This is a genomic window from Salinimicrobium sp. TH3, from assembly GCF_026676115.1.
GTDB lineage: Bacteria > Bacteroidota > Bacteroidia > Flavobacteriales > Flavobacteriaceae > Salinimicrobium.
This window is the reverse complement of sequence record NZ_JAPONB010000004.1, coordinates 172,733-336,855: the sequence shown is the minus strand read 5'-3', so window position 1 is coordinate 336,855 and position 164,123 is coordinate 172,733. Positions and strand designations below refer to the sequence as shown.

The following is a 164,123-nucleotide window of genomic DNA, read 5'->3' as shown; positions in this document are numbered from 1 at the left end:
TTTAAACCCTTCATCATGTATTTGATGAAGGGTTTTTTTATGCCCTAAAACCACCCCGGCCTGCGGCCACCCCTCCTCAGAGAGGAGGGGAACACTACAAAAGTTAAATCTGGAAACGAATCTCAACTCCCCTCCCTTCCAGGGAGGGGCAGGCGTCGCAAAGCGGAGGCGGGGAGGGTTTTCTTTCCCCAGAGATTATGGATAACCAAGAACTATTAGGTTCCATGCAACACCCCGACCTTCGGCCACCCCTCCTCAGAGAGGAGGGGAACACTTAAGCAACAAGTTGAATTGGAAACGAATTTCAGCTCCCCTCCATTCCAGGGAGGGGAAGTCCGCCAATTGGCGGACGGGGAGGGTCTGCTTTCCGGAAAAAATTAAAAGGAAGCATTTTTCAGCTCCTCCTCCCAGGTAGGCGTGTTCGAAGGACGTCCCAAGTTCACAATCTAGACCTCACAGGTTTCAAAAACCTTTGAGGTCTATTCTATGGGTGGAAACAATAATTTGCAGTATGTTCCAACTTTACAGGATTCAAAATGTTGAATCTGGAATAAAAGAAAACCGGCACTGTCCCCCAAACAGTACCGGCTTTCAACTATCTCTTAAAAAGAGATTTCTGTTATTTTTTTCCTCCTACCTCAAACTCATGGTAGTAACCACTCGCGATTGAATCAGGCCATTCAGCTATAAAGGCATATTTTCCGGGTTTTAACAATGCCTGAAAATACGTGGTTCCTCCAGCAGACAGTTCTTGAGCACCGCCTAAGAAAGTAAATCCTGCCGGTGCCGGAGTCATCATTCCTTCGTTTAGGGCTCCAAGATTATTCATCCAGAACATCCAGGAATTTAATTGTGCTAAATTCTCTTCAGTTCCTTCATCAAATCTTACCAGATGTACATCTGCAGTAAGTCCAACCTCATTGTTTACAGCAAAGGTATGTAACCCGGGACGGTTAATTTCGTTATCTATTACATAGCCATTGTTAGTTGTTATATCAATTGTAATATCTGGCTTTGGTTCTTTTTCCTTAGCTTTTTCTGTGGTAACCGTCAATTGCTTTACCATTCCGGTAGTTTCATTTACAGGAAAAGAATGAAATACTCCTCCCGGTTTCTCAAATCCACCACCAGGCATCTTTATGTAGCATTCCATAATGTAATTTCCTGGTGGTAAATTTATTGAGGTTACCGCAGTCTGGCCAGGATCAATTATACCTGATCCTCCATAATTTAATGTCTGACTAAACCAGTCCGGAAAATCTGGAATAGCCTCTGGGTTATTGGTTAATTCCCATAACCACTCGTTAAACGGGATGGTTAACTCTGTACTATAGCGTTCAAGAGTTATATTTTCTGGGACTTTTACAAGGAGAAAAAAGTGAGGTGCAGCGGAATTATTAGTGTATTCAAAAGTATTCCATCCCGAAGGGATCTCATCGGGTGCAATAAAGTTCATTCCTGTAGAGGTTATCTTCACTGTGTTCATAGATTTTACACTGGCGTTTGCAATTTCAAGATTGGCTGTATCTAGTTCCTCCTTTTCACATCCCATTGTAAAAGCTGCTAATAAAAAGAAGAGGAACATTTTGCCAAATAAATGTTTGGTAAATAATTGTAGTTCTTTCATGATCTTATATTTTTAATGGTTAATGACTTAAAGGTAAGTTGAGAACCGGGGTTTTTGAGCCGGCAGTGTATACTCCGGGTGATCTGTTTTATAACCGGTCATCCTTCTATCCGCAGTCCGGATGGTACAATTTATACCTTTACAACTACCAGTAGTAAATTCACCTTACTCATATTACATTCTTTTTTGTAATTTAAATTGCAATCTATTCCTATGATACGAGCGGTAATTGTTGATGATGAAGTAAGTGCAGTTAAAAGTCTGCAATGGGAGATCAATGCCTTTTGTCCCTGGATAGAAGTTTGTGCTACTTATTTGGCCCCGTTGGAGGCTGTTAAAGGAATTGATCTCATTAAGCCCGATTGTGTTTTTCTGGATATTGAAATGCCACAAATGGATGGATTTCAGTTATTGCACAGTCTGAAGTTTCGGAATTTTGAATTGATCTTCACCACCGCATATGACAATTATGCTTTGCAGGCTTTCAAAGAAAATGCAGTGGATTATCTTCTAAAACCCATAGATTCCGACGATCTAAAAATTGCTGCGGAAAGAGTTCTGGATAGAAAGAAGAACAACAGGCTTGGAGAACAACTCCGGAATATCATGCAGGATATGAGGAAACAACCTGCTTCTAAAAAGATCCCACTTTCTTTTGTGGATAAAACAATATATGTTTCCAGTGAGGATATCATGTACTGCAAATCGGACGGAAACTATACGGAAGTCTATATGGAAGGCGGAAAGAAGGAAGTGCTTTCGAAAAAGATCAAAGAGGTAGAGGCATTAATAGATAACCCTTCCTTTTACAGGTCCCATCACTCTTTTCTGGTGAATCTCAATTGCGTATCAGAATTTATAAAAAGTGACGGACAATATTTGATCCTTAGGGACGGGTCCAACATCCCTGTTTCCCGTTCAAAAAAAGCTCATTTACTCGAACTTCTTGGAACCTGAAGCTTTGGAAGAACTTATAGATATTATACGTCAACCTTTTCAAAGCGGCCTGCTCACTTTCTTCGCAGGAGTTCTTTCTATTTTGGCGGTATACCATTTCCTATTGTATTTTCAGCAAAAGATAAGGTCCTATTTTTTTTACAGCCTTTATCTCTTCCTGGTCTTGTTTTCAATCTTTAGGTTTAGTAGTGGAAGATATCATGAAATATACATCACCTATTTCAGTGAATTTATGTACCTGCTTACAGAGATCACTTTTGTAGTTTATTTTTTCTTCGCCTACAGCTTTCTGGAAATGAAAAGGAATGAACCGCGCTGGAATAAATATGTTATGGGTGCTAACTGGATTTTTTTAGGAATTGCCATTCTAATACACCTTATCTCATATATTGTTGGTGGCTCCCATTTAAGATATTTAGGTTATAATTTCTTTCTTATTTATATGCCTATCCTGGCTGTTCTCTCCTATTATCCCATTCTAAAAAAGCCAATCCCACTTAGGTCCTATCTCATTATTGGTTCTTTGATCCTTTTTCTCGGCTGGTTGGGACCTGTACTGGTTTATCAACTCAACATGGGAAGGGATAATTTTAGGATAGCTTCGGGATTTTTTCTTCTTGCAGGTATTTTTGAGAATCTGTTTTTTTCTTTGGGACTGGGGCATAAGCAGAAGTTGCTTTTACAGGAAAACAGGCAGGCAAAGCTTGAGCTAATAAGACAAAATGAAGAAAATGAAAAGCTCAGATCAAAGGTGCAGCAAAAGCTGGAAGCCAATGTGGAAATCCTAAGCAAACAGGTAGAAAGGGATAAGATTGAGAAATTGACGGCTCAATATGAGCGCGAACTGGCAGAGCTAAAAGTCAACTTCCTGCGTAGTCAAATGAATCCGCACTTTATCTTTAATTCCCTTAACAGCATTAAACTATATATTATTAATAATGAGAAGGAGAATGCAGTTTACTATCTGAATAAATTTTCCAAATTCATCAGGAAAGTTCTGGATGCTACCAGGGAGAAAATAAGTTCTTTGGCAGAAGAAATGGAAACCATCCAGTTATATGTAAACATCGAGAACATCAGGTTCAATAATGAGATCGATTTTAAGGTTAATGTTGAAGAGGGATTAGACCTGCAGGGAATAAAGGTGCCTTCCCTTATCCTACAGCCCTTTGTTGAAAATGCCATTTGGCATGGACTTTCTCTTGTAGACCAAAAACAGCTGGCAATTCTTGTAAAAAGGGAAAGTGAGACCGAAATAAAAATAGCAATTGAAGACAATGGCATTGGAATGAAGAGATCAAAGGAAATAAACCGGCAAAAATTCCATCAAAGAAGATCTGTAGGCCTGCAGATCACTAAAGAAAGGCTGCAAACATTTTTTAAGGGTTATCAAGGGAGCTACTCTCTAACCTATGCCGAACTACATCCGGGAAAAGAAAACCCGGGAACACGTGTGGAATTAAGGATTCCTCTTAGTTAGGAGAGAAGTTAATTTTACTGCTCAATAATATCCCGGAACTCTAAAAAGAATCTTTCCAGGGCATCCATTTTTTCGGCTAGCCATGCTTGCACGGTGGGCCAATCTTTCTTATTATGGATATTTACACCATTTTTAGTGACGTAAACACGGGAGATAATTTTTCTATTGTCAAGTTCATATGCTTCAGCTAAAACAGCGCCTGGCAAATATTCGTTTTTCAAAATTGCCTCGAGGCTTTGCAATTTTTCAAAGTAATACAACCTCATTATCTCATCTGTAGCATCAAGGTCTATGGAAACTTCAGCAAGTTTGCGGGTAAAAGTGAACTTTAGGGAGAAATCTTTGATTTTGGTGTTGTACAAAAGCCACTTTCGGGGATAATTTTTTCCGAAGCTAATCCAGAATTCCTGACGTACCTTTTTACTTTCTTCCCTGCTGTACATATTTAAAGAAAGTAAGCAAGTAATATTCCTGCAATGACCACCCCGAGTTTGGTTGCATTAAAACTATGGTTTTTTGAAGCTTCAAAAAGGATGGTAGTCGAAACATGAAGAAAAATACCAATTACCATGGCATTGATATAGGAAGAATAAGCCTCAGAAATGGCAAAATTCTCATTGATCCAGCTTCCCAGAGGTGTCATCAAGCCAAATATACCCAGAAAAAGAAAGGCTTTAAATTTCCCTATTTTTGAGTGGAATAGAAAAGCAGCAAGTATAGCTGCTACAGGAATTTTATGGATTACAACGCCGTGAAGTAAATCACTACTGTTATTTAGCGGGAAACCCTCCAGTAAGGCGTGCATTGACAAACTGAAAAGCAAAAGAAAGGGAAATTTTGCCGATTTCCTGTCGTGGTGCATATGACCGTGCTCCACACCCTTGGAAAGAAATTCAAGGAAAATTTGCAATAGCAGGCCTACCATTATAAAGACTCCTACTTTGTCATAACCGGAACTGTAAACCTCAGGTAACATTTCAAAAACCGTTACCGCGAGTAAAAAGGCACCACTAAAAGAAAGCAATAACTGGAATCCAGTTGAAGAAGAAGGCTTAAGAAATAGAGATATCACATATCCTATTACTACCGCTAGCAATGGCAGTATATATAACATTATCTAAAGACAAGTATTAGACGATCGGATTGTATTTCATCATAAGGGTTTAGATGATAATCCCCAAAGGTGTGTACAAGTTCAATCCCCGCAATATCAAAATAATAAAGAAACTTCTCAAGGGTAAGTGCCTTTACCTTCTCGGTATAGGCATGTTCCTCTCCCTCATCTTCAAATTCTATATCTTTCAGGATATAACCGTCCTCTACTTTTCGGGAAATATGGAAATCAATTCCTTTTACGGTCTTCACTTCTGAAGAGACCAGGTTATTGATCACTTTTTTTACATTCATAAAATCAATGACTCCCCAACCACCTTCTTTAATTTCTTCTTTTATGGCAAGGATACTTTCCAAGTTCTCTCTTTCGTCCTCAAAATATCCCAGACTCGTAAAAAGGTTGAATACAGCATCGTATTTTTCTCCCATAGGCTTGCACATACAGTGAACGTGAAATTTGAGATTTTCATTTTCAAACTGTCTGGCATATGAAATGCTATTTTCAGAAAGATCTACTCCTGTAACACTGTAACCAAGTTTATTTAAATAAACTGCATGTCTTCCTTTACCGCAGGCAAGATCCAGAATACTGGCGTCTTTAGGAAGTTTTAAGAAACGTACAAGGTTCTGCATGAATTCCTGAGCTTCTTCGTCACCGCGGTTCCTGTATAAAATATGATAATAAGGAGTGTCAAACCATGAAGAAAACCACTTATTTGCTGCTAATTCCATATCCTGCAAAATTAATGTATTTTTGCGTCTCACAGAAAATTACAAATGGGAAATAATTTTAAAATGGTTGCCAAAACTCTTTTTGGCTTTGAACCATTACTTGCCAAAGAATTAAGGAATTTAGGAGCGATAGACGTGAAGGAAGGGGTGCGGTCTGTTTCTTTTTACGGGGACAAAGGTTTTATGTACAAAGCAAATCTTTCTTTACGTACTGCTATAAAGGTTTTAAAGCCTATTACCACGTTTAAAGTTTTTTCTGAAGAGGATCTTTATCGCGAGATCAATAATATTTCCTGGGAAAATTTTTTGGATGCCAATCAAACCCTGGCAATTGACGCTACAGTACATTCTGAAAAATTTACCCATTCAAAGTATGTGGCATTAAAATCTAAAGATGCCATAGTAGACAGATTTAGAGATCGAACAGGGGAGAGGCCTGGAATTGATCTGGACTACCCGTCGCTGCGAATCAACATCCATATTGAAAAAGAATTTTGTACGGTTTCTCTTGATAGTTCCGGGCAGTCTTTACATAAACGCGGTTATAAATCGGCTACCAATATAGCACCTATAAATGAAGTCCTGGCGGCAGGAATGTTGTTGCATTCTGGTTGGGATGGACAGTGTGATTTTATGGATCCTATGTGCGGTAGTGGTACCATTTTAATTGAAGCTGCTATGATCGCCTGTAATATCCCTCCAAATCTTAACAGGAAAGAATTTGGTTTTGAAAAGTGGAAGGACTGGGATGAAGATCTTTTTGAAAAGATACAGGAATCTGTCCTAAAGAAGGCGCGGGATTTTCATTTCACTATAAAGGGTTATGATAAAGCACCTTCGGCTGTTCAAAAAGCCAAGGATAATATTCAAAATGCAAATCTTTCGGAATTTATAACTGTAGAACACGAGGATTTCTTTAAGACTGAAAAACAAACCCAAAGACATTTACACATGGTTTTCAATCCGCCATACGGGGAACGCCTCGAAATAAATATGCCTGAATTTTACAAAGCCATTGGAGATACTCTTAAACAAAGCTATCCCGGCACGCATGCCTGGTTCATAACTTCAAATCTTGAAGCAATCAAACATGTAGGACTTAGACCGTCAAGAAAGATCAAATTATTCAATGGTTCTCTGGAATCAAAACTGCTTAAATACGAGATCTACGAAGGTTCTAAAAAAGCGAAAAAACAGGAGGATTGATCTACCTTTTATAAAGAGGGATCAAATAGGAAATGGAGTAGCCATAACCCACTCCAAGGCTACTGCCGTCATAAGTACGATTAAATCCGGGGATATAGAGGTTGTCGAAATTTCCCGGTTTAGTCTCATTGATCTTTTTCTTAAGCTCTACATGGGTGCTAAGATAGAGGTTGTTTAAAACCTCCACTTTCACTCCTAATTGTAGTTCTGCCCATCCCGCAGTTAGATTATTGTACTCACGGGATTCTGCTCTTACATCGGGACCAAAATAGGGATTCCTGTTATAAATTGAGAATTCCCGAAGTTCACTGGAGAAAGTAGCGAACCCATAGCGCACTCCAAAATAAATGAGGTTTTGCATCCCGGTCCAGTTTTCGTAAAAATTGTAGTCTGCACCCAGCTTCATATAAGTTCCTTTGGCAGAAGCAGTAACATTGGGTTCGGAAATTACATTTTGTTCATTTCCAAATTCCCCTGTCAGGTAAATTTGGTCATACAACCGGTAATCCCCTTTGATCTCAAGGCCCTGATAGTCTTCCTCTAAAAAGGTTCTCAATGGTTTGGAGAGGTCGAACCCCACTCGTAGCCCGTATTTTTCTCTTGCATCAACAGTGTCTCTAACCACTTCCTGTTGGGCAAAAATTGCAGAAGAATGAAACCCAAAACTAATGAGTAAAATATATATGAGCTTCTGTTTCATTTTCAACGCTTTCTTGTATAATAGTTTCTGAAATTATCCAGTTATCCTCATCTGCATTAACTGCCACATCAAGGCTGTTATAATTTATTTTGTATCCGCAGGCACGATTGAGGTATTCAGGATCCGGAGAGTATGTGAAAGATACTATATCTTCATTTTCTTCATCACTATTGGAATTGGTGGTGAAGATATATTCGGTAAAGTTTTCGTTGGTCCTTAACGGTATACTAACGGTGTTTACTGTTTCTGGTCCCAGTAATACTTCTTCCTTACCGCTGGCTCGAACCGTTAAGTTTGGAACTGCTTTTAATCGGGTAGGATCCAGAGGGTCGTAAAATTCAATTACCAAAAGAGGAGTGGTCTCGGTACCTTCGGGACAAATATCATCTCGTTGACATCCCAAGGTCAAGACAAAAATACTTCCTAAAAAAAGCCATTTTTGGAACCTGTTCATAATCTTCTTTCTAAGCAAACCACATTCTCAACATGAAAAGTTTGTGGAAACATATCTACTGCCTGAGTTCTTGTTACTTTATAATGTTCGTCCAGCAGGGCAAGGTCCCTTGCCTGGGTGGCCGAATTACAGCTTACGTAAACAATTCGCTGAGGCAAGATACCAATTATTTGTGCAACCACATCCTTGTGCATTCCGTCACGTGGTGGATCGGTGATCAAAACATCGGGATGACCATGCTCCTTCACAAATTGCGCGGTAAACACTTTCTTCATGTCCCCAACATAAAATTCGGTGTTGGAAATATTGTTGTTTCGGGCGTTTTCTTTAGCATCTTCAATAGCTTCTGGCACTGCTTCAACACCTACAACTTTTCCCGCTTTTGCAGCTACGAACTGTGCAATTGTACCTGTGCCTGTATAAAGGTCGTAAACCAGTTCATTTCCGGTTAAACCGGCAAAATCCCGGGTGATCTTGTAAAGTTCGTATGCCTGGGAAGAATTTGTTTGATAAAAAGATTTTGCGTTGATCTTGAACTTAAGACCTTCCATCTCCTCAAAAATATGATCCTCACCTTTATAGCAAATAACTTCCTGATCGTAAATAGTATCATTTCCTTTGGGATTAATGACGTACTGAAGGCTGGTGATTTCCGGAAATTCTTCAGCAACAAAATCAAGAAGCAATTCTCTCTTCTCTTTGTTTTCTTCAAAAAACTGAAGTAACACCATGATCTCTCCGGTGGAAGAGGTCCTTATCATCAAGGTACGAAGCATTCCTCTTTGATCCCGGGTATTGAAAAACGGAATATCATTTTCAACTGCAAATTTTTTAATGCTGTTGCGAATCCCGTTGCTTGGAGCCTGTTGCAGATGACATTCTTTAATATCAAGGATTTTATCCCACATTCCGGGAATGTGGAATCCAAGCGCATTCCTGTCCTGGATATCTTTGCCACTTTGTATCTCTTCCTGCGTTAGCCAGCGGCTGTCGCTAAAGGAAAATTCCATTTTATTACGGTAAAAGTAAATTTCTTTACTGCCAAGAATTGGAGTGACTTCAGGTAATTCAATTTTTCCCAGGCGGGTAAGATTATTTAAAACCTCCTTTTGCTTATAAAACAACTGGTGTTCATACCCCATGAACTGCCATTTGCAGCCTCCACAAACACTAAAGTGAATGCAGGGCGGTTCTACTCTTTTATCTGAAAATTCATGGATTTTAGTGGCTGTACCCTCGTAATAAGCACGTTTCTTTCTGGTGGTCTGCACATCAACCACATCTCCCGGTACCGCATTTCCAATGAATATCACCTTGCCATCTGGAGCCTTCGCTATGCTTTTTCCTTTTGCACCTGCATCTATGACTTCCAGGTTTTTAAATTCTTTGTTTTTGTTCTTTCTCGCCATGGCGCAAAAATAGGATAAAAGCTAAGAATTATTGGGCGTAAGCCTTAAAAAATCAGGAAACATTTAGTAATTTGCGACTTCTGAATTCAGGATGATTTCTCTCCTCAAAATACCCGGTTTTACTGGTGTTTTTGAAAAGCAGGAATTTATTTTTTAGTAATTGTAAAAAAAATTAGAATGAAGGTTTCAGAAAAAATTTCTTCCCGGGAGGCGATAGAATTAGAAGACAAATATGGTGCTCATAATTATCACCCGCTTCCGGTAGTACTGGAAAAAGGAGAAGGTGTGTACGTATGGGATGTGGAAGGAAAAAAATACTACGATTTTCTTTCAGCTTATTCGGCTGTTAACCAGGGCCATTGTCATCCAAGGATCGTAGGGGCAATGACAGAGCAGGCTCAAAAACTTACCCTTACTTCAAGAGCTTTCCATAATGACATTTTAGGGAAGTATGAAAAGTATGCCTCAGAATATTTTGATTTTGATAAGCTACTTCCAATGAACACAGGGGCCGAGGCTGTGGAAACTGCCATTAAGATCGCACGTAAGTGGGCCTATGAGAAAAAAGGGGTAGAGGAAACTGAAGCGCAGATCGTGGTATGTGAAAATAACTTCCACGGAAGGACCACTACTATTATCTCTTTCTCAAATGACGAAGGAGCACGTAAGAACTTTGGACCTTACACTCCCGGATTCCTCAAGATACCTTATAACGATGTGGAGGCGCTGGAAGAAGTGCTTAAAAGCAATAGCAATATCGCCGGATTCCTTGTAGAACCAATACAGGGTGAAGCCGGAGTATATGTTCCTTCGGAAGGATTTCTTACCCGCGCAAAAGAGCTTTGTGAGAAGCACAATGTACTTTTCATAGCCGATGAAGTGCAGACGGGAATTGCCCGTACCGGAAAACTTCTCGCAGTTGAGCACGAAAATGTTAAACCAGATATCCTTATCCTTGGAAAAGCGATTTCTGGCGGAGTTTATCCTGTTTCGGCAGTACTTGCGAATGATGATGTGATGAACGTGATACAGCCGGGACAGCACGGTTCCACCTTTGGAGGAAATCCTGTGGCCTGTGCAGTAGCAATGGCTGCCCTGGATGTTATAAAAGACGAGAAACTTGCTGAAAATGCCGAAAAACTCGGAAATCTTTTCAGAAGAAAACTTGACGATTATATCCGCAGTTCAAATATTGTAAACCTGGTGAGAGGTAAAGGTTTGTTGAACGCTATCGTGATCAATGATTCCGAAGACAGTTCTACAGCCTGGGATATTTGTATGAAGCTTAAGGAAAATGGTTTGTTGGCAAAACCTACGCACGGTAACATCATTAGATTCGCTCCGCCGTTGGTAATGAACGAAGAGCAATTGTTAGATTGTGTTGATATCATCACAAAGACACTTAATGAATTCGAGAAATAATTCCTGAAGAGCATTAATAAAAAAGAGGGGCGAAAAATTCTATTTTTCGCCCCTCTTTTTTATTTAAAGTTTAAAGCTCCAGGTTCCAGGTTCCAGGTTCTGAACACTGAGCACCGAATACTGACCACTTAAAACTACTGATTTTGGTAAACTTCCATAGATTCCATCATCATTTCCTGCATTCCATCCCAACCATAGATTGCGACAAGCACAATGTTTAGAATCAGGTAAATTGCCGAAAGTACAATACCAATAATGGCAAGGATCCTCCCGGTCTTTACGTTGTTGTAACCTGAATATGTATCTGGTGCGGCCATATAGGTTTCTTTTGCCGATTTTGCGAGCACAAGGGCAACGATTCCAAAGATAAGACCAATGATTCCCCAGCAACAGCAGGTGAGGATAGAAAGAATTCCGAAAATTAAGATTAGAGTTGAATTGGGTAAAGTTGGTTTTTCCATAATGTATGTTGGTTAGTTAATCAAAAAACTCATTTTATAAAAATAGGCACCAATAATGATCAAGGCGTTCAGCAAAATAAGGGCGACTTTAACATACCAGTCACCCTTAAATTTCAGAAATAAATTTGTTAAGAGAAAAAGGAGCAGGATAAGAATGGTATAAATGGCAGGAAACATTTTAAAGGCTGCGGCAAACTCTCCCTGGAAAACCAGAACAAGTGCTCTCTGGGCTCCACAACCAAGACAATCAACGCCAAAAAGCTGCTTATTTAAACAGGGAAGCATAAATTCTTCCATAGAAGCTAAAAGTTATTATTATAGACAGAAATCTTTTTAATTACTCTTTTATCGTCCATACTCATTACCTTCACTAAATACACGCCATTTGACCAGAGCCGGGTGGCAATTTCTACAGATCTTTTATTGTCAAAACTGGTGCGGTACAACAGTCTTTTTCCCTGCAGGTCAAAAATACCAACCGCTTTTACCGGGAATTGGTCGTTGCTAATAATTTGTAGTTCTCCCAAATGGTTATTTTGAACTATACTAAATTTTTCGGGCACTGCTTCATCTTCAATAAATATCGTGGGCAATTCTTCCTGCGGAATTTTCTCTGCAAAAGCAATCTTGAAGCGCCCGTGATAAGTTCCCGGTTGCAGCTCTAAAGTTAAAGGTTCTTTTTTAATAGAAAAATAATCATTTGTTTGAGTGTCTACAATGAAAAGTTCGTTAACTGAAGTATTTTCGAAATTTTCCTGTGAAAATGTCACTTTTGATAGCTGGGCTTTAACCTGCAGGAAGAGCGGGATCTCTTCGGTAATGTCAAATGGTCGAACGTCAATGACAAAACTGTTCTCACCGTGGAGCCAACCTGCATCGGTAGGAGCAAGTTGAAAAGCTTCGGCATCCATTCCTGCATCAATTCCTTTGGTGGCTTCATTCCAAAAGGCCACACTTAGATTTCTTTCATATTGATCATTGACAGAAACTTTAAGTTGTATTCGTGGAAGGACAGTGATTTTTTCCAGGTGCGTATGTTTTTTCTCGGTTATACTTGCTGTCCCGGTGCCCGGTTGGTTTTTTTCTAATCGTGCTTTTCTATGAGAGTTTCTAAAGATAATATTCCCTGTTTCAGCTCCCTGAACCATAAATCCCTGACCTGTGGGAAGGAACCTGCGATCAAAATCTTTTCCCTTGCCTTCTTCTGTTCCATTTATTTTCTTAAGAACGGGAGGTTCATAAATACCATTTGTGCAAGGATCTACCGGACTAAAAGCGCCATAACCTCCTACATAATCCTCTAAATAATGAGAAGTACCATTCTCTTTAGAATCCCAGAAATAAGCAATACCTGTGGTGACATTACGCCGGGACAGGTTTCCATAGCATGTGGTGTTTAGAGTGCCATTTCCAGAATTTTCAAGCAGGAAAAGGCTTAGATCAAAAATTGAGGGATAAGGATTTCCTACCAGGATATAAACATCCCCTGCAGTTGGGATTTCTATTCGACCCGAATTTGGCTTTCCTCGAAAATCATAGCGCTGTGCACTGCCGGGATTATTTTCTCTGCCATTAATGGAAGTGGGATCATTACCTTCTGTGCCTTTCATGGTAAAACCATATCCCGGAGGAATAATTGTATTGCCACCCACAAAATTCCATTGAGAGTAACTGTTGCCGTTAAAGGTATAGATCCAGCTGGTGGAGATAGTAAGAGGATTTGCCGCTCCATTAAAGGCGGTGGTAAGCTGAGTCGGCCGGCTATTAATTTCTGAAACAGGGGAATGCAACAGCGAGATCCCAAAAAGGCCATTTGCGGGATCAATTACAGGGGAACTCCAGTAATTATAGTCATAAGCATTGGTGCTACCTTCAGAAAATACTGATATGCTCCCGTCACCGGAATTAGCTTTATTTTGCCCTTCTCCCTGAATTAATTGAGCTCCCGAACGTAAATAAATGGATGATTCCTTCCCCTGTGCAGGATTTTTACCCAACCTAAGATCATTCTGTACAAAGAGAAGATCGCCATTGATATATAAATACGTGACCTCTTGCCCGTTATTGGAAGGAGCCACACTAAGTTGCCCTAAAACAGATTGAAAAATAAATAATGATACCGTAACTAACAAAAATCCTCTCATTTTACCGAAATTTGCAGCATAAGTAATCAAGTTACTATTCTTTTTTTGATTTTAACCATCTGTAAAACAATTTATTATGAAAAAGCCTTCTTCTCAATTCATTAATTCAATGCTAATACTAATAGGTGGTGCTATACTTATTTTTCAAATTGCAGGAGAGGAAAGAAATGTTTACATGATGATCCTGGGAATAGTATTCCTAATGTATGGCCTCTATAACGCCACAAATTTTTGGGTTGAAACAAAGGATGATCATAAAAAGGAGAAGGAAGAAGAAAATAACAACAACTCGTTATAATCATGTTCAAAACCGGGGATAAAGTCGCAGTGCTTGATGAAGATCTTGAGGGGAAGGTAATTTCTGTTAATGGTGCCGAAGTAGCAATTGAAACTTCTGAAGGTTTTTTAATGTCTTTTGACGAGAAGGATTTGGTGAGGATTGGAGCATCTTTGCCCGATATTCTCCCGCCCGAGGTAGAAAATTTTTCGGAAGTAATTAAGGAAAAAGAGTCTTTTAAGAAAAGCAAATCAACTCGCGTAAAGCCTAAGGAACGCAATCAACCTCCTATGGAAGTGGATTTGCACATAGGTAAACTGGTGCCAAAATCTGGCGGACTTTCAAATTTTGAGATTCTTAATATTCAAATGAACACCGCAAAGAGACAACTGGAATTTGCAATGAGCAAACGTATCCAGAAAGTGGTTTTTATTCATGGAGTTGGGGAAGGGGTTTTAAAAGCCGAACTGGAAACCCTTTTCAACAGGTATGAAAATTTAAAATTTTACGATGCCGATTACCAAAAGTACGGGCTGGGAGCTACCGAGGTTTATTTTTATCAGAATTATTGATTGTCTTCCTCTTTGTTTTCCTCACCATCTGTGGGTTCAATGAGTATATTCTCAGTTGGGGAAGTGATCACGCCAAGCTCATAATCCTGCAGGCGAATCTGCTCTCCGTCTCCTCCCTGGTTCACAAGTGTAAGATTGTTGATGGTTACCAGGTACCTAAAGCTTCTTGAAATGCGATTCTCTCTAACTCCTTCTACCGTAAAAGAATCTGTTATATCTGGATTAAGATAGTGAGCTAAGCCTTCTTCATTTTGATCATCGGCAGGATTTAAGTTAAGGTTCCAGTCCTCATTCCTTGTGGGTACTCCGTCGTTATCATCATCTGCATCAAGATAGTCGGGGATACCGTCGTTATCGGAGTCTCCATAGGTATTTACAGTATTTTCGGCTTCTATCTCTCTTTCTACACGGGTAAGAACATTATCCCCGTCATCATCTACGTCCTGGTAATTTGGTATTCCATCCCCGTCGGTATCCAATCCAGATTCCATCCCTTCCTCTGCAGAGGGAACTCCGTCTCCATCATGGTCGGTGGCATTAGCAAGAGTAGAGGTTATCACAACTTCACCTCCTGTGGTGCTCCTGTATTCCTCGGTTACCTGGGGTGAGACCGGCGGAATCTCGTTGCAGAAATAACTTTTCTGTACTTCCCCGTCAAAAACCCTGTAGATAACCTGGTTTGTAGTTTCGTTTAAAGGGATCTTGAGCTGGCCTTCTTCTGTTAAAAAAAACTGCAGGGTAGGAGTGCTAAGATCAAACCTAAAAGCAATGGCTTCATTAACACCTGTGTTATTGAGTTTATAAAGCACCTGTGATTGTGTATCTCCACACCAGTTGAGCTGTGGATCCTCAAAATTAAAGTCGGTCACAATGATTTCCCCGTCATTACACGAACTTAGCAGTAGGGCTGCAAAAACAAGGCTAACATATTTTTTCATAGGACGGGTTTTCAGCAAAATTAAAAGTAATATATAATTTAAAAGAGATAAGCCTAAATTATTTTAATTCTGTTATTTTTGTGGACCATGAGAAAAGTCTACTTTGATAACGCCGCAACCACGCAAATTCGCGAGGAAGTGGTAGACCGCATGGCCCAGGTGATGCGGGAGGTCTATGGAAATCCTTCCTCAACCCATGCATTTGGTCGCAGTGCGAAAACCCTTATAGAACAAGCCCGAAAAACGGTGGCGAAGACGCTTAATGTGGCAGCTTCGGAAATTATCTTCACCTCGGGTGGCACAGAAGCCGATAATCTTATTTTGAATTCGGCCGTTAGAGATCTGGAAGTGAAGCGTATCATTACTTCTAAGATTGAACATCATGCGGTGCTGTACACCCTGAATAAGCTGCATGAAGTTTTTGGCACAGAAATTCTTTATGTTAACCTTGATGACTGCGGAAGAGTAGACCTGCAGCATCTTGAGGAGTTACTTCAGGCTTCTGAAGAGAAAACTTTAGTAAGCCTGATGCATGTAAATAATGAAGTGGGAAATCTTCTGGACATCAAGAAAACAGGCGATTTATGTAAGAAATACAATGCGCTGTTCCATTCGGACACCGTACAGTCCATTGGCCATTATGAACTCGATCTTTCCAGTATACAAGTTGATTTTACTGCGGTTAGTGCCCATAAATTCCATGGCCCAAAAGGTGTGGGGTTTGCTTATATAAGAAAGAACAGCGGCCTGCAGCCACTAATTTTTGGAGGTGAGCAGGAGCGAGGGTTCCGTGCCGGAACCGAGGCTGTGCATAACATTGTTGGTCTTGAAGAAGCCTTAAAGCTGGCTTATGAAAACCTGGAAGAAGAAAAAGAATATGTTACCTCTCTAAAAAAGTATTTTATTGACCTTCTAAAAAAGGAGATTCCCGAGGCAAAATTTAACGGCGAATGTGATGATTTTGATAATAGTACTTATACCCTTATCAACGTTTGTTTGCCAATGACTCAGGAGAAAGCCTTAATGTTGTTGTTTCAGTTAGATCTACACGGTATCGCATGCTCCAAAGGAAGTGCCTGTCAAAGCGGAAGCAATCAGGGCTCACACGTCCTTAGCGCCTTTCTTTCTGAAGATGATTTGAAAAAGCCTTCCCTTAGGTTTTCTTTTTCGAGGTATAATACCAAAGAAGAAGCGGAATACGTAGTGACGGTTCTAAAGGAGTTTATTGAGAAATAAAAGCGGGTATTACCCGCAAATTTCAAATTTCAAGCACCAGGTTTTCACTTGGAACTTCTTCCTGAGTGACATTTTCTTAGGTTACCCACACCCACCTACGGCTACCCATCCGGTGGAGGAGAAAAAATAAGAAACTTTAAAGTTTGAACCCTATTCTCAAATTATAGATCCGTGGGGTAAGATAATTAGGAACTGCATACTGCGTTTTTGTATAAGCATCCCTCACAAAAGTATTGGTGATTGAATTCTGGGTATCGAAAATATTAAAGATCTCGAGACCTATGAAAACTTCTCTAAAGCTTTTTAAAAAATCTTCCCTGGATCTGTCACTTTTGACCAGGTAGAAAAGTCCCAGGTCTGCCCGTTTGTAATCGGGGAGGCGCGATTGGTAAAGATAAGGATCGGCGTAGGCAGGAGAGCCACCAGGCAAACCGGTGTTGTAAACCAGGTTTAGATACATCCTGAGATTTTGCATGGTAGGTACATAATCCTGAAATAACAAGCCAAACTTTAATCGTTGATCTGTTGGCCGGGCAATGAAACCTTTATTATCAATATTCTCCTTTGTCTTGAGATAACCGAAGCTAAGCCAGCTTTCTGTTCCGGGAACAAACTCTCCGTTGAGCCTGAGATCAAGACCATAAGCGTAGGCTTCAGCATTATTCTCGGCAGCATATCGTATCCTAACATTTTCAAGAGTATAGGGATTGACATGGTCCATATCCTTATAGTAGATTTCAGAAGTTAGCTTAAATGGCCTTTCGAAGGTTTTAAAGCTGAATTCATTTCCCAAGACAAGGTGCAATGCCTGCTGCGCTTCCACTTCAGGATTAAGGCTTCCGGAGTGACTGCGCAGTTCCCTGTAAAAAGGTGGTTGGTGGTATATTCCCCCGGCCAGGCGAAAGAGCAAATCAGCCTTCCAATCAGGCTTAAAGGCAAACTGTAGTCTGGGGCTTATTACGGTCTTAGGATCAACAGAATACCCTTCAGAAGAAACTATCCACGTATGACTTCTTATTCCGGCATTAAACCATAATTCATGTTCATTCACATCCCTGCGGTGGCTCCATTGCAGGTGAGTCTGAAATCGATCTATTTGGGTTTCGTTAAATCCTCTTATTGATGTGAAAGGTTCAAGAGGAGCATCAAAAGGTTCGTATGGCTGATTGTTTTTGAAATTTGGCAGGGGAGGCCGCAGTGCAAATCCTGCAGAATCTATGATCTCGTATTCCCTTATCCTGTCACGAATGTCTTCATGAGTGTACTTGATTCCATAGTTTAAGTTATGGTCTTTAATATTAACATTACCAGTATGTTTAATATTTAAAATAAGAGCATCCAGTTTGTTTCTCGCATGGGTGAGCTGTTCTCCCACACCTTCAGAAAATTCGACTTTACCAAAGTCTTTTTCCCCTATATTCATATTGACTTCCCCGAGCCGGTACTGCGCGATAATATCATAATATTCCTTTTCCCGGGTATGATAAGCGGAAGTCATTAGTTGGGCAGTGAAATTTTTATTGATGTTGTACGAGGCTTTGACTGCTCCAAAAAGGGTTTCAAAGACATCTTCTTCTCTACCGGTGTAATGTATGATTAGGGCGCGGGGGTCCTGGAGGGTTCCAAAGTTGGTTTGCCGGGTTAAAGGTTGAGAACTGTAATCATTTAATGAAGCGTTTCCTAAAAAGCTTATTTCAAACCTGGAGCTAAAACGGTTGATTAAATTTAATTGAGCATCGGCAAAAAGAGGTTCAAAATTGGTTTCAGTTTCCCTTGCTTTTACCAGAAGGCTGTTATCGCGAAACCTTATCCCTGCAAGAGCACTGAATTTTTCATTATTAGAAACTCCTTCCGCAGTAAGGTTTACCCCAAGGAGGCTGACATCCAGTGAGGCTTTGAAATCCACAGGGCGACGATAGGTAATATCAAGAACCGAAGAAAGCTTATCACCATATTTGGCCTGGAAACCTCCTGACGAAAAATGTACCTTGCGAATAAGATCGGGATTGACAAAGCTTAAGCCTTCCTGTTGCCCAGAACGAATAAGGAAGGGTCTGTAGACCTCAATTCCATTCACATACACCAGATTTTCGTCGTAATTTCCTCCACGTACGGAATACTGGGTGCTGAGTTCATTGTTGGAGCTCACCCCGGGAAGGGTTTTGAGTAAGTTCTCCACCCCGGCATTGGCTCCGGGAAGGTTGCGTATGGTTTCGGGAGCGATATTGGTGATCCCGCGAAACTCTTCATTTCTTTCCCGGAGAACTACTTCTCCAATTTGTTCAACCTTGCTGCTTAAAACCGGATTAAATTCCAGGATTTCTCCTGCTCTTAAAAAGGTCTTGAAAATGACATTTTTGAAACCAATATGTGCAACCGTTAGCTCGATTTCCCGGTTTGCGGGAAGCTCTAATTGGTAGAAGCCGTTATTGTTACTCGCTACACCGTTGGTATTCCAGGAGATTGTTGCACCGGAGACAGGCTGTAGGTTTTCATCGAGAATAATTCCCTGTATAACTGCGGTTTGTGACCATAAGCTGAATGAGAAAAGCAGGCAGCACAGTACAAAAGGAATAAGTTTTCTCAACCGAAGATCTATTTTCTAAAGAAGGTACTTTCAAATATAGTGGTATTTCCTACATTATCAATTACTTCGATCTTCAATTGGTTTTTGGTTTCGGTTATGACATTGTCCGAGAAATCGTGTGTGAGCAGGTTTTGCTTGTATTCATATTCCATAAGAATGAATTTCCCATTCACAGTAGCCCTATAGCTGCTAATGCCCGATAGATCATCGGATATTTTCACCTTGATATCTTTGTTTCCAGAGATCCACTGCCCATCCTTAAAATTGACCGGTACAACCCTGGGAGCCTGGGTATCCCGGGCCAGGGTATAGGTGCCAAAACTTCGGGTCCTGGTTGTAAATCTCTCCCCGTCTTTTGTGGTGGTAGAATAACTGGGATTTCCCCATTTGTTAAGTTGTGCAATAAACATTTGTTCCCGGTCTTCGGGTTTATATTTACTCACATCAAAACCAATACTTATGTTAGTATGAAGGGGGATCACATCCTCATGCAGGTTAATTTTTTCGTCTTCAAAAGAAATATCAAGATAAGCATCCTGGTAAAGGCTGTTTTTAGGAATGTATACGTCAATGCCATTACTTTCGAACTGTGCCCCGGTATTTGCCGGTACAAAGAATTCGGTAGTGTTTGATGGATCTTCTATTATATCGTTCCTGTGTTTTCCTTCAATGGGAATATTTACAATTCGCTCATTTCCTGCAAAGTCACTTACCTTTATGGTATAATTATAAGAAAGGCTGTCCTTGACGTTCAAAAACCCCTGATTATTTACTTCCCTGTAGATGCTTAGGGGGTTCGAAGGTTCAACAAACAGCTTCTGGATTCGGCTGTTGTTCTGGGTGTAGTAACCATAATCAATCAACTGGTTGAGGTGACGGGTTTCGCTAAAAGAAAACCTTTCAAAATTTGCCTGAAAAAGAGTTTCTCCGTTTGCCCCGGTTTCTATCCGATAAACCCCGTTGCGGTTTGGAGCTGCATTAAGTTGATCTACGGTATTGATCCCGAAGCCAATTTCACCACAAGCCTCGATTGCCTCTGCCTTAAATGACCCATCCTGCTGCGGAATCAATCTTAGTTTCTGTCTTTGGGCAGAACCATTTACATGAGCATTTTCTCCTTTGGGATAAGCATAAACCCCCGAAACGATTGGCGCTCGTGTGTCTTCTATCTCGATTCCAAACATAAAGGGATTCATTGGTCGTTGCTCCCCATCTCTTATCTCGAAATGCAGGTGAGGGCCGCCGCTTCCGCCTGTATTTCCACTACTTGCAACCAATTCCCCTCTTTCTACAGGTAATTCTGAAGCATTTGGATAAACTTCAACTTCATAACTCTCATTTTGATACTGCAGCTTTTTGATATAAGCTTCTATTTCTGGAGAAAAGTTCTTCAGGTGGGCATATACTGTGGTATAGCCGTTGGGGTGCTGGATGTAAAGCGCTTTCCCATATCCATAGTGCGCAACGTTAATTCGACTCACATAGCCTTCCGCAGAAGCATAAACGGGGAGCCCTTCCCGTTGCTGGGTTTTGATATCCAACCCGCTGTGAAAATGGTTGGAGCGCAATTCCCCAAAGGTTCCCGCCAACGCCAACGGCACCTGCAAGGGGTCGTCGAAATAATCTGTTGGTACCATGGGAGCCTGGGCAGTTACCGTTAAGCTCAATAAGAATAGGAGAGGGGCAATGAACCTTGTCATGTAGATTTAAATTTTTACTTTTTAATAGCGGGTTAAAGATACCAAACCAACGTCAAAAATTAAACCCTTATTTTTGAGGAGGTTAAAATTATTTTAAAAGCTGTATCTAAAATAGAGTTCAAAATATTGGGATATATCGGCAGGTATATTAACTTTGTGAGGGTAAGCAGCAGGTTTAGCTTTGATGAGTGATTTAACAGAAATAGTTGACAATCTTGAAGGTAAGATTGAGAAGTTGCTTCAGAATTATAAAAAACTGGAGCAGAGACAACAAAACCTTCAGGAGGAATTAACTACTCTTAGGTCCGAAAAACAGGAATTACAGGAAAGCCTGGAAGCCTCTAATAATCGGGTTCAAACGCTCAAAGCCGCCAATGCGTTGCTTGGCAGTAATGATTATAAAAAAGAAACCAAGCTTAAAATAAATAGCTTGATCAGGGAAATTGATCAATGTATTGTTCACCTCTCTGAATAGAAGAATAAAAAAAATGTCAAACCAGCTTAAAATAAAGATATCAATTGCAGACAGGGTTTATCCCATGACCATTCTTCCTGAACAGGAAGAGGGTTTACGTAAGGCTGCCAAAAAGATTGAATTTATGATTAAGCAATTTGAGCAAAGTTATGCAGTTAGGGATAAGCAGGATGTACTGGCAATGTGTGCTTTACAATTTGCTGCCCAAACTGAGCAAAAATCAATTGACACCAGCAGCGATGTAGTCTTAGCTGAAGATAAATTGAAAGCGCTTAATGATTTGCTCGACAAGCATTTGGTTTAACTGTTCTTTGAATTATAATATAAAGGTTACTGCCTGTATTAGTTAATTTATTTTGATAAACTCAACACCAATTCTTTAAAAAGGGTGAGTTTAAGTTGTAAAAGCAAGCCGCCTTTGAGCGGATCCTTGATCAGCTTGTTAGCCCTAAACGTGATTTAAAGAGTTTATACAAATCGACAACTAGTACAGGCTTTTTTTTTACATAAAAACTAACTAATGGATACACTAGCTATAGCGATTATTATTATTTCACTTGTCCTTGGACTTGCAATTGGTTTTGGGATAGCAAAATATCTCGAAAAGAAAAATGCATCCAGGATCATTCAAAGAGCAAAGAAGTCGGCCTCGGGAATTTTAAAAGAGGCTAAACAGGAAGCCGAAGGAATTAAAAAAGACAAGATCCTGCAGGCTAAGGAAAAATTTATTGAACTTAAGTCTGAACATGAAAAGGTAATCCTTTCCCGCGATAAGAAGATCGCAGATGCCGAGAAGAGGGTAAGGGATAAGGAATCTCAGGTCTCCAGCGAACTCGCAAAAAATAAAAACCTGAATAAGGATCTGGAAGAAAAGATCGCGGATTACAATCACCGCAGTGAAGTTCTTGAAAAGAAACAGGAAGATGTTGACAAACTCCACAACAGCAAAGTTCAGCAGCTTGAAGTGATCTCCGGTCTCTCTGCCGAAGATGCGAAAGCACAACTTATTGAATCATTAAAAGATACTGCCAAGGCCGATGCCATGGCACTGGTGCAGGATACCATTGAAGAGGCGAAACTAACAGCTCAGCAGGAAGCTAAAAAGATCATCGTAAATACCATACAGCGCATAGGAACCGAAGAAGCTATAGATAACTGCGTTTCAGTTTTCAACCTGGAGAGTGACGATGTAAAAGGACGAATTATTGGTAGGGAAGGAAGAAACATTCGCGCCATTGAAGCTGCCACCGGAGTAGAGATCATTGTGGATGATACTCCTGAAGCAATTATTCTTTCATGTTTTGATTCAGTTAGAAGGGAAGTAGCACGTTTATCTCTTCATAAACTGGTAACTGACGGGAGGATCCACCCTGCACGTATTGAGGAGGTAGTAAAGAAAACTACCAAACAAATCGAAGAAGAGATCATAGAAGTTGGAAAGCGTACGGTAATTGATCTTGGGATCCATGGATTACATCCCGAATTGATCAGGATCGTAGGTCGTATGAAATATCGTTCCTCTTATGGACAAAACCTTCTGCAACACTCAAGAGAAGTAGCCAAGCTTTGTGGCGTTATGGCTGCAGAATTAGGATTAAATGCAAAACTTGCTAAAAGAGCAGGATTATTACATGATATTGGAAAAGTGCCGGATTCTGAAACTGAAGTACCTCACGCAATCCTGGGAATGCAATGGGCTGAGAAATTCGGTGAAAAACCTGAAGTATGTAATGCCATTGGAGCTCACCATGACGAGATCGAAATGACTTCTTTGCTTTCTCCTATCGTACAGGTTTGTGATGCCATAAGTGGTGCAAGACCGGGTGCAAGAAGACAGGTTCTTGATTCTTACATTCAAAGATTAAAAGATCTTGAAGACATCGCCTTTGGATTTGGAGGTGTGAAGAAAGCCTATGCCATCCAGGCAGGTAGGGAATTAAGGGTGATTGTGGAAAGTGAAAAAGTGAGCGATGAAAAAGCAGCAAACCTTTCCTTTGAAATCTCTCAAAAGATCCAGACAGATATGACCTATCCCGGGCAGGTGAAGATCACCGTGATAAGGGAAACACGAGCGGTAAACATCGCCAAGTAATTCAGAACATAAAAAGATTAGCTCCCGTTTCTCAAAAGAAACGGGAGTTTTTTATTTGGACCAATTAGTTTTCGTAAATTAATACTACGAACCGTCTACCATGCGAAAAAAAAATGTTCTGAGATTCCTTTTTCTGGCAGTACTGCTTTACCCCATTTTTAGCCTGTTTAAAGTCGTTGGAGATCTCAATGGAGCTGAGCTGCAGGAAGCGCTTGATTCGCTATTACACTACCAAATAAGTATCTGGGTGAGCTGGCTTGTACTGGTTTCGGCTTCTGTTTATTTCAAGTGGACTAGGCAGAAGAACTTCTTTTTCTTTTTCACCTATGCCTTTCTGGTCGTAGCTTTTGCCTTTCTTGGATATATGAGCCAGGAGTTGGTGATAGAATATGATTTACCCAATAAATTTAGGGATAATTACTCTTTTGGGGTGTTACAGGCATTGCAGCATATAATTTCTTCAGTAGTGCTAACCGCTTTTCTTCAGGCAGCAGTATGGTGGTTTACCCGAAGGTGGCACCGAAGTTAGTTATTACTTAAGAGAATGAGTTCGGAGTCCAGAGCTGAAGTGGCTCCATGGGGTGTCGAAAATGCCTTTTTTTAGAGGTCCTTGGAATTAATAATTTTTCCGCCTTTCTTAATGATATCCTTCCGAATGCTCTCGAATTCCTTTGGGAGAAGGGGAACGGCTGCATTTTCAATCAAAGTGGCATTAAAACCTTGTTTAAGGGCATCTAGCAGGGAGAAATAGACGCATATATCTGCAGCAAGACCGCAAAAGTAGAGATCGCCAGCACCTTTTTGTTTAAGGTAACCACTAAGGCCTGTGCTTTTCTTACGACCATTGTCATAAAATCCACTATAGCTGTCTATTTCGGGATCCATACCCTTTCTAAAAATGGCTTCTACAGGATTTGTTTCCAGAGCGGGATGAAGTTCTGCTCCTTTTGTTCCCTGCACACAATGCGGGGGCCAGAGTTTTTGTTCCAGTCCGTTAAGTTCTATGACTTCAAATTCTTTTTTCCCGGGATGGTTTACCGCAAAACTTTTGTGATTCGCCGGGTGCCAGTCCTGGGTTGCTACGACCAGCTCAAAATGGGGTAGAATATCGTTGATTACAGGAATGATCCTGTCTCCGTTTTTCACTTCGAGCGCACCTCCTGACATAAAATCAATTTGTGCATCCACAATGATTAACGTTTTCATGATCTTTTATTTTTATGTTCCTCAATTAAATCATTTCGTTCATCTCTGAGTTTTTCACTAATTCCCACTTTATAGATATGTGGGTTATTGAATCTGTGATATTCGGGCGGAAGTTTTGCCAGTCTTTCTTTGCTGAAATCTTTAATTTCCTTAATGCTGATATGCTTATTGGATCTTTTTTGATCTTCCATTACGAGGCTTAGAAGTTCCTCCTTTTCTACATCTCCAATAAACCTGAATTTTAAAGGATCAAAAGGATGGTACATCATCTCAGGATTTTTCTCGCCTGCTATGCACACCACGTCACCTCCCAGGAAGTTTCCGGAGTCATCGAGAAGGCGAAGCACTTGCTTGCGGTGTGGTAAGGTCACTTTTGAAATGGTTTCCGAAAGTTTTATTCTGGGTTTATCTTTGAAAAATGACAATTTATAGACCCCGTCGAGCGCGGCATCGGGTTTTCCTGTCACCAGGCTGGTTCCCACACCAAAAATGTCAATAGGAGCTTCCTGGTCCAGTAAGCTTTTGATCACATGTTCGTCCAGTTGATTGGAAGCAGAAATTTTCACGTAATCGAGTCCTGCTTTGTCCAGCATTTCTCTTGATTTCCGGGCCAGGTAAGCGAGGTCACCGCTGTCAAGACGGATTCCCTTTAGTTTATGGCCTTGGCTTTCCATTTCCTTGCCCACTTGGATGGCGTTGGGAAGTCCACTTTTCAAGGTATCATAGGTGTCGACAAGTAAAATGGTGTTTTTGGGATGGGTTTCTGCAAAATCCCTGAAGGCATCCAGTTCATGTTCATAGCTTTGAATAAAGGAATGGGCCATGGTCCCGGAGACCGGGAAATTAAAATCCCTACCTGCCCGGGTATTACTAGTAGCTTCAAATCCTCCAATTACAGCTGCCCTACTGGCATGATAGCCACCAAACCCCTGTGCCCTTCTAAGGCCAAAATCAATTAAGGTTCTGCCTTTTGCCTGGATGGCCATTCTCGATGCTTTTGTGGCAATGAGAGTTTGAAAGTTTAGAATATTCAGCAGTAGAGTTTCTATGATCTGTGCTTCAATGATATTTGCTTCCACCTTAAGCACCGGTGCTCCCGGAAAAACCACGTCTCCTTCTCTCATGCTGTAGATCTTTCCGCGAAAGCGGAAATCCTTCAGGTAATTCAGGTAGTCTTTAGAAAAATCCTGGGTATTTAAATATTCGAGATCCTTATCTGAAAATTTAAAATTTTCCAGTAGATCCAGTAGGGTTTCAAGACCTGCAAATACTGCAAAACCGCCATTAAACGGTAGTTTCCTGAAGAAGTAGTCGAAAACTGCAGTCTTTTCAGCTTCTCCTTTACTAAAATACACCTGTCCCATGGTGAGCTGATACTGGTCTGTGTAAGTACCGCTAATATCTATCATTCTACCGTTCTTTGTTTTTATGTGTTTGCTTTCTATAATTCTTCCTGGGCTTCCAGGTACTGGTCTTGTTTATGCCAGTCAAACCTGTAGGAAAGTCCGCCGGCTACCTGCCAACGGGAGGGAGTATCTTTGAAATTGATAAGTCCTGAAATATCTGCCTGGAAATTTTTATGAAAAAGATAAGCGAGACCTCCGCGGGCAATTTCATCACTGTAAATGTCACTTATGATGGTTTGGAACTCTCCAAACATGGCGAATTTTTTGGAAAAGGAATGTGTAAGGGTGGCAATACCCGAATAGGTTGGAAATTCTTCTCCAATTTGGTCACCAATAACGTTTAGAACTAAAACCCAGGGTCCCCAGTTGTTTTGGGTGATCACCGCTGCACGAGGTGAGAATTTTCCCTGCCCCTCGTACAGGTAGGGATTGTCCCCAAAAGAGAAATTTGCTCCTCCATAAACAGCTACTGCAGGAATAAAAATACTCCAGTCAAAACGTTGATTTGCTTTCCAGCTGTAAAGGTTTGGTTTTTTTGCTTTTGCATTTTTGTTGGGATCGTAAATAAGGTATTTTACCCCAATGGTATTGGAATCAAAATTGCTTATTCCATAATTTTGAGTTTCTGCTCCTACCATGTAGCTGGTGGTTTGGTCCAGAAAAGATCCCATAAGGTTGATTTCCAGTTCTTCAAAGAACAATCCGAATCTTAGAGCATAATCTACTCCCCAAAGTTCAGTTTCAGTTTGCAGCAATTCGTGATCATCGTTTCCAAACTTCCCCCCGGCTTCCAGTTGTAAGACATTAGGTCCTACAGCAAAGGCCCCCTGGGAATTTCCGGGACGGTTGGAGTTGATAGTTTCTGTATATTGTGCTGTGGCTAAAAAACTTCCGCAGAGAAAAAAAATTAAAAAAGTCGCGTAGATTCTCATATTCGGGCTGATTGGTTACGATCAAATATAGAGATTTTATCATTTTTTTCGGCTGCAGCAATGGTTTTCTTTGAGCAGAATGGTAATTTTACCAAAATTTTTGGAATGCACGAAGCTTCATTTTCCCAGGTATTAAGAGTAGTTCTTATTGTCCTGCTTATATACTTTGGATTAAAAATTATAATGCGCTGGCTGGGTCCTCTCCTTTTACGATGGATGTTGAAGAAGATAGGAAGGAAATTTGAGCAGCGGTTTAACCAATCCGATCCCAGGACCCAACAGCCCCGGGAAGGAGAAGTGAATATTGAAGGCAAGCCCAAGAAAACTCCAAAATCAAACAATGACGTGGGAGAGTATATCGATTATGAAGAAATTGACTAATTTCCGCTCCAAAATCCTCTTCCTATGAATTTTTCCCTTAAGAAAGTTCTTCCTCATATTTTAGTTGTTCTGGGGTTTATCGCTATTTCCTTAGCATACTTTTACCCTGTACTTCAGGGAAAGGAGATATTTCAAAGTGATATTGCGCAGTATATTGGAATGGCGCGGCAACAAAATGAATTTAGGGTAGAAACAGGGGAGGAGCCTTACTGGACAGATGCTGCCTTTGGAGGAATGCCTACCTACCAGTTAGGAGCTAATTACCCGCACAATTATGTAAAGGAACTGGACAGGGCCTTACGATTTCTACCACGCCCGGCCGACTATCTTTTCCTGTATTTTATTGGAATTTATATCCTCTTCCTGGTCCTGAAGACAGATTACAGGTTAGCATTCCTGGGAGCCCTGGCGTTTGGTTTTTCAACATATCTCATCATTATTCTGGGAGTGGGGCATAATGCCAAAGCCCATGCAATAGCTTATATGCCATGGGTAATTGGGGGAATCCTTCTGTGCTTCAGGCGCAAATATATTCCCGGATTCTTATTGCTCGCTTTTGGAATGGCGCTGGAGATAAGTGCAAATCACTTTCAAATGACCTTTTACCTGCTCCTGCTGGTGATCGTCATTGGAATTGTCTACCTCATAAATGCCTTTAAGAAAAAGGAATTACCACAGTTTTTTAAAGCCCTTGGACTTATGGTTGTCGCCGTACTCCTGGCTATTGGCGCCAATGCAACTAATTTAATGGCTACCCAGGAATATGCCGACTTTAGTACCCGGGGCGACACAGGACTCACAATCACTCCTGATGGTGCTGCGGAAAAAACTGAAGGCCTTGATTATAATTATATAACCGAATACAGCTACGGAATCCTGGAAAGTTTCAATCTTTTCATCCCAAGATTTATGGGCGGTTCCAGTGCCGAGAATGTAGGGACAGATTCAGCCATTTATAATCAACTGTTGCAGTTGGGCGCTAATCCGGTGCAGGCCGCGCAATTTGCCGAAGCAGCACCTACTTACTGGGGAGATCAACCCTTTGTTGGAGCGCCGGCCTATATAGGAGCAACTGTTCTTTTCCTTTTTGTTTTTGCACTTTTCCTTGTTGGAGGAAAACTAAAGTGGTGGGTCGTTGGCGGTTCTCTGCTTGCCCTTCTGCTTTCATGGGGAAAGAACTTTGGGATTCTTACAGATTTCTTTATAAACTATGTGCCTCTTTACAACAAGTTTAGAGCAGTGTCTTCCGTTCAGGTACTACTGGAATTGTGTATTCCGGTACTTGCAATTGCGGGTCTGTCGCGATTGTTCTTTAGGGAAGAAAGTGATGACAGAAAAATTTATGCCCTTACGTGGGCGACAATAATTACCGGCGGTATTGCTTTACTATTCCTATTATTTAAAGGAATGTTATTTAGCTTTACAGGTGCCAGTGACGGAGTTTTGATTCAGCAGTTGGGACCAGAGTTTGTTCGGGCATTAAAGGAAGACCGAAGAGCTGTTTTTACAGCTGATACTATTAGGTCTTTAGTTCTCGTGCTGCTTACTGCAGCAGTACTGTGGTTCTATATAAAACAAAAATTCACCCGGAATATTGCCTTTTTGGCACTTGGTGCTCTCATTCTTTTTGACCTTGTTGGCGTTGGTAAAAGGTATGTTGACAGTGAAGATTTTGTGCGCTCGAGCGTGGTGAATCAGCCATTTCAGCCTACAGGAGCAGACCGGGAGATCATGAAAGATGATGCTCATTACCGAGTATTCGATCTAAGCGGAAGTCCTTTCAATACCGCCCGAACCTCATTTTTCCATAATTCGGTAGGAGGTTATCACGCTGCCAAACCGGGCAGGATGCAGGAGCTTTATGATTTTTACTTATCGCAGAACAACCTGCAGGTGCTCAATATGCTGAACACAAAATATTTCATTATTCCAACTGAAGATGGAACGGTGGCGCAGGTAAATCCCGAAACAAACGGAAATGCCTGGTTTATACAGGAGGTGAAACTGGTGGATAATGCGAACGAGGCAATAAAGGCACTGGATGGGATCAACACCAAAAAAGTCGCGGTAGTAGACAATAAATTTGCAGATCAACTTCCAAAAAATCAGTTTGCAGTAGATACTACTGCTCAAATTGATTTGATATCATATCAACCGAATGAACTGGTATATAAATCTTCTTCTGAAAATGGAGGAATGGCAGTTTTTTCTGAAATATATTACCCTCACGGATGGCAGGCTTATATTGATGGGAAGGAAGTCCCGCATTTTAGGGCGAATTATGTTTTACGGGCAATGATGGTACCGGCTGGTCAGCACGAGATCACCTTTAGGTTTGAACCACAGGTAGTGAAAACCGGAAGCTCCATTGCACTGGCAAGTTCTATACTGCTGGGTCTTTTACTGGTTGGCGGTATTGTTTGGGGCATAAGACGAAGATAATTTGTCATTTTAAGCAGGGCTATGAAAAAAGTACTTATAGTTACTTATTACTGGCCCCCGGCCGGTGGCCCGGGGGTACAGCGATGGCTTAAATTCGTGAAATATCTTCCGGAAAATGGGATTGACCCCATAGTTTATGCTCCAAAAAATCCTCATTACCCTCTTAAAGATGCTTCTCTTGAAGCTGAAATACCTTCAGGAATAAAGGTGCTTAAAAAGGGCATTTTTGAGCCCTATGCTTTTGCTGGTTTATTATCCAAAAAAGATACTGAAACTATCAGCTCCGGAATTATTCCGAAGGAACAAAAGCAGGGATTCCTGCAAAAGTTGATGCTGTTCATCCGCGGAAACTTTTTTATTCCCGATGCCCGAAAGTTCTGGATCAAACCTTCAGTAAAAAATCTTTCAGAATACCTGAAGGAGCATGAGATCGATACCATTATTACCACCGGACCTCCTCACAGTATGCACCTCATAGGTTTACAGCTGAAAAAAGAAATGGGAGTGAAGTGGATAGCCGATTTTCGGGATCCATGGACGCAAATTGGCTACCACAGCAAATTAAAGCTCCTTTCCAGATCCCAAAAAAAACATGAAGGGCTGGAAAAAGAGGTGCTGCAAACTGCAGATAAAATTATCACCACCAGTTTTACCACCCGGGAGGAATTCGCGTCAAAAACCAATCGGCCAATTGAAGTGATCACTAATGGTTACGATACAGAGCAGGTGGATAAAGTTCGAATGGATGAAAAATTTAGCATTGCTCATATTGGATCTTTGCTTTCGGGAAGAAACCCTGAAAACCTTTGGCAGGCACTTTCAGAATTAATTCGCGAAAATGAAGATTTTGCCAGGGTTTTTCAGCTTAAATTGGTTGGAGCAGTGGGAGAGCCGGTACTGGAGAGTATTAAGAAAGCCGGTTTAAAGGATTGGCTCGTTTTAAAGAATTATGTTTCTCATTTGGAAGCCTTGCAATTACAAAGGAGTGCGCAGCTGCTCCTGTTGATCGAGATCGACAGTGAAGAAACCAGGGGAATTATTCCGGGGAAATTATTTGAATACATGGTAAGTGAAAGACCAATACTTGCTGTAGGTCCGGAGAAGGCCGATATTCAAAAGATCATTCAGGAAACCAATACAGGATCGTATTTTCTGTACTCTCAAAAAGGGCAAATTAAAGCCTTTCTTCAGGAAAAGTATGAGCTGTTTAAAAAGGGGGAATTGAGATCTTTTCCAATTGGGCTTCAACAATACAGCAGGCGGGCCCTGGCAAAGAAGCTGGCAAATCAAATAAAGCAGCTTTAATGGGGATCATCATTAGCCAGTCGGCCAAAAACCTCACTACCACTTATGTGGGATTTGGAATAGGAGCTATCAACACGCTGTTCCTTTACACAAATTTCCTTACACCTGAATATTACGGATTAGTAGGTTTCCTGCTATCGGCCGCAAATCTTATCTGGCCACTTATGGCTTTTGGGGTGCACAACACCCTTGTGAAGTTTTACAGCTCTTATGATTCGGATGAAGAGAAGGATAAGCTGCTAAGCGTTATTCTTCTTTTACCGCTGGGGATCTCGCTCATTCTCGGTCTTATTGGTTATTTTTCTTATGATCTGTTGCTCAATTATTTTTCTGAAGGGGACGGGCTGGTAAAGCCTTACATCTGGCTCATTTTTGTCATAGCGTTGGCGACTTCATATTTCGAGATCTTTTTTGCCTGGGCCAAGGTATATTATAAAAGTGTGTTCGGGAATTTCATGAAAGAGGTGTTCCACCGGGTTTGTATTTCCCTGCTGTTGCTGGCAGTTTACTTCAGTTACATTTCCATTGAAAATTTCATTTATGCTGTTGGCGTTGTTTTCATTTTGCGCCTAATATTCATGATGTTTTATGCCTTCAGCTTATATTTCCCGAAGCTTAGTTTTTCTTTTCCGCATAACAGATCTTTTATTCTGAAATATTCGGCTTTGATCCTCATCGCGGGATCGGTGGCCATGGTGTTGCTTGATCTGGATAAGGTGATGATAGAAAGATTCCTTCCCATAGAAATGGTGGCGGTGTACGGGATTGCGGTTTATATTTCTTCTGTAATCGCTGTGCCTTCAAGAGCAATGCACCAAATCACTTATCCCATGACGGCTTCTTTGCTCAACAAAAGAGATAAAAAAGGACTTCTGGACCTTTATGAAAAGAGTTCCCTGAACCTTTTAATTATTAGCGGACTCATTTTTTTGTTGATCATCACCAACATTTCCCAGCTTTATGCTCTAATTCCCGCGGAATACCAGATTAGTTACTCGATTGTAATCTTAATTAGTTGCGTGAAACTCTATGATAATTTACTGGGAAATAATAACAGTATACTTTTTAATTCAGATTACTACCGGCTGGTACTGGCAATAGGCGTTTTTCTAGCCGTCCTTGCCTTTGTACTGAATATTGTTCTAATTCCTGTTTTTGAGCTCTTAGGAGCTGCGCTGGCCACCTTTCTTGCTTTTGCCTGCTACAATACTGTTAAGCTGGTGATGGTGCTGAAGAAATTCCGTATTCATCCTTTTACAAAGGAAACCGCATATAGCCTTTTTCTGATTTTATTATTTTCCCTGGGATTTTATTTCTGGAATTTCCAGTGGCATCCGGTGGTGAATATAGTTTTGAAGTCGGGAATCATAGCTCTTCTTTACGTCCTGGTCATTTATATGCTGAAGCTTTCTCCGGAAATAAATAAGATTATCAACCAAAGTTTCAGGTTCCTGAAGCGGTAAAGTTTACCCCAGAGCGGTCTTACAGAAATATTATTTTTTTTAAAAAAAGATCCCCGGCGCACTTGCAACCGGGGATCAATCAACTAACCAACCAAAACTAAATATTAATTTCCTCCTCTGGAACTTCTTGTTCCTCTTGTCGAGGAAGGGGATTCCTCTACGGTTGCAGAGTTCACGGTCGCAGATCGCTGTGTTCTGCTTTGTGCCTGCACCTGTCTTGCGGGAGTAGCGTTTACAGAAGAGCTTCTGCTTTTTTGCTGTGCGCTGCTTTGAGCAGGAACATTTGCCGCTCTACTTTGCCGAACAACCCGTTGCTGTACTGCAGGAGTTTCCACTCTTGAATTTCTACTTCCAAATTCTGCTCTTTGAGGAGTAGTTGTGCTGCGTCGTACCTCCCTTTCTTCCCTGGAATGAGAAGTCGAAGCTGCTGCCCGTGGAGCCGCGTTATGGGTTCTAATATCCCTTTGATCTTCTACTCTTCTTCCTCTTTGGTAAGAAGTAACTTTCTCTCCGGGTCTATAATAGCTCTTTTGAAAAGAGTTGTTGTTATAATAGTTATTGTGGTAATACTTCTTGTATGAATTGTACCTCATCCTGTTTGGTTCATAATACAGGCGGTATGGTTCATTGTAAACCACAGCAAAGTGGGAATTGGGTCTCATGTAGTAATCGTGCCATGGGCGATAAACGTAATGAACATTCCTGCTATTGATATAACCCGAAGTATGCGTGAACTGGCGATAAGGATTATAATTGACAAACATATTCCCAATCCTGTTCACCATTCCAAAGGCATTATATCTAATTTGAACACGTCCAGCCTTAATGATCCTTCCATAGTAGTCATAATAAACCGGGACATTCTCAATTTGTATCACGGCTCCAAAATCATCATATTGTACGAAGGGACCGTAGTTGTAACCGGAATTAAAGCTATAGTTAACATGAGGCGGGATACGGTTGAAGTTTTTTCGGGAATTAAAAAAGAAATCAAACTGGCCGTCAGGGAAAACGGCAAATTCAACCCCTCTTTCCACAAAAATAAAAGCATCTTCATAACCTCGACGCTCAAAGTTCTCCCCGGCTGAAGGAGCAGCTTTGGTAGAAAATCCAACCACCAGTAAAGTCAATAAGAGGTAAAAATTTTTCATAATAGGGGGATTTAGAGATTAAACTATTGTACCGTTTTGCCAGTACATTTAATTACATTCAAACTACGTGCCAAAAATTAGAAAACCCCGTGAGCATTAAGCTATACGGGGTTTCCAAACTAACCAACCAAAAATTATTAATTACAATAAATTATAAAAACATTACTCTTGCAATTACTAAATTTAATTCAAAGGCTATGCCAAGAATCGTTATTTAAAGTTTTCCATTGTTAAATAATGGGTGTCTAAAATGATATTTTCACAACTTCTCTTCCAGGAAGGGTGCGGTGTAGGATTTCTTGTTTTTTGCTACTTCTTCGGGAGTGCCGGCTGCTATAAGCTGGCCACCGGCTTCACCACCTTCTAGGCCTAAGTCGATGACATGATCTGCACATTTAACCAGGTCCATATTATGTTCTATTACGATGACCGAATGGCCTTTTGCCAGTAGCGCATTAAAGGATTTCAATAACTTCTGAATATCATGAAAGTGTAAACCGGTGGTGGGTTCATCAAAAATAAAAAGTGCTTTTTCTTTTGAATTTCCTTTCACGAGAAAGGAAGCCAGCTTTATCCTTTGGGCTTCCCCGCCAGAAAGAGTGGAGGAGCTTTGCCCCAATTGTACATAACCTAATCCTACGTCCTGCAGGGGTTTTAACTTTGAAGTGATCTTATCCTCCCCATTGTCGGCAAAGAAAGCTACAGCATCATCAATGGTCAGGTTAAGGATATCATCAATATTTTTATCTGCAAATTTCACCTCCAGGATCTCTTTTTTGAAGCGCTTTCCATTGCAGGTTTCACAAAGGAGATGTACATCGGCCATGAATTGCATTTCAATAGTCACTTCTCCTTCCCCTTTGCAGGTTTCGCATCTACCGCCATCCACATTGAAGGAAAAATGTTTTGGTTTATAACCTCTAATATCACTCAGCTTTTGATTAGAAAATAAATTCCTGATGTCGTCATAGGCCTTAATGTAGGTCACAGGATTTGACCGTGAGGAACGCCCAATAGGATTTTGATCAACAAATTCTACTGAAGTAATATTACTGAATTTCCCTTCTATCCTGGTGAACTGGCCGGCCTTTTCCCCGTAACCGCTAATTTCTTTAGTCATAGCAGGATAAAGGATTCGCTTGATCAGCGTACTTTTCCCGCTTCCTGAAACTCCCGTTACGGCGGTAAAAACACCCAGGGGGAATCTCACATCAATATTTTTTAAGTTGTTCTCCCTGGCCCCAATGACATCAATAAAATATTTGTAATCCCGTCTTTTGGACGGCACCTCAATTTGGAGGGTGTTGTTTAGATATTGAGAGGTTAGAGAATTAGATAACAGGATATCACTATAAGTTCCGGAGGCGACAACCTCTCCGCCGTTGGTCCCGGCTTCGGGTCCAATATCGATGATCTCATCGGCAGCTTTCATAATATCTTCATCGTGCTCTACGACAATCACGGTATTACCCAGATCCCGAAGAGATTTTAAAACTTCAATAAGTTTTAATGTATCCCGGGGATGCAAACCAATGGAAGGTTCATCGAGGATGTACATGGAACCCACCAGGCTGCTTCCTAATGAAGTGGCAAGGTTGATCCTTTGGGATTCCCCTCCCGACAGGGTATTGGACTTACGGTTGAGGGTAAGGTAAGTCAATCCCACTTTGGAAAGGAATCCAAGCCTGTTCCTTATTTCGGTTAAAAGTCTTTTGGCAATGGCAGCATCAGATTCACTAAGCTGCAGCTGGTCAAAAAATTCTGAAACTTTATCAATAGGCATTTCTACCAGCTGGGTAATGTTAGTTCCTCCTACCTTTACGTAATTGGCTTCTGGCCTTAGTCTTTTACCTTTACAAACAGAACATCTTGTTTTTCCGCGATAGCGGGAAAGCATTACTCGGTTCTGAATCTTGTAAGCTTTGGATTCCAGGAAAGCAAAGAATTGATTTAAACCTTCAAAATATTGATTTCCATTCCAAATTAGATCCTTTTGCTCCTGGGTCAATTCAAAATAAGGTTTATGAATAGGAAAATTGAATTTATGGCTATTGTTCACCAGTTGATCACGATACCAGCTCATACTTTCCCCGCGCCAGGGGAAAATAGCATTTTCATAAACAGATAAACCGGTATTAGGAATTACAAGATCTTCATCAATTCCAATGACATCGCCGTAACCTTCACATTTTGGGCATGCACCATAAGGATTATTAAAGCTGAATAAATGCACGTTAGGCTCCAGAAAGGTCATGCCGTCCAATTCAAATTTATTGCTGAACTGTCGCATCTTTTTATCTGAAAGATTTTCAATGAACAGTTCACCTTTCCCTTCAAAAAAAGCAGTTTGGATGGCATCTGCCAGGCGGTTCAGGAAATCCTCTTCATCTTTGGTGACGATCCTGTCCACTACCAGGAAAAGGTCTTTTTCTTCTATCTTAGAGAGGTCCGTTTCATCGATCCTAAGTACTTCATCTTTAAATTTAATCCGGCTGTAGCCTTGTTGAAGGAGGACCTTCAGTTTTTCCTCGGGGGTGCGGCTTTGCTCAACATGAACAGGTGCTAAAAGCAGCATTTTTGAACCTTCAGGAAAAGTCTTTACATAATTGATAACATCGGTCACCGTATCCTTCTTTACCTCGTCACCAGAAACAGGGGAGTAGGTTTTTCCAATACGGGCAAAAAGCAGTTTAAGGTAGTCGTAAATTTCAGTTGAAGTCCCTACGGTAGAACGGGGGTTTGTGGAATTTACCTTTTGTTCAATAGCAATGGCCGGGGCAATACCCTTAATTGAGTCTACTAATGGCTTATTTAGCCTGCCAAGAAATTGCCGGGCGTAGGAGGAAAGGCTTTCCACATAGCGACGCTGGCCTTCAGCATATAAGGTGTCAAAGGCCAGTGAAGATTTCCCCGATCCCGAAAGGCCGGTAAGGACCACCAGCTTATTCCGCGGGATTACGACATTTATGTTCTTTAAGTTATGGAGGCGGGCTCCTTTTATAATTATATTCTCTTTTGGATCTACTCCTGAGATATCTACTTGCATACCTAAATTTCTGTTGAATTTGCAAAGGTACTTAATCTTCAAATTTTTCAGCTTGCGGGTGGGGGAATATAACTTAGTGATAATTAAATTGTTAAAAACATTAACCTTTTATTTGTTTAAGTGAAAATTTTCCTGTTATATTTGCTGTTAATAATCTTAAATCAAAATTTGCCTATTGCATAAAGTTACTTTGAACTTGTAATAACTAACCGTCAGGCTACCCCAACAGCCTGGAAAAGTAACTCTTATGAATAACGCCGAGGCAAACGACGCTTTTCTTGTGAAAAGCTATATGGAAGGAGACGAGCAGTCACTTTCTATTCTAATCAACCGACATCAACAAAGAATTTATAGTTTTATCTTTTCCAAGGTCTTTGACAAAGACATTGCTGAAGATATTTTCCAGGATACCTTCATTAAGGTAATCAGAACCTTAAAAAGAGGGAAGTACAATGAAGAAGGTAAATTTCTACCCTGGGTGATGCGAATTTCTCATAACCTTGTAATTGACCATTTCAGGAAAAACAAGAGAATGCCCAAGTTCGAGAATAGCGGGGATTTCAATATTTTTTCTGTTTTATGTGACTCCGGTTTAAATGCCGAAAAGCAGATCATCAAGGACCAGATCGAGGCAGATGTACAGGAGTTGATCAAGGAACTACCCGAAGATCAACTTGAAGTTCTTGTAATGAGGATCTATAAAGACATGAGTTTTAAAGAAATTTCAGAAAGAACAGGAGTGAGTATTAATACCGCTTTGGGACGAATGAGATACGCTTTGATAAACCTGCGAAAAGTTATAGAAAAACACAATTTAGTTTTAACTAATTAGTACAATAAGATTAAAGTCTGGCCGTTATTAAGTTACAATCTTAAATAACCAATAATGGCAAAACTTTACTCTCGAAAAAAATTGAAAACAATGTCCCCAAAAAAGGAAACAATTAATTTCCTTTTGAACTACTCTAAGGCTTTAAAAATAAGCACTTATAAAAAGCTGGAATTTGAATCAATTTTGAATTAACCTAAAAAAGACCTGCTAACCGCGGGTCTTTTTTTTATGATATTCTTCCAGAACTTTTTTGCGCCCGATGGTTTTTGTAATAATATCTTTTTCAAGGTCCCAGCCCCTGGCCGGAGAGTATTCCCGCCCGTACCAGATTATTTGCAGGTGAAGTTCATTCCATAACTCCCTTGGAAAAAGCCTTTTTGCATCCTTCTCTGTTTGCACTACATTTTTGCCATTTGAAAGATTCCACCTGTACATGAGTCGGTGGATATGAGTGTCTACCGGGAAGGAAGGGATATTAAAAGCCTGGGACATTACAACGCTGGCGGTTTTATGCCCTACAGCAGGAAGCTCTTCCAGGGCATCGATATCTGCCGGAACTTCCCCGTCATACTTATCAATAAGGATTCGGGAAAGCCCGTAGATCCCTTTAGCTTTCATAGGGGACAATCCCACAGGTTTAATGATCTCTCTAATCTCATCTTCAGAAAGTTTGGCCATAGCAAAAGGATTATCTGCTTTGGCGAATAGGAGGGGCGTGATCTGGTTCACACGAACATCTGTGCTTTGTGCCGAAAGTAAAACAGCGATCAAGAGCGTGTAAGGATCTTTATGGTCTAAAGGGATTGGAACATTGGGGTAAATTTCGGCTAAGGTGTCTATGACGAATTGAACTTTTTCCTTCTTGGTCATTAATATGTAACTTTGAAACAAAAGTACTAATTATGACAACACTTCAACCCGGCGATAAGGCGCCAAAATTCTCTGCTAAAGATCAGGATGGAAATGAACACAAACTGGAAGATTATAAAGGCAAAAAACTTGTAGTGTTCTTTTATCCTAAAGCCAGTACTCCAGGTTGTACTGCCGAAGCCTGTAACCTAAGGGATAATTATGAAACTTTTCAGAATAAAGGCTATGAAATTTTGGGTGTGAGCGCCGATTCTCCCAAACGACAGCAAAATTTTAAAGAAAAAAATAACCTTCCTTTTCCTTTATTGGCTGATGAAGCCAAGGAAGTTATAAATGCCTTTAAAGTTTGGGGACCCAAAAAGTTTATGGGAAAAGAATATGATGGCATTCACCGTACCACCTTCGTAATTGATGAGAACGGAGTAATCTCTGATGTAATTTCGAAAGTAAAAACCAAAGAACATGCAGGACAGATCCTGTGAAGGTTTAAGGTTCCAGGTTTAAGGTTTGAATTTTAAGGGGATATTTTTCAATGAATCAACGGCAAAGGATCTTTAATAAAGATCTGGAAAAACAAATGGAATCTAATCACTATCCTGGTTCTTGCCTCTTGCCTCTTGGCTCTTGCAGCGGAGCGGTCTTTTATTTTTTCCAGATCTTCTGAAGGGTAGCAGTTGAATCACAATTTTCGAAGAGCATTTCCAGTTCTCCTGAAACAGAGTTTCCTGTAACCATATAGGTTTTGCAGGAATCCAGATCTGTATTGCTTCGGCCGAAGTCGATATCTCCCTTTTTAAGAACCCCGGTAATGGAGGCTGTATCTATTTGCAGCCTCTCCATTTCAGCTTTTGCTTCTTCAGAATAAGCCCTTTCTTTTAACCTGATATTTTTGAGTACCCGGGCATCCGGTCCATAGGCGCAGGAAGTTTTTTTTCCACTTAAAAAAAATGCCAGTATGACTAAACCAATGGCAAAACCTCCAAGGTAATAACCGAGTCTGTGAATAAATTTCATTGAGAATTAAAAAATAAGGAGGTTGATATCCCTGTAAGAGAGATCAAACCAGTCTGCAATAGATTTGTTGGTTAAAATTCCGTGGTAAAAGTACAAACCATTTCGGAGACCTCTGTCAAATCTTAAAGTATTTTCAAGTCCGCCCTGTTCGGCAATATGCAAAAGATAAGGTGTGAAAATGTTACTGATGGAAAGGGAAGCTGTGCGGGCATAGCGGGAAGGAATATTAGGAACGCAATAATGTACCACCCCGCTTTTTACAAAGGTGGGTTTATCGTGAGTGGTGACCTCACTGGTTTCAAAGCAACCTCCCATATCAATGCTTACATCAATCACCACGGCACCTTTTTTCATGTGCTCTATCATGGTTTCGGTCACTAAGATTGGTGAACGGTTTATTCCCCGCACTGCACCAATGACCACATCACTTCTTTTTAAAGCTTTGATAAGATTTTTTGGCTGGATGGTGGAGGTGTGCAACGGCCTGCCCAAATTAGCCTGGACAGCCCTTAACCTTGTGAGGGAGTTGTCGAATATCTTAATATTTGCACCAAGTCCCAAAGCTGAACGGGCAGCGAATTCCCCAACTGTCCCAGCACCCAAAATTGTAACTTCAATGGGGGGTACTCCGCTTATATTACCAAACATGAGACCATTCCCAGCAGGATTGTTGCTCATAATTTCGGAAGCAATAAGAATAGAGGCTGTCCCGGCAATTTCACTAAGTGCCCTTACCGCGGGATAAGTGCCATCGTCATCTTTAATAAATTCAAAAGCAAGGGCGGTGATCCTTTTGTAAGCAAGTTTTTGAAAATAACTTTTCTTCTGGGTTTTTAACTGCAGTGCAGATATAATGGTGGTCTGCGGGTTTACAAGATCCAGCTCCTCCAGTGTAGGCGGCTCTACTTTAAGGATCATGGGACAGGTAAAGACCTTTTTAGTGTCTTTGGTGATTTCGGCTCCTGCCTCTGAATAATCCTTATCACTGAATTTCGCTCCTTCTCCTGCACCCGATTCTATTAGCACCCGGTGACCGTGAGCTGTCATTGCAGCAACAGCATCGGGACTAAGGCAAACCCTCTTTTCCTGGTAGGCGTTTTCTTTGGGGATGCCAATAAACAACTGGCCTTTGTGTTTGTAGACTTCAAGGGTTTCTTCCTGCGGAATCAATTGTTCCCGGGTAAAAGGAGATACATGTTCTGTCATAATTAACTGATCACAAAGATAAAACTACGACATTTTTAGAGAGTGGGAGAATTAGAGTTTGACGTAATAATCTTCCTGGACTTCATTGGCCGAATCTGAACCTTCCCTGAAATCTTTTATTTCTTGATACTCTTTATCTGAAAAAGGAGAAAAAGGCGAAATGTTTTCGCGTTCGATCTCAGTTAGGTCTATACCATAAACCCGGTCGAAAATTTTTATTCTTATCAAATAAACTATAGAGAGTATTATTATGAAAAAAGGAGCAAGGAAAATTAATTGATTTACATCAATAACGCCCTCGCCATAAAAATCTTCATAAATAGCAGAAACTAATTGGTAAGCATACATGACTATGGGAACTAAGATGACATGATACCACCAATGTTTGCAGGTGAAGAACCATATGAGAAGTAAAAAAAGCGGGGTAATTTTTCCTATAAAGGTCCAAGCAGCAGTTAAAACATCCAAATAATATTTACTCTCATAGGTAAAAAAAGAATTTTCCCAAACAGGGCCGCTTGGGAAAATTTCATATGAATAGAATAAATATGGTGAAAATGCTATGCAAATGGCAATTATACTACCCGTTAGTAGGAACGCGGATGAGCCTCGTATCAACAGCGGTTTTTTTAACTTCATTTTTATTGTCGTTATCTGTGTTGGAAGTTACAAAGAAAGTTGCTCCAAAGATAGAAACGGCTAGTAAAAGGGCTTTAATTTTCATGATATAGTTTTTTAAAGGTTGTGTATGTTTCGATTTGTTGATACAAACCTAGGTAAAACTAAACCGCTAATAGTTAGAGCATTATTCGTACTTTTGCCGCTTTTTTGAAGGAAAAATCTTCAAACTCTTAAAATATTGTATTAAAAAAAATACAGTTAAAATAATTCTTCTTTCGTTCAATGACTTCCGTATAATACAAATACGGCAAGAAAAACCCGAAAACGAAGGAAAATTCGTACAGGGATTTTCTAACAGCCTTTAGAATAAATTCTTTAAAATTAACAAAACTTTAACTTCCTAACATCTTTTTCCACTACTAAAATTTCCACTTTTTGATGCTCCTCCTCAATAAAATTTTCAATTTTTTGAGGCCATTCTATAAAATTCCAGTTCCCGGAATCCAAATATTCTTCAAATCCCATGTCCCAGGCTTCAGATTCATCTTTTATTCGGTAAAAATCAAAATGATTTACGGTACCGTTTTCGGTTTCATAAACATTAACGAGGGAGAAAGTTGGGCTGGCACCAGTATCCACGGCACCTAAGGCCTTCAGGAGTGCTTTTATTAATGTCGTTTTTCCCGCTCCCATTTCACCATAAAATAAAAGGGTTTTGCTTTTGGAATTTTCCAGAAGCTCACGGGCAACAGTTTCAATTTCAGATAGGAGGTATTTTACTTCCATTCAAAAACATTAAGATTTGGGGTGATAAAGATAGTTAAATTCTTGTTACCTAGGAGATAACACACTAAAGGGTATGATCATTTCCTCCATCGAGACACCGCCATGTTGAAAAGTATTGCGGTAATAACTTACATAATGATTGTAATTATTAGGGTAGGCAAAGAAGAGGTCTCCTTTGGCAAAAATGAAAGAACTACTCATATTAATAGTCGGTAAATGAATTGTTTTAGGATTGGGTGCCGCCAAAACATCTTTTTCCTCGTAAGTGAGGCTCTTTCCTGTTTTATATCTCAAGTTGAGACTTGTCTGTTTATCTCCAATAACTTTAGATGGATTTTTCACATTAATAGTTCCATGGTCTGTGGTAAGTATTAATTTAAATCCGAGGTTCTGGGCCTGCTGGATGATCTCCAGGAGTGGGGAGTTCTTAAACCAACTTTGGGTAAGAGACCGATAGGCCTTATTAGTGGAAGCCAGTTCTTTTATAACTTCCATTTCGGTTTTAGAATGGGAAAGCATATCTACAAAGTTGTAAACCACTACTGTGAGGTCATTATCTTTCTGGCTCCTAAAATTATCTACCAGCTTTTTACCTGCTTTGAGACTACTAATTTTATGGTATTCATGCTTGATATTATTTCCCAGCCGCTTGAGCTGTGCCTGTAGAAATTCGGCTTCATGAAGATTTTTACCACCTTCCTCTGTGTCATTCTTCCACAGGTTTGGATAAAGTTTTTCCATCTCACTGGGCATGAGTCCGGAGAAAATCGCATTACGGGCATATTGTGTTGCCGTTGGCAAAATGCTGTAAAATGGCATTTCCTTCTCCTTTTTATAGTAATTGTTTACTACAGGTTCAAACGCCCTCCACTGGTCATACCTAAGATTATCTATCACCACCAGGAGCGTAGGTTGTTCTTTGCTTAGCTCGGGTAGTATTTTTTCTTTGAACAGGGTGTGGGACATGACGGGAGCATCTGCATTTTTTTCAAACCACTTAGGGTAATTCTTATCTATAAATTTGCAAAACTGAAGATTGGCTTCGGTTTTTTGGGATTCCAGAATTTCAAACATTCCGCTGTCTTCAATATTCTCAAGTTCCAGTTCCCAATAGATCAGTTTTTGATAAAGTTCTGCCCATCCTTCATAGGAGTTGATCATTGCCATGTCCATTGCGATCTTTCTGAATTCCTGCTGATAGCTGGAAGTAGTTTTTTCTGAAATCAGACGGGAATGATCGAGATTCTTTTTTAAGCTTAGAAGGATCTGGTTGGGGTTAACAGGTTTTATTAGGTAATCGGCTATTTTGGAGCCTATGGCTTCTTCCATAATATATTCCTCCTCACTCTTGGTGATCATAACCACGGGTACGTTAGCCTGTTTTTCTTTAATTTCTGAAAGCGTTTCCAGGCCCGAAAGTCCCGGCATATTTTCGTCCAGGAAAATTATATCAAAATTCTCCTTTTCAATTTCTTCCAAGGCTTCGGTCCCGCTTTGGCAGGTGTATACTTTATAATTCTTGCTTTCCAGAAAAAGAATGTGGGGTTTAAGAAGGTCGATCTCGTCATCTACCCATAATATTTTGATATCGTTCATATATGTATCTTTGTTGACATTAATAATTAAAAGACCAGGCTTGCTTCCAGGAAACAAACTCAAGATTTTAAACGACCCAATTTACGGATTTATTACCATACCCAATGAGCTGCTCTTTGATATTATGGAGCATAAGTATTTTCAAAGACTGCGGCGAATTTCCCAAATGGGACTGTCTTACCTGGTATATCCCGGTGCACATCATACGCGTTTTCACCATGCTCTTGGCTGTCTTCATTTAATGCAAAAAGCCGTGAGGGTATTGAGGCTTAAGGGGGTAGAAATCTCGGCGGAAGAGGAGGAGGCACTGCAAATTGCTATCCTGCTCCACGATATAGGGCACGGCCCATTCTCTCATGCGATGGAACACAGCATTGTTGAGGGGGTGAGCCATGAGACCATTTCATTCCTTTTTATGGAAGAAATGAACCGTCAGTTTAACCAAAGATTAACTATGGCCATTGAGATTTTCCGCGGAAAATATCCACGGAAATTTCTTTGTCAGCTTATCTCCAGTCAGCTCGACATGGACCGAATGGACTACCTGAAGCGCGATAGTTTTTACACTGGGGTGGCCGAAGGGAATATTAACAGTGAGCGACTTATTAGCATGCTTACAGTGGTGAACAATGAGTTGATGGTGGAGGAAAAAGGGATTTATTCGGTAGAAAAATTCCTTTTGGCCCGCCGGCTTATGTACTGGCAGGTCTATCTGCATAAAACCGGTGTTGTGGCCGAACAGCTTTTGATAAGGATGCTTCAGCGGGCGAAGGAACTTGTGAATTCAGGCCGTACTTTATTTACAAGCACTGCTCTCAATCACTTTTTACAGCAACAGGTAACTGCCGAAAATTTTTCAGAAGACACCTTACACATATTTGCGAGGCTTGACGATTACGATATACTTTCAGCAATGAAAGAATGGGCACATGATGAAGATTTTGTGCTAAGTAAATTGTGTCAAATGATCATCAACCGGGACCTGCTAAAGATCAAACTAAAGAAAAAACCTATCTCTGGAGAAAAACTGGAAAGCCATCTTCAAAAAGCTATGTCGCGTTATAATATTAGCAGGGAAGAGGCCGGGTATTTCGTTTTTAGTGGAGATATAAGCAATCTGGCATACAAACGGGAGGATGAAAAGATCCATATCCTGTTTAAAAGTGGAAAAATTACCGACGTTATTAAAGCTTCAGATCACTTTAACCTTAAAGCTCTTTCGAAGCCGGTGACGAAATTTTATATCTGCTACCCGAAACCTAAAGATTAACTCATTTTTTTTACTTTTGCCAGAATGAAGTTTACAGCAACCCAAATAGCAGGTATCCTCGACGGGGAGATAGAAGGAAATCCCGGGGCAGAGGTCGACCGGCTTGCAAAGATTGAAGAAGGAACTGCCGGGTCTATTACCTTTTTGGCCAATCCTAAATATACCTCCTTTATTTATTCTACCAAAGCTACTATTACAATAGTGAGCAATAATTTTAAGGCAGAAGATGAATTGTCTACTACCCTTATTAAAGTAAAGGATCCTTATACGGCATTTTCAAAGCTGCTGGAATATTATAATCAGGTGAAATTGAACAAATCGGGAATTGAGCAGCCTAGCTTTATTTCAGATTCGGTTACTTACGGTGATAATCTTTACCTGGGCGCATTTTCATACCTGGGAGAGCAGGTGAAAATTGGTGATAATGTCAAGATTTTTCCTAATACATACATAGGAGATAATGTCAAGATAGGGGATAACGTTACTATTTTTCCCGGAGCAAAGATTTATTCTGAAACTATTATAGGTAATAACTGTATTCTTCATGGAGGTGTAATTATTGGGGCCGACGGTTTTGGTTTTTCGCCCAACCAGGAAGGGGTTTACTCAAAAGTGCCGCAAATAGGCAATGTTATTATTGAAGATAATGTGGATATTGGTGCCGGTACTACTATTGACCGGGCTACACTTGGATCTACTATAATCAGGAACGGGGTGAAACTGGACAACCAGATCCAGATCGCTCATAATGTAGAAGTGGGAGAGAATACTGCAATTGCAGCCCAAACCGGAATTGCCGGCTCAACTAAAATTGGAAAAAATTGTCTCATTGGGGGACAGGTGGGTATAGCCGGGCATATTCAAATTGGGAATGGAGTGAAAATTCAGGCGCAATCGGGGATAGGTCGTAATATCAAGGATAACGAAATGATCCAGGGTTCTCCTGCCTTTGGCTATAATGACTACAACAAGGCTTACGTACATTTCAGAAATTTACCCAAAATAGAAGACCGCTTAACCAAACTAGAAAAAAAACAATCAAATAATGGCTAAACAGCGCACCATAAGTAAAGAAGTTTCTTTACAGGGAGTGGGGCTTCATACAGGAAATGAAGTCACTCTTACATTTAAACCGGCTCAAAATAATACCGGTTACTGTTTTGTAAGAACAGATATTGAAGGGAATCCGATGGTGGAAGCCGATGTCAATTACGTTGTCAACACACAAAGAGGAACAAACCTTGAAAAAGAGGGAGTCACAATTCAAACTTCAGAACATGTACTTGCAGCCTGTGTGGGTCTTGAGATTGACAATATCATCATTGAACTTGATGCTGCCGAACCTCCTATTATGGATGGTTCTTCCAAATATTTTGTAAAAGCGCTTGAAGAAGCAGGTATAGAAGAGCAGGAATGCGACAGGGAAGAATTTGTGGTTACAGAGGTTATTCGTTACCACGATGAAAAATCCGGAAGTGAAATTCTTGTAATGCCTTCAGATGAATACCAGGTCACCGCAATGGTCGATTTTGGAACAAAGGTCCTGGGAACTCAAAATGCTTCCCTTCAAAAATTATCCGATTTTAAATCGGAAATCTCAAATGCCCGCACTTTCAGTTTTCTTCATGAACTTGAAACTCTTTTGGAGCATGGTCTTATAAAAGGAGGGGATTTGAATAATGCTATTGTTTATGTAGACAAGGAATTGAGTCCTGAGACTATGGACAAACTGCGGGTGGCATTCAAAAAAGACAATATCGCTGTAAAACCGAATGGCATTTTAGATAATCTTACTTTGCATTATCCCAATGAAGCGGCACGGCACAAACTTCTTGACGTCATAGGAGATTTGGCGTTAATAGGCACGCGTATACGTGGAAAAGTAATTGCCAATAAACCGGGTCATTATGTGAATACGCAATTCGCCAAAAAGCTTTCTAAGATCATTAAGGCCGAGAAGAGGAATAATGTGCCTAAATATGATCTTGATAAAGAGCCTTTAATGGATATTAATGAGATCATGAATATCCTGCCTCACAGGCCGCCATTTATTTTGGTAGACAAGATCATTGAGTTGACAAGCGATACAGTTGTAGGGGTCAAAAATGTCACTATGAACGAGCCTTTTTTCGTAGGGCACTTCCCGGGAAAACCTGTAATGCCTGGAGTACTTCAAGTGGAGGCAATGGCGCAGACTGGTGGTATTCTCGCTCTTAAATCTGTTCCCGATCCTGAGAATTATCTCACCTTTTTTATGAAAATAGACAATGTCAAGTTCAAGAGGCAGGTGGTTCCCGGCGATACACTTGTTTTTAAACTGGAACTATTGTCTCCTATTAGAAGAGGGATATGCCAAATGCAGGGTTACGCATATGTGAATGGAAAGCTGGTGACCGAAGCCATTTTAATGGCACAAATTGTAAAACAAAAATAAAGATTATGAATCAACCCTTAGCATACGTTCATCCCGGAGCCAAGATTGCAAAAAATGTAGTGATTGAGCCTTTTACCACTATCCACAATAATGTGGTGATTGGGGAAGGTACCTGGATTGGTTCCAATGTTACTATAATGGAAGGGGCCAGGATTGGCAAGAATTGCAATATTTTTCCAGGTGCAGTAATTTCTGCCGTTCCACAGGACAAAAAATTCAATGACGAAGACACTCTTACAGAAATAGGCGATAATACCACTATTCGGGAATGTGTGACCATCAATCGAGGGACTACAGACAGGATGAAAACCAAGATTGGTAGCAACTGCTGGATCATGGCCTATTGTCATATCGCCCATGATTGTGTGGTGGGTGACAACTGTATCTTTTCGAACAACAGTACCCTGGCCGGTCATATTAATGTTGGAGATTATGTTATTCTAGCAGGAATGGCTGCCATACAACAGTTTTGTAGTATAGGAAGTCATGCTTTTGTCACAGGCGGATCCCTTGTGCGAAAAGATGTTCCTCCATTCGTAAAAGCGGGAAGAGAACCTCTATCTTACGTGGGAGTAAATTCAATTGGTTTAAGACGTCGCGGGTTTACTACCGAAAAAATCCGGGAGATCCAGAATATTTACAGGATATTGTACCAAAAGAATTACAATAACAGTCAGGCAGTAGCTATCATCGAAGCCGAAATGGAAGCAACTTCCGAAAGAGATGATATTTTAGAGTTTATCAAAAATTCCCAGAGAGGGATAATGAAAGGTTATATAAGTTCAAATTAATAAGTAGGAAAAATGGCAAGTACAAGTGATATTAGAAATGGATTGTGTATAAGATACAACCATGACATTTTCAAGGTTATAGAGTTTCTTCACGTGAAGCCGGGAAAAGGTCCTGCTTTTGTAAGAACAAAATTGAAAAGTGTAACTACAGGAAAAGTGATTGATAACACCTTTTCTGCCGGTCATAAGATCGAGGATGTAAGGGTTGAAACTCATAAATTCCAGTTCCTGTATAATGATGGGGAATTTTACCATTTCATGAATACAGAAGATTATACGCAGATAAGACTTACCGAAAATGCACTTGATGCACCGGGACTTCTTAAAGAAGGAGAAGTGGTAACTATTCTTATCAACACAGAGGATCAAATGCCACTATCGGTAGAGATGCCTGCCAGTGTGATCCTGGAAGTTACCCACACCGAACCTGGAGTTAAAGGAAATACTGCAACAAACGCCACCAAGCCTGCAACAGTAGAAACAGGAGCCGAGGTGAATGTTCCGCTTTTCATCAACGAAGGAGATAAGATCAAGATCGAAACAGAAAAAGGAACTTACAAAGAAAGAATAAAAGAGTGATCAGTGATCGTCAGTGATCAAATAAATTTCACATCTCAAATCTCAAATCTAATATCTCATATCTAACATGAAGTTTCCGCAGCAACATACCCTTGAGCAGATCGCCACTATTATTTCTTCGGAATTTGTGGGACCCGCAGATTTTCCTGTTTCAGGAATGAATGAAATCCATGTGGTGACGCCGGGAGATATTGTTTTTGTGGATCATCCAAAGTATTACGACAAGGCGCTTAATTCGGCAGCCACGATCATACTTATTAATAAGGAAGTGGATTGTCCCGAAGGAAAAGCGCTGTTGATATCAGACGATCCTTTCAGAGATTTCAATAAACTCACAAAATATTTCAAACCCTTCGAAAAAGCTACCTCAAATGTGGCAGCTTCCGCAGAAATTGGAGAAGGAACTGTAGTGCAGCCAACGGCTTTTGTGGGGAACAATGTGAAAATTGGTAAGAATTGTCTTATTCATGCTAACGTAAGTATTTACGATAATACTGTCATTGGTGATAATGTTACCATTCACGCGGGAACTGTTTTGGGCGGTGATGCTTTTTACTATAAGAAACGTCCAGAGGGTTATGATAAACTTATTTCGGGAGGAAGAGTGGTGATCAAAGACAATGTTGATATTGGTGCTAATTGTACAATAGATAAGGGAGTAACAGGTGACACCACTATTGGAAAAGGCACTAAACTGGATAATCTAATTCAGGTGGGGCACGATACAGTGATTGGAGAAAATTGTCTTATCGCCTCACAAGTAGGAATTGCCGGTGCTGTAATCATTGAAGACGAAGTGACAATTTGGGGACAGGTAGGATTCCGTAGTGGAATTGTAGTTAAAAAAGGAGGTGTGATGATGGGGCAGGCCGGGATCACCAAATCAACAAAAGAAAATACCGTATATTCGGGAAATCCTGCGATGGAATCCCGGGAGTGGCTTAAAGAGTTGGCGCTTTTGCGCCGATTGCCTAAATTAATGGAAAAATTAAAAAGTTGATATGGAACCAAAAGATTGCGTTGCAAAATTTTATTCTTCAGATTTTTACAAGAATCCTAATTCCGTAAAGGAATATCTTCACCCCCAAGCACAATTGTTCTGGAACAGTAGCGCAGGTTTTCACAAGCTGGGCTTTTCAGAAATTGCCGAGATGTCAAAAGAGCTCGCAAAGTCTTTTGATCACCTTAAGGCCGATATTAGTCATTTGCTTAGCGAGGAAGATACAGTTAGTATTAGATTTACTTATTATGTGAGTACTGTTGAGAATCCCGACGAGGAACTTCCTATGGCACATTTTATTGCCATTTGGGAAATGAAGGACGGCAAAATGTTCAAGGGCCATCAAATAAGTCAGCAGGCCGATGACAGCCCTGAAAATCTGGATTCTTTCCTTCCAATTAATTAATAAAAACCCTTTAGGTTTCTTTTATAAAAACCTAATTTTGCAACAGAAAAATCAAATAATCAACTATGAGCGTTTTAGTCAATAAAGATTCAAAAATAATTGTTCAAGGATTTACCGGGAGTGAAGGTACTTTTCACGCCGGCCAAATGATAGAATATGGAACGAATGTGGTAGGTGGTGTGACTCCTGGAAAAGGAGGACAAAAACACCTGGAAAAGCCTGTTTTCAATACAGTATCCGATGCGGTTAAAGAAACAGGAGCCGATGTTTCAATTATTTTTGTACCACCGGCATTTGCAGCCGATGCTATAATGGAAGCTGCAGATGCAGGGATCAAAGTAATCATTACAATTACTGAAGGTATCCCGGTTGCCGATATGATTAAAACTGCCGACTATATTAAAGATAAAGATTGTCGTCTTGTAGGACCCAACTGCCCTGGAGTGATAACTCCGGAAGAAGCAAAAGTAGGGATCATGCCCGGTTTTGTATTCAAAAAAGGAAAAGTAGGAATTGTTTCAAAATCCGGGACTCTTACTTACGAAGCAGCCGATCAGGTTGTGAAACAGGGGCTTGGAATCACTACTGCAATTGGTATTGGTGGAGACCCAATTATTGGAACTACTACAAAAGAAGCAGTAGAGTTGTTAATGAACGATGATGAAACTGAATGTATCGTAATGATCGGTGAAATTGGTGGACAACTTGAAGCCGATGCTGCAAGATGGGTGAAGGAAAACGGTAACAGGAAGCCCGTAATTGGATTTATCGCCGGGGAAACTGCACCAAAAGGACGTACCATGGGACACGCAGGTGCTATAGTTGGTGGAAGTGAAGATACAGCCCAGGCTAAAAAAGCCATTTTAAAGGAGAATGGGATCCACGTTGTGGACTCTCCTGCAGAGATTGGTAAAAAAGTAAAAGAAGTAATGGGATAAGAACTTCCTTTTTTTAGATAATTTAAACCTCCGTAACCTGTCAAAAAAGGCAGATTTCGGAGGTTTTTCAGTCTTAACCGCTTCTTTTGTTATATTTGAATCATTAATAACCCACACCAGGAAAACATAAATTTTAATATGAAATTACTAGAAGGAAAAAATGCTATCATCACCGGTGCCAGTAGAGGTATAGGGAAAGGAATAGCCGAAGTTTTTGCAAAACATGGGGCTAATGTTGCTTTTACATATAGCTCTTCTGCAGAAGCTGCAAATCAACTCGAGAAAGAACTTCAGGAACTTGGAGTCAAAGCAAAAGGATATAAATCTGATGCTGCCGATTTTATGCAAGCTGAAGAACTTATAAAAAATGTACAGCAGGATTTCGGAAGTATTGATATCCTTGTCAATAATGCCGGGATTACAAAAGATAACCTGCTAATGCGAATGAGTGAAGAGGATTTTGATAAGGTGATCGAAGTAAACCTGAAATCTGTTTTCAATATGACCAAAGCCGTGCAAAGGACTATGTTAAAACAGCGTCATGGAAGCATTATAAACATGAGTAGCGTGGTAGGCGTAAAAGGAAATGCAGGGCAGGCAAATTATGCGGCTTCAAAAGCAGGGATGATTGGCTTCTCCAAATCCATGGCTTTAGAACTTGGATCCCGTAACATACGTACCAACGTAATTGCCCCCGGATTTATTGAAACCGAAATGACCGGAAAACTTGATGAAAAAGTTGTGGAAGGCTGGAGAGAGGCGATTCCGTTAAAACGAGGTGGTACGCCAGAGGATATTGCGAACACATGTGTTTTCCTCGCCAGTGATCTTAGCGCCTATATTACAGGGCAGGTTATCAATGTAGATGGAGGTATGCTTACCTAAAAATATTGAGAGGCTGTCTTCGTCACTTATGTCATTCTCAATTCATTTCAGAATCTTTATAATTTGGAATCGGAATAAAGAGAATCTGAAACGAGTTCAGGTTGACGTAATAGTTTTTTAGACAGCCTCTTTCTTTTCTTAAACAAAAACCGAATGCCGGCAACTACGATCTTTCTTCTCATTGGGGCTTTTCTCCTGTCGCTGGCACTGGCATTGTTTCTGTATTTTTATAAGGCCAAGGGACGACGCTCCAAAAATGCCATTTTTGCCTCCTTACGTTTTATTGCAATATTCTCCCTTCTTTTACTGCTTATCAATCCAGAGATCAACAGGATCGAGTACTACAATGAAAAACCCAATTTGATACTTGTAGTAGATAATTCCAGTTCAATTAGTGAATTTGGAGCAGGGGAGGAAGTGAAAACTTTGTTCAACCGCCTGACGACTGATCCCAAACTTAAAGAAAATTTTGAAATAGAAACTTTTTCCTTCGGAAGATATCTAAGACCTGCCGATTCTGTCGATTTTAATGATTCCCAAACCAACCTTACAGCCGTTTTCAATGATCTTTCCACCCTTTACGAAGGGCGGGTAGCTCCAGTTGTGCTTATTTCAGATGGAAATCAAACCTTGGGTGAGGAGTTTACTTTTGCAGCGCAGCGATTAAGTCAGCCGGTTCTTCCGGTTGTTGTTGGGGACACAATGCGATATCAGGATCTAAGTATTTCCAGGATCAATGTCAATAAATATGCTTTTCTGAATAATCGTTTTCCGGTTGAAATCATGCTGAATTATTCAGGAGATACTTCTGTAGCGACAAGGCTGGAGATTCGAAAAGGAAATACAGTAGTTCATTCGCAACAACTATCTTTTTCTTCCGAAGATAATTCCCAAGTTGTTAGGGTAGAGCTTCCTGCCAATGCTGTAGGTATTCAAAATTTTGAGGTGCGGGTAAGAGAGCTACCGGCCGAAAAGAACATTGTCAATAATACCAGAGAATTTGCGATGGAAGTGATCGATGAGCGAACAAAAGTTCTTATCGCATATTCCTTTTTACACCCCGACCTTGGAGCCTTTAAAAAAGCCATCGAAAGCAACCAGCAAAGGGAAGTTGAATTAAAACCAATTCCTGAAGTTTCAGATCTTGCCAAATACCAGCTCGTGATGCTGTACCAGCCCGATGCAAGGTTTAGAAGTGTGATGGAAGAGCTCAACTCTCAAAACCGGAACTATTTTCTTATCACCGGCCCAAAAACAGACTGGAAATTCCTGAACCAACAACAGGAACTTTTTCAACAGGAAATTACCAATCAACCGGAAGAATATTTCCCGGTTTGGAACGAGAATTTCAAAGCTTTTCAAACAGAGGATATTGGCTTTTCAGATTTTCCACCTTTGGAGGGGAATTTTGGAAATCTCAATGCGACCGAAGCTCTTGATGTGCTGCTATACAGGGAGGTGCAGGGGGTAGAGACCACAATGCCTCTCCTGGGAGTGACAACTGCCGGAGAATCAAAAACAGGGTTTTTATTTGGGGCAGACATCTGGCGATGGAGAGGATCTAGCTTCAGGGAGAACGGTTCATTTCAAAAATTTGATGATCTTATTGGGAAGTTCGTACATTTTTTGGCTTCAGGAAACAGGCAGGATAGATTGGTGGTAAAACATGAACCTCTTTACAATGAAAGTGAAGAAATTATTATTACGGCAGATTATTTTGATCAAAGCTATGAATTTGACCGCAGGGCTGCACTTGAATTACAAATTAAAAATAAAGAAACGGGGGAGCAGAGGCAAATTCCCTTTTTGCTGAATGACAGCTCCTTTGAAGTAGATCTAAGCAGTCTCTCGGGTGGAGATTATGATTTTACTGTAAATGTTGAAGGGGAGACTCTGTCCCGCTCCGGAAGCTTCAGGATTCTGGATTTTGATGTGGAAAAACAGTTTGCCCGGGCCAACCTGGAAGGCCTGCAGCATATTGCAAAACAAAAGGGACAGGATATTTATTTTCTTCAGGATTTTGAGAGGCTTAAGAATGACCTTTTATCGGCCGATTCTTATGCTACGATCCAAAAAAGCCGCAAAAAGGACGTATCTTTGATCGACTGGAAATATTTGCTGGGAATCATTGTTTTAGCACTAAGTGCAGAATGGTTTTTAAGGAAATATTACGGCCTTATTTAACTTTTATATTTTTAATTACTATGGACAAATTGCCCAAAATTGGCCTGCCAATTCTTTTTGCAGGAATTATTCTTATTATTCTTATCGCCAAATCTACAGTCACTATTAATTCCGGGGAAGCGGGAGTGCTTTACCAGACCTTTGGAGGTGGTGTTGTAATAGATGAACCACCATTAGGTGAAGGTTTTCACTTTGTAGCTCCATGGAATAAGGTCTTTGTTTACGAGGTACGTCAACAATCCCTTGATGAAAAAATGCAGGTACTTTCTTCCAACGGTCTTGAAATTAAACTTGATGCTTCAATTTGGTATGAGCCAGATTATGAAGATCTTGGTTTGCTTCACAAAGAGAGGGGTGAGCAATATGTGCAAAGGGTCTTACAACCTGCTGTACGCTCTGCTGCCAGGGCAGTTGTGGGAAGATATAATCCCGAGCAGCTTTATGCCAGCAAAAGAGAAGCTATACAACAGGAGATTTTTGAAGAAACTCAAAAGCTACTTAAGAATCAATATGTACAAATTAATGAGGTGCTGGTGCGTGACGTTTCTCTACCCTCTACAATTAAAGAGGCTATTGAACGCAAGCTACGCCAGGAACAGGAATCTCTTGAATATGAGTTTCGTTTAACAAAGGCCACTCAGGAAGCTGAGAGACAGCGTATTGATGCTGAAGGTAAGGCGCGTGCAAACGAAATTTTGGATGCTTCTTTGACTCCGTTGGTACTTCGGGAAAAAGGTATCCAGGCAACGATAGAACTTGCAAAATCACCAAATGCTAAGGTTGTTGTAATTGGTTCCGGAGATGACGGAATGCCATTGATCCTTGGGAATAATTAATTTTTTTAAAAATTCCTGCTGGAAATTGAAATAAAAATTTATTTTTGTGTCACACAATGAAAGCACAACAACTACATCATCATCATTCTCATTCATTCGCTCTTGCGAGGTGAGATTGATATGTGTATAAACCATATTTCTAAAACCCGTTTGAGCAGCTCAAGCGGGTTTTTTTATTCCCTTTGGTCTGCCCGAACATAAACTTAACCAAATGAACAATATTAGAATTGCAGTACAAAAGTCGGGTCGACTACACGATGATTCTCTAAAACTTTTAAAAGATGCAGGTATTTCCATTGATAACGGGAGAGAACAGCTTAAAGCGGCTTCAGGAAATTTTCCTCTTGAAGTGTTTTATCTCCGCAATGGCGATATTCCGCAGTATTTAAGAGATGGCGTGGTGGATGCGGCCATCATAGGTGAAAATGTCTTAGTGGAAAAAGGAGGAGATATTATAATGGCAGAAAAGCTTGGCTTTTCAAAATGCCGTGTCTCTCTTGCTGTACCCAAATCGGCAAAATATTCAGGAGTTCAGGATCTTCAGGGAGCAAGGATCGCCACATCCTATCCCAATACGGTAAAAGATTACCTCTCTAAAAAGGGAATTACAGCCGATCTTCATATTATTAATGGTTCTGTGGAAATTGCACCAAACATTGGCCTGGCCGATGCTATTTGTGATATTGTATCCAGCGGGAGCACTCTTTTCAAGAACAACCTAAAAGAGGTGGAGGTAATGCTCAAAAGTGAAGCAGTACTGGCAGTGTCGCCACAGATCTCTTCAGAAAGAAATGAGATCCTTAAAAAGCTTCAGTTTCGCATCAAGTCAGTGCTTCGTGCACGCAACTCAAAGTATATTTTAATGAATGTCCCTAATTTGAAGCTCGATGCAGTAGTGAAGCTACTTCCGGGGATGAGAAGTCCTACGGTTCTGCCTTTGGCCGAAGAAGGCTGGAGCTCACTTCACACAGTAATTTCAGAAGAGAGATTCTGGGAGGTGATCGATGAGTTAAAGCAGAATGGAGCCGAAGGTATTCTCGTTGCACCTATTGAAAAAATGGTACTATAAAAGTCGAACAAATGAAGAAATTTTTTGATCCTGAAAGCACTGAATGGAACTCCATTCTGGAACGACCCACACAAACGGTTGAAGATATTGAAAAAGTAGTGGAACAAATCTTCGGAGAAGTGAAAGAGCAGGGTGATGAAGCTGTGAAGAAATACTCCAAACTGTTTGATGGAAACATTTCGCCAAACCTTAAAGTAAGCGAAACCGAAATAAGTAACGCGTTATTGCAAGTCCCGGCAGAATTGAAGGCTGCCATTGATCTGGCTAAAGAAAATATAAGGAAGTTCCATGCCGCCCAAATAACAGAAAGAGTAGCTGTTGAAACCGTTGACGGGGTGAATTGCTGGCAGGAAAAACGACCAATACAAAAAGTTGGCCTGTACATACCGGGAGGTACAGCTCCTTTATTCTCTACCATATTAATGCTTGCAGTCCCGGCACAAATTGCAGGATGTAAAGAAGTGAGCCTTTGCACACCTCCTGCAAAAGATGGTTCTATCAATCCCGTGATCCTTTATACAGCCAAACTTTGCGGCATAGAAAAGATCTACAAAGTTGGAGGTATACAGGCAGTGGCAGCAATGACTTTTGGTACTGAAAGTATAGGCAAAGTCTACAAAATTTTTGGACCCGGAAATCAGTATGTAACCGTAGCAAAGCAAATGGCTACCAAATATAATGTGGCTATTGACATGCCTGCAGGACCATCAGAACTGCTCATAGTGGCCGATGATACTGCCGATGCAGCATTTGTAGCTTCCGATCTGCTTTCGCAGGCCGAGCATGGAGCCGATAGTCAGGTGGTGCTGGTATCACTCTCCAGGCAGCTTTTGGAAGAGGTTGAAAAGGAAATTGCCTCACAAATTGAAGAACTTCCGCGGAAGGAGATCGCAAAGGCAGCAATAGAGCACTCCAGGTTTATCTACATGAGTTCTGCTGAAAAAGCATTGGAACTTATAGACGAATATGCACCGGAACATTTTATCATCTGTACCGAAAATTCTGATTTTTTCGTGGAAGGAATAAACAATGCGGGATCTGTTTTTATTGGTAATTACACGCCTGAAAGTGCCGGTGATTATGCTTCGGGTACAAACCATACTCTACCAACGAACGGTTATGCAAAGCAATACAGCGGAGTCAACCTTGACAGCTTTACCAAGGCAATTACTTTCCAGAAGATCTCTGCGGAAGGAATTAAAAAGATTGGAAACTCCATCGAGTTAATGGCAGAAGCCGAAGGTTTACAGGCCCACAAAAATGCGGTTACTCTAAGGTTGAACAAGCTTAAAACTTCTGGTAATGAATAGGGATTTTAACCTGGAACGCCTGGTGCGGGCGAATGTCCTGAAAATGAAGCCGTATTCTTCGGCAAGGGACGAGTATAAAACAGACGGCCGAAAAATGACCTTTTTGGATGCTAATGAGAATCCCTTTGAAAATGGAGTGAATCGTTATCCCGATCCGCAGCAAGGGAAGGTAAAGGAGGTGCTTGCCTCTCAAAAAGGAGTTCCGGTTAGTAAAATTTTGCTTGGGAACGGAAGTGATGAAGTCCTGGATCTAATCTTCAGAGCATTTTGTCAGCCGCAGGTGGATAATGTGATCTCATTACCGCCAACCTACGGGATGTACAAGGTTCTGGCAGGGCTTAACGAAATCGAAGACAGGGAAGTGGTTTTGACTTTAGGTTTTCAGCCTGATGTAGAAGCAATTCTTCAAAAAACTGATGAGCAAACGAAATTGATCTTCCTTTGCTCCCCAAACAACCCCACAGGAAATTCATTTTCTGAATCTTCAGTAGAAAAAATTCTCAAAAGCTTTAATGGTCTGGTCATTATTGATGAGGCGTACATTGATTTTTCTACCGAAAGAAGCTGGCTGGAACGGCTTCAGGAGTTTCCTAATCTGGTGATTACACAAACCCTCTCAAAGGCTTATGGTCTTGCGGGAATCAGATTAGGAATTTGCTATGCTTCCGAAGAGATCATTAGCGTACTCAACAAGATAAAACCGCCTTACAATGTAAATGAGCTTACGCAGCAAAGGGCCCTAAAACGACTATCAGGACCCGAGGAGGTAAACAGGGAAGTGCAAACCATTCTGCAGGAAAGAGAATTACTGCGCACTAACCTCTCAAAAATGCCATTTGTGAAGGAAATTTTTCCTTCAGATGCTAATTTCCTGCTGGTGCGGGTGGAAGATGCCGGTGAAAAATATGAGGAGCTGCTGGAAGCAGGAGTGGTAGTGCGCAACCGAAGCAATCAGCAATTATGTGAAAACACGCTGAGATTTACAGTAGGAACGCCAGAAGAGAATAAAGAATTACTTAAGAAATTAACTCAGCTTACAGCATGAAAAAGGTACTTTTTATAGATCGTGACGGAACAATAGTTCTGGAACCCAATGATTACCAGCTCGATCATTTTGAAAAACTGGAATTTTACCCCGGAGCTTTTTACTACCTGGCTAAAATTGTCAAGGAACTGGATTATGAACTGGTCATGGTAACCAATCAGGACGGTTTGGGAACTGGCTCCTTTCCGGAAGATACTTTTTGGCCGGTGCAGAATTTTATCCTCAGGGCTTTCGAGAATGAAGGAGTGAAATTCTCTGAAATTGTGATTGACCGCACTTTTCCTGAAGATAATGCACCAACAAGGAAGCCCGGCACCGGACTTCTGAAAGCATATTTTGACTCTGAAAAGTATGATCTGGCCAATTCATTTGTGCTTGGCGACCGGCTTACAGATATGGAGCTGGCAAAGAACCTGGGCGCAAAAGGAATATTTATTACAGGACATGAAGAGCTGGGAAGTGAGGAGCTCTCGGTAAAGAAGGAGGAACTTCAAAAAAATATCAGGCTGGAGACAAACAGCTGGAAAGATATCTATGAGTTTTTAAAACTCGAGGAGCGCACAGCCTGCATCGTGAGAAAGACTAATGAAACTGATATTTCCATTTCTCTGAACCTTGACGGCACCGGAAAAAGTAAAATAAACACCGGGATCAAATTTTTTGATCATATGCTCGACCAGATCGCCCGTCACGGACAAATGGATCTTGAGATCACTGTGAAAGGAGATCTGGAGGTAGATGAACATCACACCATTGAAGATACAGCAATTGCGTTAGGGGAAGTCTTTTCTCAAGCCTTAGGCAATAAGCTTGGCATTGAACGCTATGGCTTTGCACTGCCAATGGATGATTGCCTGGCGCAGGTGGCTATAGATTTTGGCGGAAGGAACTGGTTGGTCTGGGAAGCCGATTTCAAAAGGGAGATGATAGGGGCTATGCCTACAGAAATGTTTTACCATTTCTTCAAATCCTTTACCGATGGAGCAAAGGCAAACCTGAATATCAAAGCCGAAGGCACAAACGAGCACCACAAAATAGAAGCAATTTTTAAAGCTTTTGCCAAAGCAATTAAAGTAGCGGTAAAAAGAGATCCGGATAAAATGATCCTGCCGTCAACTAAGGGAATGCTTTAGTAGACGTGAGATGTTAGATATGAGATATGAGACTTTAGAATTGAGATATGAGTATTGAGAATAAAATAGAATCTGAGAAAATAGTGATTATTGACTACGGAGCCGGAAATATACAAAGTATAAAATTTGCTTTGGAGAGACTCGGTTATGAAGGACTTTTAAGTGATAATGTTGAAGAGATAAAATCTGCAGATAAAGTAATTTTTCCGGGAGTGGGAGAGGCCAGTTCTGCAATGAAAAAACTGAAAAGCACAGGACTGGATAAATTGATTCCGCAGTTGAAACAGCCTGTATTGGGAATTTGCCTGGGAATGCAGTTAATGTGCAATCGATCTGAAGAAGGAGAAACTGAAGGTCTCGGAGTTTTCGATGTGGATGTGATCCATTTTGAAAAAACCTTAAAAGTTCCTCATATAGGCTGGAACAGGATTAAAGACCTGAAAACTGGCCTTTTTGAAGGGATAGCAGAACAGGAATTTGTTTACCTCGTTCATAGTTTTTACGCTCCTGTTTGTTCCGAAACCATAGCTAAATGTGACTACGGAGTCAATTATTCCTCTGCTTTAAAAAAAGACAATTTCTACGGTGTACAATTCCATCCTGAAAAGAGTAGCAGTGCAGGAGAGAAAATTCTGGAAAATTTTCTAAAGTTAGATTTACGAGGTTAGAAGTACGAAATGAAGTAAGATTTACGAAGCTAGAAGTACGATGGATAATAAGAAGAAAATGAAGGATATAAAATCAAGAACAAAGGAATTTGCTGTTAATTGTTGGAAGTTTTGCAGCAAGATTCCCCATTCACGGGAATATAACGCATATGTCAATCAGCTACTTAGGAGTTCAAGTTCTGTAGGAGCAAATTACCGAGCAGCCCAAAGGGCTAAATCAACAGCTGATTTCATTAATAAACTAAAAATAGTAGAGGAAGAGGCAGATGAAAGTATGTATTTTCTGGAGCTTTTCATTGAAATTCTTGATAAAGATATTCAGGAGGTAAAGCTTCTACATTCGGAAGCGAATGAAATAGTTTCTATTGTAGTAGCTTCAATAAACACAGCTAAAAGAAATCAACAGGAGAGATAAAACTTCTAAAATCTAACTTCTAAAATCTAACTTCAAATGAGAATAATTCCAGCTATAGATATCATTGACGGAAAGTGCGTAAGGCTTTCTCAGGGTGATTATAATTCAAAGAAAATATATAATGAGAATCCGCTGGAGGTGGCGAAAATGTTTCAGGATCACGGAATAAAATATCTGCACCTGGTGGATCTCGATGGCGCCAAATCAAAGCATATTGTCAATCATAAGGTTCTTGAAAATATCGCTACAGGAACTGATTTAAAGATAGACTTTGGCGGCGGATTAAAATCTGATAAGGATCTCGAGATAGCTTTTAACAGCGGAGCTTTCCAGATCACCGGCGGAAGTATTGCTGTGAAGGATCGGGAAATTTTTCTGTCCTGGCTTGAAAGATATGGCAGTGAAAAGATCATTTTAGGGGCAGATGCAAAAGATGAAAAGGTAGCAGTAAGCGGCTGGCTGGAAGAATCCAAAGAAGATTTGGTTCCATTTATAAAAAGTTATTCTAAGAATGGAGTAAAATATGTGATCTGTACCGACATTGCTAAAGATGGAATGTTGGAAGGTCCTTCTTTTGAGCTGTACCAAAAGATCCTGGAGAAAATTCCCGGCATTAAACTGATTGCCTCAGGAGGAATTGCAGAATTTGATGACCTTCCGAGACTTCAGGAGATAGGTTGTGAAGGGGCGATTCTTGGAAAGGCGATCTACGAGAATAAGATAAGTTTGAAACAACTGGAGAAATTCATAGGATGAAATTCCAAATTCCAATCTCCAGGTAATATTACGAGATAGGAATAGTGAATATAATCTCACATCTCATATCTCAAATCTAATATCTAAGAAATGTTAACAAAAAGAATAATTCCCTGCCTCGATATAAAAGACGGAAGAACGGTAAAAGGAGTAAATTTCGTGAGTTTACGGGATGCTGGAGATCCGGTTGAACTGGCTGAAGCCTATTCGAAGTCGGGTGCAGATGAGTTGGTTTTTCTCGATATCACCGCTACAGAAGAAAAACGAAAAACCCTGGCAGAACTTGTACGGAAGGTAGCCGCCAGGGTAAACATTCCTTTCACCGTTGGCGGCGGAATTTCTTCAGTGGAAGATGTCGACCTGCTTTTACAAAACGGAGCCGACAAAGTTGCAATTAATTCGGCTGCAGTAAAGAATCCGGAGTTGATCAATCAACTGGCAGCCAAATTTGGCAGGCAGTGTATTGTTGTGGCAATAGATGCAAAGCAGATAAGGGGAAAATGGCTGGTGCACCTTGTGGCTGGAAAAGTCCCGACAGAAATTGACCTTTTTGACTGGGTAAAGGAAGTTGAGGAGCGTGGTGCAGGGGAGATCCTGTTTACCTCGATGGATCATGACGGCACTAAGGCAGGTTTTGCCAATGAAGCCCTGGAGAAAATTTCAAAAATGGTAAGTATCCCTGTTATTGCTTCGGGTGGAGCTGGTACTAGGGAACACTTCTGTGATGCTTTTACAAAAGGAAAAGCTGATGCTGCATTGGCTGCAAGTGTTTTCCACTTTAAGGAAATAGAAATAAAAGATCTGAAGCAGGAGATGAAGGAAAAGGGGATTGAAGTTAGGATCTAGTTACTGGTGATTAGTGATTAGTTAATTGGGGTTTGTTTAAAAAATTGGGTTTTAATTGAAGTTGCGGGTAGCCGGTGAAGGGTTGGTACTTGGAAAACTGGGGAGTAATCTGCGGAGATCTGTGAGATTTGCGGGAAAAGAAACTGTTGCACGTTGCAAGTCGCAAGTTATTATGGGAATTTGGAATTTGGTGCCTGGTGCTTGGTTCAAAAGGAGGTCCCAACTTCGCTCGGCCTGACAACAGGATAGTTATGATAAATAAATAATGAAATGGAAATAGATTTTAGTAAAGATAAAGACGGTTTAGTACCTGCGATCATTCAGGATGCAGAGACGAAGAATGTGTTGATGCTGGGCTATATGAATGAAGCAGCATTAAAAAAGACCAAAGAGTTAGGAAAAGTGACATTTTTCAGCAGGAGCAAGCAAAGACTATGGACAAAAGGGGAAGAAAGCGGAAACTTTCTGACTCTTGTGGACATGAAACTAGATTGTGATAATGATACACTGCTTGTCCTGGTAAATCCTCAGGGACCAACCTGCCATAAAGGAACCGATACTTGCTGGGGAGAAAAAAATACTTCAGAAATACTATTTTTGACTCAGCTGGAAGAGGTGATCGCTGACAGAAGATCAAATCCCGAAAATGAGAAGAGCTATGTGGCTTCTCTTTTTAAAAGTGGTATCAATAAGATCGCCCAAAAAGTAGGAGAGGAGGCTGTGGAAGTGGTGATTGAATCCAAGGATAATAACGATGATCTGTTTCTAAACGAAAGTGCCGACTTGCTGTTTCACTATCTTATCCTCCTGCAGGCTAAAGGATACAATTTGAAAGACGTTACAGGAATATTGAGGGATAGACACAGTAAAAAATAAAAAGAGCCTGTGACGGTTTGTCACAGGCTCTATCTGTTTTATTTAAAAGTTTTTACTTCGAGTCTTCGGAATTTGTCTCTTTTTTGGCTTTTTCAACCTTTATAGTCAATTCCTTTTTCTCTTCATCAAGATCCATATAGACTTTATCACCTTCAGCAATGTGAGAGGTAATAATCTCTTCTGCCAGCGCATCCTCGATATACTTCTGGATTGCACGGTTTAGTGGTCTCGCACCGTATTGCTTATCAAAACCTTTTTCGGCAATATATTTTTTAGCTTCAGGACTTAACTCAAGGTCATATCCCAGAGCTCCAATTCTACCAAAAAGTTTTTCAAGTTCGATATCGATGATCTTAAAAATATCTTCCTGTTCAAGAGGATTGAATATCACAACGTCATCAACACGGTTAAGGAATTCGGGTGCAAATGCTTTTTTAAGGGCGCTTTCGATCACACTACGGGCATTATCGTCTGCCTGAGAAGTTCTTGCAGCTGTACCAAATCCTACTCCCTGTCCAAAATCCTTCAGCTTTCTTGCTCCAATGTTAGAGGTCATAATAATGATCGTATTTCTAAAGTCGATCTTACGACCAAGACTGTCAGTCAAATATCCATCATCAAGCACCTGTAATAACATGTTAAATACGTCTGGGTGAGCTTTCTCAACCTCGTCTAACAGGATTACAGCATAAGGTTTACGTCTCACCTTCTCGGTAAGCTGTCCCCCTTCTTCGTAACCTACATATCCAGGAGGTGCACCAATCAATCTACTCACTGCAAATTTCTCCATGTATTCACTCATGTCGATACGTATTAGCGCATCTTCATTGTCGAACAGTTCACGGGAAAGGATCTTTGCCAGCTGGGTTTTACCAACCCCTGTTTGACCAAGAAAAATAAAGGAACCAATTGGCTTGTTTGGGTCTTTAAGCCCCGCACGGTTACGTTGGATGGCTTTTACAACTTTTCCTACAGCTTCATCCTGGCCAATTACTTTGCCTTTGATCAACTCCGGTAATTTGTAAAGTTTATTGATCTCTGTCTGTGCAATTCTGTTTACAGGAACACCGGTCATCATAGATACTACATCGGCGACATTGTCTTCGGTCACCGTCTCGCGGTGCATTTTCGACTCTTCTTCCCATTTTGTCTGGGCTTTTGCCAGTTCCTTTTCTATGTTCTTTTCATCGTCACGCAGTTTGGCAGCCTCTTCATATTTCTGTTTTTTAACAACAGTATTTTTTAGCTCCCTTACTTCTTCAAGCTTGCGTTCCAGTTCAAGAATCTGTTTTGGAACATCGATATTGGTTATATGCACTCTCGACCCTGCTTCATCCAGGGCATCAATGGCCTTGTCTGGGAGGAACCTATCTGTCATATACCGGCTGGTAAGCTTCACACATGCCTGTATGGCTTCGTCTGTATAAGTTACGTTATGGTGTTCTTCGTATTTATCCTTAATGTTGTTAAGGATCTCGATAGTTTCTTCAATGGTTGTAGGCTCTACAATTACCTTTTGAAAACGTCTTTCAAGAGCCCCATCTTTTTCAATATACTGCCTGTACTCATCTAGTGTAGTGGCACCAATACATTGTATTTCACCTCGGGCGAGGGCAGGTTTGAACATATTGCTGGCATCCAGGCTTCCGGTTGCGCCACCTGCACCAACAATGGTATGGATCTCATCAATGAAAAGGATGATGTCATCATTCTTTTCAAGCTCGTTCATAACGGCTTTCATTCTTTCCTCGAACTGCCCGCGGTACTTTGTGCCTGCCACTAAACTGGCAAGATCAAGTGTTACCACACGTTTGTCAAAAAGGATCCTTGAAACCTTTCTTTTTACAATTCGAAGGGCAAGACCTTCAGCAATTGCCGATTTACCAACACCCGGTTCTCCAATAAGAAGTGGATTGTTCTTCTTTCTTCGGCTTAATATCTGCGAAACTCGTTCAATCTCTTTCTCACGACCTACAACAGGATCCAGTTTATCCAGCTCTGCAAGGGCAGTTAAATCCCTTCCGAAGTTATCTAAAACAGGAGTTTTTGACTTCTTGGTAGATTTTCCAGGCGTTCCTGCGAAAGGATTGCTCTTTCCGGAATCATCTGAAGTTGCATCTTCATCTGAAAAAGATTCAGAAGTAGGAGAATCTATATAATCGTCATCGTTGGTGATCATATATTTGAACTGGTCTTTAACCCCGTCGTAGTCCACCTTAAGCTTATTTAAAAGCTTTGTTGTAGGATCATTTTCATTCCTTAAAATACATAACAACAAGTGCGCAGTATTTATAGAAGTGCTTTGGAAAAGCTTGGCTTCCAAAAATGTGGTTTTTAAAGCTCTTTCTGCCTGGCGGGTTAAGTGAAGATTTCTCTTCTCATTAGATTCTACGGCCACATCTGGGTTGGCAGGGCTAAGGATCTCTACTTTTCTTCTTAAGTGAGTGAGATCGACATCCAGGGCATGAAGTATATTAATGGCTTTGCCATCTCCATCCCTTAGAAGACCCAGCATTAAATGCTCTGTGCCTATAAAGTCATGTCCAAGCCTCAAGGCTTCTTCTTTGCTATAGGCAATCACATCTTTTACTCTTGGTGAAAAATTATCATCCATTTTAATTCCTTTCTCTCTGATTATTTATATCAAGGTTTCAAAAACCATACCCGATTGTATCTATTGTCTTCTTCTGAAGTAAAGCTAATTGACGAATTTGGTTTAATAAAACAAAGCAGAATGTAATGAACTTATTAACCAAGCACAACTAAAAATTTGTTAATAAAATACAAGAAAACCTCAATGAATAGTGTACCCGGCTAGCCTAAAATGCGTAAATTGGCACGTTAGATTTTTGAACCAAAATAATAGAATATTTATGGCTGAAGGAGAAAAGTTAATTCCTATCAATATTGAAGATGAAATGAAGTCGGCTTACATTGATTATTCAATGTCGGTCATTGTGTCACGTGCCCTGCCAGACGTGCGTGACGGGTTGAAACCGGTTCACCGCCGGGTATTATATGGAATGTATGAATTGGGAGTGCTTTCCAACAGAGCTCACAAAAAATCTGCTAGAATTGTAGGGGAAGTATTAGGTAAGTTTCACCCACACGGGGATTCTTCTGTTTACGACACTATGGTACGTATGGCCCAGGAATGGAGTTTACGTTATATGCTGGTAGACGGGCAGGGTAACTTTGGTTCGGTTGATGGCGATAGCCCTGCTGCTATGCGATATACCGAGGCAAGGATGCGCAAAATAAGTGAAGATATGTTGGCCGATATTGATAAGGAAACGGTCGATATGCAGCTTAACTTTGATGACACTATTCATGAACCTTCAGTGTTACCCACACGTATCCCTAACCTTTTAGTGAATGGAGCCAGTGGTATTGCAGTTGGTATGGCTACCAATATGCCGCCTCACAACCTTTCGGAAGTTGTGGACGGTGTGATAGCATACATTCACAATCATGATATTGAGGTAGATGAACTTATAGAGCATGTAAAGGCTCCCGATTTTCCAACCGGGGGAACAATTTACGGGTATGATGGAGTTCGGGAAGCTTTTAAAACCGGGCGTGGAAGAGTAGTTATAAGAGCTAAGGCTCATACCGAAGAGGTTGCAGGTAAGGAGGCAATTATCGTTACAGAGATCCCTTACCAGGTCAACAAGGCTGAAATGATCAAAAAAACAGCTGAACTTGTAAATGACAAGAAGATCGAGGGTATTTCTCTTATAAGAGATGAGTCTGACCGTAATGGAATGCGAATAGTGTATATCCTTAAAAGAGATGCTATTCCAAACATCGTTCTTAACCTCCTTTACAAACATACTTCGCTTCAAAACTCATTTAGTGTCAACAACATTGCGCTGGTAAAAGGACGTCCCCAAATGCTCAATTTGAAGGATATGATCTACCATTTTGTTGAGCACAGGCATGAAGTTGTGGTTCGACGAACAGAGTATGAACTTCGCAAAGCCGAGGAGCGTGCACATATATTGGAAGGATTAATCATTGCATCAGATAATATTGATGAGGTAATTGCATTAATAAGGGCTTCCAGTAATGCCGATGAAGCACGGACAAAATTAATTGAACGTTTCGAACTTTCTGAGGTCCAGGCAAAGGCTATCGTAGAAATGCGTTTGAGACAACTTACAGGTCTTGAGCAGGATAAACTACGTGCAGAGTATGAAGAGATCATGAAGACCATTGAGGATCTTAAGGACATTCTTGCCCGAAAGGAAAGAAGAATGGATGTGATCAAGGAGGAATTGCTGGAGGTCAAAGAAAAATATGGAGATGAAAGACGTTCCAACATTGAATATGCCGGTGGAGATTTAAGTATGGAAGACATGATCCCGGATGAACAGGTGGTAATTACTATTTCACATGCGGGGTATATTAAACGTACATCATTAACAGAATATAAAACGCAAAATCGGGGAGGAGTTGGACAAAAAGGTTCTACAACCCGAAATGAAGATTTCCTGGAGAACCTCTTTATAGGTACCAATCACCAGTACATGTTATTTTTTACTGAAAAAGGTAAGTGTTTCTGGATGAGGGTGTTTGAGATCCCAGAAGGAAGTAAAACTTCAAAAGGTAGAGCAATCCAGAACCTGATCAATCTTGAGCCGGATGATAAGCTAAAAGCTTTTATTTGTACAAAAGACCTTAAGGACGAGAAGTATATAAATAGTCATTATGTAATGATGGCTACCAAGAAAGGGCAGGTGAAAAAGACTTCTCTTGAACAATACTCAAGGCCGAGGACTAACGGGATCAATGCAATTACAATTCGTGAGGGGGATGAGCTTCTTGAAGCAAGATTGACCACCGGTGCAAGTCAGGTGATGTTGGCTCTTAAGAGCGGTAAAGCCATTCGTTTTGATGAGAGCAAAACCAGGCCCATGGGAAGGAACGCATCTGGAGTTCGGGGAATTACTCTCGCAGATGATAATGATGAGGTTGTAGGAATGATTACCGTAGAGAACCCAATGGAAGAGACTATACTTGTGGTTTCAGAAAATGGATATGGTAAACGTACCTATATAGATGACCCCGAAGATGGGGAACCAACCTACAGAATTACCAACCGTGGAGGTAAGGGTGTGAAAACCATTTCAATTACAGCCAAGACCGGGAACCTTGTTGCCATTAAGAATGTGACCGATCTTGATGATCTTATGATCATCAATAAGTCTGGATTGGCCATTAGAACATCTGTGTCAAACTTAAGAGTAATGGGCCGCGCCACACAAGGGGTAAGGTTAATTAACTTAAAGAATAATGACTCTATTGCTGCAGTGGCAAAAGTGATAAACGAGGAGGAAGATGTTGAGGATGTAGCTGGAGATGCAACCCCCGAGATCACTGATCAAAATGATGATGGCACAACTATTGCAAACGATAGTGAGGAATAAATTTTAATCAAAACCAAAAAAGATGAAAACCAGAGTATTTACGGCGGCACTTGCTATGTTTACTGTCGTATCATTTGCCCAAAAAAAAGAAATCAAAAGAGCCGGTAAGGCAGTTGAAAAAGGAGAATTCCAGGAAGCTAAAAATTATCTTCAGGAGGCAGAAGCAAAATTGGCTGATGCCGATAATGATGAGAAAGCCGATTTCTACCTTTACAAAGGATATGCATTAGTAGGAAATGGTGAAAATGTTCCTACTGCCGATCTTATGGCTGCGGCCGAAGCGATGAAAAAAGCTAAGGAGCTTGGCCAGGAACAGGCGGAGCAGGGAATGTCTACTGTAAGTAATGCATTAGTGAATGCTGCCATTACAGATCAAAATGCTCAAAACTTTGCTGAAGCTTCTAAGAAACTTGAAGCAAGCTACAGGATGAGTAACCGCGATACAGTATATCTGTATTATGCAGCTTCTAATGCTGTGAACTCAAAAGATTATGATGAAGCCTTAAGATATTATAAGGAGCTTCAGGATCTAGGATTTACAGGAGAAGAAATTGTTTATACTGCAGTAAATAAAGAAACAGGTGAAGAGGAGAGAATGGCTTCAAAAGAGCAAAGAGATCTTTTCGTAAAATCTGGAACATATATTAATCCACAGGAAAAGAAGGAAGAATCCAAAGAAGGAGAAATTGCTAAGAACATTGCTTTGATCTACATCGAAAAAGGTGAAAAAGAGAAAGCTGTTGCTGCAATGGAAAAAGCAAAAGAGGCTAATCCTAATGACGCCACTCTTATGCAGGCAGAAGCCGATATGTACTACCAAATGGGAGACATGGAGAAATACCGTGAGATCCTTGAGGAAGTTGTAAGACAAAATCCCGATAATGCTACACTTTACTATAACATGGGAGTAAGTTCTGCAGAACTTGGAGAAAATGATCGTGCGATTGAGTACTACAAGAAAGCTATAGAACTTGACCCCGAAATGTCAAATGCCAGAATTAATATCGCTTATATTATTCTTTCCAAAGAAGCTCCTTTAGTAGAGCAAATGAATAGCCTTGGTATGAGCAAAGCTGATCAAAAGAAATATGAGGAACTTGCTGAAGAGCGTCAGGGAATCTATAAAGAAGCTCTTCCACACCTTGAAAAGGTAATGGTTAAAGATCCAACAAACATTGAAGCTGCAAGAACGATGATGAATATCTATTATCAGATCAATGAACCTGAAAAGGCAGAAGAAATGAAAGTAAAGATTGCTGAGCTTGAAACTTCAAATGCAGAGGCTACTCCAAAGCAGTAGTTTGGAATAGCAATAAAGAAAAAGCCCGTTCAATTTTTGAACGGGCTTTTTTTATATGATCTTTTTGATCACTCTTAATTTGTGAGTGTGCTTTCGCAGTTCCGAATTATAAATTCCTGAATGATCTATGCGATCCAGCCGCACTTTACCATCGGCATGGATTATATAGTTGTCCCTCATCATGATCCCAACATGATTAATTACCCCGTCGGGTCCATCGAAAAACGCCAGGTCTCCTGGTTCACTTTCCTCAATAAAGCTAAGAGATTCTCCCTGTCTGGCTTGATCTGCAGCATTTCTGGATAATTTACAACCATTGAGTTTATAAACCATTTGAGTGAAGCCACTCGCATCAATTCCCATGGGTGTTTTTCCGCCCCAAAGAAATGGAGCATTGAGATATAAAAATGCGGTCTCGATCAGCTTTTCTTTTGCCTGGTTTCCCATAGACACCAAACCTGAATGCTGATGCCCTAAAAGCTCAACCCCATTTAATACAGAGCCCAGGGGTATAGGTATTAAACGGTCAGACTCCATAACAAACTCCATAAGATCGGCCGAAAGCTCGAGCGCATTATTCGTCAGGTTTTCAAAATCTACTTCAGTTATTTTCTGAAGTTGATTATTTTCAATCCAGGCTTCAAGAGCTTCAAAAGAAGTTCTTATCCTTGACCATTTTGCTCTTTCTTCCAGGACTTTAAAAGTCTCCCCATAAAGCAGCTGGCTAACCATTTCGGCAGTATGTGCAGGTTCTGCTCTAAGGCCAACCGTGCCTAAATTACAAATGGCATATTGCATTCAAAAGTGTGCTTTGAAAAAAAGATTTATGGACGCTCAATGATCATAGCCGAAGCTCCACCACCACCATTACAAACAGCAGCAGCGCCTATTTTTCCATTATTTTGCTTAAGAACATTAAGCAACGTAACGATTATACGGGCACCGGAACATCCCAGCGGATGTCCTAAAGAAACAGCTCCTCCGTTTACGTTCACATTCTTATCTTCCAGTTCCAGGATCTTCATATTCACCAGGCCTACAACAGAGAAGGCCTCGTTAAACTCAAAGAAGTCCACCTTGTCAATAGAAACGCCTGCTTTATCAAGAGCTTTTGGAAGTGCTTTGGCCGGGGCTGTGGTAAACCAAATAGGGTCTGTAGCGGCATCTGCGAAGCCTTTGATGCTTGCTAATATTTCCATTCCCAGTTCTTCGGCTTTTTCCCTACTCATAAGCACAAGGGCAGCTGCACCATCATTAATAGTTGAAGCATTAGCGGCAGTAACAGTACCTTCCTTGCTAAAAGCAGGTCGTAAGGAAGCTATTTTGTCCATTTTCACATTCTTGTACTCCTCATCTTCCTTAACGATAACAGGATCCCCTTTTCTCTGTGGTACCTCAACCGGCACAATTTCTTCATCAAATTTACCTTCTTCCCAAGCTTTTCGGGATCTTTCATAGGACTGAATGGCAAATTTATCCTGCTCTTCCCGGGAGTAATTATTTTCTTTAGCGCAATGATCTGCAGCTACTCCCATGGCATTATGGTCGTAGGCATCCACAAGTCCATCTTTTTGCATTCCGTCAACCATTTGAGCGGGGCCAAATTTTTGTCCGTTTCTTAGGTGTAAGTAATGTGGAATAAGACTCATGTTCTCCATTCCTCCTGCAACCACGATATTGGCGTCTCCATTGGCTATAGCCTGTGCTGCCTGCATGACTGCTTTCATTCCACTGGCGCAAACTTTATTCACAGTTGTACATGGAACACTGGTAGGTATACCGGCACCAAGAGCTGCCTGTCTTGCTGGAGCCTGTCCTACACCGGCCTGCACTACGTTACCCATAAGCACTTCATCAACCATTTCGGGTTTAAGATTGATCTTATCGAGAGCTCCTTTTATTGCTGTTGATCCCAGTTTGGTAGCGGGAACGGTGGATAAGCTGCCAAGGAAACTTCCTATTGGAGTTCTTACTGCGCTTACTATAACTACTTCCTTATTCATGGTTTAGAGGATTAAGATTTTACATTTGCGAATTTAATCATTTTAAAAGGAACAAACCAATGCCTACAGTTCAGCCGGGATTTTTTAGTACTTTTGATAAGATATTCTCCCTGTATGAAATCGTTTATAAACAGTCTTTATAAAAATCAGGACCTTTTTTATAAGGTTTTTTTATTCCTCCTTACTACTGTGATCATAGTTTACATGTTTCCGAAGGGAGGCAAGTTTAAATATGAGATCCCAAAAGGTAAACCATGGCAGTATGAAAACCTTTATGCGCCTTTTGATTTTGCCATCTTAAAGACTCCCGAAGAACTCTCTGCAGAAAAGGAGGAGATCAACAAAAGCCATGTTCCCTACTACGATTATAATGCAGAAGCTGTTGAAGAAGTAGAGGCTGCACTGGAAGGACAATTTGTACGTATTTTTCCCGATACACTTACGCGCAGGGAAAATATGCGGCTTAAAGAGTTCATTCAAAATACTTTTGAGGAGATATATGATGCAGGAGTCCTGCAGGAGATAGTGCCCCTTAGTCCAGATCAACTGGTGTACCTGCGGGAAGGAAATGAGGTGACAGAGGTGACCTACAAAAGCATATTAAAGCAAAGCCAGTTAAGGGATTTTCTTAATCGAAAAATAGATCAGGCACAGTTACAAAATTATCGGGAAGAGTTGATTGGGTTGTTCTTTGATACCGTAAAGCCCAATGTATCTTATAATGAAGCGCTTACTCAAAATGATCTGGAAAGTCGTTATAACCAGATTTCCTATACCCGCGGGAATGTAGAGCGGGGGACCATTATTGTCGCCAAAGGAGAAGTAGTGGAAGGAGACAAGTTACAGGTCCTCAATTCTCTCAAAGCCGAGTATGAATCACAGGTGTGGAGCGAAGCCAACTACAACTGGGTAATTGTTGGATACACCCTGCTTGTTTTCCTCGCCCTGCTCATGTTGATGCTCTTTATTAGAAAATATCGCTATGATATCTTTCAGAATAATATAAAAGTAACCTTCATCTATTTTAACGTTACCCTCATGGTACTGCTTACTGTATTGATCATACGTTTTAATGTGGCGTATGTATATGTGGTTCCTTTGTGTGTTTTACCGTTAACCATTAAAGGGTTCTTTGATTCCCGCCTTGGGCTTTTTACGCACGTTATCACCGTCTTATTGCTCGGATTTATTGTGCCCGACAGCTACGAGTATATGTTCCTCCAAATCATTGCAGGGATCGTGACCATTCTCACAGTTTCCGAATTATATAAAAGAGCCAATCTTTTTATTACGGTTGGACAGATCACATTGGTGTATATAGTTTCCTATTTTGCTTTTACGGTAATCCAGGAAGGTTCGATCTACGAAGTGGAATCTGAAACTTTTCTCATGTTCCTGTTGGGGGGGCTGGCAACTCTTTTTGTGCAGCCGCTAATCTATGCTTACGAAAAGATCTTTGGTTTGATCTCCGATATGTCGCTGCTGGAGCTTTCAGACACAAATACAAAACTGCTCAAGGAACTTTCAGATAAAGCTCCGGGAACTTTTCACCATTCGCTTAACGTGGCCAACCTGGCAGAGGCAGCAGCCAATGAGATAAATGCGAATGCGATGCTTGTAAGGGTAGGAGCACTTTACCATGATATCGGGAAAATGCGCAATCCTACTTATTTTACCGAAAACCAGACAACATCTGTCAATTCTCATGATGAACTTTCCCCTAAAGAAAGTGCCGACATTATCATTGAACACGTAATAAATGGAATTGAAATTGCTAAAAAGAGAAATCTGCCAGATAGGGTGATTGATTTCATCAGGACACATCATGGTACTACTACAGTGTATTATTTTCTGAAAAAGGCAATGGATAATGACCAGCACGTAAATGAGGATGATTTTAGGTATCCCGGTCCCATGCCCTTTAGTAAGGAAACGGCCATCTTGATGATGTGTGATAGTGTAGAGGCAGCCAGCAGGAGTATTAAAGAACCTACGGCTAAAACCATAGATGAGTTTGTTGAAAAGATCATCAACAAACAAATGGAAGATGGACAGTTCCTTAATTCAAATGTGACATTTATGGAAATTCAGCAGGTGAAAAAGATCCTTAAGCGGAAGCTAAAAAACATTTACCACCTAAGGATCGAATATCCGGAATAGGATTTACCAAACTTTTACAATGTCCACCTCGCCGTCTCTAAAATTGAAGGAGTCACCGGCTTTCTTACCTTCCATTTCTTTATAAATTGGAGCATCTGTAGAGATCGCGTAGACTTTACTTCCACTTTCCATGTCTATTTCACCTAAGGGCACAGAGACAAAATAATATCCGCTTTTGGTTTCTACCACACTTCCTGGCCGTACGACCTCACTGCGGTGTTCTCTATCCAGGTTGGCCAGAGTTTCTTTCATGCTGCGCACCCTGTCAAGGTAAGCGGCATTTTTTTCATATTCGGTGAGCATTTCGCCTTTGTTTCCATACTCATCAAAATCGGGATGGAATTTATGCTGCTCATTCTGGCCGGTAATAGTATTCATTTTCTCATTATACTGGTCAATTCTTTCATTGACCATATCAAGACATTTGTTGAATAATTCTTCTTTGTTTATGCTCATTTTGTTGCGTTTTCTTTAAAATTAGCCAACGCAATATTCAAAAAAGAACAATTAGCAAAAGTTTAATAAATACGGGATTTTCCAGTACAGCAGGTTATACGACCGAAAGTCTGTCGAGGAGTTGGATATTGCTCTGCAGCCTTTCCTTAACCAGGTTCATCATTCTTTTATTAAGAGCAGAAGAGTTGGTTATGTAGAAGCGGTATTCCTCAATGGTGAATTGACCAATGATCATCCCTTTTAAGCTGTTTCGGAATTTTATGTCCTTCTGAATAGCGTTTTCAATGTACGCCATTCGTTTTTCTACATTCATTTCGTAAAAACCATTTTTATATTTCTGCACATAGTTCCTGAAGGCTTCCAGTAAAAGGTCATTTTGAAGCAGGATCACCGGGCGCAGGGTTCTATTCTGGAATTGTTCTTCGGGAAGGGTGGAAGCGTTCACTATTGCAGACTCGATGTAGGGTCTTAACTCCAGTAGACTTTTTTCACGATCTTTCATAACGGGGCTTTTTCTTAAAGATAATAAAACAAGGAAATCTCTGTAATTCCTTTATTTAAGAATTATAAACTTGTTGTGAACAATTTAAGCTTCAGTTAAAATCCCATTAATAATTTCTCCCCGTACCATGTTCTTTTTACCTTTAGAAAAAGACCTTTTTATGATCCTTTCAAAAAATCCGTATACAGGGGAAACTATTGAAGAACATAGGGAATCCTCTTCAGAAGATATTGACAACGCACTGGAAAAGGCCACAGCGGTATTCCATGAATGGAAAACCACCTCATTTTCATTTCGCTCAAAGCTTATGCTGAATGCTGCGGAAGAACTCAGGAAAAACAAGCAGGAATATGCAGAAGTGATCACAAAAGAAATGGGTAAGCCAATAAAGCAATCTATTGCTGAAATTGAAAAATGTGCCTGGGTATGTGAGTATTATGCAGAAAATGCTGAAAAACAGCTTGCTCCTGAAGTTATTGAGACCGATGCAGCTAATAGCTATGTGAATTATGCCCCTTTAGGTGTGGTGCTGGCAATTATGCCATGGAATTACCCTTTTTGGCAGGTATTCCGTTTTGCGGCACCGGCTTTAATGGCAGGTAACGTGGGAGTGCTAAAACACGCCAGCAATGTTATGATGTGCGGGAAGAATCTTGAAAAAGTGTTTATTAGAGCAGGATTTCCCGAAGGTTGTTTCCAAAACCTTACAATTGGCAGTAAGAAAGTGGAAGAAGTACTGCAGGACAAAAGGGTCAAAGCTGTAACCCTCACGGGTAGTGAAGGGGCAGGGAGTGCTGTTGCCGCGACGGCTGGCAGGCAAATCAAAAAATCTGTACTGGAACTGGGGGGAAGTAATCCACTGGTGGTGTTCGACGATGCAGACCTGGAGGAGGCGGTCGGGACCTGTGTCCAGGCACGTTTCCAAAATACAGGACAAAGTTGTATTGCAGGAAAACGTCTTTTGTTACAGGAAAGTATTGCCGAAAAATTCACAGATCTATTTCTGAAAAAAGTGAAGGATTTAAAGATCGGTGACCCTATAGATGAAGATACCTTTATAGGAGTGCAGGCCAGAGAAGATCTTGCCGAAGATTTGGAAAAACAGGTGAAGGATTCGGTGAAGATGGGTGCTAAGATCTTAACAGGAGGGGAGCGGAAAATGGCATTTTACGCACCTACTGTTTTAAAAGATGTAACACCTCAAATGCCGGTATTTAAAGAGGAAACATTTGGTCCTGCAATAGGAATTACTACATTTAAAACAGAAGAGGAAGCAGTAGACCTTATTAATGCCACTCAATTTGGCCTTGGTGTTTCGCTGTTTACCACCAGTAAGGAAAGGGCTCAAAAACTTATTCCTCAAATTGAGGATGGGGCCGTTTTTGTCAATGAACTGGTAAAAAGCGATCCCCGCCTGCCTTTTGGAGGTACTAAGAAATCTGGATATGGCAGGGAGCTTTCCAACTTCGGGATTAGAGAGTTTGTGAATATTCAGACGGTTTATTTTAAATAGAAATTATGTCAAGGCAAAATATAGCGGTAACTACAGATTGTGTGATATTTTACAGGAGTAAGCAGGATCCTAAAGTGTTATTGGTCAAGCGAAAAAAAGATCCTTTTAAAGACAAATGGGCTCTCCCGGGAGGGTTTCTCGAAGATGAGGAACCATTGGAAGATGGAGCAAAGAGAGAGCTTGAAGAAGAAACAGGTCTAAAAATCAAAAAATTAAAACAGCTGCACACTTTTGGTGCTCCGGGAAGAGATCCCAGGGGCAGGACCATTAGTATCACATTCTGGGGAGAGGTGACTTCTAAAGAGAAAGTGGAAGGAAATGATGATGCCGCCGAAGCCCACTGGTTTTCTATTACAGATCTTCCCGAACTTGCTTTTGACCATTCAGAAATTCTAAAGGTGGCCAGGGAGGAATATTTTCGGAAGAATGCTTAACTTTATTTTTCCTTTTAAATAACCCCTATGAGATTTCATACCCGTAAATGGATAAAACCCCAGGATCTTAATCCCAACGGCACCTTGTTTGGCGGCCGGCTTTTAGAATGGATTGACGAGGAAGCCGCCCTTTATGCTATAATTCAACTGGAAAATCCGCGTACCGTAACAAAATTCGTGAGTGAAATTGACTTCAAAAGTTCCGCCAGGGAAGGTGATATTATTGAGATAGGTATGGATGTGGTAAAATTTGGGACTGCTTCCATTACCCTGCGATGCGAAGTTCGCAATAAGATGACCCGGGAAGTAATAATTTCTATTGAAAGGATCGTAATGGTTTCTCTTGATGAAAAGGGACGGGCAAAACCTCACGGGAAAACAGAGATCGAATTTGTGAAAGACCGTCTTAAAGATTAACTATTCTTTGCCTTCTGCTTTTTCTTTTCTGTCTTTTTCCTCTTCTTTTTCAATTTGTTTTTCTGCCTCCTGCATTTCATTTTGACTGGCAGGTGTTGCAGTTTGTACAGCCCTTACTCCCGGCTCCAAACTCAATTTGGCATAAAGTGGAAAGTGGTCGGATTTCACATCATTACCCACTTCCATTTTCACCAGTCTAAATTCATCTGAAACAAATAAATGATCCAGGGGCCACCTCATAAGCCAGCTATTTGCGTTATAAGTGTTATAGAAGCCCCTTCCTTTGCGGGGGTCCAGTAATCCACTCACCTCTTGGAAAAGCTGTGTACTTTCAGACCAGGCCACATCATTAAAATCCCCTGTAACAATTACAGGAAGCTTCGATTCTTTTGCCATTTTTGCCACTAACATCATTTGTGCATCTCTGTCTGTTGAAGAAGCATCATGTGGAGGCATGGGTGGTGTGGGATGAATAACATGCAGCTGAATTAATTCTTTGGAAGGTAAAATCACCTTTGTATGCATAGAGGGAATGCTGTCTTCCAACAGAAATTTTATTTGAGGGTCTACCAGTTCCAACCTGGAGTACACCAGCATTCCGTAGGTATTATCAAGCGGCATCTCCATACGGTACTCGTAATCAAAATCTTTAAGTAATTTACGTAATTCATTTCGCCACAAGGAATTGGTTTCAGTAAAAACTAGAAGATCGGGATCCTGCCTAAAGATTTCTTCTACAACTTTGTCGTAATGCTCATTTTTCTGCAGCACATTAGTAGCCAGAATACTAATACTGCTTGCCGGCACAGCAGCTGTGTTTTTTCTAACCTGCTGGTCTGCAAACGGAGTGTAGGGATATATTTTAACCAGTTGCAGTAAGAAACATCCTGCCAGTACAAATATAAAAGTATAGTCTCTCCAGTTACGCAGATCAAACCTGAAGAAGTAGACTACAAGAGCCACCAGCGTGAGAATGGTAAGCTGTACATGGGGAAAATCAAACATCCTCATCCACCAGTAATCGGTAGCGACAAAAGGAAAAAGAGATAGAACAACAGCAATAATACCAAACGCCTGAAGAAAACCTTTTATTGACATGGAATAAAAATGAGTTTGATAAGATTTTTAAATATTGATCTAAAGTATGTTTTTAGTACCTAAAACGAGGACAAAACTCCAAATCTTTAAATTTTTTTAAGAGTAATTGAGTATTTATCTGCTTAACTTATTGAGCCATTGATAATGAAGGGAACAGTGTTCTTCTTTAACTAACCAAAATAAATAATTATGAATAAACTTAAGGAACTAAATTCTCACAATTCAGTACCACGAAAAGGTGTTTCCTGGAGGGCGATATTTGCAGGCGTTATTTGTACTTTTTCCATAGTTTTTCTTTTTAACCTGCTCGGACTTTCTTTGGGATTTGGTAGCATAGAACCTATGGAAAAGAGTAGTCCTTTTAGCGGCGTGGGAACTTTAAGTCTTGTTTGGTGGGCTGTTTCAAATCTTCTGGCACTTTTTGTAGGAGCATTTGTTGCTGCGAGAGTAGGAGTGTCTTTCTATCAGAAAAGTGGAATTATCCAGGGAATAATGACCTGGGCCTTATATTTAATTCTGTCTCTCTGGCTGGTAACTTCAGCTGTGGGTGGAGTCATTTCGGGAGTGGGAAATACCATTGGAAACGTTGTGTCCTGGGCAAATGAGCAACAGGAGCTAAGCCAAAGTCAACAACTGAGTGAGCAACACGAAAAAGAGTTGGAGGTTAGCCTTAACAAGGCTAAAGAAAAATTTTATATGTTACTTGAGGAAGCTCAAAAACCGTATTCAGACCCTCAAGAAGCAGAAAACGAAGTGGAAGAGAAAATGGATAATTCAGGGCAGCAAGCTATGAGAGATTTTGGAAGCTCTGCGCAATTAGATGCCAAAATAGAGCAGATATTTAATGAGGCAAAAAACATCTTTGATAACAAGTGGGAAGCCCTGGATAAAGAAGCACTTGTAAATATATTAACTTCAAGGACCAATTTCAGTGAAAAAGAAGCCAAACAAACTGTTAGTAGCTACGCGGCAGAATATGAAAATCTGCGGAAGCAATCGATGGAATTTCTTGAAAACATGAAGCAGGAAGCAGAGAAAACGGCCGGTACTATTTCTGATGCTATGGCCGATGCTGCTCTCTATCTGTTTATTGCCCTCTTACTGGGAGCTATCGTTGGTGCGCTGGGAGGAGCCGCCGGGGTCAAAAGTTTGCGAAGCGATTACATGGAGGGCCACTATCTAAACTCCTCTGAAGATTCTCAAGACACCGATTATGAAGGCAGAACTTAGAGCACCAAATCAACAATTAATATTAAAGGAGATAATAGCTCAGACTTAAGATGATCTGTAGAAAGCAACTACTTTTAAGATTCCTGCTTTCTAAGATTAATATCCTTTTTAATTTAGCTGCAGAGGTTTAAGAGCTTTTAAAATGTCGTCGCCCGAAGGAGATTCAAAAAGTTGAAGATCAAAATAAGGAATGGCTGCTATGAGGTGGTCAAATATATCTGCTGTTACCGCTTCATAAAATTCCCAGCGTTTGTCTGCACTAAAACAGTAGATTTCAATGGGGATTCCCTGTGTGGTAGGAGGAAGATGGCGCACCATCATGGTCATTTCCTGGTGTATTTTAGGATGCGCTTTTAAATATGACAACGCATATTGCCTAAAGATTCCAAGGTTTGTTTGATGCCTTCCATTAATAAGATGTTTTTTATTGATGCCCATTTCTTTATTATAGGCATTGATCTCTTCCTGTCGTTCTTTAATGTAAGGACCAATTAAGCCGAATTCTTCAAATTTTGCAATATCCTCATCATTTACAAATCTTATTGAATTTTGTTTGATGTTTATTGAGCGTTTGATACGCCGCCCGGGAGATTCCTGCATCCCGCGCCAGTTATGAAAAGAGTCTGAAATAAGATAATAAGTGGGAATTGTAGTATAAGTATTATCCCAGTTCTGAACCCTTACTGTCGCAAGATTGATCTCTGTAACAAACCCATCTGCCCCATATTTGCTGAAAGTGATCCAGTCTCCAATTCTTACAATGTCATTCACAGAAACCTGTATAGATGCTACGAACCCAAGAATGGTATCTTTAAAGATGAATAAGATAATTGCTGAAGCGGCTCCCAAAGAAATAAGAAATCCAAGCACAGATTTCTCGGTAATTTCAGAAAAGATAAAAATAAGGCCGATAGACCAAAAAATGATCATTAGAACCTGCGCATAGCTTTCCAGGGGTTTGTCGTGGTAACGCTCATGCCGCTTCATGAAATTTGTAGTGGTGCGCACCAAACTTCGCCCTATTAGCACAGTGAGGAGAATAATATAAATATCGACCAGCTTTTCAAATATCCCTAATAACTTTGGGTAATCTTCAAACACTATAGGAACCGTCAAAATGAGCAATAAGAGGGGGAAAATATTGCTTATATACCTCGGGAAATTACTTTTTACAAGATAGTCGTCAAAGGTGGTTTTAGTCTGGTTTGTGAACTTTTGAAAAGAGGTTAGAACCAGTCTTTTGGTAATAAAGTGAATTACAAACCAAAGAACTCCAACGACTACAATATTAATAAGCATGTTTAGAAAATGGGCAACATCTGCATCCATTCCCTGCGCCATGAAGTAATCGGCTAAAAAGTTCCCAACCTCCCTTACTTGTTCTCTCATTTTCTAGAGATATTTTTTCTCTACATAAAAAGGTCCCAATGGTAGTACTGAGCTTATACAGACAATCATTAGAGTCTTAAGCTTCCACTGTAATGGCCTGTACAAAAGTAAAGCTCCAAAGATGTATGCTACAAATAAAAGACCATGAGCCATCCCAACTATACGTACCATTTCGGGAGAATCCCAGATGTACTTGAGAGGCATTGCAATTAACAATAGCACCAAAAAAGATATTCCTTCAAAAATGCTGATCCATTTAAAAATTTTCACTTGTGAATCTAACGACATAACTGTTCTTTTAAGGCTGCAAATATACTTTAAATGACCTGAATTAAGGACTGGAATTTCGCGAAATTTATTACAATTAAATTGGGTTTTTTAAGGGCTTGTTCTGTGATTATTAATTACATAAGGGAATAAGAAATAAAGATCTGGGAATTCCCAATTGTGCTTTCTTCTAATAGAGTGTAATTTCTTAATTTGCGGAAGATTCAGAAACAAGAATATGAGCAAAAAAATACTTGTCACCGGTGGGTTGGGATTTATAGGATCGCATACCGTGGTGGCACTTCAGGAAAAAGGTTATGAGGTGGTAATTATTGATAACCTTTCAAATTCTTCCCTGGAAGTTTTAGGAGGAATTACCAAAATCACCCGAATTTCTCCTGAGTTCGAAAATTTAGACCTTAGGGACAAACAAGCTGTAAATCATTTTTTTGATAAGTATCCCAACATTGAAGGTGTAATACATTTTGCGGCTTCTAAAGCAGTAGGGGAAAGTGTTCAAAATCCTTTGCTCTATTATGAGAATAATTTAAATACGTTAGTCTATTTATTGCAGCAATTGAAGGAAAGAGAGGCGCCAAAGTTCATTTTTAGTTCCTCCTGTACAGTCTACGGCCAGGCAGATGAATTACCAATTACAGAGAGTGCTCCTGTAAAAAAAGCAGAATCTCCTTATGGGAATACAAAGCAAATAGGGGAAGAGATCATTTCTGACACCTGTAAAGTTGTACCGCATTTAAAAGCAATTTCCCTAAGGTATTTTAATCCTATCGGGGCACATCCTTCTGCTAATATTGGAGAATTACCAATTGGTACTCCTCAAAATCTGGTGCCGTTTATCACTCAGACAGCAGCCGGGAAAAGGGATGAACTTTCGGTTTTTGGGAATGATTATCCAACCCCGGATGGTACCTGTATTAGAGATTATATACATGTTATGGATCTTGCACGTGCTCACGTAGTAGCGTTGGAACGTTTGCTCGATGATGAACACAACGGTAATTACGAAGTGTTCAATCTTGGAACCGGAAAAGGAAATTCTGTACTGGAGGCAATCAAAGCATTTGAAAAAGTTTCGGGACAAAAACTGCAATACAGGTTCGTTGACAGGAGGGAAGGAGATATAATTGTAGCCTATGCAGATACTACGAAGGCTAATGATGTACTTAAATGGAAAGCCGAATATACTATAGAAGATGCTATGGAAAGTGCCTGGAAATGGCAACAAAAACTTGAAGAAAAAAGTAAGAGTGAAGAGTAGAGAAACTGTCTAAAACATAAGCTTAAAGGCTAATTCAAACTTTGTGAAACCTCTCTTTGAGAGGTTTTTTCGATTCCAATCTCTCACATTGGAACCATTGAGGGGATTTATATTTTAGACAGTTTTTATTATTGTTAGTTCACAATGAAAGCATGGATTACACCAGGTAACCAACCTATCAAGGTAAGTACAATGCTTATCAACAGCGTTGTTCCCACTCCATGGTTTAGGTATACGGCTAAAGGCGGTAAAAGGATATTCAAAATTATTGTTAGCATGTTTTTATTTTTTGGTTATATCACCAAATTAATAATTAAAAATCATTTTGTATCAGGATAATTTTGGTTTAGCTTCAATTTAACAGCCAAATTATCAATATCTTAAGATGTTTATAATACGGCAAAGGACATTGGGTTTCTTTAATCTCTTTTAATATACAAGGAAATTTTTTCCTTAGGAATAAACTATCTTCGCAGAAAATTAGAGCAATGACTTTTAAAGAACTGGGAGTATCAGACGACATTATCAAAGGGCTTAATGAGTTGGGAATTATCCACCCTACAAAAATACAGGAGGCTGCCATTCCTATACTTACAGAAGGAGGGGTTGATTTTGTAGGACAGGCACAAACCGGTACAGGGAAAACAGCAGCCTTTGGTCTACCCATTCTTGCACAAATTGATCCTGAAAAAGATCACATCCAGGCTTTGATCCTTTCTCCCACAAGGGAACTTGGGCAGCAAATTGCACGACAACTTTTCAAATTCACGAAATATTCAGAAAAGGTTTTTACTGAAGCTGTCTATGGAGGAGAAAAGATAGATATACAGATCGCCCGTCTTAACCGGCCCACCCAGATTGTGGTAGCTACCCCGGGAAGGTTAATTGACCTAATGAAACGCAAGGCAATTGATATTCGAAAGATAAAAACTTTGGTGCTGGATGAAGCCGATGAAATGCTTAGCATGGGTTTTAAAAATGATCTCACCCAGATCCTGGAAGGAACAGATTCTAAAGACAGGAATGTGTGGTTGTTTTCAGCAACAATTCCACAGGAGCTAAACGAGATCATAAATAAATATGTAAATAAAGGTGCACGACGGGTGGCTATTGATAAACAGGATGCAGTCAATACTGCGATTGAACATCAATTTGTGGCAGGAGATGATAACAGCAAACTTGATACCCTTGCATATTTTCTAAAAAGCCAGGGCAAGAAACGTGGTATTATCTTTACCAAAACTAAATCGGCAGCAAGGATCCTGTCCAAGCAACTGGCAGCAAAGAATTATGAGGTTGGATTGCTGGAAGGTGATATGCTTCAAAAGGACCGGGATAAGGTAATGAGAGCCTTTAAAGGTGACAACTTGCGACTTTTGGTGTCTACAGATGTGGCTGCGAGAGGAATTGATGTGGCAAATCTTGCATTTGTTGTTCACTACCAGCTACCAGATCAAACCGAATACTACACCCACCGAAGCGGCCGTACAGCCAGAGCAGGGAAAACCGGATTGTCTTTAGCGCTTGTAAACCAGTACGAAATCAAAAAATTACGTCAATTTGAGCGGGAGTTGAATATCAAGTTCACCCAAATTAGATAGGGTAGGTAACAGATTTCAGTAACTTTTTGGTAATCCCTAAGATAGTTTAGTTGATTTTGCAGCATTAACAACAGCAATAAAGACAACGAAAGCCTCAGGTAAACTGCAAAATCTTAACCATAAAAAAATCCCGCATTTCTGATCTTTCAAAAATGCGGGATTTTTTGCTTTAATTATTAAGGACTTCTCCCTGTATTATTTTAAACTATTTTGAAGATTACCAGGGCATATCCATAGAACCTTATATATCTAAGAAGCCCAAAAAGTAAATAGTATCTAAATTTATAATTAATTATACCTGCTGCTACACTGGTAATAGAAAAGGGAATTGGCAATAAAGCCCCAACTACAATAAGGAAGCCACCCCACTTTTCTGTATTTTTGATATGTTTTGCCATTTTTGTTTCCATGGCATCATGTACCGCCGGGATTTTTGTGATCGCCTTACCCATCCAGTAAGAAATGATCCCGCCAAGATAGGAAGCAGTAGCCAGCAGACTCAGGTAAAAGATTGGCATGGCCGATTTTCCGGACCAGGCAATAAATAATTCCGGAGGAACCAGACCCAGAAAAATAGATTCCGAAGCAAGAAAAACCGCTAAAATTCCAAGTGGAGAATATGTCTCGGTCACTGTGACCAGGATGCTGTTGATATTCACCACGTATTCATTAATGGCAAACAGGGCTGCAAGAAAAAGAATAACAGGTAAAATGGCCTTTTTAAGACTCTTACCTACAAACTTGTAAAATCCTGTATAGTTATAATATTGGTGAAGTAATTTCCAGCGGGGTTTTTTATTCAAGACGGCGACATTTTTCTTTTTCATACTTGTTTCCTCTATTAAATAGCTTTTCTAATAATATATTCAATTATTGAGCCATTCTAACAAAACAAATTATTAATTCTCTTCGGCATAAGCCATTAGCTGGTTGCTGTATTCCCTAAGTTCAATTGCATTGATCTTATTTTTGGCTTCAGCCATAAGCGACAGTAGGTAATCCAGACTTTCGGCCGGGTCAAAGTCACCGTTGCTCTCCGGTTCTTCTTCAAATCCTTCAACAGGCTCATCCTCAGGAATTGGAATGTTGAAAGATTCATAAGTTTCAATGTGCTCATAAGTAAGTCTTATTACCTTTGCCAAAAGAGGACTGTTTTCTTCTACGGCGTATGGCCTCAACTCCTTTAAGTCTTCAACAATAGTATTGGTGATAATACCATTGCGCATTAGATCGCGTTGTATTTTATTCAGAAGTTTTTGTGCCTTAGGATTTTCCAACGTGTACTGTATTTTAATATGGTTAAACTAAATTTTCCTGAAAAGCCTTATTTTAAGCTATCTTAGGAAGGTGTGCAAAGATAATTGATTCTCTTTGTAATTAATGGTAGCAGGATTAAAGATTTTTACTTCAGAAGTTAAAATTTTTCAGCCACTGTTAACACTGATTAATTAACAAAGTCTTAATGCTCCTGAATCTGTATTTGCACTACATATTTGCTAGTTTTAGGCTAGAAAAATAATATAAAAATGAAGAATTTAGAAAATAAAGTCGCATTTGTGACAGGAGGAAGCAAAGGAATTGGCTATGGTATCGCAGCCGCTCTGTCTCAAATGGGAGTGAGGGTAGGTATCACCAGCAGGCATCGTGATGAGGCCGAGAAGGCGGCCAAAGAGATTACGCAAAACGGAAAAGGGGAAGTTATTGGAATTGAAGCCGATGTTCGCAAATTTGAAAGCCAGCAGGCTGCAATTAAACAGCTGGTAGATAAGTGGGGACAGCTTGATATTGTGGTTGCCAACGCAGGGGTAGGTCATTTCGGCTCTATTGAAGAGCTTACACCCGAACAATGGCAGCAAACCATTGACACTAACCTCACAGGAGTTTTTTACAGCCTCAAAGCTTCGATTCCTAATCTTAAGAAAAGTAAAGGTTACATCTTTACGATTTCCAGTCTTGCAGGGACTAACTTCTTTGCGGGTGGTTCTGCCTATAACGCCAGCAAATTTGGAGTGACAGGATTTACACAGGCCGCTATGCTTGACTTGCGGGATCATGATATCAAGGTCACTACTATAATGCCGGGTTCTGTAGCTACGCATTTTAATGACCACACGCCAGGTGATCAAGATGCCTGGAAAATTCAGAGCGAAGATATTGGAGAGCTGGTTGTAGACCTGTTGAAAATGAACCAGAGAGCTTTACCGAGTAAAATTGAGATAAGACCAACAAAGCCTCCAAAAAAATAACTAAAGTATTTAAAGTTCTAAAAAGGAGGTTCTTAAGCCTCCTTTTTTGGATTTTTAAGATGAACAGATTTTGCCAGGTCAACAATTTTATCTGCAATCCCGAGCCACGCTTCCTCTTGAAGAAAGTGGCGGGACCTTAATGTGTGGACCTCTTTTAGTCCTGCTACTTCTTTTATTTCTTTTCCATAGGTTTCGAGTTGCAATGAAGGATCACTGGCTCCCCAGATCGCCTGTACCGGATATTCTTTACTTTGAACGGCTTTGTAGCACAAGTCCCTAAACGCCTCTGAACTATCATAGTTTCTCATAAGCTTCAAAAAGGCCTTTCCATGATCTTCTCTTTTTAAAAGATCAACATAAGCATTAATTTCTGAAAGACTTATATTGGAGGAATTAATGACTCCCATTTGTTTAAACATTACCGGCCAGGTGAGATGACTCATCATCTTTAACTCAGCCTCGCCTAAAACCCTTTTTTCAAAGGGTCGCATAACCACCGGTTTCTTGAAATTTACCACATCCACCCAGGTATTGAGGATGGTTAGGGACATTATCCTGTTTGCGTGTCTTGCAGCAAGAGCAAAACCAATTGGTCCCCCTACGTCATGTACCACCAGGTGAAATTTTTTCAGTTTTAAAACTTTTGCAGCTTTATATATGAAATCTGCAAGATTAGAAAAGGAATAATCAAATCTTTCGGGGCGATCGCTTAAGCCAAAACCCGGCATGTCTATGCTTACTCCTTTGTAACCTTTCTTTTCGAGGGACCTCAAGACCTTTCGATAAAGAAAAGAAGAAGTGGGAACCCCGTGCAGACAAAGTGCCGGTTCCCCACGACCGTATTTCAAGGCAAAGGTTTTAATTCCATCTACCTCAAAATAGGTGCCCGAAGCTTCATGCTCCTCTATAACTTTAGATACAGATTTTTCTTTATTGGCCATAGGCAAAGGATCATTTTTGAAGTAAATGGAGGAGTTCTCTCGCCGCTTTTTCTGAGGACGCAGGATTCTGTCCCGTCACCAGTTTTCCATCTACTTTCACATAAGAGCTCCAGTCCTCTCCTTTACTGTAATTTGCACCCAGTTGGTTCATCTTGTCCTCAACAAGAAAAGGTACTACATTAGTTAATCCCACTGCATCTTCTTCGGAATTTGCAAATCCTGTAACATTTTTTCTGCGAACCAAAGGCTCTTTATGATCTTCAACATTAGCAAGTACACCCGGGGCATGACATACAAAAGCCATAGGTTTCATTTGTTCATTAAAAGCTTCTATGAGAGAGATAGACTTTAAATCGTTTGCAAGATCCCATAGTGGTCCGTGCCCGCCGGGATAAAAGACTCCGTCAAATTCTGAAGCATTCATATCCTCCAGTTTTTTGGTTGAGGCAAGCTTATTTTGAAGCTCCTTATCCTTATCAAATCTTTTTGTGGCTTCAGTTTGGGCATCCTCTGTGGTGCTGGATGGGTCTATGGGAGGTTGTCCTCCTTTGGGAGAAGCCAGGGTGATCTCTGCACCGGCATCTGAAAGAACGTAGTAAGGAGCAGCGAACTCTTCTACCCAAAATCCGGTTTTTTTACCTGTGTCTCCTAATTTATCGTGAGAAGTTAAGACCATTAAAATTTTCATAGTATTATTTTTTTAAATATTTATTATGATTGAAAAGTCCTGTTTCTACAGGCTTTTTTCGTGGATCTTAAAATTACAACGCGCTCCCAGTACAGCCAAAGCTGAGATACTAATTAAAGGTTAAATTCTCTTTCCTGTCTAATTTTTACGATCAATTCCACTCTTACTATACCAAAGCCACGTAGTTTTGCAGGAAACTTTTTTCTTTGAATCTTTACCGGCAACTGCAATCTTTTTTTAAACTTTTAAAGACAGCCGAATTCTCCAGAGGAATTCGTTTTGCCGTTGCAGCTATTATTCCCTTGCTGGTCACAGCTCAAATGGGGGAAATTAGGTTGGGAATTGCCATGGCAGTAGGAGTTTTACTTACCTCACCCAGTGATGTGCCTGGCAGCTTACGGCGAAGAGTAATAGGTATATCCTTTTCTATTGCAATTGCTGTCCTTGCAACTGTAATTACAGGGTTTTCTCTAGCATATTCGATCTTTTTTATTCCCCTGTTGATTCTTCAGATCTTTCATTACTCCATGATTTCGGTTTTTGGATTTAGAGCCTCTCTCATCTCCTTTTCGGGATTACTTGCTGTAGTGCTTAGTATGGCACAGGTTGCTGCGGAAGGCGGTGTACTGCTCCACGCACTTTGGATAGGAGTGGGGGGACTGTGGTACCTTCTGTTCACTCTTTTGTTCCATTACCTGTTGCGCCGAAGAGAAACCGACCAGCTCCTGGGAGAAATCTTTGAACTTACAGCTCAATATCTGGAGATTCGCTCCCGGCTTATGGGCCTAAAATGTGATAATAGAGAGGAACTTGAGAAGGAAGTGTTTACTCTACAGACAACTATTAATGAGAAACACGAGATCCTTAGGGAAATGGTTATAACCCGCAGGAAGAATTTTGGTCGCTCTGGAATGGTGAGGAAGAGACTGCTCATTTTTATGGAACTGGTTGATATCCTGGAATTGGGAATGGCCAACCCTGTCAATTCTTCGAAAATGAGTAAACTTTTTGTCTCTCAGGAAGATAAAATCAAACTTATACAGGATTGGAATGAGATAATGGCTGCTCATTTAAGGATTTTAGCGCAAGGCTCCCGTCGTAAATTCAATAAAACTGAAGAAGAACGATTAAAGGCTAAGAGACAGGAGACATGGAAAACCTACCGGGAGCTGGAAGTTTCGGGAGACGCTTCAGGCAGTAATGAAATGCTTCTGGTTTTTAAGAATTTCCTGGTTTTTAAGGAAAAGCAATATCAAAAGTTGCTTTCAATTAAGAGGCTCATGGAGGAATGGAAAGGCAACGAAAAATTAAAACTTAAAAGAAAAGACGCTGCAAAATTCCTTACTACACCAGATTATAATTTTAAGACCCTTCAGGATAACCTGGATCTCAAGTCTCCGATCTTCAGGCATTCCGTACGATTAACCGTGGTAATGGTGTTAGGATATTTTTTGGGGGAATTATTTGCAGTACAAAATGCTTACTGGATCCTCTTAACCATTGTAGTGATCATGCGCCCCGGATATGCCCTTACCCGGGATAGATTTAAACAAAGACTTTACGGAACTCTCATTGGGGGTGCTGTCGCAGTCTCTCTGGTTTTTCTCATAAGAAGCCAGGTGGTTTACGGGATCCTGGCAGTTATAAGCCTGGTCCTGGCACATTCCATGATACAGCGCAATTATAAAACAGCTGCAGCTTTTATTACGCTCAATGTAGTATTTGTCTACAGCCTGCTGCGACCTAATGTATTACAGGTTATTGAATACCGGGTACTGGATACCATTGTGGGTGCAGGACTGGCTTTTATTGGGGCAAAGTTTCTTTGGCCAACCTGGGAGCATTCTATCATCCAGAATTTTATAAAAGGGAGTATAAAATCAAACCTGGAATTTATTAAGGAGGTTGAAGCTTTTTACAACAACAAATCCACCTTACCTGCTTCTTACAAAATTGCCCGAAAAAATGCATTTCTAGCCATGGGAGACTTTAATGCGGCTTTTCAACGTATGGCACAGGAATCAAAGACAGATAAAATTACCCTGGAAGAAACCTTCAGGATCGTTTCTCTCAATCAGGAGTTTCTGTCGGCTGTAGTTTCCCTGGGAACATTTATAAGGTCTCAGGCCACTACTAAAGCTTCAGCTCATTTTGCCAATTACATATCTGCAATTAAGACAAATCTCCAGGCTTCACTAGAGAACCATAAAATTCCAACAACAGAAGGTAATTCAGAAGAAATTAACAAAGCAGCACTTTTTTATGATAACCTGTACCAGGAATTGCTGAATGTTGAAAAAGATGAAGTCCATGAAAAGGAAGAGATATGGGAAAAATTGCAAGAGGTGCAAATTCTTATGGACCGGCTTAAATGGTTACTTGAGATAAGTGAAAGTCTCAGGAAAATATTGGCGAAGAAAGCATAAAGCCACCCTTTGGAGGTGGCCTGAAAAAATTACTCGAGATGTAATATAAATAACAACTACTTTTTAGAGTGCTGCTGTTTTCCTGATTTTTGATCGGATTTTTGATCACTCTTTTTTGCAGAATCCTGCTTTTGATTTGGTTTTTTTTGTTCTTGAGCCATAGCTATAAGTTTTTGATTAATAACATTATTAAAGTTACAATACATTGAGTTACAATTATTTGTGCGCATGTTTTTTTAACCTTTCTTTTATAGTTAAAATTTTCAGTACTAAATCCTCTTAAAAGGTTTGTTGGCTTTGAATAGCTATTTAGTAATTTTACCAAAGAAGCAACTTTATGGATCATCAGGAAATTATTAAACAGATCGAGGCTCAAAAGCAACTTCCCAACCTTAGGTTCAAGATCAAGGAAAAGGCTGAAGCATTTACTCACAACCTGTTCTACACTTTGTTTGATCGGGACACTCCAGTGGGGTACAATCTTGATAAACTGGCAGTAGACTTTAAAGAACTTGGGGACCTGGTATGCTGGGAACCCGGCAAGCCCTGTTCTGAGATATGGGAGGACTATTGTAGTAAACTACCTCACCTGCTCGAAAAAATAAATCTGGATGCTGTTGCGATAGCAAATAATGATCCTGCAGCAAATTCTGTAGAGGAGGTTTATCTTTCTTATCCCGGGTTTTTTGCTATTGCAATTTATCGTCTGAGTCACGAGCTTTACAAGATGAACCTGCCCCTGGTTCCCCGCCTTATGACAGAATGTGCTCATCAATTGTCTGGGACAGATATAAATCCCGGGGCACAGATTGGTGATTCCTTTTTTATTGATCACGCCACCGGGGTAGTGATTGGGGAAACCACTATCATAAAGAACAATGTGAAACTCTATCAGGGAGTTACTTTAGGTGCTTTATATGTAGCCCGTGGACTACGCAACAAAAAGAGACATCCAACTATAGAAGATAATGTTACTATTTATGCCAACGCTACCATCCTGGGCGGGAATACTGTGATTGGAGCGAACAGTATTATAGGTGGGAATGCCTGGCTTACGAGCTCTGTTCCTGCTAATTCCTTTGTCACCCATGACCCGGTGATCAAAATAAAAAATCTTCAAAAATGAATCGAACGGTATTAGATCTTATTGGAAATACGCCGCTGGTGCGGGCACAAAAACTTATAGATAACCCAAATGTGGAATTGTATTTTAAGCTTGAGGGGCAAAATCCAGGAGGTAGTGTAAAGGACAGGCCTGCTTATAATATGATCAAGAATGCCCTGGAGAGAGGAGACATTACTTCTGAAACCAAATTAATCGAAGCTACCAGCGGAAATACGGGGATAGCCCTCGCCATGGTAGCACGGTTACTTAAGCTGGATATTGAATTGGTAATGCCCGAGAATTCTACTGCAGAAAGAGTGCAGACCATGCGTGCTTATGGGGCTAAGGTGATCCTTACAAGTGCCGATGGTGGTATTGAAGGATCAAGGGATTATGCTGAAGCCAGGATGAAAGAAGGAAATTACTTTATGCTTAACCAGTTTGGAAATGATGATAACTGGAAAGCCCATTACGCTACTACAGGTCCCGAAATATGGAGGGATACCAATAAAAATATCACCCACTTTGTCTCTTCAATGGGGACTACCGGAACCATTATGGGTACTTCTACCTTTCTAAAGGAGCAGAACAGGGATATCCAAATCGTAGGAGTACAACCCGATAATGAAGCCCGAATTCCCGGCATTAGGAAATGGCCAAAAGAGTATTTGCCCAGTATCTTTGATGAACAAAAAGTAGACAGGATCCTCGAAGTGACTGAAGCCGAAGCCAGGACGATGACGTCAAGACTGGCCGAAGAAGAAGGAATATTTGCCGGGATGAGTAGTGGTGGTGCTGCAGCGGCAGCTATTAGGCTTTGTAACGAATTGAAAAGTGGGGTAGTTGTAAGTATAGTTTGTGACAGAGGGGATCGTTATCTTTCTTCAGATCTTTTTGATAAAAAGTAAGAGACTGCCTAAAATCCAGTCTATTAGCTCCCGGAATTATTCCTTTCAAGGTCGAGGTTTGAAAAGAGGAGTCTCAGAAATGGCTTTTTAGGCGTCTCTTTTTTTTGATCTTTTATTGATTTTGGGCTATAGAATGCCGGTTGTTTTGTCTGTTAATACGCAGTCTTTGGGTTTTTTGACCATCACTTATTTTTACCCTATAAAATTCTTTATCAATGTCCCAGCCTTTGGAATAGGCAATATACTTTGTGCCTTTAATAACTGCATCTTTATTTGTCCTAAGAATTTCAAGACGGGCATCTTCAGGAAGTCTTACATCTTTGAATTTTTGGTTAGTGGAGATAAGTTCTCCCTGGTCGTCAAAAAGCGCAACTAAAAAACCTTTTCTGCTTTTAAAATAGACTTCAAATTTCACGATATCAGCATCTTTATTGTCAAGCGCCAATTTTTTGGCATCAAAATTTGCTTTCATAAAGGCTAAAGGATCTTGCTGAAATTCTCCCACTTTTTTCTCGGGGATTATAATTTCCAAATAATTAGTATCTGGATCAAGTTGCATCGATACAGGGCGATACTCAATCTTTGCTTCCTCCAAGAGGATCTGTGAATGACCTGTGGCAATAAAACCAAACAGGAACAATCCTAAAATTAAATTTTTCATAGCACACAGTTTATTGATTAATATCTTATAAAGTTACTATGAAGAAATGTGATCAAATACTATCCAGGTAGCACATCGTGTTAAATTTTAAGGAGCTTAAGCCCCGTTATTACTAGCCTTCTGTAGCAGTAGGTCTAAATTAATGAGTCGAACTTTGCTCCTGCCAAGAGTAATAATACCTTCATTTTTAAACTGCTGTAAATGACGGTTTACCACAGCTCGGGTTGATCCTATAAGGTTTGCGAGTTCTTCGTTAGAAAGGTCGTTGATTAATTCCAGTTCAAGGGATTCTAAATTGACGTTGCTCAAGATAAGCCTGGCAAGCCTGGTTGGAATATCTACCAGAGTGACATTAGTGGCATATTCCTCAAGAACTCTCATTTGATGACTCAGGTAGGGCAGGAGGTTCCTGTTGATCCCGGGGTGTTTTTGAATCCATTCCTTCATGCGCTGCATGGGAAGAGATAAAAGGACAACCCTGTCCAGGGTTTCGTAATAAACATCGTGTTCACACCCGTCCAGTAAACAAAGGATATCAAAAGCATCTGCTTTTTCCAAAAGAAAAAAGGTGAATTCCCTGCCCGAATGTTTTTCGACCTGATAGACCTTTAACCTGCCTGAAACTATAAAATGAAAATAGTGAGAGGTGCGCTGCAAATGTATGCTACACGTATTGTCTGGCCACACTACTTCATCCATTTCCAAAAGGAGTTTATGAAGTTCGTCCTCAGGTAGATCCTTTAACAGCTTATTACTCTTTAGAGCTTCAAAAAATACTGCATGCTTTTTTTTACTCCACATAATCAACAGCATTAATTTTCACGAAAAGGAATAAAATTCAAAGTTAAATATTTAAAAATGAGGCTACTGTTAAACAGGATAATTTTTTTGTAAGGATTTTATTGCCAATTTTTTTGGCTGAACTTTAATTTCAGCTATTTTTGCAAAATTGCAATTGATAGAAAATTTATAAATGGCGCAGGATACATTCGGGATCGTAGAAAAAAAAGTAGATAAGGAACTGTACGGATATCAGCAGGAAGATATCGATAAAATATTCAAGGTGCTTGAAGCACATCCCGAGCGTTATAACCTCCTGTATCAATTACCCACAGGCGGTGGTAAAACAGTGATCTTTTCACAGATTGTGCGGGAATATATCCAGAGGACCAATAAGAAGGTACTCATCTTAACCCACCGTATCGAACTCTGTAAACAAACCTCAAAAATGCTTACGGGGTTTGGAGTACATAATAAAATTATCAATTCTACCATAAAGGAATTACCAGACCAGGATGAATACATGTGCTTTGTTGCCATGGTTGAGACCCTTAATAACCGGCTTAATGACGAAAAGGTGGAACTGTATAACCTGGGGATGGTAATCATTGATGAGGCCCATTACAATTCCTTTAGAAAACTTTTTAAGTTTTTCAATAAGTGTTTTATTCTTGGTGTGACTGCCACTCCGCTTAGTTCCAATATTAAGCTACCCATGAAAGACAATTACCGGGAGCTTATTGTGGGGGATTCTATTAGCAGTCTAATTTCAAAAGGATTTCTGGCCAAGGCTAACACTTATAGCTTTGATGTTGGGCTTTCTACACTTAAGGTGGGGATCAATGGAGATTATACTGTAAAATCTTCCGAAGAACTGTATTCGAATTTTAGTATGCAGGAAAAACTTCTGGATGCTTATATGGAGAAATCCCAGGGTAAGAAAACCCTTATCTTCAACAACGGGATTAATACCTCCAAAGAGGTTTATGAAACCTTCCGAAATGCCGGATACGATGTTAGACATCTCGACAATACCACCAGCAAGCAGGACAGAAAAGAGATCTTACGTTGGTTCAGGAAAAAACCAGATGCCATTCTTACATCTGTGAGTATTCTTACGACCGGTTTTGATGAACCTACCGTGGAATCGATCATATTGAACAGGGCGACAAAATCTCTTACGCTTTATTACCAAATGATTGGGCGGGGATCGAGAATACTTCCGGGGAAAAGTGAATTTACGGTTATTGACCTTGGAAACAACGCGGCGCGTTTTGGACTTTGGAGCGCCCCTATAGATTGGAAGCAGATCTTTAGGTCGCCAGATTACTTCCTGGAAAATCTAATAAGTGATGAAGAAATTGAGCAGAATTTCCGTTACGAAATGCCAAAAGAGCTTCGAAATAAATTCGCGAACAGCAAGGATGTTTCTTTTGATGTGGATGAGGAGTATGACGACATTATCAAAAAAGGACTTAAATCAAAAGCAGTTCTGGAACGTTCTCTTGAGCAGCATGCCAATATGTGCGTGGAGAATAGTGAAGATGTTTTTGATGCGCGGCTCCTGGCAAAGGAACTGGAGGAAGATATCGCCTATAGAATTAGAAAGTATTCTTATTGTATTAGCAACAGCACGAAAAACTACCGTGATTGGCTAAAAGAGGATTATATGCGTAAGCTAAGGCTGAAGATTAATCAGGCGGAATTTTAATCTCCTAAAATATTACCGTCTTAAAAATGACATTTTATATGGGATGTCAAAAATGCCATTTTTGACATCTTGAGAAGACAGCAGCTCCCAGAGTTGAAGTAATATTACGGTTAAGGTTGTGATCTCCTCAATTTTTGCATCATGAGTCAGGACAATGGGGAAGTCAAAATATAAATTCTGTATCGGGTTGGATAAAAAAGGTCAATTATCGATCCTCAATTTCTATACATACCTTGATAAGGATTTTCTTTTGTCATTGTCTTGATTCGGCTTAATTATTTTTCTTGAACAAGCCTTTGATCTTTTTAAACAGACCCTTTTTTTCCTCTTTTTGGGCCTTACGGGGGCTGTCGGCTTTTGTAAAGAGTCGTTCCAGGAAGTTGTCCCTTTTTTCGGGTTCACAGTTGAGCATCATTTGAACAGTAGAAGATGGCGTACCAAATTTTGCCTGAGTAATATGATTAAACTGGGGATCTGCATTCATTTTCTGCATTAGAAGGGCGAAGGCCGGTAGAGCAGAGTTTGCGCCCTGTCCCACATAGGTAGAAGGAAAGCCAATACGGGCGTCATCTGTGCCGGCCCAGGTCACCGACACCAGTTCGGGAGTGATTCCAACGAACCACCCATCCCGGTTGTTTTGGGTGGTTCCTGTCTTTCCTGCGATATCATTAGGTAAATTGTATTTGTGTCTCAATCTTGAAGCTGTTCCCTCGTTTACAGTCCCTTTCATCATCTCTATCATAATTTCCCGTGTAGTGTTGGAAAAAGCAGCTTGGGGAGCAACTTGTGGCTCAAAGCTGGCAATTACATTTCCATATTTATCCTCAATTCTTGTGAGGTAGTAAGGTTTCACCGGTTTTCCCCGGTTCACGTAACTGGAAAAAGAGCTGGCAAGTTCGGCTACATTCATTTCGGCCGTTCCAAGTGCAATAGAAGGGTAGGCGGGAAGATCTTTTGGAAACATCATCTTTTTAGCCTGGGAAAGTACATTTTCCAGCCCTACATCAAAAAGGACTTTTACTGCTATGGTATTAACAGATTGTGCCAAAGCTGTGGCCATGGGATAATTCATGTAAGGATCTTCTTCCTTACTTCCCGAATTGGAAGGGGTCCACCCACCCTCATAAGTTACCTCCCGAATAGAATAATATGTACAGGGGTCAATTCCCGCTTCAACTGCTGCTGTGTAGACCACAGGTTTAAATGTAGAACCAATTTGCCTGCGGCTTTGGGTAACATGATCATATTTGAAATATTCATGATTTATTCCTCCCACCCAACTTTTCACAGCTCCGGTTGTAGGTTCCATATTGACCATACCCATATTAAGGAACTTCATATAATGCTGCAGGCTGTCGGCAATACTGGCAGAAATCAACTTTTTTTGTCCCCAGTCAAAGAGCTCCATATCGGTTTTACGGTGAAGGGAGTCCAGAATTTTCTCTTTGCTCCAACCGGCATCGGCCAGGCTTTTGTATTGTTTGCTCTTCTGCAGTGCTTCCTCAAGGAGATCCTTCCGTTTCCAGGGTGCATTTTTTCCGTAGGCTTTTTCAAATTGATTTTGAAGGGCAGCCATATGTTCCTGCATGGCTTCTTCAGCAAGAACCTGCATCTCATAATCTATTGTGGTATGAAGCTGCAGTCCATCCCTATAAAGATTGTATGGCTCTCCATTTTCTTTTTTAAGGGTATCTAAAATATTCGACACATCCTTCTTAAGCTGGGAGCGGAAGTAAGGTGCGACTCCGCCATTATTACTAAAGAACTGGTAGTTGAGGTCCAGGGGCTTGACTCTGGCCTTTACATATTCTTCTGAAGGCAAATAGCCATACTTGTTCATTTGTGAAAGGACAACATTCCTTCTTTCCAGGCTGCGTTTGGGGAAAAGTCGGGGGTTGTAGTAATGAGAAGCTTTTAAAGAACCTACCAAAGTAGCAGCTTCTTCCAGCTCAAGCTCCTTTGTGCCGGTATTAAAAAATTTCATGGCAGCACTCTCGATACCGTAAGTATTATCACTAAAAGGCACGGTGTTAAAGTAAAGGCCAATGATCTCTTCCTTGGTATAAATATCCTCAAGGCGTTCGGCAATTATTGCTTCTCTAACCTTGTTCACAACTATGCTTAAGTGTCCATAATCATTTCTCCCAAAAAGATTTTTTGCAAGCTGCAAGGTAATGGTGCTTCCACCTCCAGACGATTTATCTCCCATAAGAATGGTCTTGAAAAATACGCGGAGAAGACTGCGGTTATCAATACCTGTGTGCTCGTAAAACCTGACATCTTCGGTAGCAACAAGGGCATCAATGAGATGTTGAGGCAATTCCTCGTAGAGGACAGGTTGCCTGTCAAAAATGTAATATTTTCCTATTAATTTCCCTTCAGAAGAAAAAACCTCGGTAGCTTCATTTTGTTTAAGGTCCTTTAGTTCCCGGGGACTGGGTACTTTTCCCCACCAACCCCAATAGATGATCAGGAAAAAGAATCCGAAGACGAGAAAAAGTCCTAGTAACGAACTTAACACCCATTTTTTGACAGGTGTTAATTTCACATTTTTATATTTCATAGAATAAGTGTCAGTCAAATAAACGAAGACTTACAAAAACAGTTCCGAATGTTTAAAAAACTTTAGGATTTGAAATTTCCCAAAACCCTGCTAATGTTTTAAAAGGAAAGTTTAAAACATTTTTGCTGCGGGAGAAATTTTATAATTTTAAAGAAATGAAAAGAATGGGCCATAATAAAACAGTCATCCTCATTACATCGGGGCTTTTACTCTTTGCAGCAGGGTTCCTTTTTACATTTAAAGGGGAAGCTGAAAGGTATCGTTCGGGAATCGCAACTGCAGTCAAAGTTGAACAAACCTGGAAATTACCCTCCCTCTTGAAGGAAGTCTCTGGAATTGCTTTTTTGGAACCGGGAAAAATTGCCTGTGTACAGGATGAAAGAGGCAGTATTTTCATTTATAACCTGAAGGAATCAAATATTGAGAAGGAGATTAAATTTGCAGGCAAAGGAGATTATGAGGGAATAGCTATCAAAGAGGATGTGGCTTATGTTCTGGAAAGCAATGGCATGATATATAAAATTTCAGATTTTTTGAAAACTGCAAAAGTGGAAACCTTTCAAACTTTCTTCAACTCAAAGAATGACATGGAGGGGCTGTTCTATGACAAGTCTAAGGACCGGCTTTTAATTGCTGTTAAGAGCAAGGATCCAAACTCTGAGGACCAAAAAGGTATATATGCTGCTCAATTACCTTCTTTGCAGGTGGACGAAAAACCTGTTTTCAAACTAACTTTTAAGGAGGAAATTTTTGATGATATTCGTGAAAAGGATATTGGAGAAACCTTCTTTCCTTCGGAAGTAGCAATAAATCCTTCAAGTGGAGAAGTTTTAATACTTGAGGCACGGGAACCGCGGTTACTTATTTTAGACCCAGCAGGGGTTCCAAAAAAACTTTACCGGCTTAACCGGAAGTTATTTCCACAGCCGGAGGGTCTTACCTATGACACTTCTGGTAATCTGTATATTTCCAATGAGGGAAAACCAGCGACTATACACCGCGTAACTTTAACCCCCAATTAATTTTATGGCTGATAGTATCGAAACCCCTTCAGTTAGACAAAGTAAAGCACCATTATACATTTCTCTATTTATTATAGTCGCTCTGGTGTTGAGCTATTTCTTTATTCCCCAGGTTCAGGAATTTCTTAGTACCGGCTGGAATGTTCTCACCAGTGGCGATGAACAGCGTACCCGTGAATGGGTATCGCAATTCGGTTGGTTTGGACCGGTTGTGATAGTGATCACCATGATCCTGCAAATGTTTCTGATTGTTATTCCCACTCCTCTCCTTATGGTGGTGACCATCCTTGCTTATGGTCCCTGGATTGGAGCCGCAATTCTTTTTGTTGCCGTTTTTTTTGCTTCCAGTATAGGATATTTTATTGGCCGCTATTTTGGACCGGTGATCGTTGAAAAGCTTATAGGCCATAAATCTGAAAAAAAGATATCAGATTTCATTGAGGACTATGGCTTCTGGACCGTTATTGTAGTGCGGCTTAGCCCTTTTCTCTCTAATGATGCAATTAGTTTTGTTGGAGGAGTTTTAAAGATGGGCTATTGGAAATTTATTGGTGCGACAATGATTGGTATTTCTCCCCTTATTATCTTTATAGCTTATCTTGGAGGGGATTATGAACGGCTTAAGACAGGACTTATCTGGACTTCTATAATAAGTTTAATATTATTCATTGCTTTTGTGTGGTGGGATAAAAAGGTGAGAAAGGATAGAGCTTAGGAAGTATTACCCGTTTGTTTAAAGCAACTGAAACCACTTTTTACAACTTGGTTTTCCAAATTTTTGGACATGCTATTTTAGTTAATTCATTGAAATTAATTTAAAGATAATCGTGAGTTTATTCTTATTAAACGATTATTTACCTTATTAATTATCATAAATTTACTACAGAGTTTATTGATAATTTTCCTTTCCCCGCATTTGATCTATTTATGATTTGCCCTTATCACCTCTTTTCCTCTATTTGAATTCTTAGTTTACTGTATAATAATCTCAAAAAAATAAGCTATGAAAAATTTTCATTTCAATTTCGGAAGACTCATTTTACTGCTTTTGAGTATTACCTTGGGAAGCTGTAATGTCTATCACTCAGCTCCGGGTACTGTTAATGAAGCTGTAGAATCAGAGAATCGAGTGAGATTAGTTACAAAAGACAATAAATCTTTTGAGTTAAAAAGCTTGCGACAGGAGGGAGAAAAACTGGTGGGGACCACCGGGAAAAATTCTGAAACTGCTAAAATGTTGAATGGCCGGAAACAGAAACTGGCAGGTAAAAATGTTGAAATAGTTTTTCAGCGAGATGAAGTTATGGCTGTTTACCTAAAGAATAAAAAAATGTCCAGATTGGTGAATTATGGTGTACCTGTTATTGGTACCGCGGGACTTATTGGAGTGACATCCTCGAATTTTAAACCGGATGTTGGTTTTTAATTAAAAGAAAAACTGTTTGAAGATCCTGCTGATATGATGGGTAAGTTAGCAGAGATCTTCAAACAGTTTAATTGATAAAATTATATGGGTTTTCTAAAGTCTCTGCGCCACAGCCTGAACTTCATCTAATACTCTTAGGAGATTTTCACCCCAAAGTTTTGCGATCTCTTCCCGGGTGTATCCTCTTTTTAGTAACTCCAGAGTAACGTTCAATGACTGGGAAGCGTCGCTCCATCCTTCAATGCCGCCGCCGCCGTCAAAATCTGAACTTATTCCCACATGGTCAATGCCTATTTTTTCTACCAGGTAATCTACATGATCTACAAAATCTGTAACATCTACCGGCGGAACTTTCTCTTTTACCTTTTGAATTTTAGGCTGCGCCAGTTTTCTCACCCTGCGGAAGTCATCATAATAAGCTTCGCGTTTTTTCTCATCCAATTGCCTTACTTCGGCCCAGGGTAGGAGCTTAAAGCCTACTTTTTCTCCTACTTCTGTATAGACCTTATTTACAGCAGCATCGTATGCATTATGCTTTTGGGTATTGAGATAAGAATCGAAAGCCACCGTTTGAATTACTCCGCCGTTCTCCTTTAGCCATTGCAGTTGCTCATCATCCAGGTTACGGCTGTGATCACATAAACCTCTGGCCGATGAATGGGAGGCGATCAAAGGAGCTTGTGATAGCTCGATCATTTGTCGCATAGATTCCTTGGAAGGGTGGGAGATATCTATCATCATTCCAAGGCGGTTCATTTCTTTTACTACTTCTTTTCCTAATTCGCTTAATCCTCCATGCAACCAATCATCCCCGGCTTCCCCGGTGTTTGAATCACAAAGTTGACTATGGCCGTTATGAGATAAAGACATGTAACGGGCTCCAAGATCATAGAACTTTTCAACGTTATTAATATCTGTGCCAATAGGATAACCATTTTCCACCCCAATCATAGCTACCTTTTTGCCCTGGGAAACCAAATCCCGTACTTCCTCACTCGTAGTAGCCAAACCTATTTGATTTGGTGCAATTTCCTTCACCAGGCGGTGAATAGCTTCAAATTTGGACATAGCATTATCATGGGCATTTTTATAACCTGCTGCATTCAACTCTTCCTGTCCTGTATAAACAATGAGCCAGGTGACATCTATGCCTCCTTTTTCCATTTTTGGCAGGTTTACCTGGGTTTCGAGGTTCTGTGTATAGTTTTTCTGAGCTGTAAAATTGTTGACATTAATGTCATTATGGGTATCGATAGTGATCACTTCGTTGTGGATCTCCTGTGCTTTTTTCAGCAGAGCTTCATCGATAGTTTGTGCATTTGCAGCAAAAGCCATGAAAAATATAAGCAAGTATTTTTTAGAAAACATATAGTTTGATTTGATTTAAGATGCTCAAAATAGCAATTTATTTTCTTATTAGAATTTTTAAAACAGACTTGACAAAAAGAAGAAATTAATCTTCATGTCCAATCTCCCTGTTATAGGGGACCAGAAGGAGTAAGAGCAGGTTTTTTTAATAAAGATTCGGTTATTTATTTTCTTCTTTATACCTTGTTAAAAATTTAACAGGAATTGCTTAGTCAGAAGTAACACTTAAACAGGCAGATCATGAAAATTAGATATTGCAAAAGCGTAATAAGAAACAATTACGGGTACGGCCTTACCATGATAGGTTTGGGGATTTTTGCTGTTTATATTAATAGTAGTTCAGTTTTCAGTTATCTCTGGATCTTTTTAGGGATTCTTCAGGCAGGAACATCCTACTATCGGCAACGATATCAATACCTTACTATTAAAGAAGACAAACTTATAAGACATACAATAATTCCTAAGAGTATTGCACTTTCAGATATTCGTCGTGTGAAAAAATTCATGGATAGCTATAAGATTGAAACTCACAATCAATCTCTGCGTATTGAGAAGAATTTCATTGAGAAAGAGTCTTTACATAAGCTAAACCTTTTCCTGGAGAATTTTAAACCTAAAGTCTCCGCTACGCTAAGGTAATTGTTGGAAGATGCCTCCCGTAGGCACTCTTATTCACGATCTTTTTTCTGAATTCTGGTATTTCTGAATTTAATCTTCAATGCTGAAATCTTGCAGCTTGAGGTTGAGATAACGATCAAATGCAGCAACTCCATAATTCTTTCCCACTGAATAATTATAAAATTACCAATGAACCCTTCCAGGATTTATGAGACCGAACGGCTTATTCTGCGCCCCACGACCACAGAAGATGCTGCCTTTATTTATGAACTTCTCAATACTCCAAAATGGCTGCAATTTATTGGAGATCGAAATATCACTTCTGTTGAAGAAGCAGAACAATACATAATTGATAAAATGCTGCCTCAACTGGAGCGTCTTGGTTTCTCCAATAATTGCGTAGTTCGTAAAGAGGATGGCGCCAAAATTGGCACCTGCGGACTTTATGACAGGGAGGGAGTTGAAGGACTGGATATAGGATTTGCCTTTTTACCGCAATATGAAAATAAGGGTTACGGTTTTGAAGCCGCGAGTAGAATTTTAAAATTTGCCCTTGAAGAGCTTGGGGTAAGAACAATTGCGGGAATTACTTCAAGAGAAAACCACGCTTCCCAGAAGCTCCTTAAGAAACTAGGATTGGAATTTAGAGGAGAAATTAATTATCCAGATGATCTGGAAAAGAGTTTTTTATTCCGTTTAAACGTACCGGGAGATCATTAATATTTTTTCATTTTTGATCTTTTGGTTTTCTTTATTTTTACAAGACCATTCAAAAATGCCATTTTTGGATGGAATTTATTTATTAAAAAGCTTTAACCATTTCCCCATGAAAAAGATTTTCTTTCTTTCATTTTTATTCTCATGTTATTTTTCGGCTACTGCACAGGTGATGACCCCAGAAAAACTGTGGGCTTTGGAGCGGGTTTCTGCCGTTGGGCTAACTAATGATGCTGAAAAGGTAATTTTCAGGACGCGCTCGTATAGTATTGACGAGAATTCCGGCAGTTCAAAGACTTTTGTTATTCCGGTAAAAGGAGGAGAACCAGAGATGGTCAGGAATATTGACAGCATATATTCAGACGGAAAAGTTTCCCCTTCGGGGACATGGCGGATCCTTCCGAAGGAAGTGGAAGTGGAACCGGTCAAGGGCGTTGATTTTTATCCAGAGCTAAAAAAATCTGAAGTTTACATTTATGACGACCTTAATTACAGGCACTGGGACAAATGGGAAGATGGTCATTACAGCCACCTGTTCCTAAAAGATCTTTCTACCGGCGAAGAGATCGACATCATGGAAGGTGAGCCGCATGATACACCACTTCAACCTTTTGGAGGCCCCGAAGATTATATCTGGAATAATGATGGCACAAAGGTGTATTATGTCTCAAAAAAGGTAAAAGGAAAGGAATATGCTGTGAGTACAAATACAGATATTTATGCCTACGATCTTGCAACAGGAACTACTTCAAATCTTACTGAAGATAACCAGGGTTATGATACCCAGCCTGCTTTTTCTAAAGATGGTGTGCTGGCATGGTTACAAATGGATGAGCCCGGTTATGAAGCAGACAAGAATGATATCATTATTTTACGAGATGGAAAGCAAATTAATCTAACCGAAAACTGGGATGGTACTGTTAGCAGTTTCAAATGGGGGAACGATGGCAAAACAATATATTTTTTAGCACCCGTTTTGGGCACAAAGCAGCTTTATGTGCTGAATACTTCTAAAAAAGGAGTTTCTTCAATCAAACAACTTACAGAAGGACAATTTGATATTACAGGTCTGGTAGGACAGACAGGGAATATAATGGTCGTTTCCAGAACCGATATGAACCAAGCTGCCGAATTATATACTGTGAATTTACAAAACGGGAACCTTACGCAGTTAACCCAGATCAATGATGATTTTTACAACAATATTGAGTTAAGCAGGGTGGAAAAAAGAATGATCCCGACAACAGATGGGAAAGAGATGCTCACCTGGATAATCTACCCTCCCGACTTTGATCCCAATAAAAAATATCCTACTCTTCTATATTTGCAGGGAGGCCCACAATCTCCTCTGTCTCAATTCTATTCTTTTAGATGGAATTTTCAATTAATGGCTGCAAATGGTTATATAGTTGTAGCGCCAAACAGGAGAGGAATGCCCGGTTATGGCGTAGAATGGAATGAGCAGATAAGCGGCGATTGGGGTGGACAGAATATTCAGGATTATTTGTCGGCTATTGATGCAGTTAGTGAGGAGCCTTTTGTAGATAAAGAACGAATTGGTGCTGTGGGGGCCAGCTATGGAGGCTACTCTGTATTCTACCTGGCAGGTATGCACAATAATAGATTTAAATCGTTCATTGCACATGATGGGATCTTCAACACCCGTAGCATGTACGGTACCACCGAAGAACTCTTTTTTGTCAATAAAGACCTTGGTGGACCTTACTGGGAAAAACCTACACCAAGAGCATACACCGATTTCAATCCTATCAATTTTGTAGATAAATGGAATACTCCAATTATGATTGTACAGGGAGGAATAGATTTTCGGGTGCCGGTAGGGCAGGGGCTTGAAGCATTTCAGGCGGCGCAATTGCGGGGCATCAAAAGTAAGCTGCTTTACTTTCCCATGGAAAACCACTGGATCTTGAGCCCACAAAACGCAATTGTTTGGCAGAAGGAATTCTTCAAATGGCTGGAAGAAACACTTAAATAGTTATTTTTAATAGACTAACAGAAATGATTTAGTCTTGAATAAAATATTTTTTTAAATTTATTCTTAAACCCTTACCAGTGGATATAAATATAATTTTTTTGACCTTTGATAATTAATTTATTAAAAATGAAAGTAAGGACCTGCCCAAACTGTGGTTATAAGTATTCTTTTTGGCTGCACCTACGAAAACATTTTTTCCAGAACGTTTTTTCCGCCTGGGACTGCAAGAACTGTGGAGCAAAATTGACTGTTGATGCAAAAAGGAGGATACTTCTTTTAATAATAGGTATTCTGCCGGTTGCCGCACTTCCTATTCTTGCAGATTTTTTTATGGGTTATTATCTTGGAAGCCCTACCAGCTGGACCGTTGCTGTTGTTCTTGTCATTATTTGGGGAACTTTTATTTTTAGTTTGGATCATTTTTATCTTGCTGAAGGTAAAAAGATCAAAGATGTTTAGTTTCTTAAGGGGATAAAGAGCAGATGATTTTAAATTTCGTTTGGCACCGGGAACAATATAACACCATAAATGGATTATCTCGCTTTAGCTCGTGTTCTTCATGTTTTGGCGGTAGTACTATGGATAGGTGGAGTAGCTATGGTCACAACTGTGATCATTCCGGCAGTTAAAAGGATGAAGTCAAAAGAGGAGCAAATGGAGACCTTTGAAAAGATCGAAGGACGCTTTTCTCTGCAGGCCAAAATCACAACTTTGATCACCGCGATCACAGGTTTTTATATGCTGCATCTCTACGGCTGGGACAGGTTGCTCTATCTTAGGTTCTGGTGGATTCATGCCATGATCCTGGTCTGGCTAATTTTCACTATTGTGCTCTTTATTCTCGAACCTTTCATTTTACACAAATTATTCAGGGAATACGCTACTAAAGATCCGGGAAAGGCTTTTAAAATCCTTCATAGTGCGCATTGGGTATTACTCATTTTAAGTCTTGTTACGATACTGGGTGCAGTTGCAGGAAGTCATGGCTGGTATTTCATCAATTAATTAACTAATTTAGTAGAGAACTTTCTTCCTTAGCTAATGACACAATATTATTACTCCGACGGGCTTGAGAAGCATGGGCCCTATTCTCTGGAAGAGTTAAAAGCTAAAAGGATCAACCGAAGGACTCTCGTATGGCACCACCCGCGGGAGAAATGGATTCCGGCGGGAGAATATCCCGAACTGCAGGATTCACTTTCTGAAGATCCACCTCCAATTGAAACCAGGCCTCAATCCCGGGATTACAGGGATGATCTGGGAGATAGAAAACTTCCCCGCACCTGGCTCGTCGAATCTATCCTGGTGACGCTACTTTGTTGTATGCCTTTCGGGATCGCAGGTATTGTTAATGCTGCTAGAGTGGAAACCCGTTATAGCTGCGGTGACTATGAAGGAGCAGTAAGAAGCTCAAAAGAAGCAGGAAAGTGGACCCAAATTGGCTTTTGGATAGGGATTGCTATTGTTGTGTTCTATTTTGCATTCATGGTTTTTGCTATTGCCCTTGATCATTAGTAAATACATAAAATTTGGCGGCCCTGTGCTATTTTTACTTGTGCTGGGAATCGTTTATGCTGCTTTTGATCCTGCATCGAGCACCTTTTTCCCGGCCTGTCCCTTTCATTCCTTTACAGGATTGATGTGTCCCGGCTGCGGCTCTCAGCGGGCGCTGCACCATTTGCTTAACCTTCAGGTTCAAACTGCCTACTCCTATAATCCATTACTGGTCATTTCCCTTCCCTATATTATGGCCGGGACCGTGATCGATCATTATCCTAATCCCCCTCAAAAGCTGCTAAAATGGCGACAATTCTTTTTTGGAAGAACAGCAATCCTGTTGATCCTTTTTGTCATAATTGCTTTTTGGATCCTAAGAAATCTATAACCATGCCTTTCAAAAATATCATTTTTCTGCTGTTTTTTCTTAATGCAATTCCGGGGTTGGCTCAAAATAGTGCCTCTTCCAATGTTTCAACTTTTAAGATAGAAGCGCCTCAGCTCGATACCATAAGAACCATAAGAATTTATCTTCCGGCAGGCTATGAGACGTCACAGGAAAATTACCCGGTGTTGTACATGCATGATGCACAGAATCTCTTCGATACCACCACTGCATTTTCGGGAGAATGGAAAGTAGATGAATTCCTTGATAGTCAAAAAGGGCAAAAAGTGATTGTGGTTGGGATTGACCATGGTGATGAACAGAGAATTGCAGAACTCACTCCCTTTCCAAATGAAAAGTACGGTGGAGGGGAAGGTGCTGCCTATATTGATTTTCTTGTAAAGACTTTAAAACCTTACATAGATAGTAACTTCCGGAGCCTTCCTGAAGCAGAAAACACTGCTGTCATGGGTTCTTCTCTTGGCGGCCTGATCTCTTTTTATGCAGCGCTTGAATATCCCAAAGTTTTTGGGAAAACAGGGGTTTTATCACCTTCCTTTTGGTTTAGTGAAGAGATTTTTAGTTTTGCTGAAGCTTCAGAAATCCCAACAAATTCCCGCTTTTATTTTGTTGCCGGTACTGCCGAGAGTGAGAGCATGATAGCTGATCTTTTAGAAATGAAACAGATCTTGCTGAAGAAAGATCTTTCCGAAGAAAGGCTTCAACTAAAGATTGTGAAAGATGGGGAGCATAATGAGGCATTTTGGAGCCGGGAGTTTCCTGAAGCATTTGAATGGCTTTTCCCAAACCCCGGGCGCGATCAATAATGTGGTTCAAAAATAGTATTTTTGAAGGTGCCCGAGTAGCAGCCTAATCAAAATCTCAACAATTTGCCACGACCCCAACGATCTTTGGAACCCAATAAATACAAATTTCGGGAGAGTTTTGTTTCCCTCAAATTTGTGCCGAGGTTCTTCAGGGAGATAAGAAAAGTCAATCCGAAACTATTTTATCTCAATATATTATGTCGGCTCATAAATGCTGTTCTCCCGGTGCTTATGCTATGGGTGGGGAAATTGATCATCGACGAAGTTGTGCTGCAAATTGGTGCCGATGTAAAGGATCTTGACCGACTTTGGGTTTTGGTCGCCGCTGAATTTTTGCTGGCGGTATTATCAGATCTCCTCAATCGGGGAATAAACCTGATCGATGCGTTGCTTGGAGATCAATATTCGATCGATACTTCTGTGCGGATCATCAAGAAAACATCAGAAGTTAATCTCGATGAGCTGGAAGATTCAGAATTCTATGATAAGCTGGAAAGGGCCAGGCAGCAAACTACGGGTAGAGTAGGTCTCATGTCAAATATCCTTACCCAGGCCGAAGATATTATTGTTATTGTTTCGTTGTTAATAGGAGTTGTGGCTTTTGAACCCTGGCTAATCATCCTGCTGGTGGTTTCGATCATTCCCACAATGATCAATGAAGTGAAATTTAGTGGTACCAGTTACTCTCTTGCCCGAAGCTGGACACAAGAGCGGCGTGAACTTGATTACCTTCGATACGCCGGCGCCAGTGATGTAACTGCCAAGGAGGTGAAACTTTTTGGTCTTTCTGAATATATTGCGGACAGATTCAAAGGATTATCTCAGCGTTATTATGCACAGAGCAAGCAGCTGGCAAAACAAAGGGCCGGCTGGGGCTCATTTTTTAATGTCATTGGAACTTCAGCTTACTACGCGGCTTATGTTCTTATTATTTTTAGAACGGTAGTCGGAATTTTTTCCCTGGGGGATCTTACCTTTCTCGCAGGATCTTTTAACCGGCTAAGGCAAAAGCTGCAGGGATTTTTTACCCGCTTTACTATAATTACCGAAACAGCGCTGTACCTTCAGGATTACTTCGATTTTCTGGATCTTAGTTACCATAAACCAACTGCTGGCGGGCAACCCCTTCCAAAGGTGATCAAGGACGGATTCGAGTTTATTAATGTCGGGTTTAAATATCCAAAATCGGAAAGATGGGTAGTGAGAAATATTAATTTCAAGCTGAAGGCAGGGGAGAAACTGGCTTTTGTTGGAGAGAATGGTGCGGGTAAAACAACTTTGATCAAACTCCTGCTCCAGTTTTATGAGCCCACAGAAGGAGAGATACGGCTGGATGGAGTTCCCATTCAACAATACGATAGAACGGCATATCAAAAGTATTTTGGAGTGATCTTTCAGGATTTTGTGAAGTTTGAGCTTACCTTGAGGGAGAACATAGCCATGGGAGAGATCACAGAGATCGAAGACCAGGAGAGGATAGAAGGGGCTGCCTCAAAAAGTCTTGCAGACCAGGTAGTGAGCGAACTTCCTTTTGGATACGATCAACAGTTGGGGAAGCGGTTTAAGCAGGGAAAAGATCTTTCGGGAGGACAGTGGCAAAAAATAGCGATTGCGAGGGCTTATATGAAAGATGCCGAAGTTCTTATCCTGGATGAACCAACCTCGGCCCTTGATGCACGTGCCGAGACTGAGGCCTTTGACAGGTTTATTAAACTTACCGCAGGCAAAACTGCGGTGATCATCTCTCACAGATTCAGTACCGTAAGAATAGCCGACAGGATCATGGTTTTAAAGGATGGGGCTGTACTGGAGATTGGAACCCATGAGGAGCTCATGGAAAATAATCAGTTATATTCAGAACTTTTCAATTTACAGGCCGCAGGTTATAAATAGAAGTGTAGAAAACGAAGAGAATAGATCCCTAAAAAATTTTCAATAAAATTTCTTCTTAAAAAATGCATTTTGGAGTAACTTTTCTGTGAATTTACGTCAAACCTGTAAGTAGATTCTTAAAAGATGAAGTTAGAGGAAGCCATTCAAAGGTTAGACCGTTCTACGGGAGTGCCCGGCTCAGGAAAGTCAATAAAAATTAAGCAGCGTTTCAGCAATATTTTACAGGAGGTGAAGTATAAGGATCTACCTTCAGAACAACTTACACTTCTTGAACAGGAACTGGATTTAATTTTTTCGGGAGTTGATTTGGAGGCTGAAAAAATAGAAAAGCATCTGCAATTAAGCCTTAAAGGTTTGCTCAAGTTCCTCCGCAAAAAATTAGCTCTGGTGCCCGAAGGTTATTGTGCTATGTATGGGATGCGATTTGGACTTGCAGCAGGTTTTCTCCTATTGCCAATCCTTCTTGTTTTTATCGACTCAGTCTTAAAATACTATAGTCCCCTTAGCGGATTACTTTTAGGAGTGATGATTGGTTCGATATGCGACCGAAGGCGCAAAGCCAGGGGAAAGGCGCTTCTTACCAGAATGGTATAATTTCCCAAAAATGTCATTTTCTAAAGCTCTTTATTTTGCAGCCATTCTTCCACCACCTGGAATAAGGGAGCAGGTTCTTGAATTAAAACTGGAGATGAAAGAGAAATTTGAGACTTTGCACGCATTGAAACTACCAGCTCATATCACCCTTGTACCTCCCGTATGGCTGGAAAATAACCAGGAACAATTATTTATTGATGCTGTTAGAATTGTTACTAAAAAAACAGCCTTGTTTCCTGTGGAACTAAAGGATTTTGGCCATTTTGGACAGCGTGTAATATTTATCAATGCTGTTAATCCCAGGCATCTGAAGGAATTTCATAAAAATCTCCTTGATTCCCTTACGCAATTTCTCCCCAATAAAAGTGAAAATTTGCATCCACACATGACAATTGCAACAAGGGACCTTTCCAGGCAGAATTTTAAAAAGGCATGGAAGGAATATAAAGACAGATCCTTTTCAGCTGAATTTAATGCTGAATCCCTAACGATCCTAAAACACAATGGGAAAACATGGGATATTTTTGAAACCTTTTTACTTAAAAAGTAAATTGGCAACAACCTTAATTTTAGTCGGGAACCTGGTCTTAACAATATTTTATAAGCGGTAGACTCTCTTTTCCATAGGATTCGGGCTAATTTAGAGGATCATCCAAAGTATATCCATGAGTTATCCTCTTCAAAATTTCTGGTTTTTACTTTTCCTGGTGGGTACTTTTACTGTCCTTCCTTTACAGGCACAGGATTCCCCTGAAGTAGACATAGGCGGAGCCTTGCGTTTCAATTACAACCTTTCCTCCTGGAAACCCGAACAAAAGGACAGGGGTGGGGATTTTGGTTATGACATGTTCAGGATCAATGCGGTTGCTGCTTACCAGGGAATCTATGTCAATGCCGAATTCCGTCATTATTCCGAAGCTTTTGGAGGAGGGATGCTTAAACAGGGCTGGTTCGGTTATAAATTCAATGAGAGCGAGGAGCTGCAGGTCGGCCTTACACAGGTGCCTTTTGGAATACAGCAATACAATTCTCACAACTGGTTCTTTAACCTGGGCTACTATATGGGGCTGGAGGATGATCACGATATGGGCATAAAATATATGAACCTCGGTGAGAAATGGGAATACCAGGTGGCCTACTTTAAAAATGCCGAAGAACTGAGGTTCGGCGATGCTTCCGCGATTTCCGCCAGCAGGTATTCTTATGACGTGGCCGGGAATAATAAAGAGGTGCACCAGGGAAATTTAAAACTACTCTACAAGTGGGGGGACAGCCTGCAGTCCCGTATTGGAGCTTCTGCCCAATACGGCGGACTCTACAACATCAATACCAAAGAGACCGGAGATCACTACGCTCTTGCCGTACACTACGAAGCCGATTACAAGCTTTGGAACCTGAAGACCGAAGCTATGATCGTTGCCCATAATCCCGAAAATGAGGAAGGAGTTTCAGAAGACATCATCACCATGGCTGCTTATGGCGCACCATATGAAGTTGCAGCCAATTTTAACCTGTACACCCTAGCTATCGCCCGCAATGTGCCGGTGAATTGGGGACCGGTTTCCAATTTGCAGTTCTACAATGACTTCGGCTACATGCAGAAAGAGGAAAATTCATTTGAAGATTCTTTTATGAATGTGACGGGGATTTTGGTGACAGCGGGCAACCTTTATACATATATAGACTATGCCGCAGGATACAACCATTCCTGGTTGGGCGGAAATTTTGTGGATGATTTTGCCGCAGGAAATCCCGATGCGAAGTGGGAGGCGAGGTTCAATATTAATTTTGGGTACTATTTTTAAGCCCCGAACAACTTTAAAATTCAACGACTATGGCTAAAAAGATCGTAAGAAGTGATGAACGAAAATCCATTATGGGCCTTGACGTTAATGGTCCGGTATTTTTTACTTCTTCTATTATCATCATCATAAGTATCGCTTTAACCCTCATTTTTGAGGAGCAGGCCGAAGGAGTTTTTAAATCGATCCAGAATTTTGTAGCCAACACCGGGGGCTGGTTCTTCGTGCTATGCGTTAACATTTATCTGGTTTTTGTGCTGTACCTGGCCTTCAGCAAATTCGGAAATATTAGAATAGGAGGGAAGGATGCCAAACCCGAGTTCAAAACCATCTCCTGGTTTGCCATGCTTTTTAGTGCGGGAATGGGAATTGGGCTGCTCTTTTGGAGTATTGCCGAACCTATCACACATTTTATGAATCCGCCGCTTACAGAGGGTGGAACCCCGGCGGCGGCCCAGGAGGCTATGAATTTTACCTTTTTACACTGGGGATTCCATGCCTGGGGGATCTATGCTCTGGTAGGACTTTCCCTGGCTTACTTCACTTATTCCCATGGTTTACCGCTCACGATACGGTCGGTTTTTTACCCGGTGCTGGGAGACAAGATCTACGGAAAAAGAGGTGATCTCATTGATATCTTTGCAGTACTGGCTACCCTATTTGGCCTGGCAACCTCACTTGGTTTGGGAGTACAACAGATAGCCGCAGGGCTTGCCCACGTTTTTGGGGTTGACAGCGGAATCGTAACCCAGGTGAGCCTTATTGCCGGGATCACCGCTATTGCTACCATCTCTGTGGTGCTGGGCGTGGATAAAGGAGTGAAATTCCTGAGTGAATGGAACATGAGGATAGCAATTCTACTCTTACTGCTTGTAGTGGTACTGGGGCCAACGATCTTCATTTTCCAGTCCTTCGTGCAGAACACAGGGAATTATTTTTTCAGCTTTTTAGAGATCTCCTCCTGGACCGAGAGCTATACCGGGAATGACTGGCAGAATGCCTGGACAGTCTTTTACTGGGGGTGGTGGATCGCCTGGTCACCTTTTGTTGGGATGTTCATCGCGCGGATATCAAAAGGAAGAAGCATCAGGGAATTTATATTAGGTGTGCTTATTGTGCCATCGCTCATAACATTTTTCTGGATCTCTGCTTTTGGAAGCACCTCCATACAGCAGGCGCTTTTAGGAGACGATACCATCATTAATGCAGTTGATGATAATGTCGCTACCGCACTCTTCGTTTTCCTGGAGGACTTTCCTTTCTCGGCAGTTCTTAATATTATTGGAGTGATCCTGATCGCCGGTTTTTTTGTCACCTCTTCCGACTCTGGATCATTAGTGGTTGACAGCCTTACTTCGGGCGGAAAGATCGATGCTCCTGTAGGACAGCGTATCTTCTGGGCAGTGGCCGAAGGTGCTGTTGCAGCCGTCCTTCTTATAGGCGGGGGATTGCAGGCGCTGCAGACGGCTTCTATAGTCACGGGGCTGCCTTTTGCTTTTATCCTGCTTTTCATGTGCTATTCGCTTTACACCGGTGTGCGGGATGAATATCTAAAAGCCGAAGAGAAAAAAGCCCAGAAGGAACTGGAGAGCTATGAAGAAGTTATTTCAAACCTTATTAAAAAAAGAGGAGGAAACCATAAAGAAAATCAGTCATGAAAAAGATCAAAAATATTCTCGTCGCTCTGGATCTTTCAGCTATAGATGAAAAACTCATCACCTACGCATCCTTTATTGCTGAAAGGCTGAAGGCGGAGAATGTGTATTTTGTACACAACATCAAGAAATATGAAATCTCCAAACTTTTTGAAGAACATCTTAAAGATGTGAACCTGGATGAGGTGATCGGAGATGAATTGAATGAGAAGGTAAAGACGTATTTTTCTGCATCAGCCAATTGGGAAGTACTCATTTCAGAAGATCCTTACAGCGAAACTTTACTCAAATATATTGTCGATAAGTACAGGATAGATCTCGCCATTGTGGGTAATAAAAAGCATGAAAAAGGGACCGGAGTAGTAAGTGGAAAACTTTTACGCTTGTTAAAGTGCGATCTCCTGGCGATACCGGCAACCGCAAAGGAGAAGCTGAATGTTATCTGGGCAGGAACCGATTTTTCCCATGATTCCCGGAAGGTTTTCAGGGTCACTAAAGACCTGCAGGAAGGACATAATGGGGATCTAAAAGTGGTACATGTCTACAGCGTGCCTGTACAGTTCTCTCCCTATGTTTCCCCAGAATCAATGGGGCCAAAAGTGGAAAAACACGTAAAGGAGAAATTTGAGAAGTTCCTGAAGAAGCTCGACTATTCTCAACCTATTGAACCGCTTATCTTCATGGGAAGGGAATCGGGAGCCGCGCAAAAGATCATGACCAACCTTCGAAATTCAGAAGTAGATATGCTGGTGGTGTCAGACAAAGGCGGAAACACCTTTTCTCCCTTTGCTGTAGGTACGGTGACCGAGGAGCTGTTCAATGCCAACCTTGATGTTCCCTTATGGGTGGTTAAATAGCTATAAAGGGATCCGGGGATAATTCTGTATCTCTTTTTCTTCGTCTCCATTGATTCGCACAATACGGCTGGGGTGGTGCTCCTGTGCAATTTCCCGGGCTTTTTGCACAGCATCTTCCTCTTTTTGGAAAGTTTGAACAAGCTTATTCTTATGGTCCAGAACCTGCCAGCTGCCTCCGTTGGATTCCTTTTGGACCCGGTAGGTACGCTCCCTAATAACCTCTTCTTTATTCTTCACAAGCTCAAGGATCATCTTTCCATCGCTGTAATTACCTCCGGGATAGATCATGGGCAGCAGGGCAAAGAACACATAGTACATGGAAAAATACGTGAACTGGTAGGTGATCATGCCCGTCTCCAGGAATTTATTCTCTACAAGTAAGATCACTGCAATAGTGCTTAACAAATTAAAAAGCGCACCTCCCGAAAAGATCAGGATATTCGCCAGTTTCTCTTTGCGTTCAATATTCTCAAAAGTACAGAAGCCGTACCAAAAATAATATTGACGAATTTCAATGATGCCTTTGGTAAAAACAGGTTTTCCACTTCCAACAACGACCCGAATGTTCTTGGCGCCCATGAGCCATGCAAATAATACATGCCCTGCTTCATGTACTATTGAAATAACAGGCAGGACCAGGAAAAAGGCGAGCAGGAATTTAGGGATATCATTTATTCCAAACATAGAAAATAATCATTAGGGTTATAATTTATGAAATTCAAGGTTTAGGATTCTTAAAATCCATTGAAATTTATTGTGGAAATTAAATGAGGGAACAATTGTATAAGCCTTTTACATTAAAAAGAAATTTTTGTTCACGTTATTAATGATTTTGTAATGAAAATTTATACGAATCCTACCGGCTTAAAGCAGAATTTATAGGAGGGAATTCGATAAATTTGAAGTAAGTAAAGTTTAAAGAATGCATTTTCCGTTACTTCAGGACATTGTGGTATTATTGGGTTTTTCAGTAGTGGTAGTACTTCTGTTGCAACGCCTCCGAATTCCTTCTATTCTCGGTTTTTTAATTACGGGGATCATAATAGGACCATTTAGTTTCGGATTAATTGAAAATCCCGAACAGGTTGAGATCTTATCTGAGATTGGGGTCATTCTTTTAATGTTTGTCATTGGGATGGAGCTTTCCATAAAACAGCTGGCTTCCATGAAGCGCACTGTATTCTATGGAGGATTCATGCAGGTTGGTATTAGTATCATAGTTACCGGACTAATTTTCTACCTTCTGGGTTTTGCCTGGAACGAATCTGTATTTATCGGCTTTCTATTTTCTCTGTCGAGCACGGCAATAGTGCTAAAGATTTTGCAGGACCGTAATGAGATCACTGCACCACATGGCCGTACGGCCCTTGGAATCCTTATTTTTCAGGATCTTATCGTGGTTCCAATGATGCTGGTAACTCCCATCATGGCAGGAGGTTCTGGCAATCTCCTGAATGAAATCTTTTTTTTGTTATTGAAAAGTGCCCTGGTAATTGCCTTTACCTATTTAAGTGCCAAATACATCGTGCCACGGGTTATGTACCTTATAGCAAAAACCCGGAGTAAAGAGTTGTTCCTGCTTTCAACAATAGCACTCTGTTTTACTGTAGCTTTTATAACGGCTTCTGCCGGTTTATCACTCGCCTTCGGAGCTTTTCTCGCCGGATTGATTATTTCTGAATCTGATTATAGCCATCAGGCCACAAGTACCATCTTACCTTTTAGAGAGCTTTTCATCAGTTTTTTCTTCATCTCAATAGGGATGCTGCTTGACCTGCAATTCTTTTTAAAGAATGCCGGAATTGTGCTTTTAATGGTACTTATAGTACTCATAGTAAAAGGTGGTGTGGTTGCCTTTGCCGTGGCTGCATTAAAATATCCTTTAAGAACGATTCTCCTAACATCAATGGCTTTGTTCCAGGTAGGGGAGTTTGCTTTTATTTTATCGAGGATTGGGATTGAGAGCGGGTTACTATCTCCAGAAATGAATCAATACTTCCTTTCAGTTTCAGTATTTACCATGTTTCTTACTCCCTTCATTATTATGTTTTCAGGGAAAATATCGAATTATTTACTGAGGCCTCTTTATATGAGAACAGGTAGCAGTACATCAATTTCTGAGAATGAAACTCAAAATGAACTGGAAAATCACCTGTTAATAATTGGATACGGAATCAATGGAACAAATTTGGCCAGAGCAGCTAAATATGCAGAAATACCCTATTTGATTCTGGAGCTAAATGCGCAGATAGTAAGACATGAGAAGGCAAAAGGGGAGCCTATAATTTATGGAGACGCAGTTCAGGAGCACATGCTTGATTCGGTAAATGTCAAAAAGGCGAGGGTAGTGGTTGTGGCAATATCAGATCCACAAGCTACCAAGGCTATAGTTTCAAATATTCGGCATCTATCTCCATCGGTTTATATTGTTGTAAGAACAAGATACGTGAAGGAAATTCAGCCGCTGCTTGCGCTGGGAGCAGATGAAGTCATTCCTGAAGAATTCGAAACTTCAATTGAAATCTTTTCAAGGGTTCTTACCAATTATCTTGTGCCAATAGATGAATTAGAAAACCTGGTAGATTCTGTTAGAGCAGACAATTACCAGGTATTTCAATCCAGAAAAACCGTGCATACCTTTAACTCTTCTGCTATACCCGATTTCAAAATAAGTTGTGTGCGGGTTTTAGCCGATAGTGGACCAGTAGTAGGTAAAACTATTGAAGAAGTGGATGTTCGCCGAAATTACGGAGTAAATATTCTCGCCGTTTCAAGGAAAGGAGAAATGATCAAAAATGTGTTTCCCAATGTCAAACTTTTGCAAAATGACAGGGTATTTATTAGTGGAGATCAGGAGCATATAGATGCTTTTTTTAAAGCGGTAAATTAGAGATGGCTGCCAAGTAGGTGACAGCCATCTCAGTTCTACAACAGCTTTATTTTGCCATAATTATCTTTTCAAACGAGCGTCCATCTGCAGTACTTAGCTTGCAGATATAAGCACCGGAGGGAAGCCCACTTCTGTCGAACTCCACTTCATGATCCACATTAGCTCCCGCAAGGCCATTGTGTAGAGTAGAAACTACTTTTCCCGAAAAATCATAGACTTCTACCAGCACCTGTGCATCTGCATTTACTCTGAACTGAATTTTTGATAGCTGGCGGACGGGATTTGGTGTTATTTTAAGAAATTCCAATATTTCTGGGGACAGGCTTATAGTTTGTATTGAGGCCATAGCCGGAGCTGTGTAATCTCCTACATAAAAAGGTCTCATCATGTCATGGTCTTCATGAGAAAGGATATGGCAGTGCCATACGTATTCTCCCGGTTTGTCAAAAAATGCTTTAACTCTTGCTACTTCGCCGGGAAGAATTATAAAAGTATCCTTGCGGCCGGCATTCTCAGGGGCAGGAGGGGAAGGACTTCCCAAAAGAGTCACAGAAGAGCTGCTACCGGCCCCAAATACAGAATTATCAACGTCAAATTCTTGAGTTTCGATAACCTGGAAGTGTACAAGATGTAGATGAATGGGATGGGCATCGGGTGTGGTATTATATATTTCCCATATTTCTGTAGCACCTAATTCAGGATTTTCAGTTAATTCATCCATGTAGGTGAGAGCACCTTGGTCAACAGTTCCCAGGGATGGCATTAAACGTCCATACTCATCGGTATTCTCAAATAGAACCAGTTCCCGGGTGTTTGAAGAATTCTTATCAACTGTCGAAGAAGTCTTTCGAAGATTTTCCGGGATTTCACTCATATCATTATCAGTGAGTGGGGTAACTACTTTGAAAGCCATAATTTGTCCGCTCGTTTGGGGATTAACTGTGACCCCATAAGGATATGGAGAACGGGCAGTGTTTTTCATGATCAATGTCTCTCCCCAGAGTTCGGGTGCTGAAAAGTCGACAATAACATCTACTCTTTCACCCGGACCAATTAGAATCTTGTCTCTTACTACCGGTGCATCCAAAAGACCACCGTCTGAGCCAATTTGGGTAAAAACCACTGGTAAGGAGAGATCATAAAATCTGGAATCGGAACCATTGAGAAGACGTAGCCTGTATTTCCTTGGCTGCACATTGAGGAAGGGCCAAACTTTCCCGTTAACAAGGATGAAATCCCCAAACATTTCTGGTAAAATGGAGTTTTCAAACGTAATAGGTTCATTAGTATCCGGGTCAAAACCTGTAAAGGTTTGTGAGGGGTAAAACAATTGTCCATCTGCCGTAAACGACCTATCCTGAATTGCCAGCGGAACTTCAAATTCACCTTTGGGAAGGTTTAAGGCATCTTCATGATCATCTCTTAAAAGGTAGAAGCCGGCGAGTCCGGCATAAACATTTAAGCGGGTAATTCCAATAGTGTGGTCATGATACCACAAGGTTGCGGCTTCCTGACTGTTGTCATAAGTAAAAACTCCTTTATTATTGAAAAAGTTAGAGCCTGTATATCTAAAGTGAGGGGTATACCATGCTTCAGGATGACCATCGCTATCGGCATCAGTATGTCCCCCGTGAAGGTGGGTAACGGTAGGGATGCCATTAAAATCCTTTCCCTTTCCCCAATCAGGTAAAACTCCGCCCATATCAGTTCCTGCCCAATGAATGTTTCTATCAATGGTGAGTAAATGTTTTTCTGGCAGATCATTAGTCCATTTTATTTTTATGGGAATTCCTGAACGAGCCTCAATTGTAGGTCCGGGATAAGTTGCCTCATCCTTAAGACCATAACCCCAAACTTTTGTTTTCTTTCCAAATGGCTTTCCCTGTGAATTTACAATTCCCAGATCCTGGACGGTTTGTTCAATGAATACTTCATAATCAATTTTACCCTTGTTGGTTGGCTGCAAAACCGAAGGAAAGGGAAGAGGATTTTCAAATTTTGGATGAAGTAAAGGATCTAGCAAAGGCACCTGTGCCATCAACTGTCCTGAAAATAACAAGCTTAATAAAATGAAAAGCTTTGTTCCATAGGAGAAATTTTTTTCCATAATAAAAGATTTAAAGATTAAACACTCGGGGGGAAAAAATAAAAAGCCTATTGGGGAAATTAACGCCACAGTGGAGGATGCGAAATATATCATACTGTGATGATTTAAATTTACAGTAAAAAAGGATCTAATATTAAAAAAGATTTATTTTTTGATAAAATTTTTAAAATGCATTAATAATGTAAGGCTCTAAAATTTAGATTGTTAGTTCTTGATAAATGATTAAAGGACGAGTAAATTTTTGTCGCCAGACGATAATTTTTTCTTCATCAATTTGTTTAAGTTTCTGCCTCCTTCAATTTATCACGAAAACGTTTGAGAAATTTTCAAAAACCTGATCCTTATCATTATTCCCGCGTTGTTTATAATGTAATTTTGGAGTCCAATATAAAGCAGGAAATAAATGATGACCACTACGCCGCTCACAGACCTCGAGATTGCCCAAGACATCAAATTAAAACCTATTACAGAAATCGCCCAAAAGCTCGGCCTTGATCCCGACGACATTGAGATGTACGGGAAATATAAGGCGAAGATACCTCTTAATAAGATTGACAGGACCAAGGTAGATAACAGTACCCTTATCCTGGTTTCGGCTGTTTCTCCGACTCCTGCAGGAGAAGGGAAAACGACAGTTTCCATAGGCCTTTCAGAAGCTTTAAACAGGCTGGGGAAACAAACTACGGTGGTCTTAAGGGAGCCTTCCCTGGGGCCGGTATTTGGTATTAAAGGAGGAGCAACCGGAGGAGGGTATTCGCAGGTATTACCTATGGAAGACATTAATCTTCATTTTACCGGAGATTTTTCGGCCATTGAAAAAGCCCACAATCTCCTGGCAGCTCTGGTGGACAATAATATTCAGTCAAAAACCAACAACCTGGGTATTGATCCACGTACCGTTTCTTTAAAACGGGTAATGGACGTGAATGACCGCTCGTTGCGAAATATTGTCATTGGCCTTGGCGGAACGGGTTCCGGTATTCCGAGGGAAAGCGGTTTTGATATTACTGCAGCTTCAGAAATTATGGCCATCATGTGCCTGGCCGAAAATCTTGAGGATCTAAAAGGTCGTTTAGGAAACATTTTTATCGGTTTTACTTTTGATAAAAAACCAATTTACGCCAGGGATCTTAATGCTGAAGGCGCCATGGCAACTCTTCTTAAGGATGCGCTTAAACCTAACCTGGTACAAACCATTGAAGGGAATCCTGCCATTATTCACCTGGGACCATTTGCTAATATTGCACAAGGGACCAACTCCGTTATCGCTACCCGCATGGGAATGAGTCTTTCGGACTATACAGTTACCGAAGCCGGATTTGGTTTTGATCTTGGTGCAGAAAAGTTTCTTGATATTAAATGTCAGAGTGCAGGTCTTGCACCAAAGGTTGTGGTGATGACCACAACAATAAGAGCATTAAAATATCATGGTGGGGCACCTCTTTCTTCCCTTACTATTCCTAATGTGGAAGCTTTGAAAAAGGGATTGCCAAACCTGGAGAAACATCTGGAAAATGCCCGTCAATTTAATATTACTCCGGTAATAGCAATTAATAAATTCTTTAGCGACAGTGACGAGGAAATACAAGTGATCCAGGAACTGGCCGAAAAACTGAATATTAAAGTTGCTCTTTCAGATGGTTGGGCAAAAGGAGGGGAAGGAGCGCTTGACTTGGCTCGTAAAGTAATTGAAGCTATTGAAGAAGGGAAATCAGAGTTTAAACCACTGTACAGCTGGGAAGATTCGGTGATCCATAAAATAGAAACTATAGCCAAAAAAATCTACGGTGCCGAAAAGGTCGAATTTGCACCAAAAGCTATGCGTGACTTAAAGACCATTACTAACCTTGGCCTGGAAGGTCTTCCGGTTTGTATAGCCAAAACGCAGAAATCCCTTTCAGATGATCCTATACTTCTTGGAAGACCAACAGGATTTACATTGAATGTACGTGAAATAGAGATTGCTTCCGGAGCGGGATTTTTGATCCCAATTACCGGAGATATGATGCGCATGCCGGGGTTGCCTGCACACCCTGCATCAGAAAATATAAGTATTGATTTGGAAGGAAATATTTCGGGGCTAATTTAGGGGCAAGATTTATTAACTTCTAGAAAAGAACCTTCCGGCATTTCCCACTGGAAGGTTTTTTATTTTTCTAATTTTCACACCTTCCTAAGCAAGTGATCTTTTGAATATGTAATTTGGCCGCCACGCATCAATTCTTGCATCGCTGACTTTCAAATGATCCAAACCCTGTCCATCTTTTCAAAATAATCCCGGAGACGTTTAGTTCATGGTATCAAAGATTCTTTTGGGGACTTTTCAGAATTAAAACTGGCCGTCATTACTTGTATTTTGATGGATTATACTTAAGTTTAAAGATATATTTAAGCAAGAATACTCACTTTGGTCTCAAAGGTCAAAACGGGATCAACTGAATATCATTTCAGGTATTTAAATTCTTTTGTGGAAAGATGAAAACTTCAGAATTTGCTCCCGGAAGTAAAATTTTTTATCTGAATTTTCAGAAGAATTTTGATATACCTTTGATTAAAATATTTTAAAATTAATGAAGAAATTTTTAGTTGTAAATAAACCCGAAAACTGGAATTTATCCCTTGAGAACATGGAGGTAATATCGGCCCGGGATTATCTTACAAACCCCAATTTTTTTCAGCTTAAAAAAGCCCGGATCTTCAATCTTTGTAAAGACTATTCGTACCAAAGTCAGGGTTATTACGTTTCTCTCTTGGCTGAAGCTCGTGGCCATCTTGCCATCCCAACAGTGATGAACCTGGTAGACCTTAGGGAACCAAAGCTGGTGAAGATCGTATCAGATGAGTTTGATGACCTTATTCAAAAAAGCTTAAAAGGAATAAAATCTGCTGAATTTACTCTTAGTATTTATTTTGGTCAAAATGTGGCCCAAAAATACCGGGAGTTAAGCGCGATGTTTCACAGGCATTTTCAAATTCCGTTTTTAAGGGTGAAATTCTCTTATAGCAATAAATGGAACATAAAATCTATCAAGGCTTTATCTGAAGTTGAAATCCCCGATGATCATAAGAGCTCCATGCGGGAATTCGCAATTCAGTATTTTGCGAAAAAGAGGTACGATACCCCCAAAAATGAAACTTCTGAATATGATCTTGCCATCCTTGTTCAGGATCACGATCCCGCTCCACCAAGTAATCCTAAAGCTTTAAAGAAGTTCGCCGAGCTGGCTGAAAAAATGAACTTTTATGTGGAATTTGTGTCTCCAAAAGACCTCTCCAGGCTCTCGGCATTTGATGCGCTTTTTATAAGACAGAGTACAGAGGTAAATAATGACGCTTATGCTTTTGCCCGAAAAGCACAACAGGAAGATATAGCCATTGTGGATTATCCCGATGCTATCCTCAAGTGCTGTAATAAAGTTTTTATGGCCGAAGCCCTTGAAAACGCGGGAATTCCTACACCAAAGACTATCATTGTTCATAAGGATAACCGAAATAAAATTATTGAAAAGACAGGTTTGCCCCTGGTCTTAAAATCTCCCGATTCCACTTTTTCATTCGGAGTCAAAAAAGCCTCTACAGCCGAAGAGTACGAAAAACTGGTAGGGGAGATGTTGAAAAAATCTGAGCTTGTAATAGCCCAGGAATATACCCCTTCAGATTTCGACTGGCGCATTGGGATACTTGATGATAAACCAATATTTGCCTGCCGTTATTATATGGCGAAAGGCCACTGGCAAATATATAACTGGAATGCAAAGAAGAAAGATGATAACGAAGGCGATGCAGATGTGATCTCCATTGAGGATGTGCCAAAAAAGATACTGGATGTGGCCTTAAAATCGGCCAAACTAATGGGGAAAGGATTATATGGGATCGATGTTAAAGAGGTCAATGGAAAACCTCTGGTGATCGAGATTAATGATAATCCCAACATTGATTTTGGCATTGAAGATCGCTATTATGGTGATAAAATTTATATTGAGATTCTTACTGCCCTTAAAAACCGGCTGGATAAAAAAACCGAATGAGTTATAACCTTTTTGAAGTCTATGGAATAGAACTGGAGTACATGATAGTGAACTCCGCTACCTACAAAGTAAATCATATCGTAGACAAGCTATTTATAAAAAAAAGCGGCTCCATCACCTCAGATGTGGAGAACGGAAAAATTGAGTGGAGCAATGAACTGGTTGCCCATGTGGTGGAACTTAAAACCAACGGCCCAACTGCAGATCTCGAAACCTTGGATGTCCTTTTTGCAGAAAACGTAAGGGAGATGAACCGGCTTTTGAAAGATTTTGACAGCGAGCTTCTACCCACAGCTGCACATCCACTAATGAATCCCGAAAGGGAAATGCAGCTATGGCAGCACAGTTACAGTAAAATCTACGCCCTGTATAACCGTATTTTTGACTGTCGTGGACATGGCTGGAGTAATGTACAGAGTATGCACATCAACCTGCCTTTTTCGGGAGATGCACAATTTGAAAAACTCCATGCTGCCGTGCGTATCCTGCTGCCTATTATCCCGGGGTTGAGTGCCAGTTCTCCTATTTTTGAAGGGAAAATTACCGGTTTTAAAGATACCAGGATGCATGTCTATAAAACAAATCAAAAAGAGATCCCAGAGATGACAGGGAAGGTGATCCCTGAACAGCTTTTCTCCAAACAGGAATATCACACCGGGATATTTGAGCCCATCAATAAAGCAATTAGGCCTCATGATACCGAAAATATCCTGGACCATCACTTTCTCAATTCCCGTGGGGCCATAGCACGCTTTGATCGTGGCGCAATAGAAATAAGAGTTATTGACATACAGGAATGCCCTAAAGCCGATGTTGCTATCGCTGTGCTCATTATTGAAGCATTAAAGCTTCTGGTTAGCGAGGAATTGGTTACTCTTGAAGATCAAAAGCAATGGCACGAAAATGACATTTTTGAGATCTTTAATGCAGTGATCAAAGATGCTGAACAAACGCTTGTTGAAAGTGAGAAGTTTGCTGCTATTTTTGACTTGAAGGCCCCTGTAAGTGTAAAGCAAATTTGGGAAAAGATCTATTCTCTTGTAAAAGAAAATATATCTGAAAAACATCAAGAAAGTATAGAATTCCTGCTTCAAAATGGCAGCCTTTCAACAAGGATCTTAAATGCTTTGGGCGAAGATCCTTCAGAAGAAAACCTCTTGAAGATCTATAAAGAGCTGGGGCAGTGTTTGCAGGAGAACAGGATGTTCTTGAGTAATAAGACGGTAAAGACCAATTAACCAGGTATCAAAATTTAAATCTTGAATTTATTTCTAACATGTGAACACGCCGGTAATGAGATCCCGGAGAAGTACGAAGAGTATTTTTCTAAAGCAGGGGAAGTGCTGGAAACCCACCGCGGCTATGACCCGGGAGCATTAGATCTCCTGAAGCATTTGTCTCCCCTGGCAATTTTTAGTCAGGAGTATATGATAAGCAGACTCTTGATTGAGCCAAACCGTTCTCTGGGGCACCCACAGTTATTTTCAGAATTTACTGTACAACTTCCGGAGGCTCAAAAAGAGGAATTACTGCGAGAATATTATTTGCCTTACAGGAATTTTGTTGAGGGAAGGATTGCAGATTCAATTTCAGAAGGGAAAGAGATAGTGCATATTTCTGTCCATACTTTCACTCCCGAATTAAATGGGGAGTTAAGAGATGCCGATATTGGTTTGTTGTATGATCCCGTGAGAAAAGCTGAAGAAGAGTTCTGTCATGAATTCAAGAACCAGATCTTTCGACAGAATAGTGATTTAAAAACCTGCTTCAACTATCCTTACCTGGGGGTTGATGATGGCTTCACTACTTATCTTAGACAAAGGTTTCCAGATCATTATGTAGGAATAGAGTTGGAAGTCAATCAAAAATACGTGCAGGAAAACAAAATGGAAAAGCGCCTCAAAAATGACATTTTTGAAGCGCTTTCTAAAGTTTTAAAAGAATCAATTCTTAGCCGTTAAGAGTTGATTCAAGAGTGATCTCGGTATTTAGTAACCTGGAAATGGGACAATTTTCTTTGGCGTCTTTTACGAGTTCATTGAATTTTTCCTGGGAAATTCCCGGTACTTTGGCGGTTAGTATAAGATGAGATCTTTTCACAGTGCCGTCCTCAAAGGTTATTTCACTTTTGACTTCCAGCTCTACGGGATTAAAATCTTCCTTACTTAAATTTGCAGATAACTGCATGGCAAAACAGCCCGCATGGGCTGCCCCTATGAGTTCCTCGGGATTAGTTCCTTTTTCATCTTCAAACCGGGTATGAAATGAGTAAGGCGTTTTTTGCAGTACCTGACTTTGGGTTGATAAATTTCCTTTTCCTTCTTTGATCGTGCCGTGCCATACGGCTGTTGCTTTTCTTTTCATTGTTGTAGTTAGTTTTGATTTTTAAGAGATTTCATATCTATTACAAAGCGGTAGCGCACATCTGCACTTAAGGTTCTTTCATAAGCTTCGTTGATTTGATCGATGTTGATCATTTCTACTTCTGAAACTATTCCATGCTCTGCACAATAGTCCAGCATCTCCTGAGTTTCCTTAATTCCTCCAACAAGAGAACCAACAAGGCTTCGTCTCTTCATGATCAACTGCGCTGCCTGTACTTCTGAAGGTTTGGGAGGTATTCCCAGCAGTACCATAACACCGTCTGTTTTAAGAAGGTTGAGGTACTGGTTGTAATCGTGTTGTGCCGAAACAGTATTGATGATCAAATTAAACCGTCCCGCCATGTTTTTCATATTTTCTTCACTGGTAGTGAGTTGAAAATGTGCAGCACCTAATTCATTGGCATCCTGCTCTTTTCGTGGAGAGCGGCTTAGCATAGTAACTTCGGCACCCATTGAGGATGCTAATTTTACCGCCATGTGCCCTAATCCACCAAGGCCAACCACACCAACTTTGTCCCCTTTTTTAACATTCCAGCGACGAAGAGGAGAGTAGGTGGTAATTCCCGCGCATAAAAGTGGAGCTACGGCATTAAGCGGCAGTTTATCAGAAATTTTTAATACAAATTCTTCTTTTACTACTATGTGAGAAGAGTAGCCCCCATAGGTGTGAACCTCCCGATCCAGGGGTGAAGGGGAATTGTAAGTAGCTGTAGGACCTTTAAGACAATACTGTTCTAAATCTTCTTCACAATTTTCACAGTGACCGCAGGAGTCGACAAAACAACCTACGCCCACAGTATCTCCTTCTTGATATTTAGTTACTTCCTTCCCAACGCGGGTAACTTTTCCCACTATTTCATGTCCGGGTACGCAGGGATATTTCGTGCCGCCCCATTCGTTGCGGGCGGTATGAATATCGGAGTGGCAAACGCCACAAAAGAGGATTTCGATTTCGACATCCCCGGGCCCCGGCTCCCTTCTATCAATTTTGAAAGGTGCAAGATCTTCATTTGCCGTCTGGGCTGCATAGGCATTAATATTTTTCACAATTTCTTTTTTAGTAATGAGTTCTGAAGATACGATATAACCATTAAAAGTTCTTTGAAACAGGTTAAAATATACGCTCCATAAATCTATCGATTAAATAATTTTAATAAAAAAGATGCCCCGAAACAATTCGGGGCAGTTCTTTTTTTATTAGAATGTTATGATCTCTTAAGGTAAATCACAGCCATGGGAGGTATAGTAAGAGAAAGAGAATGTTTCTGCCTGTGTGCCGGCAATTCCTGACTTTCAATTTTTCCGTGATTCTTAACATTACTGCCTCCAAGTTTTTCGTCATCGCTGTTAAAGATCTCCTTCCAGTCTCCTGCTTCCTGCACTCCAATCCTATAGTTCTCCCTTGGTACAGGGGTGAAGTTGCACACCACAAGAATGTTGTCTTTAGGATCATTTCCCTTTCGTAAAAAGCTAATAATACTGTTTTCTTCATCATTATAATCCACCCATTCAAAACCTTCTGGGGAAAATGCTTTTTCATATAAGGCAGGTTCCTTTTTATAGAGCTCATTTAGCTCCTTAAAAGTTTCCTGGACTTGTCGATGTGGAGCTTCATTGGTCAAATGCCACTCAAGACTGGAATCATGGTTCCATTCTGTACTCTGCCCGAATTCAGCTCCCATAAAGAGAAGCTTGGTTCCGGGGTGAGAATACATATAGGAATATAACGTTCGCAGGTTCGCAAACTTGTTCCAGGTATCCCCCGGCATTTTATTAAGAATGGATTGTTTTCCATAGACTACCTCATCGTGTGACAACGGAAGCATGAAATTTTCTGTAAAAGCGTAATTCGTGCTAAAAGTGATCGTATTATGATGATGTTTTCTGTGAACTGGATCCTCACTAAAATATTTAAGGGTGTCATGCATCCATCCCATCATCCACTTCATTCCAAAGCCAAGTCCACCAATATAGGTGGGTTTGGAAACCATTGGCCATGCTGTGGATTCTTCGGCAATGGTAATGGCATCGGGAAACTCTTTGTAAACTACTTCATTGAATTCCTTAAGGAAACTAATAGCTTCGAGGTTTTCTCTACCCCCAAATTCATTTGGCTCCCATTCTCCTTCTTTTCTGGAGTAATCAAGGTACAGCATTGATGCCACTGCATCTACGCGCAATCCATCGGCATGGAACTTATCAAGCCAGAATAATGCGTTACTAATAAGGAAGGAGCGTACTTCATTACGGCCATAGTTAAAGATGTAACTCTGCCAGTCCGGGTGGAATCCTTTTTGGGGATCGGCGTGTTCGTAAAGATAGGTTCCGTCGAAATAGTGTAACCCATGGAGATCTGAAGGGAAGTGGGAGGGAACCCAGTCCAAAATTACTCCAATCCCTTCCTGGTGCAGGCTATCAATAAGCTGCATAAATTCCTGCGGCGTCCCAAAACGGCTCGAAGGAGCAAAATATCCTGTGATCTGGTAACCCCAGGATCCAAAAAACGGATGTTCCATTACCGGCATAAACTCTACGTGAGTAAAGCCCATCTCCTTAATGTACTTTGGAAGTTGCTCAGCAAGTTCAAGATAGCTAAGAGAACGCAGATCATCTTCTGGAACTCTCTTCCAGGAACCTAAATGAAGTTCATAAACAGACATGGGTTGCGGTTTTCCGTTTTTCTTTGCCCGGTCCTTCATCCAATCATTATCCTTCCAGGTATTCTCAAGATCCCAGACCATAGAGGCGGTATTTGGTGGCGTTTCCCATTGAAAGGCAAAAGGATCCCCTTTGTCGGCTTCATAACCATTTGTTGATCTAATAAAATATTTGTACAAACTGCCTTTTTTGGCATCGGGTATAAATACCTCCCAGATACCTGAGTTGTCCCAGCGGGCGTTCATTGGATGTGCTTCTCTATCCCAGTTATTAAAGTCCCCAACTACCGAAATTTTTTCGGCATTGGGAGCCCAAACTGCAAAATAGACTCCTTCGGTTCCCATATATTCCATGAGGTGAGAACCCAGTTTGTTGTAGAGGTGATAATGTTTTCCTTCTCTAAATAAGTGAGTATCGAACTCTGTAAAAAGAGTGGCCTCTACAGGTTTATCTGAAGAGGATTTTTGCTCCTGTTTTTTATCTGTGGTAAGGTCTTCTACTGTTTCCTTCGCCTTTTTAGCAGCTGCGGTTACTTCTTCTTTACCGGGTAAAATTTCCTCTAGCTTTTTCTTAGCTTTTTCTGCTGCCGGGATCACCTTTTCCGCTAAACCTCCGGCTGCCGCTTTTACATCCTCGGGATCGGGAATGAGATCCTTTGCTTTTTTCTCAAGGTCCTTTTTAGAACCTTTTTTGGATGATACCGTTTTTTTAATCTTACCGGCTGTTTCTTTAGCCGCATCTTTTAAATCTTCGGAAGGAGAAGTGTTGGGCAACTTCATTTTCTCTTCGGCGCTTATTCCCGGAACCTTTTTTTGGCGGGACATTTTCTTTGCCGGTTTTTTTTCTGCCTTCTTTGCTTCACTTTTAGGAGTAGCAGCGGCTTTCTTCCCTGCCGATTTTCGGGTGCCGGTTTTCTTCTCAGGATTCTCCTCTGGAGTGGTTGTAACCTTGGTTGCCGGTGCAGCCACATCGGGCACCTGATCATCTGTCAAAGGCTTCTGAAATTTTGCCGGTTTAGACTGCGTATCCTGCTTTTTCTTTTCTGCAGATGTTTTCCTGGCCTTGCTTTTAGGTTTAGGTTTGACAGCACTATTTGCATCGGGCATTTTAGTTTTGGGTAAACCTGTTTTTAGCTTTGTTGGCTTGGTTTTCTCTTCAGAGGTTGACTTTGCCTTTGAGGTAGTAGATTTTTTGGTAGCTGAAGTTTTCTTTGCTGCCGTTTTCTTTTCAGAAGTTGATTTAACCGAAGAGGTTTTTTTAGTGTCACTTTTCTTCGGGGTTTTACTTCCTACACCTTTTGGTCCCTTCACGTCCCCCGATTCTTCGGCAGAAGTATTTCCTTTATCTATAGGAGCTTTGGGAGCCTTTCCGGTTTCTGAAACATTTTTATCTATATCTTTTTTGTTATTGTTTTCTTTCTTAGCCATAATTTATTGTTTAATGCATGATTTAATGCCCCTTAGCGGGATCAAAACCCAATCTGGACGATTGTTCAATTCATAATTCATTTCATAGATCGCTTTTTCAAGCAGGAAAATCTGCATAAGGACCTTAGTGTCTTCCTCATCATCGGGAATGAAATTGTTATCCCCAACATGCTCATAGTAGCCTTTAAGGAACATCTGTGTTACCAGATAATACCAGTTTTCTGCCCAGTTATCCAGGTCCCCTTCTTTGTTGTGGGCATCCAGTTCAGATTCCAGGATGCTTCCAAAAGCGGCATAGTGGAATGAGCGAACCATTCCCGCAACATCGCGAAGGGGAGATCTTTTTAATCTTCTTTCACTAAACGATCTTGCCGGTTCTCCTTCAAAATCAATGATCACAAAGTCTTTTCCTGTCCATAAAACCTGCCCAAGGTGGTAATCCCCATGGGTCCTTATTTTCATGATCGGTATTTTATGGTCATAGACCTTTTTAAACACCTGGAGTACATCGTTCTTCATATTAAGCACTTCCTGTGCTTCTTCCTGAATATGCTTCGGAAGGGTTTTTATACTCTTTTGAAGATTTTGGAAGGCGTTTCGCGTGAGCGACTGCAGGGAAGAGAACAGCGATCTCTGGTAGTGCAGAGAGAAAGGTTCTGGTTCGAAATCTTTCTCATGTGGATTTGCAGCCAGGGCTTTGTGCATTTCTGCAGTTCTTTGGCCCAGCAGGAACATTCTTTCAGGGAAAATTGCACCCATTAATTCCTGCATGTTTTCTGAAAGATCCTGATAGGAAAGTGGAGTCAAAGTATGTTCTACCGCCTCGAACTCTTTTTCTTTAGGTAAGGTTAATACCCTGTCAAAAAAGCGGTTTAGAGCATCCTTTGTATAATCCCAGGCGTCGCCTTGATTTGGAATAAGGTCCTGCATCATTCCAAGAACAATGATGTTCTTTGAATCGGGTTTGTATTCTATGGCACCCACAAATCTTGGAGAGTTCTTATACTCTGTTTTTTCAGTTAGATACCTGGTGATCTCAAGATCTGGATTAATGGTATTATCCAGTTTACGATATAACTTCAGAAAATATTTATTATCAAATATGAGGGAAGTATTACTTTGCTCGGCATTAAGGATCTTTGAATGGACCTTTTCTTTTTCGGGTTCAAAAGTATCTTCACTGTGATAGAATACCAGGTTTGCTCGACCACTTTGAAGTTTTCTGCCCTTTTTGATGTTCTTAAACAGTACGTTTCTAAAACTTTCACTGTAAACAGCATCAAAAAGATATCCTTCCTCTTCGCCCAGCTTAAGCTTTGCAATTATTCCTTTTGCAGGTATTTCCTTGTACTCTTCTTCATGCCTGGGACTTAGAAATCCTAGAGGGAGTTGATAAACTTCAGGTAATCCGTCGTTGTAGCTTACCTCAATGGTAATTAAGGTGGAAGGCATGTCCTTTACGGGGATATCAACCTTATTAACCACATTAATGTTCTGGATGACCCTGGATTTACCACCAAACCAACGACAGGAGTTCAAATATTCAGGCAATACATAGTGTTCGAATTTGTACCTGATCTTATTTTGAAGTAATTGTTCCCAATTATCAACTTGCAGAAGGGGAGTTTCAGATTTTTTTATGTGTCCTTCCTCTTTTTGCAGCTGGAACCAGTAATATCCATGAGGAGCCATCGTGAATAAATATGGATGTTCTGTGATCCTTGGAAACTTATTATGACTAAATACTTCAACAGGAATGTAACCTTCATAAGCCTCCAGGTCTAATTCGGCAGCCTGAGGAAATCTGGAAAGATTTCCAAGCACCAGGATATCCTCATCTTCAAAGGTTCGGGTATATGCAATAATTTTGGCATTACTTGGAGAAAGGAAATTAATATCTCCACGTCCAAAGGCTTTGAACTTTTTCCTCATGCTAATGATCCTTTTCATCCACCACAAAAGGGAAGAAGAATTCATTTGCTCTGTCTCCACATTGATAGATTCATATTTATATGAGGGATCAATGATCACGGGTAGATAAAGCTTGTGTGGATTGGCATGTGAGAAACCTGCATTACGGTGTGAAGACCATTGCATTGGCGTTCTAACGCCATCCCGGTCTCCCAGGTAAAAGTTATCTCCCATTCCAATTTCATCTCCATAATATATAACAGGAGTTCCGGGAAGGGAGAACAGCAATACATTCATCAACTCGATCTTATTCCTGTTATTTTCTAACAAGGGAGCGAGCCTGTGGCGAATTCCCACATTGATCTTTGCCTGTGGATCTTTAGTATACACCTTATACATATAATCCCTCTCCTCATCGGTCACCATTTCCAGAGTAAGTTCATCGTGATTTCTAAGGAAGATTGCCCACTGGCAGTTTTCGGGAATATCGGGTGTCTGGTCGATAATGTCCATTATCGGATATCTGTCTTCCATTTTGACCGACATAAACATCCTGGGCATTATAGGGAAATGGTAGTTCATATGGCATTCATCTCCTTCACCAAAATATTCAGCCGAATCCTCCGGCCACATATTGGCTTCTGCCAGCAATAATTTGTTTTCATACTTGCTGTCAACATGGGTCCGCAGCTTCTTCAAGAAATCATGTGTTTCGGGAAGGTTTTCACAGTTGGTACCTTCTCTTTCAAAAAGATATGGAACAGCATCAAGCCTAAAGCCATCCACTCCCAGGTCGAACCAGAAGTCCAGGACATCGAATACTTCCTGCTGTACCTGCGGATTGTCAAAATTTAGATCGGGTTGGTGACTAAAGAAACGGTGCCAAAAATATTGCTTTGCCACGGGGTCCCAGGTCCAGTTGGAAGGTTCTGTATCGGTAAAGATGATCCTTGTGTCTTTATATTTATCTGGGTCATCACTCCAAACGTAATAATCCCTTTCTGGAGATCCAATTGGGGCATTACGGGCTCTCTGGAACCACGGGTGTTGATCTGAAGTGTGATTAATGACCAGCTCGGTAATGATTTTTAATCCGCGCTGATGGGCTTCATCGATAAGTTTTTTAAAGGTGTCGAGATCCCCATAGGAGGGATTTATACTGTAGTAATCTGCTATGTCATATCCATCATCCTTTAAGGGAGAAGGATAAAAAGGAAGCAGCCAAATAGCTGTAACACCAAGATCTTCCAGATAATCCAGTTTTTCGAGAAGGCCTTCGAAATCACCTATTCCGTCTCCGTTACTGTCAAAAAAAGCTTTGATATGAAGTTCATAAATTATAGCATCTTTATACCAGGTTTCCTGATCGCTCGCTTGAATTGGTTTGATCATTTTTTTGTCTTTATTGTATTGGTTTTTTAGTTTCAACTTTTAATATGTGTGCGGGAATTGCCCGTGGATGTAATTCAACAAAATTCCACTCGTCCTGCCATATATAACTCGCTCCCGTAAGAAGATCTCTTACAGAGTAGGAGTCATGGTTTTCAATTTTAAGACGTTCCAGCGGCACCTGGACCCAACCTGCCTGAGTATTGTGGGGATCAAGGTTCACAACGATAATTAGTTTATTTTTTTCCTCCTGGTCTACTTTGGAATAACATATAATTTGGTCATTATCTGTATCACAAAATTCTATATTCCAGGTGGTTTGCAACGCCTCATTTTCCTTCCTTATCCTGTTGAGAATGCTTATCATTTCTTTGGTGCGCGTGTTGCGGTGCCAGTCCCAGTGATAGATCTGGTATTTTTCTGAGTGAACATACTCCTCTTTGCCTGGATAAGGCTCGTTTAAGCCGAATTCAAACACGGGTCCATACAATCCGTAATTTGAGGACATGGTTGCAGCCAGGATAAGCCTTATAATAAAAGAAGGTTCTTCCCTGTGTTCAAGTGATATTGGAAGGATATCGGGTGTATTCGGCCAAAAGTTAGGTCTGTAGTACTCCCTTACTTCAGTTTTAGTTAATTCTGTTAGATATTCCTGAAATTCTTCTTTGGTGTTCCTCCAGGTAAAATAGGTGTAGGATTGATTAAAGCCAATCTTCGCCAGCTCTTCCATTACCCTTGGGCGGGTGAAAGCTTCCGCAAGGAAAATAATGCCTTCGTGTTTTTTGTTGATCTCCTTAATACACCATTCCCAGAATGGAAAAGTCTTGGTGTGAGGATTATCTACTCTAAAGACATTTACACCTTTGTCAATCCAAAATTCAACGATGCTCTTAAGTTCATCCCAAAGATTTTCCCAGTCTTCGGTTTCAAAATTGACGGGTAGCACATCCTGGTATTTCTTGGGCGGGTTTTCGGCATATTGCACGGTGCCATCTGGTCGCCATTTGAACCATTGCGGGTGCTCCTTAACATAAGGGTGATCTGGGGAACATTGAATAGCGAAATCAAGGGCTATTTCAATATCCATATCCTTGGCTTTTTTCACGAGACGTTTGAAATCCTCCATAGTTCCAAGTTCGGGATGAATTGCTTTATGTCCTCCTTCTTTGGCTCCTATTGCCCATGGTGATCCGGGATCTCCTTCCTCGGCTTCGGTAGCATTGTTGAGACCTTTACGGTGGCTGCGCCCTATAGGATGAATAGGAGGGAAATAGATGGTGTCAAACCCCATTTTTGCCACCTCGGGCAGCACATTTTCACAGTCTTTAAATGTTCCATGACGGCCTTTCTCGGGGGATGCAGATCTCGGAAAAAATTCATACCAGGCACTAAAAAGCGCCTTTTTTCTTTCCACTCTTACCTCAAGAGTCTTATCGTATGAGAAAGCTTTATTGCGATCACGGGATTCATACATCGCTTTGGAGGCACCGTCGCTCAAAGCTTCAGAAACTGCTCTTTGTTCATGCTCTTCGTCCCGTAAAAGCTCAATCCATTCTTTGAGTTTCTTTTTATTGGGAGCAGAGGCGCGGGAAAGCGCTTCTTCCATAAGTTCGGCTCCAATAAGAAGTTCAGTTTTAAGATTTTGGTTTGCGGCAGCTTTTTTCTCAAGGCCGTCCTGCCAGGTTGTGTAGTGATCTACCCATGATTCAATGGTGTATTCATAATCTCCTGTTTCACCAAGCTTGAAAGTAGTGGTCCACCGGTCATTACCTATAAAGCTCATAGGCTGTTCCTGCCATTTCTTTTCGCGACCTTTGCCTTTCTTTTTCTCCCGGTAATGGAGCACAGCGTCCACCTTATCATGGCCGTCACCAAATATATCGGCTTCTACTTTTATTTCTTCGTCTATTACTCTTTTTATCGGGTACTTTCCACAGTCAATTTGGGGTTTCACATTTCTTATACTAACTCGCTTATGACCATCTATTTTCATATGTTTTATTTAAAGGATAAAAGGTTGATTATTTCCCGAAATACCAGTGATTTCAAGTCTTTGTGTATTCTAAAACACTTAAATTTAGGCAAGTAAAAGCACACCCTTAGTTAAAAAAGTATTAAACATTAAATCTTCCGTTTTATCCTTCTTAGCTTTGAATGTGATTGAAAATTCAGGAAGAAAAGATATCTATGGTTAAGAAAGTTGGTGCAGTATATATAGGACATGAAGAGGTTGAGTTTTGCGTATGGGCACCTTTTGCCGAATCCATTGAAGTAGTCATAAAAAATATTCCGGAGCCGGTGGCTCTTACCAAAGATGATCAAGGTTACTGGAGTAAAACCATCAACAATATTAGGCCGGGAACGCTGTATAAGTTCAGGCTGAATAAAAAAGATGAATTTCCCGATCCCGCCTCTCTTTCCCAGCCACAGGGTGTACATTCCTGGTCTAAGGTCATAGATCATTCAGGTCATTCCTGGCAGGACAACTCCTGGAAAGGCAGGGAGATCGACGACATGATCATTTACGAGATCCATGTGGGAACATTCACTCCTGCCGGAACTTTTGAGTCCATTATCGAAAAACTTGACCATCTTAAAGAATTGGGAATCAATACCTTGGAGTTGATGCCAATTGCACAATTTCCGGGAGAGCGTAACTGGGGTTATGACGGGGTTTATCCTTTTGCAGCCGAGGAAAGTTATGGCGGAGTTAACGGCCTCAAAAAATTGATTGATGCCTGTCATAACCGGGGCTTCAGCATCCTGCTCGATGTGGTTTACAATCATCTTGGACCCGAAGGAAATTACATTTCGCAGTACGGTCCTTATTTCACAGATAAATATCACACTCCGTGGGGAAGCGCCCTTAATTTTGACGATGAATATTCAGATCCCGTGAGGCATCATTTTATCCAGAATGCTTTAATGTGGCTGGAAGATTTTCATTTTGACGGCCTTCGCCTGGATGCTGTTCATGAGATCATAGACCGTGGCGCAAGACACTTTCTCAAAGAGCTGAGTGAAAAGACAGATGAGCTGGAGGCAAAGACCGGGAGAAGATACAATCTCATTGCCGAAAGTGATCTTAATGACACAAAATTAGTAAAAGAATATACCGAAGGTGGTTTTGGATTGGAAGGCCAGTGGGTGGATGATTTCCACCATTCCCTACATACTGTTCTTACCGGCGAAAAAGCCGGTTATTATGCCGATTTCGGAAAAATGGAATATTTGGGAAAAGCTTTTAAACAGGCTTTTGTCTATGACGGTAAATATTCCAATTTCAGAAAACGAAGCGTTGGCAACAGCCCCAAAGGGTTAGATCCTTCCAATTTCGTAATATGTATACAGAATCATGACCAGGTGGGGAACCGGTTGCTGGGAGAGCGGCTGGCCGAACTAGTGAGTTTTGAAAAACAAAAACTTGCTGCTGCAACTATAATTTCGTCCCCTTATGTGCCTATGCTTTTTATGGGTGAGGAGTTTGGCGAAAAGAACAGGTTTCAGTATTTTGTTAGTCATGGGGATACCGACCTGGTAAAAGCTGTACAGGAGGGGCGAAAAAAAGAATTTGAATATTTCTTCCATTCTCATGCTGAAGGAGAATTCCCCGACCCGCAGGCTGAAACAACTTTTGAAAATTCCAGGCTTGACTGGCATTTTAGAGAAGAAGCGCAGAAAAAAAACACCTTTGCCTTTTATAAAGAGTTGATAAAACTGAAAAAGGATGGCGCTTTTAACCTTTTTAAAAGCCAAAGTATTAATACCGAAGCTGATGAAGAAAAGAGGATCCTGAAAGTTTCGGCCCGGGATGGAAATTCAGCTTTAACCGGTATCTACAACTTCGGAAGTTCAGCTTATTCAGAAGAAATTTCAGAAAAAGAAAAACTGCAGGTTCTAATATCTTCTGCAGATAAAAAATGGGGAGGCGACTGGAAAATTGAAGACGTTTTAAATTCAGGAAAAATCAACGTTCCTGCGGAAGCGGTTTTGATCTACAGATCTTAAAAATATTTCCTCCCAAAAATGCCTTTTTTGGAACCTAAATTCCAGAAGAGGTAGTTCATTAACTAATTACAACATTATGAGTAAGAAATATGTATGTGTGCACGGACATTTTTATCAACCGCCAAGGGAAAACCCTTGGTTGAACAAGGTTGAGATACAGGAATCGGCATACCCGTATCACGACTGGAATCACAGGATAAATGCAGAATGTTACGTAAGAAATTCGGCTTCCCGTATTCTTGATGAGGAGGGGAAGATCCAGGCTATCATGAATAATTATGCCTGGATGAGTTTTAATATAGGTCCCACCTTACTGGCATGGATGCAGAGTGAAACGCCACAAACTTATGAGGCGATACTGGAGGCCGACAAGCAGAGCCAGGAAGCTTTTTCCGGACACGGGTCTGCGCTGGCACAGGCTTATAATCACCTTATTATGCCCCTGGCCAATAAACGAGATCAGGAAACGCAGGTAATTTGGGGAATTGAGGATTTCAAATCCCGCTATAACCGTATGCCCGAAGGCATGTGGCTTGGTGAAACAGCGGTAAATACCGATGTGTTGGAGATGCTTGCCAAGCACGGGATCAAGTTCACCATCCTATCTCCATACCAGGCAAAACAGGTGAGAAAGATTGGTGCTAAAGACTGGGAAGACGCCAGTGACGCTAAAGTAAATACCCGCCGTGCCTATAGATGTAATTTACCTTCTGGTAACGAGATAAGCCTGTTCTTTTATGATGGCCCCGCTTCACAGGCCGTTGCTTTTGAAGGTCTTCTTAATAATGGAGAAGCTTTTGCCGACAGGTTAAGAGGCCAGTTTGACGAAGATGATGACATGGAGCTGGTACACATAGCTACAGATGGAGAGAGTTATGGTCATCACCATAAACTGGGAGAGATGGCACTTTCTTACTGCCTGCACTCCCTGGAAGAAGATGAAGATCTAAATCTCACCATTTATGGCGAATTCCTTGAAAAATTCCCGCCCGAATACGAGGCCCAGATCATTGAAAATACCTCATGGAGTTGTTACCACGGTGTAGAGCGATGGCGCAGCGATTGTGGTTGTAATACAGGAGGGAATGAAGATTGGAATCAAGAGTGGCGTAAACCTCTTAGAGACGCATTTGACCAGGTACGGGAAAAGCTTATTACTCTTTACGAAAAGAAAATGCAGCCTTTTTCTTCAGATCCCTGGGGAGTGAGAAATAAATATATCCAGGTGATCCTGGACCGGGAGGCCGGCAACGTAAAAAAATTCCTTACCGAAAATTTTGGGGAAGGGCTTTCTAAAGAAGACGAAGTTAAGTTACTTAAGCTGCTTGAAATGCAGTACCATACTATGTTGATGTACACTAGCTGCGGCTGGTTCTTTGACGAGGTAAGTGGGATTGAGTCTATGCAAGACATTTTTTATGCGCAAAGGGCTGTGCAACTGGCCGAAGAGATAAGTGGCGACAGTTATGAACCCGATTTTGTGGAATCCCTTAAGAAGATCCCGAGCAACATTCCGGAATATGGAACGGTACATAAAGCCTACGAGCTGTATGTAAAACCAATGGAGCTCGATATGATAAGGATTGGTGCTCACTACGCCGTCTCTTCGATTTTCGAGGAGTTCCCTGAAGAAGTTTCACTTTACAACTTTAGTGCTACCATTAAAGCCAGCCATTACTATGAAGCCGGAAAACAAAAATTAATGATCGCCCGCACCGAGTTTCGCAGTGATATTACCTGGGAAGACCTCGATATTTCCTATGCGGTGCTTTATATGGGAGATCATCATATTTTTGGAGGGGTGAGGCAGTATATTAGTCCCGAAGCCCTCGAAGAACTTCACGATAAAATGTCATTTTATTTCGAAAAAGGGAACATCTACGAGATCTTTAATCTTATGGATACGCACTTTGGAAATCACAATTACTCCTTTTGGCACTTGTTTCGTGATGAGCAACACCTCATTATGAAGCAGGTGATGGAAAATAACCTTACAGGGGCCGAGGGGGCCATGCAACAACTGTATGATAATACTTATCCTTTGCTTAAGACTTTCCAGGAGATCAATATGCGCGTACCTTCGAGACTCAAGCTCCCGGTGGAAATGGCAGTAAATAACAGGCTCATTAAGGAGCTTAAAAAGAAAGATTGCAACCTTAAAAAACTGGAAAGCCAAATAAAGTCGGCAGTGTCAATACAGGCTAATCTTGATATGGTGACCCTTAATTTCCTTGCGGACCGGCAACTAACCGAAAGAATGCTGGAGCTGGAGCAGAATCCAACAGATTTTAAGTTGCTTAAAAAGGTAAATACATTTCTTAAATTACTGGAAGCCACACCTTTGTCGCCCGAAAAATGGGAAGCACAAAATATTACTTTTGGAATTAAAGAAAAGCAATACCAGGATATGTTGAAACGCGGTGAAGATGGAGATGAGTCTGCTTCCAAGTGGGTGCATGCTTTCCACGAACTTGAGGAATCTGTTAATCTCTCCCTGTAATGAAAAATCCCGTTTCAACATATCGCGTTCAACTTTCTCCGGAATATACTTTCGATGATCTCAATGAAATTCTCGATTACCTCGAAGAGTTTGGAATTTCGACCGTTTATTCGGCTCCCTTTTTCCAGGCCCGCCAGGGAAGTAGTCATGGTTATGATATTATCGATCCCTTTCGATTAAATAAAGAGATTGGGAGGCTTGACATGTTTAGAAAGATTAGTTCAAAACTGAAGCAGAAAAACATGTCATGGCTGCAGGACATTGTTCCCAACCATATGGCCTTTGACGGAAATAATGTTTGGCTACAGGATATTTTTGAGCTAGGTCCCGAATCTACTCATTACAAATCCTTTGATATTGACTGGGAACAATCGGGTAAGGTGATGGCACCTTTTCTGGGAAATCCTTTGGCTAAAGTAATTAAGAATAAAGAGCTGCAGCTAAAGGTTTCAAAAAAGGGATTTTTCTTTAAGTATTTTGATCATGAATATTTAGCTGCAGCGCGTTCCTACGCTTCCATCCTTGGCGACCAACTTGGGGGGAAATGGGAAGAAAAGTTCAGAAACTTATCGGTAAAAGGGGAAAAATGGCAGGAATTGAAAGAATACTTTCTGCGGGAATATCAGAAAGATCCCGAATTTAGAAATAAGATCAACAGCAGGATAAAAGAGATAAATGCTTCCGAAGAAAACCTGAAGGAAATGCTGGAGGAACAGTATTTCCTGCCGGCTCACTGGAAAGAGACCGAAGAAAACATCAATTACCGCAGGTTTTTTACGATTAATGATCTCATTTGTCTTCGTATGGAAGACAAAAAGGTTTTTGAAAGTTATCACCGTTTTATTCTGCAGTTATGTGAAGAGAACCTTATCCACGGCCTGCGAATAGACCATATTGACGGACTCTTAGATCCCAAGGAGTATCTTGAATGGCTTCGTGAAAAACTGGGCCCCGATTTTTATATCACTATCGAGAAGATCCTGGAGTGGGATGAAAAGCTACCTGTACACTGGCCTGTTGAAGGTACCAGCGGATACGGATTTCTGGCTACAGTGAATCAACTGCTTACCGATCCTACAGGGGAGGAGAAGTTTTTAGAAGCCTATCAAAAGCTTTACCCTAAAAACTCAGATTATAATGATTTGGTTTATGAGCAAAAGCTGTTCATCCTTACCGAGAGAATGGGAGGTGAATATAAGAACCTTTGGGAAATGGCTTTAAATCTCGATCTTTTGGAGGATGAAGAAAATAACCGGAAGGCTTTGGGAGCCTTTTTGGCTGCTTTCCCTGTCTATAGGATCTATCCCGAAGAATATCCGCTGCGAAAGCGGCAGAAAAAAATTATAGAATCTGCTTTTCAAACTGCACAACGTACTAAGCCCGAGCTGGAAAAGGAGTTGGAGAAGGTTAAAGATGTCTTCCTGGGAGAAGCTCAAAAAGATCGTGATAACATGCTGCAGTTTCTTCAAAGATGTCAGCAGTTCACAGGTCCTTTGGCCGCAAAGGGAGTGGAAGACACCACTTTTTATATTTTCAATGAATTGATCTCTCACAATGAAGTAGGGGATTCTCCCGAAAATTTTGGGCTTTCTGTAGCAGGATTTCATGAACGTATGAAATTGAGGATGGAAGATTTTCCGCTTTCAATAAATGCCACCGCTACCCACGACACCAAACGTGGAGAAGATGCCCGAATGAGAATTAATGTGTTGAGCGAAATTGGCGGAGAGTGGTTTAAAAAGGTGGAAGACTGGCGGGAAATCGCTAAAGATTTGAGAAAAGATCCGGCTGTTCCCGATGCCAATGAAGAGTATTTCATATTCCAGATGCTCATAGGTGCCTGGCCTCACTCAGGAGAGCCAGGAGAGGAATTTTTGGAAAGATCTACTGCCTATCTGCAAAAAGTCCTGCGGGAAGCAAAAGAGCATTCTTCATGGGCCGATCCTAATATTGATTATGAGAATAAAGTTTTCGATTTCCTGAAGGCTCTGCTGAACTCTTCGCAGTTTAAAGATTCTTTTGAAGGTTTTCAAAAAAAGATTTCTGCCTATGGAGCTCTAAAATCTCTTTCTCAATCTCTGCTGAAAATCACCGCCCCCGGAATTCCGGATGTTTACCAGGGAACCGAACTTTGGGACCTTAGCTACGTGGATCCCGATAACAGAAGACCTGTAGATTACGAACTTCGCAAGAAATATCTTTCAGAATTGAATTCTGTGCTTCCTGAAGATCTTCAACAGGAGATTAAAAATTTGAAACAGGACTATACCTCTGGAAAAATAAAAATGTTTTGCATTCATCGCGCACTTAATTTTCGGTTGGAAATTCCCGGCACTTTTGAAAAAGGGGAGTATGTACAGCTGGAAGTAAAAGGGGAGATGGCAGATAAAATTCTCGCCTTCGCCCGCAGGGATGAAGAAAATGCTGCAATAATTGTAGTTCCCGTGATGGTAGTGGATCTTTTTACAAAAGATCTTCAGGTACAGGACCTACAGCAAGAGCTGAAAATTGTTCTGCCCAAAAACTTTACAGGAACCTTCAAAAATGTCTTTTCGGGAGAGGAATTTTCTTCAGAAGAAATCGCAGTTAAAGATCTTTTTAAAGATTTTCCTGTCGCACTTTTAAAACAAGATACTTAATATGAAATTAGAAAGAAGCAGTGGTGTTCTTTTACATATAACCTCCTTACCAGGGGAATTTGGAATAGGGGATCTGGGCCCGGAAGCTTTTAAATTTCTCGACTTTTTAAAAAAATCGGGATATACTTACTGGCAAATTCTTCCTTTGAATCCAACAGATGGGATCTACAATCATTCCCCTTACAGCAGTCATTCGGCTTTTGCTGGAAATCCTCTGTTGATTAGTCTGGAACTATTGGAGGAAGAAGGATATATCGATCTTAAGGATTTTCCTGTGCCTTCAGGAATGAAGTCTGAAAAGGTCATTTTTGAGAACGTAGAAATGTATAAGCAGCAAATTTTTACTGCTGCCTATAAAAAATTTAAAAGCAGTAATCAAAAAGATCCCGACTTTGCTGAATTCACAAAGACGCATGCAGGATGGCTTGATAATTACAGCCTCTACCTGGCTTTGCACTACAAATACGATAAAGCCAATTGGACCAATTGGCCAAAAGAATTACGAGATAGAGAACCGGAAGCTCTGGAAAAAGTAAGCCATGAATTGAGTGAACAAATCGAACGTGAAAAATTTATTCAGTTTCTCTTCTTTTCTCAATGGTCCCGTTTGATACTCGAAGCACATGGACAGGGGATCAAAATTTTTGGAGATGTACCTTTTTACGTGAATCACGACAGTGCCGATTGTTGGGCAAATCCCGAAATATTTAAACTGGATGAGCACAAAGAGCCTACTCATATTTCAGGTGTACCACCAGATCTTTTTAGTAAAACAGGCCAATTATGGGGAACCCCTGTTTATGATTGGGAAGAACTTAAAAAGGATGGATATCAATGGTGGCTTGAGCGCCTGCGGCAAAATCTCCTGTTGTTTGATGTTGTGAGGATTGACCACTTTAGGGCATTTGCCGATTACTGGGAGGTGCCTGCAGAGGAGAAGACTGCTATCAACGGAAAATGGGAAAATACTCCCGGAGTGGATTTCTTTAAAAAGGTACAAACAGAATTTCCTGAAATGCCCTTTATAGCCGAAGATCTTGGAATTTTGGACCAGCCCGTTTACGACTTACTGGATGAATTTGATTTCCCGGGAATGAAAGTTTTGCAGTTCGCTTTTGGGGATCCAAACCGCAGGAATCCATATATTCCTTATAACCACCAGTTCAACAGCATTGTCTATACGGGGACGCATGATAATAACACCACGCGGGGCTGGCTTATGGACAGTGATAAAAAAGTGCAGGAACATTTGGATCGCTATACCGGTCAAAATATAACTAAAGAAAATGTTCATGAGGTACTGGGGCGTATGGCCTTAGGATCTATTGCTGCCATAGCGATACTACCTTTGCAGGATATTTTAGGGTTGGGGAGTGAGGCCATAATGAATACTCCCGGCAGTACGAAAGGAAATTGGTGCTGGCGCACAACTTCTGAAGAAATAGCCAGTTTAAATACAGAAAAACTGTTTGAAGAAAACGAGCTCTACGGAAGAATTCAGAAATAAAGATCTTCCAAAAATGACATTTTAGAATAATGAAAAAACCCGGAGATTAATCCGGGTTTTTCATTATTCTTAGGCTGCATATTGTCTGCAAGCTTCTGCACATTCGCGGCAGGCTTCTGCACAGTCCTGGCAGTGTTGAGTTTCATGTTTTTTACACTCCTCAGCACATTGTGTACATACCATTTCACAGTATTTCACAAGCCCTGCAACATTGGCATCCTTGATAGTTAATATATCTGCAAGTGATGCGCAGGCAGAGGCACAGACCTTATCTTTTCTTATACAATCTACCATCTTCTTGAGGTTGTCCTCATCAAGACAGGCATCTGCACAATGGTTACAATGGTTAATACAGTTCGACAGCTTATTTAAAAATTCCTGATTTTTCATTTGAATTGGTTTTTGGTTAAACTTTGATTCAAATTTTAAGATAACCAAATGATCTGCTTAGAAGCTCCAAACTGCTGTTAAACAATGTTTATTAAAGGTTAAAAATCTTTTTTCTTTACCACCCTTGAAATCCTGAAGAGCGGCAGGATGACCCATACAACCAGCATTCCCAAAGAAGCAAAAGCACCTACGGGTGTCCCGAAAAACTCCTTAAAGACGGCGCCGGTGTAACTAAGGAGAGCCGAAATATCAAGTTTTAGAAGGATAAGGATCCTTGAAAGATCTATAGGATTGAACATGGTTGCTACAAGTGAAAACTTATCCAGGGGATATTCCTGAAAGTAAACCAAAGAGAGCAGAAAGAGCCCGTCATAGATCACCGCTAAGAACAACCACATCAAAATAGCAAAACCAAATCCTTTGATCTTATTCTCATTAGAGAGAGCAATATTAAATGCCAGTGCAGAGAAGATGAGGGTGAGGAAAAGTCCCGTAATAAGGAGCATGATGAAGTCCCAAATGGCCGGAGATTTAAAGAGACCGTAAGCTACAAAGGGCAGGCCCAGCCCTATTACAAGGCTTAAAGAAAGAGAGATCGCAACACCGAGGTATTGGCCAAGAAAAATAGAACTTCGCTTCACCGGCTGGGCCAGCAGCAACTCCGTAAATTCCCGGGAATTATAATAATACATCACCCCAAAAATTGTCCCAATGAGGGGAACTAACATGATGATGACGTTCATAAGGGTAATAACAGCCGTGGAAAGGTCGTTGTTAAGAAACAATAAAGTCGTTCCCAACAGCAAATAGAAGAAGAAATAAACATAACTCCAGCTACTGCGTACAAGGTCAAAAAAGCTGTATTTAAGTATCTTAAACATGTTCTTCAGATAATAAGTGCGCTATGGCGTGTTCAAAATCAAACTGGCCTGTAGAGGTTTTTAACTCACTCACAGTGCCATCGAAGTAGATCTTCCCGTCCAGCAAAAAGACAATCCGATCTGCCATCTCTTCCACAAAATTCATGATGTGAGATGTGATAAGAATAGTTTTGCCTCTTTGTTTTTCGGTCCTTATCAACTCACGCAGACGTAACAGGGAAACAGGATCAAGTCCCGATGTTGGTTCATCAAGAATGATTAGCGGACTGTCGAACATAAAACACAGCAATAAATTCACTTTTTGGCGGGTACCGCCCGATAATTTATTCAGTTTTTTGTCAAGGTAGGGATGGAGACCAAAAAAGTCAATTAGTTGTTGATCCCTTGCGATCTTGCCCCGCAAATCCTTGATCATTGTGATCAATTCCTGTACCCGCAGGTTTCCGGGGAAATTGGCGATCTGTGGAAGATAATCCAGCTCCTGCCGGTAATTCCATTTATGGAGAATACTTTTTCCATTCAGCTCGATCTTTCCTTTCTCTGGAACTACCATTCCCAGAATGCTTTTTATAAGGGTGGTTTTCCCCGATCCATTAGGACCCAGAACGGCAATTATGCCTTTTTCCTTTATTTCCAGGTCCAGACCGTTCAACACGATCTGGTGTCCATATTTTTTATGTAGGTCTTTAATACTTACCATTTGATCTTCTTCATTTTAGGTTGTGGATCAACAAGCTCTGCCGGAGTAAAAACAGGAGAGACTTTTTCTGAAAAATCCAACAACCCTATAAACATGCTTCTTAGCAGGATAATAGCTTCGGGAGTCGTGTTAACCAGGTAAGAAAACAATTTTACCGGCCGGAACGGCACATCTCCAATTCCGTCTTTATTGAGGTCATAGCCCGTATAATCACTCCAGTAGTTCCTTGAAAATTCATTTTCATTAATATTTCCCGTGTATGCCACATCAAATGAATTTGCAAGAAAATTATTTCTCCTGAAAACGTTTTTATAACAAGCTCCCCTTATTCTTATCGCATAGCCATTGCTTATAAAATCATTCTCCAGATAATCTATCCTGTTGGTATTATCGGCACTTATTGCAATGGTGTTATCTTCAAAGATATTATGTTTTAAAGTAGCGTCGTTGATCTCCTTCAAAAGCAGGCCATAAGAGGCACTGCCCCAATTCTTCCTGAAAAGGTTTCTTTCCATCTCAATGAATTTTGAATACATCACCGCTACTCCCGCACCATTATTCTCAAAAAGGTTTTCGAGATACCTGTTGTGATCGGAAAACATAAAGTGAAGGCCGTACCTCAGGTTCTCCTTACAAACATTGTTGATGATATCACAATTATTGGCAAACTCCAGATAGATACCATCCCTTACTCCCTGTACATCGTTGTCTTCAATGATAAGTTCTTTGGAATGCCATACATGAATGCCATTTCCGGAATTGGCCTGGCTTCTTGCTTTACTCCTGATTATATTACCTTCAATAATTCCATTTTCAGATCTTTCCAGTAGAATTCCGAAGAAAATATTGCTCAGCCGGTTATTTTTAATGCTGAAATTTTTTGACCTGGAGACAAGGATGGCAGCGTTATCACTGGTGTGGCTTGTTCCTATATTTTTGATGTGCAGACCTTCAATGGAGAAATCATCTGCTTTTATTTTAAAAGCCGTGCCTTTCATTTCGGCATCGATCACCGGGTAATCTTCCCCAATTATTGTGAGGGATTTGCCAATAATCTCAATTTCATATTCCTTGTAAAGCCCTTTTTTGATCCTGATGGTATCTCCACTTACAGCAAGTTCTACTGCCTGCTTAATAGAAGAAATTTCACATTCATGACACACGATGATCTCTTTGGCTGCAACAGTAGAGACAAAAAAGAACAGGAAAAAAAAGAGGATTAACTTCTTCATTATTCTATTCCAAATAAAGAGTCTTTTTCAAGCAGGTAAGTAATGAGGTCATTCCAGTAATAAGTATGGGCGTTCTGCGGGGAAGCTATAGAGGATTCTTTTCTAATGGCAGCCAAATTAGCTCCCATAGGACTCTTAAGGCTATCATTAACTATGAAAAGAGCCTGTTCTACCGCGATCATATTACCGGGATTTGAAAAATCTGCTACCTGTTGAATTGCCATTCCTTCAGAATGATCGTGAAGGTCATTCACCATACATTCTATGGCATCATATTTAAATTGTTTGCCTTTCTTACTTACTGCCTGGGCCGAAAAGCTTCGGTCCACTATTGTCATCTCACAAAAGTCACACGAATCCTTTCCATAATCTATGGGTTGTGGATTGGTGCTGCAGGAAATAAAAAACACAGGGATCAACAGGTAGAGCAAATTTTTCATAAGATCCAGTTTATTATTTTGTTGTTCTTTTACCCCAAATCCACGCTACCAGAGTAAGGAACATCCCTATAAACATGAGATATGCCCCTGTTTGAGGGTAGGAGTGGGCGGTAAAGTTCAAAATCTTTTCAGATCCAAGCAAAGGTGGTTTATAGCTCAATGGATTTCCTTCAGAATCTGTTAGCTTTATAATTGCCTTGGGATCGAGATCGGTTCCGTAATCAATAAGCCAGTTATTGAAGTCATACATTCCCAGTATTCCCAGGATTGTCATGAGCACCAGCCAACCAAGAAACCAGTTAGGGCTTATTTTTCCAAAAAAGCCTAAAATACCAAGTAAAATTCCCAACCCTGCCATGCCTCCAATAACCAGAGGGAAGGTATTAAACTCCCACATCTCCTCGGGTTTTGGTATCTTTTTCATGCCAATATAGTGGTTGATACCATCAATGTTCTGTATGTCAAATTCTTCTTCGCCTTCAATACCGGCAATGTAAATATCCATACCAAGAGGATCGGGATATTGTGGAGCTTCAAGTTTAATGTTCCATAACGGGTAGAAGAACAGCCCCAGTAGCAGGGCCGAACCTACTATCATTATTAATCCTGACGTTTTCATATTATTTATTTAAAAAGAAAGCGGGTAGTATTACCCTAACCCGCTTTCATTAAATGAAGAGTTGAAATTTTATAACTAATTAAACATACTCTACTCTCCGTCCAGGGTCCATTTTAACGGCACGTTGGAATTCTTTCCTGAAACTCTTACATAACCCTGCATTTCCTGGTGAAGTGCAGAACAGAAATCTGTACAGTAGAACGGCCATACACCTTCTTTTTTAGGTTCCCAGGTAATTGTTTTTGTTTGTCCCGGCATGATCAACAATTCTGAAGTGTTGGCACCTATCATTGCAAAACCGTGAGGAACATCAAAATCCTGCTCCAGGTTGGTAACGTGGAAGAATACTTTGTCTCCTACTTTGATCCCTTCCAGGTTATCTGGTGCAAAGTGACTACGCACCGTGGTCATATATACATGAACATTGTTCCCGTCCCGCTCCATCTTTGTCTCACTTTCACTGGTCGCAGCATACTTGTGCTCATTTTCATCAAGCCTGTAGATCTTTTTAGAATTCGCCTTTATTCTATCGGCAGAAATTCCTGCAGCGTAATGTGGCTCTCCATGAGTAGGGAAGTCCAGCAGCAGCTCCATTTTATCCCCCGTAATGTCGTACAACTGGGCAGAATGTTCCAATTCCGGTCCTGTTGGCAGATAACGATCCTTAGTGATCTTGTTCATTGAGATTAGGTACTTTCCTTCAGGCTTACGCGAGTTTCCGCCGGGGATCATAAGGTGACCCACTGAATAGTAGCTTGGCTGCCTGTCAAGAACTTCCCAGGTTCCCAATTTCCATTTCACAACTTCCGAAGAAATAAAGAATGTGGTGTAAGCATTTCCTTTTCCGTCAAATTCTGTGTGCAATGGTCCTAATCCTCCTTCTTTTACAGTTCCTGCAAGAGTAGAGTCAAAGTTAAGAATAGGAATGTCATAGGCTTCTCCTGTGAAATCTTCATTCTCTATTGCTTTCAGCATTTTTGAGAAAGAGTGAACAGTAAGGTCTGTTGACAGTTTTCCATTTCCAACAATATATTCTCCGGAAGGATCTACATCACAGCCGTGCGGCGATTTGGGAGTAGGCATGAAGAATACTGCACCTTCCACATCACGCGGATCAACTCTGGTTACTTTGTTCTCCATTGTGGTTGTAGCCGTATGTGTGCTGTGATCGTATACGTTATGTGCGTACTCTGCATCCATTTGTTCACCACCGCCGTTCCTTACATATTCCTGGATCTTTTTCCAGTTTACCGCAGCGATAAAATCTTTATCGTTTTGAGAAGCGTTCACTTCCTGCATAGTATGGGCTTCTTCGGTGTTATAAGTAGTGAAGAAGAACCATCCATGGGAATCTCCACGTCCAGGGTGTGACAGGTCATAGTTAAAGCCTGGCATAGCCAGTTGAAAATCGATGTTCATTTTACCGTCGTCTCCTACTGCAATAAAAGTAAGAGGGCCTTTAAAATTCCCCTTCATTTCATCAATAGGCATATCCTTTTGAGGATAGGGAACTGCAAAGCGTGTACCCGCTACAACATATTCTGTATTCTCGGTCACGAAAGAGGAGGAGTGATTACCTGCACTGTGAGGGATCTCAATGATCTCTTCTGTCTCAAAAGTCTCCAGACTTATCCTGGCGATACGGGGGGTGTTATTCTCATTGATGAAAATCCATCGGCCATCAGTTTCTCCATTTGTTTGGGAAATATCCGGGTGGTGAGAATCTCCCCAGGGCACAAATCCATGAGAAGTGTTCAACATCGGCTTTGTCTCTTCAGAATATCCGTACCCGCTGGTAGGGAACTGGGAAAACACAGGAATTTCCTTTAACATACGCCCTGAGGGAAGACCATATACGGTAAGGTTACCACTATATCCTCCCGAGAGAAATGCGTAAAATTCGTCATGCTCCCCGGGAGCTACGTAGACCCTTTCGGCTGCATTAGATGCCATAGCACCGCCCGATGATCTATTTGTGTCTTTATTATTTTCATCTCCACAGCTTACCAAAAGCAAGCTGAAAAGAGCAATAAATAAAATTGAATTGAATTTTTTCATTGAATTGTTATTAGTTGTTCTTTGGTAAAATCACTTTGTCTACTACGTGTACCCAGCCGTTGCTGGCTTTGACTGTTCCAAGAATTTTGGCACCTCCCACGTAGATGTCATCTCCTTCCTGTGTAACCTCCACGTTCTCTCCCGAAGCCATGTATAAAGTCCTGCCTTTTTTTACGTTTTTGAGCAGCATGTCTACTGGATAATTACTTGGAGCTACATGATTGGTAAGAATATTAGCAAGTTTTGATTTATTCTCTGGCTTAAGCAGTTCTTCCACAGTTCCTTCGGGTAATTTTTCGAAGGCTTCATTGGTAGGTGCAAAGACAGTAAGTGGTCCTACATTCACCAGGGAATTCTGTACCTCGGCGGCCTCCACTGCAGCTACAAGAGTACTATGGTCTGGAGAATTAATGGCGATACGCAGCGCGTTTGGATTATCACTCTCATCATCTATGTAAGCCTGGCCTTTATTAGAAGCCGGTACTGCTCCTTCTTCAGTCGGGGCAGGGGCAGCCTCATTGGTTTCCTTGTTATCCTTACAGGATGTGGTAAGGATAAAAGCGCCTAAACTGAGGCATAAAATTGTGAACTTGATTATTTTCATAGGTATTGGATTAGGTTGATTAGCCATTGTCAAATTACCTGCATAAAAATACCTTTTCAGGCTAGTTTTGCTGGTCATACTGCCTGAAGTATTCAAGGATCGCTCTTGTTTCTTCTTCAGTAAGGTTCTGGTTTGCCATTACAGCCATGTTAGACTCCACCAACAGTTTTTTGGCAATGGGGTCTTCTTTGATCATCTTCTCAGGGTTAAGGATCATGTTCATGATCCATTCGGGAGCACGTCTTTCGGTGACTCCGGCAAGGGAAGGACCAACGAACTTCTTATCCATCTTGTGACAGGCAGAACACATATTCTTGAAAAGTTCTTCTCCGCGGGTAGCCATAGCCTGGTCTACGTCTCCACTTAGGTCAATATTCTCAATAGGTCCAATTCCTTTGTTCTGCATGTTGTCTGTCTCTGCTGTAGTCGAAGTGGCTTCCTCTACAACTTCTTTTTGTACTGCAGTACTTTCATCGGATAGTTTGATCTTTTCCTTTTCTTCCTTTTCTCCACAGGCCGTTAATGCCATGATTAGAGATAGTGCACAAATCTTTAGTGTTAATTTCATAATAAAGGTTCTTTTTAATTGGTCCAAAATTAAGACATTTACATTTAAAAAAGATAAAACGGTCTTAAAATATTTTTAATTCATTATATTTAGTTTGGATTTAGGGGAGGGGGATCAGGAATATCCAAACACTCTATAAATTTCAGGTATTAAAAAGATATTTTATATGATAAGAATCAGGATTGCTTTAATTTTGGGACTTAATTGTCTTAATTTTTTATAACTGAGGTAAAAAAATATAAATCCAGTACATCAATGTTATCAAGCTCCAGCAAATATGCAGTGAATGCAGTCCTTTATCTGGCCGTTCACTCAAATGACAAGAATAAAATAAGAGCTAAGGAAATTGCAGAAGCAATTAAACTGCCATCACCTTTTCTTTCAAAATTACTGCAGTCACTCTCAAGGGAAAATTTAATTTCTTCCTCTAAAGGTCCTACAGGAGGTTTTTATCTCACAAAACAGGCATTAAATACTCCTTTAATAGAAGTAGTTAATATTATTGATGGTACCAGCCGGCTGGAGGATTGTGTTTTGGGTTTGAAGAAGTGCAGTTCCGAGCAGCCTTGCCCTGTACATTATTCTGTTCAGCCTTTAAAGCAGAAGTTCAGGAAGGAACTACAGGAGAACATAAGTGTATTTGCAGAAAAAGTAAAAAACGGAGAGGCTTACCTTTTCGTGTAAGTCTCTCCGTTTCAAAAATGCCATTTTTAAGAGGTGTTCTATAGCATTGCCAAAGTTTGTTTGGCGATCTCCAGCTCTTCATTGGTAGGGATCACAAGGATCTTTACTGCTGAAGTTGCCTTGCCAATATCCCTTATTTCCTTGGAACGTACGCTGTTCTTTTCTTCATCCAGTTCAAGACCCAGGTATTCCATATCACGGGAAACAAGCTTTCTAATTACATCTGAATTTTCTCCAATTCCTGCAGTAAAGACCACAGCATCAAGACCATTCATAGCTGCCGCGTAAGCACCAATATATTTCTTTATGCGATAAGCATTCATATCGAGTGCCAGTTGACATTCCCTGTTCCCTTTATCTGCCTCGTCTTCAATATCTCTAAGGTCACTGTAACCGGTAAGGCCCAGCATCCCGCTTTTGTGATGGAGTAGGTCACTCACTTCTTTAGCCGTATATCCCAGCTGTTCGATCATATAAAATATCACCGACTGGTCAATATCTCCACTACGGGTTCCCATAATCAATCCGTTAACAGGACCGAAGCCAAGGGTGTGGTCAATACTTTTCCCATCTTTGACAGCCGTCATGCTACACCCATTTCCAAGGTGCACAGTAACTAGTTTAGATTTCTCTTTTTTGAGGTACTCATTAGCTTTTTCTGAAACATACTTATGACTGGTCCCGTGGAAGCCGTACACCTGAATTTTCTCTTTTTCATAAAATTCATTGGGAATAGCATATTTACTGGCGTGTGAAGGAATGCTCTGGTGGAAAGCTGTGTCAAAAACCGCCACCTGGACGGCTTTTGGAAAAATCTCCTCGGCTACTTCAATTCCTTTCAGGTTTGGTGGATTGTGAAGTGGTGCCAGGGAAAATAGTTCTTTGATCTTTTCCTTTACTTTTTCATCAATAACAATAGTATTGGAAAAACTTGCACCTCCATGAACCACGCGATGGCCAATAGCAGGAATATCGGCAGGATCCTGTATTACTCCATAATTGCTGTGCATAAGGTGTTTTGTCACCTCTTTTAGTGCTACGGAATGATCCAGGATTTCCATTTCTTCGGAAGTTGAGTATGCTTCCGATTTATAATGAAGTTTTCCTGAAGCCTGTCCAATCCTTTCAACCAGCCCCGAAGCTAAAACTTCTTCCGAAGGCATGTTGATCAATTGAAATTTTAAGGATGAACTTCCGGAGTTAATTATAAGTATATTCTTATTCATAATTTTATTTTAGAATCAAGAGCCAAGAACCAAGAGCCAAGACTTTTAATTAGATTATTTTTCCTTAAACCTTAAACCTTAAACCTTAAACCTTAAACCTTAAACCTTAAACCTTTATAAACCCTGAGCCTGAATTGCGGTAAGGATTACCGTGTTGAAAACATCGTCAACAGTACAGCCACGGCTAAGATCGTTCACAGGTTTGTTTAACCCCTGTAGCATTGGTCCAATTGCCAAAGCACCTGTTTCCCTTTGCACGGCTTTATAGGTATTGTTCCCGGTGTTAAGGTCGGGGAAAATAAGTACGCTTGCCTGCCCTGCAACTTCAGATCCCGGTAATTTACTTTTACCTATGTTGCGATCAACTGCGGCGTCATATTGTATTGGTCCTTCAATTTTGAGATCGGGACGTTTTTTCCTCACAATTTCAGTTGCTTCCCGAACCCTGTCTACATCTTCTCCTTTTCCGGAACTTCCGGAAGAGTAGGAGAGCATTGCGATCTTGGGTTCAATTCCGAAGGCTTTACTACTTTCAGCAGAAGAGATACAGATTTCTGCAAGCTCTTCGGCCGTTGGATTAGGATTAATTGCACAGTCTCCAAAAACCGAAACCCTGTCTTCAAGACACATAAAGAAAACCGAAGAAACTACAGAAACTCCCGGTTTGGTCTTAATGAACTGCAGTGCCGGTCTAATGGTGTGCTGCGTAGTGTGAGCCGCACCCGAAACCATTCCGTCGGCGTGCCCTTTATAGATCATCATAGTCCCAAAATAGGATACATCACTCATAAGGTCGCGGGCGATATCCATGTTGATATTCTTATGTTTTCGCAATTCGTAAAAGGTCTTTACGTAATCGTCAAAGTATTCAGATTTTGTAGGGTTAATGATATTCAGTTTTTCAAAATCAATTGGTAAAGCCAGGTTCATGATCATTTTCCTGATCTCTTCCTCATCCCCAAGAATAGTAAGGTCTACAATATCCATTGCGATTAGGCGGGAAGCCGCAGTAAGAATACGCTCATCTGTACCTTCGGGAAGAACGATATGTTTACGTTGCTGCTGGGCACGTTTTACAAGGCTGTACTGGAACATTCTAGGCGTGATACCACTGGGTTGAAGCCTGGCAAAACGTTCTATTAGAGGATCCATATTAATGTACTTCTCAAAGGTGCTTATCGACGTTTCGATCTTCTGCGTACTGTCGGCATAGATATTTGAGTTAATGGCACCCACTTTATTGGTCACATTAAAGGTCCCTTCTTCTACAGAAATAATAGGAACCACCTGTGAAAGCCCCTCAATAAGTTTGATTATAGAATCTTCGGGGATCAATCCTCCTGTGAGGATAATTCCTGAAATTCGCGGATAATTACTGGAAATATGCGCTTGTAGTGCCCCGAGAATTATATCTGCCCTGTCACCCGGAGTAATCACCAGGCTTTCATTTTTAAGGTGCTTTAGGTAATTGCGCAGCTGCATAGCTCCAACATTAAAGCTTCCCGATTGATTATCAAGAAATTCCTCCCCAAAAAGCACTTTTCCGTCCAGAGCTTCCACGATCTCCTTTAGCGTTGGGTTAGCCAAAGTATCTATTAAAGGAAGTGCAAAAACAGCCACATTATCTGGCAGGAACTCCCTCATTCCATCGGTGGCAATGGTGAGATTAGCAAGTTCTATTTTATTACTTACCATGGCCATAACGCGAACGTCTTTACTAATAAAGGTTTGATAAGCCATTTGAAGGCTTCCCATTAATCCTTCTTTAGTTTTGCTACGCCCACTGGCAATAATAATTACCGGTAAGCCCAGGTTTTTTGCAATATTGACATTCTCATCAAATTCAAAAACACTGCCTTCTCCCGAAAAGTCACTGCCCTCAACCAGGACAAAATCAAAAGTATCCTCGAGTTTCTTATATTTTCTAATTATGGTATCAATGATCTCTCCCGATTTTCCCTCATTGCGCTTTTGAATAACTTCGCTCCTGGTGTAAGCGTAAGCATCTTCGTAAGACATTGGAAGATCAAAATATTTTAAAACAGTATCAATGTGGTTATCAAGGCTCCCAGGCTTTTCTTCATTAATAATAGGTCGAAAATAGGCTACCTTTACAGTCTTTCCTAACAAAGCTCTCATTAGTCCCAGGGAGATAAGGGATTTTCCACTGTTTGGTTCTAAAGTCGCTATATAAAGTCCTTTGTTCATAGTTTTGTAAATTCTACTGCAAAAGTAAGGCTTATAAAAAACCCTGACCTGCGAGACAGGTTAAAAAGTCGTGAAAATCTGACGAAAATCACCTGAAGCAGGACCTATTCGTCCTTTATCTTTCCTGCGGAAGAATTTCCTTTAAAAATGCTGTTTTTGAGAGGTAGGATTTTGCTGAAATTTTCTTCTTTATCCTGAAGGTTACAAAGGTTTTTCAGAAAGAACAGATCTTTCCGAATGCCTCCTTTTCTTCCTTTGGATCTCTTTGCTGCTTATCCATTTGAGGTAAATGTATCCTATAATACCTGCCAGGAGGGAGGCCGAGAGTATTCCGATTTTTGCCTGTACAAGAAATTCTTCATTGACAAAAGCAAGTTCTGTAATAAAGAGACTCATCGTGAATCCAATGGCTGCGAGAAAACCAACTCCATAAATATGCTTCCATTTAACTCCTTTGGGGAGGGAAGAAATTTTTAACCACACCATTAGTTTGGTAAAAAAGACCACTCCAAAGAATTTTCCAATGATCAATCCCAGGATGATACCTAATGTTACCGGACTAAAAAAGAAGCCCAGGGAAGAGGCATCAATAGTCACACCTGCATTTGCAAATGCAAAAAGAGGTAAAACAACAAAACTTACAAATGGTTGCAGGGCGTGTTCAAGACGTTGAAGGGGAGGGGTTGCATCTTTTGTGAGCGAGGTGAATTTCTCTATGGTATTGGTGATGGATTCCTCCCTGTGTTCTTCCTTAATATCCTCTTCTTTCATTAAAGCTTTAATATTATATGATAACAAGCGCACCTTCCGGAGAAAAAGAGGTGGATCGATTTTCTTAGTCACAGGAATGGCAAAGGCAGCCAACACTGCTGCAATTGTTGCATGGACTCCCGAAAGAAGTATTGCCAGCCAGAGCCCACCTATTCCCATGATTGCATAAAAGGCCGTATGTCGAATTCCTATCTGGTTGGCGACGATTAGGATAAGGAAGAACATGGCTGCTATTGCCAGGCTAAAGAATGAAAGATCTGCAGTATAGAACAGGGCGATGACAATCACTGCTCCCAAATCGTCTACAATGGCAATAGCAGTGAGGAAAACCTTTAGAGAAAGTGGAACCCGATCCCCCAGCAAATACAGTATACCCAGTGCAAAGGCGATATCTGTAGCCATTGGAATTCCCCACCCCGAGATTGACTCAAGCCCGCCATTGAAGTAGTAATAAATGAGTGCGGGCGTCATCATTCCACCTATAGCCGCCGCTACCGGAAGCACAGATTTTCTAAAGCCGGCAAGCTCCCCCTGGGTGATCTCCCGTTTTAGTTCAAGCCCAACCAGGAAGAAAAACATGGACATTAACCCGTCATTGATCCAGTGCAGCAGGTTTTTCCTGATCACCATATCATTGATCCCTAAATGAATATACTGTTTCCAGAAATTGTGGTAAGTTTCTGCCCATGGAGAATTGGCGAAGATCACAGCGAGAACGGCAGAGAAAATAAGCAGCAGGCCCACAGAAGTCTGTTTTTCAATAAAGCCCTTGATAGGCAGCAACAGGTACAGGTCTAAATGTGATTTTCTCATAAATTTTACCTTCGATGTGAAGTTAGAACAGAAACGTAATTTTATAGTCTATTAAGTTATTTTTTTTATTCTTCATAGAATATGATGAATATCAGATGGTTATTATTTTTTTAAAATTCCATGAAAGATCTCTTTTCCTCTCATTCAAAAGACTATTCCCGATTCCGTCCCACGTATCCCGCAGAACTGTTTAATTTTCTTGGGAAGGTTTGCCAGTCAAGAGACAGGGGCCTGGACTGTGGTACCGGTAACGGGCAGGTCGCAGGGGAGCTTGCAAATTTCTTCCAGGAGGTTTATGCGACCGATCTTAGTATTAATCAGCTGTCGCAGGCGGTGCAGAAGCCAAATATTCATTACACCAAACAACCTGCGGAAAACATGATGTTTCCCAATGATCATTTTGATCTTGTAACCGTTGGACAGGCGGTACACTGGTTTGATCTTGAAAAATTTTATACTGAAGCTAAAAGGGTGCTAAAAAAAGATGCCGTAATTGCCATTTTTGGATACTCGCTTTTTAGAAGCAATCCCGAAACAGATAAAATCATCAGGCACTTTTACGATAATATAATAGGTCCTTTTTGGCAACCCGAACGACGTTACCTGGAGGAGAAATATCAAACCATTCCCTTTCCTTTTGAGGAAATTCAAACTCCGGATTTTGAAATGAAGCAACAATGGAGCTTTGAAAGGCTTCTTGGATATCTCAACACCTGGTCGGCAGTGAAAGCTTATGAAAAGGAGAAGGATGAAAGTCCAGTCGAGCTGGTGAAGAAAGAACTTGGAAAGAGTTTTGGAGAGGTGGAGGAAGTTAATTTTCCGGTGTTGCTTCGGGTGGGGAAGAATAGCTAAAAGCAGCATTAGAAGATTAATTTATATATTTATTCCAACCAATTACTAAAACTCAATTAAGAAGCTCAAATTACTTTTGGCCATAATATTCTGTTCAGCCGGCACCTTTGCGCAACAAACTTATTCAGAACAACAGATCCTCCAAAAATTAGATTCCATTCACTCCTCTCCTTTTTCAGAAGAAATAAAGGAAACTTCTGCCCAAACCTTGTTGTGGATCCAGAAAGATTCAGGTATTGAGGTCATGGATATTGGGCTATTTGTTAATGCTTTAAAAATCAGCAACCGGGAATTAGCACCTTATTTAATCAGGTCCTATTTCTTCGGAAAGGTGGCGTATATTCTTGAAAATGAAACTTCAGAAGATGATGTGGCTGCGAAAGCTGCAGGCCTTCAAAATTTGATAAAAGTCTACGAACAGTTTCTGGAAAAGAATCCAAAAGCAGCAAATCCTGAAGCCGATAAGCTGGCTTCCTTGCAGGGTCCGGAGTTAAAGGAGTACATTCAGTCTTTTGAAAACAGAGATGGGCTGTCTTACGAAACGGCTGTTGTGCGTAAAAGTATAATTGAGGAGTATCAATGGATGAAGGAGCATTACCCCAATGCCGAAATGTTAGGAAAAAGCCTCATACCGCACGAAGGACGCACTTACGATGTCTTCGAAATTCAGTTAAATAATGAGGAGAAATTTAAATTGTATTTCGACACATCAATAATTTTGTGATCTTGTTTTTCATTGGTTAGAAAATGGACTAGCAAATAAGGTAATATAGATAATTCCAAAAAAGGCATTTTTGAATCAACTTCAAAAATGCCTTTTTTGAGACATACTGTTTTCATATCTAAATTTAGTTGAATGAAATTATTTACACGTACCCTTTATGCTGAAAAAGAAGAAAATGGATTCATAATTTTCTGGTTTTTAGTTTAAGAAAAATTTTTATCTTTAATACTCTTTCCCCCGGTATAGATTTGGGATAAGGATTTCCCCCGCCGCCTCGCCAATCTTTTTATAATTAGGAAACTCTAAACCTGTTGATATGAAAAGGTTCTTATTGCTTTGTATGTTATTTAACCTGGTTCCGGTATTTGCCCAAGTGGCTCCAAAGCCCGAAAATGCTACTCCAAAGGTCGTTAAAGATGTTTACCATGGGATCACTGTGGAAGATCCATACCGTTACATGGAAGATCTTAACGATCCCGATGTTGTTAATTGGTTGCGCTCAAACACAGATTACGCTGAAGCTGTTTTAAATACAATCCCGGAAAAGGATGCGCTACTGGAAAAGATACGGGAACTCGACAGCCGTACAGCTGCGAAAATCATGAATGTCAGCATTACCGATAATGACACCTATTATTATTTGAAAATGACGCCCCAGGATGAATCGGGGAAATTGTATGTAAGAGACGGTTATGAAGGTTCAGAAAAGTTGTTGTTGGATCCCGAAAAATATAAAGACAATGATAAGACCTATACTATATTAAGTCTTGAACCTAACCAAACGGGAGATAAGGTTGCTGTGAGGCTGGCCCCAAACGGCTCCGAAAATGGGGAGTTGTTAATCCTGGATAAATCCGGGAACAAGTTGGAAGAACCCCTGGACCTGGTAGAGGTATTCGGTTGGTTGGGAAATGACCATATTGTGTATACCAAGCTTAATTCTGCTGATATTAAAGATATGGACAGACAATTAAACCTTAAGGTGTACAGGCATGAATTAGGAACTGCTCAAACTGAGGATAAGGTGCTCTTATCTTCAGCCAACAATCCCGCTCTGGATATAAAGCCCGAAGAAATTCCCATTATTTTTTATGATAAAGATCTCGACAGAACGTTTGCTTTTGTTGTCACCGTTAACAAGGCTGCAAAAATATATATAGGTGAAGGAGATAAGCTTAACCCGAACTCATGGAAACAACTGGCATCACAAGATGAACAGGTGTCCAATTTCGCACTTTCCAGCGATGCGATTTATTACTTAAGTTTTCAGGATGCTCCAAATTTTAAGATTGTGAGGAGCAGCATCAATGATCCGGCATTTTCCAAAGGAAAGGTTGTAGTAGAAGAACCCGAATCGGGGCCAATAGATGACCTCGTGACTACAAAAGACGGTTTGTTCTATACCGTGAAATCAAATGGAGTAGAAAGTAATCTTTACTTTTTACCAAAAGATGGACAGCAGCCAAAACAAATAAAACTTCCTTTCACTGCAGGTTATGTAGGCCTTAGCTCCAAAGGACCAAAATTTAGTGATCTCTGGGTGAACCTTTCTGGTTGGACCTCCCCTTCAAAAAGATATAAATACGATCTTGCTTCAAATACTTTTACCCTACAGCCTTTATCAACACCTGCAGATTATCCTGAGTTGGAAAATCTTGTTGCTAAGGAGGTGATGGTGACTTCCCATGACGGGGTGCAGGTGCCGGTTTCCCTGGTCTACAATAAAGATACGAAGCTGGATGGTAGTAATCCCACGATACTTTATGGGTACGGTTCCTATGGGATTTCAACAGGTCCGTTTTTTAGTCCGCTATTATTGGCTTATACTCTTTATGACGGTGTTTTTGTAGTACCTCATGTTCGCGGGGGCGGAGAATTGGGAGATGATTGGCACAGGGCAGGGCAAAAGCTTAACAAGCCGAATACCTGGAAAGACGCGATCGCCGCTGCCGAATATCTTATTGAGGAAGGGTATACAAGTCCAGAGAAGCTCACTATTATGGGTGGCAGTGCCGGCGGAATTTTTGTGGGAAGAGCTATAACCGAAAGACCAGACCTCTTTGCTGCAGCAATCCCTGCCGTGGGGGCCATGAATACCGTTAGAATGGAAGAAACTCCTAATGGACCGGTGAATGCACCTGAGTTTGGGACTGTAAAGGATCCTGAAGAATTCAAAGGATTGCTTGAAATGGATTCTTATCACCACCTAAAGGATGGGACAGAATATCCTGCGACCCTGGTCACTTCGGGAATGAATGATCCCCGTGTGATCGCGTGGGAGCCTGCCAAATTTGCCGCCCGAATGCAAAATGCAAATGCCTCGGACAATCCGATTTTGCTTCTTACAGATTTCGATAGCGGACATGGAATAGGGGATCAAAAGTCAAAAACCTTCGAGAATTTTGCAAATATGTTTTCATTCAGCCTATGGCAGTCGGGGCATCCAAAATTTCAGCCCGCCACGCCTATAAACGATTAGAGGTATTAAAAATGGCATTTTTGAGAGGGTTCCAAAGATGCCTTTTTTGGTGAGTTTTCCGGGGAAAATTTCAGCAATTTAATCCCGCCCTTAATTCCAATTCATATAACTATATTTGCACCCGCTAAAAAGTGCATCAAAAGATATTATATGAAAGCCGGAATTGTAGGATTACCCAACGTAGGAAAATCAACTTTATTCAACTGTCTCTCAAACGCAAAAGCGCAGAGTGCCAACTTCCCGTTTTGTACCATTGAACCAAATATTGGAGTGGTGAACGTGCCCGATAAGCGCCTGGAAAAACTGGAATCTCTTGTAAATCCTGAAAGAGTAATGCCTGCTACCGTTGAGATCGTAGATATTGCCGGACTCGTAAAAGGAGCGAGTAAAGGGGAAGGTTTGGGAAATCAATTCCTCGGAAATATTCGTGAAACTGATGCTATTCTTCATGTTTTAAGATGTTTTGAGAATGAAAATATCGTGCACGTAGATGGAAATATTAATCCTGTGAGAGATAAGGAGACCATTGATATGGAGCTGCAGCTCAAGGATCTTGAAACGGCCGAAAAGAAGCTGGAAAAGGTGAAGCGGGCAGCAAAGACCGGGAATAAGGAAGCTCAAAAAGAAGAAGCTGCGTTATTGAAAGTAAAGAGTGGGCTTGAAGCGGGAAATTCTGTAAGAGCAATTGATCTTACTGAAGAAGAAAGACAGGAATTTATTAAGCCATTACAGTTCATTACAGACAAACCTGTGATGTATGTTTGTAATGTTAATGAAACCGATGCAGTTTCGGGAAATGAATATGTTGATAAGGTAAAAGAGTCTGTAAAAGGTGAAGGTGCCGAGGTTTTGGTACTTGCAGTAGGAACAGAAGCAGATATTACTGAACTTGAAGACTATGAGGAGCGCCAAATGTTCCTTCAGGATATTGGCCTGGAAGAGCCGGGATCAGCTAAACTTATTCGTGGGGCCTATAGTCTCCTCAATCTGCAAACTTATTTTACAGCCGGTGTTAAAGAAGTAAGAGCTTGGACAATCCCCGTAGGAGCCACAGCACCGCAGGCGGCAGGTGTGATCCATACCGACTTTGAAAAAGGTTTTATTCGTGCCGAAGTTATTGCGTATGACGACTACGTAAATTACGGAAGCGAAGCTAAAGTGAAGGAAGCCGGAAAAATGAGGGTAGAAGGGAAGGAATACATTGTAAAAGATGGGGATGTAATGCACTTTAGGTTCAACGTTTAGTAGACCTGAGATATTAGATCTAAGATATTAGATCTAAGACTTTTATAAATATTAGACCTTTCGGGTTTTCAAAACCCGGAAGGTCTTTTCAATTTAAGGAAACTTCAACGTTGAATACCTTCCGAAAATGCCGTTTTATAAAGTTATTTTTGCAAAACAAATAATCTTGAATTTTGAATCCTGAATTCAAAAGATCTTGAACTTTGAATTTTAAACCTTGAACTTATAGTTGTGAAACAATTGTTAATTATTTTGTTCCCGAGAGGTTTCAACTTTTTAGGGGAAAGCTTATATTAGCCACGAAACCGCAGGAAGCAGCTATGATCGAAGAAACTAAATATACCGAAGATAATATACGGTCGCTCGACTGGAAGGAGCATATTCGTATGCGTCCCGGGATGTATATTGGAAAACTTGGAGATGGTTCCAGTGCAGATGACGGTATCTATATTCTTCTTAAAGAAGTTATTGACAACTGTATCGATGAATTTGTAATGGGTGCAGGAAAGACCATCGAGATCTCTGTACAAAACCAACGGGTGATCGTTCGCGATTACGGCCGGGGTATTCCATTGGGAAAGGTGGTAGATGTGGTTTCAAAGATGAACACCGGTGGGAAATATGATACCCGAGCCTTTAAAAAGTCTGTAGGGCTTAATGGTGTTGGTACCAAGGCGGTAAATGCCCTTTCCAGTAATTTTAAAGTGGAATCTACCAGGGACGGGAGATCAAAATCGGCCGAATTTGAGCAGGGTAACCTGATCAACGAAGAGGAACTCGAGGAAACCTCCAGAAGAAGGGGTACCAAGGTGAGTTTTACACCAGATGAGATCATCTTTAAGCATTACAAATTTCGTTCGGAATATATTGAAAAGATGCTGAAGAACTATGTTTACCTCAATCCGGGGTTGACGATAGTTTTTAACGGCGAAAAATTTTATTCAGAAAATGGATTGGCCGATCTTTTATCTGATAGTATTAATGAAGACGACCGCCTGTACCCAATCATTCACCTGCGGGGCAATGATATTGAAGTGGCGATCACTCACAGCAAGACCCAGTACAGCGAAGAGTATCATTCTTTCGTTAACGGCCAGCATACTTCCCAGGGGGGAACCCATTTGGCTGCATTCAGGG

The 164,123-nt window shown here is 40.7% G+C and carries 143 protein-coding genes and 1 other RNA gene (1 of these 144 cut by a window edge); 84 read left to right on the top strand and 60 right to left on the bottom strand.

Translation table 11 applies throughout. The features are described 5' to 3' along the window. Positions 1-619 precede the first annotated feature (619 nt). The gene (locus tag OU683_RS08990; protein ID WP_268137377.1) at positions 620-1,627 is read right to left on the bottom strand and encodes a hypothetical protein; all 1,008 of its coding nucleotides are present in this window, start codon (positions 1,625-1,627) and stop codon (positions 620-622) included. A gap of 213 nt (positions 1,628-1,840) precedes the next feature. On the opposite strand from OU683_RS08990, the gene OU683_RS08985 reads away from it, so the two are divergent. Then, on the top strand, positions 1,841-2,584 hold the full coding sequence (locus OU683_RS08985) for a LytR/AlgR family response regulator transcription factor (RefSeq protein ID WP_268137375.1): 744 nt from the start codon (positions 1,841-1,843) through the stop codon (positions 2,582-2,584). Positions 2,585-2,588: 4 nt separating this feature from the next. Next, a complete protein-coding gene (locus tag OU683_RS08980; RefSeq protein WP_268137373.1) occupies positions 2,589-4,064 on the top strand; it encodes a sensor histidine kinase in 1,476 nt (491 codons plus the stop codon). 14 nt (positions 4,065-4,078) lie between these two features. Here the strand turns inward: OU683_RS08980 and OU683_RS08975 are convergent, their stop codons facing one another. From OU683_RS08975 to OU683_RS08965, 3 genes are read right to left on the bottom strand one after another with little or no spacing between them, the layout of a single operon-like run. Next, the gene (locus tag OU683_RS08975) at positions 4,079-4,507 is read right to left on the bottom strand and encodes a DUF4268 domain-containing protein (protein WP_268137372.1); all 429 of its coding nucleotides are present in this window, start codon (positions 4,505-4,507) and stop codon (positions 4,079-4,081) included. A 2-nt stretch (positions 4,508-4,509) separates the two neighbouring features. Next, positions 4,510-5,178 carry a ZIP family metal transporter gene (locus tag OU683_RS08970; RefSeq protein WP_268137370.1) on the bottom strand — a complete coding sequence of 223 codons (669 nt, stop codon included), beginning with the start codon at positions 5,176-5,178 and terminating at the stop codon, positions 4,510-4,512. After that, positions 5,178-5,909, bottom strand: a complete 732-nt coding sequence (locus OU683_RS08965) for a class I SAM-dependent DNA methyltransferase (protein WP_268137368.1) — start codon at positions 5,907-5,909, stop codon at positions 5,178-5,180. The genes OU683_RS08970 and OU683_RS08965 overlap by 1 nt, the downstream gene beginning before the upstream one ends. Positions 5,910-5,954: 45 nt before the next feature. Here OU683_RS08965 and OU683_RS08960 point away from each other — a divergent pair, with 45 nt between their 5' ends. Then, positions 5,955-7,115 carry a THUMP domain-containing class I SAM-dependent RNA methyltransferase gene (locus OU683_RS08960; RefSeq protein WP_268137366.1) on the top strand — a complete coding sequence of 387 codons (1,161 nt, stop codon included), beginning with the start codon at positions 5,955-5,957 and terminating at the stop codon, positions 7,113-7,115. A 1-nt stretch (position 7,116) separates the two neighbouring features. Here the strand turns inward: OU683_RS08960 and OU683_RS08955 are convergent, their stop codons facing one another. The 3 genes from OU683_RS08955 to rlmD are packed head-to-tail and all read right to left on the bottom strand — an operon-like array spanning position 7,117 to position 9,678. Beyond that, positions 7,117-7,815 (bottom strand): DUF6048 family protein, encoded by a 699-nt coding sequence (locus OU683_RS08955; RefSeq protein WP_268137364.1) that lies wholly within the window; start codon positions 7,813-7,815, stop codon positions 7,117-7,119. Continuing rightward, a complete protein-coding gene (locus OU683_RS08950) occupies positions 7,781-8,269 on the bottom strand; it encodes a DUF6452 family protein (RefSeq protein ID WP_268137362.1) in 489 nt (162 codons plus the stop codon). Before OU683_RS08950 ends, OU683_RS08955 begins: the two co-directional genes overlap by 35 nt. Beyond that, the gene (rlmD, locus tag OU683_RS08945) at positions 8,266-9,678 is read right to left on the bottom strand and encodes a 23S rRNA (uracil(1939)-C(5))-methyltransferase RlmD (RefSeq protein WP_268137360.1); all 1,413 of its coding nucleotides are present in this window, start codon (positions 9,676-9,678) and stop codon (positions 8,266-8,268) included. Before rlmD ends, OU683_RS08950 begins: the two co-directional genes overlap by 4 nt. Before the next feature lie 177 nt (positions 9,679-9,855). Here rlmD and rocD point away from each other — a divergent pair, with 177 nt between their 5' ends. After that, entirely contained in the window at positions 9,856-11,100 is a 1,245-nt protein-coding gene (gene rocD, locus OU683_RS08940) for an ornithine--oxo-acid transaminase (RefSeq protein WP_268137358.1), read from the top strand. Between the two features lie 134 nt (positions 11,101-11,234). On the opposite strand, the gene OU683_RS08935 is transcribed toward rocD, so the two are convergent. Genes OU683_RS08935 through OU683_RS08925 form a run of 3 tightly spaced genes read right to left on the bottom strand, consistent with a single transcriptional unit; the run spans position 11,235 to position 13,705 of the window. Next, positions 11,235-11,561 (bottom strand): CCC motif membrane protein, encoded by a 327-nt coding sequence (locus tag OU683_RS08935; RefSeq protein WP_268137356.1) that lies wholly within the window; start codon positions 11,559-11,561, stop codon positions 11,235-11,237. A 12-nt stretch (positions 11,562-11,573) separates the two neighbouring features. Continuing rightward, a complete protein-coding gene (locus OU683_RS08930) occupies positions 11,574-11,858 on the bottom strand; it encodes a DUF2752 domain-containing protein (RefSeq protein WP_268137354.1) in 285 nt (94 codons plus the stop codon). 5 nt (positions 11,859-11,863) lie between these two features. Next, positions 11,864-13,705 carry a DUF8693 domain-containing protein gene (locus OU683_RS08925; protein WP_268137353.1) on the bottom strand — a complete coding sequence of 614 codons (1,842 nt, stop codon included), beginning with the start codon at positions 13,703-13,705 and terminating at the stop codon, positions 11,864-11,866. Positions 13,706-13,781: 76 nt separating this feature from the next. Here OU683_RS08925 and OU683_RS08920 point away from each other — a divergent pair, with 76 nt between their 5' ends. Continuing rightward, the gene (locus OU683_RS08920) at positions 13,782-14,003 is read left to right on the top strand and encodes a hypothetical protein (protein ID WP_268137351.1); all 222 of its coding nucleotides are present in this window, start codon (positions 13,782-13,784) and stop codon (positions 14,001-14,003) included. Between the two features lie 2 nt (positions 14,004-14,005). Continuing rightward, the gene (locus OU683_RS08915; RefSeq protein WP_268137349.1) at positions 14,006-14,554 is read left to right on the top strand and encodes a DUF8465 domain-containing protein; all 549 of its coding nucleotides are present in this window, start codon (positions 14,006-14,008) and stop codon (positions 14,552-14,554) included. Here the strand turns inward: OU683_RS08915 and OU683_RS08910 are convergent. Next, on the bottom strand, positions 14,548-15,492 hold the full coding sequence (locus OU683_RS08910) for a hypothetical protein (protein WP_268137347.1): 945 nt from the start codon (positions 15,490-15,492) through the stop codon (positions 14,548-14,550). The two genes, OU683_RS08915 and OU683_RS08910, sit on opposite strands and share 7 nt — an antisense overlap. Positions 15,493-15,579: 87 nt before the next feature. Here OU683_RS08910 and OU683_RS08905 point away from each other — a divergent pair, with 87 nt between their 5' ends. Beyond that, the gene (locus OU683_RS08905; protein ID WP_268137345.1) at positions 15,580-16,728 is read left to right on the top strand and encodes a cysteine desulfurase family protein; all 1,149 of its coding nucleotides are present in this window, start codon (positions 15,580-15,582) and stop codon (positions 16,726-16,728) included. Between the two features lie 136 nt (positions 16,729-16,864). Here OU683_RS08905 and OU683_RS08900 read toward each other — a convergent pair whose 3' ends face one another. Beyond that, the gene (locus tag OU683_RS08900; protein WP_268137343.1) at positions 16,865-19,315 is read right to left on the bottom strand and encodes a TonB-dependent receptor; all 2,451 of its coding nucleotides are present in this window, start codon (positions 19,313-19,315) and stop codon (positions 16,865-16,867) included. Positions 19,316-19,323: 8 nt separating this feature from the next. Continuing rightward, the gene (locus OU683_RS08895) at positions 19,324-21,015 is read right to left on the bottom strand and encodes a M23 family metallopeptidase (RefSeq protein WP_268137341.1); all 1,692 of its coding nucleotides are present in this window, start codon (positions 21,013-21,015) and stop codon (positions 19,324-19,326) included. A 184-nt stretch (positions 21,016-21,199) separates the two neighbouring features. On the opposite strand from OU683_RS08895, the gene OU683_RS08890 reads away from it, so the two are divergent. The 5 genes from OU683_RS08890 (at position 21,200) to OU683_RS08870 (ending at position 24,111) form a co-directional block, all read left to right on the top strand. Then, complete coding sequence (locus tag OU683_RS08890) at positions 21,200-21,490, top strand: hypothetical protein (protein WP_228914555.1); 291 nt, start codon at positions 21,200-21,202, stop codon at positions 21,488-21,490. Between the two features lie 13 nt (positions 21,491-21,503). Next, a complete protein-coding gene (locus OU683_RS08885) occupies positions 21,504-21,794 on the top strand; it encodes a cell division protein ZapA (RefSeq protein WP_228914556.1) in 291 nt (96 codons plus the stop codon). 59 nt (positions 21,795-21,853) lie between these two features. Next, positions 21,854-21,960: non-coding RNA, 6S RNA (ssrS, locus tag OU683_RS08880), on the top strand. 50 nt (positions 21,961-22,010) lie between these two features. Further along, complete coding sequence (rny, locus tag OU683_RS08875) at positions 22,011-23,582, top strand: ribonuclease Y (protein WP_268137338.1); 1,572 nt, start codon at positions 22,011-22,013, stop codon at positions 23,580-23,582. A 100-nt stretch (positions 23,583-23,682) separates the two neighbouring features. Continuing rightward, positions 23,683-24,111, top strand: coding sequence for a hypothetical protein (locus OU683_RS08870; RefSeq protein WP_268137336.1), 429 nt, complete (start codon positions 23,683-23,685; stop codon positions 24,109-24,111). Between the two features lie 71 nt (positions 24,112-24,182). On the opposite strand, the gene pncA is transcribed toward OU683_RS08870, so the two are convergent. The 3 genes from pncA to OU683_RS08855 are packed head-to-tail and all read right to left on the bottom strand — an operon-like array spanning position 24,183 to position 27,126. Beyond that, positions 24,183-24,788: a bifunctional nicotinamidase/pyrazinamidase gene (gene pncA, locus OU683_RS08865; RefSeq protein ID WP_268137333.1), complete on the bottom strand. Its 606-nt coding sequence runs from the start codon at positions 24,786-24,788 to the stop codon at positions 24,183-24,185. After that, complete coding sequence (locus OU683_RS08860; RefSeq protein ID WP_268137331.1) at positions 24,785-26,197, bottom strand: nicotinate phosphoribosyltransferase; 1,413 nt, start codon at positions 26,195-26,197, stop codon at positions 24,785-24,787. Before OU683_RS08860 ends, pncA begins: the two co-directional genes overlap by 4 nt. Positions 26,198-26,229: 32 nt before the next feature. Further along, positions 26,230-27,126: a transporter gene (locus OU683_RS08855; protein ID WP_268137329.1), complete on the bottom strand. Its 897-nt coding sequence runs from the start codon at positions 27,124-27,126 to the stop codon at positions 26,230-26,232. Positions 27,127-27,231: 105 nt separating this feature from the next. On the opposite strand from OU683_RS08855, the gene OU683_RS08850 reads away from it, so the two are divergent. The 4 genes from OU683_RS08850 to OU683_RS08835 are packed head-to-tail and all read left to right on the top strand — an operon-like array spanning position 27,232 to position 32,717. Next, positions 27,232-27,507: a DUF4834 family protein gene (locus OU683_RS08850; protein WP_268137327.1), complete on the top strand. Its 276-nt coding sequence runs from the start codon at positions 27,232-27,234 to the stop codon at positions 27,505-27,507. 24 nt (positions 27,508-27,531) lie between these two features. After that, positions 27,532-29,949 carry a YfhO family protein gene (locus tag OU683_RS08845; protein WP_268137325.1) on the top strand — a complete coding sequence of 806 codons (2,418 nt, stop codon included), beginning with the start codon at positions 27,532-27,534 and terminating at the stop codon, positions 29,947-29,949. A gap of 21 nt (positions 29,950-29,970) precedes the next feature. Continuing rightward, the gene (locus tag OU683_RS08840) at positions 29,971-31,254 is read left to right on the top strand and encodes a glycosyltransferase family 4 protein (RefSeq protein WP_268137323.1); all 1,284 of its coding nucleotides are present in this window, start codon (positions 29,971-29,973) and stop codon (positions 31,252-31,254) included. Further along, positions 31,254-32,717 carry a lipopolysaccharide biosynthesis protein gene (locus tag OU683_RS08835; RefSeq protein WP_268137321.1) on the top strand — a complete coding sequence of 488 codons (1,464 nt, stop codon included), beginning with the start codon at positions 31,254-31,256 and terminating at the stop codon, positions 32,715-32,717. Before OU683_RS08840 ends, OU683_RS08835 begins: the two co-directional genes overlap by 1 nt. A 104-nt stretch (positions 32,718-32,821) precedes the next feature. Here OU683_RS08835 and OU683_RS08830 read toward each other — a convergent pair whose 3' ends face one another. Continuing rightward, entirely contained in the window at positions 32,822-33,868 is a 1,047-nt protein-coding gene (locus tag OU683_RS08830; protein WP_268137319.1) for a hypothetical protein, read from the bottom strand. A 259-nt stretch (positions 33,869-34,127) separates the two neighbouring features. Beyond that, a complete protein-coding gene (gene uvrA / locus OU683_RS08825; protein WP_268137317.1) occupies positions 34,128-36,914 on the bottom strand; it encodes an excinuclease ABC subunit UvrA in 2,787 nt (928 codons plus the stop codon). 247 nt (positions 36,915-37,161) lie between these two features. Here uvrA and OU683_RS08820 point away from each other — a divergent pair, with 247 nt between their 5' ends. Continuing rightward, positions 37,162-37,746 (top strand): RNA polymerase sigma factor, encoded by a 585-nt coding sequence (locus OU683_RS08820; protein WP_268137315.1) that lies wholly within the window; start codon positions 37,162-37,164, stop codon positions 37,744-37,746. A 207-nt stretch (positions 37,747-37,953) separates the two neighbouring features. On the opposite strand, the gene OU683_RS08815 is transcribed toward OU683_RS08820, so the two are convergent. Continuing rightward, positions 37,954-38,616, bottom strand: coding sequence for an endonuclease III domain-containing protein (locus tag OU683_RS08815; RefSeq protein ID WP_268137313.1), 663 nt, complete (start codon positions 38,614-38,616; stop codon positions 37,954-37,956). 32 nt (positions 38,617-38,648) lie between these two features. Between OU683_RS08815 and bcp the strand changes: the two genes are divergently transcribed. Then, a complete protein-coding gene (gene bcp, locus OU683_RS08810) occupies positions 38,649-39,098 on the top strand; it encodes a thioredoxin-dependent thiol peroxidase (RefSeq protein ID WP_268137311.1) in 450 nt (149 codons plus the stop codon). A 160-nt stretch (positions 39,099-39,258) separates the two neighbouring features. On the opposite strand, the gene OU683_RS08805 is transcribed toward bcp, so the two are convergent. The 5 genes from OU683_RS08805 to porX form a co-directional block, all read right to left on the bottom strand. Then, positions 39,259-39,630, bottom strand: coding sequence for a hypothetical protein (locus OU683_RS08805; RefSeq protein ID WP_268137309.1), 372 nt, complete (start codon positions 39,628-39,630; stop codon positions 39,259-39,261). Between the two features lie 6 nt (positions 39,631-39,636). Next, the gene (locus OU683_RS08800) at positions 39,637-40,836 is read right to left on the bottom strand and encodes an alanine dehydrogenase (RefSeq protein WP_268137307.1); all 1,200 of its coding nucleotides are present in this window, start codon (positions 40,834-40,836) and stop codon (positions 39,637-39,639) included. Positions 40,837-40,887: 51 nt separating this feature from the next. Next, positions 40,888-41,475, bottom strand: a complete 588-nt coding sequence (locus tag OU683_RS08795; RefSeq protein WP_268137305.1) for a hypothetical protein — start codon at positions 41,473-41,475, stop codon at positions 40,888-40,890. Positions 41,476-41,838: 363 nt separating this feature from the next. After that, positions 41,839-42,243: a tRNA (adenosine(37)-N6)-threonylcarbamoyltransferase complex ATPase subunit type 1 TsaE gene (tsaE, locus tag OU683_RS08790; RefSeq protein WP_268137303.1), complete on the bottom strand. Its 405-nt coding sequence runs from the start codon at positions 42,241-42,243 to the stop codon at positions 41,839-41,841. 45 nt (positions 42,244-42,288) lie between these two features. After that, complete coding sequence (gene porX / locus OU683_RS08785; RefSeq protein WP_268137301.1) at positions 42,289-43,839, bottom strand: T9SS response regulator signal transducer PorX; 1,551 nt, start codon at positions 43,837-43,839, stop codon at positions 42,289-42,291. 40 nt (positions 43,840-43,879) lie between these two features. Between porX and OU683_RS08780 the strand changes: the two genes are divergently transcribed. The 20 genes from OU683_RS08780 to hisIE all read left to right on the top strand — a co-directional run bounded on the left by OU683_RS08780 (position 43,880) and on the right by hisIE (position 63,280). Beyond that, positions 43,880-45,109: an HD domain-containing protein gene (locus tag OU683_RS08780; protein WP_268137299.1), complete on the top strand. Its 1,230-nt coding sequence runs from the start codon at positions 43,880-43,882 to the stop codon at positions 45,107-45,109. Between the two features lie 24 nt (positions 45,110-45,133). Next, positions 45,134-46,162 carry a UDP-3-O-(3-hydroxymyristoyl)glucosamine N-acyltransferase gene (lpxD, locus tag OU683_RS08775; RefSeq protein ID WP_268137297.1) on the top strand — a complete coding sequence of 343 codons (1,029 nt, stop codon included), beginning with the start codon at positions 45,134-45,136 and terminating at the stop codon, positions 46,160-46,162. Further along, a complete protein-coding gene (locus OU683_RS08770; RefSeq protein WP_268137295.1) occupies positions 46,155-47,543 on the top strand; it encodes a bifunctional UDP-3-O-[3-hydroxymyristoyl] N-acetylglucosamine deacetylase/3-hydroxyacyl-ACP dehydratase in 1,389 nt (462 codons plus the stop codon). Before lpxD ends, OU683_RS08770 begins: the two co-directional genes overlap by 8 nt. Before the next feature lie 5 nt (positions 47,544-47,548). Next, the gene (gene lpxA, locus OU683_RS08765) at positions 47,549-48,334 is read left to right on the top strand and encodes an acyl-ACP--UDP-N-acetylglucosamine O-acyltransferase (RefSeq protein WP_268137293.1); all 786 of its coding nucleotides are present in this window, start codon (positions 47,549-47,551) and stop codon (positions 48,332-48,334) included. Positions 48,335-48,346: 12 nt separating this feature from the next. Further along, entirely contained in the window at positions 48,347-48,913 is a 567-nt protein-coding gene (efp, locus tag OU683_RS08760) for an elongation factor P (RefSeq protein WP_228914580.1), read from the top strand. A 67-nt stretch (positions 48,914-48,980) separates the two neighbouring features. After that, on the top strand, positions 48,981-49,913 hold the full coding sequence (locus OU683_RS08755; protein WP_268137290.1) for a UDP-3-O-(3-hydroxymyristoyl)glucosamine N-acyltransferase: 933 nt from the start codon (positions 48,981-48,983) through the stop codon (positions 49,911-49,913). Position 49,914: 1 nt separating this feature from the next. Beyond that, positions 49,915-50,319 carry a nuclear transport factor 2 family protein gene (locus OU683_RS08750; RefSeq protein ID WP_268137288.1) on the top strand — a complete coding sequence of 135 codons (405 nt, stop codon included), beginning with the start codon at positions 49,915-49,917 and terminating at the stop codon, positions 50,317-50,319. Between the two features lie 65 nt (positions 50,320-50,384). Continuing rightward, positions 50,385-51,257, top strand: coding sequence for a succinate--CoA ligase subunit alpha (gene sucD / locus OU683_RS08745; RefSeq protein ID WP_228914610.1), 873 nt, complete (start codon positions 50,385-50,387; stop codon positions 51,255-51,257). 138 nt (positions 51,258-51,395) lie between these two features. After that, on the top strand, positions 51,396-52,142 hold the full coding sequence (gene fabG / locus OU683_RS08740) for a 3-oxoacyl-[acyl-carrier-protein] reductase (RefSeq protein ID WP_268137285.1): 747 nt from the start codon (positions 51,396-51,398) through the stop codon (positions 52,140-52,142). Positions 52,143-52,295: 153 nt separating this feature from the next. Continuing rightward, positions 52,296-54,326: a VWA domain-containing protein gene (locus tag OU683_RS08735; protein WP_268137284.1), complete on the top strand. Its 2,031-nt coding sequence runs from the start codon at positions 52,296-52,298 to the stop codon at positions 54,324-54,326. 20 nt (positions 54,327-54,346) lie between these two features. Continuing rightward, positions 54,347-55,162, top strand: coding sequence for a prohibitin family protein (locus OU683_RS08730; protein WP_268137282.1), 816 nt, complete (start codon positions 54,347-54,349; stop codon positions 55,160-55,162). Between the two features lie 211 nt (positions 55,163-55,373). Continuing rightward, the gene (gene hisG / locus OU683_RS08725; RefSeq protein ID WP_268137280.1) at positions 55,374-56,231 is read left to right on the top strand and encodes an ATP phosphoribosyltransferase; all 858 of its coding nucleotides are present in this window, start codon (positions 55,374-55,376) and stop codon (positions 56,229-56,231) included. An 11-nt stretch (positions 56,232-56,242) separates the two neighbouring features. Continuing rightward, positions 56,243-57,541, top strand: coding sequence for a histidinol dehydrogenase (hisD, locus tag OU683_RS08720; RefSeq protein ID WP_268137278.1), 1,299 nt, complete (start codon positions 56,243-56,245; stop codon positions 57,539-57,541). Then, entirely contained in the window at positions 57,534-58,586 is a 1,053-nt protein-coding gene (hisC, locus tag OU683_RS08715; protein ID WP_268137276.1) for a histidinol-phosphate transaminase, read from the top strand. The genes hisD and hisC overlap by 8 nt, the downstream gene beginning before the upstream one ends. Then, positions 58,583-59,719, top strand: a complete 1,137-nt coding sequence (gene hisB, locus OU683_RS08710) for a bifunctional histidinol-phosphatase/imidazoleglycerol-phosphate dehydratase HisB (protein ID WP_268137274.1) — start codon at positions 58,583-58,585, stop codon at positions 59,717-59,719. The genes hisC and hisB overlap by 4 nt, the downstream gene beginning before the upstream one ends. Before the next feature lie 47 nt (positions 59,720-59,766). Then, entirely contained in the window at positions 59,767-60,387 is a 621-nt protein-coding gene (gene hisH, locus OU683_RS08705) for an imidazole glycerol phosphate synthase subunit HisH (protein WP_268137272.1), read from the top strand. A gap of 58 nt (positions 60,388-60,445) precedes the next feature. Beyond that, complete coding sequence (locus tag OU683_RS08700; protein ID WP_268137270.1) at positions 60,446-60,802, top strand: four helix bundle protein; 357 nt, start codon at positions 60,446-60,448, stop codon at positions 60,800-60,802. A gap of 36 nt (positions 60,803-60,838) precedes the next feature. Beyond that, complete coding sequence (hisA, locus tag OU683_RS08695) at positions 60,839-61,558, top strand: 1-(5-phosphoribosyl)-5-[(5-phosphoribosylamino)methylideneamino]imidazole-4-carboxamide isomerase (protein ID WP_268137268.1); 720 nt, start codon at positions 60,839-60,841, stop codon at positions 61,556-61,558. A gap of 90 nt (positions 61,559-61,648) precedes the next feature. Further along, positions 61,649-62,404 (top strand): imidazole glycerol phosphate synthase subunit HisF, encoded by a 756-nt coding sequence (gene hisF, locus OU683_RS08690; protein WP_268137266.1) that lies wholly within the window; start codon positions 61,649-61,651, stop codon positions 62,402-62,404. 270 nt (positions 62,405-62,674) lie between these two features. Further along, complete coding sequence (gene hisIE, locus OU683_RS08685; protein WP_268137264.1) at positions 62,675-63,280, top strand: bifunctional phosphoribosyl-AMP cyclohydrolase/phosphoribosyl-ATP diphosphatase HisIE; 606 nt, start codon at positions 62,675-62,677, stop codon at positions 63,278-63,280. Positions 63,281-63,332: 52 nt separating this feature from the next. On the opposite strand, the gene OU683_RS08680 is transcribed toward hisIE, so the two are convergent. Further along, the gene (locus tag OU683_RS08680) at positions 63,333-65,894 is read right to left on the bottom strand and encodes an ATP-dependent Clp protease ATP-binding subunit (RefSeq protein WP_268137262.1); all 2,562 of its coding nucleotides are present in this window, start codon (positions 65,892-65,894) and stop codon (positions 63,333-63,335) included. A 259-nt stretch (positions 65,895-66,153) separates the two neighbouring features. Here OU683_RS08680 and gyrA point away from each other — a divergent pair, with 259 nt between their 5' ends. Next, complete coding sequence (gene gyrA / locus OU683_RS08675) at positions 66,154-68,709, top strand: DNA gyrase subunit A (RefSeq protein ID WP_268137260.1); 2,556 nt, start codon at positions 66,154-66,156, stop codon at positions 68,707-68,709. A gap of 22 nt (positions 68,710-68,731) precedes the next feature. After that, on the top strand, positions 68,732-70,009 hold the full coding sequence (locus OU683_RS08670) for a tetratricopeptide repeat protein (protein ID WP_268137258.1): 1,278 nt from the start codon (positions 68,732-68,734) through the stop codon (positions 70,007-70,009). A 51-nt stretch (positions 70,010-70,060) separates the two neighbouring features. Here the strand turns inward: OU683_RS08670 and OU683_RS08665 are convergent, their stop codons facing one another. Further along, entirely contained in the window at positions 70,061-70,807 is a 747-nt protein-coding gene (locus OU683_RS08665; protein ID WP_268137256.1) for a C40 family peptidase, read from the bottom strand. A gap of 26 nt (positions 70,808-70,833) precedes the next feature. Next, positions 70,834-72,012 carry an acetyl-CoA C-acyltransferase gene (locus OU683_RS08660; RefSeq protein WP_268137254.1) on the bottom strand — a complete coding sequence of 393 codons (1,179 nt, stop codon included), beginning with the start codon at positions 72,010-72,012 and terminating at the stop codon, positions 70,834-70,836. Positions 72,013-72,126: 114 nt separating this feature from the next. On the opposite strand from OU683_RS08660, the gene OU683_RS08655 reads away from it, so the two are divergent. Further along, the gene (locus OU683_RS08655) at positions 72,127-74,172 is read left to right on the top strand and encodes an HD family phosphohydrolase (RefSeq protein WP_268137252.1); all 2,046 of its coding nucleotides are present in this window, start codon (positions 72,127-72,129) and stop codon (positions 74,170-74,172) included. 3 nt (positions 74,173-74,175) lie between these two features. Here the strand turns inward: OU683_RS08655 and OU683_RS08650 are convergent, their stop codons facing one another. Both OU683_RS08650 and OU683_RS08645 read right to left on the bottom strand, forming a co-directional pair. Beyond that, positions 74,176-74,628, bottom strand: coding sequence for a transcription elongation factor (locus OU683_RS08650; protein ID WP_268137250.1), 453 nt, complete (start codon positions 74,626-74,628; stop codon positions 74,176-74,178). 94 nt (positions 74,629-74,722) lie between these two features. Next, positions 74,723-75,130, bottom strand: a complete 408-nt coding sequence (locus tag OU683_RS08645; RefSeq protein WP_268137248.1) for a glyoxalase — start codon at positions 75,128-75,130, stop codon at positions 74,723-74,725. A gap of 160 nt (positions 75,131-75,290) precedes the next feature. Here OU683_RS08645 and OU683_RS08640 point away from each other — a divergent pair, with 160 nt between their 5' ends. The 3 genes from OU683_RS08640 to OU683_RS08630 are packed head-to-tail and all read left to right on the top strand — an operon-like array spanning position 75,291 to position 77,494. Then, a complete protein-coding gene (locus OU683_RS08640; RefSeq protein ID WP_268137246.1) occupies positions 75,291-76,643 on the top strand; it encodes an NAD-dependent succinate-semialdehyde dehydrogenase in 1,353 nt (450 codons plus the stop codon). Positions 76,644-76,648: 5 nt separating this feature from the next. Then, positions 76,649-77,077 (top strand): NUDIX hydrolase, encoded by a 429-nt coding sequence (locus OU683_RS08635; protein WP_268137244.1) that lies wholly within the window; start codon positions 76,649-76,651, stop codon positions 77,075-77,077. A gap of 27 nt (positions 77,078-77,104) precedes the next feature. Beyond that, complete coding sequence (locus OU683_RS08630) at positions 77,105-77,494, top strand: acyl-CoA thioesterase (protein ID WP_228914632.1); 390 nt, start codon at positions 77,105-77,107, stop codon at positions 77,492-77,494. On the opposite strand, the gene OU683_RS08625 is transcribed toward OU683_RS08630, so the two are convergent. After that, on the bottom strand, positions 77,495-78,592 hold the full coding sequence (locus tag OU683_RS08625; RefSeq protein ID WP_268137241.1) for an endonuclease/exonuclease/phosphatase family protein: 1,098 nt from the start codon (positions 78,590-78,592) through the stop codon (positions 77,495-77,497). A 189-nt stretch (positions 78,593-78,781) separates the two neighbouring features. Between OU683_RS08625 and OU683_RS08620 the strand changes: the two genes are divergently transcribed. After that, positions 78,782-79,822, top strand: a complete 1,041-nt coding sequence (locus tag OU683_RS08620; protein WP_268137239.1) for a hypothetical protein — start codon at positions 78,782-78,784, stop codon at positions 79,820-79,822. A gap of 108 nt (positions 79,823-79,930) precedes the next feature. Here the strand turns inward: OU683_RS08620 and OU683_RS08615 are convergent, their stop codons facing one another. Both OU683_RS08615 and OU683_RS08610 read right to left on the bottom strand, forming a co-directional pair. Beyond that, positions 79,931-81,211 carry a mechanosensitive ion channel family protein gene (locus tag OU683_RS08615; protein ID WP_268137237.1) on the bottom strand — a complete coding sequence of 427 codons (1,281 nt, stop codon included), beginning with the start codon at positions 81,209-81,211 and terminating at the stop codon, positions 79,931-79,933. Between the two features lie 3 nt (positions 81,212-81,214). Next, the gene (locus OU683_RS08610) at positions 81,215-81,499 is read right to left on the bottom strand and encodes a DUF3817 domain-containing protein (protein ID WP_268137235.1); all 285 of its coding nucleotides are present in this window, start codon (positions 81,497-81,499) and stop codon (positions 81,215-81,217) included. 217 nt (positions 81,500-81,716) lie between these two features. Here OU683_RS08610 and galE point away from each other — a divergent pair, with 217 nt between their 5' ends. Beyond that, entirely contained in the window at positions 81,717-82,757 is a 1,041-nt protein-coding gene (galE, locus tag OU683_RS08605; protein ID WP_268137233.1) for a UDP-glucose 4-epimerase GalE, read from the top strand. 134 nt (positions 82,758-82,891) lie between these two features. Here the strand turns inward: galE and OU683_RS08600 are convergent, their stop codons facing one another. Next, on the bottom strand, positions 82,892-83,035 hold the full coding sequence (locus OU683_RS08600) for a YqaE/Pmp3 family membrane protein (RefSeq protein WP_084625583.1): 144 nt from the start codon (positions 83,033-83,035) through the stop codon (positions 82,892-82,894). Positions 83,036-83,245: 210 nt separating this feature from the next. Here OU683_RS08600 and OU683_RS08595 point away from each other — a divergent pair, with 210 nt between their 5' ends. Continuing rightward, positions 83,246-84,358, top strand: coding sequence for a DEAD/DEAH box helicase (locus OU683_RS08595; protein ID WP_268137229.1), 1,113 nt, complete (start codon positions 83,246-83,248; stop codon positions 84,356-84,358). 200 nt (positions 84,359-84,558) lie between these two features. Here OU683_RS08595 and OU683_RS08590 read toward each other — a convergent pair whose 3' ends face one another. Continuing rightward, the gene (locus OU683_RS08590; RefSeq protein ID WP_228914645.1) at positions 84,559-85,185 is read right to left on the bottom strand and encodes a YqaA family protein; all 627 of its coding nucleotides are present in this window, start codon (positions 85,183-85,185) and stop codon (positions 84,559-84,561) included. A gap of 72 nt (positions 85,186-85,257) precedes the next feature. After that, on the bottom strand, positions 85,258-85,635 hold the full coding sequence (locus OU683_RS08585) for a hypothetical protein (RefSeq protein ID WP_268137227.1): 378 nt from the start codon (positions 85,633-85,635) through the stop codon (positions 85,258-85,260). 249 nt (positions 85,636-85,884) lie between these two features. Here OU683_RS08585 and OU683_RS08580 point away from each other — a divergent pair, with 249 nt between their 5' ends. Further along, on the top strand, positions 85,885-86,604 hold the full coding sequence (locus tag OU683_RS08580; protein ID WP_268137225.1) for an SDR family oxidoreductase: 720 nt from the start codon (positions 85,885-85,887) through the stop codon (positions 86,602-86,604). A 32-nt stretch (positions 86,605-86,636) separates the two neighbouring features. On the opposite strand, the gene OU683_RS08575 is transcribed toward OU683_RS08580, so the two are convergent. Together OU683_RS08575 and OU683_RS08570 are read right to left on the bottom strand one after the other, a co-directional pair. Further along, entirely contained in the window at positions 86,637-87,545 is a 909-nt protein-coding gene (locus OU683_RS08575) for an alpha/beta fold hydrolase (protein ID WP_268137223.1), read from the bottom strand. Between the two features lie 10 nt (positions 87,546-87,555). Beyond that, entirely contained in the window at positions 87,556-88,233 is a 678-nt protein-coding gene (locus tag OU683_RS08570) for a type 1 glutamine amidotransferase domain-containing protein (RefSeq protein ID WP_268137221.1), read from the bottom strand. A 206-nt stretch (positions 88,234-88,439) separates the two neighbouring features. Between OU683_RS08570 and OU683_RS08565 the strand changes: the two genes are divergently transcribed. The 3 genes from OU683_RS08565 (at position 88,440) to cysM (ending at position 92,672) form a co-directional block, all read left to right on the top strand. Then, positions 88,440-90,659, top strand: coding sequence for an FUSC family protein (locus OU683_RS08565; RefSeq protein ID WP_268137219.1), 2,220 nt, complete (start codon positions 88,440-88,442; stop codon positions 90,657-90,659). A 337-nt stretch (positions 90,660-90,996) separates the two neighbouring features. Beyond that, positions 90,997-91,785, top strand: coding sequence for a serine O-acetyltransferase EpsC (epsC, locus tag OU683_RS08560; RefSeq protein ID WP_268137217.1), 789 nt, complete (start codon positions 90,997-90,999; stop codon positions 91,783-91,785). After that, complete coding sequence (cysM, locus tag OU683_RS08555; protein WP_268137215.1) at positions 91,782-92,672, top strand: cysteine synthase CysM; 891 nt, start codon at positions 91,782-91,784, stop codon at positions 92,670-92,672. Before epsC ends, cysM begins: the two co-directional genes overlap by 4 nt. Positions 92,673-92,784: 112 nt before the next feature. On the opposite strand, the gene OU683_RS08550 is transcribed toward cysM, so the two are convergent. Then, positions 92,785-93,333, bottom strand: coding sequence for a hypothetical protein (locus OU683_RS08550; RefSeq protein ID WP_268137213.1), 549 nt, complete (start codon positions 93,331-93,333; stop codon positions 92,785-92,787). A 96-nt stretch (positions 93,334-93,429) separates the two neighbouring features. Then, complete coding sequence (locus OU683_RS08545) at positions 93,430-94,134, bottom strand: Crp/Fnr family transcriptional regulator (protein WP_268137211.1); 705 nt, start codon at positions 94,132-94,134, stop codon at positions 93,430-93,432. Between the two features lie 172 nt (positions 94,135-94,306). Between OU683_RS08545 and OU683_RS08540 the strand changes: the two genes are divergently transcribed. Next, positions 94,307-95,824: a DEAD/DEAH box helicase gene (locus OU683_RS08540; RefSeq protein ID WP_268137210.1), complete on the top strand. Its 1,518-nt coding sequence runs from the start codon at positions 94,307-94,309 to the stop codon at positions 95,822-95,824. Positions 95,825-96,095: 271 nt separating this feature from the next. On the opposite strand, the gene OU683_RS08535 is transcribed toward OU683_RS08540, so the two are convergent. Next, entirely contained in the window at positions 96,096-98,387 is a 2,292-nt protein-coding gene (locus tag OU683_RS08535) for a transglycosylase domain-containing protein (RefSeq protein ID WP_268137208.1), read from the bottom strand. A 164-nt stretch (positions 98,388-98,551) separates the two neighbouring features. Between OU683_RS08535 and OU683_RS08530 the strand changes: the two genes are divergently transcribed. The 3 genes from OU683_RS08530 (at position 98,552) to OU683_RS08520 (ending at position 100,835) form a co-directional block, all read left to right on the top strand. Further along, positions 98,552-99,409 carry an SdiA-regulated domain-containing protein gene (locus OU683_RS08530; protein WP_268137206.1) on the top strand — a complete coding sequence of 286 codons (858 nt, stop codon included), beginning with the start codon at positions 98,552-98,554 and terminating at the stop codon, positions 99,407-99,409. Positions 99,410-99,413: 4 nt separating this feature from the next. Continuing rightward, a complete protein-coding gene (locus tag OU683_RS08525; protein WP_268137204.1) occupies positions 99,414-100,124 on the top strand; it encodes a TVP38/TMEM64 family protein in 711 nt (236 codons plus the stop codon). 288 nt (positions 100,125-100,412) lie between these two features. Then, positions 100,413-100,835 carry a hypothetical protein gene (locus tag OU683_RS08520; protein WP_268137202.1) on the top strand — a complete coding sequence of 141 codons (423 nt, stop codon included), beginning with the start codon at positions 100,413-100,415 and terminating at the stop codon, positions 100,833-100,835. A 93-nt stretch (positions 100,836-100,928) separates the two neighbouring features. Here OU683_RS08520 and OU683_RS08515 read toward each other — a convergent pair whose 3' ends face one another. Next, on the bottom strand, positions 100,929-102,170 hold the full coding sequence (locus tag OU683_RS08515) for a dipeptidase (RefSeq protein ID WP_442800848.1): 1,242 nt from the start codon (positions 102,168-102,170) through the stop codon (positions 100,929-100,931). Positions 102,171-102,443: 273 nt separating this feature from the next. On the opposite strand from OU683_RS08515, the gene OU683_RS08510 reads away from it, so the two are divergent. The 14 genes from OU683_RS08510 (at position 102,444) to OU683_RS08445 (ending at position 115,044) form a co-directional block, all read left to right on the top strand. Continuing rightward, positions 102,444-102,842: a hypothetical protein gene (locus tag OU683_RS08510; RefSeq protein WP_268137199.1), complete on the top strand. Its 399-nt coding sequence runs from the start codon at positions 102,444-102,446 to the stop codon at positions 102,840-102,842. Positions 102,843-103,010: 168 nt separating this feature from the next. Next, on the top strand, positions 103,011-103,541 hold the full coding sequence (locus OU683_RS08505) for a GNAT family N-acetyltransferase (protein ID WP_268137197.1): 531 nt from the start codon (positions 103,011-103,013) through the stop codon (positions 103,539-103,541). A gap of 106 nt (positions 103,542-103,647) precedes the next feature. Then, a complete protein-coding gene (locus tag OU683_RS08500; protein WP_268137195.1) occupies positions 103,648-105,534 on the top strand; it encodes a S9 family peptidase in 1,887 nt (628 codons plus the stop codon). Positions 105,535-105,660: 126 nt separating this feature from the next. Next, positions 105,661-105,993, top strand: a complete 333-nt coding sequence (locus OU683_RS08495) for a hypothetical protein (protein WP_268137193.1) — start codon at positions 105,661-105,663, stop codon at positions 105,991-105,993. 69 nt (positions 105,994-106,062) lie between these two features. After that, the gene (locus OU683_RS08490) at positions 106,063-106,539 is read left to right on the top strand and encodes a hypothetical protein (protein WP_268137191.1); all 477 of its coding nucleotides are present in this window, start codon (positions 106,063-106,065) and stop codon (positions 106,537-106,539) included. A 36-nt stretch (positions 106,540-106,575) separates the two neighbouring features. Continuing rightward, entirely contained in the window at positions 106,576-107,049 is a 474-nt protein-coding gene (locus OU683_RS08485) for a CD225/dispanin family protein (protein ID WP_268137189.1), read from the top strand. Positions 107,050-107,074: 25 nt separating this feature from the next. Continuing rightward, positions 107,075-107,419 (top strand): DUF2752 domain-containing protein, encoded by a 345-nt coding sequence (locus tag OU683_RS08480; RefSeq protein WP_268137187.1) that lies wholly within the window; start codon positions 107,075-107,077, stop codon positions 107,417-107,419. Positions 107,420-107,421: 2 nt separating this feature from the next. After that, complete coding sequence (locus OU683_RS08475; protein WP_268137185.1) at positions 107,422-108,243, top strand: alpha/beta hydrolase; 822 nt, start codon at positions 107,422-107,424, stop codon at positions 108,241-108,243. A gap of 63 nt (positions 108,244-108,306) precedes the next feature. Further along, entirely contained in the window at positions 108,307-110,136 is a 1,830-nt protein-coding gene (locus OU683_RS08470) for an ABC transporter ATP-binding protein (protein WP_268137183.1), read from the top strand. A 123-nt stretch (positions 110,137-110,259) separates the two neighbouring features. Continuing rightward, on the top strand, positions 110,260-110,730 hold the full coding sequence (locus tag OU683_RS08465) for a hypothetical protein (protein WP_268137181.1): 471 nt from the start codon (positions 110,260-110,262) through the stop codon (positions 110,728-110,730). A gap of 10 nt (positions 110,731-110,740) precedes the next feature. Then, entirely contained in the window at positions 110,741-111,280 is a 540-nt protein-coding gene (locus OU683_RS08460) for a 2'-5' RNA ligase family protein (protein ID WP_268137179.1), read from the top strand. A gap of 115 nt (positions 111,281-111,395) precedes the next feature. Then, entirely contained in the window at positions 111,396-112,535 is a 1,140-nt protein-coding gene (locus tag OU683_RS08455; RefSeq protein ID WP_268137177.1) for a hypothetical protein, read from the top strand. Between the two features lie 29 nt (positions 112,536-112,564). Beyond that, positions 112,565-114,190: a BCCT family transporter gene (locus tag OU683_RS08450; RefSeq protein ID WP_268137175.1), complete on the top strand. Its 1,626-nt coding sequence runs from the start codon at positions 112,565-112,567 to the stop codon at positions 114,188-114,190. Further along, positions 114,187-115,044: a universal stress protein gene (locus OU683_RS08445; RefSeq protein WP_268137173.1), complete on the top strand. Its 858-nt coding sequence runs from the start codon at positions 114,187-114,189 to the stop codon at positions 115,042-115,044. Before OU683_RS08450 ends, OU683_RS08445 begins: the two co-directional genes overlap by 4 nt. On the opposite strand, the gene OU683_RS08440 is transcribed toward OU683_RS08445, so the two are convergent. Further along, a complete protein-coding gene (locus tag OU683_RS08440; protein WP_268137171.1) occupies positions 115,045-115,728 on the bottom strand; it encodes a site-2 protease family protein in 684 nt (227 codons plus the stop codon). 238 nt (positions 115,729-115,966) lie between these two features. On the opposite strand from OU683_RS08440, the gene OU683_RS08435 reads away from it, so the two are divergent. Next, a complete protein-coding gene (locus OU683_RS08435; RefSeq protein WP_268137168.1) occupies positions 115,967-117,934 on the top strand; it encodes a monovalent cation:proton antiporter family protein in 1,968 nt (655 codons plus the stop codon). A gap of 46 nt (positions 117,935-117,980) precedes the next feature. Here OU683_RS08435 and OU683_RS08430 read toward each other — a convergent pair whose 3' ends face one another. Next, entirely contained in the window at positions 117,981-120,041 is a 2,061-nt protein-coding gene (locus OU683_RS08430) for a multicopper oxidase domain-containing protein (protein ID WP_268137166.1), read from the bottom strand. A gap of 403 nt (positions 120,042-120,444) precedes the next feature. Here OU683_RS08430 and OU683_RS08425 point away from each other — a divergent pair, with 403 nt between their 5' ends. The 4 genes from OU683_RS08425 (at position 120,445) to OU683_RS08410 (ending at position 126,030) form a co-directional block, all read left to right on the top strand. Beyond that, positions 120,445-122,130, top strand: a complete 1,686-nt coding sequence (locus OU683_RS08425) for a formate--tetrahydrofolate ligase (protein ID WP_268137164.1) — start codon at positions 120,445-120,447, stop codon at positions 122,128-122,130. Between the two features lie 481 nt (positions 122,131-122,611). After that, positions 122,612-124,069 carry a RimK family ATP-grasp domain-containing protein gene (locus OU683_RS08420; RefSeq protein WP_268137162.1) on the top strand — a complete coding sequence of 486 codons (1,458 nt, stop codon included), beginning with the start codon at positions 122,612-122,614 and terminating at the stop codon, positions 124,067-124,069. Continuing rightward, positions 124,066-125,307, top strand: a complete 1,242-nt coding sequence (locus OU683_RS08415) for a carboxylate-amine ligase (RefSeq protein ID WP_268137160.1) — start codon at positions 124,066-124,068, stop codon at positions 125,305-125,307. Before OU683_RS08420 ends, OU683_RS08415 begins: the two co-directional genes overlap by 4 nt. A 21-nt stretch (positions 125,308-125,328) precedes the next feature. Further along, complete coding sequence (locus OU683_RS08410; RefSeq protein ID WP_268137158.1) at positions 125,329-126,030, top strand: N-formylglutamate amidohydrolase; 702 nt, start codon at positions 125,329-125,331, stop codon at positions 126,028-126,030. Here the strand turns inward: OU683_RS08410 and OU683_RS08405 are convergent. From OU683_RS08405 to OU683_RS08385, 5 genes are all read right to left on the bottom strand, one after another. Beyond that, complete coding sequence (locus OU683_RS08405; RefSeq protein ID WP_268137156.1) at positions 126,020-126,433, bottom strand: OsmC family protein; 414 nt, start codon at positions 126,431-126,433, stop codon at positions 126,020-126,022. The two genes, OU683_RS08410 and OU683_RS08405, sit on opposite strands and share 11 nt — an antisense overlap. Before the next feature lie 8 nt (positions 126,434-126,441). Next, positions 126,442-127,500, bottom strand: coding sequence for an NAD(P)-dependent alcohol dehydrogenase (locus tag OU683_RS08400; RefSeq protein WP_268137154.1), 1,059 nt, complete (start codon positions 127,498-127,500; stop codon positions 126,442-126,444). 158 nt (positions 127,501-127,658) lie between these two features. Beyond that, a complete protein-coding gene (gene glgB, locus OU683_RS08395) occupies positions 127,659-130,538 on the bottom strand; it encodes a 1,4-alpha-glucan branching protein GlgB (protein WP_326493546.1) in 2,880 nt (959 codons plus the stop codon). Positions 130,539-130,541: 3 nt separating this feature from the next. After that, the gene (gene treS, locus OU683_RS08390) at positions 130,542-133,841 is read right to left on the bottom strand and encodes a maltose alpha-D-glucosyltransferase (protein ID WP_268137152.1); all 3,300 of its coding nucleotides are present in this window, start codon (positions 133,839-133,841) and stop codon (positions 130,542-130,544) included. 10 nt (positions 133,842-133,851) lie between these two features. Continuing rightward, positions 133,852-135,831, bottom strand: a complete 1,980-nt coding sequence (locus OU683_RS08385; protein WP_268137150.1) for an alpha-1,4-glucan--maltose-1-phosphate maltosyltransferase — start codon at positions 135,829-135,831, stop codon at positions 133,852-133,854. 194 nt (positions 135,832-136,025) lie between these two features. Between OU683_RS08385 and treZ the strand changes: the two genes are divergently transcribed. The 4 genes from treZ to malQ all read left to right on the top strand — a co-directional run bounded on the left by treZ (position 136,026) and on the right by malQ (position 144,492). Next, entirely contained in the window at positions 136,026-137,846 is a 1,821-nt protein-coding gene (gene treZ, locus OU683_RS08380; protein WP_268137148.1) for a malto-oligosyltrehalose trehalohydrolase, read from the top strand. Between the two features lie 76 nt (positions 137,847-137,922). Next, positions 137,923-140,346 carry a DUF3536 domain-containing protein gene (locus tag OU683_RS08375; protein ID WP_268137146.1) on the top strand — a complete coding sequence of 808 codons (2,424 nt, stop codon included), beginning with the start codon at positions 137,923-137,925 and terminating at the stop codon, positions 140,344-140,346. Continuing rightward, positions 140,346-142,985, top strand: a complete 2,640-nt coding sequence (treY, locus tag OU683_RS08370) for a malto-oligosyltrehalose synthase (protein ID WP_268137144.1) — start codon at positions 140,346-140,348, stop codon at positions 142,983-142,985. Before OU683_RS08375 ends, treY begins: the two co-directional genes overlap by 1 nt. 1 nt (position 142,986) lies before the next feature. Continuing rightward, positions 142,987-144,492, top strand: a complete 1,506-nt coding sequence (gene malQ / locus OU683_RS08365; RefSeq protein ID WP_268137142.1) for a 4-alpha-glucanotransferase — start codon at positions 142,987-142,989, stop codon at positions 144,490-144,492. Between the two features lie 69 nt (positions 144,493-144,561). Here malQ and OU683_RS08360 read toward each other — a convergent pair whose 3' ends face one another. From OU683_RS08360 to OU683_RS08320, 9 genes are all read right to left on the bottom strand, one after another. Beyond that, on the bottom strand, positions 144,562-144,882 hold the full coding sequence (locus OU683_RS08360; protein WP_228914734.1) for a four-helix bundle copper-binding protein: 321 nt from the start codon (positions 144,880-144,882) through the stop codon (positions 144,562-144,564). Between the two features lie 98 nt (positions 144,883-144,980). Continuing rightward, positions 144,981-145,763 carry an ABC transporter permease gene (locus tag OU683_RS08355; protein WP_268137138.1) on the bottom strand — a complete coding sequence of 261 codons (783 nt, stop codon included), beginning with the start codon at positions 145,761-145,763 and terminating at the stop codon, positions 144,981-144,983. Next, positions 145,756-146,463 carry an ABC transporter ATP-binding protein gene (locus OU683_RS08350; protein WP_268137136.1) on the bottom strand — a complete coding sequence of 236 codons (708 nt, stop codon included), beginning with the start codon at positions 146,461-146,463 and terminating at the stop codon, positions 145,756-145,758. Before OU683_RS08350 ends, OU683_RS08355 begins: the two co-directional genes overlap by 8 nt. After that, positions 146,457-147,695: a nitrous oxide reductase family maturation protein NosD gene (locus OU683_RS08345; RefSeq protein WP_268137134.1), complete on the bottom strand. Its 1,239-nt coding sequence runs from the start codon at positions 147,693-147,695 to the stop codon at positions 146,457-146,459. The genes OU683_RS08350 and OU683_RS08345 overlap by 7 nt, the downstream gene beginning before the upstream one ends. Further along, on the bottom strand, positions 147,695-148,135 hold the full coding sequence (locus tag OU683_RS08340) for a nitrous oxide reductase accessory protein NosL (RefSeq protein WP_268137132.1): 441 nt from the start codon (positions 148,133-148,135) through the stop codon (positions 147,695-147,697). Before OU683_RS08340 ends, OU683_RS08345 begins: the two co-directional genes overlap by 1 nt. Before the next feature lie 13 nt (positions 148,136-148,148). Next, the gene (locus OU683_RS08335) at positions 148,149-148,754 is read right to left on the bottom strand and encodes a hypothetical protein (RefSeq protein WP_268137130.1); all 606 of its coding nucleotides are present in this window, start codon (positions 148,752-148,754) and stop codon (positions 148,149-148,151) included. A gap of 90 nt (positions 148,755-148,844) precedes the next feature. Then, positions 148,845-150,812: a Sec-dependent nitrous-oxide reductase gene (gene nosZ / locus OU683_RS08330; protein ID WP_268137128.1), complete on the bottom strand. Its 1,968-nt coding sequence runs from the start codon at positions 150,810-150,812 to the stop codon at positions 148,845-148,847. Between the two features lie 10 nt (positions 150,813-150,822). Beyond that, positions 150,823-151,416 carry a fasciclin domain-containing protein gene (locus OU683_RS08325; protein WP_268137126.1) on the bottom strand — a complete coding sequence of 198 codons (594 nt, stop codon included), beginning with the start codon at positions 151,414-151,416 and terminating at the stop codon, positions 150,823-150,825. Positions 151,417-151,477: 61 nt separating this feature from the next. Beyond that, positions 151,478-151,984, bottom strand: a complete 507-nt coding sequence (locus tag OU683_RS08320) for a c-type cytochrome (protein ID WP_268137125.1) — start codon at positions 151,982-151,984, stop codon at positions 151,478-151,480. A gap of 255 nt (positions 151,985-152,239) precedes the next feature. Between OU683_RS08320 and OU683_RS08315 the strand changes: the two genes are divergently transcribed. Further along, positions 152,240-152,668, top strand: coding sequence for an RrF2 family transcriptional regulator (locus OU683_RS08315; protein ID WP_268137124.1), 429 nt, complete (start codon positions 152,240-152,242; stop codon positions 152,666-152,668). A gap of 38 nt (positions 152,669-152,706) precedes the next feature. Here the strand turns inward: OU683_RS08315 and OU683_RS08310 are convergent, their stop codons facing one another. From OU683_RS08310 to nhaA, 3 genes are all read right to left on the bottom strand, one after another. Then, the gene (locus tag OU683_RS08310; protein ID WP_268137123.1) at positions 152,707-153,894 is read right to left on the bottom strand and encodes an acetate/propionate family kinase; all 1,188 of its coding nucleotides are present in this window, start codon (positions 153,892-153,894) and stop codon (positions 152,707-152,709) included. Positions 153,895-154,008: 114 nt separating this feature from the next. Then, complete coding sequence (gene pta, locus OU683_RS08305) at positions 154,009-156,102, bottom strand: phosphate acetyltransferase (RefSeq protein ID WP_268137121.1); 2,094 nt, start codon at positions 156,100-156,102, stop codon at positions 154,009-154,011. 201 nt (positions 156,103-156,303) lie between these two features. Further along, on the bottom strand, positions 156,304-157,686 hold the full coding sequence (gene nhaA / locus OU683_RS08300) for a Na+/H+ antiporter NhaA (RefSeq protein WP_268137119.1): 1,383 nt from the start codon (positions 157,684-157,686) through the stop codon (positions 156,304-156,306). A 120-nt stretch (positions 157,687-157,806) separates the two neighbouring features. On the opposite strand from nhaA, the gene OU683_RS08295 reads away from it, so the two are divergent. The 5 genes from OU683_RS08295 to OU683_RS08275 form a co-directional block, all read left to right on the top strand. Further along, complete coding sequence (locus OU683_RS08295; RefSeq protein WP_268137117.1) at positions 157,807-158,538, top strand: class I SAM-dependent methyltransferase; 732 nt, start codon at positions 157,807-157,809, stop codon at positions 158,536-158,538. Between the two features lie 76 nt (positions 158,539-158,614). Next, on the top strand, positions 158,615-159,262 hold the full coding sequence (locus OU683_RS08290; RefSeq protein ID WP_268137115.1) for a hypothetical protein: 648 nt from the start codon (positions 158,615-158,617) through the stop codon (positions 159,260-159,262). A gap of 316 nt (positions 159,263-159,578) precedes the next feature. Beyond that, positions 159,579-161,741 (top strand): prolyl oligopeptidase family serine peptidase, encoded by a 2,163-nt coding sequence (locus tag OU683_RS08285; protein WP_268137113.1) that lies wholly within the window; start codon positions 159,579-159,581, stop codon positions 161,739-161,741. Between the two features lie 150 nt (positions 161,742-161,891). Then, the gene (gene ychF, locus OU683_RS08280; protein WP_268137111.1) at positions 161,892-162,986 is read left to right on the top strand and encodes a redox-regulated ATPase YchF; all 1,095 of its coding nucleotides are present in this window, start codon (positions 161,892-161,894) and stop codon (positions 162,984-162,986) included. 320 nt (positions 162,987-163,306) lie between these two features. After that, on the top strand, positions 163,307-164,123 hold the 5' portion of the coding sequence (locus OU683_RS08275; RefSeq protein ID WP_268137109.1) for a DNA topoisomerase IV subunit B. The gene runs 1,037 nt beyond the window's last position; the window shows 817 of its 1,854 coding nt (coding positions 1-817); its start codon is at positions 163,307-163,309; the stop codon falls past the right edge of the window.

Bases quoted from the DNA above. Each gene is read 5' to 3' on its own strand.
- OU683_RS08420 (WP_268137162.1), top strand. From the start codon at position 122,612: ATGAAGAAATTTTTAGTTGTAAATAAACCCGAAAACTGGAATTTATCC.
- OU683_RS08635 (WP_268137244.1), top strand. From the start codon at position 76,649: ATGTCAAGGCAAAATATAGCGGTAACTACAGATTGTGTGATATTTTAC.
- OU683_RS08840 (WP_268137323.1), top strand. From the start codon at position 29,971: ATGAAAAAAGTACTTATAGTTACTTATTACTGGCCCCCGGCCGGTGGC.
- OU683_RS08895 (WP_268137341.1), bottom strand. From the start codon at position 21,015: ATGACAAGGTTCATTGCCCCTCTCCTATTCTTATTGAGCTTAACGGTA.
- OU683_RS08540 (WP_268137210.1), top strand. From the start codon at position 94,307: ATGGCGCAGGATACATTCGGGATCGTAGAAAAAAAAGTAGATAAGGAA.
- hisH (WP_268137272.1), top strand. From the start codon at position 59,767: ATGAGTATTGAGAATAAAATAGAATCTGAGAAAATAGTGATTATTGAC.
- glgB (WP_326493546.1), bottom strand. From the start codon at position 130,538: ATGGCTAAGAAAGAAAACAATAACAAAAAAGATATAGATAAAAATGTT.
- rny (WP_268137338.1), top strand. From the start codon at position 22,011: ATGGATACACTAGCTATAGCGATTATTATTATTTCACTTGTCCTTGGA.
- nosZ (WP_268137128.1), bottom strand. From the start codon at position 150,812: ATGAAAAAATTCAATTCAATTTTATTTATTGCTCTTTTCAGCTTGCTT.
- OU683_RS08520 (WP_268137202.1), top strand. From the start codon at position 100,413: ATGAAAAATTTTCATTTCAATTTCGGAAGACTCATTTTACTGCTTTTG.
- OU683_RS08665 (WP_268137256.1), bottom strand. From the start codon at position 70,807: ATGCAATATGCCATTTGTAATTTAGGCACGGTTGGCCTTAGAGCAGAA.
- OU683_RS08885 (WP_228914556.1), top strand. From the start codon at position 21,504: ATGTCAAACCAGCTTAAAATAAAGATATCAATTGCAGACAGGGTTTAT.
- gyrA (WP_268137260.1), top strand. From the start codon at position 66,154: ATGGCTGAAGGAGAAAAGTTAATTCCTATCAATATTGAAGATGAAATG.
- OU683_RS08355 (WP_268137138.1), bottom strand. From the start codon at position 145,763: ATGTTTAAGATACTTAAATACAGCTTTTTTGACCTTGTACGCAGTAGC.
- OU683_RS08575 (WP_268137223.1), bottom strand. From the start codon at position 87,545: ATGGCCAATAAAGAAAAATCTGTATCTAAAGTTATAGAGGAGCATGAA.
- OU683_RS08640 (WP_268137246.1), top strand. From the start codon at position 75,291: ATGATCCTTTCAAAAAATCCGTATACAGGGGAAACTATTGAAGAACAT.
- OU683_RS08505 (WP_268137197.1), top strand. From the start codon at position 103,011: ATGAACCCTTCCAGGATTTATGAGACCGAACGGCTTATTCTGCGCCCC.
- OU683_RS08700 (WP_268137270.1), top strand. From the start codon at position 60,446: ATGAAGGATATAAAATCAAGAACAAAGGAATTTGCTGTTAATTGTTGG.
- OU683_RS08590 (WP_228914645.1), bottom strand. From the start codon at position 85,185: ATGAAAAAGAAAAATGTCGCCGTCTTGAATAAAAAACCCCGCTGGAAA.
- malQ (WP_268137142.1), top strand. From the start codon at position 142,987: ATGAAATTAGAAAGAAGCAGTGGTGTTCTTTTACATATAACCTCCTTA.
- OU683_RS08550 (WP_268137213.1), bottom strand. From the start codon at position 93,333: ATGAAAAATTTAATTTTAGGATTGTTCCTGTTTGGTTTTATTGCCACA.
- epsC (WP_268137217.1), top strand. From the start codon at position 90,997: ATGGATCATCAGGAAATTATTAAACAGATCGAGGCTCAAAAGCAACTT.
- OU683_RS08525 (WP_268137204.1), top strand. From the start codon at position 99,414: ATGGCTGATAGTATCGAAACCCCTTCAGTTAGACAAAGTAAAGCACCA.
- OU683_RS08425 (WP_268137164.1), top strand. From the start codon at position 120,445: ATGATGACCACTACGCCGCTCACAGACCTCGAGATTGCCCAAGACATC.
- tsaE (WP_268137303.1), bottom strand. From the start codon at position 42,243: ATGGAAGTAAAATACCTCCTATCTGAAATTGAAACTGTTGCCCGTGAG.
- OU683_RS08915 (WP_268137349.1), top strand. From the start codon at position 14,006: ATGTTCAAAACCGGGGATAAAGTCGCAGTGCTTGATGAAGATCTTGAG.
- OU683_RS08680 (WP_268137262.1), bottom strand. From the start codon at position 65,894: ATGGATGATAATTTTTCACCAAGAGTAAAAGATGTGATTGCCTATAGC.
- OU683_RS08930 (WP_268137354.1), bottom strand. From the start codon at position 11,858: ATGGAAGAATTTATGCTTCCCTGTTTAAATAAGCAGCTTTTTGGCGTT.
- OU683_RS08925 (WP_268137353.1), bottom strand. From the start codon at position 13,705: ATGAGAGGATTTTTGTTAGTTACGGTATCATTATTTATTTTTCAATCT.
- OU683_RS08500 (WP_268137195.1), top strand. From the start codon at position 103,648: ATGAAAAAGATTTTCTTTCTTTCATTTTTATTCTCATGTTATTTTTCG.
- pncA (WP_268137333.1), bottom strand. From the start codon at position 24,788: ATGAAAACGTTAATCATTGTGGATGCACAAATTGATTTTATGTCAGGA.
- OU683_RS08850 (WP_268137327.1), top strand. From the start codon at position 27,232: ATGCACGAAGCTTCATTTTCCCAGGTATTAAGAGTAGTTCTTATTGTC.
- OU683_RS08450 (WP_268137175.1), top strand. From the start codon at position 112,565: ATGGCTAAAAAGATCGTAAGAAGTGATGAACGAAAATCCATTATGGGC.
- lpxD (WP_268137297.1), top strand. From the start codon at position 45,134: ATGAAGTTTACAGCAACCCAAATAGCAGGTATCCTCGACGGGGAGATA.
- OU683_RS08600 (WP_084625583.1), bottom strand. From the start codon at position 83,035: ATGCTAACAATAATTTTGAATATCCTTTTACCGCCTTTAGCCGTATAC.
- OU683_RS08325 (WP_268137126.1), bottom strand. From the start codon at position 151,416: ATGAAAATAATCAAGTTCACAATTTTATGCCTCAGTTTAGGCGCTTTT.
- lpxA (WP_268137293.1), top strand. From the start codon at position 47,549: ATGAATCAACCCTTAGCATACGTTCATCCCGGAGCCAAGATTGCAAAA.
- OU683_RS08535 (WP_268137208.1), bottom strand. From the start codon at position 98,387: ATGAAATATAAAAATGTGAAATTAACACCTGTCAAAAAATGGGTGTTA.
- ychF (WP_268137111.1), top strand. From the start codon at position 161,892: ATGAAAGCCGGAATTGTAGGATTACCCAACGTAGGAAAATCAACTTTA.
- OU683_RS08855 (WP_268137329.1), bottom strand. From the start codon at position 27,126: ATGAGAATCTACGCGACTTTTTTAATTTTTTTTCTCTGCGGAAGTTTT.
- OU683_RS08495 (WP_268137193.1), top strand. From the start codon at position 105,661: ATGAAAGTAAGGACCTGCCCAAACTGTGGTTATAAGTATTCTTTTTGG.
- OU683_RS08645 (WP_268137248.1), bottom strand. From the start codon at position 75,130: ATGAAAGATCGTGAAAAAAGTCTACTGGAGTTAAGACCCTACATCGAG.
- OU683_RS08570 (WP_268137221.1), bottom strand. From the start codon at position 88,233: ATGAAAATTTTAATGGTCTTAACTTCTCACGATAAATTAGGAGACACA.
- OU683_RS08820 (WP_268137315.1), top strand. From the start codon at position 37,162: ATGAATAACGCCGAGGCAAACGACGCTTTTCTTGTGAAAAGCTATATG.
- uvrA (WP_268137317.1), bottom strand. From the start codon at position 36,914: ATGCAAGTAGATATCTCAGGAGTAGATCCAAAAGAGAATATAATTATA.
- OU683_RS08990 (WP_268137377.1), bottom strand. From the start codon at position 1,627: ATGAAAGAACTACAATTATTTACCAAACATTTATTTGGCAAAATGTTC.
- efp (WP_228914580.1), top strand. From the start codon at position 48,347: ATGGCAAGTACAAGTGATATTAGAAATGGATTGTGTATAAGATACAAC.
- OU683_RS08440 (WP_268137171.1), bottom strand. From the start codon at position 115,728: ATGTTTGGAATAAATGATATCCCTAAATTCCTGCTCGCCTTTTTCCTG.
- OU683_RS08735 (WP_268137284.1), top strand. From the start codon at position 52,296: ATGCCGGCAACTACGATCTTTCTTCTCATTGGGGCTTTTCTCCTGTCG.
- OU683_RS08510 (WP_268137199.1), top strand. From the start codon at position 102,444: ATGAAAATTAGATATTGCAAAAGCGTAATAAGAAACAATTACGGGTAC.
- pta (WP_268137121.1), bottom strand. From the start codon at position 156,102: ATGAACAAAGGACTTTATATAGCGACTTTAGAACCAAACAGTGGAAAA.
- OU683_RS08730 (WP_268137282.1), top strand. From the start codon at position 54,347: ATGGACAAATTGCCCAAAATTGGCCTGCCAATTCTTTTTGCAGGAATT.
- OU683_RS08985 (WP_268137375.1), top strand. From the start codon at position 1,841: ATGATACGAGCGGTAATTGTTGATGATGAAGTAAGTGCAGTTAAAAGT.
- OU683_RS08830 (WP_268137319.1), bottom strand. From the start codon at position 33,868: ATGAAAAATTTTTACCTCTTATTGACTTTACTGGTGGTTGGATTTTCT.
- OU683_RS08655 (WP_268137252.1), top strand. From the start codon at position 72,127: ATGAAATCGTTTATAAACAGTCTTTATAAAAATCAGGACCTTTTTTAT.
- OU683_RS08660 (WP_268137254.1), bottom strand. From the start codon at position 72,012: ATGAATAAGGAAGTAGTTATAGTAAGCGCAGTAAGAACTCCAATAGGA.
- OU683_RS08465 (WP_268137181.1), top strand. From the start codon at position 110,260: ATGAAGTTAGAGGAAGCCATTCAAAGGTTAGACCGTTCTACGGGAGTG.
- rlmD (WP_268137360.1), bottom strand. From the start codon at position 9,678: ATGGCGAGAAAGAACAAAAACAAAGAATTTAAAAACCTGGAAGTCATA.
- OU683_RS08285 (WP_268137113.1), top strand. From the start codon at position 159,579: ATGAAAAGGTTCTTATTGCTTTGTATGTTATTTAACCTGGTTCCGGTA.
- OU683_RS08515 (WP_442800848.1), bottom strand. From the start codon at position 102,170: ATGGCTTTTGCTGCAAATGCACAAACTATCGATGAAGCTCTGCTGAAA.
- OU683_RS08615 (WP_268137237.1), bottom strand. From the start codon at position 81,211: ATGAGAGAACAAGTAAGGGAGGTTGGGAACTTTTTAGCCGATTACTTC.
- OU683_RS08870 (WP_268137336.1), top strand. From the start codon at position 23,683: ATGCGAAAAAAAAATGTTCTGAGATTCCTTTTTCTGGCAGTACTGCTT.
- rocD (WP_268137358.1), top strand. From the start codon at position 9,856: ATGAAGGTTTCAGAAAAAATTTCTTCCCGGGAGGCGATAGAATTAGAA.
- OU683_RS08960 (WP_268137366.1), top strand. From the start codon at position 5,955: ATGGGAAATAATTTTAAAATGGTTGCCAAAACTCTTTTTGGCTTTGAA.
- OU683_RS08340 (WP_268137132.1), bottom strand. From the start codon at position 148,135: ATGAAAAATTTGCTCTACCTGTTGATCCCTGTGTTTTTTATTTCCTGC.
- OU683_RS08625 (WP_268137241.1), bottom strand. From the start codon at position 78,592: ATGTCAATAAAAGGTTTTCTTCAGGCGTTTGGTATTATTGCTGTTGTT.
- OU683_RS08920 (WP_268137351.1), top strand. From the start codon at position 13,782: ATGAAAAAGCCTTCTTCTCAATTCATTAATTCAATGCTAATACTAATA.
- OU683_RS08835 (WP_268137321.1), top strand. From the start codon at position 31,254: ATGGGGATCATCATTAGCCAGTCGGCCAAAAACCTCACTACCACTTAT.
- OU683_RS08975 (WP_268137372.1), bottom strand. From the start codon at position 4,507: ATGTACAGCAGGGAAGAAAGTAAAAAGGTACGTCAGGAATTCTGGATT.
- OU683_RS08295 (WP_268137117.1), top strand. From the start codon at position 157,807: ATGAAAGATCTCTTTTCCTCTCATTCAAAAGACTATTCCCGATTCCGT.
- OU683_RS08670 (WP_268137258.1), top strand. From the start codon at position 68,732: ATGAAAACCAGAGTATTTACGGCGGCACTTGCTATGTTTACTGTCGTA.
- hisF (WP_268137266.1), top strand. From the start codon at position 61,649: ATGTTAACAAAAAGAATAATTCCCTGCCTCGATATAAAAGACGGAAGA.
- OU683_RS08650 (WP_268137250.1), bottom strand. From the start codon at position 74,628: ATGAGCATAAACAAAGAAGAATTATTCAACAAATGTCTTGATATGGTC.
- OU683_RS08430 (WP_268137166.1), bottom strand. From the start codon at position 120,041: ATGGAAAAAAATTTCTCCTATGGAACAAAGCTTTTCATTTTATTAAGC.
- fabG (WP_268137285.1), top strand. From the start codon at position 51,396: ATGAAATTACTAGAAGGAAAAAATGCTATCATCACCGGTGCCAGTAGA.
- OU683_RS08460 (WP_268137179.1), top strand. From the start codon at position 110,741: ATGTCATTTTCTAAAGCTCTTTATTTTGCAGCCATTCTTCCACCACCT.
- OU683_RS08905 (WP_268137345.1), top strand. From the start codon at position 15,580: ATGAGAAAAGTCTACTTTGATAACGCCGCAACCACGCAAATTCGCGAG.
- OU683_RS08475 (WP_268137185.1), top strand. From the start codon at position 107,422: ATGCCTTTCAAAAATATCATTTTTCTGCTGTTTTTTCTTAATGCAATT.
- OU683_RS08360 (WP_228914734.1), bottom strand. From the start codon at position 144,882: ATGAAAAATCAGGAATTTTTAAATAAGCTGTCGAACTGTATTAACCAT.
- OU683_RS08800 (WP_268137307.1), bottom strand. From the start codon at position 40,836: ATGACAGAACATGTATCTCCTTTTACCCGGGAACAATTGATTCCGCAG.
- OU683_RS08805 (WP_268137309.1), bottom strand. From the start codon at position 39,630: ATGAAATTTATTCACAGACTCGGTTATTACCTTGGAGGTTTTGCCATT.
- OU683_RS08970 (WP_268137370.1), bottom strand. From the start codon at position 5,178: ATGTTATATATACTGCCATTGCTAGCGGTAGTAATAGGATATGTGATA.
- OU683_RS08620 (WP_268137239.1), top strand. From the start codon at position 78,782: ATGAATAAACTTAAGGAACTAAATTCTCACAATTCAGTACCACGAAAA.
- hisB (WP_268137274.1), top strand. From the start codon at position 58,583: ATGAAAAAGGTACTTTTTATAGATCGTGACGGAACAATAGTTCTGGAA.
- nhaA (WP_268137119.1), bottom strand. From the start codon at position 157,686: ATGAGAAAATCACATTTAGACCTGTACCTGTTGCTGCCTATCAAGGGC.
- OU683_RS08755 (WP_268137290.1), top strand. From the start codon at position 48,981: ATGAAGTTTCCGCAGCAACATACCCTTGAGCAGATCGCCACTATTATT.
- cysM (WP_268137215.1), top strand. From the start codon at position 91,782: ATGAATCGAACGGTATTAGATCTTATTGGAAATACGCCGCTGGTGCGG.
- OU683_RS08385 (WP_268137150.1), bottom strand. From the start codon at position 135,831: ATGAAAATAGATGGTCATAAGCGAGTTAGTATAAGAAATGTGAAACCC.
- OU683_RS08815 (WP_268137313.1), bottom strand. From the start codon at position 38,616: ATGACCAAGAAGGAAAAAGTTCAATTCGTCATAGACACCTTAGCCGAA.
- porX (WP_268137301.1), bottom strand. From the start codon at position 43,839: ATGAACGATATCAAAATATTATGGGTAGATGACGAGATCGACCTTCTT.
- OU683_RS08530 (WP_268137206.1), top strand. From the start codon at position 98,552: ATGGGCCATAATAAAACAGTCATCCTCATTACATCGGGGCTTTTACTC.
- treS (WP_268137152.1), bottom strand. From the start codon at position 133,841: ATGATCAAACCAATTCAAGCGAGCGATCAGGAAACCTGGTATAAAGAT.
- OU683_RS08795 (WP_268137305.1), bottom strand. From the start codon at position 41,475: ATGAAGTTAAAAAAACCGCTGTTGATACGAGGCTCATCCGCGTTCCTA.
- OU683_RS08955 (WP_268137364.1), bottom strand. From the start codon at position 7,815: ATGAAACAGAAGCTCATATATATTTTACTCATTAGTTTTGGGTTTCAT.
- OU683_RS08435 (WP_268137168.1), top strand. From the start codon at position 115,967: ATGCATTTTCCGTTACTTCAGGACATTGTGGTATTATTGGGTTTTTCA.
- OU683_RS08595 (WP_268137229.1), top strand. From the start codon at position 83,246: ATGACTTTTAAAGAACTGGGAGTATCAGACGACATTATCAAAGGGCTT.
- OU683_RS08320 (WP_268137125.1), bottom strand. From the start codon at position 151,984: ATGAAATTAACACTAAAGATTTGTGCACTATCTCTAATCATGGCATTA.
- OU683_RS08610 (WP_268137235.1), bottom strand. From the start codon at position 81,499: ATGTCGTTAGATTCACAAGTGAAAATTTTTAAATGGATCAGCATTTTT.
- OU683_RS08910 (WP_268137347.1), bottom strand. From the start codon at position 15,492: ATGAAAAAATATGTTAGCCTTGTTTTTGCAGCCCTACTGCTAAGTTCG.
- OU683_RS08845 (WP_268137325.1), top strand. From the start codon at position 27,532: ATGAATTTTTCCCTTAAGAAAGTTCTTCCTCATATTTTAGTTGTTCTG.
- OU683_RS08335 (WP_268137130.1), bottom strand. From the start codon at position 148,754: ATGAAAACGTCAGGATTAATAATGATAGTAGGTTCGGCCCTGCTACTG.
- bcp (WP_268137311.1), top strand. From the start codon at position 38,649: ATGACAACACTTCAACCCGGCGATAAGGCGCCAAAATTCTCTGCTAAA.
- hisIE (WP_268137264.1), top strand. From the start codon at position 62,675: ATGGAAATAGATTTTAGTAAAGATAAAGACGGTTTAGTACCTGCGATC.
- OU683_RS08375 (WP_268137146.1), top strand. From the start codon at position 137,923: ATGAGTAAGAAATATGTATGTGTGCACGGACATTTTTATCAACCGCCA.
- OU683_RS08315 (WP_268137124.1), top strand. From the start codon at position 152,240: ATGTTATCAAGCTCCAGCAAATATGCAGTGAATGCAGTCCTTTATCTG.
- OU683_RS08415 (WP_268137160.1), top strand. From the start codon at position 124,066: ATGAGTTATAACCTTTTTGAAGTCTATGGAATAGAACTGGAGTACATG.
- OU683_RS08750 (WP_268137288.1), top strand. From the start codon at position 49,915: ATGGAACCAAAAGATTGCGTTGCAAAATTTTATTCTTCAGATTTTTAC.
- OU683_RS08630 (WP_228914632.1), top strand. From the start codon at position 77,105: ATGAGATTTCATACCCGTAAATGGATAAAACCCCAGGATCTTAATCCC.
- OU683_RS08890 (WP_228914555.1), top strand. From the start codon at position 21,200: ATGAGTGATTTAACAGAAATAGTTGACAATCTTGAAGGTAAGATTGAG.
- OU683_RS08455 (WP_268137177.1), top strand. From the start codon at position 111,396: ATGAGTTATCCTCTTCAAAATTTCTGGTTTTTACTTTTCCTGGTGGGT.
- galE (WP_268137233.1), top strand. From the start codon at position 81,717: ATGAGCAAAAAAATACTTGTCACCGGTGGGTTGGGATTTATAGGATCG.
- OU683_RS08345 (WP_268137134.1), bottom strand. From the start codon at position 147,695: ATGAAGAAGTTAATCCTCTTTTTTTTCCTGTTCTTTTTTGTCTCTACT.
- hisD (WP_268137278.1), top strand. From the start codon at position 56,243: ATGAAGAAATTTTTTGATCCTGAAAGCACTGAATGGAACTCCATTCTG.
- OU683_RS08545 (WP_268137211.1), bottom strand. From the start codon at position 94,134: ATGTGGAGTAAAAAAAAGCATGCAGTATTTTTTGAAGCTCTAAAGAGT.
- OU683_RS08445 (WP_268137173.1), top strand. From the start codon at position 114,187: ATGAAAAAGATCAAAAATATTCTCGTCGCTCTGGATCTTTCAGCTATA.
- hisG (WP_268137280.1), top strand. From the start codon at position 55,374: ATGAACAATATTAGAATTGCAGTACAAAAGTCGGGTCGACTACACGAT.
- OU683_RS08950 (WP_268137362.1), bottom strand. From the start codon at position 8,269: ATGAACAGGTTCCAAAAATGGCTTTTTTTAGGAAGTATTTTTGTCTTG.
- treZ (WP_268137148.1), top strand. From the start codon at position 136,026: ATGGTTAAGAAAGTTGGTGCAGTATATATAGGACATGAAGAGGTTGAG.
- OU683_RS08770 (WP_268137295.1), top strand. From the start codon at position 46,155: ATGGCTAAACAGCGCACCATAAGTAAAGAAGTTTCTTTACAGGGAGTG.
- OU683_RS08485 (WP_268137189.1), top strand. From the start codon at position 106,576: ATGACACAATATTATTACTCCGACGGGCTTGAGAAGCATGGGCCCTAT.
- OU683_RS08965 (WP_268137368.1), bottom strand. From the start codon at position 5,909: ATGGAATTAGCAGCAAATAAGTGGTTTTCTTCATGGTTTGACACTCCT.
- OU683_RS08490 (WP_268137191.1), top strand. From the start codon at position 106,063: ATGGATTATCTCGCTTTAGCTCGTGTTCTTCATGTTTTGGCGGTAGTA.
- sucD (WP_228914610.1), top strand. From the start codon at position 50,385: ATGAGCGTTTTAGTCAATAAAGATTCAAAAATAATTGTTCAAGGATTT.
- OU683_RS08580 (WP_268137225.1), top strand. From the start codon at position 85,885: ATGAAGAATTTAGAAAATAAAGTCGCATTTGTGACAGGAGGAAGCAAA.
- OU683_RS08860 (WP_268137331.1), bottom strand. From the start codon at position 26,197: ATGATAGATATTAGCGGTACTTACACAGACCAGTATCAGCTCACCATG.
- OU683_RS08350 (WP_268137136.1), bottom strand. From the start codon at position 146,463: ATGGTAAGTATTAAAGACCTACATAAAAAATATGGACACCAGATCGTG.
- OU683_RS08935 (WP_268137356.1), bottom strand. From the start codon at position 11,561: ATGGAAAAACCAACTTTACCCAATTCAACTCTAATCTTAATTTTCGGA.
- treY (WP_268137144.1), top strand. From the start codon at position 140,346: ATGAAAAATCCCGTTTCAACATATCGCGTTCAACTTTCTCCGGAATAT.
- hisA (WP_268137268.1), top strand. From the start codon at position 60,839: ATGAGAATAATTCCAGCTATAGATATCATTGACGGAAAGTGCGTAAGG.
- hisC (WP_268137276.1), top strand. From the start codon at position 57,534: ATGAATAGGGATTTTAACCTGGAACGCCTGGTGCGGGCGAATGTCCTG.
- OU683_RS08405 (WP_268137156.1), bottom strand. From the start codon at position 126,433: ATGAAAAGAAAAGCAACAGCCGTATGGCACGGCACGATCAAAGAAGGA.
- OU683_RS08310 (WP_268137123.1), bottom strand. From the start codon at position 153,894: ATGAATAAGAATATACTTATAATTAACTCCGGAAGTTCATCCTTAAAA.